Annotated in this window: 200 protein-coding genes, 11 tRNA genes, 3 rRNA genes, 3 pseudogenes, 5 riboswitches and 1 other annotated feature (2 of these 223 cut by a window edge); of the genes and pseudogenes, 48 read left to right on the top strand and 169 right to left on the bottom strand. The window is 34.1% G+C overall.

The genetic code is table 11. The annotated features are described in order from the left end of the window. From AT726_RS07995 to AT726_RS07940, 12 genes are all read right to left on the bottom strand, one after another. Positions 1 to 960 carry the beginning of a heavy metal translocating P-type ATPase gene (locus AT726_RS07995; protein WP_068759356.1) on the bottom strand. 1,473 nt of this gene lie to the left of the window's left edge, so the window shows 960 of its 2,433 coding nt (coding positions 1–960); the start codon lies at positions 958 to 960; its stop codon lies off the left edge, out of view. 16 nt (positions 961 to 976) lie between these two features. Next, positions 977 to 1,243 (bottom strand): metal-sensing transcriptional repressor, encoded by a 267-nt coding sequence (locus AT726_RS07990; protein WP_055241864.1) that lies wholly within the window; start codon positions 1,241 to 1,243, stop codon positions 977 to 979. Positions 1,244 to 1,367: 124 nt separating this feature from the next. Further along, positions 1,368 to 2,192, bottom strand: coding sequence for a ZIP family metal transporter (locus AT726_RS07985; RefSeq protein ID WP_237297034.1), 825 nt, complete (start codon positions 2,190 to 2,192; stop codon positions 1,368 to 1,370). 151 nt (positions 2,193 to 2,343) lie between these two features. Then, a complete protein-coding gene (locus tag AT726_RS07980) occupies positions 2,344 to 4,572 on the bottom strand; it encodes a bifunctional diguanylate cyclase/phosphodiesterase (protein WP_068759355.1) in 2,229 nt (742 codons plus the stop codon). A gap of 58 nt (positions 4,573 to 4,630) precedes the next feature. Then, positions 4,631 to 5,917, bottom strand: coding sequence for an MATE family efflux transporter (locus AT726_RS07975; RefSeq protein ID WP_068759354.1), 1,287 nt, complete (start codon positions 5,915 to 5,917; stop codon positions 4,631 to 4,633). A gap of 74 nt (positions 5,918 to 5,991) precedes the next feature. Continuing rightward, positions 5,992 to 6,783, bottom strand: coding sequence for a hypothetical protein (locus AT726_RS07970; protein ID WP_055305447.1), 792 nt, complete (start codon positions 6,781 to 6,783; stop codon positions 5,992 to 5,994). A 66-nt stretch (positions 6,784 to 6,849) separates the two neighbouring features. Beyond that, positions 6,850 to 7,290, bottom strand: a complete 441-nt coding sequence (locus AT726_RS07965) for a DUF2726 domain-containing protein (RefSeq protein WP_237297032.1) — start codon at positions 7,288 to 7,290, stop codon at positions 6,850 to 6,852. A 302-nt stretch (positions 7,291 to 7,592) separates the two neighbouring features. Continuing rightward, positions 7,593 to 8,468 (bottom strand): ribokinase, encoded by an 876-nt coding sequence (locus AT726_RS07960; protein ID WP_068759353.1) that lies wholly within the window; start codon positions 8,466 to 8,468, stop codon positions 7,593 to 7,595. A gap of 156 nt (positions 8,469 to 8,624) precedes the next feature. Then, positions 8,625 to 11,009, bottom strand: coding sequence for a sensor histidine kinase (locus AT726_RS13205; RefSeq protein WP_068759352.1), 2,385 nt, complete (start codon positions 11,007 to 11,009; stop codon positions 8,625 to 8,627). Continuing rightward, positions 10,984 to 11,682, bottom strand: a complete 699-nt coding sequence (locus AT726_RS07950) for a response regulator transcription factor (RefSeq protein WP_055277209.1) — start codon at positions 11,680 to 11,682, stop codon at positions 10,984 to 10,986. Before AT726_RS07950 ends, AT726_RS13205 begins: the two co-directional genes overlap by 26 nt. Before the next feature lie 188 nt (positions 11,683 to 11,870). After that, positions 11,871 to 14,084 carry a heavy metal translocating P-type ATPase gene (locus tag AT726_RS07945; protein WP_068759351.1) on the bottom strand — a complete coding sequence of 738 codons (2,214 nt, stop codon included), beginning with the start codon at positions 14,082 to 14,084 and terminating at the stop codon, positions 11,871 to 11,873. 295 nt (positions 14,085 to 14,379) lie between these two features. Further along, positions 14,380 to 15,018 (bottom strand): Crp/Fnr family transcriptional regulator, encoded by a 639-nt coding sequence (locus tag AT726_RS07940; protein WP_055277213.1) that lies wholly within the window; start codon positions 15,016 to 15,018, stop codon positions 14,380 to 14,382. Positions 15,019 to 15,111: 93 nt separating this feature from the next. On the opposite strand from AT726_RS07940, the gene AT726_RS07935 reads away from it, so the two are divergent. From AT726_RS07935 to AT726_RS07920, 4 genes are all read left to right on the top strand, one after another. Next, on the top strand, positions 15,112 to 16,458 hold the full coding sequence (locus AT726_RS07935) for an MATE family efflux transporter (protein ID WP_237297031.1): 1,347 nt from the start codon (positions 15,112 to 15,114) through the stop codon (positions 16,456 to 16,458). 15 nt (positions 16,459 to 16,473) lie between these two features. Next, a complete protein-coding gene (locus tag AT726_RS07930; RefSeq protein WP_068759349.1) occupies positions 16,474 to 17,634 on the top strand; it encodes an AI-2E family transporter in 1,161 nt (386 codons plus the stop codon). Between the two features lie 224 nt (positions 17,635 to 17,858). Next, positions 17,859 to 18,722, top strand: a complete 864-nt coding sequence (gene fba / locus AT726_RS07925; RefSeq protein WP_068759348.1) for a class II fructose-1,6-bisphosphate aldolase — start codon at positions 17,859 to 17,861, stop codon at positions 18,720 to 18,722. Positions 18,723 to 18,843: 121 nt separating this feature from the next. Further along, the gene (locus AT726_RS07920) at positions 18,844 to 19,374 is read left to right on the top strand and encodes a lipofamily protein (protein WP_068759347.1); all 531 of its coding nucleotides are present in this window, start codon (positions 18,844 to 18,846) and stop codon (positions 19,372 to 19,374) included. A gap of 35 nt (positions 19,375 to 19,409) precedes the next feature. Here AT726_RS07920 and AT726_RS07915 read toward each other — a convergent pair whose 3' ends face one another. The 3 genes from AT726_RS07915 to AT726_RS07905 form a co-directional block, all read right to left on the bottom strand. Beyond that, the gene (locus AT726_RS07915; protein WP_068759346.1) at positions 19,410 to 20,327 is read right to left on the bottom strand and encodes a M15 family metallopeptidase; all 918 of its coding nucleotides are present in this window, start codon (positions 20,325 to 20,327) and stop codon (positions 19,410 to 19,412) included. Between the two features lie 177 nt (positions 20,328 to 20,504). Continuing rightward, positions 20,505 to 21,914 carry a flotillin family protein gene (locus AT726_RS07910; RefSeq protein ID WP_068759345.1) on the bottom strand — a complete coding sequence of 470 codons (1,410 nt, stop codon included), beginning with the start codon at positions 21,912 to 21,914 and terminating at the stop codon, positions 20,505 to 20,507. Positions 21,915 to 22,015: 101 nt separating this feature from the next. Beyond that, positions 22,016 to 23,296 carry an L-cysteine desulfidase family protein gene (locus AT726_RS07905; protein WP_068759344.1) on the bottom strand — a complete coding sequence of 427 codons (1,281 nt, stop codon included), beginning with the start codon at positions 23,294 to 23,296 and terminating at the stop codon, positions 22,016 to 22,018. Positions 23,297 to 23,673: 377 nt separating this feature from the next. Between AT726_RS07905 and trhA the strand changes: the two genes are divergently transcribed. Next, a complete protein-coding gene (gene trhA / locus AT726_RS07900) occupies positions 23,674 to 24,321 on the top strand; it encodes a PAQR family membrane homeostasis protein TrhA (RefSeq protein ID WP_068759343.1) in 648 nt (215 codons plus the stop codon). A 259-nt stretch (positions 24,322 to 24,580) separates the two neighbouring features. Here trhA and AT726_RS12735 read toward each other — a convergent pair whose 3' ends face one another. From AT726_RS12735 to pdxS, 5 genes are all read right to left on the bottom strand, one after another. Beyond that, the gene (locus tag AT726_RS12735) at positions 24,581 to 25,072 is read right to left on the bottom strand and encodes a hypothetical protein (protein ID WP_055241905.1); all 492 of its coding nucleotides are present in this window, start codon (positions 25,070 to 25,072) and stop codon (positions 24,581 to 24,583) included. A gap of 41 nt (positions 25,073 to 25,113) precedes the next feature. Beyond that, positions 25,114 to 25,401 (bottom strand): hypothetical protein, encoded by a 288-nt coding sequence (locus AT726_RS07890; RefSeq protein ID WP_055241907.1) that lies wholly within the window; start codon positions 25,399 to 25,401, stop codon positions 25,114 to 25,116. A 293-nt stretch (positions 25,402 to 25,694) separates the two neighbouring features. Beyond that, positions 25,695 to 26,051, bottom strand: a complete 357-nt coding sequence (locus tag AT726_RS07880; RefSeq protein ID WP_237297029.1) for a rhodanese-like domain-containing protein — start codon at positions 26,049 to 26,051, stop codon at positions 25,695 to 25,697. A 142-nt stretch (positions 26,052 to 26,193) separates the two neighbouring features. Continuing rightward, positions 26,194 to 26,775 carry a pyridoxal 5'-phosphate synthase glutaminase subunit PdxT gene (gene pdxT / locus AT726_RS07875; protein WP_055241915.1) on the bottom strand — a complete coding sequence of 194 codons (582 nt, stop codon included), beginning with the start codon at positions 26,773 to 26,775 and terminating at the stop codon, positions 26,194 to 26,196. A 1-nt stretch (position 26,776) separates the two neighbouring features. Then, positions 26,777 to 27,655, bottom strand: coding sequence for a pyridoxal 5'-phosphate synthase lyase subunit PdxS (pdxS, locus tag AT726_RS07870; RefSeq protein ID WP_068759341.1), 879 nt, complete (start codon positions 27,653 to 27,655; stop codon positions 26,777 to 26,779). A gap of 141 nt (positions 27,656 to 27,796) precedes the next feature. Here pdxS and pdxR point away from each other — a divergent pair, with 141 nt between their 5' ends. The 3 genes from pdxR (at position 27,797) to AT726_RS07855 (ending at position 31,983) form a co-directional block, all read left to right on the top strand. Continuing rightward, positions 27,797 to 29,260: a MocR-like pyridoxine biosynthesis transcription factor PdxR gene (gene pdxR / locus AT726_RS07865; RefSeq protein WP_068759340.1), complete on the top strand. Its 1,464-nt coding sequence runs from the start codon at positions 27,797 to 27,799 to the stop codon at positions 29,258 to 29,260. Between the two features lie 165 nt (positions 29,261 to 29,425). Then, positions 29,426 to 30,649, top strand: a complete 1,224-nt coding sequence (locus AT726_RS07860; RefSeq protein WP_070104378.1) for an IS256 family transposase — start codon at positions 29,426 to 29,428, stop codon at positions 30,647 to 30,649. 116 nt (positions 30,650 to 30,765) lie between these two features. Then, positions 30,766 to 31,983 (top strand): HD domain-containing phosphohydrolase, encoded by a 1,218-nt coding sequence (locus AT726_RS07855; protein WP_068759339.1) that lies wholly within the window; start codon positions 30,766 to 30,768, stop codon positions 31,981 to 31,983. Positions 31,984 to 32,021: 38 nt separating this feature from the next. Here the strand turns inward: AT726_RS07855 and surE are convergent, their stop codons facing one another. The 6 genes from surE to AT726_RS07825 form a co-directional block, all read right to left on the bottom strand. After that, the gene (gene surE, locus AT726_RS07850) at positions 32,022 to 32,738 is read right to left on the bottom strand and encodes a 5'/3'-nucleotidase SurE (RefSeq protein WP_068759338.1); all 717 of its coding nucleotides are present in this window, start codon (positions 32,736 to 32,738) and stop codon (positions 32,022 to 32,024) included. A gap of 11 nt (positions 32,739 to 32,749) precedes the next feature. After that, a complete protein-coding gene (locus tag AT726_RS07845; protein ID WP_055241928.1) occupies positions 32,750 to 33,691 on the bottom strand; it encodes a DHH family phosphoesterase in 942 nt (313 codons plus the stop codon). 81 nt (positions 33,692 to 33,772) lie between these two features. Continuing rightward, complete coding sequence (locus tag AT726_RS07840) at positions 33,773 to 35,086, bottom strand: ABC transporter substrate-binding protein (protein ID WP_055241930.1); 1,314 nt, start codon at positions 35,084 to 35,086, stop codon at positions 33,773 to 33,775. A 98-nt stretch (positions 35,087 to 35,184) separates the two neighbouring features. Beyond that, positions 35,185 to 36,027, bottom strand: a complete 843-nt coding sequence (locus tag AT726_RS07835; RefSeq protein ID WP_055241931.1) for a carbohydrate ABC transporter permease — start codon at positions 36,025 to 36,027, stop codon at positions 35,185 to 35,187. A 12-nt stretch (positions 36,028 to 36,039) separates the two neighbouring features. Beyond that, entirely contained in the window at positions 36,040 to 36,957 is a 918-nt protein-coding gene (locus AT726_RS07830) for a carbohydrate ABC transporter permease (protein ID WP_055276051.1), read from the bottom strand. A gap of 9 nt (positions 36,958 to 36,966) precedes the next feature. Beyond that, on the bottom strand, positions 36,967 to 38,007 hold the full coding sequence (locus AT726_RS07825; RefSeq protein ID WP_055276049.1) for an ABC transporter ATP-binding protein: 1,041 nt from the start codon (positions 38,005 to 38,007) through the stop codon (positions 36,967 to 36,969). 348 nt (positions 38,008 to 38,355) lie between these two features. On the opposite strand from AT726_RS07825, the gene AT726_RS07820 reads away from it, so the two are divergent. From AT726_RS07820 to AT726_RS07810, 3 genes and pseudogenes are all read left to right on the top strand, one after another. Next, positions 38,356 to 39,381, top strand: a complete 1,026-nt coding sequence (locus AT726_RS07820) for an ABC transporter substrate-binding protein (RefSeq protein WP_055304845.1) — start codon at positions 38,356 to 38,358, stop codon at positions 39,379 to 39,381. Between the two features lie 129 nt (positions 39,382 to 39,510). Next, positions 39,511 to 40,268: pseudogene (locus AT726_RS07815) on the top strand (ABC transporter ATP-binding protein). Next, positions 40,252 to 41,070 carry an ABC transporter permease gene (locus AT726_RS07810; protein WP_082411216.1) on the top strand — a complete coding sequence of 273 codons (819 nt, stop codon included), beginning with the start codon at positions 40,252 to 40,254 and terminating at the stop codon, positions 41,068 to 41,070. Before AT726_RS07815 ends, AT726_RS07810 begins: the two are co-directional and overlap by 17 nt. 57 nt (positions 41,071 to 41,127) lie before the next feature. Here AT726_RS07810 and AT726_RS07805 read toward each other — a convergent pair whose 3' ends face one another. The 32 genes and pseudogenes from AT726_RS07805 to pcrA all read right to left on the bottom strand — a co-directional run bounded on the left by AT726_RS07805 (position 41,128) and on the right by pcrA (position 80,490). Beyond that, a complete protein-coding gene (locus AT726_RS07805) occupies positions 41,128 to 42,249 on the bottom strand; it encodes a DHHW family protein (RefSeq protein WP_068759337.1) in 1,122 nt (373 codons plus the stop codon). Between the two features lie 14 nt (positions 42,250 to 42,263). Beyond that, positions 42,264 to 43,676, bottom strand: a complete 1,413-nt coding sequence (locus tag AT726_RS07800) for an MBOAT family O-acyltransferase (RefSeq protein ID WP_068759336.1) — start codon at positions 43,674 to 43,676, stop codon at positions 42,264 to 42,266. Between the two features lie 70 nt (positions 43,677 to 43,746). After that, complete coding sequence (locus tag AT726_RS07795) at positions 43,747 to 44,271, bottom strand: DUF4358 domain-containing protein (protein ID WP_068759335.1); 525 nt, start codon at positions 44,269 to 44,271, stop codon at positions 43,747 to 43,749. A gap of 214 nt (positions 44,272 to 44,485) precedes the next feature. Beyond that, positions 44,486 to 44,887: a hypothetical protein gene (locus AT726_RS07790; protein WP_055304842.1), complete on the bottom strand. Its 402-nt coding sequence runs from the start codon at positions 44,885 to 44,887 to the stop codon at positions 44,486 to 44,488. A gap of 75 nt (positions 44,888 to 44,962) precedes the next feature. Beyond that, entirely contained in the window at positions 44,963 to 46,423 is a 1,461-nt protein-coding gene (locus AT726_RS07785) for a phytoene desaturase family protein (protein WP_237297027.1), read from the bottom strand. Positions 46,424 to 46,522: 99 nt separating this feature from the next. Further along, positions 46,523 to 46,990 (bottom strand): SsrA-binding protein SmpB, encoded by a 468-nt coding sequence (gene smpB, locus AT726_RS07780; RefSeq protein WP_055241956.1) that lies wholly within the window; start codon positions 46,988 to 46,990, stop codon positions 46,523 to 46,525. Between the two features lie 23 nt (positions 46,991 to 47,013). Beyond that, positions 47,014 to 48,510, bottom strand: a complete 1,497-nt coding sequence (locus AT726_RS07775; protein ID WP_068759334.1) for a CapA family protein — start codon at positions 48,508 to 48,510, stop codon at positions 47,014 to 47,016. 29 nt (positions 48,511 to 48,539) lie between these two features. Then, on the bottom strand, positions 48,540 to 50,882 hold the full coding sequence (rnr, locus tag AT726_RS07770) for a ribonuclease R (protein WP_055241959.1): 2,343 nt from the start codon (positions 50,880 to 50,882) through the stop codon (positions 48,540 to 48,542). 399 nt (positions 50,883 to 51,281) lie between these two features. Next, the gene (secG, locus tag AT726_RS07765; protein WP_055241961.1) at positions 51,282 to 51,512 is read right to left on the bottom strand and encodes a preprotein translocase subunit SecG; all 231 of its coding nucleotides are present in this window, start codon (positions 51,510 to 51,512) and stop codon (positions 51,282 to 51,284) included. A 52-nt stretch (positions 51,513 to 51,564) separates the two neighbouring features. Then, complete coding sequence (locus tag AT726_RS07760) at positions 51,565 to 52,155, bottom strand: sodium:calcium antiporter (protein WP_068759333.1); 591 nt, start codon at positions 52,153 to 52,155, stop codon at positions 51,565 to 51,567. A 20-nt stretch (positions 52,156 to 52,175) separates the two neighbouring features. After that, positions 52,176 to 53,447: an ISL3 family transposase gene (locus AT726_RS07755; protein ID WP_068759332.1), complete on the bottom strand. Its 1,272-nt coding sequence runs from the start codon at positions 53,445 to 53,447 to the stop codon at positions 52,176 to 52,178. An 85-nt stretch (positions 53,448 to 53,532) separates the two neighbouring features. Then, complete coding sequence (locus AT726_RS07750) at positions 53,533 to 53,931, bottom strand: hypothetical protein (RefSeq protein ID WP_068759331.1); 399 nt, start codon at positions 53,929 to 53,931, stop codon at positions 53,533 to 53,535. Between the two features lie 116 nt (positions 53,932 to 54,047). Further along, positions 54,048 to 55,151, bottom strand: a complete 1,104-nt coding sequence (locus AT726_RS07745; protein WP_055241965.1) for an AI-2E family transporter — start codon at positions 55,149 to 55,151, stop codon at positions 54,048 to 54,050. 338 nt (positions 55,152 to 55,489) lie between these two features. After that, the gene (gene eno, locus AT726_RS07740) at positions 55,490 to 56,779 is read right to left on the bottom strand and encodes a phosphopyruvate hydratase (RefSeq protein WP_006785196.1); all 1,290 of its coding nucleotides are present in this window, start codon (positions 56,777 to 56,779) and stop codon (positions 55,490 to 55,492) included. A 268-nt stretch (positions 56,780 to 57,047) separates the two neighbouring features. After that, positions 57,048 to 57,121 (bottom strand) — tRNA-Thr (locus AT726_RS07735). A gap of 740 nt (positions 57,122 to 57,861) precedes the next feature. Further along, a complete protein-coding gene (gpmI, locus tag AT726_RS07730) occupies positions 57,862 to 59,403 on the bottom strand; it encodes a 2,3-bisphosphoglycerate-independent phosphoglycerate mutase (RefSeq protein ID WP_055276022.1) in 1,542 nt (513 codons plus the stop codon). Between the two features lie 247 nt (positions 59,404 to 59,650). Then, positions 59,651 to 60,610: a DNA-binding protein WhiA gene (whiA, locus tag AT726_RS07725; protein ID WP_055276020.1), complete on the bottom strand. Its 960-nt coding sequence runs from the start codon at positions 60,608 to 60,610 to the stop codon at positions 59,651 to 59,653. A 4-nt stretch (positions 60,611 to 60,614) separates the two neighbouring features. Then, positions 60,615 to 61,594, bottom strand: a pseudogene (locus AT726_RS07720) (gluconeogenesis factor YvcK family protein). Positions 61,595 to 61,605: 11 nt separating this feature from the next. Continuing rightward, positions 61,606 to 62,475 carry an RNase adapter RapZ gene (gene rapZ, locus AT726_RS07715; protein ID WP_055276016.1) on the bottom strand — a complete coding sequence of 290 codons (870 nt, stop codon included), beginning with the start codon at positions 62,473 to 62,475 and terminating at the stop codon, positions 61,606 to 61,608. A gap of 31 nt (positions 62,476 to 62,506) precedes the next feature. After that, on the bottom strand, positions 62,507 to 62,980 hold the full coding sequence (locus tag AT726_RS07710; RefSeq protein ID WP_055241975.1) for an NUDIX domain-containing protein: 474 nt from the start codon (positions 62,978 to 62,980) through the stop codon (positions 62,507 to 62,509). 174 nt (positions 62,981 to 63,154) lie between these two features. After that, entirely contained in the window at positions 63,155 to 63,982 is an 828-nt protein-coding gene (locus AT726_RS07705; protein WP_055304830.1) for a putative manganese transporter, read from the bottom strand. Between the two features lie 157 nt (positions 63,983 to 64,139). Next, positions 64,140 to 65,069, bottom strand: a complete 930-nt coding sequence (gene trxB / locus AT726_RS07700) for a thioredoxin-disulfide reductase (RefSeq protein WP_055241979.1) — start codon at positions 65,067 to 65,069, stop codon at positions 64,140 to 64,142. Between the two features lies 1 nt (position 65,070). Continuing rightward, positions 65,071 to 65,718, bottom strand: a complete 648-nt coding sequence (gene ppaX / locus AT726_RS07695) for a pyrophosphatase PpaX (protein WP_068759330.1) — start codon at positions 65,716 to 65,718, stop codon at positions 65,071 to 65,073. Positions 65,719 to 65,765: 47 nt separating this feature from the next. Further along, complete coding sequence (gene lgt, locus AT726_RS07690; RefSeq protein ID WP_055241983.1) at positions 65,766 to 66,632, bottom strand: prolipoprotein diacylglyceryl transferase; 867 nt, start codon at positions 66,630 to 66,632, stop codon at positions 65,766 to 65,768. Between the two features lie 58 nt (positions 66,633 to 66,690). Beyond that, positions 66,691 to 67,629 (bottom strand): HPr(Ser) kinase/phosphatase, encoded by a 939-nt coding sequence (gene hprK, locus AT726_RS07685; protein ID WP_055241985.1) that lies wholly within the window; start codon positions 67,627 to 67,629, stop codon positions 66,691 to 66,693. 90 nt (positions 67,630 to 67,719) lie between these two features. Beyond that, positions 67,720 to 68,259, bottom strand: a complete 540-nt coding sequence (locus tag AT726_RS07680; protein ID WP_055241987.1) for a phage holin family protein — start codon at positions 68,257 to 68,259, stop codon at positions 67,720 to 67,722. 465 nt (positions 68,260 to 68,724) lie between these two features. After that, the gene (locus tag AT726_RS07675) at positions 68,725 to 69,762 is read right to left on the bottom strand and encodes a 3D domain-containing protein (protein ID WP_237252705.1); all 1,038 of its coding nucleotides are present in this window, start codon (positions 69,760 to 69,762) and stop codon (positions 68,725 to 68,727) included. Positions 69,763 to 70,288: 526 nt separating this feature from the next. Then, positions 70,289 to 73,123: an excinuclease ABC subunit UvrA gene (uvrA, locus tag AT726_RS07670; protein ID WP_055276000.1), complete on the bottom strand. Its 2,835-nt coding sequence runs from the start codon at positions 73,121 to 73,123 to the stop codon at positions 70,289 to 70,291. Between the two features lie 25 nt (positions 73,124 to 73,148). Then, the gene (locus AT726_RS07665) at positions 73,149 to 75,029 is read right to left on the bottom strand and encodes a sensor histidine kinase (protein ID WP_068759329.1); all 1,881 of its coding nucleotides are present in this window, start codon (positions 75,027 to 75,029) and stop codon (positions 73,149 to 73,151) included. 24 nt (positions 75,030 to 75,053) lie between these two features. Further along, on the bottom strand, positions 75,054 to 76,241 hold the full coding sequence (locus AT726_RS07660; RefSeq protein ID WP_068759328.1) for a CamS family sex pheromone protein: 1,188 nt from the start codon (positions 76,239 to 76,241) through the stop codon (positions 75,054 to 75,056). 10 nt (positions 76,242 to 76,251) lie between these two features. Beyond that, entirely contained in the window at positions 76,252 to 78,240 is a 1,989-nt protein-coding gene (gene ligA / locus AT726_RS07655; RefSeq protein ID WP_055275995.1) for an NAD-dependent DNA ligase LigA, read from the bottom strand. Between the two features lie 30 nt (positions 78,241 to 78,270). Continuing rightward, positions 78,271 to 80,490 carry a DNA helicase PcrA gene (pcrA, locus tag AT726_RS07650; protein WP_068759327.1) on the bottom strand — a complete coding sequence of 740 codons (2,220 nt, stop codon included), beginning with the start codon at positions 80,488 to 80,490 and terminating at the stop codon, positions 78,271 to 78,273. A gap of 687 nt (positions 80,491 to 81,177) precedes the next feature. Here pcrA and AT726_RS07645 point away from each other — a divergent pair. Next, positions 81,178 to 82,473, top strand: a complete 1,296-nt coding sequence (locus tag AT726_RS07645; protein WP_068758944.1) for an ISL3 family transposase — start codon at positions 81,178 to 81,180, stop codon at positions 82,471 to 82,473. A gap of 131 nt (positions 82,474 to 82,604) precedes the next feature. Here AT726_RS07645 and AT726_RS07640 read toward each other — a convergent pair whose 3' ends face one another. From AT726_RS07640 to AT726_RS07625, 4 genes are all read right to left on the bottom strand, one after another. Further along, positions 82,605 to 84,257 carry a glutamine--tRNA ligase/YqeY domain fusion protein gene (locus AT726_RS07640; RefSeq protein ID WP_068759326.1) on the bottom strand — a complete coding sequence of 551 codons (1,653 nt, stop codon included), beginning with the start codon at positions 84,255 to 84,257 and terminating at the stop codon, positions 82,605 to 82,607. A gap of 103 nt (positions 84,258 to 84,360) precedes the next feature. Beyond that, positions 84,361 to 85,020: a B3/B4 domain-containing protein gene (locus AT726_RS07635; protein WP_055275992.1), complete on the bottom strand. Its 660-nt coding sequence runs from the start codon at positions 85,018 to 85,020 to the stop codon at positions 84,361 to 84,363. 70 nt (positions 85,021 to 85,090) lie between these two features. Further along, positions 85,091 to 85,465 carry a hypothetical protein gene (locus AT726_RS07630; RefSeq protein WP_237297244.1) on the bottom strand — a complete coding sequence of 125 codons (375 nt, stop codon included), beginning with the start codon at positions 85,463 to 85,465 and terminating at the stop codon, positions 85,091 to 85,093. Positions 85,466 to 85,761: 296 nt separating this feature from the next. Next, positions 85,762 to 87,987 (bottom strand): glucosaminidase domain-containing protein, encoded by a 2,226-nt coding sequence (locus AT726_RS07625; protein WP_055275988.1) that lies wholly within the window; start codon positions 87,985 to 87,987, stop codon positions 85,762 to 85,764. Between the two features lie 161 nt (positions 87,988 to 88,148). Here AT726_RS07625 and AT726_RS07620 point away from each other — a divergent pair, with 161 nt between their 5' ends. Next, the gene (locus AT726_RS07620) at positions 88,149 to 88,778 is read left to right on the top strand and encodes a VanZ family protein (protein WP_068759325.1); all 630 of its coding nucleotides are present in this window, start codon (positions 88,149 to 88,151) and stop codon (positions 88,776 to 88,778) included. A 169-nt stretch (positions 88,779 to 88,947) separates the two neighbouring features. Here the strand turns inward: AT726_RS07620 and AT726_RS07615 are convergent, their stop codons facing one another. The 16 genes from AT726_RS07615 to AT726_RS07540 form a co-directional block, all read right to left on the bottom strand. After that, positions 88,948 to 89,838: a diacylglycerol/lipid kinase family protein gene (locus AT726_RS07615; RefSeq protein WP_070099775.1), complete on the bottom strand. Its 891-nt coding sequence runs from the start codon at positions 89,836 to 89,838 to the stop codon at positions 88,948 to 88,950. A 146-nt stretch (positions 89,839 to 89,984) separates the two neighbouring features. After that, positions 89,985 to 91,175 (bottom strand): methionine adenosyltransferase, encoded by a 1,191-nt coding sequence (gene metK, locus AT726_RS07610; RefSeq protein ID WP_055275982.1) that lies wholly within the window; start codon positions 91,173 to 91,175, stop codon positions 89,985 to 89,987. A gap of 470 nt (positions 91,176 to 91,645) precedes the next feature. Continuing rightward, positions 91,646 to 91,747: riboswitch (SAM riboswitch) on the bottom strand. A gap of 73 nt (positions 91,748 to 91,820) precedes the next feature. Beyond that, positions 91,821 to 93,002 carry a DNA recombination protein RmuC gene (locus AT726_RS07605; protein ID WP_055241298.1) on the bottom strand — a complete coding sequence of 394 codons (1,182 nt, stop codon included), beginning with the start codon at positions 93,000 to 93,002 and terminating at the stop codon, positions 91,821 to 91,823. Between the two features lie 86 nt (positions 93,003 to 93,088). Further along, positions 93,089 to 94,354: a hemolysin family protein gene (locus AT726_RS07600; protein WP_237297025.1), complete on the bottom strand. Its 1,266-nt coding sequence runs from the start codon at positions 94,352 to 94,354 to the stop codon at positions 93,089 to 93,091. Between the two features lie 194 nt (positions 94,355 to 94,548). Next, on the bottom strand, positions 94,549 to 95,964 hold the full coding sequence (locus AT726_RS07595; RefSeq protein WP_144436962.1) for a M23 family metallopeptidase: 1,416 nt from the start codon (positions 95,962 to 95,964) through the stop codon (positions 94,549 to 94,551). Between the two features lie 339 nt (positions 95,965 to 96,303). Further along, the gene (locus AT726_RS07590) at positions 96,304 to 97,941 is read right to left on the bottom strand and encodes a glycoside hydrolase family 13 protein (protein WP_055241302.1); all 1,638 of its coding nucleotides are present in this window, start codon (positions 97,939 to 97,941) and stop codon (positions 96,304 to 96,306) included. Positions 97,942 to 98,088: 147 nt separating this feature from the next. After that, positions 98,089 to 99,267, bottom strand: a complete 1,179-nt coding sequence (locus AT726_RS07585) for a sugar ABC transporter substrate-binding protein (protein WP_055241304.1) — start codon at positions 99,265 to 99,267, stop codon at positions 98,089 to 98,091. A gap of 218 nt (positions 99,268 to 99,485) precedes the next feature. Next, a complete protein-coding gene (locus AT726_RS07580) occupies positions 99,486 to 100,145 on the bottom strand; it encodes an ECF transporter S component (RefSeq protein ID WP_055241307.1) in 660 nt (219 codons plus the stop codon). Between the two features lie 114 nt (positions 100,146 to 100,259). Beyond that, positions 100,260 to 100,374, bottom strand: a riboswitch (FMN riboswitch). Positions 100,375 to 100,453: 79 nt separating this feature from the next. After that, positions 100,454 to 101,161 (bottom strand): GntR family transcriptional regulator, encoded by a 708-nt coding sequence (locus AT726_RS07575; RefSeq protein WP_055304806.1) that lies wholly within the window; start codon positions 101,159 to 101,161, stop codon positions 100,454 to 100,456. 54 nt (positions 101,162 to 101,215) lie between these two features. After that, positions 101,216 to 102,049 carry a RecX family transcriptional regulator gene (locus AT726_RS07570; RefSeq protein WP_237297243.1) on the bottom strand — a complete coding sequence of 278 codons (834 nt, stop codon included), beginning with the start codon at positions 102,047 to 102,049 and terminating at the stop codon, positions 101,216 to 101,218. Continuing rightward, complete coding sequence (locus tag AT726_RS07565) at positions 102,030 to 103,166, bottom strand: MGDG synthase family glycosyltransferase (RefSeq protein WP_055241311.1); 1,137 nt, start codon at positions 103,164 to 103,166, stop codon at positions 102,030 to 102,032. Before AT726_RS07565 ends, AT726_RS07570 begins: the two co-directional genes overlap by 20 nt. Positions 103,167 to 103,736: 570 nt before the next feature. After that, positions 103,737 to 105,626 (bottom strand): N-acetylmuramoyl-L-alanine amidase family protein, encoded by a 1,890-nt coding sequence (locus AT726_RS07560; RefSeq protein ID WP_055275970.1) that lies wholly within the window; start codon positions 105,624 to 105,626, stop codon positions 103,737 to 103,739. A gap of 255 nt (positions 105,627 to 105,881) precedes the next feature. Next, positions 105,882 to 107,042 carry a pyridoxal phosphate-dependent aminotransferase gene (locus AT726_RS07555; RefSeq protein WP_055275968.1) on the bottom strand — a complete coding sequence of 387 codons (1,161 nt, stop codon included), beginning with the start codon at positions 107,040 to 107,042 and terminating at the stop codon, positions 105,882 to 105,884. Between the two features lie 82 nt (positions 107,043 to 107,124). Continuing rightward, entirely contained in the window at positions 107,125 to 108,471 is a 1,347-nt protein-coding gene (locus AT726_RS07550; protein WP_237297023.1) for a sensor histidine kinase, read from the bottom strand. A gap of 56 nt (positions 108,472 to 108,527) precedes the next feature. Next, positions 108,528 to 109,208: a response regulator transcription factor gene (locus AT726_RS07545; RefSeq protein ID WP_055241320.1), complete on the bottom strand. Its 681-nt coding sequence runs from the start codon at positions 109,206 to 109,208 to the stop codon at positions 108,528 to 108,530. Positions 109,209 to 109,750: 542 nt separating this feature from the next. Beyond that, a complete protein-coding gene (locus AT726_RS07540; protein ID WP_055275964.1) occupies positions 109,751 to 110,749 on the bottom strand; it encodes a LolA family protein in 999 nt (332 codons plus the stop codon). A gap of 134 nt (positions 110,750 to 110,883) precedes the next feature. Here AT726_RS07540 and AT726_RS07535 point away from each other — a divergent pair, with 134 nt between their 5' ends. Next, positions 110,884 to 111,087, top strand: coding sequence for a DUF378 domain-containing protein (locus AT726_RS07535; protein ID WP_055241323.1), 204 nt, complete (start codon positions 110,884 to 110,886; stop codon positions 111,085 to 111,087). Between the two features lie 36 nt (positions 111,088 to 111,123). Here AT726_RS07535 and acpS read toward each other — a convergent pair whose 3' ends face one another. From acpS to AT726_RS07495, 8 genes are all read right to left on the bottom strand, one after another. Next, on the bottom strand, positions 111,124 to 111,465 hold the full coding sequence (gene acpS, locus AT726_RS07530; RefSeq protein ID WP_055241325.1) for a holo-ACP synthase: 342 nt from the start codon (positions 111,463 to 111,465) through the stop codon (positions 111,124 to 111,126). 86 nt (positions 111,466 to 111,551) lie between these two features. Further along, positions 111,552 to 113,171 (bottom strand): chaperonin GroEL, encoded by a 1,620-nt coding sequence (gene groL, locus AT726_RS07525; RefSeq protein ID WP_055275962.1) that lies wholly within the window; start codon positions 113,169 to 113,171, stop codon positions 111,552 to 111,554. A gap of 51 nt (positions 113,172 to 113,222) precedes the next feature. Further along, positions 113,223 to 113,510: a co-chaperone GroES gene (locus tag AT726_RS07520; protein ID WP_068759323.1), complete on the bottom strand. Its 288-nt coding sequence runs from the start codon at positions 113,508 to 113,510 to the stop codon at positions 113,223 to 113,225. 234 nt (positions 113,511 to 113,744) lie between these two features. Continuing rightward, positions 113,745 to 114,407 carry an ECF transporter S component gene (locus tag AT726_RS07515; RefSeq protein WP_068759772.1) on the bottom strand — a complete coding sequence of 221 codons (663 nt, stop codon included), beginning with the start codon at positions 114,405 to 114,407 and terminating at the stop codon, positions 113,745 to 113,747. A 249-nt stretch (positions 114,408 to 114,656) separates the two neighbouring features. Continuing rightward, positions 114,657 to 115,424, bottom strand: a complete 768-nt coding sequence (locus AT726_RS07510) for a type III pantothenate kinase (protein ID WP_055241331.1) — start codon at positions 115,422 to 115,424, stop codon at positions 114,657 to 114,659. Next, entirely contained in the window at positions 115,418 to 116,629 is a 1,212-nt protein-coding gene (coaBC, locus tag AT726_RS07505) for a bifunctional phosphopantothenoylcysteine decarboxylase/phosphopantothenate--cysteine ligase CoaBC (RefSeq protein ID WP_068759322.1), read from the bottom strand. The genes AT726_RS07510 and coaBC overlap by 7 nt, the downstream gene beginning before the upstream one ends. Continuing rightward, positions 116,630 to 117,259 carry an ECF transporter S component gene (locus AT726_RS07500; RefSeq protein ID WP_068759321.1) on the bottom strand — a complete coding sequence of 210 codons (630 nt, stop codon included), beginning with the start codon at positions 117,257 to 117,259 and terminating at the stop codon, positions 116,630 to 116,632. Between the two features lie 257 nt (positions 117,260 to 117,516). After that, positions 117,517 to 118,176: a redox-sensing transcriptional repressor Rex gene (locus AT726_RS07495; RefSeq protein ID WP_055275958.1), complete on the bottom strand. Its 660-nt coding sequence runs from the start codon at positions 118,174 to 118,176 to the stop codon at positions 117,517 to 117,519. Between the two features lie 218 nt (positions 118,177 to 118,394). Here AT726_RS07495 and AT726_RS07490 point away from each other — a divergent pair, with 218 nt between their 5' ends. Beyond that, positions 118,395 to 120,308, top strand: coding sequence for an ABC-F family ATP-binding cassette domain-containing protein (locus AT726_RS07490; protein ID WP_055275956.1), 1,914 nt, complete (start codon positions 118,395 to 118,397; stop codon positions 120,306 to 120,308). Between the two features lie 284 nt (positions 120,309 to 120,592). Continuing rightward, positions 120,593 to 121,570, top strand: coding sequence for a GNAT family N-acetyltransferase (locus tag AT726_RS07485; RefSeq protein ID WP_055304794.1), 978 nt, complete (start codon positions 120,593 to 120,595; stop codon positions 121,568 to 121,570). A 24-nt stretch (positions 121,571 to 121,594) separates the two neighbouring features. Here the strand turns inward: AT726_RS07485 and tsaD are convergent, their stop codons facing one another. The 32 genes from tsaD to AT726_RS07325 all read right to left on the bottom strand — a co-directional run bounded on the left by tsaD (position 121,595) and on the right by AT726_RS07325 (position 144,885). Continuing rightward, on the bottom strand, positions 121,595 to 122,614 hold the full coding sequence (tsaD, locus tag AT726_RS07480; RefSeq protein WP_068759320.1) for a tRNA (adenosine(37)-N6)-threonylcarbamoyltransferase complex transferase subunit TsaD: 1,020 nt from the start codon (positions 122,612 to 122,614) through the stop codon (positions 121,595 to 121,597). Between the two features lie 15 nt (positions 122,615 to 122,629). After that, positions 122,630 to 123,058: a ribosomal protein S18-alanine N-acetyltransferase gene (gene rimI / locus AT726_RS07475; protein WP_055277694.1), complete on the bottom strand. Its 429-nt coding sequence runs from the start codon at positions 123,056 to 123,058 to the stop codon at positions 122,630 to 122,632. Positions 123,059 to 123,060: 2 nt separating this feature from the next. Further along, entirely contained in the window at positions 123,061 to 123,759 is a 699-nt protein-coding gene (tsaB, locus tag AT726_RS07470; protein ID WP_068759319.1) for a tRNA (adenosine(37)-N6)-threonylcarbamoyltransferase complex dimerization subunit type 1 TsaB, read from the bottom strand. A gap of 2 nt (positions 123,760 to 123,761) precedes the next feature. After that, on the bottom strand, positions 123,762 to 124,208 hold the full coding sequence (gene tsaE, locus AT726_RS07465) for a tRNA (adenosine(37)-N6)-threonylcarbamoyltransferase complex ATPase subunit type 1 TsaE (RefSeq protein ID WP_055241348.1): 447 nt from the start codon (positions 124,206 to 124,208) through the stop codon (positions 123,762 to 123,764). A gap of 191 nt (positions 124,209 to 124,399) precedes the next feature. Further along, positions 124,400 to 124,999: a sporulation membrane protein YtaF gene (gene ytaF, locus AT726_RS07460; protein WP_055277692.1), complete on the bottom strand. Its 600-nt coding sequence runs from the start codon at positions 124,997 to 124,999 to the stop codon at positions 124,400 to 124,402. Positions 125,000 to 125,107: 108 nt separating this feature from the next. Beyond that, positions 125,108 to 125,181: transfer RNA gene (locus AT726_RS07455), tRNA-Gly, on the bottom strand. An 11-nt stretch (positions 125,182 to 125,192) separates the two neighbouring features. Continuing rightward, a 5S ribosomal RNA gene (rrf, locus tag AT726_RS07450) occupies positions 125,193 to 125,301 on the bottom strand. A 52-nt stretch (positions 125,302 to 125,353) separates the two neighbouring features. After that, positions 125,354 to 128,244 (bottom strand): 23S ribosomal RNA (locus AT726_RS07445). Positions 128,245 to 128,352: 108 nt separating this feature from the next. Continuing rightward, positions 128,353 to 129,869, bottom strand: a 16S ribosomal RNA gene (locus AT726_RS07440). The 16S, 23S and 5S rRNA genes sit together here with 3 tRNA genes alongside, the layout of an rRNA operon. A gap of 170 nt (positions 129,870 to 130,039) precedes the next feature. Continuing rightward, positions 130,040 to 130,116, bottom strand: a tRNA-Glu gene (locus AT726_RS07435). A gap of 7 nt (positions 130,117 to 130,123) precedes the next feature. Next, a tRNA-Asp gene (locus AT726_RS07430) sits at positions 130,124 to 130,199 on the bottom strand. Positions 130,200 to 131,524: 1,325 nt separating this feature from the next. Beyond that, positions 131,525 to 131,601: transfer RNA gene (locus AT726_RS07425), tRNA-Arg, on the bottom strand. A gap of 41 nt (positions 131,602 to 131,642) precedes the next feature. Next, a tRNA-Leu gene (locus AT726_RS07420) sits at positions 131,643 to 131,728 on the bottom strand. 36 nt (positions 131,729 to 131,764) lie between these two features. Further along, positions 131,765 to 131,838, bottom strand: a tRNA-Gly gene (locus tag AT726_RS07415). A 9-nt stretch (positions 131,839 to 131,847) separates the two neighbouring features. Further along, positions 131,848 to 131,924 (bottom strand) — tRNA-Pro (locus tag AT726_RS07410). Positions 131,925 to 131,933: 9 nt separating this feature from the next. After that, positions 131,934 to 132,009, bottom strand: a tRNA-Asp gene (locus tag AT726_RS07405). A gap of 7 nt (positions 132,010 to 132,016) precedes the next feature. Then, positions 132,017 to 132,093, bottom strand: a tRNA-Glu gene (locus AT726_RS07400). Between the two features lie 32 nt (positions 132,094 to 132,125). Beyond that, positions 132,126 to 132,216, bottom strand: a tRNA-Ser gene (locus AT726_RS07395). 134 nt (positions 132,217 to 132,350) lie between these two features. Continuing rightward, complete coding sequence (locus AT726_RS07390) at positions 132,351 to 133,310, bottom strand: M23 family metallopeptidase (protein WP_068759318.1); 960 nt, start codon at positions 133,308 to 133,310, stop codon at positions 132,351 to 132,353. A gap of 67 nt (positions 133,311 to 133,377) precedes the next feature. Next, positions 133,378 to 134,157, bottom strand: a complete 780-nt coding sequence (locus tag AT726_RS07385; protein ID WP_055277318.1) for a histidinol-phosphatase — start codon at positions 134,155 to 134,157, stop codon at positions 133,378 to 133,380. Positions 134,158 to 134,180: 23 nt separating this feature from the next. Then, positions 134,181 to 134,516 carry a hypothetical protein gene (locus AT726_RS07380; RefSeq protein ID WP_055244744.1) on the bottom strand — a complete coding sequence of 112 codons (336 nt, stop codon included), beginning with the start codon at positions 134,514 to 134,516 and terminating at the stop codon, positions 134,181 to 134,183. Positions 134,517 to 134,617: 101 nt separating this feature from the next. After that, the gene (gene fabZ / locus AT726_RS07375; RefSeq protein ID WP_055244745.1) at positions 134,618 to 135,043 is read right to left on the bottom strand and encodes a 3-hydroxyacyl-ACP dehydratase FabZ; all 426 of its coding nucleotides are present in this window, start codon (positions 135,041 to 135,043) and stop codon (positions 134,618 to 134,620) included. Positions 135,044 to 135,089: 46 nt separating this feature from the next. After that, on the bottom strand, positions 135,090 to 136,328 hold the full coding sequence (gene fabF / locus AT726_RS07370; RefSeq protein ID WP_055277317.1) for a beta-ketoacyl-ACP synthase II: 1,239 nt from the start codon (positions 136,326 to 136,328) through the stop codon (positions 135,090 to 135,092). Positions 136,329 to 136,346: 18 nt separating this feature from the next. After that, positions 136,347 to 137,090 carry a 3-oxoacyl-[acyl-carrier-protein] reductase gene (fabG, locus tag AT726_RS07365; protein WP_055244748.1) on the bottom strand — a complete coding sequence of 248 codons (744 nt, stop codon included), beginning with the start codon at positions 137,088 to 137,090 and terminating at the stop codon, positions 136,347 to 136,349. A gap of 12 nt (positions 137,091 to 137,102) precedes the next feature. Next, entirely contained in the window at positions 137,103 to 138,032 is a 930-nt protein-coding gene (fabD, locus tag AT726_RS07360) for an ACP S-malonyltransferase (RefSeq protein WP_068759317.1), read from the bottom strand. Between the two features lie 20 nt (positions 138,033 to 138,052). Continuing rightward, entirely contained in the window at positions 138,053 to 138,982 is a 930-nt protein-coding gene (gene fabK / locus AT726_RS07355) for an enoyl-[acyl-carrier-protein] reductase FabK (protein ID WP_068759316.1), read from the bottom strand. A gap of 27 nt (positions 138,983 to 139,009) precedes the next feature. Next, positions 139,010 to 139,978, bottom strand: a complete 969-nt coding sequence (locus tag AT726_RS07350) for a beta-ketoacyl-ACP synthase III (protein WP_068759315.1) — start codon at positions 139,976 to 139,978, stop codon at positions 139,010 to 139,012. Between the two features lie 26 nt (positions 139,979 to 140,004). Continuing rightward, on the bottom strand, positions 140,005 to 140,943 hold the full coding sequence (locus AT726_RS07345; RefSeq protein WP_055305316.1) for an acetyl-CoA carboxylase carboxyltransferase subunit alpha: 939 nt from the start codon (positions 140,941 to 140,943) through the stop codon (positions 140,005 to 140,007). Further along, positions 140,943 to 141,785 (bottom strand): acetyl-CoA carboxylase, carboxyltransferase subunit beta, encoded by an 843-nt coding sequence (gene accD / locus AT726_RS07340; protein ID WP_068759314.1) that lies wholly within the window; start codon positions 141,783 to 141,785, stop codon positions 140,943 to 140,945. The genes AT726_RS07345 and accD overlap by 1 nt, the downstream gene beginning before the upstream one ends. A gap of 3 nt (positions 141,786 to 141,788) precedes the next feature. Continuing rightward, a complete protein-coding gene (locus tag AT726_RS07335; protein WP_068759313.1) occupies positions 141,789 to 143,144 on the bottom strand; it encodes an acetyl-CoA carboxylase biotin carboxylase subunit in 1,356 nt (451 codons plus the stop codon). A 33-nt stretch (positions 143,145 to 143,177) separates the two neighbouring features. Continuing rightward, on the bottom strand, positions 143,178 to 143,684 hold the full coding sequence (gene accB / locus AT726_RS07330) for an acetyl-CoA carboxylase biotin carboxyl carrier protein (RefSeq protein WP_068759312.1): 507 nt from the start codon (positions 143,682 to 143,684) through the stop codon (positions 143,178 to 143,180). 133 nt (positions 143,685 to 143,817) lie between these two features. After that, on the bottom strand, positions 143,818 to 144,885 hold the full coding sequence (locus AT726_RS07325; protein WP_068759311.1) for an NAD(P)H-dependent flavin oxidoreductase: 1,068 nt from the start codon (positions 144,883 to 144,885) through the stop codon (positions 143,818 to 143,820). 301 nt (positions 144,886 to 145,186) lie between these two features. Between AT726_RS07325 and AT726_RS07320 the strand changes: the two genes are divergently transcribed. From AT726_RS07320 to AT726_RS07310, 3 genes are all read left to right on the top strand, one after another. After that, a complete protein-coding gene (locus tag AT726_RS07320; RefSeq protein ID WP_068759310.1) occupies positions 145,187 to 146,053 on the top strand; it encodes a DUF4438 domain-containing protein in 867 nt (288 codons plus the stop codon). A 125-nt stretch (positions 146,054 to 146,178) separates the two neighbouring features. After that, complete coding sequence (locus tag AT726_RS07315; protein ID WP_055244773.1) at positions 146,179 to 146,400, top strand: hypothetical protein; 222 nt, start codon at positions 146,179 to 146,181, stop codon at positions 146,398 to 146,400. Positions 146,401 to 146,480: 80 nt separating this feature from the next. Then, positions 146,481 to 147,095 carry a sugar O-acetyltransferase gene (locus tag AT726_RS07310; RefSeq protein WP_055244776.1) on the top strand — a complete coding sequence of 205 codons (615 nt, stop codon included), beginning with the start codon at positions 146,481 to 146,483 and terminating at the stop codon, positions 147,093 to 147,095. Positions 147,096 to 147,122: 27 nt separating this feature from the next. Here the strand turns inward: AT726_RS07310 and AT726_RS07305 are convergent, their stop codons facing one another. Together AT726_RS07305 and AT726_RS07300 are read right to left on the bottom strand one after the other, a co-directional pair. Continuing rightward, positions 147,123 to 147,737 (bottom strand): PH domain-containing protein, encoded by a 615-nt coding sequence (locus tag AT726_RS07305; protein WP_055244777.1) that lies wholly within the window; start codon positions 147,735 to 147,737, stop codon positions 147,123 to 147,125. Positions 147,738 to 147,990: 253 nt separating this feature from the next. Further along, positions 147,991 to 148,446, bottom strand: a complete 456-nt coding sequence (locus AT726_RS07300) for a Pr6Pr family membrane protein (RefSeq protein WP_237297021.1) — start codon at positions 148,444 to 148,446, stop codon at positions 147,991 to 147,993. A 217-nt stretch (positions 148,447 to 148,663) separates the two neighbouring features. On the opposite strand from AT726_RS07300, the gene AT726_RS07295 reads away from it, so the two are divergent. Beyond that, on the top strand, positions 148,664 to 149,407 hold the full coding sequence (locus AT726_RS07295) for a hypothetical protein (protein ID WP_055305311.1): 744 nt from the start codon (positions 148,664 to 148,666) through the stop codon (positions 149,405 to 149,407). 192 nt (positions 149,408 to 149,599) lie between these two features. On the opposite strand, the gene AT726_RS07285 is transcribed toward AT726_RS07295, so the two are convergent. From AT726_RS07285 to AT726_RS07225, 12 genes are all read right to left on the bottom strand, one after another. Continuing rightward, positions 149,600 to 150,544, bottom strand: coding sequence for a DUF5011 domain-containing protein (locus tag AT726_RS07285; protein WP_068759308.1), 945 nt, complete (start codon positions 150,542 to 150,544; stop codon positions 149,600 to 149,602). Then, positions 150,541 to 151,573 (bottom strand): IS630 family transposase gene (locus tag AT726_RS12575; RefSeq protein ID WP_144436960.1). Its coding sequence is split into 2 segments (ribosomal slippage): positions 150,541 to 151,074 and positions 151,076 to 151,573, totalling 1,032 coding nucleotides; the frame shifts between segments, so codons are not numbered across the junction. Before AT726_RS12575 ends, AT726_RS07285 begins: the two co-directional genes overlap by 4 nt. A gap of 114 nt (positions 151,574 to 151,687) precedes the next feature. After that, positions 151,688 to 152,149, bottom strand: coding sequence for a leucine-rich repeat domain-containing protein (locus tag AT726_RS07270; protein ID WP_068759306.1), 462 nt, complete (start codon positions 152,147 to 152,149; stop codon positions 151,688 to 151,690). Positions 152,150 to 152,248: 99 nt separating this feature from the next. Beyond that, a complete protein-coding gene (locus tag AT726_RS07265; protein WP_068759305.1) occupies positions 152,249 to 152,848 on the bottom strand; it encodes a sugar O-acetyltransferase in 600 nt (199 codons plus the stop codon). 132 nt (positions 152,849 to 152,980) lie between these two features. Next, positions 152,981 to 154,147, bottom strand: a complete 1,167-nt coding sequence (locus AT726_RS07260) for an AI-2E family transporter (protein ID WP_055277284.1) — start codon at positions 154,145 to 154,147, stop codon at positions 152,981 to 152,983. A gap of 148 nt (positions 154,148 to 154,295) precedes the next feature. Then, the gene (locus AT726_RS07255; protein ID WP_055277283.1) at positions 154,296 to 155,426 is read right to left on the bottom strand and encodes a M20 family metallopeptidase; all 1,131 of its coding nucleotides are present in this window, start codon (positions 155,424 to 155,426) and stop codon (positions 154,296 to 154,298) included. Positions 155,427 to 155,438: 12 nt separating this feature from the next. Further along, positions 155,439 to 156,866 (bottom strand): YfcC family protein, encoded by a 1,428-nt coding sequence (locus tag AT726_RS07250; protein WP_068759304.1) that lies wholly within the window; start codon positions 156,864 to 156,866, stop codon positions 155,439 to 155,441. A 243-nt stretch (positions 156,867 to 157,109) separates the two neighbouring features. Further along, positions 157,110 to 157,284, bottom strand: a riboswitch (Lysine riboswitch). A 442-nt stretch (positions 157,285 to 157,726) separates the two neighbouring features. Beyond that, on the bottom strand, positions 157,727 to 157,933 hold the full coding sequence (locus tag AT726_RS07245) for a hypothetical protein (protein ID WP_055277279.1): 207 nt from the start codon (positions 157,931 to 157,933) through the stop codon (positions 157,727 to 157,729). 96 nt (positions 157,934 to 158,029) lie between these two features. Beyond that, positions 158,030 to 159,277, bottom strand: coding sequence for a transcriptional regulator (locus AT726_RS07240; protein WP_068759303.1), 1,248 nt, complete (start codon positions 159,275 to 159,277; stop codon positions 158,030 to 158,032). A 428-nt stretch (positions 159,278 to 159,705) separates the two neighbouring features. Next, the gene (gene nagA, locus AT726_RS07235; protein WP_068759302.1) at positions 159,706 to 160,842 is read right to left on the bottom strand and encodes an N-acetylglucosamine-6-phosphate deacetylase; all 1,137 of its coding nucleotides are present in this window, start codon (positions 160,840 to 160,842) and stop codon (positions 159,706 to 159,708) included. 303 nt (positions 160,843 to 161,145) lie between these two features. Next, positions 161,146 to 162,354 carry a TolB family protein gene (locus AT726_RS07230; RefSeq protein ID WP_068759301.1) on the bottom strand — a complete coding sequence of 403 codons (1,209 nt, stop codon included), beginning with the start codon at positions 162,352 to 162,354 and terminating at the stop codon, positions 161,146 to 161,148. Positions 162,355 to 162,363: 9 nt separating this feature from the next. Then, positions 162,364 to 162,672, bottom strand: coding sequence for a cupin domain-containing protein (locus AT726_RS07225; protein ID WP_068759300.1), 309 nt, complete (start codon positions 162,670 to 162,672; stop codon positions 162,364 to 162,366). A 102-nt stretch (positions 162,673 to 162,774) separates the two neighbouring features. On the opposite strand from AT726_RS07225, the gene AT726_RS07220 reads away from it, so the two are divergent. Next, entirely contained in the window at positions 162,775 to 163,215 is a 441-nt protein-coding gene (locus AT726_RS07220; protein ID WP_068759299.1) for a staygreen family protein, read from the top strand. On the opposite strand, the gene AT726_RS07215 is transcribed toward AT726_RS07220, so the two are convergent. Next, positions 163,212 to 163,784, bottom strand: a complete 573-nt coding sequence (locus AT726_RS07215; RefSeq protein WP_055277268.1) for a GNAT family N-acetyltransferase — start codon at positions 163,782 to 163,784, stop codon at positions 163,212 to 163,214. The two genes, AT726_RS07220 and AT726_RS07215, sit on opposite strands and share 4 nt — an antisense overlap. A 138-nt stretch (positions 163,785 to 163,922) precedes the next feature. After that, on the bottom strand, positions 163,923 to 165,272 hold the full coding sequence (gene brnQ, locus AT726_RS07210) for a branched-chain amino acid transport system II carrier protein (RefSeq protein WP_068759298.1): 1,350 nt from the start codon (positions 165,270 to 165,272) through the stop codon (positions 163,923 to 163,925). Between the two features lie 258 nt (positions 165,273 to 165,530). Next, positions 165,531 to 165,790 (bottom strand) — a binding site (T-box leader). A gap of 321 nt (positions 165,791 to 166,111) precedes the next feature. Between brnQ and AT726_RS07205 the strand changes: the two genes are divergently transcribed. From AT726_RS07205 to AT726_RS07195, 3 genes are all read left to right on the top strand, one after another. Next, positions 166,112 to 167,593 (top strand): YjjI family glycine radical enzyme, encoded by a 1,482-nt coding sequence (locus tag AT726_RS07205; protein ID WP_055305300.1) that lies wholly within the window; start codon positions 166,112 to 166,114, stop codon positions 167,591 to 167,593. Further along, the gene (locus tag AT726_RS07200) at positions 167,593 to 168,426 is read left to right on the top strand and encodes a YjjW family glycine radical enzyme activase (RefSeq protein WP_055277688.1); all 834 of its coding nucleotides are present in this window, start codon (positions 167,593 to 167,595) and stop codon (positions 168,424 to 168,426) included. The genes AT726_RS07205 and AT726_RS07200 overlap by 1 nt, the downstream gene beginning before the upstream one ends. Positions 168,427 to 168,560: 134 nt before the next feature. Continuing rightward, complete coding sequence (locus tag AT726_RS07195) at positions 168,561 to 168,944, top strand: hypothetical protein (protein WP_055305298.1); 384 nt, start codon at positions 168,561 to 168,563, stop codon at positions 168,942 to 168,944. A gap of 466 nt (positions 168,945 to 169,410) precedes the next feature. Here AT726_RS07195 and thiD read toward each other — a convergent pair. Beyond that, positions 169,411 to 169,830, bottom strand: a pseudogene (thiD, locus tag AT726_RS13200) (bifunctional hydroxymethylpyrimidine kinase/phosphomethylpyrimidine kinase). A gap of 21 nt (positions 169,831 to 169,851) precedes the next feature. Continuing rightward, positions 169,852 to 170,304: an aminoglycoside 6'-N-acetyltransferase gene (aac(6'), locus tag AT726_RS07185; RefSeq protein ID WP_055245245.1), complete on the bottom strand. Its 453-nt coding sequence runs from the start codon at positions 170,302 to 170,304 to the stop codon at positions 169,852 to 169,854. A 327-nt stretch (positions 170,305 to 170,631) separates the two neighbouring features. On the opposite strand from aac(6'), the gene AT726_RS07180 reads away from it, so the two are divergent. Both AT726_RS07180 and AT726_RS07175 read left to right on the top strand, forming a co-directional pair. Continuing rightward, positions 170,632 to 171,462, top strand: coding sequence for an AraC family transcriptional regulator (locus AT726_RS07180; RefSeq protein ID WP_055245244.1), 831 nt, complete (start codon positions 170,632 to 170,634; stop codon positions 171,460 to 171,462). Between the two features lie 13 nt (positions 171,463 to 171,475). Continuing rightward, on the top strand, positions 171,476 to 172,114 hold the full coding sequence (locus AT726_RS07175) for a nitroreductase family protein (RefSeq protein WP_055277512.1): 639 nt from the start codon (positions 171,476 to 171,478) through the stop codon (positions 172,112 to 172,114). Between the two features lie 287 nt (positions 172,115 to 172,401). On the opposite strand, the gene AT726_RS07170 is transcribed toward AT726_RS07175, so the two are convergent. Further along, entirely contained in the window at positions 172,402 to 172,986 is a 585-nt protein-coding gene (locus tag AT726_RS07170) for a helix-turn-helix domain-containing protein (protein WP_068759297.1), read from the bottom strand. Between the two features lie 546 nt (positions 172,987 to 173,532). Continuing rightward, positions 173,533 to 173,591: riboswitch (Fluoride riboswitch) on the top strand. 39 nt (positions 173,592 to 173,630) lie between these two features. Between AT726_RS07170 and AT726_RS07165 the strand changes: the two genes are divergently transcribed. After that, on the top strand, positions 173,631 to 174,863 hold the full coding sequence (locus tag AT726_RS07165) for a cation:proton antiporter domain-containing protein (protein ID WP_237297020.1): 1,233 nt from the start codon (positions 173,631 to 173,633) through the stop codon (positions 174,861 to 174,863). 45 nt (positions 174,864 to 174,908) lie between these two features. Here the strand turns inward: AT726_RS07165 and AT726_RS07160 are convergent, their stop codons facing one another. Continuing rightward, complete coding sequence (locus tag AT726_RS07160; RefSeq protein WP_068759296.1) at positions 174,909 to 176,084, bottom strand: NupC/NupG family nucleoside CNT transporter; 1,176 nt, start codon at positions 176,082 to 176,084, stop codon at positions 174,909 to 174,911. An 18-nt stretch (positions 176,085 to 176,102) separates the two neighbouring features. After that, positions 176,103 to 176,753, bottom strand: coding sequence for a deoxynucleoside kinase (locus AT726_RS07155; RefSeq protein ID WP_237252655.1), 651 nt, complete (start codon positions 176,751 to 176,753; stop codon positions 176,103 to 176,105). Positions 176,754 to 177,212: 459 nt separating this feature from the next. Here AT726_RS07155 and AT726_RS07150 point away from each other — a divergent pair, with 459 nt between their 5' ends. Then, positions 177,213 to 178,247, top strand: coding sequence for an IS4 family transposase (locus AT726_RS07150; RefSeq protein WP_443079923.1), 1,035 nt, complete (start codon positions 177,213 to 177,215; stop codon positions 178,245 to 178,247). A 63-nt stretch (positions 178,248 to 178,310) separates the two neighbouring features. Continuing rightward, positions 178,311 to 178,646, top strand: coding sequence for a hypothetical protein (locus tag AT726_RS13600; RefSeq protein ID WP_443079922.1), 336 nt, complete (start codon positions 178,311 to 178,313; stop codon positions 178,644 to 178,646). Between the two features lie 598 nt (positions 178,647 to 179,244). Here the strand turns inward: AT726_RS13600 and AT726_RS07140 are convergent. Together AT726_RS07140 and AT726_RS07135 are read right to left on the bottom strand one after the other, a co-directional pair. Continuing rightward, positions 179,245 to 179,733, bottom strand: coding sequence for a YbhB/YbcL family Raf kinase inhibitor-like protein (locus AT726_RS07140; protein WP_068759295.1), 489 nt, complete (start codon positions 179,731 to 179,733; stop codon positions 179,245 to 179,247). A 96-nt stretch (positions 179,734 to 179,829) separates the two neighbouring features. Further along, positions 179,830 to 180,084: a hypothetical protein gene (locus AT726_RS07135; RefSeq protein WP_055277502.1), complete on the bottom strand. Its 255-nt coding sequence runs from the start codon at positions 180,082 to 180,084 to the stop codon at positions 179,830 to 179,832. A 436-nt stretch (positions 180,085 to 180,520) separates the two neighbouring features. On the opposite strand from AT726_RS07135, the gene AT726_RS07130 reads away from it, so the two are divergent. From AT726_RS07130 to AT726_RS07120, 3 genes are read left to right on the top strand one after another with little or no spacing between them, the layout of a single operon-like run. Beyond that, positions 180,521 to 181,213, top strand: coding sequence for an ABC transporter ATP-binding protein (locus tag AT726_RS07130; RefSeq protein ID WP_055245238.1), 693 nt, complete (start codon positions 180,521 to 180,523; stop codon positions 181,211 to 181,213). 2 nt (positions 181,214 to 181,215) lie between these two features. After that, entirely contained in the window at positions 181,216 to 182,022 is an 807-nt protein-coding gene (locus tag AT726_RS07125) for a hypothetical protein (protein ID WP_068759294.1), read from the top strand. A gap of 13 nt (positions 182,023 to 182,035) precedes the next feature. Then, entirely contained in the window at positions 182,036 to 183,145 is a 1,110-nt protein-coding gene (locus AT726_RS07120; RefSeq protein WP_068759293.1) for a hypothetical protein, read from the top strand. A 1,743-nt stretch (positions 183,146 to 184,888) separates the two neighbouring features. Here the strand turns inward: AT726_RS07120 and AT726_RS07115 are convergent. Beyond that, entirely contained in the window at positions 184,889 to 187,120 is a 2,232-nt protein-coding gene (locus tag AT726_RS07115) for a glycoside hydrolase family 3 C-terminal domain-containing protein (protein WP_068759292.1), read from the bottom strand. A gap of 505 nt (positions 187,121 to 187,625) precedes the next feature. Between AT726_RS07115 and AT726_RS07110 the strand changes: the two genes are divergently transcribed. Together AT726_RS07110 and AT726_RS07105 are read left to right on the top strand one after the other, a co-directional pair. Next, complete coding sequence (locus tag AT726_RS07110) at positions 187,626 to 188,561, top strand: aldo/keto reductase (protein ID WP_237297017.1); 936 nt, start codon at positions 187,626 to 187,628, stop codon at positions 188,559 to 188,561. Between the two features lie 20 nt (positions 188,562 to 188,581). Beyond that, complete coding sequence (locus tag AT726_RS07105) at positions 188,582 to 189,070, top strand: LURP-one-related/scramblase family protein (RefSeq protein WP_055244207.1); 489 nt, start codon at positions 188,582 to 188,584, stop codon at positions 189,068 to 189,070. A gap of 680 nt (positions 189,071 to 189,750) precedes the next feature. Here the strand turns inward: AT726_RS07105 and AT726_RS07100 are convergent. Next, a complete protein-coding gene (locus AT726_RS07100; protein ID WP_068759290.1) occupies positions 189,751 to 191,022 on the bottom strand; it encodes an ISL3 family transposase in 1,272 nt (423 codons plus the stop codon). Positions 191,023 to 191,199: 177 nt separating this feature from the next. Here AT726_RS07100 and AT726_RS07095 point away from each other — a divergent pair, with 177 nt between their 5' ends. Beyond that, the gene (locus AT726_RS07095) at positions 191,200 to 191,856 is read left to right on the top strand and encodes an NAD(P)H-dependent oxidoreductase (protein ID WP_055244209.1); all 657 of its coding nucleotides are present in this window, start codon (positions 191,200 to 191,202) and stop codon (positions 191,854 to 191,856) included. 26 nt (positions 191,857 to 191,882) lie between these two features. Here the strand turns inward: AT726_RS07095 and AT726_RS07090 are convergent, their stop codons facing one another. Together AT726_RS07090 and AT726_RS07085 are read right to left on the bottom strand one after the other, a co-directional pair. Further along, positions 191,883 to 192,347, bottom strand: coding sequence for a hypothetical protein (locus AT726_RS07090; protein WP_055275585.1), 465 nt, complete (start codon positions 192,345 to 192,347; stop codon positions 191,883 to 191,885). A gap of 98 nt (positions 192,348 to 192,445) precedes the next feature. Then, the gene (locus AT726_RS07085) at positions 192,446 to 192,829 is read right to left on the bottom strand and encodes a DUF3887 domain-containing protein (RefSeq protein WP_055244212.1); all 384 of its coding nucleotides are present in this window, start codon (positions 192,827 to 192,829) and stop codon (positions 192,446 to 192,448) included. Between the two features lie 245 nt (positions 192,830 to 193,074). Here AT726_RS07085 and AT726_RS07080 point away from each other — a divergent pair, with 245 nt between their 5' ends. Next, positions 193,075 to 194,007 carry a nucleoside hydrolase gene (locus AT726_RS07080; RefSeq protein ID WP_068759289.1) on the top strand — a complete coding sequence of 311 codons (933 nt, stop codon included), beginning with the start codon at positions 193,075 to 193,077 and terminating at the stop codon, positions 194,005 to 194,007. A gap of 165 nt (positions 194,008 to 194,172) precedes the next feature. On the opposite strand, the gene AT726_RS12835 is transcribed toward AT726_RS07080, so the two are convergent. Continuing rightward, entirely contained in the window at positions 194,173 to 194,340 is a 168-nt protein-coding gene (locus AT726_RS12835) for a hypothetical protein (RefSeq protein ID WP_156343946.1), read from the bottom strand. Positions 194,341 to 194,501: 161 nt separating this feature from the next. Between AT726_RS12835 and AT726_RS07075 the strand changes: the two genes are divergently transcribed. Then, on the top strand, positions 194,502 to 195,059 hold the full coding sequence (locus AT726_RS07075; protein ID WP_068759288.1) for a thermonuclease family protein: 558 nt from the start codon (positions 194,502 to 194,504) through the stop codon (positions 195,057 to 195,059). 35 nt (positions 195,060 to 195,094) lie between these two features. Here the strand turns inward: AT726_RS07075 and AT726_RS07070 are convergent, their stop codons facing one another. Then, entirely contained in the window at positions 195,095 to 196,027 is a 933-nt protein-coding gene (locus AT726_RS07070; protein ID WP_237297015.1) for a patatin-like phospholipase family protein, read from the bottom strand. A gap of 111 nt (positions 196,028 to 196,138) precedes the next feature. After that, positions 196,139 to 196,801 (bottom strand): TIGR01906 family membrane protein, encoded by a 663-nt coding sequence (locus AT726_RS07065; protein WP_068759287.1) that lies wholly within the window; start codon positions 196,799 to 196,801, stop codon positions 196,139 to 196,141. Positions 196,802 to 197,373: 572 nt separating this feature from the next. On the opposite strand from AT726_RS07065, the gene AT726_RS07060 reads away from it, so the two are divergent. Beyond that, a complete protein-coding gene (locus AT726_RS07060) occupies positions 197,374 to 197,979 on the top strand; it encodes a class I SAM-dependent DNA methyltransferase (protein WP_055244223.1) in 606 nt (201 codons plus the stop codon). A 44-nt stretch (positions 197,980 to 198,023) separates the two neighbouring features. Here the strand turns inward: AT726_RS07060 and AT726_RS07055 are convergent, their stop codons facing one another. The 7 genes from AT726_RS07055 to AT726_RS07030 all read right to left on the bottom strand — a co-directional run bounded on the left by AT726_RS07055 (position 198,024) and on the right by AT726_RS07030 (position 202,572). Next, positions 198,024 to 198,803, bottom strand: coding sequence for an alpha/beta hydrolase (locus AT726_RS07055; protein WP_055244226.1), 780 nt, complete (start codon positions 198,801 to 198,803; stop codon positions 198,024 to 198,026). A 257-nt stretch (positions 198,804 to 199,060) separates the two neighbouring features. Beyond that, a complete protein-coding gene (locus AT726_RS13380) occupies positions 199,061 to 199,480 on the bottom strand; it encodes a D-alanyl-D-alanine carboxypeptidase family protein (RefSeq protein WP_250636722.1) in 420 nt (139 codons plus the stop codon). 32 nt (positions 199,481 to 199,512) lie between these two features. After that, on the bottom strand, positions 199,513 to 200,028 hold the full coding sequence (locus AT726_RS13375) for a hypothetical protein (RefSeq protein WP_250636721.1): 516 nt from the start codon (positions 200,026 to 200,028) through the stop codon (positions 199,513 to 199,515). A gap of 102 nt (positions 200,029 to 200,130) precedes the next feature. Further along, positions 200,131 to 200,577: a MarR family winged helix-turn-helix transcriptional regulator gene (locus tag AT726_RS07045; RefSeq protein WP_055244234.1), complete on the bottom strand. Its 447-nt coding sequence runs from the start codon at positions 200,575 to 200,577 to the stop codon at positions 200,131 to 200,133. 191 nt (positions 200,578 to 200,768) lie between these two features. Then, positions 200,769 to 200,993, bottom strand: a complete 225-nt coding sequence (acpP, locus tag AT726_RS07040; protein ID WP_055244236.1) for an acyl carrier protein — start codon at positions 200,991 to 200,993, stop codon at positions 200,769 to 200,771. Between the two features lie 68 nt (positions 200,994 to 201,061). Next, positions 201,062 to 201,781 carry a peptidylprolyl isomerase gene (locus AT726_RS13505; protein ID WP_068759286.1) on the bottom strand — a complete coding sequence of 240 codons (720 nt, stop codon included), beginning with the start codon at positions 201,779 to 201,781 and terminating at the stop codon, positions 201,062 to 201,064. Positions 201,782 to 202,104: 323 nt separating this feature from the next. Next, positions 202,105 to 202,572 (bottom strand): hypothetical protein, encoded by a 468-nt coding sequence (locus AT726_RS07030; RefSeq protein ID WP_068759285.1) that lies wholly within the window; start codon positions 202,570 to 202,572, stop codon positions 202,105 to 202,107. 106 nt (positions 202,573 to 202,678) lie between these two features. On the opposite strand from AT726_RS07030, the gene AT726_RS12830 reads away from it, so the two are divergent. Next, positions 202,679 to 202,840, top strand: coding sequence for a hypothetical protein (locus AT726_RS12830; protein WP_156344107.1), 162 nt, complete (start codon positions 202,679 to 202,681; stop codon positions 202,838 to 202,840). Between the two features lie 80 nt (positions 202,841 to 202,920). Here AT726_RS12830 and AT726_RS07025 read toward each other — a convergent pair whose 3' ends face one another. Further along, on the bottom strand, positions 202,921 to 205,110 hold the full coding sequence (locus tag AT726_RS07025; protein WP_068759284.1) for a Tex family protein: 2,190 nt from the start codon (positions 205,108 to 205,110) through the stop codon (positions 202,921 to 202,923). A 249-nt stretch (positions 205,111 to 205,359) separates the two neighbouring features. Here AT726_RS07025 and AT726_RS07020 point away from each other — a divergent pair, with 249 nt between their 5' ends. The 3 genes from AT726_RS07020 (at position 205,360) to AT726_RS07010 (ending at position 208,229) form a co-directional block, all read left to right on the top strand. After that, positions 205,360 to 206,583, top strand: a complete 1,224-nt coding sequence (locus AT726_RS07020; protein WP_201023043.1) for an IS256 family transposase — start codon at positions 205,360 to 205,362, stop codon at positions 206,581 to 206,583. Between the two features lie 328 nt (positions 206,584 to 206,911). Beyond that, positions 206,912 to 207,421 carry an NUDIX hydrolase gene (locus tag AT726_RS07015; protein WP_068759283.1) on the top strand — a complete coding sequence of 170 codons (510 nt, stop codon included), beginning with the start codon at positions 206,912 to 206,914 and terminating at the stop codon, positions 207,419 to 207,421. Between the two features lie 166 nt (positions 207,422 to 207,587). Next, on the top strand, positions 207,588 to 208,229 hold the full coding sequence (locus tag AT726_RS07010; protein WP_068759282.1) for an HAD family hydrolase: 642 nt from the start codon (positions 207,588 to 207,590) through the stop codon (positions 208,227 to 208,229). A 339-nt stretch (positions 208,230 to 208,568) separates the two neighbouring features. Here AT726_RS07010 and AT726_RS07005 read toward each other — a convergent pair whose 3' ends face one another. After that, complete coding sequence (locus AT726_RS07005) at positions 208,569 to 209,369, bottom strand: Cof-type HAD-IIB family hydrolase (RefSeq protein WP_055275563.1); 801 nt, start codon at positions 209,367 to 209,369, stop codon at positions 208,569 to 208,571. 195 nt (positions 209,370 to 209,564) lie between these two features. On the opposite strand from AT726_RS07005, the gene AT726_RS13035 reads away from it, so the two are divergent. Next, complete coding sequence (locus tag AT726_RS13035) at positions 209,565 to 209,711, top strand: hypothetical protein (protein WP_172676264.1); 147 nt, start codon at positions 209,565 to 209,567, stop codon at positions 209,709 to 209,711. A 69-nt stretch (positions 209,712 to 209,780) separates the two neighbouring features. Here AT726_RS13035 and AT726_RS07000 read toward each other — a convergent pair whose 3' ends face one another. The 7 genes from AT726_RS07000 to AT726_RS06970 form a co-directional block, all read right to left on the bottom strand. Next, positions 209,781 to 210,131 carry an SdpI family protein gene (locus tag AT726_RS07000; protein WP_055243376.1) on the bottom strand — a complete coding sequence of 117 codons (351 nt, stop codon included), beginning with the start codon at positions 210,129 to 210,131 and terminating at the stop codon, positions 209,781 to 209,783. Positions 210,132 to 210,243: 112 nt separating this feature from the next. Continuing rightward, the gene (gene thiT / locus AT726_RS06995) at positions 210,244 to 210,831 is read right to left on the bottom strand and encodes an energy-coupled thiamine transporter ThiT (protein ID WP_055243375.1); all 588 of its coding nucleotides are present in this window, start codon (positions 210,829 to 210,831) and stop codon (positions 210,244 to 210,246) included. A 69-nt stretch (positions 210,832 to 210,900) separates the two neighbouring features. Further along, a riboswitch (TPP riboswitch) is annotated at positions 210,901 to 211,000 on the bottom strand. A gap of 43 nt (positions 211,001 to 211,043) precedes the next feature. Next, the gene (gene mutY, locus AT726_RS06990; RefSeq protein WP_055243374.1) at positions 211,044 to 212,123 is read right to left on the bottom strand and encodes an A/G-specific adenine glycosylase; all 1,080 of its coding nucleotides are present in this window, start codon (positions 212,121 to 212,123) and stop codon (positions 211,044 to 211,046) included. Between the two features lie 244 nt (positions 212,124 to 212,367). Further along, positions 212,368 to 212,742 carry a PH domain-containing protein gene (locus AT726_RS06985; RefSeq protein WP_055243373.1) on the bottom strand — a complete coding sequence of 125 codons (375 nt, stop codon included), beginning with the start codon at positions 212,740 to 212,742 and terminating at the stop codon, positions 212,368 to 212,370. A 127-nt stretch (positions 212,743 to 212,869) separates the two neighbouring features. After that, positions 212,870 to 213,400 (bottom strand): bifunctional pyr operon transcriptional regulator/uracil phosphoribosyltransferase PyrR, encoded by a 531-nt coding sequence (pyrR, locus tag AT726_RS06980; protein WP_055243372.1) that lies wholly within the window; start codon positions 213,398 to 213,400, stop codon positions 212,870 to 212,872. Positions 213,401 to 213,485: 85 nt separating this feature from the next. Then, a complete protein-coding gene (locus AT726_RS06975; RefSeq protein ID WP_068759281.1) occupies positions 213,486 to 215,840 on the bottom strand; it encodes an ABC transporter permease in 2,355 nt (784 codons plus the stop codon). Beyond that, positions 215,840 to 216,544 carry an ABC transporter ATP-binding protein gene (locus tag AT726_RS06970; RefSeq protein ID WP_370456856.1) on the bottom strand — a complete coding sequence of 235 codons (705 nt, stop codon included), beginning with the start codon at positions 216,542 to 216,544 and terminating at the stop codon, positions 215,840 to 215,842. Before AT726_RS06970 ends, AT726_RS06975 begins: the two co-directional genes overlap by 1 nt. Before the next feature lie 204 nt (positions 216,545 to 216,748). On the opposite strand from AT726_RS06970, the gene AT726_RS06965 reads away from it, so the two are divergent. From AT726_RS06965 to AT726_RS06950, 5 genes are all read left to right on the top strand, one after another. Beyond that, entirely contained in the window at positions 216,749 to 218,476 is a 1,728-nt protein-coding gene (locus AT726_RS06965) for a B12-binding domain-containing radical SAM protein (protein WP_068759280.1), read from the top strand. 242 nt (positions 218,477 to 218,718) lie between these two features. Then, positions 218,719 to 220,083, top strand: coding sequence for a TrkH family potassium uptake protein (locus AT726_RS06960; protein WP_055243368.1), 1,365 nt, complete (start codon positions 218,719 to 218,721; stop codon positions 220,081 to 220,083). 490 nt (positions 220,084 to 220,573) lie between these two features. After that, entirely contained in the window at positions 220,574 to 220,909 is a 336-nt protein-coding gene (locus AT726_RS13190; RefSeq protein WP_237297014.1) for a GntR family transcriptional regulator, read from the top strand. Next, on the top strand, positions 220,828 to 221,301 hold the full coding sequence (locus AT726_RS13185) for a GntR family transcriptional regulator (protein WP_335338325.1): 474 nt from the start codon (positions 220,828 to 220,830) through the stop codon (positions 221,299 to 221,301). The genes AT726_RS13190 and AT726_RS13185 overlap by 82 nt, the downstream gene beginning before the upstream one ends. Before the next feature lie 428 nt (positions 221,302 to 221,729). Further along, positions 221,730 to 223,394 carry a ribonuclease J gene (locus AT726_RS06950; protein WP_055305363.1) on the top strand — a complete coding sequence of 555 codons (1,665 nt, stop codon included), beginning with the start codon at positions 221,730 to 221,732 and terminating at the stop codon, positions 223,392 to 223,394. 27 nt (positions 223,395 to 223,421) lie between these two features. On the opposite strand, the gene AT726_RS06945 is transcribed toward AT726_RS06950, so the two are convergent. From AT726_RS06945 to AT726_RS06925, 5 genes are all read right to left on the bottom strand, one after another. Then, a complete protein-coding gene (locus AT726_RS06945) occupies positions 223,422 to 224,213 on the bottom strand; it encodes a hypothetical protein (protein WP_055243365.1) in 792 nt (263 codons plus the stop codon). A 267-nt stretch (positions 224,214 to 224,480) separates the two neighbouring features. After that, on the bottom strand, positions 224,481 to 227,315 hold the full coding sequence (locus AT726_RS06940; protein ID WP_055243364.1) for a hypothetical protein: 2,835 nt from the start codon (positions 227,313 to 227,315) through the stop codon (positions 224,481 to 224,483). Between the two features lie 146 nt (positions 227,316 to 227,461). After that, a complete protein-coding gene (gene tpiA / locus AT726_RS06935; protein ID WP_055243363.1) occupies positions 227,462 to 228,208 on the bottom strand; it encodes a triose-phosphate isomerase in 747 nt (248 codons plus the stop codon). 92 nt (positions 228,209 to 228,300) lie between these two features. Continuing rightward, positions 228,301 to 229,512: a phosphoglycerate kinase gene (locus AT726_RS06930; RefSeq protein WP_055243362.1), complete on the bottom strand. Its 1,212-nt coding sequence runs from the start codon at positions 229,510 to 229,512 to the stop codon at positions 228,301 to 228,303. Between the two features lie 78 nt (positions 229,513 to 229,590). After that, on the bottom strand, positions 229,591 to 230,686 hold the 3' portion of the coding sequence (locus AT726_RS06925) for a competence/damage-inducible protein A (RefSeq protein WP_068759279.1). It continues 128 nt past the right edge of the window; the window shows 1,096 of its 1,224 coding nt (coding positions 129–1,224); its start codon lies off the right edge, out of view — the gene reads right to left on this strand; it ends in the stop codon at positions 229,591 to 229,593.

The raw sequence follows: 230,686 nt of genomic DNA, 5'->3' as shown, positions 1-230,686 counted from the left end.
CACTTCTTCAATTGGAACTTCTAACTCACGACCATTTCGCTCAATCGTGGCTGTTTTTGGTGCTAATCCCATTAAAGCTTTAATGGCTTGTGAAGTTTTACCTTTTGAGACTGCCTCTAAGTATTTTCCTAGTGTGATTAAGGTAAGAATAACAGCAGCTGATTCAAAGTATAAATGCATCGCATAGCTTGCATCACCTTGTGTAATCTTATAAATTCCAAACACACTGTAGAAAAAAGCAGTTAGTGTTCCAATCGCAATTAATGAATCCATATTTGGACTTAGTTGAATTAAATTTTTAATTCCAACTTGATAAAACTTATAGCCTGCCATAACAACTGGTAAAGTTAAAATCAATTGCACTATCCCAAAGTTAAATGGATTCATCATCGGGTCAATCAAATGAGGAAGTGGCATTCCGACCATATGTCCCATCGAAATAATTAAAAGTGGTACAGCAAAAATTAATGAAATGATAAAGCGTATTAGTAACTTTGAAGCTTCATCACGCTTTTTCTCTTCTCCTTTAATCGCATCTTCTTCTGAAACTAATTGAAAGCCGGCCTTTTCAACTGCTACTTTCACTTGCCCATAACTCGCTACATCTGCATCTAACTTAATGGTTAATTTTTCAGTCGCAAAATTAACAACAGCTAATTGAACACCCTCAATTTTTTGTGTCACTCTCTCCACTCGATTAGCACAAGCTGAACAAGTCATTCCTTCAACTTTGAAGGTATAATCTTTTATATTTTTCTTCACTTTAAAACCTGCTTTTTCAATAGCCGCCTCTACTTGTCCTAACTCAATCGCTGATTCATCATATTCAAGGGCTAACGTTTCTGCGGCAAAGTTCACTGCGCCTTTTTCGACTCCATCAAGCTTATTAACGATACGCTCAATGCGATTCGCACAAGCTGAACAGCTCATTCCTTCGATTTTCATCGATGCTTTCTTCATTCTAAAACCTACCTTTCTATTTACTCATTGCTTTTTCTAAAATTGCCATAATCTCATCAATCTTCTCTTCACTTCCACCATTTAAACAAGCCTGTGTGACGCAATGATTTAAATGCTGCTTTAAAATTAATAAATTCGCACGTTTTAAAAGGGCTTGTGAAGCCACAATTTGATTTGAAATATCCATACAATATCGTTCATCTTCTATCATTTTTATAATTCCTTCAATTTGACCTCTTGCTGTTTTTAATGATTGTAATGCTTTTTTTCGTTCTTCATTCATATAGTCATACCTCCTCCTCCCCCCCGCGGGGGGTGTATAAGGATATTATAGTCGTAATTTTAGTGTTGTCAATTATCCTCTTTTTACAAATTCAAAAAAAACTTGATTTATTCAATCAAGTTTTCTAACCTAAAGCAATATCTAAAATCATCATAATAAGAAATCCTATCATAACCCCTAATGTTCCTGAATCCGAGTGTTCTCCTAATTGAGCTTCTGGAATTAATTCCTCAACTACAACATAAATCATTGCACCTGCGGCAAAAGCTAAGAACCATGGCATAATACTAATAATTGATCCAACTAAAATAGCACCTAATACCCCCGCAATCGGTTCTACAATTCCTGATAAGGCACCAAAGGCAAAAGCTTTTTGACTACTAACTCCTTGTTTACGCAATGGCAAAGAAATAGCAGCCCCCTCAGGTAAGTTCTGTAAGCCAATTCCAATCGCCAAAACAAGTGCCGCACTTAAACTAAGTGAGCTTCCTTCTCTAGCGGCTAAAGCAAATGATAGACCAACAGCTAACCCCTCTGGAATATTATGTAAGGTCACAGCTAAAAATAATAGAGTCGATTTCTTTAATTGAGTCGAGGGACCTTCTGTTAATCCACTCATTAGATGCAAATGAGGTAACATTTTATCTAATATATATAAAAATAACCCACCTAAAATAAAACCACCCGCTGCAGGAATCCATCCAATCTTTCCCTGTTCTTCAGCCATTTCAATCGCAGGAATCAAAAGTGACCATACTGAAGCAGCAATCATCACCCCAGCAGCAAAACCTAAACAAATTCGTTGATAAAACGGACTAATTCCATTTCTAAAAAAGAAAACAAAAGCTGAACCTATTACTGTAGCTAAGAATGTAATCATTGTCCCTATAAAAGCTAATAAGATAGGATTCATTTTCTTATCTCCCTCCTCTTCAACTACAGTTCGCATATACTAGCTACTTATTTTTATCATAGCAGATGATTATTAGATCCACAACCGCAACAGGAATAAAATGGTAACTATTACTTTAAAAAATCCTTAGAAAAGTAAGCAGCATTAACTTACCTCTCTAAGGATTAGTAATTATAAACGTTGATTCTTAAAGAAAATCATCTCGTTGGATTTTATCTTCAAATTCTGATCTTGGCATTGGCTTAGCATAAACATATCCTTGAATGAGGTCACAACGCATTTCTTTGAGAATCTTAACTTGTTCTTGAACTTCTACTCCCTCACAGACAACAGCAACACCAATTCGCTTAGCTAAATCAATGATTCCATGAACCAATTCCTTACTTTTAAAGTTCGTCTCAATATCACATAAAAATGATCGATCAATTTTTAAAATATCAATATCAACCTGCTTTAGGTTACTAAACGTTGAACTTCCAGTTCCAAAGTCATCCATTGATACTTTCATACCAAGTTCATGAATAGCTTTAATTTTTTCATTAATTAATTCTACATCATTTAATGCAGTTGTTTCTGTAATTTCAACTTCAATTAAACATGGATCGATTTGATAACGAGAAATGACTGATTTTAAAAATAAAATTAAATCCGACTGATATAACTCGACACGAGATAAATTAATTGAAATAGGAATACTCTCAATACCTTTTTGCTTTTGTTCAGCTAACATCGAGCACACTTCATTAAACACCCATCTTCCAACAGTAATAATATCTCCCGATTTTTCAGCAATAGGAATAAACAATGCTGGACTAATAAATCCCCGATCTGGATGGAACCAACGAACTAGTGCTTCAGCACCTACGATTTCCTCTGTACAAGGATTTACTTTAGGTTGATAAAATACTTGGAAATGTTTAGAAATTAATGAAGGTTTTATCTCTTGCTCAATTAATTTTAAATCCATTTTATTTTTAAATAATTTATCATCAAATAAGTAGTAACGCTTAGATAAATTTTTCTTAGCATGTAAACGTGCCATATCTGCATGGTCAATTGCACGCTGGATATTTAATTCACTATTATCAAAATAATACATCCCTATACTTGCATTCAATGGATTCTCTATAATCTGTTGACTTGCTAAATTAACAATACTTTGAATTGTAGCTGGAATTAATTTCTCTTCATATTTAATTCTTGTATCAAGCATTAAAATAAAAACATCATTAGATAATCGTCCAAAAATAGTTGATGGATGAAATTCCGCCTTTAACCGAAAAGCAATTTCTTTTAAAAGTTGATCCCCTTTACTATAGCCATAAATTTCATTGATTAATTTAAAAGATTCTAAATCAAACACCACTAATGAATAATACGTTTGGTTTGAACGCTTTAGCACAGATTCAACTTTCTTCATAAACCCATTGTTATTTAATAATCCTGTCACTGAATCATAAAATGCTAACCGTTTAATATACTCTAAGTTATCTTTCTTGATCTTTATAACATAATAATAAATACATACAAATAATATATTAATTAAAATGACGACACACCACGTCAGTTGTTTCATATGCTGAATCTTAGTAGCCAATACTTCTGAATTAGCGGTCGTTAAAATATACCAGTCACTTACATTATCAATTTTCTGATAATTAATATAACTATTGTTTCCATAATTATCTTCCCACTCAATACTTTGACTATGATTAGTCGACAGAATATACTGTGAATTACTAGGAGCAGATAAGTTAATATAATAGTCATTAAAGGAATTTACAACAAAATTATTATCATAATTATTAGAAAGAATAACTTCACCGTTATCACCCACAACATAAACATCCGTACTTGATCCATACATTTGACTTAAAATAATCTTATTTAATTCTTCAACTGTATTTCTGCCACATAAAACTCCAATGACTTGATTATCTTTTTGAATAGGGACGGCATAGACAATGATTCGCTTACTGTCAAATTGACTAGTAATTGGGTTTGAAATATTACTTCTTCCACTCATTGCAAGTCGGAAAAAGCTTAGATCACCGTAATTTCTCTCTATTCCATCCGTTGATCTAACAGTTCCATCAGCCTTAGCTAAATATAAAGCATTAAATATTTCTGAACTTAAATCTTGATTTAAAATATCAAACTCAAATGTTGAATCATCTCCAACTTTTTCAACTACAACACCTGCTAAAAACTCTAGCTCTTTTATCTTCGAAGTTAAATGTTCGTCAATTGCCTTTGCCATATGACTTGAAACTTCAAGGCTTTCTTTTCGATAATCACTAACTAGCATCTCTTCAAAATATCGCTCAATGGTTGCTCCTATTAAGCTAATTATCGTCATTACAAGAATAACAACAATGATAAAATTTTTCTTTACTGATTTATAACTCTGACCCACTTCTTATCATCCACCTAGCTACCAAAATCAAAAACCTTCATACCTGGTTCCTATTTTACTATAAACATGGTGGAATTTGGAGATATTTGTCTAGATTTATTTTAAGTTTTAGTTTCATGATCCTTGATAATATAAAATAAATCATAGCAAGGATCACGTAAACAATCCATAAAGATTTATACAATTGAGCAAACAAATAGATAAGTAGATATCCTATACTATAAATAAGTAATGTAGTTTTTAAAATCCACTTCTGTTCTCCTAAAGTCTGAAGTGTATATTGATAAATTGTTAACATATTATTAAAAATAAAAAGAATAATAACCATTGGAAAGTACTTACAAAAATACTCTAATAATAATTTTTGATTAGTAATTAAATTAATAATAAAATTCTGATTTAAAACAAGAAAAACTGAAATTAAAGCATATAATCGAATGGACCTAGTAATCGCTTGCTGATGAATTGGAACAATGCATTTTGGATTCTCACTGACAATCGTCAAGGTTGCCTGTGCATAAGCATACATTGGCATCCATGAAATCTGTAATAAATTATTAATTAGTTGATAAACCGAGACCTCAAGAAGCCCAATACGTGAGATTAACGCTCCTAATACTACAATTAAAATGGTATTTTCTAAAAATTCTTGAACCATCATTGGAAAGGCATATTGAAGATTTTCTTTAATTAAAGAAAATCTAAATAATGGTACCTCCCATCTGATTTCACATTTCAATAAAACAAGGTATATAATAAGATTTAAAATGAGTGCTAAAACAGATCCAACTGCATTTCCAATCATCCCCAAACCTAAACCATAAACAAAGAGCAAATCAAGAATAACATTACTGATTGTGGCGACTGTATTCCCAATTAAAATATATTTAGTTCGATTTATTATTTTTAAATAGCTTGAACAAGTGAATAATAACAGATTTAATCCAATAGCACTACTGAATATATACGCATAGTTCAATGATTCTTCTAGCACTTGCGCATTTAATTGATAAATCTGTTGAAAGATAAACTTTCCACCAAAGGTTATAAATCCAAAACCTAGTAGTCCTATTAATAAACTTAATATGACCTGAGTTTCAAGATATTTTCGAAACAATGATTGATTCTGATAAACTCGTGCTCCTAAAATATTGAAGCTAATTGAAGTTGCACCTAATACCCCTGTCACACTATTAATAAATCCAGCTACAATTCCAACTGCAGCAAAACTTGTTATTGATAAATGGCCCATAACAGCTTGATCACAAAGACTAATAACTAGTGATACAACATTACTTAAGATTAATGGTAAAGCTAATTGATTTAATTGATCTTTCTTAAACATATAAGTCCCCTTCTTTTCAATTTTCTAGAAAAGAAGGGTTAATTCATCCAGCAAATTCATTTTAATCCGCCTCCTTAATGATCTTTACTGTACTCCAGAAAACTTCGACTCATTTCAATGACTAAACTAACAACAGAGATAACGATTAACACTCGACTCGATACATACCAATCGATTGTCCAGTTTGAATGACTAAAAGAAAATAACGTTGTAAAGAATCGTTCATTAAATAGCGTTTGATTTAACATCATCATACAAAATAAGAAACAGGCTGACACTTTATACACTAATTGAAATATAAGCAGTTTGAATGACCATCGTCCTAACATTAACTTACACCAATAATAAAGTAGACCAAATCCATAAATAATAAAAATTAACGGGTGATAGCCCCTTAAAACAGAGACATTGAATAATGGCTCCATTATTTGTAGCTGTCCATTCAAAACATGATAACTCGCAATCCATTGAGGTTGAAAACAGATGAGCCAAATCAAAAAGACAATTCCAATCATGTTAAAAAGACAATCACTTTTAGAAATATATCCATGATTTTTATCCCTTTTTAGGACGAGATTTTCTAATGAATCAATATCAATTCCATCAATCGGAAACGAGCAGATCTTCAGCAAAAAGAAAACAACAGTTACCCAAATAAATGAGATGATAAGCGCATGAATTAAAGTTATTAATATATGAATACATAGACCTATGATTTGAGAGAAAATCCCTTCCAATCCAAACTCAAAATGAGCTAATTGAACAAAAAAAGTAATCGTCATCAGTACAGTCGGTACTATCGTTAATACAAGCTTCAAAATCACTTTATACAAACGATACAACTGCTCTCCTAAGAACCCCTTCATTTAAAGTATCCCCCTTCATCGTATGATGACTTCATTTAATACTATATGAAGAGAGTTATTTAATTATTATAAGAAAGGTTCTGTTTGTTTACAACGAGGATAATTCACACAACCATAGAACTTTTGTCCTTTATTCATTCCTCTCCTAGTTTTACGAACTACCATCTCTATTTGGCACTTCGGACAAACTGGAACACTCTCATTAACCTTTGATACCTTTTTAGACTCATCTGCTTGATTAAGATATTTTTTTAATTCCTCCTGTAATGTTGAAATAATATACGACTGACTGACCTTAATATGTATAAGTGGCAATTTTGCTGCGGTGAAAATCTGATTGACAAACTCATCTCTCAGTTGTCGATTTTCTCGTGCATGTGTCGAATCATCTAATTCAATTGCTACAATTGGTTTTAGTGTATCGCGATCACAAATTAAGAAATCAACATGCTTACGATTAATTTTATTCCAATATTTCGTTCTTTCTTTATAATCTCTAATATTCAAAAAAACAAATCCCCTAAAGATACCTTTGTAAAAACTGTAACTGATTCATTCTCTAAAACTAACATAAGTACTTTATAAAATGATAATTCTGTAGATGATAAAAAATCGTCCCTTAACCGATAAGGTAGCTTTATCTCACTTACCTACCTCATTTGCGGACTAACCTCTTTAGACAAGATCCCAAATATCCGTAGTATACTTCCTAAACATCCTATATTTTGATTCATCACATATCTCCCCTCTTCTTGAATAGAATCTTACATTTTTTACATATCATTGCAATAAAAGACCATGATGGTCTTTTATTTTGCAACTTCCTCTATTGTTGGAATTGATGATGATGATCCTTTACGAGTGACTGTAATCGATGAGGCACGAGAAGCTAACTTTAAAGTCTCTTCCATATCTAATCCTCGAACGAGCCCTGAAATAAAATACCCGATAAATGTATCGCCAGCTGCCGTTGTGTCAACTGCTTCCACCTTATATGCTGGTTGCTCAATCATTACCTCCTGATAAGTATATAAAACACCTTTACTCCCTCGCGTTAATAAGATATGTGTATTTGGATAATTAACTTTTAATGCCTCTAACACTTTGAAATCATTTGTTTCTTTTGTTAAATCTTGTCCTTCAATCTCATTTAAAATTAAATAATCCACAAGGTGTAATGGAATATCTTTAATTTGTTCATTAAATGGTGCTGGATTAATAGCGATTTGAAGTCCACGTTCATGAGCCTTCTTCACAATTAACGGCATCTCATTAACTTCATTTTGAAGTAATAATAAATCTCCTGATTCAAAGTGGCTTAAAATCTCATCAATTCGTGCTTCATTAAACTGATGGTTCGCACCTGGATAAACAAGAATACAGTTTTCTCCATGAGCATCAATTTGTATAATCGCATGACCACTTGGTCCTTCTACTTCGTATAAATAATCGGTCTTAGCTCCATGTATTTCTAAGGCCTGACGAAGAATCATCCCATCTTTTCCAATTAATCCTGCATGATAAACTTCCACGCCTGCTTTAGCTAAGGCAATCGATTGATTTAGCCCTTTTCCACCACTAACGATTTCTAAATTATGAACCGTTTGGGTTTCACCAGGTCGCACCATATGGTCGACATCATAAATATAATCAATATTACATGAACCAATATTTAAAACTTTCATCTTTTCACTTCCTATATTAGCGACATATTCATTTTATTCTAATAGTTGAAACAATACTCCATCATATCAATTATAAAGGTCTCATCATTTATTAATCAATAACTTTTACCAACTATTATGCACGTAAAAAGCACTGAAAAATCAGTGCTTTTTAGATTATTTATTAAACGTTAAAATGACTTTAAATAAGTCTCCATCAATGTGAATATCTAATGTTCCACCTTGAAGTTCAACAAAGCTTTTTGCAATCGCTAATCCTAATCCAGAACCTTCTGTATGACGGGCTTGATCGCCGCGCACAAAGCGTTCTGTTAACTCATCAACGTCTACATTGATTTCATCGGCTGACATGTTTCTAAATATAATTTGAACCGATTGTTCTAGATCAACAATATCAATATAGGCACGCGTATGTGGCATTGCATATTTTGTCATGTTTAAAATTAGGTTATCAAAAACGCGGAACGTACGCTCACTATCCAGCATCAATAGTACTTTATGTTCTGGGAAATTCGAACGAATCATTAAATTTGCTTCTTCAATTTTATCTTCAAGCTCCAACAACGTTTGCTTCATAAGAGAAGTGAGTTCAACTTCTTGTAAATTCATCGTCATATTCCCGCTACTTGCTTTACTCATCTCAAATAAATCTTCAATTAAAACTTTTAAGCGTTGTGCTTTTTGATCAAGTGTTTCTAAATATTGTGCTCGCTTTTCTTTGTCTAAATCTTCATCTTTTAATAAATCGGTGTATGTGATAATAGACGTTAACGGTGTTTTTAAATCATGTGAGACATTGGCAATTAAGTCTGTCTTCATTCGCTGACTGCGCACCTCAGCCTCAACTGCCTTTTTGAATCCACCTTGAATATGCATCACTTCCTCTTTAAATGCATTAAAGATTCCAAGATCTTCATCAATTTCAACATCAAGATTTCCCTCTGCTAATTGTTCCGTCACCTTGAATAAATGTGCATAATCTTTCTCAGTCTTCATGAGGTATTTAAGAAGAAATACATATAAAACAATACTGTAAATAAATCCTCCTATAATTCCGAAGAACCATCCTAAACAGAATACTGATATTAGGATCCATTGAATACCTACTAAGAAGAATAATTTCTTTGTATTTTTCTCTTTCAAATCGACTTTTAAAAACTTTCTTAACTTTCTAATTAAGAAACGGCATCCACGGTACGTCCAACATCTTTCTGTAAACGTCACTTTCCATCCTTGTTTAAATAGGCTTTTAATGTATAGGAACAAAATGAACATCCACGTAAACACTGCAAACCACACCACAAGATTGAATGTAACGGTAAAGATAACTTGAGCTTGCTTTGGAATACCAGTAACCAATCGATTCTCAATGGTTGAATAGATTATGCTTGGAAGTAGCTCAATGAAAAATGCGAATGGAATACTGGCCGTTAATAATAACGATTCAATTGGCCATTTAAGAATTCGCTTAATGAATTTAACATTTGAAATAGATTTTAAAGGGATGATTAAGGCAAACAGGGCTAAAGCTACAAGAGCAATACCATCATAGAAGAAGCTCATTTCTTGAATGTTATAAAAAGTCATCACATAATCGTCTCGATAAATATCATCATGATACAATAACTGCGCTGGAACACCGTAAACAAAGGTCATATTTTTAATGGGTGCAAATGCAACAACTTGATTATATCCTAAACTTCCTGAATCCAGCCTAATTGAAACTTCTTTTTCAGCATTAATGGTAGATAAATCTCCAGATGTAGAATATCGCGATGTGAAATTCACTCCATAAAGATTAGAAACGGTTAAATCTCCCTCTGCATCATAATCTAAGACAACAAAATATTGATAGTCTTCTTTTAACTGAGCGAGTGTGTCTTCCGTTGAATTATTTAACAACAAAGATAACTCTGATAATTGAGGACCGGAATAGCCGCTATATGAATATGTTTGATTGTTCGTTTGATCTACAGCAAAGTAATATAAATTTTCAAGGTTATATTCATATCTGAGCTCATCAATATCACTCGGCATGAATTCGACTAATAAGTCTTTAATTGCTGCTAGTTGTTGTTCATGACTTAATTGTGAAAACTTCATACTTTGCTCTACTTGTGAATTATTTTCAGAAGCTGCATTTAAACTAGTACTCGTTTCAACTGTGACTCCATTCAGAATAGAAAATGAAACATTTTGTTCTACATCATCATACTCTTCATCATAGCCATATCTATCATAATACTGATTTAATAAGTCTTTATAAATGCTTTCGAAGTCTTTGGTTGGAACATCATATAATTTCTCAACGATATTTAACGAATCACTATTTTCATTTTCAAGTGCTTCAACATATGTTAAATACATTTGGTATCGCATTTGTTCATAAAAAGAATAAGACTCCAAATAATTATCTTTATTTTTTTCCACGTATGCTTCAATATTAGGATAAGTCATATACATTCCGACTGATAATCCGACTAACACTAAACATGAGATTATCGTTACAAGGAGTTTATTGTTTTTCAATTTTGTAGCCAACGCCCCACACCACCTTTAGATATTTTGGATTTTTTGGATTAATTTCAATTTTTTCTCGAATGTTACGGATATGAACCATGATCGTGTCTGTATTCACCGCATTTTCATTCCAAATGCGTTCATAAATTTCTTCAGCAGGAAAGACCCTTCCCGGATGTTTCATAAGTAAATTTAAAATTTTGTACTCAATTGGCGTTAACTTGACTGGTATTTCATCTACCGTAAATTCTTTTGTTTCGGTATTCATCTCAAGCCCCCCAATTGTCATGAGATGATGATTCTCTTCTTGCTTGATGGCGGAAAATCTTTTATAGCGTCTAAGTTGAGAGTTAACGCGTGCTAATAATTCAAGTGGACGAAAAGGCTTAGTCACATAGTCATCCGCTCCCATATTTAACCCCATAATTTGATCTACCTCTTCCGATTTAGCAGATAACATAATGACTGGAAAGTGATAATTTTCTCTTAATTTCATTGTAAATGTAATCCCATCCATCTTCGGCATCATCACATCGACAATGGCTAAATCAATAATAGTTGATTCAACAATCTCTAATGCTTCAATGCCATTTCCGGCAATACTTACTTTATACCCCTGATTACTTAAATAAGCTTCAATGGCAACTGCGATATCTCTTTCATCTTCAACGACTAAAATATGTGATTGATTCATAACATCCATCTCCCTAAGCTGATATTTGCTACTATTATACCATTTAGGAATAACTCACCCCACTCTCTTTGATTTCATATTGCTATCATAGCAACAATTCCTAAAGGAAAAATTGAAATAAAACTTAAGATTTTCTAAAGAAATGAAAAAGGATCTCTTCATAAACTGAAGACATCCTTTTTCATTTTTTATTTTTTAGATTTTAGAGCACGTGTACTATTCATAACCGCTAGAATTGTCACACCAACATCAGCAAAAACTGCTGCCCACATGGTTGCTAGTCCACAAGCAACTAAAATCATGACTAAGATTTTAACGCCTAAGGCAAAGATAATATTTTGATATAAAATCGTACTTGTTTGTTTGGCTTTGTTAATCGCTTTAACTAGTGCCATTGGATCATCTTCCATTAAAACGACATCAGCTGCTTCAATCGCCGCATCCGATCCGATACCACCCATTGCAACACCGATATCCGCACGAGCAAGAACTGGTGCATCATTCATTCCATCCCCAACAAAGACTACATTTTTATCTTTTGTTTTATGTGCTAATATCTCTTCGACATGTTCAACTTTTTGATGAGGTAATAACCCAGCGTAAACTTCATCTACCCCAAGCTCTGCTGCCACTTTTTTAGCAACCCCTTCGTGATCACCCGTTAACATCACAACTTTTGAAACACCATGTTGCTTTAATTTTGCAATGGCAGCTTTTGAATTTTCTTTGATTTCATCCGCAATAACCATATATCCAACATATTGTTGATTCACAACCATATGAATAATCGTTCCGATGGCGTCAACCTCAGCTACATTTAAATTTGCACGTTGCATCAGTTTTACATTTCCGATAAGTACTTCTTTATCCCCAACAAATACTTTTATCCCATGCCCTGCTATTTCTTCATATTGTGATAAAACCGTTGTATCTATCACTTGAGTATAAGCATCGACAATTGATTTTGCAATTGGGTGCGTTGACTGACTCTCTGCATAAGCTGCTAATTCAATGAACTCTGCTTCATTCATATTCACAGGTTTGATTTGGCTTACTTTAAATACCCCTTTTGTTAATGTTCCTGTTTTATCAAATACCACCGTTTCAACATGATTTAAAGCTTCTAAGTAGTTTCCACCTTTAACTAACACCCCTTGTTTGGATGCGCCACCAAGACCAGCAAAGAATCCAAGTGGAATAGAAACAACTAAAGCACAAGGACAAGACACGACTAAGAAACTAAGCGCGCGATATAGCCAAGTTGAGAAATTCACTTGGAATACGAATGGAGGGATGATGGCAATAAGCACCGCTAATAAAACAACAATCGGTGTATAGACACGAGCGAATTTCGTAATAAATTTTTCAGTTTGTGCTTTCTTAGATGAAGCATTTTCGACTAATTCTAGAATACGCGCGACTGTTGACTCTCCCGCTACTTTAGTGACACGAACTTTAACTAACGCATTCGTATTAATACATCCGGCTAAAATTTCTTCTCCAACCGAAACAAGACGTGGTACTGATTCACCTGTTAACGCTGATGTATCTAAATAACATTCTCCTTCAATGATTTTTCCATCAAGTGGAACACGTTCACCAGGTTTAATCACAATCAAATCATCAATTGAAACAGCTTCTGGGGCAACTTCTTTTGTTCCTGATTCAGTGACTAAATTCGCATGATCGGCACGAATATCAAGTAGACTACTAATAGATTTACGTGAACGATTAACGGCATAACTTTGGAATAGTTCACCGATTTCATAAAATAACATCACGGCAATTGCCTCTGGATATTCACCAATGGCGAATGCTCCAACAGTTGCCACCATCATTAAAAAATTTTCATCAAAGATTTCACCACGCGTAATGTTACGAAAGGCGGTTAATAATACTTTTCCACCAATCAATAAATAGCTGACTCCATATAAAACAACTTCTAATATCCCTACTGGTTTAAAGGTATGAATAGCTAAGAAAATAATGACACCAAGTAATAACCAAGCATTTTCTTTAATAAAACTAAACACTTTCGATGAAGATTCATTATCTAATGTTTTATGAGAATGTTCATGACTATGTCCTGCTTGACCATGATGAGACTCTGTATGTGAAGAACAACTTCCTCCACAACAGCTACTTTTATGAATGACTTGTGTTGAGACACGTTCTTCAACAACAACATGTGGCTCTAATTGCTTCACAATACGCTTAATTTCAGCAATAACATCTGTTTTAAGTGCTGATTCTTTTATTAATACTGTTAACTGACTCGTTGAAAAATTGAGATTAGCTTCTTCAACTAATTCTAGACGATTGACACGATCTTCAATTTTATTAGCACAATTGGCACAATCTAAACCAGATAAAGTTAATTTAAATATTCTATCGTTCCCCATAAGGTCCGCCTCCCATCCATCACATGAATGATTATTCATATATTCATATTATCAGTATATGCTTGAGGGGAATAATTGTCAACTCAATTGCCTACTTAAAATACTACTTTCTTCCTGTCTGTATATACAAAATAAAAAGTACTCTATCTATCTCAATTCACCCTTAATTCTTAAAATAATTTGATAGTGGGTCCCTACGCTAAATAGTGAGTTTACGAACTCTTAGCTATCCTCCACTGATAGGGTAAGGCCAAATAGAGTCACTATAAATTTTCTCTCTAGAAATTTATCGTGACTAACATAATTCGTACTGACTCATCATCGTCAAGACTAAATTAAGATCTTCAATTTTTATCTTACCACTCAGATTAATAATAATTCCTTCTTCAGCTAATTGTTTTAAAATGCGATTAATACTTCGAATATTGGATCCTAATTCCTCAACAATTAACACTTTTGGAATACAGTTATTCTTATATTGGCTAACATATTTCCAAATATAAAGTAACACTTGGTATTTTAATGGATAACTAACTGCCGATCGCATCTTAATACCCGTATTAATCAATTTTTCAGCTAATTGTCTGACAATATATAATGAAATATTGAAGTCATGTTCCATCCATTTAAAAAAATGCTCACGTTTAATCACATACATTTCCCCATCTTCCATCGCTTCTACAAAACAAATTACTACACTATCAGTGAACACTTCAACATCACCAAGCAATCCTCCTGCTTCGTAAATTCGCATTAAATGTTTTGCCCCATTTTCTGATAAGGAATAGGTCTTCAACTTTCCGCTCTTTAAAATAATAATCGAATCTAGTCGATCCTCTGCATTTAAAATAATCTCCTCTTTTCGAAATGATTTCACTTCATACTTGCCTCTTAAAAATGAACTCGTTTCTAGTTCTTTCATCAATACTGACACGTCCTGCCTCCTTCTAAACTACACTGGACAAATGTCCTCGCTCCTTAAGATTTATTTTGTTATTATAGTCTACAATATTAATCTAAACAAGGAGTGTTAATTTTGAACGATTCATTACAAACATGCCCTATTCACAAATTATTAATAAAATATTGTATCCCAGCCATCGTCAGCATGATGACTGTTTCACTCTACAATACGGTTGATCGTGTTTTCATTGGTCACATTCCTGATATTGGGGCACTCGCTTTAACCAGCCTCGGAACAGTGATGCCATTTATTACGATTATTTTAGCTTGTGAGCTTTTAATTACTTATGGAGCCATTGCTAATCTTTCAATTAAACTAGGAGAGAAAAATCAACTAATGGCAGAAAAAATATTAAATCAAGTCCCTGGTCTTGGAGTAATGATAAGTTTACTTCTCATGATTATCTTCTTTATCTTTAAAACACCACTTCTAGAACTCTTTGGAGCAAATAAAATCATCTTACCACTAGCATCAGAATATTTAAATGTGATGATTCTCGGAATCCCATTCTATATTATTGGTTTTTCTTTAATGGCTACGATTCGATCAGAAGGTAACCCAAAAAGAGCAGCTCTCATTCTAATAATGAGTTGTGTCATTAACATTGTTCTAGATCCTATCTTTATCTTTGGGCTAGGATTAGGAATTAAGGGGGCTGCTATTGCTACCGTCCTCTCCTATCTTGCTGTTTTTATTTATGTCTTTTACTACTATAGTATTGGAAAGTCAAATTTAAAGTTAAAATGGACTTACTTAAAACCTGAATTATCACTTATCAAGCCTATCTTACTATTTGGGTTATCTACTTCTCTTGTTCAGTTAATAACAGCTTTAATTCAAGTTTTATTTAATCGTTCATTGGCCTATTACGGTACATCTTTATCTATCGGTGCCTTTACGACGGTAACAACGATTACAAATTTAGCCCTAATGCCTACTGTTGGAATTAATCAAGGGTCAGTTCCTATTATCGGTTATAACTACGGTCAGAAACGTTATGATCGTGTAAAATTAACATTTATTCAAGGAACTTTAGCAGCGACTGTTATTTTTACGATTGGATTTATTTTAATTCAACTGATTCCAGATATTTTAATTCGTTTCTTTAATTCAGATGACTCACTGCTACCCTCTACAACAGAGGGACTTAAACTTTACTTATTTAGTCTGCCCCTTTGTGCGTTAACAACAACGGCACCAAACTTCTTTCAAGCAATTGGACAATCTAAACTTTCGATTTGGCTTGTTATTCTTAGACAGATTATCTTACTAATTCCACTAATTTTAATTTTACCCAAATTTATAGGGTTAAATGGGGTCTGGTTAGCACAACCTATTACTGATTTAATAATTGCCATCATTTCTTTCTATCTAATTAGAAAGGAGTTTAAGCGATACTCAAGTGTTTAAGGAGTGACCCTTTGAATGTTCGATAAATTAAAGATCAATAAAAAATATCTTAATATAGGTCTAATTACGCTAATGATTGGAGTCCTTTTACTGTTCGTTTATCAAGTCTCCCGTCATTCAGTTGATATCTTTCTATTTTTTAAAAATTTATTTTTTAATTTTTTAGCTGTCATTTCCCCAATTATATACGCCTTTATTATTTCTTATATTTTATATCGTCCCCTATTATTTATCGAACATTACTTTAAAAAACTATGGGATAGATGGACAAAGCGTAGCTTATCACCTAAGACCTATCGCTTAATCAGCCTTCTTATCCTTGTCATTGTAGTATTTGGAACAATTACTTTATTGATAAAATCTATCGTACCACCATTATTCCAAAATCTCCTGACTATTGGAGAAGATATTCCAAATTTTCAAACAATTTTAACAGAATGGCTTTCAAAGTTAGCACCTTACTTTAAATTGATTCATATTACAGAGAATCAAATTCATCAATTAACGACTTATATTACGGGCTTTTTGAGTGGATTTTTAACTAAAATTTTTGCCTCAGGAACAGGGATGGTCACAAATGTTGCTACCTTTTTTATTAATCTTTTTGCGACACTCATCTTAACTTTTTATTTTCTAAAAGATAAGGAGTCCATTTTTATCGCCATTGATAAAATTGCAACTGTGACTCTTTCAATCAATACCAAACTTAAAATAAAGAGATTTCTGAAGGATGTCCATGAAATATTTGGCGGCTTTATTTTAGGTCAACTATTAGATGCTCTGATTGTTGGTATTGCTTCAACGATTCTTCTTTTAATTATTGGGCATCCATTTGCTTTATTAATTGGATTCATCGCTGGTATTACAAACGTGATTCCGTATATTGGTCCTATTATTGGTGCTGTTTTAGCCTTCATCTTAGGATTATTTACAAGTGTTAAGCTGGGACTTTTAGGTGCTCTGTTATTAATTATCTACCAACAGATTGATGGAAACTTTGTACAACCTAAAATTCTTGGGGAAAGCGTCGGACTAGCGCCAGTATGGATTTTCATGGCGATTTTAATTGGAGGAAATTACTTAGGTGCTTTTGGGATGATTTTAGCAGTTCCGATTGTCGCCTTGCTAAAACTTTACATTGAACGACGTCTCGTTAAGCTTCAAAATCAGAATTAAGTTTCATGGCAAAAAGACCGCCGAATAACACCCTTTTCATTTAAACAATCTAAAACGTATGACTTTGAGACGAGTGTTTATCTTAACTGGTCAACTGGAAAATGAAACATTTTTATTTATTTTTTTCACAAATTCCGTTATAATTACTGTGAGGAAGAGAAGACTAAGCAAGAATTTGCAGAGTTCTCAATCCAATAATTTAATAATACAATGGAGGTAACAACATGTTAGTTTCTGCTAAAGATATGTTACAAAAAGCCTATGAAGGTAAATACGCTGTTGGTCAATTCAACATCAACAACTTAGAGTGGACTAAAGCTATCTTATTAACTGCTCAAGAAAACAACTCACCAGTTATCTTAGGTGTTTCTGAAGGTGCTGCAAAATATATGTGCGGTTACGAAACAATCGTAGGTATGGTTAACGGAATGATGAAAGAATTAAACATCACTGTTCCTGTTGCATTACACTTAGACCACGGAAGCTACCAAGGTGCTTTAGACGCTATGGCAGCTGGATTCTCTTCAATCATGTTCGATGGTTCTCACTATGCAATCGAAGAGAACATCGCTAAAACAACTGAAATGGTTAAATTAACTGCTGAAAAAGGATTATCTTTAGAAGCTGAAGTTGGATCAATCGGTGGAGAAGAAGACGGTGTAGTTGGTAAAGGTGAAGTTGCTGACCCAGCTGAATGTAAACAAATCGCTGACTTAGGAGTAACTATGTTAGCTGCTGGTATCGGAAATATCCACGGTAAATACCCAGAAAACTGGGCTGGATTAGCACTCGATGCTTTAGAAGCAATCAACGCTTCAACTGGAAATACTCCATTAGTATTACACGGTGGAACAGGAATCCCAGAAGAAATGATCAAAAAAGCAATCTCTTTAGGTGTTGCTAAAATCAACGTTAACACTGAATGCCAATTAGCATTCCAAGAAGCTACTCGTAAATACATCGAAGCTGGAAAAGATTTAGAAGGTAAAGGATTCGACCCTCGTAAATTATTAAACCCAGGATTCGAAGCGATCAAAGCTACAGTTAAAGAAAAAATGGAATTATTCGGATCAATTAACAAAGCTTAATTATCTGTTCCATCTTAAAAACGTCTACGAAAGGTAGACGTTTTTTTATTTATTCTTCATAAATTCATAACTAACGTTTAAATTAATAAAGTAAACATCTTTATGATAGGAAAGTTATGTTATGAAAAAGAAAATAACTATTCTAACACTTTTGACATTAATAGCTTTAGTTAGTGCTTGTAGTCATAAAAATACTGATATGACTAATCAGACTCAATCAAATAATCAAGTAGTTGACACGACGACAGGTCCTTCTTGGGTAACTGATGATCAGTCTCTTGATACAGCAGTAAAAGATAGCTGGATCGTTATCATTACTAAAGATTTAAAAACTGATCGTGAATTAGTCTTTGAAGGTGGATTAAAAAAAGGTGATGAAGTCGTTCGACTTCTACTTACTTTATATAAACAAGATGAAAATCGTGTTAAAACTGCTTCTTACACTTTAACGGCTCCTAAAGCCACATTCAAACAAGATGGCTCTCGTATCAAAGGTGGAACATTCAAAGGAGATGTTTACGTCGAATGTAATAACTTTGAATTAGTTGATGCAACAGTTGATGGAAATATCTACTTCAAAACACAAGAAGCTAAAGATAGTTTTAAGCTAGATAATACATCAAAAGTGACGGGTAATGTAGAGGTTAAATAATCATAAATAAAAGAGCTATGAAAAAAATAGCTCTTTTATTTATTTAAGTATTGTTCTAAAATCCAATTATTTTGATAAATTTCGGTTGCAGCTTCAACACCAACATAACGAATATGCCAAGGTTCATACTGATATCCAGTTTCAGATTCTCGCCCTTCTAAGTAGCGAATAATATAGCCAAATCGATGTGCATTGTCTTTTAGCCAAATGCCCTCAGCTGTTTTACCAAATTCCGTTGTTAATTGTCCATTCACACTATCAGCTGTCACATCAATCGCTAAACCTGTTTGATGCTCACTATGACCTGCTCTTGCACTAAAACGATCCGCAGCTTCTTGCCCATTTTGATCAACATATCGTTGATATAATGAAACTTGTGTTTCGTATGAACGATAACCACTTCGTGCTAAAAAGATTAATCCCGCTTCTTGTTCTGCTGCACTGAATAATTGTTCAAGATGTTGTGATGCTTCTTCACGTAAATAAATAGTTTTATTTTGTTCATGCCCAAGTGCCAAAACATTTGGGAGCACTAAGTCACTTGGAGCATAACTTGAATCTAATGCATAATTTTTATTCACTAATACGAGTTTTGAATCTCCATTTGAGACTGTTATAACATTTTCATAAAACGAACTTTCCAAGTCTAACTTAGCCGGTTGTTGTTCTAGTCTTTTTTCTTCAGCTAAACGTTCTTCCTCTTGTCGTTTTTCCTCGGCTAAACGTTCTTCTTCTAAAAGCTTTTCTTTAGCCAGTTGATCTAAGTTTGCTACAATTGCTGCCTGATTCGTTTGATTAAACGATTGTGACGATAATGGTTTCCCGACTGAATCTTGACGACTTTCTCCAAAAATCGTTATATTCTTACTTAGACTTATTCCAATTGTAATAATAAACAATCCCGAAAGAGATCCAAATTTAATCATTTTTTTCTTCAACTTCATACGCTCCATGAATTACTAACCCTATCCCATATATATTTTATATAATTTTAGTATATCACAATTCTGTTTAAATCGTTCAAATTATCCAATAATCAGACAATTATTAAGAGCGAATTTCGATAAAAATATCGTTCCATATTATTCAATCGACATTAAATCATAAAAATGGAGCTATATTAGCTCCTTTTAGTTGAGATTATTTTCTTCAATCTGATTTTCATTAGTTGGTGGTTTTTGTAAAGAAGAAATTAAATCTATTAAATTAATTCCTGTTAAAGATTCTACCACCTCTGGAACTTCTGAGATCATCTTAGTTACATTTTGAGTGACTTTGGCTGCTCCGTGCCCTCCCCCATTATCAATGATGACCATCTTCTCAGTTTGTGATAATGGATCTGCGATATTTTTTGCAATATCAGGTAACTTCTCAACAATCATCTGTACAATTGCTGCTTCTCCATATTGTTTATAAGCTTCAGCTTTTTCACGCATGGCCTCTGCCTCTGCTTTCATCGCTTCCGCAAGTGCCTGACCTTTTACACGAGTCGCTTCTGCTTCAGCAGCACCTTTAATTCGAATTGATTCTGCCTCCGCTTCTGCATTTTTGATAATAGCATAACGTTGTGCATCCGCTTCTTGTTGTTCTTTATATTTTTGAGCCTCTGCAACTTTTTTAACAGTTGCTTCGAGTTCTTTTTCTTGTTTAATTGCTTGTTGCATCGCAATTTCCGTTTGACGTTGCTCTTCAAATAACTGTGTATTTTTTAATGCTTCAATGACGCTCTTTTTCACAATATTTTGTTCCACTTCATAGGCATAATCAGCTTTCGCTTGGGCTTTTTGCTCCTCTTCTTTATAAGCTTGGACACGTAATTCTTTTTCTTTTTTTGCTAATGCAATCTCAGTTTCAGCTTTTAATTGTGCCTCAGTCCCTAGTCGTTTTGCTTCTGATGTTTTTTGCATACGATCTCGTTCAGCCTCTGCTTCAGCAATCGCTGCATTTTTCTTCACTTCAGCAATTTGTTTTGCTCCTAATGCCGTTAAATATCCTTTGGTGTCATCAATGTCACGAATTGTAAATGTTTTAATCTCAAGTCCCATCTTATCAAGATCAGCCTTGGCAACATTCTCCACTTCATTTGCAAACATTTCGCGATCTTTATAAATTTCCTCAATCGTCATTTTAGAGACAATTTCACGTAGTTTTCCTTCTAGTACATCTTGTACGGTTTCTTTAATGACATTAATTGTTTCTTTTTCACGACCCGTGTTAAACTGCTCTACAGCTAATAAAACACTTTTAGGATCCGAATTAACTTTAATAATAGCGACCCCATCTGTATCAATTGGAACCCCATTACTATCTAATGATTCATGTGTTTTAACTTCTACCTTAATATTTTCTAAAGAAATCCGTGACGTTTGTTCAAGATAAGGAATGACAATTCCTCCACTCCCACTAATCACACGACGCTTTAATCCAGTGACAACAATCGCTTTATCCTGTGGTGCCTTTTTCCACAACATCAATAAAATAATGATAACTACAGCTGCTAGCACAATCCACCCGATATAAGGTAATAAGGTATTTAACATTATATGTCCCCCTCCTATATGCACTTACAATAATCATATGACTTTTTTACTTAAATAGAACAAAAGGACGCTAAACTTATTATTTAGTGTCCTTTTCATATTTATTTTTCTAGCATGATATTTAATACTTCAATATCCGTTTGTTTCATTCCTTCTCGTCCTAAACGCCCATATGCTTCAATGGTTTGTTCAATTGTTGATTGAACCATTCCACATTTCTCATCAAAAGCAACCCCACGCATTGCTAAATAATGCCCCATAATTGCAGCATCTAAACTTGAGGCAATTTTAGCTGCGCATGAAGCCTTAGCTCCGTCACAAACAATTCCTGCGATATTCGCTAATGTATTTGTAATCGTATTTTCGATTTGTTCAAGTGTTCCACCTTTCATGTATGTTAAAGCCGCTCCACTTCCACAAGCTGCACTTACAGCGCCACAATAGGCCGATAAACGACCAATAAATGTTTTTTGATGAATGGTTACTAAACTCGCTAAAATTAATGCACGATACATCTCATCCTCTGTTAATCCTTTATCCTTAGCATAAACGATTGTTGGTAAGGAAGCGGTCATTCCTTGATTTCCACTTCCTGATGTCGTCATAACTGGTAAACTACATCCACACATACGAGCATCTGATCCCGCTGCCGCATAAGCTTTCATTTTAGATTTGACGTCATCACCGTAGCAATCTAAAATCATTTGACCCACATTGACACCATATTGATTTTTTAATCCTTCTTCAGCAATCGTTAAATTATAGTTAATTTGTTGTTCTAACATATCCTTTAAGTCTGTTAAATCAACGGTTTGCGCAAATTCTAAAATATCTGCAATATTTAAAACGGAACGGTCAGTTAAAGCAGAATTAAAATCTTCTTTATTAAAAGATTTTTCTAGTAAGACTTCTCCATTTCTCTCTAAACGACTAATATTAGTATGCGTATGAATTAACTCAACTAATGACGACTGATCGCCTTTTTTCATCTTTACAATAATATGTAAATTTGCATCATTTTCAATTAATTTAACTTTACATAACTTAGCTTCTAATAGTGATGCAACTCGTTTAATTTGTTCTTCATTAACATTTTCAATAACTTCTAATCCTTTTGATGAATCTCCAGCAACTGCTCCGGTAATGGCACTTGCTTCAATTCCTGTTAAATTTCCGGTATTTGGTACGACAACTGATCTAGCATTTTTGATAATATTCCCACTACATTCAATAATAATCTCCTCTGGGAAATTACCTAAAATTTCTCTTGCTTTTGCACTGGCATAAGCAATTGCAATCGGCTCTGTACAACCTAAAGCAGGAACTAATTCTTCTTTTAAAATTGTAAAATATGCTTGATAAGTTTCCTTTGTTACTGCCATAGAATCCTCCACTCCTACCTATTAGGTATTATGCCCAAAAGTCTACCCTACTCCCTCATTTTATCAAATTATCCTTTCATTCTCCACTTATAAATCACAGGACTTCCCCTAAAAACGGTACTATTTTTCCAAATAAATGTATTCATATTTTCTACTTATAATACTTTGATTCTTTGTAAAAATTATGATTAATATTTCCCTTTTCATCAGTCATTCTTTTGCCTATGAGATTATGAAATGAACAATGACTAAATCAATCACTTCTCTTTAAATATTTCACACGAAAGATTGTTGACAACCCTTTAAGTTAGGCATATAATTTTAACATCTCATTATATAGTTTTAAATACTAGATAATAAAGTTCGGAGGATTAGTTATGAATAATTTCATTAGGGAGCCAATTAATGGATTGACCCATTTAGCAGGAGCTATTTTATCTTTGATCGCCTTAATTGCGATGATTGTTAAGGTCGTATTGGATAATCCAACCGTTATTGGATTAATCGCGGTTACCATTTTCGGGGTTAGTATGATTTTACTTTATGCAACATCAGCTACTTATCATATGGTCATCTCTTCAGATACAGTCATTAACTTTTTACAAAGGCTTGACCACAGTATGATCTTTGTTTTAATTGCTGGTTCATATACTCCTTTTTGCTTAATTGCATTGAATGGGAAATCAGGGTGGATTCTATTCAGTATTGTCACTTTAATTGCGATTTGTGGGATTATTTTCAAGCTTGCTTGGTTTAATTGTCCTCGTACACTATCCACATCTATCTATATTGTTATGGGATGGCTAATCGTATTTGTATTTAAGCCCCTGCTTACTTCATTAAGTGGTCCTGGCCTATTCCTCTTAATTATTGGAGGCGTTCTATATACGATTGGCGGAATCATCTATGCTATTAAACCAAAATGTCTTACTTTTAAGTATTTAGGTTTCCACGAGATTTTTCATATTTTCATCTTGCTCGGTAGTCTCTATCATTTCCTTTGCATTTATCTATATGTTATCTAGCAAATGGGGACTCCATTTGCTTTTTTTATTAGGAAGATAAATTTAATACTATCTATATACAAACAGATGAATAGCTTCCATTTACCACATCAGAATTAAAAAATTTACACAGTCTCACAATAAAACCAACCAATTTTTCACAATGGAAAAAATTGATCCTTGCTTATATATTAATCAAACCAAATGAATGACTTTTTAATTAAACAAAAGAAAAGACTGAACCGAGTCGGTCCAGTCTTAAATTGAATAAGAGAGCAGATTATTCGCAATCACAATCGTCTTTACGATCGTATTCGCGTTCACGTTCACGGCCACATCCACATCCAGCAAGTTTACACCAGTCTTCATTGCGACGACCATGATCATAACGATTTTTTTCTTTAATAACTTTTTTCTCAATTACATATTCATGATCAAAATGATGATTTTCAACTTCTTTGCAAACAACTGGTACAATGTGTTTTACACAATGACGGAAAGATTTTTCTTCTTTGCAATAAACAGTTGGTTCAACAACAACTTTGCATCTTTCTTTGCGTTCGCATTCTTTTTCACGACGTTGTTTTTTGCATTGACATTTTTCTTCTTCGAAGTAGTCATCTTCTTTGTCAAAGCATTTTTCTTTTTTATCAAAACATTTTTCTTTTTTATCGAAGTAGTCATCGTCTTTTTCGAAGTATCTATCTTCTTTTTCTTCTGGATACCATTTTTCTTCTTTATCCATGCAACGTGAATAACCATATTGTTTCATAATTTATGTCTCCTTTAATGTCAATAATATATTTTCTGCGATTATTGCTCATCAATAAATTGACCTTTCTGACAAAGATTTTTCATTTGCCGTTGACCATGATGATAATAATGTACCTCTCTTTGTTTGATTGGTTTGTAAATATACTGATGATAGTAATAATGATGTTCAACTCTTGTTACGATAACTGGAATGTCACATCTTATAGAGTCAGAATGTTTGACTTCTAGTAATTCATTCTGAGTAGGCTCAAATGTTTGAACGGAAGGATCAAATGTTTTGATTTCGTTCACATTATTTTCTACATTATAAGAATTCCATCTTTCCATTTCACCGCCTCCTTTCCTTTTCCTTTGAGCTTACAGTATAATATATTAATAACTTCAAATTTTGTTAGGGTTATTTTCTTATTTTATTTAAAAAGTTAAAACCTAAAAAAAGCACCTCTTACATAGAGGATGATGCCAAAGAGTATCCCATTAAGTTTTCTCTTAAAAATGATAAAAACATAAAAAAACCTGAGTAAAAAACACCAAAGTGGCCTATTTTCTCAGGTTTTTTTAGTCTTTTAAATTCGATGAGAATTACCTCTTCAATCCCTTCTTTAAACAAATAGATACTTTTATCCAATACCATCCTCTATAACATATAACCTTCTAAAGCCTAAAGCTTCTAATTGAATGGCTACAGTTTTACTGCGATAACCTTTATCACAATAAATAACAATAGGTTTATCTTTATACTTTTCCAATTCAGGAAGGTGCTCATTAAGTTCTCGCATTGGAATATTAACTGCATTTTCTAAATGAGATTGAATATATTCCGTATTATTTCTAACATCAATAATGACAATCCCTTTTGTCTTAGCAATTAACTGTTGAGCCTCTTTTTGAGAAATATACTGGATTGAAGGAAATTCTGAAACAGCCCCGCTCATGACCGGTTGAATCGCCTCATGTTCTAAAATAGCTAATATCATTAAAAAAATAAAAACTAAACAAAACGCAAGCTTCCCAACAAATTGTCTCATATTTGTCACTTACTTTCTTTATAGATATTATTAGTATTTAGTTATCTTTCAAATCTATTCTCCAATCTAAAAAAGCCTAAAGATTATTTCTCTAGGCTTTTTGCTTAATCATATTTATAAAATAGCGATGAAAACTTGTATCTTTTGTTAACTCTGGATGAAATGAAGTTGCTAACATTTGCTTTTGTTGACAAGCTACAATATGATCATTGACTTCTAATAAAATGTCAACATCAGATTTTACCTGAGTAACATATGGCGCTCGAATAAAAATTAAAGGGATTTTATTCGAAGAAATCTTTTCTATCTCAACTTCTGTTGTAAAGCTTCCTAATTGTCTTCCATACGCGTTTCGCTCAACAGTAATATCCATGACTCCAAGATGAACCGTCGGGTCATTTTCTAAAGATTTAGCCAATAAAATCATTCCCGCACATGTTCCCCACACAGGCATTCCATTTAGTATTCGCTCCTTTAATGGTTGTAATAAGTTAAAATCTCTTAATAACCGTCCAATAGCCGTACTTTCTCCACCTGGAATAATTAAGCCATCTACTTCATTAAGTTCATCAAGGTATTTAACTTCCTGAGCACATACATCTGGGATTTGATTTAATAACTCGAGATGCTCAGCAACAGCTCCTTGAATTGCTAATACTCCTACCTTTATCATCTTACCATCCTCGTTTTGCATATTGCTCATGTTCTGGTAATTGACGAACATCAATTCCACTCATTGCTTCTCCTAAACCTTCTGAAACCTCTGCAATCACTTTAGGATCATTATAATATGTTGTTGCTTTCACAATTGCCTCTGCACGTTTTTGTGGATTATCAGATTTAAAAATCCCAGACCCGACAAAGACACCGTCACACCCTAATTGCATCATTAACGCTGCATCGGCAGGTGTCGCGATTCCTCCTGCTGCAAAGTTTACAACTGGTAACTTTCCATGTTCATGAACGTAGCAAACTAAATCATATGGTGCTCCCATATTTTTAGCAATCGTCATTAATTCTTGCTTACTAGCTGCTTGAATTTCACGAATTTCTTTATTCATTGTACGCATATGACGAACCGCTTCAACAACATTTCCTGTCCCAGCCTCACCTTTTGTACGAATCATTGACGCACCTTCCCCAATACGTCGTAATGCTTCTCCTAAGTTTTTAGCTCCACAAACAAATGGAACATCGAATTCAGTTTTATCAATATGGAATTCATCATCTGCTGGTGTTAAAACTTCACTTTCATCAATATAGTCAATTTCTAACGCTTCTAAAATTTGCGCCTCAACCAAATGGCCAATACGTACTTTCGCCATAACAGGAATACTAACTGCTTCCTGAATTTCACGAATCATTTTAGGATCTGACATTCGTGCAACTCCACCTTGTTTACGAATATCAGATGGAACACGTTCTAAAGCCATAACAGCCACTGCTCCTGCTGCCTCAGCAATTTTTGCTTCTTCAACATTTACAACATCCATGATAACTCCACCCTTTAACATCTGAGCCAAGTTTTTATTTAATTGATAACGACCATTCATTTTTCAAACCCCTTTACATTATGTTTACTATCTCCTATAATAACTGCATCGAAACAATTTCAGATAACGTTAGATAGTTTACTTATTTTATACCAATTTTATCCTATTAACGTCAATATAAAATAAAAAGGAATGATAATAATGCTCCCTGTACCCATACAATTAGATAAAAATAATGCTAATCCAATGTATATGCAATTAGCTAATCAAATAACCCAAATGATTCATCAAAAACAGCTAGTTGCCAATACTCCACTCCCTTCAATTAGAAAACTAGCTTCTCACTTAGGCGTTAATACAGTTACGATTGTCTCTGCCTATAAACAGTTAGAAACGAACGGTCTAGTTCAGGCTAAAAAGGGAAGTGGCTACTTCATCATTGAAAAATCACCCAAAACTTCAACTCATGTTCTAGATATACCAATGAAACAAATGACTCAGCAACAGATTCATTTACGCGCAAATGAAATTAACTTTGCAAGCGCCACCCCAGATCCAAGTATCTTCCCTATTATTGCTTTTAAAAATTATTTAAATATTGTTTTAGATCGTGATCAAGGTTATGCCTTTGGGTATCACGAAAGTAACGGATATGAGCCATTACGAGAAAGCTTAAGTCATTACATGAAACGCCATCATATGATTAATATTGATCCTGAATATATTCAGATTGTATCTGGAGCGCAACAAGGAATTGATATCATCGGGAAAGTGTTATTAAATGCTGGTGATACTATTATCGTTGAAAATCCAACCTATACAGGAGCCCTTGCTGCTTTTAAATCACGAGGTGTTCTAATCAAAGAAGTCTCTCTTGAACAGGATGGATTAAATCTTGAAGAACTTGAACACCTTCTTCAAACACATCATCCTAAATTACTTTACCTGATGAGTAAGTTTCAAAATCCATCGACTATTTCCTACTCTGAAGAAAAGCTTAGACGAATTATTAAACTAGCTGAACAATATGATTTCTATATTGTTGAAGATGATTCAATGGCTGAAATCTGCTATGATTCATCTATAGCTAAACCCAACTTTATATCACTTGATACTTATCATCGAGTAGTTTATATTAAAAGCTTTTCTAAACTCATGATGCCCGGCCTTCGAATTGGATTTATCGCAGTTCCACCTCAATTATCCACATTGATTATGAATGCTAAACATCATACCGACATTTCATCATCTGGTTTAATTCAGAGAACTGTTGATTTATATTTACGCGAGGGAGATTGGGATCAACACATTGAACAAATGAAAGCAATTTACAAAAGAAAATATACACTTATGTTAAACGGTTTAAATTCATTAAAAAAATATGGGATTAGTTTTTTAGAACCAAATGGTGGCTTACATTTTTGGATCAAATTACCTTCTTATATTCAATCAAAAGATTTTTGTAAAGCCTGTCAAAGGCAATCTTTATTAATTATGCCAGGCTCTATTTTCAACGCTAGTCAAGACACTTCAACCGAACAGTATATTCGTTTAAGTTTTGCTGCCTGTAGTGAAGAACAGATTGTGCAAGGAATATCTATCTTGGAGCAGATTCTTAATTCATTCAATTTACCTAAAAAGATGACAATTCTTCCTCTAATATAATTTCTTATAAAGTGATGACACTTTTCTTTATTGACAACACATTAAATTATTGTAATAACAAAAAACAGATACTTTTATTACAATAATGAGGGTGTAAGATAAAGTGTGTAAACTCTTAGAACAGTTACCATAATAAGTTAACTATTTCAAAGGAGTTTATTATTTATGACAAGAAAAGCTACGATGAACCAATTATTTAATCTCCTCCAAGATGAATACAACATTAAATCTGCTAGTGATATTGAAGCTGTTTTATTAGACATGTTTGGAGGCTTTATTGAACAAGCATTAGAAGCTGAATTAGATCAACATCTAGGATATAGCCGATATGATTTTCGTAATAAATCAACTTCAAATGCACGAAATGGACGTCAATCTAAAACCATTCAAACGCGTCTTGGTGAAACAACGATTCAGACTCCCAGAGATCGGCAAGGTTCATTTGAACCTCAAATCGTGCCTAAACGTCAAACCAATGTCATCGGAATTGAAGAAAAGATTCTATCGCTTTATGCTAAAGGTTTATCAACGCGTGATATTTCTAAAACATTAGCAGAGATTTATGGCTTTGAAACGTCACATGAAACGATCTCTGCTGTAACTGATAAAGTGATTCCACTGATTCAAGATTGGCAACAACGGCCTTTAGAGCCTGTTTATCCTATCATTTATTTAGATGCGCTTCATGTCAAAGTGCGTGATGGAATGAGTGCCTCAAACAAAGCAGTTTACTGTATCATAGGTGTGTCTTTAGATGGTCGCAAAGATGTTTTAAGCCTCTCTATCGGAGAAGCAGAAAGTGCCTCTTATTGGATGAGTTTATTAGATGAATTAAAGGCTCGTGGAGTGCAAGATATTTGTATTGCCTGTGTGGATGGTTTAAGTGGCTTTAAACAGGCCATTCAAGCTGTTTTTCCTCATGCCCTCGTTCAACGTTGTTTAGTTCATTTAATCCGACAATCAACGAAATTTGTTTCTTATCAAGATAGAAAATCATTCTGTTATGATTTAAAACAAATCTATCAAGCGATTAATCGATCAGTAGCAGAACAAGCCTTTGAGACCTTTAAAAATAAATGGAGTCCCCTGGTACCTTTAGCCGTTAGAGTGTGGGAAAATAACATCGAAGAAGTTTATCAACTCTTTAATTTTCCTAAAGAAATTCGAAAAATGATTTATACGACAAATGCCATTGAAAGCTACAATAGCCAATTAAGAAAAGTTCTAAAAGGAAAAGGAGCTTTTCCAAATGAAACATCGGTGATGAAATTAATCTATCTTCAAACCATGGAAGTTACTAAGAAGTGGCGACGTCAACTTTCAAATTGGAGTCAAATATTAAATCAATTATTAATCTTATACCCAGATCGTTTAACACCTTACCTATAATTTTTAAAAATTAGTTTACACACTTAACTTGACAGGCTCACAATAATTGGATTTATCATCAACATATCTCATTCGTTTCGTGTTAATATATAAGAAAAACACTATGAGGTATAGTTATGAATCAAATTACACTTGAAAATATTATGTTAATCTGTCAAAAATGTTTTTCCTACCTAGATGCTAGAATAGATGATCACCCGTCTCAAGTAGCCTATTTATATTGGCGATTACTAGATAATAGAGGGACTTATTCTAAAAAAGAATTATATGATCTAGTTACCATTGCTTTACTTCATGACATTGGTTCTTATAAAACCAAAGATTTTGATAAATTTCTAAATATTGATTCACCTTCATATGATCATGCTATTTATGGAGCATTATTCATTAAACATTTTTCCCCCATCTCGCATTTATCTGATATAATTTTATATCATCATTCAGATTACGAGAGCTACGAATCTCCATATAAATCTGAAACATCCCTTCTTTATTTTATCGATCGAATGAGTATTTTCTTTAATTATAGCTGGCAAATTGAAGATTTCTTTCTCTCACTAAATACAGAAATCGATAGTCAATTCATTTCAGAATTTCACGAAATTAATCGAAAGGAAAACTTAATAGACAATATTCAAACAAGTTATTTTAAAGAATTGCTTCGTAATTTTTTTGCTAAGTCAATTCAATCACCCGAAAATGCCATTAAATATTTATCTATGATTAGTTATACGATTGATTTACGTAGTGAGTGTACGGTCTTACATACGATTATGGTATCAGCTATTTCAAATTTTTTAGCCCAAAAGATGAATTATAATCATAGTATGGTTCAAAAAATTTCATTAGCAGCAATGCTTCATGATATTGGAAAGATTTCTACACCAATTAATATTCTCGAGAAACCAGGAAAGTTAACTAATGAAGAAATGGAGATTATGCGAGAACACGTTACTATTACGTACGAAATTTTAGAAAATTTAGGAAGCCGAGACGTTCAAGAATATGCGTCTTATCATCATGAAAAATTAGATGGGACAGGCTATCCTTTTGGTTTAAAAAAAGACCAACTATCTATTCCAGCTAGAATCATTATTGTTGCTGATATTATGGGAGCATTAATGGCCGCTAGAAGTTATAAAGAAAGCTTCCCAAAGGATAGAATTATTAATATATTATCTGAATTAGCAGCTCAATCACAGATTGATCAATCGTTAGTCGATCTTGTAATTAATGAATATGACGATATTTGTCAACATCTCCCATCTCTGTCTAATCCATATCACAAATTCAAAAATGAGTATATGAGCATAGTTACAAAGATGTCTGCATAAAAAAATTCCCGGAGAATTATTTCCCGGGAATTTTTTTTTTAAAATAACTTACTTAATTCAAAAATTTTATTGTCATCATATAATTTAAATTTTAATGGTGTAATCGTAATATAACCATTCATAATCGATTTAACATCAGTCTCTTCGGGTTGATCAATATCAATCAATGGACCTGATAAACGATGTCCCCCTTGTTCTTCGACATAACACTCATCATAACGACTAATACCAACAGTTGCAACTTTGATCCCTTTAGGTTCTTCTAATGAGGGAAAATTAATATTAATTGTCGTATCTGCTAATAATGTTTGTGATAATAACTTTTCAAAAATGGCTGGAAAATATGACTTCACAATATCAAAATTTGAGTTAGTTGTTGAAATTGCCATGGCAGGATAACCACATAAATTAGCTTCAATAGCACCTGAGACCGTTCCAGAATATAAAACATCTGTCCCCACATTTCGCTCATCATTAATTCCTGATAAAACTAAATCAGGCTTTATTTTTAAATGTGCTAAAGCATACTTTACACAATCAGCAGGTGTACCATCTACACCAATCGCTAAAGTAGCTCCTTTAATCGAATCAGGATAAGACTTTAATGGGCGACGCATTGTGATTCCATGACCAACAGCACTATTATTAGTATGTGGAGCTACAATATAAACCTCACCATAATTAGAAGCAATTTGTGCTAATGTACGAATTCCTGGAGCTTTAATACCATCATCATTTATAATCAAAATCTTCATTTTATCATTCCTTAATGTTTTTTTGCCAATTCATCTAAGTCTTGAATCATTTGATCAATCATATCCCAACTATTTACACGAGCACCAGCGGCTTGAACATGGCCACCTCCACCATATTTTTTTGCAACCTCATTTACAGCAGCTCCACTCGAACGTAAATTTACTCGAATATCATTATTTTCTTTATCTTCTACAAAGAATGCCCAAATTTTTATTCCCTCAATATTCGCTAGTGTATTAACTTGTGAAGAAGCTGAATTTTCATCTATATTAAGTTCTCTTAATTTTTCATCTGTTAATTTAAGATAACCAACACCCTTATCTGTTTCTTCAAAGTTTAATAAAGCATACCCTTTAAAACGTACCATCGACTTAGATTGTGTGTACATATTTGAATATAAGTCAATCATATCAAAATCATATTTTAATAGTTGTGCTGCATAACGTAAAGTTTGCTCACTTACTCCACGGAATAAGAAGCGCCCTGTATCCGAAACAATTCCATTAAATAGGCAACGTGCCCCATTATCATTAATTTCTAAATTATTTTCAATTAATAAGCTTGTAATCATCTCACAAGTTGATGTATATGATGTATCAATCCATTCAATATCTGCATATTCATCTGAGAATGGATGATGGTCAATCTTAATCTTAAATGCTCCTAACTTCCAACGTTCATCTGAAATGCGTGCTGCATTTGATGTATCAGTAATAATAACTAATGAACCCTCATAAACTGAATCTTCAATCTTATCTGTTGTCCCTACATATTTTAGGTAATCTAATTCTTCACCAACTACATATACCTTTTTTTCTGGAAAACTTGTGCGAATTAATTCCGCTAATCCAAATGATGAACCATATGCATCTCCATCAGGAATAACATGACGATGAATAATAATTGTATCAAATTCTTCAATTTTCTTAATAATTTGTTGTTGAATTGTCATAGTTTTAATCCTCCTTATTTTAAATTATAAAGAAAAATAGAGGTAGAAGTCCACCTCTATTTTGTGCATTAAAAATAGTAATTATTTCAAAGAGTTAACAGCTTCTTGAATCGCTTGTTCTGGAGATACTCCACTTAATACAACCGCTTCAACAGCTTTTTCAGCTGCTGTACGAACATTGTATGAAGAATATGTATCTTTGAAGAATGAAGGATCATAGAAATAATAATCAGCTTGTTCTGGTCCAACTACTTTTGTTTGATCATTAGATTCAGCTACGTATTTTTGATATGCATCAGAAGCAATAACTGATTCACGAATTGGTAAATAAGAAGTTGCTGTTGCAAATGCTAAGTTTCCTTCATATGAAGATAAGAATTTAGCAAACTCATATGCTGCATAAACCTCTTCTTGTGATTTATTTTGATTGAAAACAACAACATTTGTACCTTGTTGGATAACCGCACCTGTTTCTTTAGAGATTTGAGGAATTGGAGCAATACCAACTTCAAAGTCAGCTGTTGCAATATGTGAGTATCCAGCAGATGATCCAGTGTACATATAAAGCAATTCACTCATGAATGGTCCTGAAAGATATTTATCTTCACCTGGTAAACGCCAGTAACCAGCATCAGCATTACGTTTTAATAACTCTAAAGCTTCAATCGCGTATTTAGCTCCATCTTCAGCGAATAAGATGTCTCCATTAGAGTTTGTATACTGTCCACCGAATTGTTGTACCATTGTAATGAAGTAGTTTGCTGGTGCATCAATACCAAATGCAGTTTTTCCAGTTAATTCTTTGATTTTAGCAGAAACTTCTTCTACCTCATCCCAAGTTGTTGGTACTGTTAAGTTATTTTGATCAAAGAATGTTTTATTGTAGTATAGAACTTCTGTTGATTTATTGAATGGTAAAGAGTAGAACTTTCCACCTTCATATTGGCTATTTTCATCACGATAAGATTTAATGATATCATCAAAATCATTAATTCCAACTTCTTCATTTAAGATATAAGGATCTAATTCTACTACATTTCCTGATTGTAAATACTCAGCAACCCAGTCAGGATATGCTTGAGCAATAGCTGGAGCTGAACCTGATTTTAAAGCAGCTGTTGTTTTCGTTTTTAAATCTGTGTATTGACCTTGATATACAGGTTTAACAGTAATTCCTTTATCAGCCCCAATTGTTGTATTGAACTGATTTACTAACGCATCAACAGCTTCTTGATTTGTTCCTGCCATAGCATGCCAAAATTCGATTGTTACAGGACTTTCAATTGTTGTTACAATCTCAGTTGATGATGGTGCTTGTTCTTTTTTATCACTTGAACAAGCTGCTAATGTTGTTACACCAGCAACAAGTGATAAAGATGTCATTAATTTCTTCACTTTTTAGTCCTCCTATTCAATTAGCATTGAATTATGTATGTATAAAAGGATTATTTCCTTTAATACCCGCTATTAGCTCTTTTTTTCTTAGCATATCATTACCCTTTTAATCCTCCACGAGTAACTCCACTAATGATATATTTCTGTAAGAATAAATAAATGATGACAACTGGAATAATGATAATTGTCGCTGCTGCCATTTGTAAATGAACTTGTGAACCAGATTCATTCGTAAAGTGAGTTAATCCAATAGTTAAGACACGCATTTTATCATTATTTGTAATTAATAATGGCCATAAGAATGCATTCCAACTTGCAATGAAGTTTAAAATTGCAATTGTTACAATCGCACTAATGGTATTTGGAATCATGATTTTCCATAAGTATTTCCAATCACTACATCCATCAATCTTCGCTGCTTTATATAGCTGTTCCGGAATTTGCATAAAATATTGTCTTAATAAGAAGATATAAAAGACATTTGCAATATAAGGAATAATTAATCCTTGGAACGTATCAATCCATCCAAAAGCTGATACCGTTTGATAGTTTTGAATAATTAACATTTCACCTGGTACCATCATTGTTGCTAACAATAACGTAAAGATTGTATTACTTCCATAGAATTTATAACGAGTAAATGCAAAAGCTGCAAAGATCGTAACAAATAATGTTAAAACTGTATTTCCAACAGCTGAAATAACTGTATTTTTGAAATAAATATCAAATGGAGCCATCTCCATTGCTATTTTATAGTTTTCAAACTGAGCCACATTTGGTAATAACTTTGGTGGCACAGCGATTGATTCTGAATAAGTTTTTAAAGACGTTAAAATCATGAAAATAAATGGGAAAAGCATAATAATTGCTCCAAGTGATAGCGCAACGTAAATTAACACTTTAGCCCATACTGATGTAACCTTTTTTGTATTACTTTCCATTGAGCACACTCCCTATTTATAATGAACTAATTTTTTACTTACTAACATCTGAATTCCTGTGATAATTAAAATAATCACAAATAAGATGATAGATGCAGCGGCTGCTTTATGAACTTGAGATGATCCGTAGAACATGTCATAAATGTAATATACAACGGTCATACAGCTGTTAGCAGGTCCTGGCTTCCCACCGAATAAAGCGAATACTTCATTGTAAACTTTAAAACTTCCGATAACTGATGTAATCGTTAAGAAGAATACTGTTGGTGATAATAAAGGTAAGGTAATACGAGTGAACACTTTCCATTTTGGTGTCCCATCGATTTGAGCCGCTTTATAATATTGTGGATCGATATTTTGTAAACCTGATAGGAAAATAACGATTTTAAATGCTAGTCCACTCCAAATATTAAAGATAATTAATGCCCAAATCGCCATGTTTGGATCATTTAGCCATTGAATAGGCTCTATACCAAACATACTTAAAAATTGATTAATATAACCAAAATCACTATGGAATAGCCAACTCCATACAATCCCAATTGCAATTACTGATGTGACATAAGGTAAGAAATAAATCGCTTGGAAGAACTTACTTGCCTTAATCCCAGAATTTAATAATAAAGCAATAGCCAATGCAATAACCATTGATACTGGTACGGCAATAACAACAATTAAAAAAGTATTCAATAATGCTTTTTGGAAGTTTGGATCAGATAATACAAACTTGAAGGTTGATAATCCGAATCCAGTTCCTTCATCTGTATAATAGTTATATTTTTCATAGAATCCCATACGGAATGACATTATTAATGGATAAACTACGAAAATCAAAGTAATGACTAAAGTTGGTAATAAATATAAATACCCTAAGAAATTTTGTTTAATCGTAGTTTTAGTCGCATTTGATAGATTGGTTTTATTTTTCATAATTTCCACCTACCCTAAACGATGACCTGAAGTTGTATCAAATACATGGATTGCTTGTGGTTTCACAGTTAATTTTACAACATCTGAAACATTAACTTCATTATCAGAATCAATTAAGCAACGGACACTTTGTCCCTCGATGTCAACTGTCATTAACTTATCGCGTCCAATAACTTCTACCATTTTCACTGTTGCATTAATTCCTTCTTCTTGTGATAGGCGCCATGATTCTGGACGAACTCCGACAACTACATCTCCATTAGCTACTTCAGCGTCTCCTAAGATTGACGATCCAATGAATACCTTTCCATTTTCAACTTTTCCATTCATGAATCCCATAGGTGGTGTTCCCATAAACGATGCCACGAATTGGTTAGCTGGTTTACGATACATTTCTTGTGGAGCTTCTTTTTGCTGTAATACTCCATCTTTCATTAAAACAATGGAATCTGTAATACTCATTGCTTCTTCTTGATCGTGTGTTACGAAGATAGTCGTGATTCCTGTTTCTTGTTGGATACGACGAATTTCTTCACGTGTTTCTAAACGTAAGCGAGCATCTAAGTTAGATAATGGCTCATCTAATAGTAAAACGCGTGGTTTTTTTGCAATAGCACGAGCAATAGCAACACGTTGTTGTTGTCCACCAGATAACTCTCCTGGCTTACGATCCATTAAATGTCCGATTTGTACTAAATCAGCCATTTCCTGTGCAATCTTTAATGCTTCAGCTTTAGGAACTTTGGCATTCTCTAATGGGAACATAATATTTTGACGTACTGTCATGTGTGGATATAAAGCATAGTTTTGGAATACTAAACCAATTCCACGTTTTTCAGCTGGTAAATCTGTAACATCTTCATCACCAAAATAAATACGACCACTTGTTGGTTTTTCTAATCCCGCGATCATATAAAGTGTTGTAGATTTCCCACACCCAGATGGTCCTAAAAGTCCTGCCAGTGTACCATCTTCAATTGTAACATTCAAATTGTTAACTGCTGTAAAATCGCCAAAGCTTTTCGTAATGCCCTCTAATCTTACTTCCATCGAACTAACCTCCAAAAATTATGCATCCTTTTACGACTCATTTTATAGGGATACGTTTAAAATTTTATTGTTTTTTTGCATGATAGATTTTTTTGCATTCATTTAGTATTCTAAAGAATAATGTTAGTTTAAGTCAATGAAATTCCGGTGAAAAATTAAGATATTCATCAACTCCTGTCGAATTCTGTTAACTAATACCACTTTCTCTTACAATTATGTCCAATATCTCGATTATTATGAGGTTAGCAAAAAATTTTATTAATTCTTTTTCAAGACTCACACTTTCGCCTAAAAGTAATAGGATATCTTAGACCGAGAATTAATAATTCGGCGATAAGGAGGTTTCCTATGAAAAGTTTTAAACGCTTGTTTACATTTTTTAGTTTAGTGTTTTTATTCACTGGTGTTCTAGTTGGGTGTCAGCAATCATCGGAAGAATTAACAAAAATAAAAGTAGCCGAAGTCACTCATTCTGTTTTCTATGCTCCACATTATGTCGCTATTAGCGAAGGATTCTTCGAAGAAGAAGGACTTGAAATTGAATTAATCAATGCTGGCGGGGCAGATAAAGCAATGGCAGCTCTAATTTCTGGTGAAGTACAAGTTGGATTTATGGGGCCTGAAGCTACTATTTATGTTTATAATGAAGGCGGAAAAGATCAACCGATTAACTTTGCTCAAGTGACTCAACGAGACGGTAGTTTCCTAGTTTCCAAAAATCCAAATCCTGATTTTAAATTTAGTGATTTATCCGGTTCTGAAATTATCGGTGGACGTAAAGGTGGCGTTCCCGAAATGACACTTGAATATGTGCTTAAAGCAAACGGTCTTGATGCACGTCCGGATGATGAAACGGCAGAAGTCAATGTTCGTACAGATATTTCATTTGATGCTATGGCAGGTGCATTTACAGGTCTTGATGCTGAATACGTTACTTTATTTGAACCATTAGCTACAACAATGGAGCAACAAGGTAAAGGTTATATCGTTGCTTCAATCGGTGAACAAACTGATAACATTCCTTACACTTGCTATAGTGCAACTACGTCTTATATCGAGGCAAACAGCGACACAATCCAGGCTTTTACTAACGCTATTTATAAAGGTCAACAATGGGTAGCCTCTCATACAAGTGAAGAAATCGCCGAATCAATTCATGAATTTTTCCCTGATATGGAACTAAAAGATTTGGTCACTGTAGTTGAACGTTATCGTTCAATTGACGCTTGGGCTGAGGATCCTGTTTTAGCAGAAGAGAGTCTTAATAACTTAATGGACATTATGCAACTTGCAGGACAATTAGATAATCGTGCACCTTATGAAGCAATCGTGGATACGAGCTACGCTGAAAATGCTATTGCCAACATAAAATAATAATTTAGTAAAAGATTTAGTTCTTACTATACAGAGCTAAATCTTTTTATTTTACCGGCATTAGGTACAGTTTCTTAGTAGATTAATATTATATAGTATGACATATACGCAAAATGGAGGTGGCTTTATATGTCAACGATATTGGATATGAATCATGTGTATAAGGATTTTTATTCATTAGATGAAGAACGACAAATTCTTAAAGATATTAATTTCTCTGTGGAAGAAGGAGAAATCTTAGTTTTACTTGGACCTTCAGGATGCGGGAAATCAACGATCTTAAATATCATTTCTGGTTTACTTGAACCAACTCAAGGTTCAGTTGATACTCATGGAAAAAAATCGGATATATGTTTCAAAAGGATCATTTATTCGAATGGCGGACTATCATGAAAAACATCACATTAGGACTTGAAATTCAACATAAATTAACCAATGAAGCACAGGAAGAAATTAAACGACTATTAGAGATTTATGACTTATGGGATTTTAGAAACAACTTTCCAAGAGAACTTTCGGGAGGAATGAAGCAGCGGGTTGCTTTAATTCGGACACTTGCGTTAAATCCAGACATCCTATTGTTAGACGAATCATTTTCTGGTCTGGATTATCAGACACGTCTAATTGTGACCGATGATATTTATAAAATTATTAAAAATGAAAATAAAACAGCAATCTTAGTGACACATGATATTTCAGAAGCCATTTCTTTAGCCGATACAGTTGCTGTTCTAAGTCATCGTCCAACAACGATACAAAGCGTCCACAAAATTACTTTAACCCTTGAAGGGGATAAAACACCTTTAACAGCAAGATTAGCTCCTGAATTTAAAGATTACTTCGACTTGTTCTGGAAGGAGTTGCAAAATGATGAAGAAAGAATTTAAAGGATCTCCTGGATATCTTAATTATTTAAAAGGAATAAAAAAAGAAGCGTGGCACATTCACTTGCTTCAAGTCTTATTTTGTATTGGTTTTTTAATCTTATGGGAGCTTTTAGCGAGCTACGGATTTATCGATGACTTCTTTTTTAGTAAACCATCAGCTATTTGGAACTTACTAATTAAGTATATCGAGAATGGAGAAATCTTTAGACACTTAGGAATCTCATTATATGAAACACTCGTTGGATTAATAATAGGGACACTTGGTGGACTATTTATTGCCATTTGTCTCTGGTGGTCTGACAAATTAGCAAAGGTTCTTGATCCATTTCTCGTTGTCTTAAACGCTCTTCCTAAAACTGCTCTTGCTCCTATTCTAATTGTTTGGGTTGGGGCCAGTGTAAAAGGGATTGTTGTGATTGCCGTAATTACTTCAATTACAGTTACCATTATGTCTGCTTATAATTACTTTACAACTGTTGACGAAGAAAAGATTAGATTAATGAAAAGTTTTGGTGCAAACAAGTGGCAAATTCTAACTAAACTCGTTCTTCCTGCTAACGGTATCAATATGATTAATCTTCTTAAAATTAACATTGGGATGACTTGGGTTGGGGTGATTGTTGGGGAATTTATCGCCTCACGTGCCGGAATTGGTTACTTAATTGTTTATGGTGGACAAGTCTTCAAACTTGATATTGTTATGATGGGAGTATTCGTTTTAGCTATCTTTACACTCATTATGTACCAAGGTGTTAGTATGCTAGAAAACTATTTAAGAAAAAAACAAAGTGCTAAGAAATAACTAAAAGGGTGATTCCCTATACTGAATCACCCTTTTTATTTAACGAACTTAAAATTACTACTTAAAGGCTTTTAATTTAACAAAAGTAGAATCCGTTCCGAATGTTGATAAGTTATATAAAAACAAAGCACGATCAAAATCATGTTCACGAATATACTCGTATGGATTCATATTAAAGTATCTTAAATCAATAAGATGGATTTCTTCAAAGTTCATCGCTAGAAATGGAATAAAGTTATGAGCATATGAATCTTTAAAAACAATGAGTTTCTTTCCATTTTTTATACTACTTTTTACAATAGTCAATGGATGATTACCATTGATAAACATTGAATACTTATCTTTCTGGTTTAAGTAATCATAGTTGTACAATCCATCTAAAACTTCATTTTGAGTATCCCAAGTAACGGAGAACTCAACTTCATCGTTTGGAATATAAAGCTGAATTGTATCAGGTTTTAAATGATGATTATTAGCTTTTGAGTAATATGTTCCGTAAAACTCAGTTGACACTGTTTCAACTCGATAATCTAAATAAGAGGTCATTCCCCACTCATTCATGAGTTGTTGATACACATAATAAGCACCTAGGGTTGTCCAATGATGATCGGTTTTATAATAGATATACTCATTTCTATGCTCATTTAACACATTATATGCATCGATAAAGTCAATGGTTAACTCATTTTTTGCGATTTCTAACATCCTGGCTTGATCAAACGTTGGAGCAAATAAAGGAAGCTTATCCTCATATATTTTCACCGCAGTAGGAACTAAAAGAGCCGTTGTGTTTAAGTTAGGCATCTTATCATGAAAGATATTAATCGCTTGTAAATTCTTTTCAAAGTATGAACCCTCCTGCTTAAAAACTTCTAATAAATAACCATCCTTCCCAAAGTAAACCCCATTATTCTCACCCTTTTGTAATAAACGTTCCATATCAGACTTTAGTCCAACCCACTCATCCTTCATGACAAATTGATCAGTCATATACTTATCAAACTTCTGTGTATAGCTTCCCGATAATAAACTTTCAAAAGAAAACTGTGGGAACTGTTGAAGTGGGCGATTTTCAGTTTCAGAAATCTCACGATCTTTATCAACCACGTTTGCGATTGATAAACCAAAAATAAAGATTAAAAATATGCTAATCATAACTTTATTTTTTATAGCTTCCATCTCACCTACCTCCTTTAAAACCTAAAATATAAAAATGGATTATACGATGAATCTACTAAATATGCTGTGGAAAGAGTTAAAATTAAGAGACATGCCATTGGAATAATAATTAATTCAATAACCGAAGAGTATTTAGAGCGAATTAATTTATAATAAATCACTTTTAATAATGGAGTTGAAGCAATAACTAAAATAAGCAATAAAATTGCATTTGAAGTTAAATAGTGAAGAGTCATTTGATTATACAGTGCGACATCTTCTAGGCTAAACATGACCTTAAAATAGGCTTTTAAGTGTGTAAAGTTATCAAATGCAAATAACCCCCAACCGACAAGTAATAAAAATAACGTATAAATATGTCGGATGATTGTTGGAAACTGATTTAACCACTTCATTAAAAAGGATTTTTCAAGCGTAATAATCACACCAAAGTAAAGTCCCCATAAAACAAAATTCCAACTTGCGCCATGCCATAATCCAGTTAAAAACCAAACAACAAAGACATTAAAATAAGTGCGACATTTCCCTTTTCGATTTCCACCTAATGGGATATAAACATAATCTCTAAACCATGTACCAAGGGAAATATGCCAACGACGCCAAAACTCAGTAATACTTTGTGAAATATACGGATAATTAAAATTTTCTAACAGTTCAAATCCAAACATCTTTCCAAGTCCAATAGCCATATCTGAATAGCCACTAAAATCGAAATAAATTTGAAGTCCAAAGGCAATCACACCAAGCCACGACGTTAAAACTGAAAGATTTGAGGTCTCTGTTGATGAAATTTGATCCCACAACAAACCAATATTATTTGCTAACAAAACCTTCTTTCCAAGTCCAATGATAAATCGTTGAACCCCATCAGCAAATCGGGCTTGAGTCTCTACTCGATTGTTTAATTGATCGGCAACAGTCTGATATCGAACAATCGGTCCTGCAATTAACTGTGGAAACATAGTCACATAGGCGCCTAAGCTAATAATATTTCGCTGCGCTGGTGCATCCTTTCTAAAAATATCGATAGTATACGACATTGTCTGAAATGTATAAAAGGAAATTCCAATTGGTAGAGCAATAGAAGGAATATTAAACTGTGCCCCTAATAATTGATTAATATTAGAAATAATAAAGCCTGAGTATTTAAAAAACATAAGCAATCCTAAGTTAATAAATACTGATGATAAAACAACCCGCTTTGCTTTCTTTGGTTGATCAGCATAATATTCAACCAATAATCCATGAATAAAGTCCACCACCGTAGAAAATAACATTAATAAAATATAGATAGGTTCTCCCCAAGCATAAAAGATGAGGCTCACTATTAATAAAATAAAATTACGACAGTTACGTGGAACAATAAAGTATAAGACTAATGTTAAAGGTAAAAAAACAAATAAGAAAACTAAACTACTAAAAACCAATGATTCTCATCTCCTCTCCTATTATATAAAAAGAAGATTGAGCAAAACCCAATCTACTTTTCTTTATTTATTATTTTACTTGCTCTTCGAAAACCTTAACAATTTCTTCCACTTGTTCACTTGTTACGTATAACACATAATTTCCTTGAGTTTGAATCTTATTTGCTTTTACTAACTCATATTGATCTGGTAAATAACGAGACCACATTTCATCTTGATCTGATAAAACTTTTTCATATGAAGCCTTAATATTTTCAGTTGACTCAGCATCTTTAGCTTCTGCAACAATGATTAATTCAGACTTAACATTCATCATAGGCTGTAAAATATATCCTGACTTGATATCTTCTGAATTAAAAATCCCTTCATACATTAACATTTCTTCTTCATTTGTCATGTCAGTTAAAAAATATCCAGATAATACCCCATCTTCTAAAGGCATATCATAAGCTTTTGATAATGTTTCTTGAATTTTTGTTATGATTTGTTTTGGTGATGTTTCACCTGTTTCTCCACCTTGTTCTGAACCTTTACTACATCCAACAGCTAAAACTGTGATTAATAAAGTCATCATTAATAATTTAATCTTCTTCATTTTAACTTCCTCCATTATTTAGTTCGTTTTTACTTAGGTACTTCTCTTCGTTTACATTAAATTAGACGACTGTCTTATGTATATTGTTCCATAATTTCATAAAATAATTAAATTTATGATTAAATAATAACTTAAAACTTCTAGCTATGTTAAAAATATGACGTATAAAAGAGACTCCTTCATGAACAATTAGAGTCTCTTCCTGATGAGATTATTAAATTTGATAGGTCTTTAAAGCCTGGGCTAACCTAATAGGGCTAACACTTTGTTCATCCCCATCGACATAATATTCATAATTTTTAAAAAGCCTTAATAGATTAAAAAATAAATCTAAATCATCATCCAAGACATAAGTCGAATATAATTCACCATTAACTTTCACAGTAATTCTTTGGCGAACTAGATGTGTAATTTTAGCATCAGCAACCTCATAATATAGCTCAATTGTTTCAAACTGTTCCGGTAAGCTTTTAAGGAAACCAATTAATTTTAAGGCATCTTCATCATAAGGTTGTGATTCATTCGAATTAATGACAATAGTATATCTAATTAAAACTGGCTTTTTTAGCTGACCATTATTAAATTCGATAATGTTAAGTGTTTCAGTTTTTAACATATTATCCCCCCTTAATTTCTGACGATGCACAATCAATCATAGGCACTACCTCAAAAAGTATATGTTCGATGATTTTCAGATATGCTTACATATTTGTTTAGAAAGTTGTCTTGCAGATTTTAAAACGAGGGAAATTCCAGTTCCGGGATGTGTACAATCACCTACAAAATATAATCCCTTTAAATCATCACTTTGATGGTGGGGTCTAAAGTAATTCGTTTGGGTTAAATCATGACTCAATCCAAATGCAATCCCTTCATAACAATTAAAGTGTGTGGCTAAATCTACTGGGGTTAAGTATTTTTCTACTTCTACTAACTCGTTAAAATGTTCAATCTTTGTTACCTGAGCTAAAGCTTTATAAATTTGTTCTTTTAATAACAAGATAGTCTGCTCATTCCACTCAACATTTTGTGCCTTTAAGTTAGGCACTCGAATAATAACATTAATCACCTCACCATTAGTTGGAGCCATCCCTTCATCCATACGACTTGGAACATAAAAATAAAAAGAGGATTCTTTTGGTAACTTTCCATCAAAAGCAGATTGGATATTTTCTTTAAATGCTTGATTAATATAAATATTATGAATATTTAACATGGGAAGCTTTTGTTTAAGTCCTAAGTATAAGATAAAAGCAGAACATGATAAATGATATTCTTTTGGACGTATAATTGACTGTAATTCATGCATCACATAAGGTACCTGTGCATTGGCAATAATATAATCTCCTTTATCAATTCGATCAGATAACTGTATACCCAAAACACATTTATCTTCAATTACTAAACTTTCAACAAGTGAATTGGTATGAATAATTCCTCCCCACTCTTTAATCAGTTGCTCCATGACTTCCACAAGACGATACATCCCTCCCTTTAAATGCGGTAATCCATAAAATTGTGACACACCTGGTAATAAAGTATAAATACTTGAACAATCATAGGGCGACATTCCAATATACATTGTTTGAAAGCAGATATACTCTTTTAATTTTTCATCCTTAATAAATTTAGAAACATAATCATAAACATTACTCAATGGTTCTAGCTTAAAAATTTCTTTTAAATGTTTAAATGTAAAAAATGATGAAGCTTGATCACACGATTGACTTAAAAATGCTTGATTAGCAAGTTGATATTTCTCATAAATATCACTCATTAATTGAAAATAGCCTACTGCATCTTTAGTAGAAATAGATTCTAATTGCCTATTTAATTTAATTAAATCAGTAGAAAAATCATAATAGGTTCCATCTTTAAAAAAGGTATAATATAGCGATTTAGGATAGCTTATTTCTATATAGTCTTCTAATCTCAATCCTAACTCTTCAAAAAGCAAATAAAACTCTTGAGGCATCATAGAAATCGTGGCGGTTAAATCAAATGTATATCCCTTTTCCTGAATACGATTAACTCTTCCTCCTACCTTATCTTCTTTTTCATATATAACTACTTCATATCCAGCATTTAATAATCTCAAAGCAGTGGCTAATCCTCCAATCCCTGCCCCAATAATAATGACTTTTTCCTTCATTAAAATCACATCCTATTTTTATTAGCAACAAACACCCATTAATATATCCCTAAGCAAAAAAGGTAATACATCGGAATCCAATGTATTACCTTTTTAAAATTAATATTTTTGACGATCACGTAATGCTTTTTCAATTTGACGATTAGCATCTTTTGCTTTTAAATCTTGGCGCTTATCATAATTTTTCTTACCTTTAGCAATCCCGAATAATAGCTTCGCATAACCATCTTTAATGTATAACTTTAATGGGATTAAAGAGTATCCTCCCATTTTTTGAACTCCAATTAAACGAGCAATTTCACGTTTATGAAGTAATAACTTTCTTGTACGAAGTGGATCGTGATTAAATCTATTTCCTTGCTCATAATGAGAAATATGCATATTGTGAACAAAAGCCTCATTACGCTCAATTCGAACAAATGAATCACGCAAATTAACTTTCCCCGCGCGAATTGACTTAATCTCTGTTCCCTGAAGAACTAATCCCGCTTCAAAGGTATCTTCGATGAAATAATCATGCCCAGCTTTTTTATTTTGAGCAATTGTTGATCCCACACCTTTTGGCATCTCTTCACCACCTTTTAAAAACTTTATTTTTCTAATTCACCATAAGTAATATAGTCAACAACATCGACATTTGGTGAGTAAGTCTCCATTAACGCTTTGATAGATTCAAAATACTCAGCTTGTGCAGAGTCAATCAATGGTACTAATCGATAACCTTTAGTTGAAGCTTCAGCATAATTATAAGTCGGCATAAACTGAGGTTGACCTATTTCAATTTCGACCCCATCACCAATTGTTGTTTTCTTAATATCAATCTTCATGATACCACCTACTAGGCGTTCAAGTCCAACCTGACCTGAAATAAAATTACCTAATGAATAAGCAACAACTGTTTCATTTCCATCTTTCCCAATTAAACGATCCATCGGTTGTAACACATGAGGATGGCTTCCGATAATCACATGAACACCTTGATCGGCTAGCCATTGAGCTTGTTCAATTTGTGCTTCACTTGGAGTATTTGAATATTCCACTCCCCAATGCATCGAAACGACAATCACATCAGAGACACTTTTTGCTTTTTCAATATCAATCGCAGCTTGTTCATAATCAAACTCATTCGCTAAATAAGATTTATCGTCTGGGACACGATAACCATTAAATCCATAAGAATAGGCCAATAAAGCTAATTTAATTCCGTTCTTTTCAATGACAGAAATCTGATCACGTTTTTCTTTAGAATCAGTTGATCCAGCCGTAATAATTCCCTCGAACATTTCCCAATTTTTCTCGGCAGCTAAAACTCCAGATTCCCCTTTATCTAACGTATGATTATTAGCACGAGCAAACATATTGAATCCAACATTAATTAAATCTCTTGCAATTTCATAAGGACTGTTAAAATTAGGATAAGAAGATAATCCAACTTCAACACCTCCAATATTTGTTTCTTGATTGGCAAACCCAAAATCTGCTGGCTCAATATATGGTTTTACATTTTCCAATAACGGGCTGAAATCGAAGGTATCTTCTTCTAAGCGAAAATCATTATAAACTGTGTCATGAAGCAAGATATCACCAACTGCTACCATTGTTGCATCATAGACGTGAATTTCTGGCCCTTGTGAAAAAGTAATTTCAATGATACCTTCATAAGGATTAGCATCATAACTGATAGGATAGCCTTGATTCACATCATTTGAATATTGTGGCTCATTATACACAATTTCTTTAGGATTAATTAGTTGTTCTTCCACTAACTGATTTAAGTAAGCTTTAATCTCAGATTCCGATTGACTTGAAACATCTTCTCCTTTAGAGAATGTTAAAACGACATCACAATCTTCGTTTTTATTACATTTTTCCTGGTTGGCAACAGTACCATATGGTACTGTGTCAGAGTAGACATTCTGATAAACAATTGTAATATCGTTGCCTGCCTCATAGTGCTTGACACGGTCAACATTCCATCCAATCATATCTGGTAGAACAAATGATTGAGCTAATACCAATAAACCAACCATGACGAATAAGAACAAAATGACATTACGCCACTTAATTGATTTTAGTTTCTTCATCATGACTTCCTTGCTCCCTTTCAGCATTTAAACTATTTTTTATTTTTCCCTTGCCCTACTGGCTTAGATCCTTTTGATTTTTTACGTTTTGGTTTAGGATTCTTAAACGTACTGTCCGATGGCTTCGATGATTTACGAGAACGCACTGGACGATAATCTTTTGTATTCCCTTTTCTATCTTTCGAACGCTCTTTAGAGCGATTATTTCTTGAAGATGACGTTCCACGCGTATCAATACGTTTGAATCCACGTCTTTGACGACTTTTACTCATTCCAACTAATTGGAAATCAATCGTACGCTCCTCTTTGCTTGCTGCTGCAACGACAACTTTAACAATATCACCTATTTTATAAATGGCCTTTGTACGGCGTCCAATTAATGCTAAGTTATCCTCATCAAATTCATAGTAGTCATCCGTTAAATCATTCACATGAACAAGCCCTTCAATCGTATTCGGTAATTCAACGTACATTCCCCATTTCGTTACCGATGAAACAACACCTTCAAACTCTTCGTCAATAAATTGAGTCATATATTCTGCTTTTTTCATATCTTCTACTTCACGCTCTGCGTCGATAGCATCACGTTCACGTTTTGAGGTTTGTTCACCAATCTCTGGCATGATTGCAGTGTAATAATCTAATGTTTCTTTTGATAAATCTTGATCAAATAAATAGCGACGGATTAAACGGTGAACAATTAAGTCTGGATAACGTCGAATAGGTGATGTAAAGTGAGTATAAAACTCCGCTGCCAATCCAAAGTGTCCTAAACTTTCTTCACTATAGCGAGCTTTTTGTAAAGAACGTAGCATCATAGTATTAATCGCGGCATGTTCTGGTTTTCCATGAACAGCTTCTGTAATCATTTGAAGTGCTTTAGGATGAACATGATCTTTTGTTCCTTTAATTTCATAACCTAAAGCGCGAGCTAATTTGTAGAAACGTTCTAGCTTCTCTGGTTTTGGATGCTCATGGATACGATAAATAAAAGGGACGTCCATCCAGTGGAAATGTTCAGCCACTGTTTCATTTGCTGCTAACATAAAGTCCTCTATAATACGTTCTGCAATTTCACGTTGGCGTAATACCACATCAATTGGGAATCCATACTCATCGACAAGAATTTTTGACTCTTCTAAATCAAAGTCAATTGATCCGCGGTCATGACGTTTTTCGCGTAATATTTTTGAAAGATCATACATTAATTTAAACGTTGGAACTAATGTAGCATAACGTTCACATAATTCTGGATCTTCATCAATTAAAATACGATTCACATGATTATACGTCATACGCTCCGTTGTTTTAATAATTGATGGGAAGATTTCATGACTTACCACTTCACCTTTTGGTGAAATCTCCATTTCACATGTAATTGTCAAACGATCCACTTGTGGATTTAGTGAACAAATCCCATTTGATAAACGGTGAGGAATCATTGGAATTACACGATCAACTAAATAAACACTCGTTCCACGGAAGAAGGCTTCTCGATCTAATGGTGATCCTTCTGTGACGTAATAAGAAACGTCAGCAATCGATACCCCTAATAAATAGTTTCCATTATCAAGCATACGAACATGAACAGCATCATCTAAGTCTTTAGCATCATCACCATCAATTGTTACAATGGTTTCACCACGCAAATCACGACGCCCTTTATAACTTTCTGGGTCTGGTTCATTTGGAATTTCAGCTGCTTGTTGTAATGCTTCCGGACTAAATTCAGGCACGATATCATACTTATATACAACTGATAAAATATCAATTCCTGGATCATTTTTATGACCTAAAATCTCAGTAACTTCCGCTTTAACAACATTGTTTTCTAAATAATCCACAATGCGAACACGAACTTTATGATCCTTTACTGCGCCTTTCGTTTTATTCTTTGGAATGGCTACCACTGCATGATAACGTGAATTATCTGGTTTAACATAACCGACCTGCTTGATTTCATAATACGTCCCAATGAAATCTTTCATTCCACGTTCGAGAACTTGAGCGATTTCACCTTCTAGACTATCTCCTTTAGAAGAAGGTAAGATTTTAACTAAAACTGTATCTTTATGTAAAGCACCATTTAAATCTTCACTACGAACATATACATCATCCATGTCATCAATTTCAACAAATCCAAAACCTTTTGGATGAATGGAAATAATTCCTTTATAATATCCTAAATCACGCGCCAAATCATAACGATCATTTTTAGAACGAACAACAATCCCTTCATCTTCAAGGGCAACCATTAATTTAACAAATTGCTTAAACGCATCTGTTCCTTCAATTTGTAAATATTCTACTAATTCATCAATCGTCATCGCCTCATACTGGCTTGACCCTAATAATTCTAATACTGTATTGCGCAAGTAGCACACCTCCAACTCATAACTTCTATTCTATCATAACTAAACAAACATTTAACCATTTTTTACTACAATAAGATAAAGTACATCATCTTACTTATCTATCACTAGTTTATACAAATGTGCTTATTTTATATCACTATTATCATCTCTATATGATAAAAATAACCAATATTTACGAAAAGTGACTAATCTCATTACTTAAAATCATTCTGATATAGGGAATTAAATGTAGGCTAAGATCATAGAAATATTAAATCAAAACAATAAAGAACGGCTGAATGATCATCATTTAAACGCTCCTCAAATATACCTTTTATATCTCTTAGACCCTACATAACCTTTATTAAAAATAGACTAAAAATAAAAAAACTCATATTCTAATTGAATATGAGTCATCTATTACTTCATAAAAATAATTAACCCTAAGATTAAGAAAATCACTGAACAGATATATGTCGCACGAACAATATAAGCTTCTGCTCCACGTTCTTTTTGATTTTTAAACAATTCACTATTGCCACCAGAAAGAGAATCACTTAACCCTTGTTTAGAACTTTGTAAGGCTACTAAAATAATTAGGATTACAGAGACAATCATAAATAAAACATCTACAACACCGTATTGAAACATCCTAAACCCTCCTTAGACTATAACAAAACTGTACCATATCCTACATACAATTTCAACCATTATTTAAGGATGCGACAATATAATAGAAATATATTCCAACAATCATTAAAGAAGGTAAAGCGTATAAAATTAAATTCTTAACTTCTTTTCTGACAAGCATATAAGTTAAAATAATCGACTCACTTAATCCAACAATCACAAGTAATGTATTAGAAGTATCCGCAATTTCAAAAATACTCCCCGATAAGTAGAATAAATCAGTCAAAGCAATAATAGCGAAATTAAATAAATTACTTCCTACAATATTCCCAACTGCTAAATCATAATTCTTTAAACGAATTAGACTAATCAAGCTTGTCATTTCCGGCAAGGATGTTGCAACTCCTAAGAACATCGCTCCAATAAACGAGGATCCAATTCCCGTTGATTGAGCAATTTTATCTGTTGTAATAGAAATGAACAGACTCGAAAATACAAGAACGATAGCCCAAAAAATAAATTGAAAAATCAATAGAGGTAAAGAACAACATGATTGATCACAGCTACTATTAGCGTCTTCTTCATCTGAGATTAATCTTAAATTAATATAATATAAGATACCGATAAAGATGGATGAAATACCTACATGACCAATGCGCCCCATCGTCAAACTATAAAAAAGGCTCAACACCAAAATTGGTTCTTGACACTTAATTCATCTATAAAAAATCGTTCATTACATTCCAACAAGATTCTATTCTCATAGATCGTTCGATTCGGAAGAAAATAACTTCTTCGAATTAATGTTTTAATTTTATTATTTCGTCCTTCTACTGAACCATTTGTGTAACGACACTTATGGTAATTAGAAATTTCTTCTGTCCAATTTTCAAAAGGTTTAAGTGCTTCAGTTAATTCAGGAATATTTAGGGCTTTAGCTCGAGCAATCCATTGAATTAAACGTCTATAAGAATTTGTTTCATCACTTAATTCATACCAATTAATCAGTGATTCTTTAATGGCATACACTTCCGTCAGTTCTTTTGAATAGCTTAGAAGTTTTCCTAATTTTCGTTCTTCTTTCTCGCTCAAAGAATCATATCGTTTACCGATAAGGTTTTTATTTCGTTTCAAATATTTACGACTTTCCGGTGTTAGCGATAAACTAATCCGTCTTCTCACAGCCTGTAAGGCATCTGTTAGATAACGATTCACATGAAATCGGTCAGCAATTCGGATAGCATCAGGAAAAACTTCAGCAACAAACTTGTGATAAGAACGTGCTAAATCCATCACAACAGCGTAGGGTTTCAACTCTTTGAGTTGCTTCATTAAGACTTGATTTTGAATTAACGTTTGATAAGTTCTTCCCATAACTAATGTTAACAGGTTACCATTTCTTAGGTCATGAAATCCTGTATTATAAGTATGACCTTTTCGAATCGCAAAATCATCAATGCCTAATATGAGCCGAGTTGATCCTTGAGCAGCAGCGATCACTTTTCTTTGAATAGACGGAATTAAATGAGCAAGATGTTGCTTAATGAAGCGTTCACCAGTTGAGTAAGGGACCTTAAACGTATCTGTTAATTGTTTAACAGTGGTACCGACTAACGGTTTAGAAAGTTCACGTTTATAATCGTTTGTATAGCGAGTTTTCCCTGTCAAAAATGCATATTGATAGGTAAAAGAAACTTCACACTGTTTACAGAAAAGACGCTTCATCGGAATCAATAAAATGGTTTCACGATTGAAACAACGTAAATGTCTAACTTGACGTAGTTTTTGACGGCTACCTTTACAAATAACAAATGCTTGAGTATGGCAACAAGGACAAGGTTGTTTACTCTTTGTTGGACACAGGCTTAAAACTAAAACATTATCTTCTGAAATATAATAGTTACTGACTGTAACATCTTGTAATTGAATTAAATCATTGATATGATGTAAGTGCATCTAAAATCTCCTAACTTTAGTTTGGTCGCACTTACTAAAGTACAAGATTTTAGATGTTTTTTTATAGGTAAATATAAGCATTTATTTAGTCAAGCACCATTTCTGGTGAAGACTCATAAAAACTAAATAAAATAATGAGGTAAATAACCGTACTAATAATATTTGTTTTTGTATTCGATTTTCCAGTATGATTAAATAGCATAGCTTTTATAAAAAACAAATTCCCAACTGCTAAGATAAAAATATTAAATGCATTACTTCCTAAAATATTACCAAATGCTAAATCGGGATTATTTAACATCGTTGTGGAGGAAATACTAGTAATTAACTCAGGAAGCGATGTCACCCCTGCTAATAAAATTCCACCTATTAACGCCCCACCCATTTTTGTTTGTTTATCCAACTCATCCACACAGGATGAGATGCGAATGGATGATACAACAACTATGATTGATAAAACTAAGTATTGTAATAATACTCCCATATAACAGATCCCCCTACTACAACTATAATCCTTTTAATGTCTTTAAACTGTATGATAAGGATTCTGACGATATGTAGCCTTCTCATTTATTCTAAATACTCGACAAAAAAAGTTCGCTATACGCGAACTTTTTGCTTCCATTCCTTTAACGCTTCAAATGAATAACGACAAACAATCTTTAAAATTCCTGCAATCGGGATAATAAAAATCATTCCAACGACTCCAAAAATTTGTCCTCCAATAATAATAAGTGTTAATAAGATAATTGGATGGAAATCAATAGATTTTGAAAAGACAAAGGGTTTAATAAAATTCCCTTCAATAAAATTCAAGGCCATCACTCCAAGAACAACATAAACAGGTGTCCAAACTGAAACCATTAATCCAAAGATAGCAGCTGGAATCGTTCCAATAATTTGACCGACATAAGGGATAATATTCAAAAAACCGATTAATGTTCCAAATACGATGGCATTATCTAATCCTATAATTGAAAAATAAATCGAAGCAATGATTGATAAGGCTAATGAAACTAACAATGTCCCAGAAACATAGCCTTTAACTACTTCTTCTGATTCTTTTAATACTTCAAAAACTTTATTCCATTTCTGCTTAATTAAAAAAATCTTAATCTGATCTCGAATCTCATAAAAATTCTTTAAAATATAATATAAAACAACTGGAACTAAAAAAATCATTCCTAGTACTAAGGTAAAACTACTACTAAATGAAGATATCCAATTCCCCATCTGATTTAAGACCTTAGAAAAAATTTCAAATAATTGAGAGTTTTGAGAAAAGAGTTTGCTAAAATCGTACTCATAAAGATTCATATAATCAAATTGCCACGTATCAAGTAATGTCTGAACCTTTTCCATTAATGCTGGAATTCGATTCATCACCTCTTGAGTGTTAACCACTAAATAAGGAATGAGACTAAAAATAGCATAGATAATTGCACCAATAATTGAAATAAATGTAATCAAGATCGAATAAGAACGTTTAATTTTTAACCGGCAAAAGAAATCAACGAGTGGATTTAATAGATAGGCAAAACAAATTGCAATTAAAAATGGGCAAATAATCATATTCAACATTGAAAAAACAGGTTTAAGAATTGGGAAAATTAATTTAATAATATGGATAACGACTAGTACACCAATCAAAATAATTAAATAATTAATCCATTTATAATTTAAAGATTCATGTGATGGTTTCATCAGACTCCCCCTTGTTTTAACTATGACTAGTTTATCATACTCTAAATATAATTGTATTATTTTGGATAAAAAATAAGAATATATTTTAAGATAGAACTTCATATATATCTATGAGGTGAAATCTATGTCGCATTTCTAGGATTAACCTTAGCTATCAAAAACTCCGGTACTAAGACATCCATCATACAGATCGATAATAATAGCAGTCAATTTTTTATACTTTCCAAAAATAATTACCTATTATCTAAGACAATAAGATACTTTTATACATAAAAAAACCTCTCTTCGTCGGAGGAAGAGAGGTTTTGATAGAGTCATTCTCTTAAAAAATAATTAAATTATTTTTTTAAGTTGTAGAATGATTTAACTCCGTTGTAAACAGCTTGTTGTCCTAATTCGTCTTCGATACGTAATAATTGGTTGTATTTTGCAATACGGTCTGTACGAGACATAGAACCTGTTTTAATTTGTCCAGCGTTTGTAGCAACTGCGATGTCAGCGATTGTAGCATCTTCAGTTTCTCCAGAACGGTGAGATACAACTGCAGTGTATCCAGCTTTCTTAGCCATTTCAATAGCTTCGAAAGTTTCAGTTAATGTACCGATTTGGTTAACTTTGATTAAGATAGAGTTTGCAACGTTTTTCTCGATACCTTCAGCTAAACGCTCAGTGTTAGTTACGAAGAAATCGTCTCCAACTAATTGCACTTTATCTCCGATTTTCTTAGTTAAGTAATCCCATCCAGCCCAGTCGTCTTGGTCTAAACCGTCTTCGATTGAGATGATTGGATATTTTTCGCATAATTCAGCGTAGAAGTCACATAATTCTTCAGATGTGAATACTTTTCCACCTTCACCAGCTAAAACGTATTTTCCATCTTTGTAGAACTCAGAAGAAGCAACGTCCATAGCGATCATAACGTCTTTACCTGGAACATATCCAGCTTTTTCGATAGCTTCTAAGATAACTTTGATAGCAGCTTCATTTGATTCTAAGTTTGGAGCGAATCCACCCTCATCACCAACTGCAGTGTTTAATCCCATACCGTGTAATACTGATTTTAATGCATGGAATACTTCAGCTCCCATACGGATAGCTTCTTTGAATGTTGGAGCTCCAACTGGCATGATCATGAACTCTTGGAAGTCGATGTTGTTGTCAGCGTGCTCTCCACCGTTGATGATGTTCATCATTGGAGTTGGTAATTCTTTAGAGTTGAATCCACCTAAGTAACGGTATAATGGTAATCCAACGAAATCAGCAGCAGCATGAGCAACAGCCATAGATACACCTAAGATTGCGTTAGCTCCTAATTTTCCTTTGTTTTTAGTTCCATCTAATGCGATCATTAAACGGTCGATTCCACATTGGTCAGTAACATCCATACCAACTAATTCAGGAGCGATGATGTCGTTAACGTTTTTAACAGCGTTTAAAACACCTTTTCCTAAGTAACGAGATTTATCTCCATCACGTAATTCAACTGCTTCGTAGATTCCTGTAGAAGCTCCAGATGGTACTAAAGCACGTCCGAATGATCCACTTTCAGTTGTTACTTCTACTTCAACAGTAGGATTTCCGCGAGAATCTAATACTTCGCGAGCATATACATCAACAATATAAGGCATGTATGACATCTCCTTCTTTTCTAAAATTTTCACACTTCTTATTATAATACATTTTTTTGCATATTAAAGACATTTTTACTTTGTAAACGCTATTTTTTTTATAAATTAAACCAATCTAATCTATTCCAAATAACGTTCACATCAGTGATTATGAAAACGAATGTTTTATTTATATGCCGTGAATAATATGAACTAAATAAGCAACTTTTATGCTTCAAATTAAAAAAATAAAAAAATCCAGCATACGCTGGACTCAATTATTCTAAAATGGTGCCGAGTGCGAGAATCGAACTCGCGACGACGCATTACCATTGCGTTATTTTACCACTAAACTAACTTGGCTTTTTACAATTACATTTTAACACATTTTACCTATTTTTAAAATAAAAATACTACTTTAACTTAAAATAACTGGCTCTCTTAAATCAAAAGATTAAGATTAAATCATTTAAAGTGCTAGCATAATGAAAGAAACAACTTATTAAATTAGATATCTCATCGGTAAAAACATTTTTCTTATTAGGAAAAATAGCTAATAAATTAAGGAAGGCTCTTATTTAACTCCTATAAACGATGTATAATGTCTTTAACACCTAGTCTTTATTTGATTATGAAGGTAATCAACTGCAGATACGATTCAACTCGACGCTAATATTATTACTTATAAAGACTTAAACGATTTAGAAGTCCTCTACGATTAGTTTGATGGAGAGGTTCGTAAAGAAGAACTTTTTTATAAAGAGATTAGTTACGGATGAAGTCTTATAAATCTTTAAAGAGCTTTATCCCCTTTCCAAATTAAAAAATGAAAATGATTAATCACTATAATAACTCAGATGAGTGATAAATATATACTAACAATAAAAGGCCTTATTTTTAAAAAATTACAAATTAAGGTTCTGTTTTAAAAGAGTGTTGATATTTCTTTAAAACATACTAATTTACTTAGATCATTGTTCGGTAACTACAAGATACAGTAGTTAATATCAATGTTTTTAAATATCAACATTTGTCTAAAACACAGGATAAATTAAAAAGGACGCTGCTCATTAGCAACGTCCTTTTATAACTTATTAAATCAATTATTTAATAATTGATTTTCCTGTCATTTCAACTGGTTGTTCTACACCTAATAACTGTAACATTGTAGGAGCTAAATCTCCTAAGTTTCCACCGTCGCGTAATTCGATTCCTTCTTTAGTTACGATTACTGGAACAGGATTAGATGTATGAGCTGTGTAAGCTCCACCATTTTCATCTTCTAATTTTTCAGCGTTTCCATGGTCAGCAGTGATGATTGCAACTCCACCTTTAGCGATGATTGCATCTACTACTTTACCTAAACACTCATCTACAGCTTCTAATGCTTTAACTGTTGCATCGAATACTCCAGTGTGTCCAACCATGTCTGGGTTAGCAAAGTTTAAAATGATTGTATCATGAATATCTTTGTTGATTTCAGCAACACAAGCGTCTGCTACTTCGTAAGCTGACATTTCAGGTTTTAAATCATAAGTTGCAACTTTTGGCGAGTTAATTAATACACGAGTTGCTCCTTCGATTTCTTTATCTACTCCACCGTCGAAGAAGAATGTTACGTGAGCGTATTTTTCAGTTTCAGCGATACGTAATTGTTTTAATCCGTTTGCTGAGATAACTTCTCCGTAAGTATTAGCTAAATCTTGTAATCCAAAGACAACCGGTCCTTTAACAGCATCTCCGTAAGACATCATTGAGATGAAGTAAACATCTTTAGGTCCTTTAGATGGATCTAATGCTGGCTTACCTTCTTTAGCATAGTTCGCTACGTTTTCTGGATTTGATAAAGCGATTGCGATTTGTTGTGCACGGTCAGGACGGAAGTTAGCGAAGATTACTGTATCTCCATCTTGAATTAATCCGTTTGCATCAACAACAAATGGAACAACGAATTCATCTAAGATATCGTTTTTGTAAGAAGCTTCAACACCAGCTTTAGCTGATTCGAATTTTTCACCTGTTCCTTGAGTCATTGCATCGTAAGCTAATTGAGTACGATCATAGTTTTTATCGCGGTCCATTGAATAGTAACGTCCTGAAACAGTTGCTACTTTTCCAATTCCGATTTCAGCTAATTTAGCTTCTAAAGCTTCTACGTATTCTAAAGCTGATTTTGGAGCAGTGTCACGCCCATCTAAGAATGCATGTACATAAACTTCTTTTGCACCTTGAGCTTTTGCAGCTTCAACTAATGCATAGATATGTTCATTGTGAGAATGAATTCCACCTGGAGATAATAATCCCATCACGTGAACTTTTTTATCATTTTCTAATGCATGCTTGCATCCTTCAGCGATAACTGGATCATTCTTTAACTCACCGTTTTTAACTGCTAAGTTAATGCGAGTTAATGATTGATAAACAATACGTCCAGCACCTAAGTTTAAGTGACCTACTTCTGAGTTACCCATTTGTCCTTCTGGTAATCCAACACCTAATCCAGACGCCTCTAATGTATTATGAGGGTATGTATTGAATAAACGATCTAAGTTTGGCATTTTAGCTGCTTTAACTGCATTTCCAGCTGTTTCATCGCGTAAACCAAAACCGTCTAAAATAATTAATGCTACAGGTTTTTTAGTCATAATGTTACCTCCTTCATCTTATCTAATTTATAGTATACTAAACTTTAATTCACAAGTACAAGATTATCACTAATGTAAGCGGTTGTTATTTTTGTGCAAAATCATCTTTAGTATGAGCGAATTATATTATTATATGCAGTTATCATTGTATATAATAAAAACCTTATCCATAATTAAATATTACAAATAAGGCTTAATCCTCTGTTTCTAAGTTGAAACGATTAATAAGAATCATCTCGCTTTAGTTTTAATTTTCTTCTGAACGTTTTTGTTGATTTTCACGAATTTCCTCAGCCATTTCTGATAATTTACGCATACGGTGATTGATCCCTGACTTAGTCAACTTCATCCCGCGTTCCGTAGCAATTTCACTCAAATAACTTAAGTTTTCCTCAGGAAACTCTAATCGCAAATTGGCGACATACTGCAAACGTTCTGGTAACGAATTTATTCCATAAACAAGGTCAATTAGTTCAATATTATCAATTTGACGCTGAGCAGCTGCAATGGTTTTAGTTTCATTCGCAATTTCACAATTATTGAGACGATTCTCTGAATTACGAATATCTCTAAAAATTCGAACATCTTCAAAGTTTAACACTGCATTATACGCTTCAATTGCACGTAAGAAATCACTAATTTTTTCTGCTTCTTTAATATAAGTGATGTATCCTTTTTTACGTTGCAACACACGCGCATTCAAATCAAACACATTTAACAAGTCTTTCAAATCCTCTGCATGCTCTTCATCTAGTGTAAAAATTTCAAAATGGTATGAAGACGTTTCAGGATTATTAACAGAACCACCTGCTAAAAAAGCTCCACGCATATACGCTCGCTTACAACAATCATACTCAATTAAATTTTTAGCAATGCCTAAAACAAATCCCGTATCAGACATAATTCCTAATTCAGTTGCAATGTCACGAGCATTTTTCTTAATGCGAATAATATAAACATTATTCTTCTTAAGTTGCATCTTCTTTCTCGATAATAAGTCAACCTCAGTATCAAATAATTGCTTAATTAATTGTAACGTTCGACGTGCAATAGCTGCATTTTCTGTTGCGAAATCAAGAACTAAACCTTTATTTGATAATGAAATAACTCCATTCATTCGAATAAGGGCTGATAATTCTGCTTTCGCACAACAATCGTCTGACTGGATTTGAACTAATTCTTTTTTCGTTTCAGAAGCGAATGACATTGTATCACCCCTCCCTTTTTTCCTCTATATCTAATAATAACGAAAAGATAGTCGCTGCTACTTTTTTCGTATTATGACGAACTTCACCTACATTATTGTAAGAAACTAAACGACTTTTAATAACTTCAATATTCATTTTATGTAATTTTTTTTCATCTATTAAAACGACATCAGAATGTTGATCACAATAACGCTCATAAGTTTCATCATCAATTTCTTCATCATTCACAATGATTTTATCAATAAATGCATGTCCTGCATGCTCATGAAGTGCAAGCACATGATCAGATGCACTATATCCTGTCGTTTCTCCAGGCTGAGTCATGATATTACAACAATACACGCATTCTGCGGATGTTTTTACAAGTGCTTCCGAAATTTCAACTAGTAACAAGTTTGGAATAATACTCGTATATAAACTTCCTGGTCCTAATAAGACTAAATCGGCTTCCATAATAGCCTCCACAGCCTCATCAAGAGCTCTTGCATCTTCTTTTGTATAATAAACGCGTTTAATTTTTTTTTCGATTGTAGGAATGAGCGATTCGCCTTGAATGATTGTACCATCATCATACTCGGCACACAAGCACAATGGAGTGTTACATACTGGTAACACACGCCCTCTAACTTTTAAAACCTCACTTAATTTTTGAATAGCCGAAGCAAAATCTCCTGTAATATTCGTCATCGCTGCAATTAATAGGTTTCCAGTTGGATGCCCTGCTAAATCTGTCTCTCCCGTAAAACGATACTGAAATAACTCTTGTACAAGCGGTTCAACTTCAGATAAAGCAACTAAAACATTTCGAATATCTCCTGGGGGGGAACATCAAAATCAGTTCTTAAACTACCCGAACTTCCTCCATCATCCGCTACTGTTACAATTGCGGTTATATCGATAGGGTATCTTTTTAATCCTCTTAAAATAGTTGATAAACCGGTTCCTCCACCAATGACCGCTACTTTTAAATCATATTCTGCCATACTTATTCCCCCTACTTTTTATGCGCACGGTGAATATCGCGGTGTGTTGCATTTGTTTTATAATCATTTTCAAATGCATGTGATAAATATTCCGCAATTGCTACCGAACGATGTTGTCCTCCTGTACATCCTATTCCAATAATCACTTGCGACTTCCCTTCAGCTTTATACTTAGGAATTAAAAATTGTAACAAATCAATTAGCTTGGCTAAAAACGTCGTTGTTTCCTCAAAGCTCATAACATATTCATAAACACTTTCATCTAACCCTGTTTGTGGACGCATTGATTCAATATAAAATGGATTCGGTAAGAATCGAACATCGAACATAATATCCGTGTCAATTGGTGTTCCGTGTTTAAATCCAAATGACATGAAAGTCACACTGAAATAATCATTATCAATATTTCCATACTTTGTAATAATTTGTTGTTTTAAATCTTTAGCTGCTACTCCTGTTGTATCAATCTTGAAATCTGAAATATCTAAGATCGGCTTTAATAATTCTCGTTCAGTATGAATACCATCTAATAAATTTGTATCACGTGATAATGGGTGTGTGCGTCTTGTTTCTTTATAACGCTTGACTAAAGTTGCATCATCAGCATCTAAATATAAAACATGAACATTAACAAAATGACTATCTTGTAAAAAGTATAACATCTCATCAATGGAATCAAAATCTAATGATCTTAAATCAATAACCACAGCTAAATTAACGTCATGCTCACTTGTTCCCATAATCAAATCAGTTAACTTAGGTAACAATTTAGGTGGAAAATTATCAATACAATGATATCCAACATCTTCTAGACTATTTAATACAACACTTTTTCCAGCGCCACTCATTCCAGTTACAATTAATAAATTAATCTTTTTCATCTAGATATACCCTTTCCTCTATTGAAAATATTTAAATCGCTGCTTCTACCGTAACATCATAACTTGATATAATTTTAATTAAATCATACGAAGGTGTGTAAAATTGTGTTGATACCATCGGCCCATTATGACTAATTAAATGCTTAATAATGAAACGATCACCTTCAAACATCGGTAACTCATCAATTTTATCAATATCGTGCCACTCTAACGTTCCCTCACGATTTACCTTATTCAACACGCCAGTTGCATCTGTTCCTTTAATCGTATACAACATCCATTCTTTTTGATTAGATTCTTCTTCAACAACAACTGTTGTCACAGCCCCTAGCTCCACATTCTGTAACTTTAATCCTGTCTCTTCAAAAAATTCACGGCAACCTGTCTGAAGCACATTTTCACTAAACTCAGCTTTTCCACCTGGTAAAAACCACTTTTGTCGACTTTGTTTAAATAAAAGAAGTATCTTATCATCTTTCAATAATAAACTATTTGCTACACGCATCGTTTCACCCTCTTTCATTATGAATATTATAACATATAAATAAGAAAATAGAAAAAATGATAGTGGACTCAATTGAATGGTATACTTCTCTGTACTATTTACATGTGATTAGAAAAATAATCATACTAAAACAACTATACATTATATGTTAAAATTAATACAATGATTATTCTTTTAACTCAATATCACTAAACAATTTAATATCACTCCAATAACCACACTCAATACGTATAACACGCAAACAATCTTTAAATTTTCCGAGATCGGTCTATTTTCCTTAAATAAAACTAATAAACCTGCTCCTGCCCCTGTACAGAGTCCCGCGACAACTGCTCCAAAACTAATCATCCCTTCAAGGTAAAGCTGCGTAATCAAGATAGATGAAACACAATTAGGAACTAAACCAATAGCTGCTGAAATAAAAGGTTGCCATTTATATGCTCTCAACAACCACTGCTCAAGCACATTCTCTCCAATAACCCAAATAACTACATTCATCAAACAAGTCATAATAAATAAAAAGACAACTACTTTTAATGAACGACGGATCGCACTCATAACTATATTAGATTCATGACAATCACATGCCTTTGAACACTTTAATAAGCTATACGTATTTCTCTTCGGTTTGACATCAAAAACTTTATCCACAAAGCTACCAATCAAAATAGCATAAATAATCTTTACCACTAACAATAAAATAATAAACGCCCCTTGATCCCGATACGTTAACATTAGCGGAATGGCCTCATCAGAAGTTGAAATAAAAACGGATAATAACGTTCCAAGCGTAATGCTCCCAGCTGCATATAAACTTGAAGCGGCTACTGAAGCCCCACATTGAGGAATACATCCACCAATAGCTCCAAGTACCGGACCAAGACGATGATTTTTTAAATACGTTGTTCGTTGATTTCCCATAAATTCAAAAACAACATAAACTATAACCAATAACGGCCATATTTTTAGCGCATCGATGAATGCATCCAATACAAATTCCACTTTATCACTCCTCTTTATCAAAAAATAAAAAAGAAAACTTAGTAATCAAATGAATAGTGATTATAAGTTTTCTTTTTATTACTTTTATTAATTTCTTAATATAAAGGATACATTTAATTTTGCGATGTGTTTGTTAGTTATTAATAATCTCTAATTACTATCGAAGATTTGTTTCAATATATTTGAAAGCAGATTGAGCTGCAATTGCACCGTCATTAACAGCAGTTACTACTTGGCGAAGTTCTTTACTAATAACATCTCCCGCTGCAAATACTCCAGGAACAGGCGTCATCATTGCATGATCAACTGTGATATATCCAGCCTCATCTGTTACTTCTAATTCTTTAATCATATCTGTAATTGGATCTAATCCAATATAAATGAAGGCACCCTCTGCTTCAATATCAGAAACTTCATCTGTTTTAACATTCTTAACTTTTACTGCTCCTAATTTCCCATTCGTTTCTTCAAATGACTCAACAACTGAATCCCAAACAAATTCAATCTTATCATCAGCAAAAGCACGCTCTTGTAAGATTTTTTGAGCACGTAATTCATCACGACGGTGGATAACTGTTACCTTCTCTACTAATCCAGCTAAATAAATAGCTTCTTCAACAGCCGAATCTCCCCCACCAATCACAACAACTTTTTTCCCACGGAAGAATGCTCCATCACAGACAGCACACCAAGAAATTCCACGTCCAGATAACTCACTTTCACCTGGGACATTTAATAAGCGATGTTTTGTTCCTGTTGCAACGATAATTGTTTTCGCACGAACTGTATGGTCACCACAATCAATAATTTTTGTTCCGTCCTCAGCAACTGTAACATTTTCTACATTTCCATATGCATATTCTGCCCCTGCCGCTTGAGCATGTTCAAACATTTTCATCGATAAATCTGGACCCGAAATTTTTTCAAATCCTGTATAGTTTTCAATCTCAAATGTATTCACCATTTGGCCACCTGGTGCTCCACGTTCAATCATCACAACAGATAAACTAGCACGAGCTGCATAAATAGCTGCTGTCATTCCTGCAGGACCAGCGCCGATAATCGCTAAATCATAAATCTTTTCCATTCTAAACACCTTCCTTTTTCACAACATTTAGTAAGTCTTTTGCTTCATTTATTATATAAGTAGGATTATAGGTTTTCAAATAATCTGCACCTCGCATCGCCCACCCAACTGCAACACTTTTAACTCCTGCGTGGTTCGCACATTCAATATCATGTGAATTATCGCCAACCATCAAACATTCATCTCGATTTAAATGATAATATTTTAAAACTGTTTCAATCGGTTCAGGATGTGGTTTTGGATGAAGAATATCGTCAGATGAAACAATTAAATCAAAGTAATCAAACATCTTCAGGCATTTTAATCCTTTAAGCGTCATATCACGCTTCTTTGAGGTGACGATGACTAATCTTAATCCTAATCCTTTTAAAGCCTGTAGCATTTCAATAATACCTGGAAAGACTTCAATCATCTCATCATGATTATTTTGATAATATTTACGATAACATTCAACAAACTTTTCTGGATTTTCTGGACAATATTTTTCACCTGTCTGTTGAAGCGTTGGACCAATACAATCGATAATCTCATCATCACTCAACGTGCGATCAGAAAGGAGTTCCTCAAACGCTTGGCGAAAAGAATTAAAAATAAGATTATTCGTATTTAATATCGTTCCATCTAAATCAAACAAAATAGCTTTTAGCATTTGTTCCTCCTCGATTATTAATCTCTATCTTATCATATTTTATTTTTCTACTCTTTATGACTGTTTTTCACATAGAAACTTTGATATGTTATTAAGTTCTTCTTAGCAAGGCGTCTATATATGACAAGAATCAGAACTAATACAATAGTTGTAATTGAAATAAATTGGGCCATACGAATTGATTCTGTTAACATTAGGCTGTCAGTACGCATCCCTTCAACCATATATCGTCCAATGGAATACCAGACCGCATAAAAAGCTGCAATTTCTCCCACTAATAATTTCGGTAACTTTCTTAAAACAAAGACAATAAATAAGAATCCGACCATATTCCATAACGATTCATATAAGAAGGTTGGATGATAATAGGCTTCATTAATATACATATTATTTACAATAAAATCTGGAATAAACAAAGATTGTAAAAATTCACGTTGAGCATCTAAGGTAGCCCCAGGAACAACACCACCATGTGCCTCTTGATTCATAAAGTTTCCCCAGCGACCAATTGCTTGTGCAATGATAAAGCTAACTGAAGCAATATCTGCCACTAGCCAAAAAGAAACTTTACGTTTTTTACAGAAGAAATATCCAAAGATAAAGGCTGCAATAATGGCTCCATGAATCGCAATTCCACCTTGCCAAATCTTAATAATATCTTCTGGATGTGACGAATAGTAATCCCAGCTAAAAGCAACATAATAAATTCGTGCTCCTATAATAGAAATAGGTAACCCGTAAGTAACCAAATCATAAAAGAATTCTGAGTTAATTCCCATTTTCTTTCCTTCTCTAATAGCTAAGAAAAGACCTAAAGCTACGCCGGACATAATGAATACGGCATACCAGTAAATTGTTATTGGCCCTAGTTGTAAAAACACACGATTTAAAGGTTCAATCGTTGAATGATCCACACCTATCTCCTCCATTTTTAATTAGTTTAAAAGTGAGGCTCCTATGTCCTCACCTGAACTAACTATTACTCTTGGTTTGTATATATTGATTTAATTGATTTGTAAATGCTTCTGCTGCGTTATACCCCATGACTTTTAAGCGATGATTCATTGCTGCTACTTCAATTAATGAAGCAATTGAACGTCCTGGGCGTACTGGAATTGTAATCTTTGTAATATCAGTATTAAACAGACGTGTTGTTTCATCTGATAATCCAATACGATTATAGATTTTCTCGTTATTCCAGTCCTCTAATTCAATCATTAATGTTACACGCTTTTTATGACGGTAAGCACGAGCTCCAAACATTTCTACAACATTAATAATCCCAATCCCACGTACTTCGATGAATTGTTGTAATAACTCTGGGGCTCGTCCAACAACAAGTCCTGGCTCTTTCTCAAAGATATCTACACGGTCATCAGCAATTAATTGATGTCCACGATGAATTAATTCTAAAGCTGTCTCACTCTTCCCGATACTACTTTTTCCTGTAATTAATACCCCAATCCCATTTACATCGACTAATACACCATGTACTGATTCAATTGGAGATAAAGCTTCTTCTAAATAGTTTGAGATTGCTGTGAATAATACTGTTGTTTCCTTCTCACTTCGTAATAAAGGAACTTTCGTTTGTTCTGATAGTTCAATCATCTCTTGCGGGATCTCAAAGTTTTTAGAAAAGATAATAACTGGCGTTTCATCTGTAAACAATACACGAGCTCGTTCACGACGAACCTCACTCTCTAGTGATTGAAGATATAACCACTCCTTTGTCCCAATAATTTGAACACGACGTTTAGCACTATCTCGGAAGTACTCAACAACACCTGTTAACTCCATCCCAGGACGAGATAACATTTGTTCTGTGATTGGACGATCTAACGAAAGATTTTCCGTTACAACCTCTAATTTTAATTCTTGTACTAAATCCTGAACTGTTACTACATTCATAACTTATTCACCACCAAAATTTGATTACATGTCTAATGACTATTAGAGAATTCCGTCTAATCATAACATGTGTTGATAATTCATGTGTGACTAGATATTAATTTTTAAAGAATCTTCCTTTAAAATATAGTGATTAATTCCCATTCGTAACAATGAAATAAAGACTGAAGCTAAAATAGCTAGCCCAAAAGAATTAATCTCAAATGAAGGTCCCATTAAATAATCTGCAACCCAGAGTAAAAATCCATTCACCACAACATAAAATAGTCCAAAGGTCATGATGGTTAATGGTAAAGTTAAAATGACAATAATCGGCTTTAAAATAATATTTAAAACGGTCATAACTATCGCTGTATTTAAGGCATCCCAAAAACTAGCAATATAAAACCCTTGAAACCATCCACTCGTTACCATTAAAACTAATGTATAAACAATTAGATTAATGCCAATTGACCTCATATCAAAACAGCCAACCTGTTTTGTATAAATAACTTGGGGTTGCTTTATATCTTCAGGACCCTTTTGTTTTTGACTATTACTTTGCTTAGCATTTCCATCTAAAAGATTTTCAATCACTTCTTGTTCATCAATTATTTCATGATTTGAATTTAGATCCTTCTTTTGATCCATGCTACACCCTCCTCAATCTAGCCAACTCTATTGTATCATAAGTCAACTCTATCACAACATTTTTAGTAATTGTTGTAAATTGAATTCATATTTAAGGATTTCATTAATATGAATTATTCACTCAATATTTTGGTAACTATATAGAAATAGAAATGTATTTTATAATTCTACACTAGCCTTAGTTAGTGAATTACTTTAATACAAAAGCATCCTATAGTCCAGATAAAAGTTTTTATGATCTGAAAAACTTATCTGGACTTATATATATAAAAAAGCCCGCTAACTTTAACCGATCGTCGTTAAAGTCAGCGGACTTTTTCAGAATATTTACGAAAACACGTATTCACCTTTTATAGCTTCAGCTAATGACCTAAATTATTGATTGTCGTAAGAACTTTCACTAACTGTCCATCCCTCTATAAGCATATAAAATTTAAACGGCTACTACGCTCCGTAAACGAAAGATTACCAGCCCAATCTGAGGACTTTAGTTTGTTTGTACTTTCGGCCAAAATCCCATGGATTTGTGTTGACCAGTAAATCTAAATCATTTCCAGTAATGGCACTTCCGCGATCTAAAACAATCGCTTTACCAATACCATCAATATCTACAATTGTGCCACATGGATAATCTTGTCCAGCGGCAACAATACGAACTGAACCATATGTACTATCATTATAGTAAATGGTTGAGCTAATATCTGGGTATGGTTTACACGCAACTCGTGTTCCACATCCTGCACAGTTTGTATCATATGCAGTCATATTAGCAACGAAAGATGTAATTGGACCCGTTCCAATTGCAATCGTTTTAGTTTGACCTTCGTCAACTACATTCGCCTTTACTTCAGTTTCTTCGACCTGTTCTCCATTCTTATAAACCTTTTCGATGACGTGTTCGACTACTTTTGGCGAACCTTCATTCCATACTTCTTGTTCCCCTTGTGGAATGTCGTCTGTGTAAACATACTCTGTATCTAAATTTATTTCTTCAAACACTGATTCGTATGCTTTTTCTACACGTGTAATTTCAATCTCCATATCTCCTTCAACTAAAGAAGTTTTAGCGACTGAAATCTCATCATTTGAACTTAGTTCAATACTACGTTGTTTTAATACATCGTCTACTGTTGATTCTGTTGTCATGACTAAAGTTTTGATTCCGCCATCATTAATAACTACGGATTGTGCACGATTAATCTCGATGTCCATTCCATCGTAGACTTGATCGTCAAAACTTACATTCATATCATCGAAATTTCCAACTCTTATTCCTTGCTCTTTAAGCAAGCCATCCACCGTTTGCTGATATGTGGTGAATGTATTCAGCTCTCCATTATCATTGATGTTTACTTCCTTCAAGTTGGATTGCATGACAGCGTAGATTCCAACTACAATTACGCATAATGACATAATAAATGCAATTAGATCTCGTTTCATCTCATGCGCCTGTTGCCTAAAATAACTACCATACCATTCATATGGGGGTGAGCCTTTTAGCAACAGTTCACCTCCTTCTTTACGTCCGATAAACAAGCAAGTAATCTTTCTAGAGTGAGCTTACGACGTGCTTATCATAGCACGTGGGCAAAAAGAAGGTCAACCGCCAAGCCAGTCTAAAGTTCAGTTTAATACATTTTTTATACATAAAGAACATATTTTTAAGGCAAAAAAACACAATTTGTTCGTTTTTCGCTATTTTCCCTTATTTTGTTAAACAAGTTTGTCAAATCAAGAAAAAACTAGATCCTTCTATTAGCTCTATATTATGGTATTAAAACATATATCCTTATACAATGAAAATCTCCCAAATTATATGGATTACTTGTTCAAGATATAATTAAATATTCAAGCTTTTATACATTGATAAATGATTGATATCAATCCCGTCATAATTAAAGTATGAATACAGAATAACTATAGAAGCAGTAACATTTGTTACAATATAAAAAATGACTACCCCTATCTAGTAATTGAGTATTTCTATAAACTAATAAAAACCCTATCTATTTAATAGATAGGGTTTTTATTAGTTCATCTGACGCTTTCGATCGCGAGTTAAAATTTTATTTAAATACTTTCCTGTATAAGAACCTTCTACATTAGCAACTTCCTCAGGTGTTCCCTTCGCAACAATTGTTCCTCCGCGTGTTCCACCTTCAGGTCCTAAATCAATAATATAATCTGCCATTTTAATCACATCTAAATTATGCTCAATAATGATGATTGTTGCTCCTTCTTCAACCATACGATTTAGAACTTTTAACAATCGTTTAACATCTTCAATATGTAAACCAGTCGTTGGCTCATCTAAAATATAAACAGTTTTATCCGTAATACGTCGATGTAATTCTGAAGCTAATTTAACACGCTGTGCCTCTCCTCCAGATAGCGTTGACGCTGGTTGACCTAATTTTAAATACCCAAGCCCTACATCACATAATGTTTTTAATTTACGTGCAATTTTAGGGTGATGTTCAAAGAATTCATAAGCATCTTCCACGGTCATGTCTAAAACATCCGCAATATTTTTACCACGATATGTCACCATTAATGTTTCGCGATTATATCGCTTTCCATGACAAACTTCGCACGGAACATAGACATCCGGTAAGAAGTGCATTTCAATCTTTAACACCCCATCTCCTCGACAAGACTCACAACGTCCACCTTTAACATTAAACGAAAATCGACCTTTTTGATACCCACGAACCTTCGCTTCATTTGTTGAAGCAAATAAATCTCGAATATCATCAAACACACCAGTATATGTGGCAGGATTTGAACGTGGTGTACGACCAATTGGTGATTGGTCAATATCGATAATTTTCTCAATATACTCCATTCCCTTTAACTCTTTATGTTGTCCTGGCTTATCTTTTGTACGATAAAGTTTCGAAGCAATTGAACGATATAAAATATCATTAATCAACGTTGATTTCCCCGAACCTGAAACTCCAGTTACAACATTCATCACACCCATTGGAATAGATAAATTCACATTCTTTAAGTTATTTTCTTTAGCTCCCTTAACTTCAATAAAGTTACCATTTCCTTTTCGTCGTTCTTTCGGTAAGTAGATTTGTTTCTTTCCACTTAAATATTGACCAGTAATCGAGTTTTCATTTTGCATCACTTCTTCTGGTGTTCCTTGTGCCACAATTTGACCACCATGTATACCAGCACCCGGGCCAATATCAATTAAATAATCGCAAGCCATCATCGTATCCTCATCATGCTCCACAACAATCAATGTATTTCCTAAATCTCGCATTGATTTAAGTGTTTCAATTAAGCGGTCATTATCACGTTGATGTAATCCAATTGAAGGTTCATCTAAAACATACAAGACACCTGATAAACGTGACCCAATTTGAGTAGCCAATCGGATACGCTGTGCTTCTCCACCTGAAAGCGAACCTGCCGAACGATTTAAGGTTAAGTAATCTAACCCTACATTAACTAAAAAACTTAGACGCTCTTTAATTTCCTTTAAGATTAAATTTGCAATTACTTTATCTTTTTCACTTAAATTTAAGTTTTCAATAAACTCTAATGCTTCTTGAATAGATAAATCAGTAAAATCATTAATATTCTTTCCATCAATCAAAACAGATAAAGCTTGTTCAGAAAGACGTTTTCCATGACATTTGTTACAGGTTAAATCGGACATAAAACCTTCAATCCATTCACGCATAAATGAAGAGCTTGTCTCCATATAACGTCTCTCTAAGTTGTTAATAACTCCTTCATACGTATCGACTTTTTCTTGTTTAATTCCACTTTCAGACTGTAGCTGAAAATGAATAGGTTCATTTGTTCCATATAAGATAATATTCTTCTCTTTATCTGTTAATTGCTCGAATGGTTTATCTAAATCAATACTATAATGTCGACAAACAGTATCTAATAATTTTCGACTATAATTCTCTTCTTTTTCCCATCCACGAATAGCACCCTGTGCAATTGATAGCTTTGGATCGGGAATTAATAAGTCGACATCAATTTTCTTTTGGACACCTAATCCACCACATTCAGAACAAGCCCCAAATGGTGAATTAAATGAAAACATACGTGGCTCTAACTCTCCAACTGAGAAATCGCAATATGGACAAGAAAAATGTTCACTAAAGATTAACTCTTCTTCACCAATTACATCAACTAGTACTTTTCCACTTCCAAGTTTTAAAGCTGTTTCAAGTGAATCAGCTATCCTTGCACTTGCATCTGGTTTTAATGCAATACGGTCAACGATTACTTCAATCGTATGCTTTTTGTTCTTATTTAAATTTATTTCCTCATCTAGATCGAGCATCTCACCATCGACTCGAACACGTACATATCCATCTTTCTTTAACTGCTCAAATACTTTGGCATGTGTTCCTTTTTTTCCAACAATCATTGGAGCTAAAATTTGCATACGTGTACGCTCAGGATATTGATACAAGCGATCAACCATCTGTTCAACTGATTGTGCCTGAATTTCAACCCCATGTACAGGACACACAGGCTTCCCTATTCGAGCAAATAATAAACGTAAGTAATCGTAAATTTCAGTTACAGTTCCAACCGTTGAACGTGGATTACGATTAGTTGTTTTTTGATCGATTGAAATGGCTGGAGATAATCCTTCAATCGAGTCGACATCTGGTTTCTCCATATTCCCTAAAAACTGACGGGCATAGGCTGATAAACTTTCTACATAACGTCGTTGCCCTTCCGCATAAATTGTTTCAAAAGCAAGTGATGACTTCCCTGAACCTGATAATCCTGTCAAAACAACTAATTGATTTCGTGGAATTTCAACATCAATATTTTTCAAGTTCTGTTCTCTTGCACCTTTCACGATAATTTTATCGTTCATTTTAATTCACCTCATGACTTCTGAGTTAAGATTCATCTTCTTCAGCTAAATATTTTGAAAATGGTAAAAATAATGTAAATGTCGATCCGACATCGACTACACTTTCTACTGTTAATCTCCCACCCATTGCTTCAGCTAAACGTTTAGAAATACTAAGCCCTAATCCTGTTCCTCCAAAACGTCTTGAAATCGTATTATTTTCCTGCGTAAATGCCTCAAAAATAGATTCTAACTTATGGGATGCAATTCCCTTACCTGTATCTTGAACTTTAATACTTAAATAAGCATCTGTTTCGTTTTGATAATCTAATTCAAAGCTAACTCTAATTTCTCCACTTTCAGTAAATTTAATCGCATTTGAAACTAGATTAATAATAATCTGCTTAATACGACCCTCATCACCATATAATTCATGAGGAATTTTTTCATCTACAATAAGATTAAAATCAATCCCTTTATTGGCCGCTTCAACAAGAAATAACTCTTCAACTTTATCAGCAGTTTGGAAAATATCAATCTTCTCAATACCTAATTTAACTTTCCCATCTTCAATCATTGAGAAATCTAATAACTCATTAACATGCCTTAACAATAAATCACTCGAGTATTCAATAATCTCTAATTGCTTTCTTTGTTTAGGTTGATCAATACTTAGCTTTAAAAGTTGAATGTATCCTTTTATTGCGTTTAATGGTGTCTTTAACTCATGTGAAACCTTAGCTAAAAAGAGAGTTTTAGCCTGGCTTGCTACAAGTGCACGCTTCCAAGCAAATTCTAATTCTTGGCTCTGTTTATCTTTTACATTTAATAACCGCTCATTTTCTAAATAATCATTTCGCACCATCAAAAATGAAGGTTTCCAAATTGAACTTAGATTACGTGGTACAGTGTAATCTCCTTCTCCACAACGTTTTACATACTCAATCAACAAATAACAAGGTCTAATAATGACCACAAATAAGATATAAGAAACAAGTAAAAATAAAAAAATCAATAGAATGGTACTAAATTCAAATAAACTAATCGTCTCTTCAAGGACTGACCCAGTTAAAGAGCGATTCAGTTGATAGTAAATCATTTTTACATTATTATTCTCAGAAATATACCGATTAATATAATATCCTTCATCTTTCAAAATTTGAGAAGCTTGCTCAAAATCTGCACTCTCTAACTTTTGCTGAATCTCAAAAGGGAGATTATTTTCATTATATAAATGATTACCTATATAGTACAAACTTCGAGTAAAACGCTCTTCTTGAGAAACGAATTGTTCTGATGTTAAAGTCTCGTAAGAAAAACGAATATATCCTAATATTTGATCGTTGTATTGTACTAGTTGATAGACTGACCAAGTAGTATTTTGACCATCTTCCTCATTTACAAGATATAAATTTTCGTCCATCTTAACTATATCTAATGTATTTAATTTTTGCTGTAACCTCTCCCTGTTACATTCATGACAATAGAATGGAATAAATTTAAAATCGATAATCTTATAATCTTCTCGATAAAGTTTCTTAGTTTGATCCAAGGTATCATTGATGATGTCTATTGTTTTTAAGTATGCAAGATAGAAGGCTCTATCTTCTTGTGGCGGCATTGAACCACCAGGTACAAACTCATCAATTAAACGTTCAATATCATCATTATTTAATGATTCAATCAACTGTAAGTTTTCTTTAAGAATCTTTAATAATTTATACTCTTCAGATTTTACTAATCGGATATATTCTCTAGTATTAGCATCCATTTCCATTCCAATACGATTTACATCTTGATCAATCTCAAAAAGTCGTTGAGAATAATTCTTTTCATAATTCAAATAAAAAGTTAAAGCAAACGAGAGTATTACAACACAAAATATAGTCCAAAACATCATGGTTAAACGCCAAAATAATCTTTTCATTTCATCCTCTTCCCGTATAACTTCCTATTCCCAACTTGTTAATTTTAAAGTAACTTCTCTTTCATTAGCTGGACGCTTTAAAACACCATAAATTTCTTCACTTGAACGAATAACAACATCAATATTATATTCAGGTGAAAATGATTCTGGAATTAACTGTGCTAACAATTGGTGGAAAGATAGCTTTTCAGCTAACCCATAAAAATCGATATTTACCGTAATTTCTAAATTTGTTAACTTATCATCCATAAAATGAGCAATCCCGATAATTCCATAATAATGTGGATAATATTCTTTAATCACTTGCTTAAAGGCACTAAATTGGTTTGATAAATTTGAATCAAAAGCTAATGCATTGTTATCTGGCAATAAATAATACTTCTCATTAACTTTTTCCCAATTCTTAATTTGTGAATTTTTTTCCCCAACCAATGTTTTGGCTACCATATGTCCTGGAGTCACGGCACTTTCTTCTTGCACAATATATAATCCAATCATAATTGGAACGGTTTCAAATTGCTCTTGTGTTCTTAAAATATCAATCACACGTTGAGCAATCTCTTTTCCCTTTTCAATTAATGTATTCTCATCCAAGACAATCGTTTGATCATATCTCAACTCATTTTTCCATGTTTGATATGGATTCAATGCCAACCCTATGGTTACCCCTTCTAGAACTGTCTCATCTTCACTTTGAACCACATAGTTTTGTTCTAATAAATAAGCTAGATAGACTGGATTAACATCTATCCCGTCGATATTAATGATTTCATCGTTGGCTGGATTTAAACCAATATCCACATAGTCTGGATCTAATTCCAATTCTTTTTCTAACTCAACTGCCGTCATCTTCTTTGCCAATAGCTGTTGAACAATTGGCTTCGTTAAGATTTGCCCTTCTTGGAAGTAAACCTCTTTTGGATCAAAATAAGATTGAGATTCACGCATTAACGCTAAATCAAACGTATCAATATCATAACGGTTCTTCATTTTTGAATATCTTGAATAAACTAATCCACGCGTTGGACTCGTCTTATAAGGAAGCATCGTACGATAATACTCACTTGTTGCTTCATTTGATAACAACTGCTTTGTTAACATTTCTTCTTCAGTCGTATTTTCTTGAACAGGTGGTACAGGAGGAGCAGAACACCCTATTAACACCACTAAACTGCATAGAAAGCTAACCATCAACACATAAATACGCTTCATTGAAACCCTCCTATTCACCAAGCATTTTTAACATCATTTCTTCATCAATCACTGTCACACCAAGTTCTTGTGCTTTTTTAAGTTTTGATCCACTCTTTTCTCCAGCAACTAAGAAATCCGTTTTAGCACTCACACTTCCTGAAACTTTAGCACCTAAAGCCTCTAATTTCACACCCGCTTCTTTACGAGATAGTGTTGCTAACGTTCCTGTTAAAACAACTGTTTTTCCATAAAATTCATTTGCTTCATTAGCAGTAGAAACTTTAACACCTGTATAACTCATATTCAATCCTAACGCTTTTAATTCATTAATTAATTGAACATTAGCGTCCTGCGTGAAATAGTGAACAATACTATTAGCAATTACATCTCCAATTTCAGCAATTCCTTTGAAGTCATCAAACGTTGCCTGCATTAAAGCATCAATCGTTTCAAAATGAGCAGCTAATACTTTTGCCGTCTTACTTCCAACATGACGAACACCTAAACCAAATAATAATCTTTCTAAACTATTCTGTTTACTATTTTCAATAGCAGTTAATAAATTCGTTACCTTCTTCTCTCCCATACGTTCAAGAGGTAATAGTTGTTCTTTTTGTAATTTATAAATGTCAGCTACATTTTCAATTAACTGGTTATCATATAGTTGTTCAACCACTTTCACACCTAAACCATCAATATTCATAGCATCACGAGAAACAAAATGACATAAACTCTCAACAATACGTGCAGGACAATCAATATTTAAACAGTAGTAATCCGCCTCTCCTGCTTCACGAATCAGCTCACTACCACAACGCGGACAGTCTTGAATCATTTCAAATGGTGCTTCATCTCCATGACGCGCATCAATAACCGGTTTAACAACCTCTGGTATAATTTCTCCTGCTTTACGAATAATGACACGGTCTTTAATACGAATATCGCGCTCCTTAACATAGTCCTCATTATGTAACGTCGCACGACTGACACGTGTTCCAGCAACACGAACAGGTTCTAATACTGCATTAGGCGTTACCATTCCTGTACGACCAACAGTAAAAATAATATCTTTCAGAATAGTCTCCACTTCTTCTGCTGGGAATTTATACGCAATCGCCCAACGTGGACTTTTCACTGTTGATCCTAACTTTTGTTGTTCATTTAATTGATTGACTTTAATCACAATACCATCAATTTCGTACGGTAAATCAAAGCGATTAGTTGACCACTTTTCAATATAAGCTAATACGCCATCAATTGAGTCACAAACTTCACGGTTAGGATTCACATTAAACCCTAACTCTTCAATCTTTTGTAAGCTCTCATCATGCGTCTGACACCCTAACTCTTCAGCACTCGGGACAGCATAGCAAAACATCGCTAATTCACGTTTTGCTGCAATACGAGAGTCTAATTGACGTAATGATCCTGCTGCCGCATTACGAGGATTCGCAAATAATTCTTCTCCTTTTTCAGCACGTTGTTTATTTAACTTATCAAGTGTTGCCTTTGACATATAAACTTCCCCACGTACCTCTAGAGGATCTTTATATGGAATATGTAGCGGAATCGTTTGAATTGTTTTTAAGTTTTCAGAGATATCTTCTCCTACCACTCCATCTCCTCGCGTTGCTCCTTTAACAAACTGTCCATCACGATAGTGTAACGTAACAGCTAATCCATCAATTTTTAATTCACATACATAAGAAATATTAGGTGATACTTTTCGAATACGTGCATCAAAATCACGTAAATCACCTTCATTAAACGCATTCCCTAATGAAAGCATCGGTTTTTCGTGTTGAACTTTATTAAATCCTTCTAATATCGCTCCTCCAACACGAACAGTTGGAGAAGTTGATGATTTTAATTCTGGATATTGTGCTTCCAATTCTATTAACTCTTGCATTAATCGATCATACTCACGATCACTTACGCTTGGCTTATCAAGCACATAGTATTCTTTATTGTATTGATTTAACAACTTCGTTAATTCTTCGACACGTTGTTTAGACATAACGACATCCTCCTTTTACCACTCATTTCATTATGAACGTTTCTTTAATGCTGGATGTGATCCCATTAACTTCTTAATTCCATGTGGAGCACTAAAGGCAATTGAAATCACTTCACCTTTCACTCCAACGACGACACCTTCACCAAATGTGTCATGCTCGACCTTATCTCCACTATTCCAAGACGATCCTGAATTTAAACTAACTGTTTTAATCTGACGTTTTGGTGCTTTTGATTCCATCGCTTCTTTTAAAGTAAATGAAGGACGTGGACGTGATTCAATTCCTGTCTTATTTAAATAGGTTTCTGAAATTTCACGAATGAACATGGACTCAGGATTGGCTGAACGCATTCCGTATTGATAGCGACTTTGTGCATTTGTAATGAATAAAAGATCTTCTGCACGAGTAATCGCAACATATGCTAAACGACGTTCTTCTTCTAAATCATCCGCTCCTTGTTCAATCGCTGAACGAAGTGGGAAGATTCCATCTTCAAATCCACAAATAAAGACAACTGGGAACTCTAACCCTTTAGCCGCATGAATGGTCATGAGTGTCACTTTTGACTCATTGGCTTCTTCTTCAGTTTCTGTATCAGTTTGTAACATTAAGTCATTTAATAAAATAATTAACTTGGTCATCGTCGGAAGATCGTCTGCACGCTCTTCACTTTCTTCTTCTGCTAAAATTTCATCTAAATCAACATCTTCAAATTGCGTAGCCATTGATTTAAACTCACCTAAGTTATCAATTCGACTGTCTGCTTCAATCGTATTTTCATTCTCTAACATTTCTAAATATCCCGTTTGACTTAACACTAAATCAATAAAACTTGCTAACGAATGATCCTCAATTTGTGCACGAAGCATATAAATCATTGTTTTGAAATCCATTAATTTATTTAACGTTGCTTTAGCAACTACACCCGTTGCATCTTGAATAGATGACATCAGTGATAACTCTGACTCCGCTGCAAAATGTGATAATTTATCAATTGAGGCTGCTCCAATTCCACGCTTTGGTTCATTAACGACACGAACAAACGATAAATCATCATCTGGATTACAAATTAAACGTAAATACGCCATTAAATCTTTAATCTCTTTACGCTTAAAGTAACTCTGTCCACCAACTAATCGATATGGAATATTTTGACGGAGCAATGCCTGCTCAATCGCACGTGATTGAGAATTCGTACGATACAAAACAGCAAAATCATGATAATCATAAGCATCACGTCGCATATATGCAATCTTATCTGCAATATAATTTGCTTCAACATCTCCATCAGAGGCACGATGATATTCAATGGCTTCGCCTTCTCCACGATCAGACCATAACTGCTTATCACGACGGCCACTGTTATTTTTAATCACATCATTTGCAGCATTTAGAATCATTTGTTTTGAACGATAGTTTTGTTCTAATAACACAACTGATGCATCTGGATAATCACTTTCAAATGATAAAATATTTTCAATATTCGCTCCACGCCAACTATAAATAGACTGATCTGAGTCACCAACGACACAAATATTACGGAACTTCTCCGCTAATAATGTAACAATCTTATACTGAGCATGGTTCGTATCTTGATACTCATCGATGTGAATATATTGGAACTTATTTTGATAGAATGATAAAACTTCAGGATGTTTTTCAAATAAATGAACTGTTAGCATTAATAAGTCATCAAAGTCAACACGATTATTTTTAAATAATGTTTGCTGATATTTTTCATAAACACGAATCACATCTTCATTTTCAAACTCTTTATTTAAATCACTTGGTGTCTTCAGTTCATTTTTAGCATTACTAATTTGCGATAAAAAATATTTTGGTGATTGGCGTTTTGGATCTAAATTTAAGTCTTCCATCACTGTCTTAATAACACTTAATTGATCGGCATCATCTAAAATACCGAAATTCAAATCATAACCAATTAAATCAATATCACGTCTTAAAATACGAACACACATTGAGTGAAACGTTGAAATCCAAACATCTTTTCCACGCTCACCAATTAACTTTTCAACACGCTCTTTCATTTCGCGAGCAGCTTTATTTGTAAACGTAATTGCAAGAATATTATACGGCGATACTTGCTTTTCAGACATTAAATATGCAATACGATGGGTTAATACACGTGTCTTCCCTGAACCTGCCCCCGCCATTACTAATAATGGACCTTCAGTGGTTAGAATGGCCTCCTTTTGTTGGGGATTCATTTTATCTAATAACTGACTCATCATCTCACCTCTATAAAAAATTTCATCTATATAGATACAGAAATATATTTTACAATTCTGTATCTATCTTAATTCATTAACCGCTCTGATATTAAAGCAGCCTATAGTCCAGATAAAAGTTTTTACACTATAAAAAACTCATCTGGACTTATATACAGAAATGTTTTCTACATTCACTGTTGCAAACTAAATGTTTAAAGCTCATGCCATTCAAGGCATCCTATAATCTCAGTGGGTCCCTGCCATTCGAAGCATTAATCCTCAACTGCTAGGCCCTAAAAATTTTGTGATACATAAAATTTACTGAGACTTATCTATCTCATTTTTAATTTTACTAATGATAAATACAATCTGTTTTATTATAGCAATTTTATAGCCTAAATTAAACAAACATTCGTTTGTTATCAGCCATTTTTTGAGAATATTATCATAAAACAGACATATTTATTAGTCTAGCAAAAATAAAGTAAGCTTATGCAATTTTTGCACTTTACTTTTTCTTCATCAAAATACTACAAAAAAACTTAATTTACTTCTTAACATAAAAAACGGTTCTATAATATTTGGTGTGGGTGATTCCCACACTTCTTTTATTTGGAATAAAAAATAAGTATAAAAAAAGAGACATCACGTCCCAAATTCTATACCATGTAATTGACCAAAAAAAAACACGAAAGGATTGGGTTTATGTCTCACAATAATTGTATCTTAACTTTACTCGATTTAAAAGATAAAAATATTACTTTTTCAGAAAATTGGATGAAAGATGTTCAGATTAACGGGATCCGCTCTAAGGTGATTTCTGGTATCCTCTCTTTTCAACCGACCCATTGTTACAACTGTGGTCATCTCTTTGACTCACAAATCATTAAACACGGCTTCAAAACCTCTCGTATTAAGATGATGAAACTCTCTGGCTTTGATACCTATCTCGATTTAAAAAAGCAACGCTATAAATGCCGTCATTGTGATCGTACCTTTACGCTTAAAACCTCTCTTGTGGAATCTAATTGTTACCTTTCTAATCCCCTTAAACAAGCCATTTTCCTAGAGGCTAGCCATAAAAAATCCGAGTCAGATATTGCCCGTGAACTCAACGTATCCCATTCAACGGTCAATCGGATCATTCATACATCGTACGAGGAACAATCCCTTCATTTTAACTCTCTTCCAAAGGTGCTTTGTTTTGATGAGTTTAAGTCGGTCAAATCAGCGGAAGGGGCTATGTCATTCATTTTTTGTGATGCTTCTAATGGGAAGTTAATTGATATCGTTGAAGACCGTCGTCTAAGCACTTTAAAACCTTATTTCATGCGATTTTCTAAGGAGGCCCGTGAAGGTGTAACTCACGTTGTTATTGATATGTATGCTCCGTATATGACACTCATTAAAGAGGTGTTTCCCAACGCTAAAATTGTTTTAGATAAGTTCCACGTCGTTCAACTTTTATCTCGTGCCCTCAATAAAACTCGTATTCGCTTCATGAACCAAAACAAAGAATTCTACAATAAATTCAAACATTATTGGCGCCTTTTATTAAAAGCCCAAGAGGATATCCATTCTACCCACTACTTCTATTCTAACTGTTTCAAAAAGCAGATTTCTCAACAAGAAATCATCGACTTTTTACTCGCTTTAGATCCGGAATTAAAAGCCACTTATGACTTCTATCAAACCATCAAACAGGCCATCAAACTTCGCAACTTTGATGCTTTTCATCATGCCATTCAAAACCCCTCTGACTTACTTTCACCTGAAATGAAAACAGCTTTAAAAACATTAACTAACTACCAAGATTATATCAAAAATACGATTGAAACATCTTATACCAATGGAGTGCTTGAAGGGATTAATAACAAGATTAAAGTGATTAAACGCATGGCCTTTGGATACCGTAGTTTCTATCATTTCAAAGCTAGAATTTTGATTATCCATAAGTACACCTTTGAACAAAAAAATAAAAGGAATCAAACTGCTCAATGAGCAGCTTAATCCCTCACGATTACAGGTATAATATTTCTTCACCCACACCAGTTGACAAAGAGCCTAAAAAACTCGCAGATTAATATAACACATTAATCTACGAGTTTTAGTTATATACGCAGTTATATCAATTAGATACGGAAGCTTGATTTTAATGAAACAATACGATTGAATGATAACTTCCCATCTTTTGTACGCTTTGGATCAACATTAAAGTATCCGTGACGGAAGAATTGGAATTTGTCGTGTGCTTGAACATCTTTCATATTTTCTTCTACGAATCCTTGAACAACTTCTTCAGAGTTTTTATTGATACGCTCTAAGAATGGTAATCCTTCAGTTTCTTCATTTTCAATTAATAATGGTTCATATAAATGGAAATCAGCTGGAATATTATGTGTTGCATCTACCCAGTGAATTGTTCCTTTTACTTTACGCCCTGTAAATCCAGATCCCGATTTCGTTTCTGGATCATATGTTGCATGAATTTCAACGATATTTCCTTCTTCATCTTTAATGACATCAGTACATTTAATGAAGTAAGCATGTTTTAAACGAACTTCGTTTCCAGGGAATAAGCGGAAGTATTTTGGAACTGGATTTTCCATGAAATCTTCTTGCTCAATATAGATTTCACGAGAGAATGGGATTTGACGAGTTCCCATTTCTGGCACTTCTGGATTGATTTCAGCATCTAAATATTCAACTTGTCCTTCTGGATAGTTAGTAATAACTACTTTTAATGGACGTAAAACAGCCATTGTACGAGGAGCTTTTAATTTTAAATCTTCACGAATGAAGTGTTCTAACATTTGTGGATCAACTGTACTTACAGCTTTTGATAATCCAACTTCTTGGATAAAGTTTGTAATTGCTTCTGGTGTATAACCACGACGGCGTAATCCCGCTACCGTTGGCATACGTGGGTCATCCCATCCATCAACAACACCTTCATCCACTAATTGTTTTAAATAACGTTTCGACATGACTGTATTCTTCATGTTTAAGCGAGCGAATTCAATTTGGCGAGGTTTTGCTTCTGTTTCACAGTTTTCAATTACCCAATCATATAGTGGACGGTGATCTTCGTACTCTAATGAACATAATGAGTGAGTAATTCCTTCAAATGCATCTTCTAATGGATGAGCATAGTCGTACATTGGATAGATACACCATTTATCACCTGTATTATGGTGAGTTGTATGTAAAATACGATATAATGCAGGGTCACGTAAGTTCATATTAGGAGAAGCCATATCGATTTTAGCACGTAATACTTTTTCTCCATCTTTGTAAACACCTTTACGCATGTTTTCGAATAACTCTAAGTTTTCTTCAACAGAGCGATTACGATAAGGTGATTCAACACCAGGTTGAGTTAAGGTCCCGCGGTTTTCACGCATTTCCTCAGGTGTTTGATCATCAACATATGCCTTACCTTTTTTGATTAATTCAACAGCATGCTCATACATTTTCTCGAATGTATCAGATGCGAATAATAATTCGTTATATTCAACACCTAACCATTTAATATCATTGATAATCCCTTGAACAAATTCTTCATCTTCCTTAACGGGATTCGTATCGTCAAAGCGAAGGTTCATTTTTCCACCGAACTCTTTAGCTAATAAATAGTTTGTTAAAATGGCTTTCGCGTGACCAATATGTAAATAACCATTTGGTTCTGGAGGGAAGCGTGTAATAATTTCTTTGTGCTTACCACTCTCTAAGTCTTCTTTCATAATCGTCTTAATGAAGTTTGAATTTTCATTGACCATTTCCATAAAAAACACCTCGCTAAAATTCAAAACTAATGCAAATATTGCGCCTTTAATATATAAAAATCTATTTTTAGATTATATCACAAGTCTAGAATACATAGTAACATTATTCCACTATTTCCAGTGAAAAATTCGTCATTTGACCAAATCTTGAGAATAAGTCTTTAGCTAATTCCACATCCTGTAATAAACCATCCGTCCCATTAAATGATGTAATGAATAATAAAATAGTTTTCGTCTCTTCTGTAATACGAGTTCGAGGTGTATCGGATGTCGGTGTTCCAAATGGACCTACTTCGTCACAATACACTGGGATATTTTCAATATTAATATTTCCACGACCAATTCCTTCATAAGGTTCATCCTGGCCAATACGAATCAAAATATCTCCTTGAATCTTATCTTCATCTAATACAGCGACACTACGTTGCGTTCGAGCTGATAAAACATTTCCAATATCCACAGCATTATTAACAAAGTAAAGCCCATTACCTTTAATTAAACGACGAAGTAAAGCTTCTGTTGATAGACGATAACGTGACGGATCCTTCCCTAATGCTTTATATCCGGCACGAGCTGCCGCAATACGTGGTTGTTTTAACAGCGTCTCTAGCGTTAATTGTTCCATCATCTCTTTTTCTAGCTGTTCCATCTCTTGTTTTAATGACTCCTGTGTTGGTGTCACTTCTGTATCAAAAGACATGATGGCTAAACAGTAACCAGGAACTTTCTCCTTTAATTGTTTATCAAGTGTAATCTTCTTCATAAAAAACCTCCGATAATGTAACTTTAATTACCATTATACAATTTAAAAAAGATAGTTTAAAACTATCTTTTTATTCTTTTTTAAAAGATTCAGCTTCTCGATCCTGTTCTTCCTTCTTCAACTGTGCGTAAGCAATAGCCAATTCTTTTAATTTATTTTCTCTCTCTTTATCAATACAGTATTGATGAACATAAATCATCATGCCAAAAGAAATGATAATTAGAACGCTTAAGTTCACGACATCTACTAATAAATAATTCATTCGCTCAAAATAATATTGATTCGAAGATAAAACATAATAAACAATCAAACATAGTCCATACCACTTCAGCCAAGAAAATAGATGCTCTGGTGAAATCTGAGTGATACGTAGTTGATTAATAAAAAATAATAAGAGAATGGATATCGATAGCAATAAGAATAAATTAACAACCACTTTGATCACCTCAGACAACTAACAGTTACTAATAGCATTGACCATTTTTTGAGTTTTTATTCTTTCACTATAAAGTGTTCTAAATCTTCTATCGGTAAAGCTTTTGAATGGTAAAGATATAGCCTATCCTCATAAAACTCGACGTTTATTAGAGCTTAAAGTCAGTGTATAAAATATTAAAATTAACCAAGATTATCCCCATCAAACTAATCCTATTTTCTTTATTCCTGTCTAATTCCTTCGACCCAAAATGTTCATTTCATTATAACAGATCGTTTGTAAGGCTTATACAAAACCTGCTTCTACTATTTAATCTTTAAACGAATTTGATCGATCCGCTCTCCATCATCACTTAAAATCGAAATCACAACCTCTCCTTCAGCAATTCCTTGAACCGTACCACCTTGTGTAACTGTTGCCACCCCTTCATCACTACTTAACCACAAAACATTCTGATGACTTGCATCTAATGGTAAAAGTTCATAATCTAATGTAACGAATTCACCTACCTTCAATGACCTCACTTCTGTTTTAATCTGTAGCTTTTCAACTGGAATCACGACTCTAACATCAAAACCAATCTCACTATTTTTGGATGATACAATTCGAGTAATTCCCGATGAATTACCAATAAGCTTATCTTGTTTAATGACTGCTATCGACTCATCCGTGCTTTCAAATTCGAGTGTGGATAATTCTAATTGAAATCCCCCTAATAATTGAGTCAACTCTACTTCTTCTCCTACGGAAAGAGCGACATACGTCATCACCTCGTTCGGACGATTAGATGTCTCTTCATTTAATAACATAAAATCATCTCTTGAAACATAAGCCTCACTCGTCTCAAAATTATACGTTATATCAGACTCGATTACTTCTTGTTCTGAAATTGGCATATCACTTTGAATTTTGAGCTGATCCTCCATTTGAGCTAACACTAAAACAGGATAGTTACGAATGCCCGTACTTTGTTGTTGATTTGAAGTTAAATAAGCAAGATTCCCTTCTGAATCCAAATGAACAGGAATCACTTGATTATTCTGTTTAATCGCAAGTTGATAATAATTATAATCCTTACCACCTAATGCTTTATCCATACGATAGTAATGCCCCGCAATTTTTTCACCCCAGTAAGGGTCAGAGGCATATTTAACATTCATCCCACTTCCTTTATTCCCAACGTGTGGACCATAGTATCTAAAATCCGAAACAGCATCAGTATATCCCCAAGACACATAGCGTTCTGCATGATAGAATACACCGTTACGGATACTCGTAAACTGTGTGGCATTCCCATATGGATTTTGATCCGTCGCATTCATCCCAAACGTATTATTCTTCTCAATCGCAATCTTACTTCGACCATAACCACTTTCATGTAAAGCCATTGAAAACTCTAATCCCCCATTAATCCCAAATAATTCTTGGGCTTCTAAAAAGCTTTCTCCCTCATCTACTAACTGACTCTCACCTTCAGTTGGTGGATAAGTAACAGCCTTTTGTGTATAACCTAACTGATTTAAATAAGTATTCAACTCATCATACGTATAATTTGTTTTTGAACGATACGGGAGGTATTGAAAATAATTATAGAAGGGTTCACTACTATTTATTGCTCCTACCCCATCAACTGAAATCGATTGCCAATCATCATAAAAATAAATCCCATCATAACTATAATAACTTTTTCCTTCTTCCATCCACTGCGGTGCTTTACCGATAATCAAAGGTGTCTTTGCTAAAGCATCTCGAACATCTTGTGCTAAATAATGAATGAGATCTTCACCTTCTTTGGTATAGTACGAAATATTTTGAACTTGATTACTCGGAATAATACTGACCCATGTTTCAGTACTTGCCGAAGCATCATACACCGCATGACGATCAACCCAACCATCATAACCTGACATATAAATTTTAAATGCATCTTCTGTTTCATCAACTAATAATGCCTCATCAATATAACAGGCATTAATATACGTATCTAGTGTTTCAGAATTCGTTAAATTATGATTAGCTCCACAAGTCGTCGTTTTAAATTGAACAATAGTTGGGTCCATCGAAATCACAATCATGCCATCATTCAAAACGACTAAAACTCCATCATCAAACGTCAAGCCTTGAACCTTAGACTTTAATTCCTTTGCTTCTTCAAACGTTTGTAAACAAGCAACATGTTCATAACTTCCATCAGACTTTGACATCACTACTTCATAATAATAAGGATCACAATAGGCACTAACAATCTTTGTACGTGTAGTTTCTGTTGTATTACTCATATTTGTATTAATACTGTAGTAATAATACGGGTTAAATAAATCAGACAAAGATTGAATCGAAAATAACTGATCAACGACTTGTATATAATTAACTAATCCACTGGGATTATAAGATCGAAGTTTTTCAAAAGTACTCTCTACCGTGGAAAAATCCTGATAATCACCTGAACCTAAATCATCATCTGCTAATATCTTTATTTGTGCCGATAATAAGCACAACAAACACACTACTAATATACATAATCTCTTCATCCTTCTAGCTCCTATATAAAAAATTACATGAAACTCATTAAAAATCTGATTTCTTAGTATGTCTCCTAAAATAAGATTCATACTTCGTTATACAAAAAAGCTCTAGCAATCAAAAGGAAAATATTGTATAATACTTAAAATCTTAATGATGGAGGTGTGATATGAAACGAGAACATTTAAAGAAAGGATTATTTCTCTTGATTGGACTGATGACAATCTATTGTTTTATGAAGTTAATCTATAGCCTATCCGCTCAAACCGGTCGAGAGTCTGGCTCCCTCTCAAATAGTTTATATTTATTCCTCAGTCAATTTGAATTCTTAAATAACTTTTTACATCAATGGGATCAATTTGTTATTAAAGTACTTTATAAATTAAACTTAGAAGAACTTTATCCTTTTATCTTCTCTACCTATAGTAATTGGAGCTTTATCATTCGTAAATGGGCACATTTTGGGATTTATATGATACTTGGGATACTTTCAATGGGGGTCTTTACTTACGCCTTTAACTTCTATAAAGCCTTCTTAATTACATTTTATTGTGGATCACTCTTTGCCTTTACTGATGAAATCCATCAACTCTTTGTCGAGGGAAGAACAGGACAGATTAGTGATTTTGAAATTGATGTTTTAGGCCTAGTGACCGGCATGACCTTCTGTCTTTTTATCTTTGTGATTGTAAATTTGATCCAATTTATTAATAAACATCTCAGTAACAATAACTCAAAACAGCAATATTCTAAAGAGAAACCAATTATTGAACGAACCCCCTTTACATTAGACGATTAACAAACCAAACTAATAATATTAACCCTTCTAATGATATAAAAATACCCCCATAATAGAATTTAAAGTGATTCTTTATCAGAGATAGAATCACTTTTTTCATCTACTATAGAGGTGCTATCCATTTCATTTAACACCAGCTGTTCTTTCTAATTATAAGAATAGCTGATGTCTACATTTTTAAAGATAGAATTTGTACTCGTCGTTGTAAACTTCTAATATTAACACTTTTTAAAATCCCACCATCTTCACCATCTAATGTCCACTTAACATCTTGCTCACTCTCAACAGTCATACGATCCGTCTTAAATGTCACCACATATTCTGGATCATATTGAGTATTTAAAAAGTCATTTAAGATTCGATGAATATCAATCAGATTTTTTGGAGCACGAATTAACGTCACTTCAAATAAACCATCACTTAGATCAGCCTGATTTCCAAATGCATTTTTTATACCTGCGACAGAATCTGAGTTAGAAATCATTCCAAAAATATAATCCCCTTCAATCACACCATCACGGTGAGTAATCTTACACTTATACGATTGAATGGTAGGTAACTTTAATAATCCCTCAATTAAGTAAGCTAATCCGCCTAACATATTTTTTCGTGGTTGTGGAGTCTCATAAGCCACATCGGTAAAGGCTCCAAACGCAGCAACATAAGTAAAATATCGACTACCAAACTGTCCAATATCAATTGGCATCTGTTTCCCTTGAATACATAAATCTAACGCTTTAGGGATATTTTTAGGAATTCCAAGTGTAGTAGCAAAATCATTGGTCGTTCCAGTTGGAATGTACGCAATTGGTGTATTCGCATTTGCTTGGATTAACCCTGTGATGACTTCATTTAAGGTTCCATCGCCTCCACTTGCAACGACTAAATCATAATTTCTAGCCTCTTTCATTTTCTCCACTGCATCATATTTAGCTTTAGTGGGATACACGACCACCTCATATCCAGCTAAGCTCAATTGGCTAATAATCAGTAATAAATAGTCCTTTATTATCCCACGTCCTGAAGTTGGATTAATAATAAGTAATAACTTCTTACGCACAGAGGCACTTCCTTTCAAAAATTTAAACTTTAATTTTACATTATATTATATCACCTATTGTCAAAAAAATGTCGTTTATGATTGTAGAGATTCTAAGTACACAAATAAAAGCCTGATTCAAAAATTAGAACCAGGCTTTTATTTTATTAAAATTGTGATTTTAAAGCTTCAACTTTATCTAAACGTTCCCATGGTAAATCAACATCTGTACGTCCAAAGTGTCCGTAAGCAGCTGTTTGTTTATAAATCGGCTTACGTAAATCTAACATTTGGATGATTCCTGCTGGACGTAAGTCGAAGTTTTGACGAATAACTTCTACAATCTTGGCATTTGATACTTTTCCTGTTCCAAATGTATCAACCATGATTGATGTTGGCTGAGCAACACCGATGGCATATGATAATTGAATTTCAATTTTATCAGCATATCCCGCTGCAACTAAGTTTTTAGCAACATAACGAGCTGCATAAGCTGCTGAACGGTCTACTTTAGTTGCATCTTTTCCAGAGAATGCTCCACCACCATGACGTGCATATCCTCCGTATGTATCAACGATAATTTTACGTCCTGTTAATCCAGCATCTCCGTGTGGTCCACCAATGACAAAGCGTCCTGTTGGATTAACTAAGTAGCGAGTATTTTCTGTTACTAAGTTTTGTGGTAACACTGCATCAAAGACATGTTTTTTAATATCTGCTTCGATTTGTTCGTGACTTACTTCTGGTGAATGTTGTGTTGAAAGTAAAACAGTATCGATTGCAACTGGTTTTCCTGCCTCATCATATTCAACTGTTACCTGTGTTTTACCATCTGGACGTAAGTAATCTAAGGTTCCATTTTTACGAACTTCAGTTAAACGACGAGATAATTTATGTGCTAATGAGATTGGTAAAGGCATATATTCTTCAGTTTCATTTGTGGCAAAACCAAACATTAATCCTTGATCCCCTGCACCAATTGCTTCAATTTGCTCATCAGTCATAATTCCTGTACGAGCTTCTAATGCTTGATCAACCCCCATTGCAATATCTACAGATTGTTCATCAATAGCTGTTAACACAGCACAAGTATCTGCATCAAACCCATATTTCGCACGGTTATATCCAATTTCACGAATTGTTTCACGAACAACCTTTTGGATATCAACATATGAAGAAGTAGTAATTTCTCCAAATACTAAGACTAATCCTGTTGTCACAGACGTTTCACAAGCAACGCGTGCCATAGGATCTTTTGCTAAGATAGCATCTAAAATTGAATCTGAGATTTGATCTGCAATCTTATCTGGATGCCCTTCTGTTACAGATTCTGATGTAAATAATCGACGTTCTGACATACTAATGTCCTCCTTCTAATTACACTAAGAAATACTCTATATTATTAAGTTCCTGACGAGAGATAATAGCTCGGGCCGGTTAATATTTAAAAATCATTAACAAAATCAATCATTCATACCTATAATGGACAATTTAAGAAAAATAATCCACCTTTTCTAAGTAATTCTTTTTTCTTTAACAAACTAGTACATATAATCTATCGCTGGCCGCTCAGATCATGAGCATACTAGCGGATAACATGGAAAGAACAACTTATAGTTTCACCTACGGTGTACAGTTTATCTAACTTTTACTCTGTTTAAAGAGATAAGCTTACATATAGCTCATCTAATGCGGTAAAACCACAAAGGCTGGTCGGATTCACTACTGCTCATCACTCCTTAGCACTTGAGTGGATAACCCCGAAGTTGTCCCTTTAGGCTAACAAAAAAAGTCCGCTATAAGCGGACTTGAATGACTGATTCAAACCCTCTTATTGCTCGAGTTAAACTCGCTTGGGTCGGCACCTTCCTATTCAAGGAGGTTGCCGCGACTTCATAGGCCCCTATGCCTCCATCGCTCTTAATAAGAGTATATTATTATATTTATTTTTAATTTCATTATTAATTATAAGAACAAACTCGTAACTTGTCAATTATTAACGGTTATTCTTTAAAATCTAATTCAACATTTGAAATCGAATCAAAGCGAGTTCCAATTTTTTCAGTCGTAATATGAATCTCTTTGACATCTTTTGAAACTGTATCAATGTGTTTACTTAATTTATCCCAACGTTCCTTATATCGCTTAAATTCATCTCCTAATTTATTTAACTCTTGTTGAATGACTAAAGCATGACGATCGCGTTCAAGATTATTTATAATGACTTGAATCGTTGTTAAAGTCGACATTAAAGTTGTTGGAGAAACTAACCAAACTCGTCTTTGTTGAGCATATTCAATTAAATCAATATGGTAAGCATTAATCTCTGCAAAAATGGCCTCTGCTGGCAAAAATAAAATCGCCTGATCCGATGTTTCCTCCGGTGTAATATACTTCATGGCAATATCATCAATATGCTTTTTCACATCTTGTTTAAACTGCTTGGTGGCAATTTTACGTTCTACATCAGGTAAGTTACGATCCATCATTCGCTGATAGTTTTCCAATGGGAATTTCGAATCAATCGGTAAATTTCCTAATGGGGCTGGTGCAAATAAAATCGCATCAACCATTGTTCCATTTGAAACCTTATATTGAGTCTGATACAAACGGTCATTTTTCTCTCCAAATACTGAAGCCAAAATTTGATACAACTGAACCTCCCCATATGTTCCACGGCTTTTCTTATCTGTTAACAACGTCTGCAATGAAACAATATCTGTTGATAAACTTTCAATCTTCTTTTGCGCCTCATCTATCTTCGCTAATCGAACTAAAATACTCTGAAACGTCTCATTTGTTTTATTAAACGACTGATCTAAACGCTCATTCACCTTATCATTAATACGCATCAAATTCACTTCCATGCGCTCATTTAACTTTTCAAAATCACGCTGTAGCTGTTCCGTCACCACCGTACTATGTTGAAGTAACTGTCCACGAATCGTACGCTCAAATTGGCCATAACGATCGAGCACTCGCTCATTATTTTGTCCAACGGTATCTAACATTTGAAAATTAGTTTGTTGCAACCTTTTTTCCATTCGCTGTTGTTCATCAATCACCTGTTTAATTTGCTGTTCAAGTAATGAATGTTGGCGTCTTCCACTACTTGGATTCTGCCTGATTAGTACTAATAACACTAAAACAATTAACATGATTAATAATAAATATACACCTATCATACCATCCCCTCTTTCAACACTTCTTTATTTTACCATAAATGAACAAAAAAAGAGGCTTGAAGATTTAATCTTCAAGCCCTTCTAAATTATTCAGTTTCCGTTTCTGATGAATCCATAACTTCAATTTTAACGCGTTTAATACGGCGATCTTCCACTTCAATAATGGTGAAAACTAAATTATGATATTGATACATATCACCGATATCTGGGATATCTTCAATTTTTGAGTACATCCAACTTCCTAATGAATAAGCATCTTCCGGAATATCTAAATCAATATCCATAATATCAAATAATTCATCTAATTCGATGTCTGCTTTTACTTCATATAACGTATCACTTTTCTTAGTAAAGAACTGTTCTTCCTCATCATGCTCATCATAAATTTCACCAACAACTTCTTCAAGAACGTCTTCCATTGTGACAAGTCCAGCAGTTCCACCATATTCATCTGCAACAATCGCTAAATGTTGCTTTTCTAATTGTAGACGAGTTAATAAGTCAGAAACACGCATTGTATATGAAACATACATCGGATCACGCATAATATCTGCAATCACGATATCTTCAGTCGATCCTCTTTCAATAATAGCAGAGAATAAATCACGCTCATATAAAATTCCTACAATATTATCTCGTGATTCATCATAAACAGGGATACGCGAATACTTTTCTTCTAAAAAGACATTTTTAATATGTTCAGTAGAATCGTGAACGTCTACAGCAATGACATCAACTCGAGGTGTCATAATATCCTTAACAAAAGTTTCACTTAAATCTAGGACACTTTGAAGCATCTCAACCTCATCTTGCTGTAATACCCCCTCTTCTTCCATTGTATCAATGATTACGTTTAATTCATCCTCAGTGACTGATGGTTCATCATCTTTTTTACGATATAACTTAGCAACAAAGTCTTTTAAAACCATAAAGATCTTAATTAAAGGCTTCATAATAATAATCATATAATAATAAATTGTCCCGATAGCTAAGGCTAAAGACTCTGAATTTTCTTTGGCATATGATTTAGGTAAGATTTCACCAAAGATAATAATAAGTATAGTCATAACAGCTGTGGCAATTGGGGCACCAGATGCACCTAAGTGTAAAACCTCCGTTGCTACAATGGTTGCCAGTGACGCTGATGCTAAGTTAACAATATTATTTCCAATTAAGATAGCTAATAAAACTTCATCAAATCGCTCGGCTACATTCAGCGCTTTTTTAGCACCTGGACGACCATCTTCCGCATATTGACGTAAACGAATTAAGTTTACGCTCGAAAAAGCAGTCTCAGAAGCACTAAAGAATGCTGATAAAATAATCATGATAACAAGTATTAAATAATACATGGACGGGTCCAAAACAATTCACACTCCTATAATTTACTATTTTTGTATGTAGATTAATATATCAAGTTCATAGTTATTTGTCAATAAGTCGACTGGGTTTATACAATTTCACTACAAAAACAACGATAAAAAAATAAACCTCTAACCGAGTATACTTTATAGTATACTAATCGCTAGAGGTTTCATGCTTTTAATTAATAAAAATCTAATGGATTTGGTGCATAACTTGGTTGGCTACCTGTATTCGTACGAATCTCGAAATGTAAATGAGGTCCCGTTGAATTTCCGGTATTTCCAGCTTCTCCAATTGTTTGACCGCCTTGAACCGTATCACCTGCTGATACACTTAAAGAGTTTAAATGTGCATATCGTGTGTAATATCCATTTTTATGGTTAATTAAAATATTATAACCATATGCACCACTATATCCGGCACTTACAACAACTCCATTGTCAGCTGCATAAACTGGTTGTCCAATATAAGCTTGAATATCGATGGCATAATGACCACTATAACATAAATATCCACATGTGACACTACGATTTGTTGTTGGCCAAACCCAACTTCCATTTCCAACACCTGAGACAACTTTTGTTCCACGCACAACAACCTTGTTCACAGGTTCTGATAATTGTTTTTCTTCAACAACTTCTAATGAAGCTTGTGAGCCATTTTCATAAACAATTTTTGTACGTTTTAAAGACTCACCATTTTGACCTTCTTGTTGAATCTTCGTTTGTCCTTTGACCATCGTATCATCATCAATATACTCTGTTTCATAAGCAATTGTTGAAATATCTACTTTTTCTTTTTCTGTTTCAACAGTAATCATTGGATTTAATGGCGTGACATCTAACTCCATTCCTAATAGCTCTGACCACTTTAAACCTTTAACCTGAGGATTTAATAAAATCAACTCTTCTTCAGTCATTCCATGGTCATTAGCGATGTACCACAATGATGAATCTTCATCAAAAATGACAGTTTCTTTTGGTTTAGCTTCACCGTATAATACCATGCGACGTGTCTCTTCTGGTGTTAAAATTTCATCTGGATTAGCATAAGCTGTATCAACTTTAACTGCTTCTACCACTTTAGCCCCAATATATTGAGATCCTGATTCCATTAAAGGTTCAATTGGATTTTCAATATCCATAATCTTCTGTATATCCTCTTCACCTGTATAATAAGCCATTAATTCTAATAATGTATTAGAAACAACATTAGCATCTTGTACAACAAAGGTTGATTCATCAATTGAAATCTTATAAGCCGATGCTTGGAAATTTGCTTTCTTAGCTACCGTTTTTAAAACAGCTTGATTATCAATTGTCGTAAGTGGTAATAAAGTTACCTCTTCTTCTAGACGAACATTTGTCAGTGACTTAATAACCACTTGTTCAGGATATTGCTTCGATAACTCTTTTTTCTGTTGAACTACAAATTCTTCATATTGTTCTTTATCTGTGATAAGTCCTACCACTTCATCATCTATATATACTCGATAAACAACATTCTGTGTTGCTAATGGCGATGCCTCTGCTACTTTTTGATGATTCCCTGTTAACATCATCGTAGCGATTAATACTCCTACAATTTTTTTCTTCATATCATTACGACCTCCATGCTTTATTACTAGTTGTAATAAAGTAGCTTTCTAGTCTTGGTGACTGTTTAGAATCTATAAATTTGTTTTACTTTATATCATTCTCTCTGTTCTTACTTTAATTGTTCCATATAATTATGTCCAAAATGTGTCCTAAAAGAGAATTTGTCCCCAAAATAAGCATAAATGAATGATTTTATCAGATTTTATACCTTTTTTTCATAAAAATGTTCCGAATTCTTCATATTTTTTATTTTACTTTTTGTATCCGCTTCCAATTGTTGTTTTTTGACTCATTGCAAAAAAAGGCACCGCTTCAACAAAAACGGTGCCTTTTAGTCATTATTTTTTTAATTCAAAGATTACTGTTTCATAAGGTCGTAATTTAAGAGATGAAAGATTATAATCTGTTGCATCATAATTTGACAGAATCACTTGATTCACTTCTCCTTCAATAGCTCTTGTTACCTCTTCTTCACTGAAGTTTGCCACTAATAATAATTTATAGTTCTCATCTTCACGAATATAAGCAAAAATTTGCTCATCATCTGGTAGTAATAACTTATATTCTCCATAAATAATCGTATCACTATATTCACTATTTTTTCGTAAATCAATTAATTTCTTATAATGATAGAAAATAGAATCTTTATTATCTAATGCATTGGATACATTAATTGATTCATAGTTTGGATTAACTTGTAGCCAAGGTTGACCTGTTGTAAATCCGGCATGTTCTGATCCATCCCATTGCATTGGTGTACGCGCATTATCACGGCCATTTTTCCAAATAGCATCCATCATCTGCTCATGTGTATAACCTTTTTTCAAATTATCTCGATAAAATTGTAATGTCTCAATATCGTTATATTGATCAAGTGATTCGAAATGAACATTCGTCATCCCAATTTCTTCACCTTGATAAATATAAGGCGTTCCTTGCATTAAATGTAAGATTGAGGCAAACATTTTAGCGGTTTCCACACGATATTCTTTATCATTTCCCCAACGAGAAACAATACGTGGTAAATCGTGATTATTCCAAAACAATGAATTCCAACCTTCACCATTCAAGGATGTTTGCCATTTACTCATAATTTCTTTAAATTTGATAAAATCAAATGTTGTTGGACGCCATTTTCCCTCTTGTGGATCCCAGTCAATAGAGGCATGTTCAAATTGGAAAACCATCGATAACTCATGACGTTTTGGATCAGAGTATAATTTCGCAATTTCAGGGGTTGCTCCCCATGTTTCACCAACAGTTAATACATCATAATTTCCAAAAGACTTATGATTCATCTCTTGTAAAAATGGATGAAGTTGTGGACCATTTCCTGTAATCTTACGATCAACCTCTTTTCCAATTAAATCTATTACATCCATACGGAAGCCACCAATGCCCTTTTCAAGCCAAAAATTCATCATTTGATGAACTTCTTCTCGTACTTTTGGATTTTCCCAGTTTAAATCTGGTTGACGTTTACTAAATAAATGGAAATAATACTGACCAGTTGTCTCGTCATATTCCCAGGCTGGCCCTGAGAACGTTGAGCCTAAATCGTTTGGTACTCCACCATCTTCTGCAGGATCACGCCAAATATAATAATCACGATATGGATTATCTTTTGATTTTTTTGCCTCTAAAAACCAAGGATGTTCATCACTTGTATGATTAACAACTAAATCCATCACCAAACGAATCCCACGAGCATTTGCTTCTTCAATTAATTCATCCATATCTGCCATCGTTCCGAACTCCGGTGCGATATCTTGATAATCAGAAATATCGTACCCATTATCATCCATCGGTGATTTATAAACGGGGGATAGCCAAATCACATCAATCCCAAGCTCTTTTAAATAATCTAATTTTTCAATAATTCCTCTTAAATCTCCTACACCATTTCCACTCGTATCTTTAAAACTTCTTGGATAAATCTGATACACGACTGAACGATGCCACCATTTTTTCTCCATAAATATATCCCCCTTTTCATAACACTAATTAAAGCGCTTCAAGTCATACTCTTATTATATCTACCCTTACCTAGAAACACAATGAACAACTTCCTAAAACCGATTACCTATTTAAATAAAAAAAGCAGGAATATTTAATCCTACTCTTTATTGAATGACACTTTCTAATTCATCATTAATACAACCAACAGCCTCATCCATAATGGATTGAATCCGATCAGGCATCATTAAAAATTGTTGTGCAGCTTGCTGAAATGGTAAATAAACATAACTAAATTCAACTTGATTCGGAAGAGGCACTGAACGGTGTAATTGTTTTTTTATCACCGTATAATAAGCATCCTGTGAAATCAAATTCTCATAATCTACAGGGGCAATTGCACGATTCATTTCATAACGAGCTGCTGCAACCTCATCAGTTAACAAGAATTTTAAGTACTCAATCGCTAACTCTTTATCTTGACTCAAACGTGTCACTTGATACGTATCAATCCTCATATAAGTATACGGCAAAATTTCCTCGACAAAGTTCGGAATCGCTTGATATCCTAAATTGGGATAAACCGTCTCTAAAGACGGAATTAAAGATGCCGGTGCAATCATTAAATCAGTTATATGATTAATAAATGACTGATATACATCAAACTCATCATTGTAAAGAAGTTTCTTATCAAGCAAATGAAGCATAGCGGTTAGCCCTTGTATCGATTCTTCCTTGTTTAGTCCAATATCATAAAAATTTGTATCACCAAAATTATCAATCCCAACCGTGTATCCTCCAAATCCAGTAATAAATGGATTAATATGATAAATACTCTGATAATCAATCGCTAAAGATACATCGGTATAATCATTTAATTGAGCAAAGGAGCTAATACCATCTTCAAATATTTCTTTATTATAAAATAGAATATCTGTTTGAGCATTATATGGAATCCCATAGTACTCACCTTTTACCTTAAATCCTGATTTAACAGTGGGTAGTATATTGAATGTTTCAAACACTTCACTAATTGGACTAATGGCATTCATCGCAACTAAATCCGAAATCAATGTGTGGGAAGCTGTAATAATATCAGGGGATTCAGATGAAGTAATATACAAAGGAAGTGTAGAGAGAACTTGTTCAGATGTGACAATTTTCATCTGTACATCTACATCGTACATTGATTCAAATCTTGGATTCAAATCTTTTAACACTTCGTATTCTTCACTGCTCACCCATACATGTAACACTTTTTCTGAACCTAATGTCAATTCATTTACATGGCGATATAAACCGATAGATACTAAGATAAATAAAATAACATATATAATCTTTTTCATCTGATTCCCCTTCGATTTTTATTAGTCTCTATATAAAATTTGATAAATAATTTACATCAACTACGAAAAAGTTCAAGAATTTAAACGTTAGACATATAAGCTATCTGTAGCAATAATAACTTTATGCTATGTGAAAACTTTACTATTTCTTATATCCTTCATTATATCAAAAAAAGAGGAGGTAAACACCTCCTCCCTAAATTACATCATAATTTGTTTTATTCTGACACCACTGGTGATAATTTCAGGTTTTTTAAAATCTTTTGAAGTGCAACTAATAAGCGCGGTGCAATCATTTCATATATACCTAAAACAAGTAATCCTTTAATTGCATTGAATGGGAGATAAACAAATGCAATCGCCGCTCCATATCCTAAATCAAATGGTAATCCTGGAATAAATGATTCTAGCGTTGCCCAACCAATTACATCTGTAAACCATAATCCACCGAAGTAAATTGGTGTAATAAATAAGTAGTTACAAAGTGTTAAAATAGAAGAAAATCCAGTAATCACTAATAAAAAACGTAATGATTTGTTTACGACTGTAGTTCCAGAAAGATATTTTTTTACAAGTACGTATAAACAAGCCATTGTTGTTGAGGCAATGAATGCTGTAATGGATCCAATATGCATAGGTGTTGCACTCATTCCTAACATAATATTTACAATTGATTTAGCAGCCGCGACAATAATAGCCGGAACTAACCCAAATACCTCAACTGTTAATAAAACAATTAACTCACTTAAATCAAATTTTAAAAATGGAACGGGTGGATAAGGGATTTCAATTAACATTAAAATAGCCCCTAACGCAATAAAAACTCCTAATAAAACAAGACTTTTTGTGTTACTTAATAAATTTTTAGAGTTATTCATATACTCTCCTCCTAAATTAAGATATTTTTGTAAATAAAAACTTTTTGTGAAATGCAAAAAGATCTCACGTTAATAAATCTTCGTGAGATATATCTAAAAAAGAGTATATCAAAAACGAATCTTCTCCCATCCAGACTATAACTGTCGGCTCTGGAATTTAACCAGATCAACCATACGGCTTGCGGGCTATACCGCCGGTAGGGACTTACACCCTGCCTCGAAGATTTATTAAATGAATTCAATTTACAGTGTAATTTTAGCTCTTAGTCATATATTTGTCAACTCTGATATTGATTTTTTTCTTATTATTACCATTTTCGACGTGAGTGAATCATGACCTTGTAATTTTGAGGATTTGCATAAGTCTCAACAAATTCAAGCACTTGGCCATTCATTAAAATAGACGTTAACTCTAAATAAATGAGTGGATCATGCAATGGCAGTTCTAATAATTCCGATACCTGTTCATCTGCTTTGATAGCCGAAACCATCTGAGAACCAGAAGCAATTTTAACATTCAATTCTTGATCCAGAAACGCATAAATTGAACTATGAATCACTGACTCTGGTAATTCTTTCACAACCGATAATGGAATATAAGTATGCTCAAGCGTCATTGGTCTATCATCTGCCATTCGCAGCCTTAATAAACTATGAACACGATCATTCACTTTAATTTCTAGATGCTTAGCTATCCGTTCGTCAGCTTCAATAATTTCATAATTCACAACCTTTGTATGAGGCCGCATCCCTTTACTACTAATTTCTGAAGTGAATCCAACTAACTCTGCAACCGGTTCATGTAGCTTATCATCAGCTACAAAAGTTCCAACCTTATCCTTACGATATAATTTACCTTCTCTTATTAGTGCTTCAATAGCTTTTCTAGCTGTCATTCGAGATACTTCATATTTAATAGCTAAATCTCGTTCTGATTGAATCATTGCATTAGGAACTAGCTGTTTAATATCGTCTTCAATTAATTGCTTAACTTTCAAATAGATTGGTTGTGACATTAAAAATTCTCCTTCTATCGAATTGAAAAGAGGCCCTAAAGAGCCCCTCTCTTATTATTCATCTTCTAACTCTTCACAAATACGTTCATAAACTGTTGAAATATCATCGTAGCTAAATCCCTTTCGCATTAGCGACTGAACCACTTTTGTCTTTTTCTCATATCCCATAAGACGGTGATGCTTACGATAAAGTTTTTCAATTTCCTTAACCAAAATTGGGTTCTCTCCCTCACTGTCTTCTACAAGTTTAATATTTTCAATTGCCTTGTCAATGACAGATCGATTAAATCCTTTGGTCATTAAATGTTGACAAATCTTTTGTTTAATAAAGTGAGGCCCGTATTTTGTATTCATACGAACGACCTGATTAGCAAGTTTTGTTGCATGCTCAATCTGTATTTCTTCTTCATAAACTGGCATGTATTGATTAATCAAACGATCAGAAATTCCTTTTTGTAACAATTCTTGTTTGACTTTATTAGGACCTTTCTTTCCCATAATCACCTGATGATTAATATAAGAACTGGTATATTGTTCATCATTCAATAATCCCACATCAACTAAACGTTTTAAAACTTCTTGGATAATTTCAATCTCATACTCTTTAGCCTCTAGTTTCTCATAAATTTGTGCTGTCGTATAAGATTTTCGAGATAATAAATTTAGAGCATATTGATAAGCACGCCCTAAATCTAGCTTTCCATTTAGTTCTGTAATTTGACATTCATCTAATTCTTTACCTTCAACCAGACGGAACTTTAAAACTAATTCCTCATGAACAGGCAATAAAACAACATGTTGATTCGGTGTTTGAATCGCTACTTCATAATCTTGAGCTTTTAAGTGTGTTAATTTTAACACTTTATAACTACTGCTTGTAATATTCATCACTATCTTTTAACACATCCTCAACAATTGTTTTTGCAGAATATTCACGAGATAATTGCTTAATATTATTTTTCATCTCATCAAGAAGTCCTTCTTCATTTAAAATAATTAACACATGATAAATCAATTCTGACTCACTTGAAACAATGACTGCTGCATTTTTATCTGAGAAGTATTTAGCATTTTCAAGTTCTTGTCCATATACTGGATTGTATAAAATAACTGGAACACCTTTAACCGCTGCCTCCGTTAATGAAATCCCACCTGGTTTTGTCACCATTAAGTCTGCAATTTCCAATAACTCATGCATTTCCGTACAATATCCTAGCACCTTTAAATTATGATAATCTTTTGACAATTGGACTATTTGGTCATATAACTTCGTGTTATTCCCACATACCACTACGACTTGAATTTCAGGTTGTGAAGCTAAACGTTCGGCAATATCATCTACATGTGAGACAACACCATGTGCTCCAGCAGCTACTAACACTGTTCGTTTAGCTGGATCTAAATCATATTTTCTGTATAGCTCTTGACGATTTAACTCTTTATAAAATTTCCCGTGAATCGGAATTCCTGTTAACATAAATTGATTTTGAGTAAGCCCATTTGCGACTCCCCAAGCAACCATACGATTATTAGCTACATAATGACGACGAGCCCCTTTATATAGCCATAATCCACTCGCATAATAATCTGTAATCACCGTATAAATAGGAATTTTAAATCCCTTTTCCTCTAACGTATATAAAGAAGTCACTGGAAAGACACTAATAATTGCATCTGGTTCAAACGAACGAATCTTATTACGTAATGAACGAATTCCAAATTCTAAGTATGGTTTTAATATCTTAGCTTGGAATGAATCATGAACTGCATAGCTTGATCCGTAATAAAGCATACGATAAACATCTTTTCCAATCGGTTTATAAGTTTTTAAATATGCTTTTTGTAAAGTTTTAGATAGGGTCGGAAATTCTTCAGAGTATAAATCATATTCTTCAACAACCACATTATTATGCTTTAAAAATTCCTCCGTTAATGAACTAGAGACTTGTAAGTGTCCGCTACCAAAAGGAGCAGTTAATATTAATACTTTCTTTGGATTTTCCATTATTTCCTCTCCTTTTTAATGAGTTTCTACTAATATAAAATGTTAAAAATCTAAACAATATGATAACATAAAATACATTTTGTATCCATTATTATTCAGAGACACTTTTAAAAAATTCTGTGACTTATATACCATCAGTTTCACCAAATTTTATTCAACTTATTTTTATTTTGCTCCCCCAAAAAGTGTATATTCTATCTATAATGTATAAAAAGTAGTCACCGTTTACATGAAAAAATTTTACGAATACTACGTTAGCTTGTATTTATGATGTTTTAACATTTTAATTTTAGACAACTTAATATAAATGATTTATCACCTTTTACACAGAAACAGAAGTATATTTTACAATTTCTAATCAGTCTTAGTTCATTAACTGCTAGAGGATGGGTTGCCTCCGCTACGGAGTGAGTTAATGAACTCGTAACTTTCCTCGACTACTAGAGCTTGAGTAACCTACCATTTTCAAACAAAATTTATTTACCGTTGGTAGGCCCCTCAAATTTTTTACGTTGTGAAAAACTTCGAAAGGACTTACATAAAGTAAAAAGAGTGGATTAACCACTCTTTTTACTTTTGATATTTAATACCTAGATATTCGACAGTTGCCTTAACAACTGCTTCTCCCCACGCTTGCCAATTTTCAATCCACTCTTTATAATCTTTTGAATTATCTAAATAAGCATACTCAATTAAAATTGTTTCTGCACCATAATTCGGAATCATTGTGTAATTCTCATTATAATCTAATAGTGCTGAAGACTGCGAAAGACGACCACCCGTCTCACGAATGATATATAAAAAATCCATATAATCACTAGCACAACCATATTCAATTTCATAAGTTGTTCCTGTACATAAATAATACTTCTTATACGATCCTTCTGATACTCTAAACTCATTTTTTTCAGCATCACGAGGATCTTGTCCAGCCTTTGTTAAACTAGTTGCGATTCTTGAAGCCCAATCATTATCGGCAACAACTGAACTATAAATCTCAAACCCTTCTAACGACTTATCAAAAGAGTTTAAATGATTCGATAACATATATTTTGTTTGATAACGATAAACTTGTTCCACACGACCTTCATCAAAGAAGGGAGATTTCCCATAATCAAAATTTCCTGGACCCGCCGGATCTAAATCATCGGTACGCGTTAATTTGACCTTTAATCCATGATCCTCTAAACGCTTTGCAAGATACTTCGATAACTTGAGCGCTTCCTCTGCCTCCGTTAAATCACCCGCCACTGTTCCACCGTCTAAACCACCATGTCCTGGATCAATCAAAATATCATAAACATTCTCAGGTAACTCATCTACTTTCTCGACTTTAAGCGATAACTGACCATTTTTTGGTTGAAGTGTCACTTGATTAGCCTTTTCATTTCTCGTAACGGTATACCACGTTTCACATAAAGAGTCAGTCACATATACGGGTAGATTATTAATTTTTATAATATATTGATCCTCCGCTAAATGGGATAACTCAATCCCTTGATTTCCTTGAGATGAATAAGGCTCATCCACAACAACACGTCCTGAGGAATTAACGAGTTGATACGTTGAAATCTCCTCTTTTAAATCTAATTTTAAATGAAGTGATTCCGCATAAAAATCATGGTCGGCATAATTATAATGTTCTAAATTATTGTTAATCAAAATCAAATCCTGTTCTTCAAATACCAAATTAAATGGTTCAACATTTACTTGATTCACTTGAAGATCTGTATCTTTAACTGACGTTGACAAAAGAAGTTTATTAACGATAGTATCCATCTTTATTGAAACCGTTGGACTATCCTTGAACTTCTCCATTGGAATTGAGACCTCAAGAATAACGGAATCCTGATTTTGACTGATGATTTCTGTTCTTCCTTGCGAACTGATTTGATTAACTAAATCAACGGCCTCATACATTATTGATTTTGTATTAAATTCTATGTTCGAATTTTTTTGAATTTCATGTTCAAATGATAAGATATCATTTTCAATCTTTAAATTAGAGACCGATTGTTCTAACGTATCATTATCTGAAAATGTATTAATAACCTTTTTGACTGTATTTGAAAAAACTAGCCCCTTCTTCTTCGCTTTAAATGTTACCTCATAAGCTTCATTTGGTTCAGTTAATTCAACCTCAAACTTATTTGAACCCGATTCTAACACATATTTCTTATCATTTACTGTAATTTGAATATCTTTATACTTATCGGCAGCTAAGGATTCCCATGTTAATGATAATTTATACATGCTCTCTCCCTCAACCGGATTTAAATCATCCGTCAGTCCGATATTTACTTCTACTTTATCTGTCAGTAATACTTTAATTCCAAAACCAATCCCAAAAAGAATAGTCAAGCAACTAAGAACAAAGATGGTAAATCGTATCTTATTAATTCTGATTCTTTTTCTACGCTGATTTGGACGATAACTATATCCTTTATTATTTTTTTTCATTGCCATCTCTCTTTCAACTAAGCATTTCTTAATCTATCGTTTAAGATGCCTCATTTCAATAGATTATCAACTTGAATTCTCTCCATTTTCAAGTCTTCTATATAGAAGCAGATCCATCATTGACATGACTTACATCCAAGTTAATGCCTTAAAACATGATGGACACAGACTATCTATAGAAGCTATAATCATCTAAACTCAATAGATATAAATTCTGACAGTATTTTATCATAAATAGTTAGCTTAGTTATCATTTTACAAACTTTTTCTAAAATTTTGTATACGGGCAATTCCTTCTTTTAAAACTTCAAAATCACAACAATAAGACAAACGAACATATCCAGAATCCTGCGCTTCAAATGCAACACTCGGAACAACTGCTACTCGTTGTTCTTTTAATAATTCAATAGCGAACTCATATGAACTTAAGCCATAATTACTAGCATCTAGGTATAAATAAAAAGCACCTTCTGGTAAAACAACCTGTTTAAAATATGGTTTTAATTGTTCATATACATAATTACGATTACGCTCATAAAGAGAGCAAATGTTTTTGGTTAATTCCGGATGTTTCAAAGCTTCTAACGTCGCATACTGAGAAATCGTTGAAGCTGAAGCTACAAAGTTTTGATGAACAACTGCAACAATCTGAATGTATTCTTTTGGTCCTAATACGTAACCAATACGCCATCCAGTCATGGCGAATGATTTAGAAACTCCATTTAAAATAAACATACGATCTCTTAAATCCTGATAATCTGATAAAGAAGGACATTCAACTCCATCAAATACAATCTCACGATAAATTTCATCACTAATCACAAAAATAGGATGATCCTTAATACATTCATAAATAGCTTTATTATCTTCCTGAGAAAAAACTTTACCTGTTGGATTACAAGGTGAATTTACTAGAATCGCTTTTGTTTTTGGTGTAATCAGCTCACTTAATACATCTGATTTTACCTTCATCTCATTGGCAATCATATCATATAAAACAACTTTTCCTCCGTACATCTTAACATTACTGTTATACAGTGTGAATGATGGTGAGAAGATAATCACTTCGTCACCTTCTTCTAAAATTGTTTTAAGCACCGCACTGATTGGCTCCGATACCCCCGTTGTCACAACAATTTCACTTTTAGGATCGTAATCTTGATTGTAATGGGTTTGACAATACTCTGCGATAGCTTCTCTTAATTCTAAAACGCCGTATTGATGTGAATAACCGATTGGGCTTCTCATGATACGTTGATGTAATCCCTCATGAATTGTTTCATAAGTATGGTGTGATATATGGGGTTCCCCTAGCGTAAAGTCAATCACATTTTTATAACTATCAGCTAATACTTTCATTTCCCTAATAATTGATGGCTTAACTGTTGTTGCATGACTATTAATTTTAATCTTCATGTCATTCTCCCCTTTTTCTCACTCTATATTTAGTTAATAAAATAGCCATTTGGCTAAGCAAATGACTACTTTACATCCCTACTTATTCATCAAAGTCTGGATCAATATTTAAATCGAAGTAAAACTTCACCCCACGATCAGTATTCATGACTCCATACTTACTGTGATGCATCTTTAAAATTTTACTTGTAATTAATAACCCAAGACCTGTTCCCCCACTATCTCGGTTTCGTGACTTTTCAAGACGATAGAATGGTTCCCAAATACGATCGATTTCAGCTTCTAGAATAAAAATCCCTGTATTTTCAATCTCAAATCGAACTTTATCATCATAACGTTTCAGTGTCACATATATATGGTCTCCATCTGGAGTATAGCGAATTGCATTTGAATATAAGTTTGTTACAACTGTCATAATTTGCTCTGAATCTGCCTCAACATAAACATCATCTAAATCTAAATGAATATGTAGATGTTTCTCGCCCATTAGATGTTCCACTTTCTTATTTAAATGCTCAACCAGCATCTTCAAATTGAAACTACTATATTCTAAAAAATCTTCTGGATTTTCCATCTTCATATAATTTAATGTATCTTGAACCATCAGCGTCATTCGATCAACCTCTTCAATGATCGATTCTAGCTGTAATTTCACATCATCCTGTGACATAGGTTTTGATTTTACTCGTGTTGCAATCCCTTTAATAATGGTTAACGGTGTTTTTAATTCATGAGAAATCGTTGAAAAGAAATTTGAACGCATTTGTTCAAACTCACGCTCACGTGCAATATCATCTTGTAAACGCTCATTCGCAACCTTTAACTTCGTTAACGTATTATTTAAATTATCACTCATTATATTAATATTCGTTGCCAGCTCTTTTAATTCATCATCAGATGTCACTTCACATTTTTCTGTAAAATTGATATTTGCTATATTTTCTGTTACCCGCTTCATATGAAGTAGCGGTTTTGTAATATGTTCGGTCAGCCAAATGGCAAAAAACAGAACTAAAATCGCGAGAATCATAAAAATGAAAATATAGTAATTCGTGAAAACTGATAACATTTCCCCTAAGACCTGCAAAGAATAAGAAACCTCAATAATCCATTGCTCTCCACCCTTAAACGTAATCTTCGTATAATAGTGATATGTTGTCACATTTTCTTCATTCTTGGATTCAAAGAAAATATCATTATCAGTTAAACGATCTAAATTTAACTGCGAAGTATTTGAACTATGAAGCTTGTATTGAACTAAATACTCGCTTTTAAGCTCATTCATATACGAAAAAAAGTCATTGGTGTGTCGCTCAAAATTGGGGACTTCTTCTTTTATATCGTAAACGAGCTGATAAATTTGATTTTGTTTATAACTTGGATAAGCAAAATCATAAAAATAATATTGGGCTGCGATGTCTAAACTCATCGTTGCAAAAAACAAGCCAAAAAGTAATAAAAAAATCTTGGTAGCTAAGCGCAACTTTAGATCACCTCAAATTTATATCCAACTCCAAATACCGTATGAATGTACTTCGCGTATGTTCCTAATTTTTTACGGATTTTTTTAATATGTGTATCCACGACTCGGGTATCACCGAAATAATCAATTCCCCATACCGCATCTAGAATACGATCACGATCTAAAGCAATACGGTGATTTTCAATTAAAAAGACTAATAAATCAAATTCTTTTGGTCTAAAATCGATTAATTCATTATCAATACGAACCGTACGTGATAATTTATTCACAACTAACCCATCAAAAGCAAGCTCATAGGTTTCTACTTCATCTTCTTCATTCACACGAGCTAATAGACGATTTATTTTTGCTACTAAAACTTTATTATCAAATGGTTTTGTAACATAATCATCCACTTTTAAATCATAACCTTTAACTTGATCTTCCACACTAGAGCGCGCTGTTAAAATCATGACTGGTACCTTAGACACTGAGCGAATCTCCTTTAAAACAGAAAACCCATCTCTTCCTGGCATCATTAAATCCAAGAGCACTAAATCAATTTGTTGTGAATGGAATAAACGTAGTGCTTCCTCCCCATCTTTAGCTTCAATCACTTCATAATAATCCGTTAAAAAATCCACTAAAATCTCTCTAATTTTCACTTCATCTTCTGCCACTAATACTTTATATCTTGTACTCATCCTAACACTCTCCAATAGTGAAAAAATATCTATTTAAAATTTAACATAAATGAATACATTTTGTACACACGAAAAACATAGTTTTTTTAATATAAACTAAAGAGTTTCTTTTCACATAGAGGAGGTTTCCATGAAGCAGATGAGTCATCATAAAATAACCTCACTGATTATAATAATCTCTTTAGTCATTGTCATCAGTTTACTGTGTTTAACTATAATCAAATCCATTATATCTTCTAATATCCTATCAGAATCTCCCACTCGTTATACTTAAAAATTACGATTCCTGGGACATAGTCAAATAGTAAGTGAAAAGTGTGAAATTATCATTACATTCGATGATAAAAATTATATTAATCAACTCAAATTAAATTATTCCAATTGTAAGATCATAAAAAATCAAAGTTTTATCCATTTAATCTGATCTATCAACTATTACATTTTTTTGACTAACATAAAAAAGAGAAGCAATCTTTAACTTAGATTACTTCTCTTACTATTAATTTTTATCTACTATTAAAGGTTATCGTCTTTTTTATCTCTTATTTTTCAGCAAGATTTGAAACTGATGCTGCAACTGAAACTAATTGTTCTGTATCCAATGTCTCAGAAACTAAGAAACACTCAACTCCACCTTCAACCCATGTAATTGAATTTTCACTTAACGCACCAATTGTTCCATTAATCATTACAGGTTGACCTGCAACAGATTCCACACCTACTGAATCATTATATGTAACAGGCTCTTGAATCATTGTGAAATCTTGATCACCACTAAATGTCATAATAATACGTTGACCTTCCTCAATGTCAATCGCTTGTTTATTAACTAACGTTGTTCCTTCCGGTAAATAAGCTGGGTATAACTCATCATCTAACACATTGATAACACCTTCACCCATTGTTTCTTGTGAATACTCCATTGTTTGTTGACAATCAAAGTATCCATCTGCAAGTTTTTCATCAAAATTAAATGAAGAGAATTTCATTGAAATACGAGGTTCTCCCTCACTATCAACTACGTAAACTTCTGCTGGAGTTAATGATTTTTTATCAAACGTAATTTTTTGAGAAACTAAATCACGATTTCCATGATAATTAGCTTTAGCCTCAAATGTATAATTCTCTTCTCCAGATTCAAATTTTACTTCAGCATCGTTTAAAATATCAGTCATTAATGATTGATATAAATAAACTTGTGAACTTGATAATGGCCAATCACTTTGGAACTTAAATTGCTTATTTAACGCAGGTGTTAATACAAAGACACCTTCGTCATTCTTTAGTATGATTTGCTCATTGTTTGTTGTTTCATTTTTTAACGTAACTTTGTAATTCTCTGGTTTTTGATAAGCTACCTCAACATTATACTGATACACTTGGCCATTATTATCAACTTCCATCACACCTGTTGCATAATATGACTTAGCATCTTCTAAGTTGCTCGTGAGCTTGTCAACAACGTCTTGCTGAGACATTTCTCCACATGCAGCTAATAGCACGGTAAGCACTACTGCGAACATTAAACATAATTTCTTCATCGCTATCCACCTCTTTATTAAGTTCAATTTCAATTAATACTATGAAATATTAAATTAATTTATGCTTTCTAATACATAAAACTCCCTTATTAATTAAATACTATAAATATCCAAAATAGGAAGGAGCGAAAACTATGTCGTTAATTCAACGTATTGCTTTGATTTTAACGGTAATTGGTGCAATTAACTGGGGTCTTATTGGATTCTTCCAATTCGATCTTGTTGCATTCTTATTTGGCGGACAAGATGCAATCATCTCACGCGTTGTTTACGCCTTAGTAGGAATTGCCGGACTTATTAATATTGGTTTACTATTTGCACCAGATAGACGTTACTAATTCAATAAAAAAATCAGCTAAATTTAGCTGATTTTTTTATGCCCAAATGACAAATGCAACCGCATAATTCTCACAGTGACTAATACTAATATGAACGTTTTCAAGCATTGGGCTTAATAAATAAGGCTTTCCTCGTTCATCATTCATAATACTAAAGTCTTTATATGATTTTCCATCACAATAGGATCCTAACGCTTTATATAAAGCTTCTTTGGCTGCCCAACGTCCTGCTAAAAATTCATTCTGCCTTTTTTCATGCTGGAAGGATTGATATAACCTAAACTCTTCTTCACTTAATAATTTATGGATAAAGCGTTCACGGTGGTTTAATTGTTTAATACGTTTAATCTCGATAATATCTGTTCCGATTCCCTTCATAAAAACCTCCAATAGTTATCTTCTTTATTATAACTTATCTTATTTCATCATAAAAAAAATCTCTAGATAAATCTAGAGATTTTTTATTACATCATTCCCATTCCACCCATATCACTTGGGGCTTGAACTGCTTGTGGCTTTTCAATTTCCACAACAGCTGCTTCAGCAGTTAAGAATGAAGCTGAAATACTCGCTGCATTTTGTAAAGCAGAACGAGTGACTTTCGTTGGATCCACAATACCTGATTTAAACATATCCACAAACTCATCAGTTGCTGCATTATATCCAAATCCCGGATCTAACTCTTTTAATTTATAGACAATAATTGAACCTTCAATTCCAGCATTTTCAGCAATTTGGCGAATTGGGGCTTCTAAAGCTTTTAAAACGATTTGAACCCCAGTTGCCTCATCACCAATTGCTTCAATTTTAGCGACATCATTGTAAATATTCATATAAGCTGTTCCACCACCAGCAACAATCCCTTCTTGAACCGCTGCACGTGTCGCATTTAAAGCATCTTCAATACGTAATTTACGTTCTTTTAATTCAGTTTCAGTCGCTGCCCCAACCTTAATCACGGCAACTCCTCCACTTAATTTTGCTAAACGTTCTAATAATTTCTCTTTATCAAATTCTGAAGTCGTATTTTCTAACTCTGCACGAATTTGAGCAATACGAGCTTGAATATCAATTTGTGAACCAGTTCCTTCAACAATGGTTGTATGATCTTTTGTTACAATCACACGTCCAGCGCGTCCACATTGATCTAATGTTGTATTTTTAAGGTCTAATCCTAACTCCTCAGTAATTAATTGAGCACCAGTTAAAATTGAGATATCTTCAAGCATACGTTTACGACGATCACCAAATCCAGGTGCTTTAACAGCTACCACATTGAATGTTCCACGTAATTTATTAACAACTAATGCTGCTAATGCTTCATTTTCAATATCATCAGCAATGATAATCATTGGACGTCCTGTTTGGACTAACTGCTCAAGAATTGGTAAGATGTCTTGTAACGTACCAACTTTAGAATCTGTCACTAAAATGTATGGATTATCTAAAACAGCTTCCATTTTATCTGTATCTGTCACCATATAAGATGATAAATATCCACGATCAAATTGCATTCCTTCAACAATATCCATTGTTGTTTCAAATCCTTTAGACTCTTCTAAAGTAATCACTCCATCATTACCAACACGTTCCATAGCTTCAGCAATTAATTTCCCGATTTCTTCATCTGCAGCAGAAATCGCAGCTACGTTAGCAATTGATTCTTTTCCTTCTATCGGCTTAGAATTAGCCTTTAATGCTTCAACAGCCACTTTCACAGCACGCTCGATTCCACGACGAATCGTTATTGGATTAGCTCCCGCTACAATATTTTTATTTCCTTCACGAATCATCGCTTGAGCTAAAACCGTTGCCGTTGTTGTTCCATCTCCAGCTACATCATTCGTACGGCTTGCAACTTGAGCTACTAAACGAGCTCCCATATTTTCAAACTTATCTTCTAATTCAATTTCTTTTGCAATTGAAACCCCATCATTAATAATTTGAGGTGCTCCAAACTTTTGCTCTAAAATGACATTTCGACCTTTTGGTCCTAAAGTTACTTTTACTGTATCCGCTAATTTATCCACTCCACGAATCATCGCACGACGTGCATCTTCAGCAAATAAAATTTCTTTTGCCATAATATTAAATCCTCCCTTAAATCAAAATTAATATATTAAACTAAATTTAACTTACTCAACAATTGCTAAAATATCATCTTGGGATAAAATAACTAATTCTTTTCCTTGATGTGAGACCTTTGTTCCACCAAATCCGTTATAGATAACACGTTGCCCCACCTCAACAGTTATTGGATGACGTTTCCCATTATCTAATAACTTTCCATCACCAATGGCAACTACAACTCCTTCTGAATGCTTTGGTTTTGAAGCTTCTCCCGAAAGAATGATTCCACTAGCTGTTGTCTTTTCAACCTCAACAACCTCAAGTACAACATTATTGTTTAATGGTTTTAACATGTATGTCCCTCCTCGTTTTAGCACTCTACCTATATGAGTGCTATTAAATAAATTATACAAAGATGAATAAATAATGGCAATACTTTAAACCAAAATCCTTTTTATTATAGTCTACCTAATGATTAATATGCTTAATATTAACATTTATTCCTATTCTTCTATCAAAATCACCTACTAAAATCAATTATTTGACGAATCAAAAAAAGCTAGGAAAATTACTCCTAGCTTAAAGCTCTAGCGTTCAACTTTATTTAACTTTATATTCATATGAGTTAAGCCCATTTTTTGAGCCATTGGCTCTAGTACTTTTACTAATGGTACAATTACAACTGTAGCTACACAGGCTTCTAAAAGACCATTTGTAAATACCAATCCAATTAAGGCTATTAATAACTGTGTTGTATCTAACCCTTGAGCAGCTGCATAACTTGGTCCAAAAAAGATATAAATCATTCCTAATACCATCGCCGTATGTAGAACTGTACACAATAGTGCTGTTACGCCTCCGCCAATCATATTTTTATCTCGATTTTTAAACCAACTATAAATTAAACCACCTAATACGCCTAACAATACACGAGGTACAATAGCAATAACTAAGCTCATGAAATTTCCGTGATACTCGCCAAGCGAATAAAAAGGCGTAAATACAAATGATAAAATCGTTGGATTAATCGTGGCATTGACAACACTCGAAATCCCAAAGACAAGACCAGTAATTGCACCCCCTTTGATTCCTAATAAAATCCCTGCTAAAATAACCGGAATATGCATGGTTGTGGCCTTCATCGGCCCAATTGGAATAAATCCAAGAGGGGTAAACATCAATAATACCTCAATACTACAAAACACGGTGACTAAAACTAAATACTTGGTTTTCTTACTTGATTGATTCATTTCTTTCTCCTCCACTGTCGCTTCTTCTGAATGCAACGTCTTGAATAATATTTTTAATCCCCCTAACGCTTTACTTAATTGATGTCAACTGATCATCATTAAGTCTCATTAGTAGAATTACTTCTCCTATTATATTTAAATCTGTGATTACTTTCAATAACAAATCCATAATTTTCCTTTTATTTTGCCTGAACATAAAAAAAGAACCAAATACATTTGATTCCTTTTTATCAACGATCAATAATCTTCTTATCCCTTTGTTTTATGATAAATAACTTTCATTCCTTTAAAAGCTAAATCTGGATCATAAATATCAATCATATCAGTTTCATTATAAATGATACGCCCAAGTCCACCAGTCGCTACCACTTTAATGTCTTTACCAACAGCTTCCTTTACTTTTTTGATAATGTATTCCGTTTGACCGATATAACCATAAACTAATCCACCTTGCATACTCGTAATCGTATTACGACACATAATCGTCGCAGGCTTTTTAATTTCAATTTCAGGTAACTTTGCAGCTTGTGTCCATAAAGCTTGAGCAGAAATCTCAATTCCTGGTGACGTGACCCCAAACTCAAACTCACCATTTTCATTGACATAATCATAGGTTGTTGCCGTCCCAAAATCAATAACAAGCGCTGGACCACCATAAATATGATATGCTGCTGCAATATCAACAATACGATCAGCTCCCACCTCTCTTGGATTTTCAGTTTTCACACTAATACCGGTCTTAATACCTGGGCCGACAATGATTGGTTCAATATTAAAATACTTACGAATAGCATTTGTTAAAGAATGCATAATCTTAGGCACAACGCTGGAGATTAAAACATCCTCAACCCCCTTTGGATCAATATTCTTTGTTTGGAAGAATGAAAATAACGTAATTCCAAATTCATCTGATGTTCGTTGCAATTTAGTCGTTAGCCGAAAATTTGCAATTAATTCATCCTGGTCATAAACTCCTAGTGTAATATTCGTATTTCCTACATCAATAACGACTAACATACTATCCCTCTTTTCTTCACTAAAATCTGTAATAAACGATTCATAATCTCATAACCAAGTGCTTCTTTAGACATGACATCTAACTTCGTTACGCCCTCACCCGTTAACATCGTCACTACATTCGTATCCTTTTTGAATCCCGCTGCATCTTCATTTAACTGATTTGCAACAATCAAGTCAGCACCTTTATTCACTAACTTCTTCGTAGCATTCTCAACTAAATCTTGAGTCTCCATAGCAAACCCACAAACAACTTGATCCGCCTTTTTTAACTGCCCCATATGAGCTAAGATATCTGGATTGGTTACAAAATCAATCGTCAACTGATTACCTTGCTTTTTCATTTTATGATCACTCACACGCTCCACTCGGTAATCTGAAATGGCTGCTGATTTCACTAAAATATCATAATCATCTTTTAGAGCCTCGACTGCTTCAAACATTTGAATTGCTGTTCTAACCTCAACAACATCCATGAAAACTGGCTTTCTTAATGAAACAGGCCCAGTTACTAACGTCACATCCGCACCTAAATTACGAGCAGCACGTGCCACTGCATACCCCATCTTCCCACTTGAATGATTCGTCATGAAACGAACTGGATCTAAATCTTCTTGAGTGGGTCCTGCGGTTACGACAACTTTCATTCCTTTTAAAGGCTTGTCCTTAACTAATAAACTTTCAATCGCATCTTCAATATCCTCGATTTCTGCCAATCGACCTTTCCCAACATCTCCACATGCTAAATAACCACTATCTGATTCAACAAAAGTCATTCCATATTTTTTACAAATCTCAATATTATGCTGTGTGATTGGATTATTTAACATTCCTGTATTCATTGCAGGTGCAATGAGTTTTGGGCAAGCAGCGGCTAAAAACGTTGTCGTCAACATATCATCCGCTAATCCATGAGCAAACTTCGCAATACAATTTGCTGAAGCTGGAGCCACAACAAATAAATCTGCGCGCTTAGCTAATGAAATATGATTCACATCATACTGGAAATTGCGATCAAACGTTCCAACAGATACACGATTATGAGTTAATGTTTCAAATGTCATCGGTGTAATAAATTCTGTAGCATTTTTCGTCATAATGACATGAACATCATAACCTTTTTTATATAGACTACTTGCAAGTTGTGCACTTTTATAAGCTGCAATTCCCCCACAAACTCCCAATACAATAGTCTTTTTGTTCAACTAAATCACCTTCTTCGTAATTGGTTCTAACACCTTCGTTAATGGTGCAATAATTAATGTAGCTAAGATGGCTTCGAGTACACTATTTGTCGTAATGATTCCTAGTAATAAGCCAAATAAAGCTGAAACTTCAACTCCTTTGGCTGCCGCATAACTTGGACCAAAGAATAAGTAGATCATTCCAAGCACTAAAATGGAGTGAATTAACGTACAAACTAAAGCCGTAACTCCACTACCGAATAATCTCATTTTATTATTTTTATTTTTAAACCAATGATAAATCACTGCAGCTAATACCCCAAGTAAGACACGTGGACCAATAGCAATAACTAAACTCATGAAGTTTCCACGATATTCACCTAATGAATAAAATGGGGTAAATACAAATGATGTAATCGTTGGGGTAATCGTATTAATAATCACACTACTCAATCCAAAAACTAATCCTGTAATAGCTCCACCTTTGACTCCCAATAAAATTCCTGCTAAAATAACTGGAATATGCATGGTTGTGGCACGAACTGGGCCTAATGGAATATATCCAAGTGGTGTTAACATTAAAACAACTTGAATACTACAAAACATCGTTAGTAAAACTAAAAACTTGGTTTTCTTTCTTGATTGATTCATTTTTCTTCTCCTCCACTGTCGCTTCTTTCGAATGCAACGTCTTGAATATTATATTTGACATCGTTAGTATGACCTTAATTGATGTTATAAAATCACCATTAAGTTTGACAAACGCTATCATCGCTCATAATTATACTGATGTATTGAATAGTTTTCAATAAAATAACATTATTTTACCATTATTCATCGCCTGTAAAAAGAAAAAAAGCTTATAATCAATTGATTATAAGCTTATAACGGACGAATTTTAAAAAGTACTAATGTTTTGCTTGTTCTTTTTGAAAAACATAGAAGAATAATGTCTCTAACTCCATATTTAAATCTACTTCATGAACGGTAATGTCTTCACTCACATTAATCACTGTAGAAGATAAATTTAAAATACCTTTAATACCTAACCCTTCTAATGATGTTGCAACACTTTGAGCAACTGTCGGTGGTACTGTTAAAATAACATAAGTAACACGGTGTTCTTCAATATACGATTTTAAATCATTTAAATGATAAAGAGGCAATTCACCTACACATTGTCCAACTAAGCTTTCATCTGTATCAAACCCTGCAATTAAGTTAACTGGTGTTCTAAATACACGTTTCTTAAACTTATCTGAGCAAAAATACTTTAATAGTGCACGCCCTAAGTTTCCGACCCCAATTAAAACACAGCTCTGTGCATCCTCTGTTTTCAATAAATTATTAAATGCCTCTAAAACAACGCGTACCTCATATCCATATCCTTGACGACCTAATTCACCTAAATATGAAAAATCACGTCGAATAGTAGCAGAATCAATCCCTATTTTTTGGCTTAATTCACCTGACTGAATTCGTTTAACGCCCATTTCATCTAATTCAACGAAACAGCGACGATAAAGTGCTAACCTTTTAATCGTTGCATTTGGAATATTCGATAACATAGAAAACCTCCTTTACCATATTTCAATAATAACATGAAAATAATTCAATGTGAATACTGTCAGAAGCATAAAACGTCTATATGTTAAATTGTTTTAAAATTCGAATATTATTTCATCCAGTGTCCGTTGCTTATCTCTTCTTTAAGCATTATACTTATAAATAAATACAATAAAATCCGAATATCTACTGATAAGTTAATATATAAAGGAGAAACAAAATGATCTTATTACAAACTAGCAAATTGACAAAGCTCTATTCAGGAACTCCCATTCTTGAAAATGTGCAATTTGAAGTCAAAAAAGGGGAGCGTATTGCCGTTGTTGGACGTAATGGTGCCGGTAAATCAACATTATTAAAAATGATTGCTGATGAAATCGACTTCGATAGTGGAGAAATCCACAAGCCACAAAGTGTCGTCCTAGGCTATTTTGCCCAATCAAGCCACGTTAATTCAAATGACACCATCTATAATGAAATGTTAAGCGTCTTCGCTGAAACAATCAAACTAAAAGGCCAGCTTGAAGAGCTAAGCCTTAAAATGGCTGAAGAAGACCCAAGCAGCGAACAATACTTAAGAATTATTGAACAATATCAAAACTTAAATCATCGCTTTGAATTAATGAGTGGTTATACTTACGAATCTGAAATCAATAATATTCTCAATCGATTTAAATTCAATGAGATTGGCTTTGACCAAAAAATCTCAAACTTGAGTGGAGGACAAAAAACAAGATTGGCTCTTGCCAAACTCCTTCTTCAAAAACCAGATGTCCTAATTCTCGATGAGCCTACTAACCACTTAGACATCGATACAATCGAATGGTTGGAAGGATACCTAAAAAAATATTCAGGTGCCGTAGTTATCGTCTCACATGACCGCTATTTTATCGATCAGATTGCAACAACGGTCTATGAAATTGAGTATCGAAAATGTACGAAGTACAAAGGAAACTACTCAGATTATATGGATCAAAAAGCAGTTTCCTATGCATCCCTCATGAAGCAATACGAAAAACAACAAAAAGAGATTTCAAAAATGGAAGACTTCATTAGTCGAAACATCGTCCGTGCTTCAACAACAAAACGTGCTCAATCACGCCGTAAGCTATTAGATAAAATGGAGCGTATTGAAATCCCTAAAATCAACGATAAATCAATCGGTATTACATTTGAAATTGATCGCCGAAGCGGAAATGACGTCCTAAAAGTAGAAGATTTAACAGTTGGATACCCAGATCAAATCATCTCAGATCATCTAGACTTCCAAATTAATCGTCTAGATCGTGTGGCTTTAATTGGGCCAAATGGAATCGGAAAATCTACCATCCTTAAAACAGTAGCAGGTGACTTACCAAAGTTAGGGGGAGAAGTTTACTACGGTAAAAGCCTAGACATGGGATACTTTGATCAAGAACAAGCAAACCTAACTTCTAATAACACCGTCTTAAATGAAGTTTGGAACTACTTCCCGACGCGACTAGAAAAAGATATTCGTACATTACTTGGAAACTTCCTGTTTACAGGAGATGACGTCTTTAAGACAGTTAACCAACTGTCTGGTGGTGAAAAGGTTCGACTAACACTTTGTAAACTCATGCTTCAAAAAAATAACTTCTTACTTCTAGATGAGCCAACTAATCACTTAGATATTGATAGTAAAGAAATGCTAGAACTTTCACTAGAAGACTATGAAGGAACAGTCTTCTTCATCTCCCATGACCGTTACTTCATCGATAAAATCGCAACACGCATTTTAGAGGTTACTCCGCATGGGGTAGTATCATACTTAGGAAACTACTCAGATTATATGGAGAAGAAACAACAATTGGCTGAGCTAGAAGCAGCTAAATTAGCTGAGGAGTCAAACGCAACAACAACTAACAATGTAACAGATTACCAAAAACAAAAAGAACAGCGACGATTAGAACAACAGCGTAAACGTCAACTAGAGGACATCGAATCAAAAATCGCCGCCTATGAAGAAGAACTTGAATATAAAAAAGCTGAGCTTTTCCAAGAAGAAGTCTATCTGGACACACAAAAATCAGCACAGGTTCAAGCTCGAATCGAAGAACTTGAAGAGTTAATCATGGAATCTATGGAAACTTGGGAAGAATTAAGCTTATCATAAAAAAAGTCGTCCATTTGGACGACTTTTTGAATATCCACAATATGTAGTGAATATCATGTAACAAAAGGAGGAATTTTCAAAAAAAGAGTCAAAAAATCTTGTTCACTAGCTAGGCAAATCAGATTAAACACAACGAAGGGGGAGTTAATCAAATCGCCTACCAATAAAATCTCTAGCTCTATCTCATATAAGATAGAGCTTTTTCATATACTTAAACATCACTTGAACCTCCCATGACTAAAGTCACGAGTGTTCTGTTGACATTCATAAAATGGAGGAATACTATGAAAACAAAAAGACTAACCTTAAGAAACGTTGAAATTACTGATGCAAAACTTCTAGCCCAATGGAAGAATGATCCTGATCTGCAAGAGATGTCCACAGGTCAAAAAGAGTTCACCACAGAAACTGAACAAACAGATATTACTAACAATCATGACCCCTACTACATTCTCGTAATCAATGAAACCAATGAGCCTATCGGATATATCCGTATCAATTGGTTAGATGAACATGCAACTTGTGCCTGGCTTAGATTTGGGCTCGGCTCACACCGAGGGCAAGGTTACATGAAAGAAGCACTTGAAACATTAATAACTACCTTATTTAACCAAGGTGTTCATCGAATCGAATCAGAAATATATGATTATAATACACCTAGCCAAAAACTACTCCAATCACTCAACTTTGAACATGAAGGCACACGTCGCCAAGCCTACTATCAAAACGGAACTTATCACGATGTTCATCTTTTTGGACGAATCAAACGTATCCCTAGTACAAATCTCCAAGATTATCTCACTTATGTAATTCCTTACTATCCACAACCTGAATCTCTTAACTGTATCGTCAAAAATCTTAATTTCTTTGACACCAAAACATTAAACCTTTCTAAACTTTATTTCCTAGCAACCTTCTCTGGATTACTCACTAAACTTCAAACAGATTCTAAATTTATGGCACAAACTTTATCACAACTTGTCTCCTTAAATTGGGATCCTGATCAAATAAAAGATGGTCTTTATAGCTTAGAACGTCAATTACACTCACCTCTGACAGAAGAAGAAAAAATCGTTCATGACCTCTATACCTTAGAACAGATTGGAGCTCCAGAAATAGCTAGAGCACTTGCACTCGAAGGAACACAACACCAACTCTTTGATGACATTCGACAAAATAAATTCGAATTTTTCACCACAATTGGGAAAGAAATAGGCGAAGAAAGACTAGCCTATACAAAAAAATTTCTACAACAACTATAAAAAAGTAGCCTTACGGCTACTTTTTTATAATGAAGTTAACTCCATTCCTGATAATCCATTCATATCCATTCCACTACGATGCCCTTTTAAATAAGCCATCGTTCCTGCAGCACCAATCATCGCTGCATTATCTGTACAAAGTGATAATGGAGGAACCGTTAATTTAATATGGCCATCTTTCGCAACAGCTTCTTCTAAACCTTTACGAAGTCCTTTATTGGCTGATACTCCACCAGCGACAATAATTTGTTTTACGTTATATTCACGTGCCGCACGCATCGTTTTTTCCACAAGAACTTCCACCACGCTCGCTTGGAAACTTGCCGCTAAATTTTCAGGAACAATCTCCTCACCACGTTGTTTTGCATTATGTACGGTATTAATAACTGCTGATTTTAACCCAGAGAAACTAAAATCGTAAGACTCTTTATCTAACCAAACACGAGGTAACTTATAAGTATCTTCACCAACAGCGGCTAAACGGTCAATATGTGGACCACCTGGATACGGTAAACTTAACGTACGAGCCACCTTATCATAAGCCTCTCCTACTGCATCATCTAACGTCTCACCAATCACTTCAAACTGATAGTGATCCTTCATATAAACTAACTCCGTATGGCCACCTGAAACGACTAATGCTAACAATGGAAACTCTAAAGGTTCCACTAATTGATTCGCATAAATATGCCCCGCAATATGATGCACACCGACTAATGGAATATCATGAGCAAATGCTAAAGCTTTTGCTGCATTAATCCCAATTAATAATGATCCAATTAAACCTGGCCCCTCGGTCACCGTAATCGCATCAATATCATCCCAAATTACATTTGCTACCTTTAAAGCCTCTTCAAAAACAAGCGTCACACTCTCAACATGATGACGACTTGCCACCTCAGGAACAACCCCACCAAAACGTTTATGACTCTCAATCTGAGATGCAACTACATTCGATAAAATCTCAGTTCCATTTTTAATAACCGCAACACTCGTCTCATCACAGCTACTCTCAACCGCTAATACTAAAATATCTTTTTCCATGACTATCACCAACTTCTATCTAAAATTACGAGTCATTAATAATGCATCTTCACCATCTGCATAATACCTTGCACGAGTTCCAACCGAAATGAACCCACACTTCTCATATAAACGAATCGCTGTGTGATTACTCATACGAACTTCTAATGACATCGTATCACCTTCGTTTTTACACGCATCTTGGATAAATTGTTCAACAAGCAATCTTCCATAACCTTTTGATCGGTAATCAGGATTTACAGCAACATAATATAAATCTGACATTTCAAAAATAATCTGACCTACTAAATAACCAACAATTTGATGATCGATTTCAATAACAATCCCATAATGAAACATCTTCTCTTGCACATAATCTTCAAAATTAAAAGATTGTTTAAATAATACATCATGTAACGATGTAACCTGAAATAAATCTTCTTCTCTCATTAAACGAATATTCATCATTATAATCCCTTATTTTTTTGTTCTAACATCCAATTCATTTCTGCTTCTGGTAAACGATGATACTTCGGCGTAAAATGATGAATATTATCTACAGGAGTCTTTTCTAATGCTAAATTTGCTAAAACAGAGGCATGTGGCATATTTAAATTTTCATCTTCCACCTTAATTACCTTATCACCTAGAACAGACTCAATTAAATCCCAGTACCTTGCAACATCATTACCAAGGAAATACATTTTTTTCTCACTTTTTGATAAATTGTCTAATAAACCTTGTAATTCATAGTGTCCATCTGAAATAACGACATTCGATGACGCTCCTTCATAAACTCCAGCAAACACCGTTTGACGACGCGCGTCAAATAAAGGAATAATGTACGCGTCTTCTTTGATATTACGAGCTAAAATTTCTAAACTAGAAACACCTACTAACGGTTTATTTAATGTCCACGCTAACGTCTTAGCAACAGTCACTCCAATACGAACACCCGTATATGAACCTGGCCCCTCTGCAACAGCAATTAAGTCAAGCTCTTTAGGGGTACGATTAACTTTTTTAAATAAGGCTTCAATCGTCGGCATCAAACGCTTTGAATGATCATTTTTAGTAGCCTCAACGACTTCAATTAATATCTCATTATTCTCAACAAGAGCAAGCGATAAAGTAGTATTTGATGTATCAATAGCTAAAACAAACATTTTTATAACACCTCACGAATTGATTCATAAAATTCCCCTACAGGAGTTAATTCAATACGGCGATCGTTCTCACCTTCACGATATACTTTAATATCTAGACGTTCTTTAGGAAGGATATCTTCAATCATACTAGCCCACTCAACAACACAAACACCATCACCAAATAAGTAATCATCTAATCCCATATCCTCAGCACCATTTTCTAAACGATACACATCCATATGATAAAGTGGTAAACGTCCTTGGTATTCCTTAATAATGGTAAACGTCGGGCTATTTACATTTCGTTTAATATCAAGACCTTTTGCAAATCCCTTCGTAAAAGTTGTCTTCCCTGCACCAAGATCACCTTCTAAAGTCAAAATCATACCAGGTTGAACCCAACCACCAATCTTCTCAGCAAGTAACTGAGTTTCTTCAACAGAATTTGTTTTAATTATATATGTCATACTATCACCTATAAGTTCTAAATAAAGATTATGAATTATTATGGATAAATTTTATCATAAATATCTTAATAAATTAGAAAGTTTATTCTAACTTTATTATAACATATCTCAGTAAACAGATTAGTACTAATACGACAATAAAATACAAAAGGATGAAGACTACGCTTCATCCTTTTGTATCCTGACCTAAACTAAAAGAACAATTGGTAAATAGCCAGTAACATAATAATCACACTAGCAATATACTCTGCATACTTCACAGTACTGTAACTTAAAAAATTATATGTTAAACGACATCCAAATTCAATAAATAAGATACTTAAAATTAAACAAGTTACTGATGTAATATAAATATTAAGCCCTGTTAAAGCAGCACCAATACCTAAACCCAAATTATTCAAACATAAAAATAAACCTAACATACAAGCTTCTCTAATATCAATAGATTTTGAATGGTCCTTATCAAAATTCTCTGCTAAATCAGCAGCATCATTAATAATCTTCACATCACTATTAGCTTTTATTTGCTTATATAGGGCCTGATAAAACATATAAAATCCAAATAAAAATAACAGTGCACTCCCTATCCATTGCGTAATTGAACCAATCAAAAAACCATTAAATATATTACCTATATACATACCTAGCATAGTACCCAGGCAAGAAATGAGACCAACAATTAAATTACTTGTAAAACAAATTTTTATTTTTCTTGCACCATAGCTCAAACCTATAATAAGACTATCGCAAGTAGCAGATGCAGAGAATAGTAGAATAGCTAAAAAGTTCATGTTTTATCCCTACCTTTAGTTTATTACGAGATACTATATGTAATAAACCTGGTAGAGGTTCTATCTATAAACACAAAAAAAGCACTCTAAGAGTGCGACTATTCGAATTGGAGCGGGTGAAGAGAATCGAACTCTCACAGTCAGCTTGGAAGGCTGAAGTTCTACCATTAAACTACACCCGCATATAGGTTTGGCCCAGCGACGTCCTACTCTCGCACTTGCGTACTACCCTCGGCGCTAAGGAGCTTAACTTCTGTGTTCGGTATGGGAACAGGTGTGCCCTCCTTGCCATCATCACTAGACCATTGAAAGATGTTGTTAATCTTCCAAAACTAGATATCTTCTTCAGTTTCTTTGGTTAAGTCCTCGATCGATTAGTATCAGTCCGCTCCATGTGTCACCACACTTCCACTCCTGACCTATCAACCTCGTCGTCTTCAAGGGATCTTACTTCTTTCGAATGGGAAATCTCATCTTGAGGGGGGCTTCACGCTTAGATGCTTTCAGCGTTTATCCCGTCCACACGTAGCTACCCAGCTATGCTCCTGGCAGAACAACTGGTACACCAGCGGTGTGTCCATCCCGGTCCTCTCGTACTAAGGACAGCTCCTCTCAAATTTCCTACGCCCACGACGGATAGGGACCGAACTGTCTCACGACGTTCTGAACCCAGCTCGCGTACCGCTTTAATGGGCGAACAGCCCAACCCTTGGGACCGACTACAGCCCCAGGATGCGATGAGCCGACATCGAGGTGCCAAACCTCCCCGTCGATGTGAACTCTTGGGGGAGATCAGCCTGTTATCCCCGGGGTAGCTTTTATCCGTTGAGCGACGGCCCTTCCATTCGGTACCGCCGGATCACTAAGCCCGACTTTCGTCCCTGCTCGACTTGTAGGTCTCGCAGTCAAGCTCCCTTCTGCCTTTACACTCTTCGAATGATTTCCAACCATTCTGAGGGAACCTTTGGGCGCCTCCGTTACTCTTTGGGAGGCGACCGCCCCAGTCAAACTGCCCACCTGACACTGTTCCCTGACCCGATAAGGGCCACGGGTTAGAACCCCAGTGACACAAGGGTAGTATCCCAACAGCGACTCCACCAAGACTGGCGTCCTGGTTTCTTCGTCTCCTACCTATCCTGTACATGTGCCACCAGTGCTCAATATCAAGCTACAGTAAAGCTCCACGGGGTCTTTCCGTCCTGTCGCGGGTAACCTGCATCTTCACAGGTACTATGATTTCACCGAGTCTCTTGTTGAGACAGCGCCCAGATCGTTACGCCTTTCGTGCGGGTCGGAACTTACCCGACAAGGAATTTCGCTACCTTAGGACCGTTATAGTTACGGCCGCCGTTTACTGGGGCTTCAATTCAAAGCTTCGCTTGCGCTAACCTCTCCTCTTAACCTTCCAGCACCGGGCAGGCGTCAGCCCCTATACATCACCTTGCGGTTTAGCAGAGACCTGTGTTTTTGATAAACAGTCGCCTGGGCCTATTCACTGCGGCTTGCTTTCACAAGCACCCCTTCTCCCGAAGTTACGGGGTCATTTTGCCGAGTTCCTTAACAAGAGTTCTCTCGCTCATCTTAGGATTCTCTCCTCGCCTACCTGTGTCGGTTATCGGTACGGGCACTTATTAAATTAACCCTAGAAGCTTTTCTTGGAAGCGTGACGTCAGTTGACTTCGCCATTCGGCTTCGGCATCACAGCTCAATGTTATGCCATGCGGATTTGCCTACATGACCACCTCACTGCTTACACGTGAATCCAATCACACGCTCAACTTAGCCTTCTCCGTCACTCCATCAGTTTAATAAGTGGTACAGGAATATCAACCTGTTGTCCATCGGCTACGCCTTTCGGCCTCACCTTAGGTCCCGACTTACCCAGGGCGGACGAGCCTTCCCCTGGAAACCTTAGGCTTTCGATGGATAGGATTCTCACCTATCTTTCGCTACTCACACCGGCATTCTCACTTCTAACCGCTCCACAGCTCCTTCCGGTACTGCTTCACCGCTGTTAGAACGCTCTCCTACCACTGACTCTAAAGTCAATCCGCAGCTTCGGCGGTCCGTTTAGCCCCGGTACATTTTCGGCGCAGAGTCACTCGACTAGTGAGCTATTACGCACTCTTTAAAGGATGGCTGCTTCTAAGCCAACCTCCTAGTTGTCTGTGCATCTCCACATCCTTTTCCACTTAACGGACACTTGGGGGCCTTAGCTGGCGGTCTGGGCTCTTTCCCTTTTGACCATGGACCTTATCACCCACAGTCTGACTCCCGATTATATCTATCTGGCATTCGGAGTTTGATTGAGATCAGTACCCCGAGGTGGGGCCATCACCCATTCAGTGCTCTACCTCCAGTAGACTTAACATCGAGGCTAGCCCTAAAGCTATTTCGGAGAGAACCAGCTATATCCGTGTTCGATTGGAATTTCACCCCTAGCCACAAGTCATCCAAGCACTTTTCAACGTGCCCTGGTTCGGCCCTCCAGTCAGTGTTACCTGACCTTCAGCCTGCTCATGGCTAGCTCACACGGTTTCGGGTCTACAACATCGTACTCTTCGCCCTATTCAGACTCGCTTTCGCTACGGCTCCGCATCTTCTGCTTAACCTCGCACGATATCGTAACTCGCCGGTTCATTCTACAAAAGGCACGCCATCACCCATTAACGGGCTCTGACTATTTGTAGGCACACGGTTTCAGGTTCTCTTTCACTCCCCTTCCGGGGTTCTTTTCACCTTTCCCTCACGGTACTGGTTCACTATCGGTCACTAGGTAGTATTTAGCCTTACGAGATGGTCCTCGTTGATTCCGACGGGATTCCACGTGTCCCGCCGTACTCAGGATTCCTTCCATGCATCTCACAATTTCACCTACGGGACTCTCACCCCCTACGGTTGGCCTTCCCAGACCATTCGGCTATCATGATTTGTCAATTATGAAGGTCCTACAACCCCGGATAAATCCGGTTTGGGCTCTTCCCACTTCGCTCGCCGCTACTACGGGAATCGATTTTTCTTTCTTTTCCTCCAGGTACTTAGATGTTTCAGTTCCCTGGGTCTGTCTCCTATATGGCTATGTATTCACCATATGGTGCTAGCGTATAACCACTAGCGGGTTTCCCCATTCGGATACCCCCGGATCAATGCTCACTTACAGCTCCCCGAGGCGTTTCGCCGTTTGTCGCGTCCTTCTTCGACTCCTAGTGCCAAGGCATCCTCCGTGCGCCCTTATTCACTTAACCTAAATCAAATCTATTGTTTGTTTCTTCTGAATGAAGATATCTAGTTTTCAAAGATCAACTTTGGAAGAAATTCTTCCAAAACTAAACAGAACGTCTCTTTCTCCATAGAAAGGAGGTGATCCATCCCCACCTTCCGGTAGGGATACCTTGTTACGACTTCACCCCAATCATCTACCCCACCTTAGGCAGCTCCCTCCTTGCGGTTAGGCCACTGACTTCGGGTGTTGTAAACTCTCGTGGTGTGACGGGCGGTGTGTACAAGACCCGGGAACGTATTCACCGCGACATTCTGATTCGCGATTACTAGCGATTCCAACTTCATGTAGGCGAGTTGCAGCCTACAATCCGAACTGAGATTGGCTTTATGAGGTTTGCTCCACGTCACCGCTTCGCTTCTCTTTGTACCAACCATTGTAGCACGTGTGTAGCCCAGGTCATAAGGGGCATGATGATTTGACGTCATCCCCACCTTCCTCCAGTTTGTCACTGGCAGTCTCGTTAGAGTCCCCAACTGAATGCTGGCAACTAACGACAGGGGTTGCGCTCGTTGCGGGACTTAACCCAACATCTCACGACACGAGCTGACGACAACCATGCACCACCTGTATCCATTGTCCCCGAAGGGAAAATCCTATCTCTAGAACGGTCAATGGTATGTCAAGACCTGGTAAGGTTCTTCGCGTTGCTTCGAATTAAACCACATGCTCCACCGCTTGTGCGGGTCCCCGTCAATTCCTTTGAGTTTCAGTCTTGCGACCGTACTCCCCAGGCGGAGTGCTTAATGCGTTAACTTCAGCACTGAGGTTCGACCCCCAACACTTAGCACTCATCGTTTACGGCGTGGACTACCAGGGTATCTAATCCTGTTTGCTCCCCACGCTTTCGCGCCTCAGTGTCAGTTACAGACCAGGAAGCCGCCTTCGCCACTGGTGTTCCTCCATATCTCTACGCATTTCACCGCTACACATGGAATTCCACTTCCCTCTTCTGCACTCAAGTCGACCAGTTTCCAATGACCCTCCACGGTTAAGCCGTGGGCTTTCACATCAGACTTAATCAACCACCTGCGCGCTCTTTACGCCCAATAATTCCGGATAACGCTCGCCACCTACGTATTACCGCGGCTGCTGGCACGTAGTTAGCCGTGGCTTTCTCATAAGGTACCGTCACACTCTAGCCATTTCCTACTAAAGTCGTTCTTCCCTTATAACAGAATTTTACAACCCGAAGGCCTTCATCATTCACGCGGCGTTGCTCGGTCAGGCTTTCGCCCATTGCCGAAGATTCCCTACTGCTGCCTCCCGTAGGAGTCTGGGCCGTGTCTCAGTCCCAGTGTGGCCGTTCACCCTCTCAGGTCGGCTACGCATCGTCGCCTTGGTAGGCCTTTACCCTACCAACTAGCTAATGCGCCGCAGGCTCATCCATCAGCGGTGCCAGAAGCACCTTTAAACTTTCGTCCTATCCGGTATTAGCGATCGTTTCCAATCGTTGTCCCCGTCTGATGGGCAGATCACCTACGTGTTACTCACCCGTTCGCCGCTCACCACCGAAGTGGTTCGCTCGACTTGCATGTATTAGGCACGCCGCCAGCGTTCATCCTGAGCCAGGATCAAACTCTCCATAATTAAATGTTTGTTTTTATCCTAAGCTTCCTTAAGAAACTTAATTCTTAAATAAATGTTTGTTGACGTTCTGTTTAGTTTTCAAAGAACTTCGTGTCACCTTGTTTTGGCGACTTTATTAATTTATCATGTCTGTCTCTTTCTGTCAAACACTTTTTAAACTTTTTTATTAATGGTGACCCGTACGGGATTCGAACCCGTGTATGCATGCGTGAAAGGCATGTGTGTTAAACCGCTTCACCAACGGGCCATTAAAATGGCGGTCCAGACGGGAATCGAACCCGCGATCTCCTGCGTGACAGGCAGGCATGTTAACCGCTACACCACTGGACCTTTTTTCGACTTTTTAAGCTTATCATCAGTGCTGTTTTTTGTCAACACCCTTTTTAAAATATAGAATAAAATCTCAATTTGATTAATTCCTCTGTCCTTCGACTTCTATATAGTATCATCACTGTCGAAATTTGTCAACACTTTCTTGTTTTTTTTTGCAATTGATTATAATAAATAGCTTTTTTCCCTTTTGTTGCTATATGTATTCGAATGATTCGTTTTTATATAACACAAATCGTAATATTAAGTGCGACATATAAAAAAGCTCATAAATAGAATATTTGTTATTGAATGAAGTTACCACACCAAATTCTTAAAAAGGAGATCTGTGCATGAGTTATCCCAATCTTAACATATTCGAACCTCGATTCATCAACGTCCAAAAGAAGTAAAAAGACGTGAAACGTTTGGACATGTGCTCCCCCCTTCATAGAAGATGAATAAATCCTCCACTGGTAGGGAACGGGGAGTAGGATTCTCATCTCTGTTGGTAACAACAAGGTATTTTCCTTTGAGGAGCAGTAGATACCACTATTTCGAGTCGTAGTAAAATTAACAGTTGTTTACCTACCTTTGTTGAACGTCAAACACGTTTTTATACGGCCATTAAAATAGAAATTCCCTCTGCTCAAACTAAACACATAAATATATTAGTCTATTTACTATAAGATATATAGTTGATCGCTATAATAATTGTTTACACTTTCTTAAATTATAAAAGAAAACTAATCCTAGTTTGGGTTTTATAGTATTGACTGTTACTAGATAAGTACCACCTTCCTTTCATATTATCAAAAAAAGATGTTAAGTCTCTCCTGTTACAATATCAGTAACTAAGAAATCCATAGAAAAATAATCATTTTAGAGGTCACTATTGATTACTTTTAAACTCTGCTCACTATCTCAATACACAACTTATTACTTCGTTTAGTGTTTCAAACATCTGATGTTTCAAATTAATTTCTCTGAACTTCAAGCTACTCTTCAAATTTTGAAAACTATGCTGCTATTTTTAACACACATAATAAGTTCGTATACTATTATTCCTATTGAAAAAGAATTAATAATAAAATATAGCATTTAACGAAATCCCTTGAGATATTGTAACTTTTATCGCTTCAAATCACTTAGCTCATAATTCAAAACTAATTAAATTTAAAAAACCCTAGTAGCTTAGGCTGCTAGGATTTAAAATCAATGACATATTATAGATAAATTGTATTTTTAAGTAAACATAATAAATAAAAACGACTACCTAAATGTTATACATTCGTATACAAGAAATAAAAAAAGAGTTCCTTCGAACTCATTATTATCTGTTATTATGGCGCGCCCAAGAGGAGTCGAACCCCTAACCTTTTGATCCGTAGTCAAACGCTCTATCCAATTGAGCTATGGGCGCTTTTTATGTTATTCTTGATGATGTTGATTAGACATTCATTATGGTGCGGCCGAGAGGACTCGAACCTCCACAGGATTGCTCCTACCAGCCCCTCAAGCTGGCGCGTCTACCATTCCGCCACGACCGCATACAGCTTATTCATGGCACATCACAATGAAATTAATGGAGCGGGTGAAGAGAATCGAACTCTCACAGTCAGCTTGGAAGGCTGAAGTTCTACCATTAAACTACACCCGCTTATTCGAATGGTCGGGAAGACAGGATTCGAACCTGCGACCCCCTGGTCCCAAACCAGGTGCTCTACCAAGCTGAGCCACTTCCCGTTTTTTAAATGGCGGTCCAGACGGGAATCGAACCCGCGATCTCCTGCGTGACAGGCAGGCATGTTAACCGCTACACCACTGGACCTTTTGAATGGTGACCCGTACGGGATTCGAACCCGTGTATGCATGCGTGAAAGGCATGTGTGTTAAACCGCTTCACCAACGGGCCATACTTTTGATTCACCAATTCTTTTTTCATAATGGCGGAGCAGGAGGGATTTGAACCCTCGCGCCGGTTGCCCGACCTATACCCTTAGCAGGGGCACCTCTTCAGCCACTTGAGTACTGCTCCATTTCGTTTTTTTCTTGTCGTTCCTGACGACTTCTATATAATATCATGCTCTACAAATAGAGTCAACACTTTTTATAAACTTTTTTTATTTTATTAAAAAAAGCAGTAATATACGCATATTACTGCCCTCTTTATTATTGTTTTTCTTTTTCCCAACGTCTTAAATGTGGGTAAGGATTAAAGGCCCATTCACAACGTCCATCATATTTATATAGACCAAAATGTAAATGTGGTGGGAACTTTCCACTTGTCCCCTCCTTACCATATCCTGTACTTCCTACATATCCGATGACTTGTCCAGGTTCTACAATATCTCCTTCTTTTAAATCTCCTTCGAAACCTTGTAGGTGAGCATAGTATTGATAAGTATTATAAATATCTCTAATCCCAATTCGGTATCCGCCATAATCATTCCATCCCATTATTTCTACTACGCCATATGCAGTCGATAAAACAGGAGTTGAATAACATGCAAAGATATCTATTCCTTCATGTGATCTTGCTCCACCCCAGCTTCGAGCAGCTCCGTAGTTATCTTGAAAACTATAACTATAACGCTTTGAAACTGGTAATGACCGCTTATCTAACACTATCGTATCAAAATGTTCAAATAAACTAGCAATTTCTTTGATGACCATAACTGCTTGTTCTTTTTGATAGTAGGCTTCTATTGCGCCTTCAAAGTCATCGAATGATCTTAAGTATTCGACCATCGTATACATAACATCATCTTCATTATTAATATCTACTACACCATCTCCATCACCATCTTTAGCAATTCCACCAAAAAGATTAATTGTATAGCTGTCATTATCATAATAATATGGATTCTCAGGTCCTGACCAGCGCTCATTAATCATACAGATGGAAATAGTATCGTACTTTAAATCCTTGCATTCTTCTCTAAATTTATAGATATTTCTTTCATACTGATCAATTGCAGCAATTTCATACCAGGGAACTCCTGAGGCTAATTCATAGTCTTTATACATTTTCATTCTAGCTTCATGATTACTATCATCCGCATTAGCAATGATACTAGGTAATACTATCATGACAAGTGATAAACTCATTATTAGAAATCTACGTTTCATGTCGTCCACCCATTTCTAGCCTTAATTTAAAGTACATTAATAAAAAGGGGCCGACTAGAAGCTAAGATTATTGATAATCACTAATTATGTTTAAGTTTAAGTTGATTGCCATTTGGCTTGCATTAGAAACATATTCATCATTAATATTTGATGGATGATGGGCATCTGAGTTAATCAATACAGGTATTTGTTTATCAGCAACTAGCTTCCAAAATTTCATATGTGGATAAGGGTATCTTTTTCCATCACTGTATTCTTGAATTCCTCGGCGTAAACCGTTGGCATTAAATTCGAGGGGCGTCTGGTATCTATTCGCTGCCTCAATAATGATGTTACTAGCTTGTTCACAATTATCATCCCATTCCATATTATTAAGAAACATTAAATCTGGGTGTGCGACAAAAGCGAAATAGCCAGTAGCTAGTGCCTGTTCAATTGATTTAGCATATTCGATATACTGGATTGTATTTTCAAGGAAGTATGTATTAATATATTTTTTTTGGTCAGATACATAAATGTGTTGTCCTAATACAAGATAGTCAATTCCCTTTTCATTAATTAACTGTTCATAGTATGCTGATTTTCGAGAATCGTATTCAATTTCTAGTCCAATACGTAGTTGAATTTGATTTTTAAATTGTTCTTTTAATTTTTTCATTGTTTCGATGTATTCATCTAATTCAGAATATTTCATTCTTAATCCAAAGCGATCGTCTGGATATGGCGCATGATCTGAAAATCCTAATGTACTAAATCCTGCATTAATAGCTTCTTGGATATATTCAATATCTTCGCCACCTGCATGTTGGCAACGTTTTGTATGTGTGTGAAAGTTCGTTTTAATCATATTTTATTCCCCCCGAAATATTTTTAATATGATGTTCCGTAAATCCAAAGTTGTAAAATTAAGAAGATACATAAGAAAAATGTACAGAATGATGTTCCTATGAATCCTAGTTTTTCATGGTTATTACCATATAGGTAGTAACAAAGTGCACTAATGATTAGCCAAAAGAGAATGAAATACATTGTCATCCCTAATCCACTAATAATTAATAATATGATTGTAATGACAATATTAATCGCTAATTCAGCCTGAAGTATTCTTTTTTTATTTTTAAAGTTTATTTTTTTTGATTGGATCAGGAAAAAGAATATTCCTATAAATATAACTAATATTAATAATAGTCCTAGTAAGAATGGCATTTTAACACCTACTTTTTTTAGATTTTATTTTATTATAGCAATAATGTTTGTTCAATAATTAAAAAGGGTGTAGAAATTTTAAGTTTTCTACACCCTTTTTATTATCCAATCGCAAAGGTAAGTTCAGCTTCAACGGCTACTTTATCTCCCAGTTTAGCCACTGCTTTACCAACTCCAATACTTCCTTTAACTTTGATGAGTTCAGTTTCTAATGTGAGAACATCACCTGGAATGACTTTTTGACGGAATTTTGCTGATTTGATTCCAGCAAAGTATGCGATTTTTCCCTTGTTATCTTCTAAGCTTAAAATAGCGACTGCTCCGACTTGTGCTAAGGCTTCAATAATGAGTACGCCCGGCATGACGTGTTGTTGTGGAAAGTGTCCCATGAATTGCATCTCATTAGCTGAAACACATTTAACTCCTAAAGCACGTTTTCCTGGTTCTAGTTCATCGATTCGATCGATAAGTAAGAATGGATAACGGTGTGGGATAATTTCTTGAATTTGATTGCTATTTAAGACCATTTCTTCACCTTCTTATTTTCCTATATAATATAGAAAGATTTTTTGATTATCCAGCGTATTTTTTAAGGACGATGCATGCATTATGACCACCAAATCCTAATGAGTTAGACATGGCATATTGAATGTCTTGTTTACGTCCTTGATTAGGGACGATATCTAAATTACATTCAGGATCTGGTTGTGAATAGTTAATCGTTCCTGGAACAAATCCATCTTGTAATGATTTAACGGTAATAATAGCTTCAACTGCCCCCGCTGCTCCTAGGAGATGACCTGTGTTTCCTTTAGTTGAACTTAGCATGACTTTTGTATCTTCACCAAAGACTTTCTTAACCCCTAATGTTTCTAGTTTATCGTTTAATGGTGTTGATGTACCATGGGCGTTAATGTAGTCAATGTCATCTGCTGATATTTGGGCGTCATTAAGTGCCATTTTAAAGCAGGCAGCTGCTCCGTTTGCTTCAGCATCAGGTGCTGTCATATGGAAGGCATCACAGCTTACTCCATATCCGATGATTTCAGCGTAAATAGTTGCTCCGCGTTTCTTAGCATGCTCATATTCTTCTAATACTAAAGCTCCAGCACCTTCTCCCATAACAAATCCATTACGTTCTGCGTCAAATGGGATTGAGGCACGGTTTTTATCAGTTGCTGTTGATAAAGCTTTCATCGATGAGAAGCCACCAATTCCGAGTGGTGTAATTGACGCTTCGGCTCCACCTGTTAACATAATGTCTGCATAACCATCACGAACGTATTTGAATGCTTCTCCAATTGAGTTTGTTCCCGCTGCACAAGCTGTCACAATATCTAAACATGCCCCTTTAGCACCTAACATGATAGCCACGTTACCAGCTGCTAAGTTTCCAATTGCCATTGGGATGAAAAATGGAGAGACGCGTTCATATCCCTTTTTAAGACCTTTTTCTTTTTCATTTTCGATGGTTTCTAACCCACCAATTCCTGAACTTAAGATGACTCCAAAACGGTTAGCATCGATTTCTTCCGGGTTAAGTCTTGCATCTTCGTATGCTTGTTTCGAGGCAATCATCGCTAATTGGCTAAAACGATCTAAACGTTTTGCTTCTTTTTTATTAATATAATCCTCTACATTAAGGTTTTTAATTTCCCCAGCTAATTTGACTTTGAAGTCCGTTGTATCAAAATGAGTAATTTCATCGATTCCACAAACTCCGTTTTTAATGTTTTCCCACATCGTTTCAACATCATTTCCAACTGGACAAACAGTTCCTAATCCAGTAACTACGACTCTACGTTTACTCATTAATTACACCTTCCTTATTTAAATTGCCATTCCACCGTCAACAACTAAAACTTGACCGGTAATATAGCGCGCTTCATCACTTACTAAAAATGCGACTGCATTGGCGATATCTTCTACTTCCCCTAGTTGTCCTAACGGGATATTTTCTAATACTTTTTCTGTAATTTCTTCTGATAATTTAGCAGTCATATCTGATTTTACATAACCAGGGGCAACAGCATTTACACGAATATTGCGTGATGCAAATTCTTTTGCTAGTGATTTCGTTAATCCGATGACTCCTGCTTTAGAAGCTGCATAGTTAACTTGTCCCACATTCCCGTTGATTCCAACAACTGATGATAAGTTAATAATCACGCCTGAACGCTGTTTTAGAATTGGACGTGTAATACTCTTACATACATTCCATGTTCCTTTTAAGTTCACATCAATAACAGAATCAAATGAATCTTGATCCATTCTCATCATTAGATTATCTGACGTAATTCCGGCATTGTTAATAATGATATCTAAATGACCGAAGTCTTTAATAATTTGTTTTGTCATTGCTTCGACTTCTTCGTAGTTAGCGACGTTTGCTTGATAGATTTGTGCATTCACGCCATATGCTTTCACTGAATTTAATGTTTCTTCTGCTTTTTGGATATTTCCAGCATAGTTAATCGCAACATCGCAACCAAGTGAGGCAAGTTTTGAAGCAATAGCTGCTCCAATTCCACGCGAAGCTCCTGTGACAAGGGCTACTTTTCCGTTTAATTTCATCTGATTCTCCTCCTAGCTATTTAATGCAGCAAGTGTTTTCTGTAGTGAATCCATATCTTCAACGTTTAAGATTTTTACACTTCGATCAATTTTTTTAACAAATCCACTTAATGTTTTTCCAGGACCAATTTCGATGAAGGTATCAACACCGTTTGCTATCATTTGACGAATACTCGCTTCCCATTTCACGCTAGTGGCCATTTGTTGAACCATTAATTCTTTTAAGTTTAAGTCTGTCTGATAATAATCACCAAGTACATTTAAAACAATTGGGGTTTGAGGTTCTTTTAACTCTTTTGATTCTAGTAATTGCCCAAAAGTTTGAGCTGTTTCTTTTAATAAAGACGTATGGAATGGCCCACTTACAGGTAAAACTAAAGCACGTTTTGCTCCATGATTTTTAGCAATTTCACAAGCATACGTCACGGCTTGTGCTTCCCCACCGATGACAATTTGTCCTGAACAGTTTAAGTTAGCGAGCTCAACGATTCCTTTAGATGATGCTTCATCACAGACGGCTTGTGCTTTTTGTAGATCTAATCCTAATAAAGCTGCCATTTTTCCGTTATTTGAAGCAGTCCCCATCAATTCTCCCCTCTTCGCCACAAGTGAAACACCCTCTGTAAAATTGAAGACATGAGCTGCACATAAAGCTGAATATTCTCCTAAGCTAAATCCAGCTACAACATCGGCTTTAATTCCAGCTTCCTTTAATAGAGCTAATGCCATTTGAGAGACAACAAAGATAGCGGGTTGTGTATAAGTGGTTTGATTAATTAACTCTTTTGAATCTTCAAAGCAGATTTCTTTTAAATCGAATGGTAGTAAAGTATTAGCTTCGTCCATTAATCGACGTGCTGTTTCACTTGATTCATAAAATGATTGTCCCATTCCTACATATTGTGACCCTTGTCCTGAAAACAGAAATGCGATTTTTGACATAATCAATTCTCCCTTTATCATTAACCAATTTTTAGATTTTGACTAACTGTTGACGCATGATTGTAGATATCTTCTATAATTTCAGAAACAGTTTGAACTTGTGAAAGCATTCCTGCCACTTGGCCAACCATTACCGAACCACCTTTTGTATCACCTTCAAGGACTGCTTTACGAAGTGAGCCTAAGGTTAAATATTCAAGTTCCTCCGCTGACACTCCTTGTTTTTCAAGCGCAATATATTCACGAGTCATTGAATTTTTTAAACAACGTACTGGAACTCCGACACTACGTCCCGTTACGACGGTATCTGTATCTTTTGCTTTGAGTATTGCTTGTTTGTAGTTATCATGCACTGGACATTCTTTAGCTGTTAAGAAGCGGGTTCCAATTTGAACACCACATGCACCTAATGCCATAGCAGCAATGAATCCACGTCCATCAGCAATTCCACCTGCAGCGATGACTGGTAAATCAACGGCGTCTACAACTTGGGGAAGAAGTGCCATTGTTGTTAATTCACCTACGTGCCCACCTGATTCCGTTCCTTCGGCAATGATTGCATCAACTCCTAGACGAGCCATACGTTTAGCTAGTGCAACTGAAGGAACAACTGGAATTATTTTAATTCCTGCTTCTTTGAACATAGCGATATATGGACCAGGACTTCCAGCCCCAGTTGTAACAACTTTTACTCCTTCTTCAACGATGACTTTAGCTAAATCATCACAATGTGGATTCATTAGCATTAAGTTAACACCAAAAGGTTTAACTGTTAGTTCTTTACATTTTCTAATTTCACTTTTTAAGCGATCGGCATCCCAACCACCAGAACCAATAATTCCAAGTCCACCTGCATTTGAAACGGCAGCAGCAAGTTCGGCTAAAGAGATGTTCGCCATCCCCCCTTGGATAATTGGATATTTTATATTTAATAAAGTTGTCAAAGACATCTTTTTATCCTCCTTTATAATTGAAGTCTAAATAGAGACGATGCATCCGCCCCATGTTAATCCGCCACCAAATCCGATGAGCATGATTTGATCGCCATTTTTAATTTGTTGTTTTGTGATGGCATCATTTAATGCGATTGGTATACTTGCTGCTGATGTATTTCCATAATCAGAGACATTTAAAAAGAATTGCTTGCTTGAAGCTTTTAAATCTTTAACAACTTTATCAATGATTCGTTTATTCGCTTGATGTGGGATAACTAAATTAATATCATCTAATGAAAGATTATTTTGTGTTAATAAGGTTGTTAAGGTTTCTTTTATTGCGGTCACAGCAAATTTAAACACTTGTTGTCCATTCATATAAAAATGAATAGGTTCAATTTCTTCTTGATGTAACGGGTTATTAACTGAAAGTTTAGTTGTTTTTAAAGCCCCTTGTTCATCACCTGATGAATTCAAATAAAAACTGTGTTCAATACTATCGTCATATTCTACAACAGCCGCTCCTGCTCCGTCTCCAAATAAAACACACGTTGAACGGTCTTCCCAATCCATAATTTTTGATAAAACCTCTGAGCCGATAACTAATGCTTTTTTGACTGTTTTGGCTTTGAGAAATTGTTCAGCAATACTTAAGGCATAAACGAACCCAGTACAAGCAGCATTGATATCAAAGGCAATCATTTGTTGATGATTCAATCCAAGTCTTGATTGAACGAGACAAGCCGTTGAGGGGGTTAATTGTTCCGGTGTGAATGTTGCAACAATAATTAACCCAATTTCTGAAGGATCGACATTACCGTGTTCAATGGCACGTTTAGCTGATTCATAAGCTAAATCAACGGTATTTTCAGTTGAAACAATATGACGATTAGCAATCCCTGTCCGGGTTGAAATCCATTCATCGGTTGTTTCAACAATTGACTCAAGTTGTTTATTGCTAAGCTTTGAAGTTGGAACATAAAGACCACTTCCAACAATTTTAATCCCCACTAAACTCACCTCAACTTTCTGATAAATTAACGATTGAAGTGATCATATTCTCCAATCGAACGATATTTTCGATAACGTTTAGCTAGCATTTGTTTGGTAGATAATTTCTGTGTTTGAGTTAAATATTCTTCTAATTGAGATTTTAATTGATCAAAAACATATTGTGGAAATTGATGGGCTCCACCAATTGGTTCCTTGATAATACGTTCAATAATCCCCATTTCTAAGTAATGATTAGCTGTCAGCTTCATGACTTCAGCCGCTTCCTTGGCACGTGAACCATCTTTATATAAAATCGAAGCAAACCCCTCAGGTGACAGAATTGAGTAGATGGCATATTGTAACATCCAAATTTGGTCACTAACACCAAGTGCTAATGCTCCACCACTTCCACCTTCTCCAATAACGATTGAAAGAGTTGGAACTTTTAAGCTCGACATATCTCGTAAACACTCTGCAATTGCATGACCTTGCCCACGCTCTTCCGCTTCTGGCCCAGGATAAGCACCTGGCGTATCAATAAAAGTAATGACTGGACGATTAAATTTTTCAGCTTGTTTCATTAAACGTAACGCTTTTCGATATCCTTCTGGATGGGGCATTCCGAAGTTATATTTAATGTTTTCAGCCGTCGTATTCCCTTTTTGATGAGCAATAACAGTCACGACTTGATTGCCTAGCTTTGCGATTCCGCCAATAATAGCTTCATCATCTCGATATAAGCGATCGCCATGTAATTCGATAAACGAATCAAAAATGTAATCGATGTAATCACGAGCTTTAGGGCGTTTTGGATGACGTGCTAATGTGACATGGTCCCAGGCTGTTAAATTTTCATAGGCACGAGTTTTATAAAGGCGTAATTGCTGTTGTAGTTCTTCAACTTCTGCATGATTTTCAATAGAAATCTCATCAAGACGAGCTTGAATTTCTGCAATTTTAGCTTCAAGATCTAAAATTGACATTACGCATCACTCCCTTCATGTAATTCAACGAGTTCTGAGATTGTTTGCTTTAACTTTTGACGGCTAACAACGATGTCAACAAGTCCTTTTTCTTGTAAAAATTCTGCTGTTTGGAAGTGATCTGGTAGTGATTGTTTAATCGTCTGTTCAACAACACGGCGCCCTGCAAATCCAATCGCAGCTCCTTTTTCAGCAATAATAATATCTCCAAGTGTGGCAAATGAAGCCGTTACTCCTCCCATGGTTGGTTGAGTTAACACACTCAGATAAAGTAAACCTGCCTGATGATGCTTCGCAAGGGCGGCTGATGTTTTAGCCATCTGCATCAATGAATATATACCTTCTTGCATACGAGCTCCACCTGAAGCACAGACAAGAATCAATGGTAACTTTCGCGAGATAGATACTTCGATTAAACGAGTGATCTTTTCCCCAACAACAGATCCCATACTTGCCATTAAAAAATAACTATCCATTACACCAATCGCTACTGTTTGACCATTTATTTTTCCAATCCCTGTGATAACGGCCTCATTAATTCCGTTGTCTTCCATCAACTTTTGAATTTTCTTTTCATAGCCTGGAAAGTTAAGTGGATTAACCGTAAATAATCGGTGATTAATTTCCTTAAACGACCCCTCATCAACAAGACTTTCAAGACGTTTAGCTGCGGACATTCGATGATGAAAGCCACAACTTGGGCAAACCTCCAAGTTTGAATTCAGTTGCCTGATAGCTAAAACTTCTTTACAAGACTCACATTTTGTATAAATCCCATCATTAATATCTCGTTTAGGTGCAGATGGTTTTACTTTCTTTTGACGTTGTAAAAAGAATCCCATGTTCTAGCTCACCTCCAATTCATGCATATGTTTCTGAATAAAACTTGTATCATAATCACTTTCAATAAAGTTAGGATGTTCCATGATGGCATACTGGAAATCGATATTTGTTTCGATTCCTTCAACAACGAACTCTTCTAATGATCGTTTCATCTTAGCAATGGCTTCTTCGCGATCATGGCCGTGAACGATTAATTTTCCAACCATTGAATCATAAAAAGGGGGAATATGATATCCCTGATAAACAGATGTATCTACACGAACTCCAAATCCACTTGGAAGATTCAACGTCATCACTTGACCTGGTGATGGTTTGAAATTTTGAGATGGATTTTCAGCATTAATACGACACTCCATGGCATGCCCTGTCACTTTAATATCTTCTTGCTTGAAAGATAAAGGTAAGTTAGATGCAATCTTAATTTGCTCTTTAATTAAATCAATCCCCGTAATCATTTCTGTGATTGGGTGCTCAACCTGAATACGGGTATTCATTTCGATAAAATAAAAGTTATTGTGTTTATCTAATAAAAATTCAATCGTTCCTGCATTTTCATATCCAACTGTTTGGGCTGCACGAACAGCCATTTCTCCCATTTTCCTACGTGTTTCATCATCTAAAACAGGAGAGGGTGCTTCTTCAATGACTTTTTGATTACGACGTTGAACTGAACAATCGCGATCGTATAAGTGAACAACATTTCCAAAGTGATCAGCTAAAATTTGAAATTCAATGTGGCGTGGATTTTCAACGAATTTTTCCATGTACATTGAATCATCCCCAAATGCCATTTTTGCTTCTAACTTTGCTGTTTGAAATAAGTCTTCAAATTCACCTTCATTGTGGATAATACGCATTCCGCGTCCCCCACCACCAGCTGATGCTTTAACTAAAACTGGATAACCAATTTGAAGAGCAATCTCTTTTCCTTGCTCAACTGTTTCAATTAATCCATCCGAACCTGGTACAACAGGAACACCGGCTTCAATCATCATTTCACGAGCCTTTGATTTATTTCCCATATTATCAATGACTGAACCTTTTGGTCCGATAAATTTTAATCCTAACTCTTCTGTTAATGCAGCAAAAGTACTATTTTCAGATAAGAAACCAAAGCCAGGATGAATGGCATCACATCCAGTGGCTACTGATGCACTCAAAATATTATTCATATTTAAGTAGCTATCTTGAATTTTGGTTGGTCCCACACAGATCGCCTCATCAGCTAAGTCCACATGTAGCCCTCTATCATCTGCTGTTGAATAAATTGCAACAGTTTCGATCCCCATTTCTTTACATGCACGGATAATTCGGACTGCAATTTCGCCACGATTAGCAATTAATATCTTGTGTAGCATATTGACACCTCACCTTTTTACGAACTTCATATACTATTCAATAACCATTAAAATTTGATCAAAGCCAACTGCTTCTTCATTTTGTACTTTAATTTCTTTAATCACACCATCATATGACGATTCAATTTCATTCATCACCTTCATGGCTTCAATAATACAGAGTGGTTGCCCCTTCTTAACAGTGTCCCCTACCGATACAAAAGGTTTTCCACCAGGTTCATTTGAACTATAAAACGTTCCAACTAATGGTGCTTTTACTTCCTTTCCACCCGTAGAGGAACTCACTTCAATTGTTTCATTATTCACAGCCACAATTTGGGTTTGAGTCACTGGTACAACTTCCGCTACTTTAGGTTGCGTCTGAGTCACTGTTTGAATAATTTCTTTTACTTCACGTTGAAGTGAAATTTTAAACCCTTCTACTTCGACTTGAAGTTGGGTCATATCACTATCCGAGAAGCGATCCATGAGTTGTAACACTTGATCCATATAATCAGGTTTCTTTTTATCTTTAGTAGATGGATTAGTTGTCGGGTTCATCTCAATTCCTCCATTAGTTTTAAATTCAAATACTTTATTTTTCAAATAGTTTGATTTTCAAATATAATATTTAATATAAAGGACAGATTAAACTCTGTCAATGATTTCCATAATATTCATTTGAAATTTTTATCTAGATAGCTAAGATTTCATTTTTTAAAGTTTGCATTAATTCATCTACTGTTGTTAATTCATTGACTCGGTAAGCATTCGACCCACAGAATAATAGGGCATCATCCACTTCACCTCGAACCGCATGAAGTAAAGCTTTACTAATACAATAAACTGTAGTTGCTGGATTACATGGTTTAACGCAGTTATAACATTTTTTGATTTTCTCACGTTGAATCCCATATTTAGCGCTAAAAGGATTACGAATCGCACGTCCTGGCATCCCAACTGGGCTCTTAACTAAAATGATATCTTCTTCTTTTGCATCGATAATAGCTTGTTTGAAATTTGGATGAGCATCACACTCCTCAGTTGCAATAAATCGAGTAGCCATTTGAACACCAGAGGCTCCTAATTCTAAGTAATGAGCAATATCTGCCCCATCAAAGACACCGCCGGCAACGATTATTGGAATTTCCTTATTGTATTTTTCAGCATATGGCACTGAAACTTCAATGACATCTCTGACAATTTGATCTAAATCAATCGTATCATTCTCAATATCTTCAGCTTTAAATCCTAAATGTCCACCAGCTTTTGGACCTTCAATAACGATCATGTCAGGAGCTACCTGATATTTACGATCATAATTTTTTAGTAAAGCTTTTGCTGCACGACCACTTGAAACGATAGGTGCAAACATCGTTTGACTTCCTTTTAAGTGAGCGGGTAATGTTAAAGGTAAACCGGCACCAGAAATAATAATATCTACTCCTGCCTCAACGGCTGCTTCAACATGTTCTTCATAATGTTCCATCGCCACCATGAGGTTAATTCCTATCATCTTTCCCTTTGCTACTGCTTTTGCTTTTTGGATATGTTTTTTAATCGCTCTTAAATTCGCTTGTAATGTATTCGTTTCAAAATCTGGTTCATCATGACCAATTTGTGCACCTGATAAAACTCCAAGTCCTCCACTATTTGAAACAGCTGCTGCTAAGTTTGAACGCGAAATTCCAATCCCCATTCCACCTTGGATAATTGGAAGCTCAAGTGTAAATTTTCCGATTTTCAATGGTTTAATATCCATTTAACTCACCACCTATAATTATTTAGTATTTAAAACTACATAACATATTACATTTAACTATTTATAAAACTATGTGAAGGATTATAACATAACTTTTTAGAAAAAGTGAATATTTTTTTGATAATCAAAATAAAAATTTAGATTTTCAAAGTTATTTCTCCATCATATAGAAGACTAATTTTATCCTTTTCACTTTAACGGTCGAGAAAAGGACAGTGAGCGTTAATCGGTATTTTCGATAAAAATAACGTCTATCTTTTTAGAATAAACAATATGCTTTATCAAAAGGAAGGTGTTATAAATGCTAAGAACAAATCGTGATCGTGTCGTAAAATGGTCAGTCCAGGGAAAGGTTCATCATCCAACTGGAGGGGGATATCGAATTACTCATGAAGGAATTCCAATGGTTTTACCGGCTACTGGGGGGATTTCTTATAATGTTCACATTGGAGATCTTGCTTTTGGATGGGCCGGTGATCATGTTGAGCCTGGTGTCTCTATCCGAAATGAAGATAAAAATGAAAATGCTGCATTAACGACATTTGCATGTATTGGGAATAAAGCAAAAATTATTAGTGGAGATGCAAAAGGTAAACTAGGTTATGTCACTGGTACTCATGGTGGAATCGAGCATACGATGATTCATTTTGATGAATGTATTTTAGAAGACTTATGTATCGATGATAAAATTTTAATTCAAGCTTACGGTCAAGGATTACAACTACTTGATTATCCTGACATTAGAGTCATGAATATTGATCCTGATTTATTTGAACAACTTGAAATTGCAGAGTGCGATGGTAAAATTCATGTACCTGTTGTTGCTATCGTTCCACCCTATTTAATGGGATCAGGCATCGGTGCTGCTAGTTCATATACAGGCGACTACGATATCATGACAGCTGATGTGGATGAAATTAAACGGCTTCATCTTGATAAATTAAAGTTCGGTGACTTTGTCTTACTTCAAGATTGTGATAATACTTATGGACGCGGCTATTTAAAAGGTGCTGTTAGTATTGGAGTTGTTGTACATAGTGATTGTGTAAAAATGGGTCATGGGCCTGGCATTACAACAATCATGACTTGTAAGAAATCACTGATTGACCCTATTATCGATCATAATGCTAATATCACTCATTATATGAAGAAGTTAAGTCGCTCATGATGATAGGTGATTTCAATGAGTAAGATTGTCTTTTTCAGTATTCCGGCTGATGGTCATACCAATCCAACTATTGAGGTCGTGCGTGAGTTATCCACAAGAGGTCATGAGGTAAAGAAGGTGATTAGATGAAAAATAATGTCTCCTGCCCTAAATGTGGAGGTACAGAAATTATAAAAATACCTGGAAAAGCAGGCGCTTATGGTAGCGGAAATAATATTATGATTGGAATGACTATTTTTAGTGCCATTCTTGTTAATCGATATGTTTGTAGTGACTGTGGATATTCTGAAGAATGGATCGATACTAAAGATTTAGAAAAATTAAAAAAGTATTATGCATCTAATTAATAAAGTTTCCCACATTGAATTTCCTATTATCCCCATGATAAGATAACATCTGAAAGCATTATCAAAAAGGGGGAATAGATATGAACTTCAAAGAAACATTAGAGCGTATGCATCATCAAAAATTATATTATTGCAATAATGAAGAACTCATGGCAAAGCAAGAGAAATGTTTAGATTGTCTATACGACTTCAACCAAACACGTCCAACCGAACTTCAAAAACGAACAGAGTTATTAAAAGAAATGTTCGCTGAAGTGGGAGAAGGATGCTATATTGAACCTCCACTTCATGCAAATTGGGGAGGACATCACGTTCACTTTGGAAATGGGGTTTATGCTAACTTCAATTTAACCCTTGTAGACGATACACATATTTATGTTGGAAACAATGTTATGTTCGGACCTAATGTTACCTTAGCAACAGCTGCTCACCCTATCCACCCTGAACTTCGAAGAAAACAAGCTCAATTCAATTCTCCGATTACGATTGGAAATAATGTATGGATTGGTGCAGGTGCTGTCGTTCTTCCTGGTGTAACGATTGGGGATAATACGGTGATTGGTGCAGGAAGTATTGTAACAAAAGATATCCCTGCTAATGTTGTTGCCGTAGGAAATCCATGTAAAGTAATTCGTGAAATCAGTCAACGTGATTTTGAGTATTATAATGGTGATTTAAAAATTGATATTGAATAGAAAAAGAGAGCTCAAGGCTCTCTTTTTTTAGTTATTAATATAATTTTTAAAAACATCTGTAAAATCTTTTTGAATATATGTTTCACGTGCTTTATAAATCCAGTTAAATGAATATTCATTAACATTCGCGAAGACTTGAGATAGATCTCCTGTTTCAAATCGTTGTGAGCCACAAGCTTGTGCAGCTAAGTTTAGTGTTTGTTGAGATTTCTCTAGTAAAATATTATTTTCTTCTACGATATGAGCAATTTTAATTAATGCCTTATAAATATCTTTTAATTGTTCTAGCTGATTACGATTGACATCAATTGAAAAGTCAACGTTCCCCATTGTAAACTTTAACTCACAGTCTAAATCGACAGTTCCAGCCGTTTCAATCATGACATGTTTAATATCATTTTTATAGTAATCATATCGTTTCACTAAACGTTTTTTACTAACTGCTGATGTTCCATCAACATGAATTAAGGCCAAGTTGGTAAAGCAGTACTCATCTGTTCGTGATTTAATTAAGAAAAAGATTTTCTCTTCATCCTCATGCATAATAAAATCATCAGCATCGACTTTATCATAGTCACTCGGACTAATAATTCTCCCAATATCACTTAATCCTAATGCATCTGAAGCTAACTTCTTTAACATCTTATCCACCTCTATTCTCTAATTGCCCTATTCACAGATAGGTTAAAGATATTATAGCATAGGACGCCCACAAATCAACCATGGTGTTTTTACTCTCTTCCTCTCTCAAACTTGTGTTATAAATCCCCATAAAGGAGTGAGAAAATGAAAGGAACATTTTTAACTTTAGTGTCAATGCATTTGAATAATCGGAATAATGGACATTTGTAACTATTTAAAAGTGAAATGATAGACTGAAAAATAAAAGCTCACCTTAATGAAGGTGAGCTTTTATTTGATTTATTATTAAAACAAAGTATCCTGCTACTAGGAAGATGAGTGTAATCCCAATGATGTTGTGGATAAAACTTTGAATCCCAATATCGGTAATATCTAAAAAGAAATAAAGATAAGGATGCTCGGGTTCTGGAACAGGTCGGTGAAAGAATGTACGACCAACAATATAAAAGAAATAGATGATGGGAATTAATAACCACTGAAACGGTATATACCAAGAGTAATCTTGATTCTTATCAAATAAAATCATGTCCATCACTACAAGAAATGGAGAGAGGTAATGAACAGCAATATCTGTTGAAGAAAATAACTGATGCATTGAGCCATATTTTAAACAGTAAGGAAGGATGATGAATTGGTATAATATAAAAGTAACGATAATCGCTGCCGTAATCCCACCTTTTATCCATGGTCTTTTTCTATTTGTCATCATTAAATATAAAAAGAAGAGACAGCACCAAAGGTTACTTTGTGTGGTGTAGTATAATAAGAAGCCTAAGTTTGGTTAATCAGCCGCCATATAAACACCCCCATAAATACCATAAGAAGTACTGATAAGTATTAGAATTCTCCAAATGAATTTAAACATGAAACTCCCTCCCCATCCCAAGTATATGAGTAAGGATTTCGAAAAATGTGAGGTTAAACTAATGAAACAACATCTAGAAGATTATATTGAAGTGATTAAACAACTCCCCCTAAAAAAGAAGTACACAAAAGATGAATTATTAATTCCTGAACTTTTGGTTGAAAAGTATGGTGATATTGAAATTTATTATGCTCCCCATAATGAGTATTTAAATCCAAAAGCAAAGATTTTCATTGTTGGGATTACACCTGGCTTTGAGCAAATGAGTACGGCAATAGCAGAAGCTCGTATAAGGATTGAAGAAGGCCTTTCACTAGATGAAATAAAATATCATTGTAAGGTAGCGGGACGTTTTAGTGGAAGTTTACGTCAAAATCTATTAGCTTTATTGAATCGATTAAATTTAAACGACTACCTAGGGTTAAAAGATGCCAATGAGTTATTCAATGAACATGATGACTTATTACATACCGTTTCACTTATCCCCTACCCTGTCTTTGTAAAAGGGAAGAATTATACAGGGCATACCCCAAAGTTATTAAAAACGCCTATACTTCTTCGTTATATCACAGATCACTTTGTGGATGAGTTATCTAAATTAGATGATGTCTTGATTATCCCACTTGGTAAAGGTGTTGAAGAAGTACTTCTTTATTTATCAAATAAAAACTTGATTAATGAGCATCAAATATTAAAAGGGTTCCCTCATCCTTCTGGTGCAAATGCACATCGATTTAAACAATTTGAAGAACATCAAGAATCAATGAAATTACAGATTGAGTATTGGTTTAAAAAAGAGAATTAATTTGATTAGAAAAATGAAAGTTGAAGACATGGAGTCTGTTATAATTATATGGTTTTCTAGTACGGGGATGGCACATCGCTTCATTTCGCTAGACTATGAGAAAAAAATTATAATATCGTTAAACACAGTTCAAGGAAGATTGAGAATATATAGAAGATATCCTACAAAAACAGGACCTCATTTGAGGTCCTTTTAATTAAACAGTGACAGCCCAGTTTGCGGAATATCGCGTACTTCCACAGTAATCAAGCGTGTAGCCTTAGCTCCCTGACTATCCACCACTTCATATATGACTTGATACGTGCCTACATGATTGGTATTCACATTATTATGAATGACTTTAATTTGATTCGTAATGTCTCCATCTTCTACATCATAAGCTTGAACACCTTCAAGCGGATCAAAGTTTGTTCCTTTTTTAACAATTCGATCCTTTACTTCTATAGTTGGTATTTGATTAATGCTAGACGCCGGCAATTCAACCGTAATTATACGTGTTGCTATCGTCGTTTGATTTTCCGAATCTGTGACCTGATAAACGAGTTCATATGTTCCAGGTGTGAAAATATCAACTTTGCCTTCAACAATAATTTGATCGGTAATATCACCATCTTCAGCATCATAACCTTGAACACCTTGTAAAGGATTAAATTCTTCACCAAAAGGAATAGTTAAGTCGTCAACTCCACTCAGAATCGGTGGTTCTCCAAGAATGACTACATCAACAAAGACAGTTCCTGAAAACTCAATCATTCCACCATATTTCGGGTAATCAATAGTCTTCGTAAATTGATAAGATAAGGTTTGGTTAGTTGTGATGTTTTCCCATATAATTTGATTCGTTGATTCATCGTATTTTCCACCATTAACAACAATATCTCTAACAACTCCATCTTCAGCTTTTATTGGATTAGTAACGACAACAGATTCACCTTTTTTTATAGTTTGTGACGGAAGATAGATGGCCTGGCTATTTATATCTCCATAGCGGATTTCCTCTAGATTATTGACACTACTAATATCAGAGATCTGATTAAAAGAATAATCAAACAAATCAAGCTCTTTAAAGTGTTCAAGTGGGCTAAGATCATTGACCTTATTATGAGAAATATATATAGAAACAGATAAGTTTTTCACATTTTTTCGCAGAGTCTTTGGATCACTTCTGAAGGTCTTTCATTGATATGTTGAATAAATCCTTGAACAGCGTTTCTAATCTCATTTATATTTTTATAAAAGACATTATGAATCACAGATTGTTTTAACCATTTCCATAATCCTTCAATTAAGTTTAATTCAGGACTATAAGGTGGTAAAAAGACTAACCTTAATCTATTTTTGTGTTCGTTTAAAAAAGGTTGTATGACTTTAGCGTGATGAATTCTTGCATTATCTAAAATCAAAACAATCTTTCCACTTGGATATTCCTTTAAAACATTGTTTAAGAATTTAAGAAAAATCTCAGCTGTGTAACGTTCTTCTTCTTGAACATAAACGTGACCTGTCTCATAGTTAAGGATTCCTATTAATTTGACACTTTTATTATTTCCGTAAGTAGGAATGATCCGTTGTTTTCCTTTGGGAAACCAATTATTGACTAATGATTGATAATCTCTAATGGAACTTTCATCTTGAAACAATAAATGATCACTCTCTCCACGAATCAAAATTTTTTAATTGTTCAAATTCCTGTCTAAATCCCTCTTGTTTTTCTTGACTAGCTCTCGCTAATGAGTAAGTCGGACGTGTGTAGCTAAAACCTAAGCGTAACAACATGTCACGCATTCCTCCTTTAGTAAATGAGATATCAAATTCTCTTTTTACCCAAAGACATAGAAGCTTACAATTCCAAGTCATATAAGGTTCTAGCCCAACACTTGAAGGTGTTTTCTCAACTATTGTTTCAATTAAAGAAGCTTCCTGTGAAGGTGAAAGTTTCTTCGGACAGCCTGATTTTGGGCGTGGGTTTAATCCCTCAAGTCCATACTTTTTATAATTTCTAACATGTGTTCCGATGGTCTGAGCAGTGAAGGGAACCATCTTAGCGATTTCTACATTTTTGTATCCTTGTAAGTGTAAATAGATCACTTGATAACGAGTATAAAGTTGTTTAGATGATGTTTCACGCATCGCTGTTTCAATTGATTTTAATTCTGTCTGATTCATAGTTGCCCCAATTTCTATTTTAAAATGTATGTTTAATCCCTACTATTTTAACATAGATTTTGACGAATTTTGACCACGAATGTTTGAATTTAAAACTATGAAATACATTTCTGTTTATATATATAAATAGTATAAAGTAGGTATATTTTGCAATGGCTGTAAATTAGTTACTTGATTATTATTTAAATTCAATAGTGTTACATTTTTTAAATTAGCAAGTGGTCCAATATCTTCTATGAGGTTATCATTTAATAATAATATCTTTAGCTTAGTTAAGTTACTAAGGGGAGTCAAATCCTGAATATTATTTTCATGTAACTTTAAGAATGTGACATTTTTAAAATACTGTATTCTTTCTAAATTACTAATACTCGCCTGACTTAAATCAAGGGTTTGCGGTGCATTCTCAGCTTCTGCTATGGAAATCTCATCATTTGGTGATTTTCCTAATTGACGTAAAAGGGCAACTTTTAAATCTGAGTCTGGAAATTGAATGACATCACTAGCTTGAATACTGAAAGAAAAAATTAACAATAGACTAAAAATACTTATCATAGTAGATATTTTTTTCAACATGTATTGTTCCTACCCTTCACAAGAATGTTATTTTTAATATGTTAATTTTAAAGTAACCTTATGAATGAATTTAAAAAAAGGAGTCAAAAATGACTCCTTTTATGCTTCAATTCTTAAATTCTTATAGTAATATTTTTTATCCTCATCTGTAATTTCACGAAGAACACGACATGGATTTCCAACTGCGATTGAATTAGCTGGAATATCTTTTGTAACAACACTTCCTGAACCAATGACACAGTTATCCCCAATTTTAACACCTGGATTAACAACTATATTCCCGCCAATCCAAACATTATTTCCAATCATAATTGGTAAAGCATATTCATATTCTTGATTACGAGGCTCATGGTGAATCGGATGTCCTGCTGTAAATAAGCTAACATTCGGAGCAATAAGTACGTTATCCCCAATTTTAACTTTGGCACAATCCAGAATCGTTAAATTATAGTTCGCATAAAAGTTATTTCCAATTTCAATGTTATATCCGTAATCACAGCGAAATGGCGGTTCAAAGTAGAAATTTTCCTTTGTTTGACCTAATAACTCACGTAACAAATTATGACGCTCTTCAACGAGTACTGGATTCATATTATTAAATTTGAACAAGACTTGCTTTGCATATTGGCGCTCTTTTACTAATTGCTCTTCACTTCCTAAGTATGCTTTTCCAGCTAACATTTTATCTTTTTCAGTCATCTACCTTACCCTCCAATGCTAGTGTTTAACTACATGAATTTCATCATAACATATCCCTATATATGCAACAATAGTTGCTGTAAAATCAGTAACCCGATACAGAAAAAGGCACCCTAATAGGGGTACCTTGAATTAATCCATATAATTATTTGTTTCAGTGGGTAAACCTTTATATCGTAAACGTGCTTCAATAATATCTTTAATAATTGAATAAATGACTGCAAACATCGGAACTCCAATGATCATTCCTACTAATCCAAACAGTTTTCCTGCAACTAAAATTGCGAATAAAATCCAGAAGGCTGAAATTCCAATTGAATCTCCTAAGATTTTAGGTCCAATAATATTTCCATCGACTTGTTGAATCACAAGAACAATGACTAAGAACCACAATGCTTGGATTGGAGATACGAATAAAATGATAATGGCTGATGGGATTGCACCAATAAATGGTCCGAAAAATGGGATAATATTCGTAATCCCAATAATCACTGAAATTAATAAGACATACGGCATCTTAAAAATAGCTAAGATGATAAAGGTTAAAATCCCAATAATCAATGAATCAACAATTTTTCCACCGATGAACCTACCGAATGTTAAATTAGTACGATTCGCCAAGTCTAGAATAATTGTTGTATGCTTTTCATTAAATAACGATGTCACAACTTTTTTTCCTAGTCCAAAGAATTTTTCCTTGTCCATTAATAAGTAAATAGAAATGATAATACCTAAGACAATATTCCAAATACTTGAGGCAATAGACATCACAGCATTTCCGACAATCGGTAAAACGTTTGTTAACAACTGAATTACCCAGTTTGTAATCTCTGCGAATTTTTCACTAATGAGTGTCATATATTCTTGATTAATATTCATTTCTTGCAACTGCGTATCAACAATAATAGTTAGCTCTTTAACATATCGTGGAATATCGTTAATTAATCCACGGACACTTTCAATTAATTGTGGAAGAACAAATTGCATAAAGACATATAATATAATTCCTGCGGTAATATAAGAGAGTAAAATCCCCAGACCTCTTATCGATGACTTTTTAACTTTATTTAGCCCTCTCATTTTAAATACTTTATTTTCATAAAACTTAAGAATAAAGTTTAATAAATACGCAATAATGAATCCGATAATGAAGGGTTGAAAAATACCCATAATTTCATTTAACTTGCCTGCAAAGCTTTCAAGCTTTGAGATAATATTATAAAAAATAATACTTAAACTCACAACAATAAACGCATATACTGCAATCGTGTTATATTTCTTATTCCAGTTGAATTTCATATGTCCTCCTTATGACTTTTTAATTAGTCTTCCTAATCCGCTATCTAATTATAATTATATATCATAAATAAGGTAAAACTTATACCTATGTTCCTATATTTCTACTATTTTTCTATATATGTAAAAAACCACCTTTGGGTGGTTTTTATTATTTCAATTTAATAGCTCCAGATAATACATCATATCCTGTATAAGCTAAAGCAACTGCAGCTGTTATTAAACGATCATGAGCGAAATCTGTTACCGTTGCATCAACCATTTGTTGAGAATGTCCTGTAATTTCACAATCAGCAATTCCGATATACGGATGGATAGTTGGACATACATTACTAATGTTTCCAATATCTACTGATCCTGTTCCTTTACGATGTTTATGAATCTCTGTAATTCCTAATGAACGAAGGTTTTCGTTAAATGTTTCTGAAAGCACAGCATTTGTTTTTAAATCATCATATGATAACTCATAGTTGCTTACTTCTAAAGTTGCTCCTGTCATTAAAGCAGCCCCTTGAGCAATACCTAACACTTTTTCCTTAACAACTGCTAAATATTCTTTAGTTGCTGCGCGGATATAAAACTGTGCTGTTGCATGTTCAGGTACAATATTAGCAGCAACCCCACCATTAGTAATAATTCCATGCATTCTTACATCTGGTGTCACATGCTGACGTAAAGCATCTACTCCATTAAATAATTGAATCACTGCATTTAAAGCATTAATCCCGTTTTCAGGAGATGCAGCTGCATGAGATGGACGACCTGTATAATCAAACTGTAAAGCTTCCATCGCTAAAGATGTTCCACTTTCTGTCGTGAATCCCGAAGGGTGCACCATCATAACAGCATCCATCTTGTTAAACAGTCCAGCTTCTGTCATAGTCACTTTTGCTCCATTTGTTTCTTCGGCAGGTGTCCCGAACACATAGACTTTTCCACCGATTTCATCGATAACTTTACTTAAGGCAACTCCAGCCCCGGCACTGATTACACCAATCATATTATGACCGCATCCATGTCCTAATTCAGGTAAGGCATCGTATTCACAAAGGTATGCCACTGATAAACCTGGTTTCCCACTATCGTATACAGCCTCAAATGCAGTGTCTAACCCTGCCACTGGGCATTTAATTTCGAAATCATGTTCTTTTAAAAAGGTTGTTAATTTTTCAACTGCTTTGTATTCTTGATTCCCTAATTCCGGATTATCATGAATAAAGCGATTCATGTCTACTAAACGTTCTTTTAATGATTCCCCGATTGATAATAATTCTTTTTTCATTATACTGTCTCCTTATGACCATCCCATTAAGATGGCAATTGTAATAAAGATAATTGCTAATCCACCAAAAATTAATTGAACTGGCCAAACCCATTTAATCCATTTTGCCCATGGAATTCCCGCTACACCTAAACAAGCCATTAAAACAGCACTTGTTGGGAAGATAGCATTTGAGAATCCATCACCAAATTGGAAAATTAAAATTGAAGTTTGTGGTGTAATACCAACTAACTCACCAAGCGGTGCCATGATTGGCATCGTTAAAGCAGCTTGTCCTGATCCCGATGAGATAAAGAAATTGATAAACATTTGAACAAAGAACATCACATATCCAGCAACTAACGATGGCAATTGTCCAATGAAGTTTGATAAGTTATAAAGAATCGTATCAATAATTTGTCCGTCTTGAGCAATGATAACAATTGCACGTGCAAATCCAACCACTACTGCTGCACTAATCATATCTTTTGCTCCGTGAATGAATGAATTGGCCATATCATCTAAACTTAAACGCCCAATGAATCCACAGATAATTCCCGTTGCAAAGAAAATAGCCGCAATTTCCGGAATTCCAAATCCAAATTGTAAAACACCTATAACGATAGCAGCTAAACATACTAAGATAGATGCTAAAATAACTTTATGTTTGAGTGTGAATGGTAAATGTTCAGATTCTGCGTCTTCTAACTCCTGACGACGTACCTGATCAATTTCGTAAACTGGACTTAATTGTGGATTACGTTTAATACGGCGTCCATACCACATTAAATATAAAATTGAAGCCACTGTTGTAACGGCCCAGATAATTGTGCGGAATCCAACCCCTGTTCCTGCTGGCACCTGTGCGATACTTTGAGCAATTCCTACCGAGAATGGATTTAACATGGCTGTTGCGAATCCAACAATACATCCCATATAAGAAATTGCCATCGCCATAATACTATCGTATCCTAAGGCTAAACATAAAGGAATAAGCATCGCAATAAATGGAATAGCTTCTTCCGTCATTCCGAAGATGGCCCCACCTAATGAGAATAATCCCATAATAACCGGAATCATTAACATTTCTTTTCCTTTAAATGATTTAACGGCATTTGTAATTCCAGCATCAATAGCACGTGTTTTTGTAATAATTGCAATTGATCCGCTAACTACAAATAAGAAAGCAATAATTTCTGCCGCTCCTACAATTCCATGAATTGGGGCTTGTAATACACTAAATAATCCTTGAGGGGTTTGATCAACATAAGCGAATGAACCATCAACAACGACTGTTTTCCCTGCATCATTGACGATACGCTCATATGTTCCTGCAGGTAAAATCCATGTTGCTAATGCTACGATAACTAAAATAAATGTAACAATGACTAAAGTATGAGGGACTTTAAATTCTTTTGTCTCCTCTTTACCATCAACTCTTGGTTTTCTTAAACTAAGCATATTTTTTTCTCCCTCTTATTTTAAATTTTAAATAGTGTTTAGTTGAAAGAGGCAAATAAAAAAAGCCTTGAGCCATTCACTCAAGACCTTCAGAAAAGAACAATAGATCATCCTTATTTCCGATTCTCAAATGATAGCTCTCCACGATTATTGGGACGACTCTAATCAAAACATTCAAAAAGTCCTGAGGCCATTCTCAAGACTTTTATCATATAACCGTACTAAGTTAGGATGATTTAAATCCGGAATGATAGCCCTCCACAATAATAAATTGTGACAATGTTAAATATCTTCTACTTAACACCAGCTCTATAACCTTAAAGTATCAGTTATAGACTTCGGCGAGAATCCCTTTCCTATCGCGTCAACATCTTCACTCTTCGATAGTACTCTTAATTACCGCACCTCTATCTAAAACCTATTTAATTTACAATGTCATCTTATCTTATTTTATACTCAAAAACAACATTTTTTTATTAAATAGTATAAGAAACACTTATTTTTTATTATTAAAACATTAAAATTTTATATAAATTAGTTATAAATACCATATAATGTCGAAATTAGCATTTTATTGTTTGATGCTTGTTTTATCATTCTCTATTTTATAATCATATAGTTTAAAAGAAGACTATTTCGTTTATTTTTTAAATATTAATGTGTATTCATGATGATTTAAGGCTTTATTTTTTTGAATATTTTTAATGAAACATAAAAAGCTGTTGCTACCCCTAACAACAGCTTTCTACGTACCCTTGTAATGATGAACGACACTAACCTTAATTAGAGTGCATAACACTCTCCCTAATTAATGATAGATATAGAAACTTATTTTATATCGATTTTATTTGTAAGACATTTCAAATATGATGTGATTCTTCCAAGATTTCATCTAAATTGACTAAGTCAATTGGATAATCTTCTAAACTAATTTTATTATTAGTTGAGTTATTCGGAGTATCATTTACTTTCGTATCCGGAATGTACTTATTCTTTTGATCGATACAAAATGATAATCGTAATAAATAAATCATCCGATGCATTTGATAATCGTTGAATTTATTCACTACTACGTCCTCCTGTTTCCATAACTATTATAAGTAGTTATTTATTGTATAATAAAGAAAAAAAGGTCACAGATTTATTAAAAAATCTGTGACCTTTTACGTAATAGCATCAAGTAAAATACGGTATTCATTTAAATCTTTCTGTTGACCAAGAACATCATCCATAATCCTTTTATATAATCGATTTTGAAATTTCGTATAAATAAACTCATCTAATATCTCTTTATCAACTAATTTTTGAATATCCTCTAACAAAATCAACATGGATTCAAAGTCTTGAGTTTCCCAATATAAATCTAATCCCCACTCTAAAGTCGCCTCTTGTTGTTCAAAAGAACCTTTATGAAAAATAATATCTTTAACCTCGACTAATAGACTATGAGCTTTTTCATAATTGCCTATTCTAAAATAAACTTCGCCCATCAAACATTTGGTAATCGAGCGTTGCTTAACTGTTTCACGGAGAGGGAGTGCTATCTTTAAACAATCAAGTGCTTGTTGATATAGTCCTGAGTCTTTAAAGCTATAGCCTAAATTATGATAAGCATAACCCAAATAGTCTTCATAAAAAGGATTATTAATCAATTCGAGTAGTAACTCTCTTCCTAACTCATCTCGACCTTGTCTTTTTAAAATGGTCGATTTAATTAAATACGCTGCCGCTTTAGGCTGTAGATATTCATTTTGTTCTAATACAGGAATAATCCACTCTAAACTTTTTTCATACTTGGCTTGATTTAAATAACAAAGAGAAATGTAATATCGAATGCGATTAATGTTTCTCCCCCTATCACCCTCCTGACAATTAATAGACAGTTGTAAGATAGAAATAGCTTCTTGATATTGCCCTAATGTAATATAATTAGTTCCTACTACTTCATATAAAGAAGCAGGATTTTTAGTAACCTGGATACAGTAGCCGATTGCCTTTAATAAATGAACATTAGCTGCTAATAACTCATCATTTTTAACATAGTGTAATCCAAGTAATGTTTCTATTTTAATTTTATATTCAATTAAATCAAAATCCGATGCAATCTTATTAAAAGTTTCATATTGATTTAAGGCATCTTGAAGATTACAATGCTGCTCTAACCATTCTCTTGCTTGTTCAACAGGTGATTTTATAAACTCATTATAGGAATAGTATTGTTGATAGTGACAATTACTCAATTCACAAATTGCATCATAAACATTTCTTAACATATTTTCATTTAAGGAGCGCTTCTCTGTCTCAATCATACTAATATAATTACGTGAGAATCCATAAGACTCAAATGCAATCTGCTTCAACCCATACTTCTCTCTTGCCTGACGGATCTTTTCTCCTATTGTTAAAAACATTTTATCACACCTAAACTATAATGATACTCTTATTAGATTAAAAACTAATCCAATCCATAATTATAACTTTTTTCCATTTATTTTACCACTCATTTAAATGTTAATACTTTTCGAGTATTCAATAAATTTTAAACCCACCCATCTAACAAAGCTGTTATATTCTTGAATAATTGTATTATCAATTGATACCATCCCACATATTTACTTTTACTATATATACAGAAATATTTCCTATAGCAATCTAAATGTTTGATATTTATGGCGTCCAAGACAGACTATAGTCTGAAGCGAGCCTGACATCTCCCGACAAAACGTATCCTCCATTGGCAGGGTTTGGATCACCTAGCGATTTCTGAAAGAAATCTATTCCTCAATTGCTAGGGCTTTAAAAGTTTTTACGATGTAAAAAACTTATGGGAGCTTATATTTTAATCAAGTTGGTTATACACCTCGCGACCTTCAACGATGGATAAGTAACAATTCATTTCCTCATCAAAGATTGCAATATCTGCATCTTTTCCGATTTCTAAACTTCCTTTACGATTGCAAACTCCAATCGATGTCGCTGGATTTAATGAAGCCATGTGAATAACTTCGGCAATAGTAGCATTTGTATTTTGCAAGAAGTTATAGATGGCTTTGTTTAATGTTAAGACACTTCCCGCTAAGTTTCCACTTTCTAATCGGGCAGCTCCATCTTTAACAACTACCCGCTGTCCACCAAGATCATATTGCCCATCCTTCATGCATCCCCCGCGCATACTATCTGTAATTAAAACAATCTTTTCTTTTCCTTTATTGTCTAATACGAATTGAAACAATTGTTTATTCACATGAATCGTGTCAGCGATTAACTCAGTAAAAACATCACTAGTTAAAGAGGCTCCGACTACACCTGGCTCACGATGATTTAATGGTGTCATTGCATTAAATAAATGTGTCACATGTGAACATCCTAAAGAAAAGGCTTCTTTGGCTTGGTCATATGTTGCATTTGTATGTCCAATCGACAACATAATATCTGTTTTTTCTTTCACATCTTTTGTGAATGAATAATCTTCATCCATTTCAGGTGCATATGAAACTAATCTAATCACATCTGTATAGTCTTTGATAAATTCATAACTCGGTTTAATAACATATTGTTCCGGTTGAGCCCCTTTATAAATCCTATTGATAAAGGGGCCTTCCATGTGAGCACCTAATACTTTCGCCCCATTTAGTGATTGTTCCATACATTCACGAATCACATTTAAAGCACCATAAATATCTTTAGGACTCATCGTCATCGTTGTTGGCAAAAATGATGTTACCCCATTCTTAGCAATACCCGTACTCATTAATTTAATCGCTTCCGTTGTTTGATCCATCGTATCTGCTCCGCAGCTTCCATGGACATGAACATCGATTAATCCTGGAGCAATATACATCCCCTTAGCATCAATCACCTCACAATCGATTGGCACTTCTGTTTGAATATGCTGAATTGTTTCATTAAAAACTAAAACTTTATTTTCAATAACCCCATTTAATGTTACTAATTTCCCATTAATAATTGCTTTCATACGCCACCTCATCCTATTGATCTTTGTTTAAACCAAACTCAAAATTCTCATTATTACACCTATCATATCTTCCATGACTGTTTTTTCTGCGATTAATCGATAATGATTTATTGATGATAGTCACCCTGTGATAAATTCCTTTCTTTATTTAGGAAAAGAACTGCTTAACATTTTTTATTCCGTTCCTTTACGAACAAGATTGTTCTATAACTAAACTATAGTTGAAAATGATATTTTTCAAGTAGTAAAAAAGACTTTTCTAGCTATTTTAATGCGTGAAAAGTCTTTTTTTATTCCATCAATTTAGTATTTAACACTCAAAATTTGATAGCTATCTAGGTGGCCATAGACTTCAAAATTAGTCGTTAATAGGTTAGTTAGAATAATACTTTCCTCACCCTTATTTTCTCTTCTCACTAAACTTAACTGGTGATCTTTATCAAATCTTAAAAATAGTAATTCTTCATTTTCAATTTCTTGTGGATAGAAATCAAAACCAGTTAGATCATTGGTTAGCTTCTCGGTCTTTTTCGTGTTTAAATCATACACGTAAATTTGATTGCTTCCTGGTACAAAGGTAGTATATTGATCTTTCACTTCTATACCAGCTGAATAATAGAGCCTCGTTCCGTCCTGTGAAAAGGATGGACTCATGGCTACGATACCTGGTTTTGTTATATTCTCGATTTGCTCATTCATCGGATTAAATAATTGTAACTGCTTATTCTCATTCATCATACGCCATGTTCCATTAATAACTGCAATGAGATCATCGTTAGTTGGATGAATGGCTAAATTATCGGGATACACCAACATCTTAATTTGATTAAACGTTTTAAACTCTTTTGTCTTCACATCATAAACACATAATGGAACACCATCCATTCGTTGCGAAGCTGAATTAGGTTCACACCAGATATATAACAGCTCACCATTTGTCGATAATTTAGCAATAGAAGGGTCCATTCCAATGTCGTCTTTTGTAATGGGAATATAATCAATAATTAAAGACTCCGTTTTCTTATTTAAATCATATTGAATGATTCCTAAAGGTGAGTATTCTCGAATTAGATATTTCTTCGCAAATAAAAGTCCTTGAGAATTAATCGTTAATTCATCATAATAATACTTTGACTTCTCAATTAAAGAGATGACTTTGTTTTTACTCATATCGTATAAAAATATGCCACCTTCTGATTTAGAGAAGATAAGGTTATTACCATATAAAGTGTACGACTTAACATCAGACATTTGAAATATTGTATCAAATGGATCATTTAACTTTGATAGATAGACGTTTGATTTTAAATCTTGGTAAGCAACAAACTGTTTATTATCAAAGATTTTAGGATTGAAAAAATCCTCACCTTTATTCAAAGTTATTACTTTATTATTTTGCTCCAAATGAATCGCCACAATTTCGTTCTCTTTAATCGCCACAACTGAAGAAGCAGCGAAGACGGAAGTGGATGGTAGCATAAATAAAATGAATAATAAAATAACTTTTTTCATGATAGCAACTTAATCTAATGACTCTGAAATGGTCACTAATATTTCACTTTCTAATGTAGCAAGGACATCATGTTCTACCCTAGCATCAAAGGATAAAAAATCTCCAGTTAATAACTCATAGCTTTGACCATCACTAAAACTCATTCCTATTTCGCCTTTAATCACATAAATGGTCGCATATCCATTATGACTATGTTTCGGTAATCCTCTCCCGACATCAAACTTAAAATACACCGTACGGAACTTAGAATTACTTGCGATCACTCGTTGAGCCTCATTTAAGCTTTTCAACTTATAAAATTGATTTTGTTCACTCATAATAGACCTCCATTTCATCAACCTTAGTATGCTTCATGACCATCATGTTATGAATGACCAAAACTAGGCAACCATCATACAATAGACTAAGGAGGAGATGATATGAGTACTTTTAACCCAAATAAATTGTGGATTAACTATCGCTTGTCTAATCTAAATCAAATTCAACCAAGAAGATATACGTTAACACATTCCGATGAGACAGGTGAATTATTTTTAGTCATTGGATCTGATTTTGCTTACGAGAAGTTCACAACAATGCGAGATGAGGTGGCGGCAGAGTGGATGACGAATAGCTCAGGTCAATATTATTTTTATGTTTACATTCGTGTAGATGGAATTGATGGCACCAAATCATCGACTAAACGAAATGAAATTTTTATGAAAGAACTCCCTTTAGCATTGAGTGCTATCAAACATGGCGATCCTCATCTCTTTCATCTTTACCCACAATTTGAAAATGCCCCTATTTATGTGTTCTTTCAATCACAAGATTCAAAATTAAATCGAACCGAATGCTTCGGTTCTTTTAAAGACTATTAAAGCATTTTAACGAAACCAGTACACTCATGAACTCGTTTGTATCTTTTCTTTATCATGTCCCAATCCGTCCCTGTATATTGACAGAATGACTGGACTGGAATCAGTCCTGAAACTTGTGATCGAATCCCATTATTTCCATTTACATAGACGTGTAAATATGTACTTAATTTCATAAATTGTTGCTTTAGGTACCAACGTTGCACCCATTTGTCATCACGGGTCCATGCTTCAAGATAAGTAATCTGTTTTTCCTTTAATCTTTTTTGTGCCTCATTCAACAAAGAAGTGCCAATTCCTTTACGGCGATAATCTGGATGTACAGCTAAATGCCAAATCATAGCCCCTAACGTCTCATGTGCTGTGCAAATAGCATTTGGTTCTTCTTCACACTCAATATCAAGCAATCCTATAACAACTCCGTTTTCTACTGCGACCAATTCAATAGACGGATGTTGATATCTTTCCTTCTCTCTTGCCACAATGTCATAATAAGCCGTATCTAAAAAAGATAACACGCGACAACGTACCCAACTGGTTTCATCTTCTATTTGATAATCCCTAATTTCCATTTAGCTCTCCCCTATCTATATAAAAAACATTAGAATCTCTAGATACTACATATACTTTCATTATACTCACTTGCATCATGAATCATGTTTTTCTTTCTATACATAAAAGAGGTATCGCTAACGATACCTCTTTTCATTTTACTCTTCTACATATTTAACTTTTGTTGTTTGGTTTGATGTTGATAACTGGAAAACTTTATCCATGACAACTGTCACAACAATAGCTCCGAGAGCTAACGTTACCCATCCTAATCCTTGTTTATATAACGGAAGGTATTCACACCATGTTGTTAAAGCTCCTAAACGAATATTTACTTGATTTAAGGCATCTACCACACTTATGACTCCAGTGACTAAGATTGTTACACTATAAACTAAACGACTTTCATTAATAAATCGATTCATCATCGCTAAAACGATTAACATGATCGCCACTGGATAAATCGCATTTAAGATTGGAACCGAAATTGAAAGGATTTGATTTAATCCCATGTTAGCTAAAGTAAAACTTGCAAAAGCCAACACCGTCGCCCATACTTTATAGCTCATTTTTGGAGTTAACGAAGCAAAATATTGTCCACAAGATGTGATTAGACCAACACATGTTGTTAAACATGCTAGTGTGAAAACAACTGCTAGTAGGAGAGCCCCTTGCGTTCCAAAGATATAAGTCATAACATACGTTAACGTTTGTGCTCCATTTTCAGTTGCTCCGTAAATAGCTCCACTCATTGCACCTAAATGTCCTAAAATCGAATAGATGGCAACTAATAATCCACCTGCAATTAACCCGGCTTTAACGGTCGTTCTAACAACTGCTTTTTCTTCTTCTAATCCTTTAGTTTTAATCGCTAAAGCAATGACAATCCCAAAGTTTAAAGCTGCAATTGTATCCATTGTTAAATACCCTTCTAAAAAACCTTTAACAAATGGCGTCGTTGCATAATCCCCTGTTGGTTCTCCATAACCACCTAGTGGTTTAATAAGTGATCCTACAAAGATAACTGCAATTAAAGTTAAAAGAGTTGGGGTTAACACCTTTCCCATGCGATCGACTAATTTAGTTGGTGCTAAAGCTAACCAGTAAGCCACACAGAAAAAAACAGCTGTAAATAAGAAACGTGCTAAAGTCACTGAAAATTCTGCTGGTAAATAAGGAGCGACTGCCATTTCAAAGGGTAAACTTCCTGCACGAGGAATTCCGAGCCCTGGTCCAATTGATAAATAAATTAAGACGGTAAATACAGAAGCAAAGACCGGGTTCACACGGTTAGCTAGATTATATAACCCCTTTGACTTAGCAACAGCAACAACTCCAAGTACGGGAAATCCAACCGCTGTAATAAAAAATCCTAACATTGAAACCCACATCTCTGTTCCTGCACTTTGTCCAAGAAACGGTGGAAAAATTAAGTTTCCTGCTCCAAAAAATAATGAAAATAACATTAAACTAACTAATAATAAATCTTTTCTTGATAATTTATTCATGAAAATGCCTCCCTTGTGGATTAATCTTTGTTCCCCCAAAGACTAATCTCTAACTTTGATTTTCTAGATTTTACTCGATAATATCACCTAAAATATCAGACTCCAATTGAATCACTCCCTTCAAATACTTAACAACCTTTCAATCAAAAAAACTTTTCTCATTCCTAAAACAGCTACATAGTAAGTAGTAAAGATCTTCACCTTCCTCAATCAATGAGATAATTTCAGAGAATAAAAAAAATCCCATGAATATAACATTCATGGGACGAAAAATTCTCCGTGGTACCACCCAAATTCTATAAGCTAAAAAAGCTCATAGCACTCTATACGTCTCACCTATTTCAAGGTTTTAACGGCTTTTTTTGATAACGGGAAAAGACACCCGATAAGACTTACTCTTGGTTCAGCCTTACTTCTCAGAGATGATTTTCAGTTAATCCGTGACCATCGACTCTCAGCAAACGTCGACTCTCTGTGAGATATTAAACTAACTTACTCTTTCTCTTCAACGAATTTGATTTCTTGTTGTGATTATCTTAACACCCCCTAGACACAAAGTCAACACAACTTTTACATTTTATTCCATTTAGTTATTAAATTACTAATAACCTACTCTGATTAAAACGTGTCTATAAAAACAATACTTTCTACATGAAATAACTCAAAAGATATTCCTCTACTTAACATAATGACTATTAACCAATACATTCTATCCATTCTTAGCCTTTATATGGATTTTTTTTCGTATAGTGAATATCTAGTGTGAAATGTTATAATGTAATCTTACCCTGCGGTCATTAATACCCTGGGTGTTGAATATTAACTATGAGGTGAGATTTATGACTGGTGTTGAACAAATTGTTAAGGATACAACTTTAACATTTGAACAAAAAGTCGTGGCATTAGCGCGTTATGCTGAAAATAGTGTTCAAGTCTTAAATATTTCAGAAGAAACACAAGCGTTACGTGATGCGGGAATTATTTGTGATTTATTTGAGGGAAATGTTCCATATCGTCCACGCTATATTCTTCCTAACTATGAGAAATTCATGAAAGAAGGATGCCAATTCTTACAACTAAATCCTCCTAAAAACATTTGGGAAGCAACAAACTACTTATTAATTTTCTATAAGCATGTTCCTTCGATTACAACAATGCCTGTATATATTGGAAACATTGATTACTTATTAGAACCATTCATTACAGATGAAGAAGAGGCTAAATTAGCAATTCGTTTATTCTTCACACAATTAGATCGCACAATTACAGACTCATTCTGTCATGCTAACTTAGGTCCAAAACCGACAAAAGCAGCTAAGATTATTTTAGAAGTGGAACGCGAACTAGAAAACGCCATTCCTAATTTAACGTTAAAATATAATGAAGAAACACCAGACGATTTAGCTATTGAAGCGATTAAAACTGCTTTAGTAACAGCTAAACCAAGTTTCGCTAACCATGCGATGTTCACTGAAGATTTAGGTGATTACGGAATTGCAAGTTGTTATAACGGTCTTCATGTTGGTGGAGGGGCCCACACATTAGTACGTATGCGCCTTTCAAAACTAGCGGAAACAGCAACTGATATCGATGATTTCTTCAACAATAAATTACCTCATGCCATGACTTGTATGGCAAACTATATCAATGAGCGCATTCGATACATCGTTGAAGAAAGTACATTCTTTGAAACAAACTTCTTAGTTAAAGAAGGATTCATTTCAAAAGATCGTTTTACTTCAATGTTTGGATTAGTAGGACTTGCTGAGTGTGTGAATACTTTATTAAAAGCGGAAAAATTAGAAGATAAATTTGGTCATTCACAGATTGCAGATGATTTAGGTGTGCGTATCATGGATGCCATGGAAGACTTCATCAATAACTTTGAAAGTAAACATTGTACTGTGACAAATGAGCGCTTATTATTACATGCTCAAGTTGGAATCGGTGATGACATTAATACAAGCCCAGGTTCTCGTATCCCAATTGGAGAAGAACCAGAGTTGTGGAAACATTTAAAACAAACGGCTCGTTTCCACAAATACTTCCCATCAGGGGTTGGGGATATCTTCCCATTCGAATTAAATGCAGCCAATAATCCTGAATTTATTTTAAATATCATTCAAGGGGCATTTAAAGAAGGAATGCGTTACTTCTCACTTTACTCATCAGATGCAGATGTGATTCGTATTACAGGATACCTTGTTAAACGTAGCGAAATTGCAAAATTAGATCAAGGAATTGCTACACTTCAAGATACCGTTGTGCTTGGACAAGGACAAGTTCGTAATGGAAAAGTGTACGAGCGAAAAGTACGCTAATGAACGGTTATTTAAATAAAATCATTCCTTTCAGTTCTGTTGACGGCCCTGGAAATCGTACCGCCATCTTTTTACAAGGATGTAATTTTGACTGCGTCTACTGCCATAACCCTGAAACCATTAATCATTGTATTAACTGTAGTTTCTGCGTCAGTTTCTGCCCGGTTGAAGCACTATCTGTCAATCGTGAAGAACGACGTGTTCTTTTCAATCCAGCACTTTGTGTTGAGTGCGATGCCTGCACGAAAAAATGTCATCGTAACAGTACTCCTAAATATAAAGTCCAATCAGCCGATGACATCATGAAAGAAATTGAAAACTATCGTCCATTTATTCAAGGGATTACTGTTTCTGGCGGTGAGTGTACACTACAAGCTCCATTTTTAATTGAGCTTTTCACCAAAGCAAAAGAAATTGGATTAACATGCTTCATTGATACCAATGGATCAACGGATTTAAGGGAGCATCCTGAACTAATGGCTTTGACAGATGGGATTATGCTTGATATAAAAGTATGGGATAAAGAAACTCATCGAAAATATATAAAAGCTGATAACGATATGGTCCTTAAAAATTTAGACTACCTTGTGGATTGTGGAAAACTTTATGAAGTTCGTACGGTTATTGTGCCTGAACTCTTTAATAATGAGGAAACCATTCGTGAAGTCTCTAAAAAAATTAGTGGACATAATATTCGTTATAAGCTGATTAAATATCGTCATCTCGGTGTTCGCAAAAATCATCTAAATATGCAAACTCCAACTAATGACGACATGAAAAACTTAGAATCTATCGCTCATAACTTAGGCGTTTTAAATACAATTATTGTTTAACTTAAAACGGAAGTAAGCCTAATTGCTTACTACCGTTTTTTTATCTTTTTAAGAGCTCTTAGTGAAGGCTTTTTATGATGACCTATCTTTTTATACTAAATTTGTAGTATAATGCTTTAAAAGGTGGTGCTATCATGACAATCCGTATTCAAAAATTAACCTTTTGGTTTTACATTTGGTTCTTCTGCTCATTATCGTATTTATCGAGTTTAGGAATCTCTTTAAATCAACCGAGTATCGTGATTCTAACACAGCTTCTTTTATTCCTGATTTTCTTAGGAATCTCATTAGTTGTACTTTCTAAACGCCAAAAAGAAATTAAAGAGTTAAAAAAAGCTCCTTCATTTCAGGCTCTTTATCGTCGTGAAATAATAACAGCTTGCATTGTTGCATTCAGTAGTGTGATTGATATCTTTTTCTTAACTAATATTTCTAAACTTATTTACTTAATTGCAGTATTTTATCACTTATATTGGTTTATTAAAAATTATTCATTATCAACAACTACCAACAAGTAAAATAAACCTCTATCAACTATCGATAGAGGTTTATTTATTATCCATCAGTCACTCTCAGATTAATTTATTTCGTTTAACGACAAAGAAAATTAAAGGTGTAAATTTAAAATAGTTACCTTATTATAACTTCCCTAGTGATAATCTCCACTTATAATGATAGCCGTCTAAGTATTTACTCACTTTATCTTACAATTCTATGTTACAATTTAATTAAATCTATTTTCACTACTCTTCACTTATATGCCTGTCATTTCCTTATCCCTCAGTGCATATCATTTATATTGGATATATAAAAACGATTGAATCTATCGTCCTGAATCTTTATAAAAGGAAGTGGTATTATGGGGTGGTTTAATGGAAGAACAGCCGCAATCTGCATTATTCTATTTATTGTATTCGCCCTACTATACACAGACTTCTTCGATGACATAAAAAGATGAGACTAAAACTGGTCTCATCTTTTTTACTATTTAATAATATACGTATGATCAAGTGGGCCATTCCCTTGGCCTAAATCTAATCCTTGTTTCAATGCTCCTGTAATATAATCTTTCGCAAATTTAACACTATCTTGTAGTGAACATCCCGCTGCTAAATGGCATGCAATGGCCGATGATAAGGTGCATCCTGTCCCATGTGTATTTTCAGTCAACACACGTTCACTATTGAATCAATACTCTTGTTCATTAGCATAGAGTAAATCATCCGCATCACTCACAGAGTGTCCACCTTTAACTGAAACGCCTCCGTTTAATTGGCCTGAAATAGTTTTTGCTGCATTTATCATGTCTGCTTTTGAAGTGATTTTAAATCCGCATAACACCTCAGCCTCTAAAAGGTTAGGTGTTATAATTGTGGCTAACGGGAGAAGTTGATGAATGAGCACATCCGTGGTATTTAATAAAAATTAATACGATTCGCCTTTTAATGGTTTTGTAAAACAGATAATACGATTCGCTTCTTCAAACCCAACACAACGATGAAAGTTTAGGCTTTCTTCACTAGATAATTCACAGTCACTTGCTAATTCTTCACATCCTTGTTCACGTGCCCATTTTTCACATGCAGCTAATAATTGTTTTGCACCACCTTGTTGACGATAATTCTCAACAACGAAGATTCCTTCTAAGTATCCAACTGGACTACTATGTGTCCCTTCTACATAATCATGTCTTAAATTAACCTGAGCAAAACCAATGGTTTCATTTTTATCAAGTGCTAAAAAGTAGGCTCCTTTATTCTCTTGTATTGTTTCTGAAATTTTTAGTGCCATAGCGTGCATTGAGTGATGGGGCCATAAAACTAACGCTAATCTCGCTACATCTAATACATCATTTAAATTTGCTTGTTTAATGTTCATAAAGTCTCCCTCCTAACCCTTTCAAGACTACTCTCGTTGTGGTCTGTTTTAATATGATTTATACAATTTATCTCTTTAAAATTGTATAAATTATCAATCTTAACCATAAAGTTATACAAATAAAAATCTCATACAGTTTTGTTACTACTAATATTACAATATCTACTTCCTCTATATGTAATCGATTACACACTTAATTAATATAAAAACGCATCCACTAATAACAGTCAATATTATACAATATATATAAAAGTGCTTTCAATCAATATACATAAAGCCATTAAATTATGATATAATGACTTCAGATATGGAGGGGGGATATTTAAAATGTATTGTTTTAAACCAAAAGCGGATTATTCTAGATTAGATTTTATGCTTTATCACTGTGGTAACAATGATTGTGAAAAGAACCAATCATGGGGGCCTGGAATTCGTGATTATTATAGCCTATATTATGTAACAGAGGGGTCAGGCTTTTTAACGATCGATGGACAGGATTATACAATCGTAGAAGGAACTTGCTTTCTAATTCCACCACAAGTTATTGTTAGTTACAGACCAGATTTATTGAATCCATGGTCCTATCATTTTATTGGATTTAATGGTCAAGCCGTGGATGATTACTTAGCACGTATTGGATTATCTGTCTCATCTCCTATTTCAAATTGTGAGAATGGTAAGAAAGTTGAAGCTTGTTTTGAGTACATTCTCGAATCAGTTAACCATCCAAAGAGTGCAGATTTACAAGCTATTAGCGGATTCTATGCTTTAATTGGAACACTCTGTGATCATACTGAACCACAAATCCCTAGAATTCAAACAATCAGTCGCCAAGCTGACTATATTCGTCAAGCTATTGAATATATTGAAACAAATTATTCACGTCAAATTACAGTTGAGGAAATCTCAAATCATGTTGGAATCAACCGAAAGTACTTAACTAAATTATTCAATGAGAAAATGGATAATTCTCCAAAGAATTATCTCATTCAATATCGAATTAATAAAGCTTGTCGTCTATTAAAACAATCAACATTAAGTATTCAAGAAGTTTCGCACTCTGTTGGATATACAGATGCACTTGTATTCTCAAAAATCTTCAAAAAAGTTGTAGGAACTTGCCCACGAGAATACCGTAGTGCGAACTTTACATCTTAATAAAGGAGTCGTTATGGCAAACTTAGATTTTATTTATAAGCGTAAAAGTATTCGTAAATTTAAAAATCAATCCATTCCAAAAGAAGATATCTTAACTTTATTAGATGCAGCTACTCATGCTCCATCACCAAAGAATCAACAGAATTGGCACTTCGTTGTGTTACAAAATCGTGACATTATCAAAAAACTCACTGAAATCGTCTCTGAAAGTCATATTGCTATTGCTGAAATAGCTCGTTCTGAAACAGAAAAAACACACTATATGAAATTATTAAAATACTATACTCTATTTCAACATGCACCTGTTGTTATTATCGTGTACGCTAATGACTATGACATGATTGAGTATGATATTTTAAAAGCAAATGGAGCCAGTGAACAACGCTTAGCTGAAATCATGGCACCTCAATCAGCAGCTCAAGGAATTGGAGCGGCTGTTGAAAACTTCTTATTAGCTGCTACAGAAATGGGATATGGAGCTTGTTACATGACGGGCCCAACACACGCTAAAAATAGAATTGAAACATTAATTAATTTTAACAAGCCTGGTTATCATCTTATGTCTTTAATTGCTTTAGGCGTTCCTGAGGAAAATACGCCCCCTGCACCTAAACGTAAACCACTTGAAGAAGTAGTAACCTTCATTGACTAATAAAAAAAGATGACTTGATGTCATCTTTTTTTGTTAGTATTATTTAAAAATGCTAGCATTTCATTTTATTGTTCTAATACAAAGATAGCAGCTTATAAATCTCTCCTCTGTTCAAAATACATTTCAAATTGAGCATGGTCACCTATGCTATGTAGTGGGTTTACAAACTCATAGCTTTCTTCCGCTGATAGGGAATGGGTCACCTACCATTTTCGAAAAAAATGTATCCTCAATTACTAGGGCTTTAAAGCTTTCGCTATATTAAAAACTTATCTGGAGTTATATAGCTAAATAACCTGATAAAATAAACCGTGTTTTTTACAATAGAAATAAAGCTTCCCATGTTTACGTTTTTGGAATCTAAATTGCATATGCCACTCAGGGTATTGTTTACTCATTAAGATAGTGTCTCCTGTAACAAAAGCGGTGAAGGTAATGTAGTGCTCTTTTGTCATTTCATGATTAGATGTAACGTATAATTCTCCGTCAATTTCTTCAATGCTTAGTTCATGTCCAGCCTCTACCTTTTTTGGTACTAATGCTTGTAATGTTTTTCCACAGCAAGATAAACTTGCTTCTGCTGTTGCTGTCATTAAATTTCCACACTGTGGACATTCATAAAATTTTAAGTTTCTCATATTTCCTCCTATTTGTTCATTAATTTTCAACTCTCCGGCTAATAGATGATCGACACTGACTCCTAAAATAGTTGCAAGTTCAGGTAATAACGAGACGTCTGGGCACCCTAATCCTCGTTCCCATTTACTAATGGTTTTATCACTTATATTCATTAATTGGGCCACTTGCTTTTGCGTCATATTTTTTTCTTTTCGTAATTTATAAATCAACACACCAATTTTTTGACAATCCATCATTCTAGCCTCCTTTCAATTCCTATCAAAAACTAAAGCACACCCTATATCATTTTAACAACTTTTAGGTCTTATTCAATAAACGCTTCGTAGAATTAAGGATAATCAAAGAAACTAGCCCAACTGTAAAACTATTTTTTAGTCGGAATCAATGAAATAACCTAATTACTTTTGGCGTCTAGGTTAGGATTAAATATTTTAAAGTCACCTATTCATCCTTTCCCAAGCACTGTTAAATGAAAATGACAAAGCGCAATTTCTAAATCAATATACTAATACACCTTCTGCTTCTAATACAGTTATCGGTGGATTAAAGTCTTGGTTAAAAAATAGCTTGGAGAACTCTAATCCCGGTATAAATTTTGATCAATTGATTCAAAATATAATCTCCCCCAATACAGTATTTGATTTCCTTGAAAACTTATCATATATCATAGAACCATTCAAAGCTCTAATAAAGTGATCAGACTAATAATTGATTAATTTTAATTCTATCCTCTTTTTATTTTTTATTTACATTTTAATAGTCACATCATATAATAAGAGTATTGAATAGGCGATGGAGTTCGCCATTAACCGCGAAAGCTAATGACTCCTACTCTTTAATTCTTTTTATTGTGGATTAAAGAGTAGGAGTCTTTTTTGTGAGTTATCAGTTAGGAGGTAAAGATATGACACTTATCATTGTATTAATTAGCTTATTGATTATCGGAATATTAGCTCATTATAGTGGGAAACTTATTGAATATATTAAGTTACCCTCTTTAATTGGAATGATGCTTATTGGGATGTTAATTGGTCCATCATTCCTAAACTTAGTACCAGATGCCACACTAACTATTGCACCAACACTAAAAGATATTGCCCTAGTAACCGTGCTATTTATTGGAGGATTAGGGATTAGTGTAGCCCAAATGAAACAAATCGGTCGCCCTGCCATCTTATTAAGTGCTATTCCAGCAACACTCGAAGGGTTTACAATCGCATTAATGGCTATGTTATTTCTTAAATTTAGTTTTATTCAGGGAGCTATTTTAGGATTTATTATTGCAGCTGTAAGTCCAGCTGTTTTAATTCCATCAATGATTGATCTAATTAATCGTAAAGTTGGTCAGGATAAAGCTATTCCTCAAATGCTTCTCGTTGGCGCAAGTGCAGACGATACCATTGCTATTACTTTGTTCACTACTTTTTTAGGTATTTATATGCAAACAACAAGTGGTGAAGCTATTTCTATTCCCATGCAACTGTTAATGATTCCATTAACTATCATCATCAGTGTAGCAGTTGGATTTATCGTATATAAGCTTTCAAAACCAATCATTGAAAAGATTTCTTCATCGATTGGGAAAGTCATCGTCGCGTTTGGATTGTGTTTATTGATGCGAGCCATAGAAAAATATTTTCATCTTGAAATCTTTAATTCATTATTAACTGTCATGATTTATGGGTTCTTTATTCGTAACTATGTTGTGGATAGTTCCCAAATGATTCTTAACCAAATGAATCGTATTTGGAAAACTGGTAAACTTTATTTATTTGCCTTTGTAGGAATGGCAATTAATCCAACATTAGTTGGAGAATTTTTCTTGATTGGATGTGGAATTCTAGCTATCTCATTAAGTGTACGCTCAATTGGTGTGTTAATCTCATTAATCGGGACTAACTTATCATTTAAAGAACGTATCTTTTGTGTCATTGCTTACCTCCCTAAAGCAACGGTTCAATCCGCCAAAGCTGCCATTCCAATGCAAATGGGAGTTGCTGGTGGAGAAATTATGCAGGCTATCGCTATTTTAAGTGTGTTAATTACTGCCCCAATTGGTGCCATTGGAATTAAATTAACAAGTGACCGTTTACTTCAAACAGAAAATTAAAAAGGGTTAACGATTTATCATCGTTAACCCTTTTTCTTATTTATTTTATAAAAAGATTCCTAAAATAGCGCCTGTTAATAAAGTTGAAATTGTTCCACAAATTAATGCTTTAATTCCTAGTGTTGCAACCTCACCTTTACGTTCAGGTGCTAGTGACGCAAATGCACCGACTTGAATTCCAATAACTGAGAAGTTCGCGAAGTTACACAATACGACCGATAAGATTGCAATCGTTCGAGGGGATAACACGTTTATAACATCAACCATTTCTCCATAAGCAACAAATTCATTTATACTTAGCTTCGTTCCAATTAATGAAGCAAAAGTAAATGCCTCGTCTGGTGGAATATGAAATAAGTAAGCAACTGGTAAAAAGACGTAACCGAATAATGTTGATAGACTTACCCCAAATAATCCTAAAAAGGCATTCACGATGGCAATAAGTCCAACAAAGGCAATTAAACTTGCACCAACATTAAGAGCTAATCCAAGTCCATTACTCGTTCCTTCTGAAATAGCCTCAAACAATGTTTCAGCTTCAGAACCAACAATTTCAGTATTTGCTGTTTTTGACGTTTCTGTTTCAGGCAACATCATTTTTGAAATCATTAAGGTACTAAATGGAACAGTAAAGACTGCGATTAATAAATATTTGATATCAATTCCCATCATACTATATCCACCTAAAATACTCGCTGAGGCGGAACCAAAACCACCGACCATGACAGCAAATAGTTCTGATTTTGTTAACTTCGGTAAATAAGGTTTAATGACTAATGGCGCCTCTGTTCCACCTAAAAAACTATTAACTACTGCACAAAAAGTTTCAACTTCTGTAGTCTTCATTAAACGTGCAATAAACTTCCCAACATATTTCACTAAAAATGGGATGATTTTTAAAAAGTATAATACTGAAATTAATGCTGACGTAAAAACGATAAGCGATAAAACATTAATAGCAAACACATATCCTTCAGCAATTCCTCCAAAGACAAAGTCCACACCTTCCATTCCCATTTGAATAAGGTTATTCACACTAAGAGCTAATTTCTCTAATAAAAACTGGCCGACTGGTATTTTGATCACAAAGAAAATTAAAATTACTTGTAATAAAAATCCCATCACAACTGTTTGTAAATTAATTTTCTTCCTATCTGTGGATAAAATAAATGCTAATACTAATAAACAAATAACTGCAATTAAACTAAAGATGCTATTCATGCTGCACGCTACTTTCTATTAACGGTTGCGAATCTCGTTTAATTTTTCTTCAATCATTGATAAAACTTTTTTCTTATCTTCTTCATTATTAACATAATCAATTTCATCAATATTGATGACAAGTACTTCGCTAGCATCGTAATGTTGCTCAATCCAGTTGTCGTATCCTTTCCATAACTCATAGTAATAAGATACTAATCCTTCATCTAATTCATATTCACGTCCACGTTTTTTGATACGTTCAATAATTGTTTCAAAGCTTCCTGATAAATAAATCATTAAGTCTGGCGCTTTTTTGGGTAATCCTTTTAATTCCTCCATCATGTTGTCTAAAAGGGATTCATATAAACTAAATTCTAATTCTGAAATACGACCTAGTTCTTTATTAACTTTAGCAAAATACCAATCTTCATAAATACTACGATCTAGTACATTATTATCATGAACTAAAGCTTCTTTAATACTTTTAAAACGGGTATTTAAAAACCATAATTGTAATAAAAACGGATAACGTTTCGCTTGGATTTCCTCTTCTGATGCTGTATAAAATAACGGTAAAATTGGATTATCATCCACACTCTCATAAAATACTTCTGAATTAAAATGCTCTGCAACAAGTTCTGCTAAACTTGTTTTCCCAGCTCCAATCATAGCTCCAATTGTAATCAACATTCTTCACCCTTACCTTTCATAAACTTACATAAAAATACAATAGTTTTTTTGAGATAGCAACTCTTAGATAACGCCCCTCAAAAAATAGCACGGTTTAAATCATAGCACAAAAAAACAACAAAATCACACATAATATTCTGTCCAAATTTCACCATAATTTTTTATCCACAAGTTATTTTTTGACAAAAAAATCATCTTCCCCTTTGCAAAGAAAACGATTACAAACTGCGTTTTTCAATCTCCTATTTTGTCAAGAAAAAATTAAAATTTACTCTTTTTTAAACGACCAACTCAACTTTCTCAGTTGAAAAATAATCATACCTCCTTAATCTTCTAAAGGAGGGCATCTATCGAGTATCGCTCTTGACAATTTATTCTTTTTACTGGATGACATAAAAAAGACATCCTTTCTGGAAATACTAATGGTAACCAGCCAATAGAAAGGATGTCATCATTATGTTACCACCATTTAAAGAATTTATGCTTTTACCCAAAGAAATGCAAGCAACTTTTTCTGAACTAAAAATCAGTTCCCATTTACGCCAAGCGAACATTAAAAAATCTAAGGGGTTCTCTTGTCTTTACCTCTTTACGTTGATTTTTCTATTAACTTTTCATCATAGAACGTGGTTTCAATCTAAATTCTGTGATCGTAAAGCTTCTGATTTACCAGGAAAAGATGTGGTCTACCGCTTTTTAAGTACCTCTACTTACAATTGGCGTCGCTTCTTGCTTTCTTTAAGCTCTTACGTGATTTCACTTTGTACGAAACTCACAACGGATGATCGTGTTAATGTTTTAATTGTCGATGACTCTTTATTTGAACGTCATCGTAGTAAAAAAGTAGAGCTACTTTCAACGGTTTATGATCATGTCAGTCATAAGTATCTCAAAGGATTTCAACTGTTAACGCTTGGGTGGTCAGATGGTTATTCATTTATCCCCTGTAACTTTTCATTAATGGTAAGTGCGAAGAAGTTACTAGTCAATCTTTCATCAGAGATCGATAAACGCAGTAGTGGATATAAGCGTCGTATAGAAGCATTAGTAGATAAACCCACTGCTACGCTAAACTTGGTGAAACAAACGTTATCTCAAGGCATAGTAGCTGATTACCTCTTAATGGATTCGTGGTTCACAGAAGCTCCCTTAATTAAAGAAGTGATGAATGAGGGGCTTGATGTCATTGGGATGGTTAAAAAGACTTCTAAACGATTTTATCAGTATAAAGGAAAGAAATTTCCACTTCAAACATTGATAACACACTGTAACGTCAATCAAAAGATATTTTCTCATCAAGAGGGAAGTCTAGGATCGATTCAAGTTAAATTAAATAACGGTATTCCAGTTAAGATCGTCTTCATTCGTCATCGAAAATATAAAACAGAGTGGTTAGCGATTTTAAGTACAAACACAAGTTTAAGTGATGAAGAAATCATTAGAATCTATGGTTACCGTTGGGTCCCCTGGCGATTATCGGAGATAATCTAATCTTCCACTGCTAGGGAATGGGACATTGAAGTGTTTTTTAAGTGCAATAAATCTCACTTAAAATTGAATAAAGAATTTCAATTTCGTTCATATGACTCAATGATTGGACATACAACGATTGTTTTTACACGTTATATCTTTTTAGCGTGGGAGAATCGTAAAACGAACGACCCTAAAACATTAGGAATGATTTTTTATGACTATTGCTCAGAAGTCAAAGATGTGGATTTAGAAACAGCATTAAAAGGACTTTTAACGATGGTTCAAGAAATCATCGACCTAGGAGAAAGAGAAATTACAATTAACACAGAAGTAGTAAAAAAACAATTAGACAATTGGATGATGACTTTACCTAATTACATCAAGGGGTTATTAGGCTTTTCGTTGTGCGAAAGTTGAGCGACCAATTTAAAATAAAATTTTATTTATCCACAAGCAAAAAAATTAAATAAAGCTGTGTTTCATCGACAATTTTATAGATAGATGATTTGTTAAAATTCATGTTATTCAATAACTATTAATGGAAAGGGAGAACATGATTATGTATCAACTATTAAAAACTCTTAGATTTATTAGTATTATCGGTAGCATTACTAATATTTTTCTCTTATTATTGAATCTGTCGATTATTCTTATCTTTAATTCACTCGAACATATTTTAGCTCTTTCTTGGAAAAGCTTTTTTATTATTACAATGATAACTTTAATATCTTCTATCCTAGGATACTTCTTACACGGACAAAAAATAAAGATAAAGAAAAGAGTCCATAATGAATAACCCAGTTGCCTAAAAACTTAATTAAATAATACATAGCCTCTCTTGTATGACGTCTGCTTCTTGTTGTATTCCAGTATTTAAAAAAGTTGTATTCATAAATTCTCTCCTAAATAGATAATAAACACCCCTTGGATACATTTGACTAATTGTTAAATAATTTTATTTTTTCTATTAAGATTATAAAAAGCTCCTAGAGATTATCTTTTAGGAGCTTTTACGTTAATTCTTATAAATACCTTTTAAAGTGGCTTGATCTAAAATATGCCCATCCATTTGATGATACAACTCGTTATAGTTGAATCCTTGTTTTAAATCAAGCATTGTGTCTAACGCATAGACATGAATTTCATAAACATGTGGTGCATCTGGTGGCGCCATTCCACCGTAATAATTACAGGCTTCTACTGGGGTACCGTCACTTATCCAGCTATTAACACCTTGAATAAAATCAGTCGCACTTTGGCTTTCATTTTCTTGAAGTTGTGTTTTTGTAATATTGGCAGCTGTCCAATGAATCCATGAGAAACCACAGACTGGAAATGCATCCTTATCTTCTAAAACTAATGCATACGAAACGGTATTAGCCGGTGCATCTTCAATTTTTAAAGGTAACGAAACAGTCGGCATCTCATACTCATTCATTGGTCCACGTTTCCCGTAACGATCATGAATGACACCATTGACAATACCTTGACTACTTAACTTCATTAAATCATCTCCTTTCAACACTGTCTTTATTATACCTAACGCTGAATTAAATTAATACTTCATCGTAAAAAAAGTCACTCAGGAAGAGTGACTTAATTAATCTTTAAGAATCCAAACTTTTTCATAAACTTGACCAAATTCAATGTCACAAATAAAGCCATTACGGTCACATAAATAAAGTTTATTTGTAATTGGATCTTTTTTTAATTGACCTGAAAGAAAAACCATCTCATCATAACACTCGACTTGAAGTTTTTCCCCTAATTTTACACGTTCAATAAATTCACGAGTAAAATAGTCATGAATGTGTAACTCATCATTATTCACAACAAATAAAACATCATTAAACATTAAACAACACCTCTGCTATTGTCAAAAATATTTCTTTATAAAACAAGTTATCATTTCTTCTTCACCTGAAATTAAAACTTGGTATTACCTAATTCATAACTATAACACATAGTAAAATACAAATTAAGCAATATGCTAAGCAAATAGATTTCATGAAAAAAGCTAAGTCAGTTTTTTACTGACTTAGCTTTTTGTTTAAAGGAATGAAAAAACTCTCTACTACAGGTACTTAAGTTTATAATTATAATATTTACCTCAACAGAATCACTCAAAGATTTTATTTAAGGTATTCTCTTTCTTTAACGTATATTTTCTCCTATTCCCCCCATTAAGAAATTCTTAAGATTTTCTTCATAATTTTGTTACGTATTTCTTAATATTTACACTTTATACTGAGTTTAGGATTTAATTGTGAGAATTAAAAAGGAGGATCTTCATGCTAGAGCTGAAAAATGTAACGAAGCGTTATGGAAGAAAAGTTGTACTTGATGACGTTTCAATAGAGTTTAAAAAGGGATATATTACTTGTTTACTTGGTTTAAATGGGGTTGGAAAAAGTACAACAATGAAATCAATTATGAGATTAATTCCAATTAATAAAGGTGAAATTTTAGTTGATGGAGAGAAAATTACTCAAAAAAATATTAATAAAATAGCATACGTGCCTGATATTCCAATTCATGATCTAGGATGGACAGTTCCACAAAACTTAGAGTTTGCTAAAGTCTTTTATCCAGGATTTGATACCGAAAAAGCTGAACGTATGATTCAATTGTTTAAAGTCCCAACAGATAAAAAACTAAAGGAATTATCTAAAGGAAATTTAGCCCGTTTTAATATTATTGTAGGAATGTGTCAAAAAGCACCTTATATTTTATTAGATGAGCCATTTAGTGGAATCGACGTTTTTACACGTCAATCATTCATTAGTATGTTAAAGTCTGAATTTTTAGATGAAGGTCAAACCGTCGTAATTACTACTCATGAAATCGATGAAGTTCAAGATATAGCAGACTATGTTGTTTTATTAGAAGAAGGTCAAGTCTTTGCTAATTTCTCTAAGGCTGATGCACAAGCTGAAGGGTTAACTATCGTTGAAAAAATGAGAACTTTATATTGTGAGGTGTAATAATGAAATTTCTAACATTAATCGAAATTGAAATTAAAAAAATCCTACCTTGGTTGGGCACTTTATTTATCGGACTAACAGCTTTATCAACTGGAATGTTCTATCGCTCGATTGGTAATTACAAAAATAAGATGCTACCTGAAATCATGAGTAGCTCAGTTTCAGAATATGTACAATCTAATGGAAAGCTAAGCTTAGTTCAAATTTTTGATAGTACAGCTTTCTTGCCCTTATCCTATATTTTTGCTGCTATCCTTTTAGTTTGTGTTGCCTTCTACTTATGGTATAAAGAATGGTTTGGAGCATCTAAACGTATTTATATGCTTCTTTCTTTAAAAGGACAACGTTTCTCAATTTTCTTATCTAAGTTAGTCATTATCCTATTGTCTGTTTTTTGTTTTTATGGGGTAATCTTGATTAACTTAGGTATTGGCGCTTTGTTGATGAATGCTTTACTGCTTGATGGAACGGTAGCTAATCAATTAATGACAACGATGTTACAAAAATCTTATTTTATTGGGATGATATTACCACTCTCTATCAGTGATTTTATCTATAAGATAGCGTTTATTATCTTAATGTTTAGTCTCATTTCAGTTTTTGTCTTATGCGATCGTTCAAAAAAAATCTTTGGATTAATTGCTGGGGCTATTTTTGGCATCGCTAATATCGCCTTGTTTATTTATACAAAAACATTGTATTTATATATCGATGAGCGATTTTTTGTTGATTATGGATTTGTCTTTGGAATGAGTACCGTTAGTATTTTAATTTGCGCATGGCTTTTAAATAAAAAAGTTTCAATTTAGGTGAGGTGAAAATATGAAGTTATATCATATTATTGGATTAAGTACAGCTAGTTTATTATCATTAGGTGCTCAAGGATTGATGGCACAAACTGAAGCGACACCATATAATACAGATTTCCGTTTAGAAACATTAAGTGGGAATGTTACAGCATTAAATGGAATTCAATTAGAAAATATTACAAAAACAGGACCTAATCAGTTTTCTAAAGTCATTATTACAGGAGAGAATGCTTCATTGACACCAACTAAATATGATACGTTTCATGGAGTCGGAGAAGATGTATTAGAAAATCGAGAATTATACCGTCACTTAACATGGCCGGAAACATTAGAAAATGATAATTATTTGATAACGGCCAACTTTAATTACTCTTACCTCTATACGAATACTGAGCCTGTTCTTCGAATTCGTTCAAAAAACAAGGACACAGGACAAATTAATATCCAAGAAGTTTCACTAGATCAGCTGCTATACGGTGAAAATATCATGACTGAATTTCTAACTGAGAATAACGGAAAATACTACTACATTGCGAAGGTTTATGATCAACGTGGGAATAAAAATGACCGTATTCTCACTTATGAAATTGATCCAACCACATTAAAATTAAGCCTAAAGTATGAAGAAGAACTTTCTGAATGGTCGTCAATGTATGTTCACAATGGCGTGATTTATAGAAATCCTAATGAATCAAATCATTTAATGATAACAACACTCGAGACTAACGAAACAAAAACTTATAAAATGAACGGAGTTGATGAATACGTCTATATTGAAAATATTACTACAGTGAATAATGAACTATTTTTCCTAATTGATTCAGTTATTATGAAAGCATCTTTTAATGATGACAATCAGGAAATCAATTTAACTCCAACTCAAACACCAAGCTTTATTGAATCATCAACAAATGAATTTGAATCAATATATCCACAGAGTCTCACTGAAAATAATGATTTAGTTTATACAATGTATGAATCATACAATACTAATTCAAGTACACAGTACTTATCAGTACTAGATCCTTCAACCGATAAAATTATTTATGAAGGAAAAATCATGATTCGTCCTGATCAAGGGTTAGTTAATAATTATCAATTAAAAACTGTAAATCAAGACTAATCAATCTCCTTCCCCCCCCTTTAACATAATCATAATAAAAACACGACTTCTATGTCGTGTTTTTATGTTATAACATATGAAAAAGAAGCCATCACAACACAAAAGGTGTCTAGATGGCTTCTTTTCCCGGGTTCTCATATCTTATTTATTAAAGACGTTTTGGGTATCTTTTACTTTAAAATACCATTATATATGTAATGATATTTTAGTACTTATGGGAGTTTCATTCAAAAATAATCTAAAATTGGGTAGTCTTTCAGATTATTTATACTAAGTAAGAAATAATATGAGTTGGGAGCTCTTATTCCCTACCTATTGTGCTTAACATACCCTATTAAAATTAGGAATGATAATAGAATCTTGTACTGTATAATTGATATAAATACCTGATCCATGTTCACAATGTTAGAATCAATTAGAGAAAATAAAACGGCTACTTTATAGCCGATTATCTTATCATATAGTGTATTGATTCTATTAAAATTATAATACATTTTGCATCATATTGTCAATTAATGCCGAAAATAAATAAAGTTATCTTATCAGTAACCAATCATTTAATTATACGTTGCTAAATACTGTAGCTTATTGATTAAAAGATAAAAGAATTATTGAATGTGTATAATTACATAAAAAAAACAAGTCTGATTTTATATTATGACCATTGAAAAAACAAAACATAGATTACCCCCCTGTCGTAAATACGTTGCATTAATTAATGAATCACTTTCTAAAAAATTTCAAAACTTATCTATTGGATGACATGTCTGCTGAGGAAATTTTCATTCTTCATAATTCTCATCAGGTAATTATGATTCTGCAGCAAAGATTTATTCCCTGAAACTACAATCGATGCCTTCTTCTTAGAATATCATAACAATCATAAGGGTGATTTTATTTCACTACATCAAAAATCAAGTTGTTATTATTGGTTTAATTACTTGCAATTGCGCTAAATTAGAAGATGAAAACGCAATTATATCGAAGTAATAGCCCAATAGGTTACTATTCATTAATTATGTTTAAAAACAACAATTTTTTTCGAATTTATAAATAATTTGTCGGATTCGGTAGAAACTATTACTGGTTATTAGTTAACCAAACATCTAACTAGAGTTCCTCCTTTTATCTGATTTCACGCTCCTATTCAAAAAGTCCATGCTAATTAATTATTAGTGTGGACTTTTAGTCTATCAAGAAACAAAAAAGTTTTTCACATGATTCACTTCAAACTAAAAGTATAAAAACATTGATATCAAAATATCTTATAGTTCAGTGCTGTACCTGCCATTTCCAACGGAAATGTATCTTCTACTGATAAAGATTGGGTCACCTAGGGATTTCTGAAAGAAATCTATTCCTCCACTACTAGGGCTTAGTTTTTACGATATGAAAAAAATTAATAGGACCTATATATACCGTGCTAAATGTATTATATCAAAATGACACATCCCCTTTTCTTTTTATCATGCCTCAAAAAATAAAAACAAAAAACCAATGCCAAATTGACATTGGTTTTGTATTGCACTTAATTAAAGAAAGCTACTCATAAATTCATTAACTAACATGTGTTTTAGATTTCGCATTATCTTTATACACAGCAGTTTTAGTTAATGCACTACAGCGTTTCCTATGTAATTCATTAAGACTGTGTAACTGAGCAGGTGCTAATTTCATAACACTCGCCTCCTTTAAGATTAAGTTACACACTTAATATTCCAGAAGTTCATTTATTTTATGCACTTATTTAAGCAGCTGATTTAACGTCGTAATTAAGCTTTCAATAGTGGTATTATCAACACCTTGGAAGCTACGTAATGCACGAAGAGGTATTTCTTTAACCATCTCTAACTGGGCTTCTTTATCTACATTTTCTTCTCCAATAACCCCAAGTAACTCATAAATAACTGGTCTTAGCTGAGGGTGTGAAACTAACTCGTTAAATGTTGTATTCCATGTCACCTTAAACGGTAAGTCTATTGTACTTGTCACAGTAATCGTCTCTTCTAATTTTATATCCCTTGAAGATTTAGCAATCAAAATACGATATTGTCCTGTTGGTACATACCAGTCTGAAATTCCCGTATGATAATAAGCAAAATCACGTTTTGTTAAAGTAAATGAAACAGTTTGAGTTTCACCTGGTTGTAAGGCTACTTTTTCAAATTGTCTCAACTCTTTTACTGGACGGATGGCTGTTTGTGTTAAATCTTGTACATATAATTGAACAACCTCTTTACCAAAGACTTTTCCTGTATTCGTGATATCGACACTTACTATTAATGATTCATCATCACGAATATGATCTTGATTAACCACTAAATGACTGTATTCAAATGTGGTATAGCTGCATCCGTGACCAAATGGAAATAGAACTGGTATTTCCTTTGTATCATAATAGCGATAACCAACAAATACTTTTTCATCATAGTAAATTTTATTATCAACGACTTTATATGAAAGATATGATGGGTTGTCTTCTAAGCGAATTGGGAACGTTTCAGCTAGTTTTCCAGATGGATTCACAACACCAAATAATAAATCCACAGTTGCCTCTCCAACGGCTTGTCCTCCAAGATACATCTCTAAAATCGCAGGCACTTCATCTACCCACGGCATCTCTACTGGCGATCCATTGTGTAAGACGACAACCGTGTTCGGTTGAACGGCTGCCACTTGTTTAATCAACTCATTTTGACAGTTTGGTAACTTCATATGAGTTCGGTCATAAAACTCTGACTCTGATGAATCTGGTAATCCTGCGAAAATAACAGCCACTTCACTCGACTTTGCAAGCTCGATAGCTTCATTTAATAAATCTTCTCTTGTCTCATCAACATCAGTCACAAAACCTTGAGCAAAATGAATATGATCCATTCCCTCTACAGCATCAAGCGCACTACTTACTTTAAAAGCATTAATATGTGAGCTTCCCCCTCCTTGATAACGAGGTTCTTTAGCAAAGGCACCAATAAATGCAATCTTAGTATCAGTCGCTTTAAGTGGTAATACATCATCATTCTTCAATAAGACGGCACTCTCTGTTGCAATATGGCGCGCTAATCGATGATGTTCTTCTTTATCAAAAATGACTGGTTTTCGATTATCCACAAATTCAAAAATCTTACGTAAAATACGTTCAACACTTTTATTTAATACTTCTTCACTTAATGTTCCATCTTTAACAGCTTGCAATAATAATTGATCATTTGTTCCGTTGCTACCCGGCATTTCTAGATCCATTCCTGCTTTTAATCCCTTTACTCGATTATTAACTGCTCCCCAATCACTCATGACATAACCATCAAAGCCCCATTCATTTCTTAAAATATCGGTTAATAAATAATGAGATTCAGATGTAAATTCCCCATTCAAACGATTATATGAGGTCATTACAGTCCAGGGCCTTGCTGATTTTACCGCTCGTTCAAATCCGGGTAAGTAGATTTCCCGTAATGTTCGTTCATCAACCTCTGCACTTGCTGTCATTCGATAACTCTCTTGATTATTACAAGCAAAATGTTTAAGGCTTGTCCCAACATGTTGACTTTGAACACCTGTAATATGAGATGCTGCCATCTCCCCTGTTAAATAAGGATCCTCTGAAAAGTATTCAAAATTTCGTCCACATAAAGGAGAACGCTTAATATTAATCGCCGGTCCTAAAAGAACAGCTACATTTTCTGCCTGACATTCTTCTCCTAAGGCACATCCTAATGTTTTTAATAAATTTCGATCAAATGAACAAGCAGTGGTTGCTCCTGTTGGAAAACAAACCGCTTTAATACTATTGTTGATATCTGAAAAGTCTGCTTCGTCCGATTGTTTTCTTAATCCATGTGGTCCATCACTCACCATGACAGTTGGAATACCCAGATGTTCAACTGATTTTAATCGCCAAAAATCTGCTCCTGAGCACATCCCCACTTTCTCTTCAAGCGTCATCTGACTAATGATTGTTTTAATAAATCTCATTCTTAATCTTCCCCCTATTACAAAACATTATATTCAGTAGTTAATTAACTTATTTACACGAATAAAATAAAATTTGCATACACAATTTAACCAACTTTTAACTTTAGAAATGCTATGCTGAATACAACAAATCACTGAAGGGATTTTAATGAAAATGAACAGAAAAAAAACAGACTTAAATGAAAGTTTATTAGATTCAAATATGAATAATAAACAAGCAGAATCAACGATTAAAAAAAGCTTTCATGAAGAAAAAAAATGAAATAAATGAGTCAGAAACTAAAAATGGTGCTTAATTTAGTCCAACTAAGAAATTAACTCTAATGGATCCGAATACTAAAATTCTAAATCTGTGATTGGGCTATTTATATTAACTTTTTATCAGGAACCTATTCTAGTATTGAGACCATACTATATTTAAAAATTAATAGACAATATAATTTTCTTTACTATAATCTCAAAAAATGCCATACTTTTAAGTAACAAAACTTAAAGGAGTGAGATGATGCAACGCATTCAGATTAAAGATACAGAACTTTCATTATGCCCTATTGGATTCGGAACAGCTAATGCAGGTGTAGCCTGGGATCATGAAGATGCATTTAAAATGTTAGATCTCTACGTAAGTCTTGGAGGAAATGTTATTGATACGGCAAGAATTTATAATGATTGGGTTGAAGGAGAAATCGGTCGTTCAGAGCGAGTGATTGGAGATTGGATTCAGTATCGAGGTGGACATGACGATTTAGTCATCATTACAAAAGGTGGACACCCAGCTCTTAATACGATGCATGAAAGTCGATTAAGTAAAGAAAACATGAGAGCTGACTTAGAAAAAAGCTTAACTGCTCTTCGCATTGATTGTATTGATATTTACTTCTATCATCGTGATGACTTGAATCGCCCCGTTTCAGAATTGATTGAGACAATGGAAGATTTCGTACGTGAAGGAAAAATTAAATACTATGGATGCTCAAACTGGACAACAGCGCGTATGAAAGAAGCAATGGCTTATTGCAAAGAAAAAGGATATCGTGGATTTGTTGCAAACCAAGCCTTATATAATATTGCATCAAGCCAAATGAAACCCTATCCAGATGAAACAATGGTAACCATGGATGAAGAAATGTTAAAATTCCATCAAGAGTCAAACATACTAGCCATGCCTTATTTTAGTTTATGTAGTGGATTCTTTACGAAATTAGCAGCCGGGGTTGATGTAACAACTAGTCCTTACTATACAGACAAAAATATAAAATTAGCTGAACACTTACAGGTGTTAACATCGAAATACAAGGCGAGCTTAACACAGATTATTATGGGATTCTTCTTTGTCCAAGATATGCCGATGTGTGCTTTAGCTGGAGCGAGCCGCGAAGATCAATTGATTGATTTCATGGAAACTCTAAACAAACAATTTAACTCAAAAGATTTTCAATAATTCCTAGAGGGGATGAGAGGATGAGAACCTTTTATATTAAACAAAAGATTTTTACACTAAGAGATCGTTATTATGTTTATGACGGGCACAAACAACCGGTCTATGAGGTAACGGGAAAATTTTTCTCGATTGGGGATGAATTAACGATCAGCGACTTAAATGGAAATCCATTATTTCGTATCAAACAACGCGTCATGTCTTTCTTTGGGGCATATGACGTATATCAAAATGACATTCTTTGTGCGACCATTAAACGCCGTGCAACCTTCTTCAGACCCAAGCTTGATGTTGAAAGTAATTATGGTAAGTTCGAAATTCATGGGGACTTTTGGGATTATGATTTCTCGATCACGAAAGATGGTCATACGATGGGAACTATCGAAAAAGAATGGTTCGCATTCAGTGATAGCTATAAATTAACAGTGGCTCATGGAGAAAATGAGACCTTCTTCATTGCGATGGTCATTGCAATTGACAACTGTCTTCATAACGAGAAAAATAACAACTAATTAGAATAAGAATAAGGAAAATGGATAACATAATAATTGGCTACATGTTTTAATATGCTAAGTAATTCTATAGCCTTCTTTCTACTTCCTAAATCCTCAAAAGTCCGCGAGTCCTTCACTTGTGGACTTTTATTGTATAATTTTCATTTATTTAGAACAGATAAAATAATTGTAATTGACATAGAAACTATTATAATAAATAGGAAATATTCATTTAAAAGGAATAATAAAAACCTATATTAAAGGAAAGCTCGAGCTCTTTGACTTTAAAAATTCACCTAAGGATATAAAGTTAATCCATTCATTAAATAAAGAAGGCTATAGTGATTAAGATCCTAACTATATTAGGTTCTAATTTTTAGTCTACAATCTAAAAAGATTGCATATAATGTATTGTACTCTTTGTACATATCACTATTTTTTAATATAAAATCTCCTTTTTAAAATTTTTACTTTTGGGAATTTCCTTTATCTTTCAAGCCAAGAAGAGTTTTTCTTCTTGGTTTTTTAGTTTCAACATATAGATGTATCATGCAAATTTTTATCATGAAAATTAGATAAAATAACTTACTATTCACACAATATAAGTATGTAGAAGGAAACAAAACTAATAGTGATAAGATATAGGAACCCGACAATACTCTAACTCATTTCTAAAAAATTATTACTTTAATCATGGCTCAACACCAAAATTGGTTCTTGACACTTAATTCATCTATAAAAAATCGTTCATTACATTCCAACAAGATTCTATTCTCATAGATCGTTCGATTCGGAAGAAAATAACTTCTTCGAATTAATGTTTTAATTTTATTATTTCGTCCTTCTACTGAACCATTTGTGTAACGACACTTATGGTAATTAGAAATTTCTTCTGTCCAATTTTCAAAAGGTTTAAGTGCTTCAGTTAATTCAGGAATATTTAGGGCTTTAGCTCGAGCAATCCATTGAATTAAACGTCTATAAGAATTTGTTTCATCACTTAATTCATACCAATTAATCAGTGATTCTTTAATGGCATACACTTCCGTCAGTTCTTTTGAATAGCTTAGAAGTTTTCCTAATTTTCGTTCTTCTTTCTCGCTCAAAGAATCATATCGTTTACCGATAAGGTTTTTATTTCGTTTCAAATATTTACGACTTTCCGGTGTTAGCGATAAACTAATCCGTCTTCTCACAGCCTGTAAGGCATCTGTTAGATAACGATTCACATGAAATCGGTCAGCAATTCGGATAGCATCAGGAAAAACTTCAGCAACAAACTTGTGATAAGAACGTGCTAAATCCATCACAACAGCGTAGGGTTTCAACTCTTTGAGTTGCTTCATTAAGCCTTGATTTTGAATTAACGTTTGATAAGTTCTTCCCATGACTAATGTTAACAGGTTACCATTTCTTAGGTCATGAAATCCTGTATTATAAGTATGACCTTTTCGAATCGCAAAATCATCAATGCCTAATATGAGCCGAGTTGATCCTTGAGCAGCAGCGATCACTTTTCTTTGAATAGACGGAATTAAATGAGCAAGATGTTGCTTAATGAAGCGTTCACCAGTTGAGTAAGGGACCTTAAACGTATCTGTTAATTGTTTAACAGTGGTACCGACTAACGGTTTAGAAAGTTCACGTTTATAATCGTTTGTATAGCGAGTTTTCCCTGTCAAAAATGCATATTGATAGGTAAAAGAAACTTCACACTGTTTACAGAAAAGACGCTTCATCGGAATCAATAAAATGGTTTCACGATTGAAACAACGTAAATGTCTAACTTGACGTAGTTTTTGACAGCTACCTTTACAAATAACAAATGCTTGAGTATGGCAACAAGGACAAGGTTGTTTACTCTTTGTTGGACACAGGCTTAAAACTAAAACATTATCTTCAGAAATATGATAGTTACTGACTGTAACATCTTGTAATTGAATTAAATCATTGATATGATGTAAGTGCATCTAAAATCTCCTAACTTTGGTTTGGTCGCACTTACTAAAGTACAAGATTTTAGATGTTGTTTTTATAGGTAAATATAAGCATTTATTTAGTCAAGCACCATTTCTGGTGAAGACTCTTAATCATTTAAATGATTAAATATCTTTCGTTATAAACTGTAACTATATAGGAGGTTATTTATGACTCATGAACAAATCTTAGAAATCTTAAATTTCCGTCATGCCTGCAAAGAATTTGACTCGTCGAAAAAGATTTCAGACTCAGATTTTGAAATTATCTTAAAAGGTGGTCAATTATCACCAAGTTCAATGGGAATTGAACCATGGAAGTTTCTTGTCATTCAAAATGAATCGTTGCGAGAAGAGTTAGCTACTGTTTCATGGGGTGGAAAAAAACAAATCCCTTCATGTTCGCATTTAGTAATTTTATTAAGTCGTATGCCTAAAGAATTAAAACATGATTCTTCATACATCCATCATTTATTAACAGAAGTTAAACAAATGCCTCAGGAAGCTGTTGAAAACTTCAAAGGGGTTGTTAAAATGATTGAAGATACACGATTTCAAAATAATGAGAAAGCCCTCTTAAATTATTCATGTTTACAAACATATATAGCCGCAGCCAATATGATGACAGTATCAGCTATGCAACAAATTGATTCTTGTGCAATGGGGGGTTACGATCAAAAAGCCGTTGAAGAGATATTAATTAAGCATAACTTATTAAATAAAGACGAGTTTTATCTAACATTAATGATAGCCTTCGGTTATCGCATCAACGAACCTACACCCAAAACACGTCAATCGCTAAATGATTTAGTAGTTTGGGTAAAATAAAAGGACTGATTATTCAGTCCTTTTATTTATAAGTAAATTGACATTAAGATAACAATCCCCAGATTTAAAAATGGAATCATATGATCCACAATATAATCAACCATAAAATATCCTTTTTTCTCACTACCCGCTAAAATTTGTTCTAAGCAGTAATTCCCAACTAAATAGGCCATCGATAATCCAAAGGCTACTAAAGTTAACAATGGTTTATGATAAACAAATGCTCCAACAACAGGATGAAAAACAAAAAGAACCCCTGTTAAGATTCTTAAATTATTAATTAAGACACTTGCATCAACCATCTTACCAGCTTCATCGTACATTTGAGTTACTTCTTGAACCATATCAACATTAATTTCGTTCACAGCTTGCTTAACATGTCCTACATATTTTGAATAGGAAACAAATCGCTTACGCTTAATAATCGATTGAACATTTTGAACCATAAAAAAAATAAAACTAAATAAAATAATTGATTTTAAAATAAACATACGCTTCCCTTTTCCCTCTATCAGTCAAATTTCGATAATATACATCTATCATAAAAAATTAATTTCAGATAATCAAGTCTCAAGCTAATTTTTATTCATTATTTCATATAGAGTCCGACTAATTCCATCTGTGGATTATAACTTAACGTAAGTTGTAATGTCCCCTTTTCATATTTGGCTAATACAACAACTACAGCATACTCCTCTTTTCCAGCGATAATATAATTAGAAATAGCATCAAAAGTTCCTAACTTTTCATATAACGGTATCCATGCCTGTTTAATAACATCTGCACTTAAATCATCTTGTAAATCTAAACTTACCGAATCTGTGATTGCTTGATACTCGCCTGCATTTAACTGTTCTAGAACCTTCTGTGCTGATGATTTCAAAGTGGATTCATCGTAATCATCACTCAATACTGAATTAGAACACCCAACTACCCCTAGCACTAAAACAAGTAAACAAAGGATTTTTTTCACCCTAATCCCCTCCCCCCTTCAATCTTATGATTAAAATGAAGATATAATTAAATAAATTTTATAATCTTTACAAACAAATCCATCATATTTATAACTATTTTCCAAGCTAAAATCTTAAAACATCCTAAATATAAGCCTCCTATAAAAGCCATAAAGTTTTTATGCTGTAAAAAATGGATTACTTCTTAGCTAATTTTGTCGAATTTATGATAAACTAGCGCTAGAAGTTATTTGGAGGAGATTATATGAGAAAGTTTATTATTGATACAGATACCGCATCAGATGATGTGATTGCAATTATTACTGCACTTCGTGAACCAAGTATTGAAGTTTTAGCGTTAACAGTTGTTGCTGGAAACGTTGGCTTAGAACAATCAATTCAAAACGCTCTAACAGCAATTAAGGTGGCTGATACTTATCAACCTGCTGTTTATGGTGGGATGAGCAAACCATTATTCCGTAATTTATTCACAGCAGCTGATGTTCACGGTGAAGATGGTCTTGGAAATACGTTTTTACCGAAATCAAATATTCCAATCGAATCTGAACATGCTATGGATGCCTTAATTCGTTTAATTGAAGAACATCCATATGAAATTGAATTAATTACGCTTGGCCCATTAACAAATATTGCAATGGCCGCCTTAAAGGCACCAGAAACAATGAATAAATTAAAATCGATTACGTTAATGGCAGGAACAGGACTAGGACCTGGTAATACAACTGAAACTGCTGAATTCAATGTCTATGTCGATGCAGAGGCACTTTCAATCGTATTAGGACTAGATGTTCCAAAACTATTTGTTGGTTGGGATGTTATTGAAAAAAGAGCCTTCATTACCGATGATGATTTAGCCTATTTAGATAATAGTGATTCTCCAATTGCGAAATTCGCTGTTCGCTGTACAAAATCACTTCATGACTTCTGTAAAGGACTTGGTCTAAATGGATTTGAATTGGCAGATCCAACCGCAATGATTTGTGCGATTTGGCCAGAGGTCATGACCAACTGTATTGAAGCTCACGCAACTGTGGAAACAAAAAAAGAAGAGAACTACGGACAAATTTTCTTAGACCAAGAATCAGAGACACCCAACTCTACTACTTGTATCGACCTTGATGGTGAGCTATTAAAAACATATCTATTTAATACTTTATTAATGAAGGAAAACAAATAAATAAAAATTTAAAAGGATAGAGTTTAATCAAAAGCTCAACCATTATGAGAAACTATTGGGTTTTTACAAAACATAGTTCCTCGCTTTTTTGATAATAAATTGGATTTTTACTTTCATAAAAAGCGATAGCCTCATGACTATCGCTTTAATTTATAAACTGATAACCTACAAGGCAGAATATCTAAAAGGCCTTGTAACGAATCGAACTAACTTATAAATGATGTACGCTGGAACCCCATATTGAAGCCCAATCACTACAACAAAGAATGATAATTTAACAATAAAGATTAAAAGCATAAATAAGCTAACTAATAAGCTAACTAAAACACTCATCATTGAGCCCTCCTATAATGAAGTTATATCCTATCTATACTATGTAGATGAATATGAACGTGTTCTATCTTTTTTTATATTACCCTCGCTTTTAAAATCACTAACTCTTTGTTAAAATGAATTGATAAACATTAGTACATTAAGGAGAGGAAGTAGATTTTATGAAACATAGACACTTAAATAAATGGATTAAACAGCTACCAACGTCTGCTAAAGCTCTCGTTATTATCGGTTTAATTATTTTAACAATAGTATTCGGTGAACCTGGGATCGATAAAATCGAGCAACTATTTAATAATAGTAATATTCAATTAGAAACTGTTACATTAAAACGCGTTGTTGATGGTGATACAATTATCGTCACTAATCAAGCAGGCTCTGATCTTCGTGTAAGAATGATTGGTATAGATACGCCTGAGAGTGTTCATCCAGATGAAAATAAAAATACTGCTGAAGGTCAACTTGCGAGTGAGTATACAAAAGAACAACTTAAAAAAAATCAAACATTATATTTAGAATATGATGAAGAACTTCATGATCAATATGGACGAACATTAGCTTATGTATGGTTAACGAATAACGTTGATTCAAATGATATTGAGGATATCTCAAATTATATGTATAATGCTAAACTAATCATTGATGGATACGCTGTTGCAAAGAAATTCCCACCAAATATAAAATATGCCGAAATCTTTAAACAATTAGAAACTAAATAATACTAAAAGGACAGATTCAAAGTGAGCCTGTCCTTTTACTTTCGATATTTTTTTAAAAACTGATCATTCCATTTCATATGATGGCGAATATAAGGACTCATACTTTTCCCTTTTAAATTAGCAATTAACATAGGTGTTAAAGAAACTAAAGCATCTCGGTACCCTGTTTGAATCTTTTCAGTGATAGAGGCTTGATTAAAATTCAATGTTCCCGATCCATTAATTAACTCAAGTGATGATGATGGATAGATTTCTATAATATTAAACTGTTGATATAAACGCTTATCAACTTGATCAGTATAGGTTAAGTGAACAACGATAATCAAATCTAAATCATGATTGATTAATGGAGAAATAGGAACATTATCAGCATTTGCAGAAGCATAAAGTGGATTATTAATTCCCCCATCAGCATATTGCTTCCCCTTGAAGGAAACAGGTGGGAAAATATACGGAACTGCACATGAACCGAGCGTAATATCAATAATCTCCTCTTCAGAATAATCATTTAATCGGAAATATTCTGGATGCCCATCTGTCACATTATAAGCACAGCTATATACATCGATATTTGTTTGATGTAAGATACCCACATCAACAAATTCCTTAATATAATCCCTAATTCCTTTTTGAGAGATAAGGCCTAATGCACCTAAATCAATACTATCAACTATTGGCTCTCCCTTATGAATTGTAATTTTTTTAATCAAATCACCAATATCACTAATTTTAAGTCCATCCCCTTTGGTTACAATTTTTGAATAAGAGAGCGACTTCCAACTTTGATCAATCAAATCGCGATTTTTCATGCATAAACAAAGAGCATTTAATGTTCCAATAGACACGCCTGATACGACATCAATATTATCAATTAAGTCTAAATCCCATAATGCACGAATTACCCCCGCTTGATAAGCTCCTTTAGCCCCTCCACCTGCTAGCACTAATCCAACCTTTAATCTAAACAACTGCCGCCCTCGAAATATCATTACTAACACCTCACATTTATTGTTATTATAGTGTATGTAGGTGTTTGCCATCTAATATATAAATTTGATGAATTGATAAAAAAAGTCTAACTAGTTGTTAGACTTTTTCGTTTTATAATAAGTATATTTAATTAATCCACAGACTACAAATAAAAAGACAATAATAATGATACTTAACAGCATAAACAATTGTTCTGGTAATGCTAGGATAACAGGATCTGTTCGATAATCAAATACCCAGTAATCATTTCTAAAAAAAATCTTATGGAACATTGTAAATGTATTAGAGAAATTAAACGTAATTAAACAAATTAATACTCCAAAAACAATGAAGACTAGATTAGCTCCTTGATTGAAAATTGATAAAATACATTTATCTTTATGCTGATGCTTCATAACAATAAAGATTCCCAGGGCAACAATAAATAATAATACAATGATATATAAAGCTAGAAAAATATTTTTAACATCTGCGAAATGAATCATTCCCGCTTCACTCATTACGAAATCTGGTAATTCTAAATAACCTCCGCTTGGCCTTTGTAAGTAAGAAATAATACTTTTATAGTTTAACATTAACTTTTCTGCTGATAGACCTGTGATTAGCGATAATTGATACTTATCAATCACATATTGATAAATTGGAGTACAATTTAATACGATCAAAACAATCGTTGATACGAGCGCTAGAAAGAACCAAATGGCACCTACCCCTTCTACAACTATTTGTTTGATTGTCTTCCTCTTTAACATTTTTCAACGTCTCCCTTTTTTAACAATAAAATTCCGATACATCACACAAGTGGAAAGATGATTGCTACTCCTCACCTAACCTTTAATCCAACTTGTTCTGATGTTAAGTTTACCATCTTTTTACTAATATCGTCTATACAGAAACAGATGAATAGCGTACATTGGCTACACCAGGTTTAAGCTTATTAAACAACTTTAATAAAGATTTCTACTTCTTATACAACATATTATTAATCACTTACTTTAATAATGCTTAATTTTTGTGATAGTTTTATTCAATAGATGATCGTGAGTATAGACACCCTATCGCTAATAAATCATTGGTTTATTCCTGAATCGTTCATCTAAATTAAGTAAACATTTATCAAAAATTAACTAACTGATATCCTAATATAGAGCAATCACTCATACAACTTCTCATTTGTATCTTTTATGTTTTACAGATAGTGTAAATATATGTCAATTAATGTAGAGTGGTATTCTATTAGAAAACATGTCAAATAGCTTGAAATATGATAAAATAATACTATTATCGCTAAATGCTTAAATTGTTTCAAAAGGGAGTGGTGAATTTGGATTTCAATCAACTAGCATCAACTTTGGATACCGATATCCGCATCAAGCGTGCTCAAGCAGTGAGTATTGAAATTGAAAGTTATATCGGTCATGGACCGCTTGAAGTGATGGAATTCGGATGTGGAACAGGTCTAATCTCCTTAAATCTAAAAAAGAAAATTTCAGAAGGGTTAATGGTGGATAGCTCTAGCAAAATGATTAAAGAGCTTGAACAAAAACTAGTCGACCAAAATATAACTAATATACAAACTTATACAGGGGATATCTTAGAATCAGACTTTGATCGAAAATTTGATATCATCTATAGTTCCATGGTGATGCATCATATCAAAGATTTTCAATCGGTCATTAAGAAATTAGTTAGCTATTTAAAAACAAATGGAAAGCTGATTATTGTCGATTTACTTCCTGATAACGGGGAATTTCATCGTGAGCATGAAAACTTTGAGGGACACCATGGATTTACGATTAATGAAATGGTTAGTGCCTTAACAGAAGCAGGACTAAAAGAAGTTAGTGGACGTAAATTCTATTCAAGTTATAAACCAGTTGAAAATAAAAAGCATCCCTATAGTTTATTCAGCGTTGTAGGCATTAAATAATCACATACAAAAGGCGTCGTTTTTAAAAACGACGCCTTTTGTATTTAGTTATCAACTTTAAACTGTGTTACAAACTTAAGAATGGCTTGTTCTAATGTTTGACTTTCATCTCCTCTATAATAGAAATGTCCTGATTTACAAAGTTCAATCAATTCATAATTATCGCCCGTTAATTTCTTTTTCAAAATTTTCGTTGTTCTATTTCTAACAAATTCATCACATTGACAGTGAATGAATAATAACGGCTTTTTAATCATAGGTAATTGTTTTTTCGTCTCATATATTAAGTGGAATAAATCTAAATATCTTGGAATCCATTTAAGATAATCCCCCCACGTTCCTTTTGAAATACTCCAAGCCCGATAACTGGCTAATACATATTCATCATCTTGACTATAATGTCCTGTTAATACCTTAAGTGAACAAACAAATCCTTTTAAGCTAACCTTAACCGATAACGGAGTTGCCAAACAGACAACCCCAACGACAGCCTCATGCTTTTCACATACTAATAATGATAATAACGTCCCCATTGAATGTCCCACAAGAATAATCTGTGGATATTTCTTTGAAATCTCTTCAATCTGGCAGTTAACGTACTTTATCCACTGCTTACGATGACTTTTAGCAAATTCTCGTGCACTGCCACCATGTCCAGGGAGTAAAATTCCGAAAGATGACATTCCTTGATCTAAAATCTTTTCAGCTAATCCATGAAATTGATACGGTCCTTCTAAAATCCCATGAATAAAAATCACTGCTGTTGTTGCTCCTTCTAATTCACATGAAAATGGTTGATGAGCTACCTTCTTTTTTAAATTCATAATATCATTCCCTCTTTAATCTACCCTTAGTCTTACAATTTTTCTCAATAATTATTCTTAATTTTGTTACATTATGAACAACATTACCACTTTAAAAAGAGCATAAGTGATATAACAAGGGGATTATATCACTTATGCTCTTTAAATCATTTGTAATTTCTTTGATACAATCTTCTGCTTGTGGATAAAGTTCTGACTTTTGAACTACTCACGACTAAGGTTACGGGTATATAGGGGCTATTTAATCAATTGATTCTCTAATTCAAAAAATAATCATAACCTTCTAACGCATCCAGCACGTGATATTGTGGTGTATACGGACTCCCATTAGCATGTGTTGTCACTAATGCATATTCGTTCTTGCCATCCGTAGCATAGCTAGCTAAACATAGCCCAGCTTCTTCCGTATAACCTGTTTTTCCACCTAAGACTTCTCCTCCATCAAAAACTGGATCCCCCATACGATCAAACATACGACTCGTAAAAGTTAATCGGCTCGAACTTGTAGTTGTATAGGATTTAGCAGAAAAAATTTCTCTAAACTCATCATTCTTTAAAGCGACTTTCTCTAAAATAGCTAAGTCCAATGGTGTTGAGTAATGATTATCGTCATGAAGGCCTACGACATTTGTGAAATGAGTATCTTCCATTCCCAATTCTTGAGCTTTCTCGTTCATCAGCGCGACGAATCCTTCCTCTGAACCAGCGACTACTTTGCAATCATAAGTGCCGCGTCTGCTCCAGAAGGTAGCATCGTTCCATATAATAAATCGTCATACGAGACGCTTTCTCCATTTACGAATCCTGCAATCGCGGCTCCCTCTTCTGCAAGCGTATTATAATCGATATCAATAGTAATCGGTCCATCTAGTCTATGTTCGATACCCACTAATACGGTCATCATCTTCGTCAATGAAGCTGGGTAAGTTCTTTGGTAAGCATTTTTCTCATAGATAACCTCATTGGTCGTTAAATTAACAAGTAGCGCATAATCACTGACAAGATTTAAGTCAACATCTGAAGCGGTTAACACGTGATTAGTCTTAAATCCATACCCATGATGAAGCATAAATAATAGATCCTCATGATTGAGACCATAAAATAAATTATAATGATTATATAAATTAACGTCCTCTGCTATTGGGGCGGCACTTACTTTCAATAAGAAGCCCCCCACTAATAAACTGGCAATGACTAGCGTTTTTGATATAACTGATTTAAACATAAAAAAAATCAACTCCTCTTATATGACTATTAAACCATATAATTGAAATTGATTCCTTATGAATTTTTTGTAATTATCTTACTTAATTCGCCAATAAAAGCGTTATTGATGCTTTTCTTGTAATTTTTTAAAGAAACGATAAATACTCTCTAAGGCTTGAACTAAATCTTCACGGAATTCTAAATCTTTTAACGCCGCGTTGACTAATTCCTCATGGAATTCTTCATGAATTTCAAAAACCTTTTGCCCTTTTTCAGTTAAATCTAGTAAAACAACACGACGATCATTGACATCACGCTTACGTGTGACATAACCTTTTTCAACTAAACGGTTAACTGAAGTTGTCAAAGTTCCCATCGTAATCATTAAACGTTTAGAAACTGTCCCCATTGTGGCTGGTTCACACTTACGAATCGCTTCAATAACATGAATCTCTGTCATTGTCACATCGACCGCATCGTGCTCAGTTAAGTTACGTTCTTCTAAAATTAAAATTTGGTTAAAAACATCTGTTAATAGATCATTAACTACTTTTCTTGAACGTTCCACCCTTGCACCTCCTAATTTAAACTCAAGCGAAATCGCTCATATTTTTTTATATTTCCAAGTAAAACACAACCGCTTACATTATATCATCTATAAATTTAGATTGAGCGAAATTAAATGAATTATGACCGTTTTTTTATTTTGTTTAAAAAACTAGGAGAATGGGTTTAATCACTCTCCTAGTTAAGCTCAAATTATTGATGGCTTTCGATATATTCAACGATATTTTTTACGCTTTTCATTGATTTTGCATCTTCTTCAGCGATTTCTAAATCGTATTCTTCTTCTAATGCCATGATTAATTCTACAGCGTCTAATGAGTCAGCTCCTAAATCTTCTAACGTTGATTCAATTGATACTGCTGCCTCATCCACACTTAATTCATCTACAATAATTTCTTTAACGCGATCAAATACCATTTTAACTTCCTCCTTCATCTAACTATAGTATTATTATAAATAGTTTGAAAAACAAAGTAAATACTTTTTTAAGCTTTTTCTACTGTATATTTAGATTTTAATCCTTGAGTGAAGTTAGAGTACATTTCGTTTTGTTTTTTAGATGTTAAGTATTGTTGAATTTGACCTTTTACATCAGTGAATGGAACAACATCTTTTTTATCTAATAATTTGATTAAGTGGTAACCGAATTGTGTTTTAACCACTCCTGAGATTTCTCCGATATTTAAAGCGAATGCTGCTTGCTCGAATTCAGGAACCATTTGTCCACGACCGAAATCTCCTAAATCTCCACCACGTGATCCAGATGGACATTTAGAGTTTGCGCTTGCTAATTCATGGAAGTCTGCTCCACCTTCGATTGCTGCTAATAATTCATTAGCTTGCTCCTCTTCTTCAACTAAGATATGAGCCGCACGAATCATTTCTTCTTTGAATTGTTCTTTATTTTCGTTGTAGTATGCTTCACATTCTTCATCTGTTACATTGATTGTTTTAAACAGTTGTCCAATGCTGTGTTGGAAAACAAATTCACGATATAATTTTTGGAATTCTTCTGTTTGTGTTAATCCTGACTCAATTGCATCTTCAACAACTAATTGACGTGCAATTAATTCGTCTAATAAATCTTGTTTTTGTTCTTCTGATGTAATATTAATATTTTGTTGAGTACGTAATGCTTCAACTGTTTCATTTAACATTTCTTCAGTGATAGCATAATCTTTAACTTTTGCTAATACTTTTGACATGATCGTAACATCCTTTCGGGTTCTTTTTATAGACCTATTGTATTATTTATTTCAACTTTAGTAAATATATATACCAAATTATTCATCGGTATTTCAATATTATCCACAATTCCCTATATATAAATAGGAATAACACCTTTTTAACATCCAAACATTTCATAGCATTAGTGTAATAAACTACTCCCATCATGTTCGCACTTAATATTACAATCGGTGAATAAAAAAAGAACGCTCGATTCTTTGGTCAAAATTATGAGAGCTATAATAAAGATAAAAAACTTTCATCTATTGTACTTATACTCGATAATAACTATTATCTGTTTTTAGTTCTTGATAAATAAGGCATTCGTTTTATTTTGATGTTTTAGCATGATATCCAGATGTTGAATCGTAAGATTTTGTAAATTGATAGTTTTTACAATCGGCTTTTCAAGTTCGCTCACCCAAATCTTCCAAAGCTCCACTGTTGTTCCAGGCTTCATATTTTCATAAAGATAACAAAGTAAGGCCTCATAGTGACACTCACATGACCCTAAATGAACATCATTCAGATAAGATTTTTTCGTATGAGTGCGAACTACTTTATCATTAATAAAATCACTTGAATGGATCATGAGCTCATCAAACTCTTCCTCTGTTTCATAGATTAAAACTTCTGAATCTAAAGGTAAATCATATTCATTCGTCATCAGCCCTCTATCAACTGCTTTTTTAACCGTCATTCGATGCTTATCTGTATTATCCACACCTGGCATTTCATAATCTGAAGCAATGAAGTTAAAATAACTCATCAAACTCTCCTCTCATGATTAAAAATCACCTTACCGTTACATCGATATTGTAACATTTTTTTCCATTTGTGTGATATACTATGCCTAAAGAAAGGAGCAGAATAACATGGAAATAGTAGGAGAAACAAACTTTATGATGAGTTTCTTTTCTTCCATCTTATTTAGATTACCTAATCTATTAAACTTGATTAGTTACTTCTTAGTTATTTATGCACTCATTCTATTGATTAAATGTTTAAAAATTTATATCAAAAATAATTCGAATTAATCTAAAGCCAAGGTGCAGTAAATAAACAAAGAGGGATTACGTCTAGTTAGACATAGTCCCTCTTTGTTTATCTAAAAATATTATTGTGCTTCTGGAGCAATCATAGTCAGAGCTAATCGTTTACGTTGTAAATCGACTGAGTCTACCCACACTTTAACGATATCTCCAACTGAAACAACATCCATTGGATGTTTAACGAATTGCTTGCGCATTTTTGATAAGTGAACGAGTCCATCTTCTTTTACTCCACAGTCAACAAAGACTCCAAAGTCTACGACGTTACGCACTGTTCCTTGTAATTCCATTCCTGGTTTTAAATCTTCTAATTTTAAAACATCAGAGCGTAAAAGTGGTGCTTCAATATCATCACGAGGATCACGGTTTGGTGCGACGAATGCATCTAAAATATCATTTAATGTATGCTCCCCTACTCCTAATGTTTGAACTAAATCCTGACGATCTGCTTTCTCAACCGCAGACTTTAATGCAGGAGTTCCTAAATCATCTTTCGTAAATCCTAACGTTTCAAGCACTTGTTCTGCTACTTTATAACTTTCAGGGTGAATTCCTGTTTTATCAAGTGGATTCACTCCATCAATGATACGTAAGAATCCAATCGCTTGCTCATACGTTTTCGCCCCTAAACGAGCTACTTTCTTTAATTCTTCACGCTTTGTAAACTTCCCAACCTCATCACGGTGTTTAACAATATTATTCGCGATAGTTGCTGAAAGTCCCGCTACATATTTTAATAACGCAGGTGATGCCGTATTAACATTAACCCCTACCTGGTTAACCGTTGTTTCAACGACGAAGTTTAACGAATCATTTAATTTTGATTGCGTCACATCATGCTGATACTGTCCAACCCCAATTGATTTTGGATCAATCTTAACAAGTTCGGCTAATGGATCTTGTAAACGACGTGCGATCGATACCGCTGAACGTTCTTCGACCTGTAAATCAGGAAACTCTTTTCGTGCCAATTCTGAAGCAGAATAAACCGATGCCCCCGCTTCATTTGTAATAATATAATAAATTGGATGTTTAATTTCTTTCAAAACATCAACGATAAAGCTTTCTGTCTCGCGTGAAGCTGTTCCATTTCCGATAGAAACAATCTCAACTTGATACTTATTAATTTTATCAATGACCTTCGCACGAGCTGCCGCCACTAACTTTGGATCAGCCGTTGAACCTTTAGATTTTTCATGTGGATAAATCACATCAATATCTAAAACTTTTCCTGTTTCATCAACAACAGCTAATTTACATCCGGTACGGAATGCAGGGTCCACTCCTAAAACCACTTTTCCTTTCATTGGTGGTTGTAATAATAATTGGCGCACGTTTTCTGAGAAGATATGAATCGCTTGGTTTTCAGCCACTTCTTTTAAATTGGCACGAATTTCACGTTCAATCGATGGTTTAATTAAACGCTTATAAGCATCTTCAATCGCTAATTTCACTTGTTTTGTTGATTCTGTCACTTCGCGAACAGGAATCACTTCTTTTACTAAGTAACGATGTACCCCTTCTGCATCATCTAAAATAGAGATACGTAAAATTTTCTCTGATTCTCCACGGTTCATCGCTAAAATACGGTGAGGAACAATACGTGAGATGGGTTCACTGTAATCATAATATTGTTCATAAACTTTACGCTCATCTAATGATTCATCACGTACTTTCGATTGAATCTCACCTTTTTTCGTCATATACTCACGAATCCATTTACGATAATCAGCGTTATCGGCAATAATTTCAGCAATAATATCACGTGCCCCTTGTAAAGCCTCATCAACGCTTTTAATTTCTTCATTGATATATTTTTCAGCCTCAGCTTCAACACCGCTTGCTGGATATGTTAATAAATAGTGTGCTAATGGCTCTAACCCTTTTGCTTTCGCCATCGTTGCACGCGTTTTTTTCTTCTCTTTAAACGGACGGTATAGATCCTCAATTTCTGTTAACTTCTCTGCTTTTAAAATTTGTTTCTTTAATTCAGGTGTTAACATCCCTTTTTCATCAATTAAACGAATGACATCATCTTTACGTTGTTGTAAGTTTACCCCGTACTCATACGTTTTAGAAATTTCACGGATTTGTTCTTCATCAAGGGCCCCTGTTACCTCTTTACGATAACGAGCAATGAATGGAACCGTCGATCCCTCTTCTAATAATTTAAGTACTGCATTAATTTGGTTCGTTGTAATATTTAATTGTTTCGCAATTTGCTTATATAACTCATTCATAAATTGTTGTTCCATAGAAGAAAAGCCCCTCCTTTTTATATACGCATCAGTTGATAATTATTTAAAACTTTAAGCGTAATGCTATAAATATAAACTTTCATTTGTTTTCCTAAACAAGGACGTAAAATATTGTATCATAAAAATGAGACCTTCTTCACATTTTAAGAAAAATATTCCAAACATAGTGAGGGTGTAAGATAAAGTGTGTAAACTCTTAGAACAGTTACCATAATAAGTTAACTATTTCAAAGGAGTTTATTATTTATGACAAGAAAAGCTACGATGAACCAATTATTTAATCTCCTCCAAGATGAATACAACATTAAATCTGCTAGTGATATTGAAGCTGTTTTATTAGACATGTTTGGAGGCTTTATTGAACAAGCATTAGAAGCTGAATTAGATCAACATCTAGGATATAGCCGATATGATTTTCGTAATAAATCAACTTCAAATGCACGAAATGGACGTCAATCTAAAACCATTCAAACGCGTCTTGGTGAAACAACGATTCAGACTCCTAGAGATAGAGAAGGATCATTTGAACCTCAAATCGTGCCTAAACGTCAAACCAATGTCATCGGAATTGAAGAAAAGATTCTATCGCTTTATGCTAAAGGTTTATCAACGCGTGATATTTCTAAAACATTAGCAGAGATTTATGGCTTTGAAACGTCACATGAAACGATCTCTGCTGTAACTGATAAAGTGATTCCACTGATTCAAGATTGGCAACAACGGCCTTTAGAGCCTGTTTATCCTATCATTTATTTAGATGCGCTTCATGTCAAAGTGCGTGATGGAATGAGTGCCTCAAACAAAGCAGTTTACTGTATCATAGGTGTGTCTTTAGATGGTCGCAAAGATGTTTTAAGCCTCTCTATCGGAGAAGCAGAAAGTGCCTCTTATTGGATGAGTTTATTAGATGAATTAAAGGCTCGTGGAGTGCAAGATATTTGTATTGCCTGTGTGGATGGTTTAAGTGGCTTTAAACAGGCCATTCAAGCTGTTTTTCCTCATGCCCTCGTTCAACGTTGTTTAGTTCATTTAATCCGACAATCAACGAAATTTGTTTCTTATCAAGATAGAAAATCATTCTGTTATGATTTAAAACAAATCTATCAAGCGATTAATCGATCAGTAGCAGAACAAGCCTTTGAGACCTTTAAAAATAAATGGAGTCCCCTGGTACCTTTAGCCGTTAGAGTGTGGGAAAATAACATCGAAGAAGTTTATCAACTCTTTAATTTTCCTAAAGAAATTCGAAAAATGATTTATACGACAAACGCCATTGAAAGCTACAATAGCCAATTAAGAAAAGTTCTAAAAGGAAAAGGAGCTTTTCCAAATGAAACATCGGTGATGAAATTAATCTATCTTCAAACCATGGAAGTTACTAAGAAGTGGCGACGTCAACTTTCAAATTGGAGTCAAATATTAAATCAATTATTAATCTTATACCCAGATCGTTTAACACCCTATCTATAATTTTTAAAAATTAGTTTACACACTTAACTTGACAAGGTCAACATAAGTAACGAAGAAAGACAAATCTACTATACGATAAAAACAATAATTAATAAATGACATACTACAAATAGTAAAGTTAACTTTAGATTTTTGATTGACCTGTTAAAAAGGAGTGCAATTCTATCAAGATTAATAAATAATGAAGAGCACCATATTGAAAAAATAGAAATAAATGACGAAATAAACACAATAGCAATTCTATTTGTAAACTTAATCGTATTAAAATATGTACACTATAAAATTGAAAAAGAAATGTAATATTTGAAATAAAGTGAGGGATTAAACGATGATTAAATACTGGGACATTTATGATGAAAACAGAAATAAAACAGGGCGAATTTACCGTCGAGGTGATGAGATGCAATCAGGTGATTATCATCTCGTTATCCATGTCTGCATTTTTAACAGTAAAAATGAACTCTTAATTCAAAGACGTCATCCTGATAAAATTGGTTGGCCGGGAATATGGGATATTTCTGCAGCAGGTTCAGCACTACAAGATGAGGATAGTCGCATGGCAGCCATCCGCGAAGTCAAAGAAGAACTAGGAATTGAGATTAATCTTGATGGCTTACGTCCTCATTTTACGATCAACTTTGACCAAGGATTTGATGATTATTGGTTCATTGAACAAGAGATTGATCTTAAAGATATCACACTCCAACCGGAAGAAGTAGTCGATGCTAAATGGGTTAAAGAAGATGAACTGATAAAGCTACTTGAAGCTGGTCAATTCATCCCTTACTGGTTTGGAGCAAATATTTTCAAAATTAGAAAATTAAACGGATCATTCTAATACTGAAGGTAATTTAATGATTAAAAAACTGATAAAATAGACTTATTTAGCACTTTCTTTTTAGGTTTTATTTATATTGATTTTTATAATTCAAAGTAAACGATTGCTTTCTATTCTTTAGGTTGTTATAATGCAGACATAATTTGAATTAAGATGAGGGATAGAGATGAAAAAAGCTATTATTTTTGATATGGATGGATTAATGATTGATAGTGAACGAGTGACTTACGAAGAATACTGTCGTAAGCTAGAACAATTAGAGTATCACTTTGATGAAAATATGTATCGTCGTTGTTTAGGCAAAAATAAACAAAGTGTCTATCAAGTATTTATCGATCACTATGGAGAAGATTTCCCAATCACTGAAGTTTGGAACGATGTTCATGTATCTTTAGATCATCGACTACAACAAAGTGTGCCACTTAAAACAGGAATTCTTGAATTACTAACATTCTTAAAAGAAAATGGATATAAAACAATTGTTGCCACAAGTAGTTCTCGCGCGCGTGCTGATATGATCTTACAAGCAGCTAATATCCGTCATTATTTTGATGATACAATCTGTGGCGATGAAGTCAAAAATGGAAAGCCAAATCCAGAAATCTTCTTAACTGCTTGTGAAAAATTAGGTATTACACCAAAAGAAGCCTTAGTGTTAGAAGATAGTGAAGCTGGAATTACAGCTGCTCATGCTGGAAACATCGATGTCATCTGTGTACCAGATATGAAATATCCAGAAGAAGAGTTCGCCGCTAAAACACTAAAAATCGTAGACTCATTATTAGACGTTATCGAACATTTAAAATAAATAATAAAAAAGCTGTTATCGTATCAGATAACAGCTTTTTTATAGTGATGGTTTAAACATACTCTCCCAATATAAATAAAGGCAACGAGCATTTGCCTAGTATTAAGTTTAACACTCATCTATCATACAAAAATAGTTTGTAGAAATTATGTGGATAATGACGAATTATTGTAGAAACGTCCAACTTCCTTCTATTACTTTAATGATTCGCTACTTTTAGGAAGCTCCACTCCACGCTTCCAAATCAATAAACAAGCCTCTTAAACTTCCCCCTCATATGGATCTTTTTAAATTTTAACATAAAAAGCCACTGAAACAACAACTTCAGTGACTTTCCTATTAAATTAGTCCTAAATCTTTACAAGCATTATAGATCCCATCTTCATACACTGGTTTTGCCACGTAATTAGCATGTTTCTTTAATTCTTCATGGGCATTTCCCATTGCGACTCCACAACCAACTGTTTGTAACATTTCAATATCATTTAATCCATCTCCAAAAGCAACGGCATTCTCCGGTTTTAATCCTAATTTGTCTAAAATAACTTCAATGGCTGTTGCTTTTGATCCAACCTTTGGTAATAAGTCAATTCCATTTGGTTGCCAGCGAACAATACGAACCTCCTCAATCGGTTCAAAGATATGTTCATTTTCCTTTGTTACTCCCGCTACCATTTGATAAATTTTATAATCCGGTTTCTCTAAATTTGTTTCAATGATTGGATAAGGTAAATTCATATTATCAAGTGCCTCGAGTAATACTTCTTGGTTTTCCCCGGATAACACATAATGATGAGTTGGCATCCATAGTAATGGCACATGATTTTCTTTTGCCACTGCTACAATTTCATCTAATAACGCTTGACTATATGGCGCTTCATACATGACACGGCCATTCATCACTGCATACTGACCATTTGTACAAATAAAACTATCAATCTCTAGTCCCTTTAATAATTCCTCAATCATGAATGGTGAACGTCCTGTTGCAATAAATGGTGTAATTCCATTCTCTTTTAATAAACGAATTGCCTCAACCGCTGAAGCTGGCACTAACTCCATATCAGACGACTGATTTTTCTTTGAATGATTATCCACAATTGTCCCATCTACATCAAAAAATGCAACCTTAATATCCATCTTCAAACCTCCTATGTCTCAATATCCATAGAATACTACAAAAACACACCGAAATCCACCAAATAAAATACAGAAACAACAGAATTCTTCCTTATTTTTAAGCTATTTTATTTAGTAAAATGAGAAAAATATCAGGCAGATGTATGAATGATCATCTGTTTACTTATACTGAATTGTAAAGGAGGAGAATATTATATGCCAGTAGAATCAGTGAATACGCCATTACAAGCACTTACCTATATTGCTAGCAATCTCGTTATCTTACTTTCCGTCGTATCAGTTTTGACATATCTCTTCTTAAAAGGATATGACTTCGTAATGAAAAACAATTCATCTAAATAAAAAAAGGCCTACGCTTAATTAACAATTAATTAAACGTAGGCCTTAAGTTTTTAAATTGTTCGTTCATAATTACTTACGATTACCTTCTTTATCAAATGACATATGAACACGCCATTCTGTCAATCCTACAACTAATAGCGCCATAACAATAATCTCAACTAAATTTATGATGATTAATTCCCAAATAGCTAATGTTCTAAAATAAGAGTTTAAAAACACACCAATAACTAATAAGATACCACCAACAATCAATAATAACTTTGCGGCAAACTTATTAGATACTCGCCATGTCTCAACTGTTTGTTTAACTGATAACACACGATAACCAAGCCTTCGATGCGGTAAATCAGATTCAAGATAAGTCACAAGGCCAAAGAACATAAACAACAACGGCGCAATAAATATACTAAACTCTTGCATTCTAACTCCCCCTTATAATTATAATTTCTCCTATATTATACCATATTTATATTATATTTAGGCAGAGCTCTAAAGTGCACAAAAAAATCCGACAAATTTGTCGGATTTTTTATTAAATCGTCTTAACAGTTTGATTCACTGAATCTTTTAATACTAACTGTGAAGAGTATCCTTGATATAAGATCGTTAACAGTAATGCACTCACAATATATGAAGCAATAATATAAGGAGCATTATAAACAATTGAATACACCCATGGATTTTGAGATCCTGCATATTCAGAGAAGAAGACTACACCAGAAATAACATGACATAAAAATCTAGCAAGTGAAGCAACACCAGTTGCTACCCAAATATAAGTCATACGTTTTGATCCTGTTGTGTGATTGACCTTTGAAGCAAAGAACCCAGCAAAACCTAACACGGCATATGGTAATGGATAATCAAATAATAATTGAACTGGGTGAATAATATAAGCACCCGTTAATAATTGCAATAATCCCATCACAAATCCACCTGTAAATCCTGCAATCCATCCATAACGGAATGCAATAATGGCGAGTGGAACTAATGAGATAGAAATTGAGCCTCCATTTGGCCAAAACCATCCCATAAAAAGATTAGCCAAGTAATCAAGAACAAAAGCTAAGGCTACTAGAATACTAATCTCTACTAATTTTTTTGTTTGTGAATTTCTCATAAAAAAATCCTCCCTATAATCAGGAGGCTTTACGGCATAATTTAAAGTATAAGAATATCCTTTTATCATCAAAAGGCTCGTCTACTTCCCTCCGCTAGTCCTAACTAGTTCAGGTTCAAAGGGTTATGCAATTTGCACTCTCAGCCGTAAGGCACCCCTAGTAATCTATTACATAATAAATTTAACATTTTTTTCCTAAATAATCAAATAATTTACTTCTCATATTCCTTTAATATTTTTTGATGAGCAGCAACTAGTGGATATTCATATAGATTTTGCTCATTAATCCACAGATTTGGATCTTCAGCAATTTCATCACTATATCCTGTTTGTACATTCACACAGTAACTTTCCATTTCCCAAATACGATGAGAAAACACATGAGTAAAGGTTCCGATTGGTTCAATGCACTCGATTTCTTTACAAATTGGGGATAACTTTTCTAACAAAAATTCTCTTGGTTCTTTCTGCCCTGTATATTCAAAACTTAAAAACTCGTAGAAATTAGCAAGTAATCCCGTTTCAGGACGTTTATTCACTAAATATTCACCTTGTTGATTTTTAACGATTGCTACAACAAGTTTTGTTTTTGTTTGAGCATTTACTTTTGTTTTAACAGGTAATAAATCATCAATTCCCTGTTTAAATGCCTGACAATGTTTTTTTACAGGACAGTCTAAACATTTTGGAGATTTGGGTGTACAAATTGTTGCTCCTAATTCCATTAATCCTTGATTAAAAGCACTCGGATCTTCATGAGAAATAACGTCTGAAACAACAGCTTCAAAAATCTTTCTCGTTTTCGCTTTAGCGATATCTTCAAAAATACAACACACACGACTCATCACACGAAAGACATTTCCATCAACGGCTGGCGCTGGAATTCCAAAAGCAATACTGCTAACAGCACCTGCCGTATAAGGTCCAACCCCTTTTAACTTAAGTATTTCTTCATGAGTTGTAGGGAATCCTCCCATCTCTTCAATCATTCGTGCACTTTCTCGTAGATTGCGAGCACGCGAGTAATAACCAAGACCTTCCCATGCTTTTAATAACGTTTGATCATCAGCTTCAGCTAGTTCTTTTGTCGTTGGAAATAGCTTCATAAACCGTTCATAGTAAGGAATAACTGTCACAACTTGTGTTTGTTGTAACATAATTTCTGATACTAAAATACGATAAGGGTCACGATTGATACGCCAAGGCAAATCACGTTTAACTTTATAATACCAATTAATTAAATCATCTTGAAATGCTTTTATATTTAAATGCTCAGTATAATTCTCAACCAATATGTTCACCTACTTTTCTTCATAATCCTAGTCTAACAGATATCAGATTGAATTAAACGCAAAATACTACAAAATTCTTACGTTCAACAAAAATAAAAAGCACCCGCAGGACACATAGTACATTTCGGTGCTTTTCATTTAAAACTAACGTTTAATTGGTGAAATTATAGTTTTTAAACCCCTTCTATAATTTCATCTTAATAAGTATTATACTCGTCTATTCACTAAAATGCTAGTGGTATTATCAACCACACAATTGTTCGTTTAATACTTTTGCAAGTGGTCGAATATCAGTCCCTTTTAAAAACTGAAACTCAACCTGATTAATAGCAGATGCCCATACTTTTAGTTCCGCATCCATGTCAAAGGTTCCTGCACTTTCACAAGAAAAACCAGTTAACTTAGAATAAGGTAAAACCATGTACTCTTTCTTACGACCAGTTACACCTTGAACATCAATAATTAATAATTTCTTATTCGTTACAATTAATCGATCTCGAACTGATTTATAAGAAAGTAATACTTCCTCATTACTACCAATTAAAAACTCAAACATACCTAACCCATCATCTAATTTAGTAGACATAAGACCGACAATCTTAGGGGATAGTTCTGGCATCAATGATTCCTCCTTTATACTCGATAAATCAATAATTTATTAAATTACTCTACATCATTATATTGTATTTTAAATCTTTTTATTCAATAGACTATACATTAAAAGGTGCCTTATGGCACCTTTTTAATTATTCTTTAGATAAAACAACAGCATCTTGTTTATCTAATTCTGTTAAATAAACGTTAACAACTTCTTTTTGAGACGTTGGAATGTTCTTTCCAACATAATCCGCGCGAATTGGTAATTCACGATGACCGCGATCAATTAACGTGGCTAATTGAATGTTTTTGGGACGACCATACTCAAGTACTGCTTCTAAAGCGGCACGTACAGTACGTCCTGTATATAAAACATCATCAACCAAAATAACAGTCTTCCCGTTTAATGTCATCGGTACTGTACTCTGGTTTACAATAACTTCTTTCATTTCACGTGTAATATCATCTCGATATTTTGTAATATCTAACTCTCCTAACGGAACAGTAACACCTTCAAATACTTCAATTAAACGAACAAGACGTTCAGCTAAATATGAACCACGCGTCTTGATTCCAATAATAACAACATCATTTAAATTATCATTTTTCTCTAAAATTTCATGAGCAATCCTTTTTAATGAACGTGTAATCGTATCTTGGTCAAATAACACTTTTTCCATTTGAATTACAAGACCCCTTTCTTTTATGACATAGGTTGTCTTTAGAATATCACAAAACATATAGATTTTGAATATGAAATACAAACTAATACTTTAAAACCTCATGTAATGAAATTTTATCAAGCTGAACTTTTGAACACTTCATGGCAATCAAGTAAGTCATCATAACCGTAAGTCCCCCAATAATAGTTTGAGCCATTGTAAAATCCGTTGGAATTGCCATTGGAAGTTCGGAAGCAATCAGCGTCATAATATAATCGACTCCTGCTCTAGTTAGGGGAATACTCAATAAATAAGCTATCATCACAAAGGGGAAATAGATCGTTAACACCATTTTCGAAATCTCATTCTCACAGTATCCCATCACTTTAAGAATCGAAATCTGTTTCTGATTTTCATCAATAATAAATGTTGTAATCAATATCATCATAATGCTACCCAAAATAACAGCAACAACTACCATAATCATTAACGAGACTTGAATCATGTCCATTCCAACTTCTATATTTCTCGCTAGATCATCGATGGAAAAAATATAAGAAAGGTTTTTATCACTATCCGGTCGATCATTACTCCATTTTCCATTATAAACACCCGCTTCAAGATCTAGATTTCTAATTAAGCCATTAAGACTTGTATAGAGCATCGGACCATTGTAGTGATTAACAATCCCAACCACCGGATAACTGAGCACCTTTCCTTTAACTTGAAGAGACAGTTCATCACCTATTTGTAATGAATAGGCACGAGCAATAAACTCGTTAATAATCACACCATCTTTCGCCAAAGAGGTAATTTCTTCGCCCGCCGCATTATAAAGCGGATTGATAAAGTTATAAGGATCGATACCGTACAAACAGAAAGCTGTATTTTTCTCATCTAAAATCGGTTCTACCATATATTCTAAAAATGGAGTTTCTGTCCCAGTAAATGGTTTGTTAATTAACTTGTTGTACTTAATTTGATAACTGTAATTAACGTTTTTAAACGCCTTATCCACAATATTCTCTACTGACTTAAAAGCGATTGAGGAAAAAACAAGGAAACTACTTGCTACTAGCACAATACTAAACAATGAAAGTATTTTTCCAATATTCCTAAAAGCCAATGAATATTTAAATCTTATTTCAAAATCAAACGGCTTTAAAAACTTCATTAACCATTTAGAAACTGTTGAAATTTTCAAGTAACTACTTTCTCTCATTAACTTCAATGGTTCATCTTTAAGTAAAACTAATAAGATTACAAAACTTGCAAATCCAACAACAATCATCGGATAGATAATACCGCCTAACACTAACTCTTTCTTAAAATAAAAGCGAATCAATGGAACAATATAACTTGTCATATAAGTATTGGCCAACATAGCTGCTACACCTATCCCCAAAAAGAAACCGATTAAACTACCAATGATGGTAGCAAGGAGCGGATAGGTGACATAACTGACTGCAATCTGAAATGAACTATATCCTATGGCTTTTAAAACACCAATTTGAACACGTTCTGCATTAATTCTCTTTTTCATGACTAGCACAATGACAATGACAGACATCATCAATAATAATCCTGTAAAGGTCATTGATAATAATTGATTACTACTTAAATGAGCATTAACGGTACTAATTCTAACATTAATATCTTTGCTCATCGCATACGACACTCCTTGAGTATCTGAAATTTGAGAGACAACAGATTCTAAGTCATCTACATCATGATTGAAATAACCACTATATAAGACCCATTGCTTTTCATTAAAGGCTTCATAAGCTGTTTCTGTCACAATCGCAATCGTCTCACGGGCTGGCTCATACAAAGGATTGTCATAATTAAAAATCGGATAAATATAATCTGGAACGGCAACAAAAGCTGAAATGACAAATGATTTATCATTTAATAAGATTGAATCACCAATACTTAATTCATTAGCATCCGCATACGTTTTAAAAATAGCTACTTCGTCGTTTTTGATTGGCAACTCTCCATCTAATATATACGTTAGATTAACTGAATCAGTCTGCTTAATGACACGATAATCATACGTTTGTCCATTGACCTCTGTTACCACATCACGATAAAATCGACCTTCAAAGGTCACATCAAACTCATTACTTAAAATCTCTAATTGATCATCATAATAATCAATTAACGTATATTCATATTCTTTCATTAACTGACTTTTGGATTGATCAGCTAAAGCAGAGACACTAATCCCCTTCCTTGAAATCATCTCTTTAATATCGTTAGTTGTTGGAGCAGATAAGACAACAAAGAAATCTTCCTGATTCATTTTCTGAGTATAGTCAGTTAAGAAATAACTAACTGATGAGATTGATCCCTGTAAAGCGACATAAATAAAAGAGGCCATCATAATTAAGGCAACAATAGATAAGAATTGAAAAGGTTTCTGACGAATAGTTCGTAATAGATTCTTTGATAACATTAAGCCCAACTCACTTCAGAGGCACGCTTTTTATGAGTATTATGTCTAACTTCAACAATCTCACCTGACTTCATGCGGACCACCTTATCTGCCATATCTGCAATTCCTAAATTATGAGTAATTAAAAAGATAGTCGTCTGAAACTCTTCATTAATACGCTGTAATACTTCAAGCACTGTTTTACCTGTTTCCTCATCTAATGCCCCAGTTGGCTCATCACAAAATAAAATCGATGGATTTTTAGCAATCGCTCGTGCAATTGCCACCCGTTGCTGCTGTCCCCCCGATAATTGATACGGAAACTGACTAAATAAATCATCAAGCATCACTTCTTGTAACACCTTTTCAACATCTAATGGATGATGACTTAAACGGGCTCCTACTTCTACATTCTCAAACACAGTCATATTTGGCATAAGATTATACTGTTGAAAAATAAACCCTAATTCTTTTCGTCGAAAATTTGTTAGTTGAGAGCCTTTCATCTTTGTAATCTCTTCTCCATTAACAATAATCGTCCCATCATTCACATCATCAAGACCTCCACTAACATGAAGAAGTGTTGATTTCCCTGAACCCGAAGGACCTAATACAACCACAAACTCCCCTTTATTAACTTCTAAATTGATATCTTTTAAAGCAGCTGTTTCAATATCACCTGCTCGATAGTTTTTGCATACGTTTTGAATAGAAATTAACATCATCTCACCTACCTCATCTAAAGACATTCTAGATTCAGTATTAACATAAAAAGGAATTTTATACCTTTTATAACCATAAATATTTTATTTTTTAATGATCATTTCATTCTTGTCTACCGCTCCATTTTAAAAGGCTATAAAAAGATATAGGTTTCTAAAGTTCGTTTATGCTAAAATGAAAAGGATAAAAAGATGAGGTGTTACATAATGTCCATTATATTAACTACGCTAAATTCAAAATATATTCATACTAACTTAGCCATTCGTTATTTAAAAGCAAATGCTCCAGAATTCGATATCACACTAAGAGAATATACACTGAAAGATACACTCGAAAATATTCTTGAAGATTTATTATCACGTAAACCAAAAATCATTGGATTCAGTGTTTATATTTGGAACGTAGAAAAAACGTTACAATTAATTAAGCTTTTAAAAGAAAAAGATCCCACGTTAACTATCTTCATGGGAGGTCCGGAAGTTTCTTATGATTTCGATGTTTGGTTCTCAAGAAGCCCAATTGATTACATTATTTATGGTGAAGGTGAGCTCTCATTTAAAGAATTAATGGAAGCTTTACACGGAAGACGTGAGGTGTCAGAGGTACGAGGAATTGTCTATCGTAATCTGGTGACAAATGAGCCTGTGCAAAACCCAGCTGCACCAATTCTTGATCCGAAAGAAATATTATCACCATTTTATTTTGAAGAAGATATCCCACACTTACCAAATCGTATTCAATATATTGAAACGTCTCGTGGATGTCCTTACTCATGTCAATATTGTTTAGCTTCTGTGGATAACAAAGTTCGTTATTTTGATATGGAAAAAGTCAAAGATGAAATCCGTTATTTAATGAAAAATGGCGCAAAAACACTCAAATTCTTAGATCGTACCTTCAATATTAATAAAAAATATGCACTAGAGATGTTTAATTTTATCATCGAAGAGCATTTACCAGGAACACAATTCCAATTCGAAATAACGGCTGATATCATGCCAACTGAATTAATTGACTATTTAAATGAGCATGCTCCTGCTGGATTATTCCGTTTTGAAATTGGAATTCAATCTACTTATGAACTCACGAACCAATTAGTTAAACGTCGCCAAAACTTCGATAAACTGACAACAAATATTTTACGTATTAAAGAAGGTGAAAAGATTATTCTTCACCTCGATTTAATCGCCGGATTACCAGAAGAGCCTTACGATCGTTTCGAACAATCATTTAACGATGTTTTCGACTTACGTCCAGAAGAATTACAACTTGGTTTCTTAAAAATGTTACGTGGAACAGGGCTTCGTAAACAGGCCAATGAATTTGGATATGAATATGATGAATTCGCTCCATATGAAATGAAACGAAATAATGCATTATCAGAAGAAGACGTCCATAACATACATTTAGCAGAAGAAATTTTAGAGCGATACTGGAATGCACATCGCATGGATTATACAATAGCTTACTTAGTAGATGGACCATTTAAGGCTTCGCCTTTTGCATTCATGCAACAATTTGGAGCCTATTGGGAAAATCGATATTCTTGGATTAAATATCAACTAAGTGATTTATTTATACGATTATACGATTACTTAGAAAGTATCTCTTACGAAGAGTTACAAACCGTTCTTTCATACATGAAACTTGATTATTTAGCACAAAGTAAAATCAAACCAAAAATTTGGTGGGAAGATCGTCTAAACAAACAAGAACGTCGTCAAATTGTTAATCGTCTAGCTGAAAAATCGGAAAAAATGATTGATTTACTTAAACATCACCAAATTAACTTACCGGATATGTTCAAATATGCCGTTGTTGAACCGATTTATTTAGATGAAACTTTAAAACCAACAGATGAACTTCACTATCTAATCGTCGTTTACTTACCAAATCATCCGACTTACTATTACATTATCAAAGAAGTAATTTAGATAGATTAATGCTCTTCATTAAACACAATAGACTTAAAATTATCCAACGTCCTTCATACAGGCTGATATAAACCTTAAATTTTTTACGATGGGCAAAAATGACAATTTCTTATATGGATAATAACGTTTTAAACCGCAATAATTGTTAAATTTTACACATCTTTAAATTTATTAATGATATAATCATGTTTGAATAAATTAATATCTCGTTATGCTTTTCAACTATTAAAGGGAGCGCAACCATGTTTATCTTTAAAAAGATTAGAAATCTACTTCATTCCACCCCGACACGTTTAATTGCTGGATACTATTTCTTATTCACGGTCGGGTTTGCCATCTTACTTTGGCTACCATTTAGTCTTCAAGAAGGAGCGTCACTATCCTTTCTCGATGCCCTCTTCGTTTCAACGAGTGGACTTAGCAATACTGGATTATCACCTATCTCTACAGTTGAAACATTTAGTCTTCCAGGAATCTTAATTCTTGCATTAAATCTCCAAATTGGAGGACTTGGACTTATGATGATTTCAACAGCTATTTGGTTATTAGCTGGTCATAAAATTTCAACTCGGGAACGAGCACTTATCATGACTGATCAAAATCAAATCAATCTAAGTGGTGTTGTCAAACTCGTTAAATCGGTTTTAATCTCATTCTTAGTGATTGAATTTATCTTTATGCTTATACTCGGAAATTACTTTTACTTTGCAGGATATTACCCCGTTTACTGGATAGCCATGCTTGAAGGATTCTTCACAACTGTTTCATCGATTACGAACTCAGGATTTGACATTACAGGAGCGTCATTAATTCCTTTCCAAAATGATTATTTTGTTCAAACTTTACTTATGTTTTTAATGTTCTTTGGCGCAATGGGATTCCCAGTTATTCTAGATATTCAAAAATACTTCAACTGTAAAAAAACAAAGCAACGATTTAAATTCTCAATTTATACTAAACTAACAATGATTACAACGATTATTTTATGGATTGTTGGAATTATCGGATTCTACATTTTTGAATACAATCATTTCTTGGCAGATAAGGGGCTTATTGAAGGATTCTTCTATGCGACATTCAATTCATTAAGTACTCGTAATGCTGGATTTGCAACGTTTGATATGAATGCTTTCTCAACTGCTACTTTAACAATGTTCTGTGGTTTAATGTTTATCGGTTCTTCTCCAAACTCATCAGGTGGGGGAATTCGTACCACAACATTCGCTTTAATGGTTTTAGCTATTTTATCATTTGCTCGCGGAAAACAATATGTTAATATATATGGAAGAGAAATTGAGACACAGACCGTTTATAAATCATTCATGATTTATATTGTTGCTACTTTAATTGTTTGTCTCTCGACACTTCTTATCTGTGCAAGTGATTCATTCTCATTAATGGAAATCTTCTTCGAAGTCTGCTCAGCCTTCGGTACAACAGGATTATCAATGGGAATCACAGGTAGCTTAACGGTATTTGCTAAAATTGTCCTTATCGCCACTATGTTCATCGGACGTATTGGAATCATTACTTTCTTAATGATCTTCCGTGCAAATGCTCATCCAGCTAAAGTTCGTTATCCAAAAGCAGACATAATAATTGGATAATTTATGAATTTGAACATTTTTGTACAATGAAAGTACTTTCATATGGTAAATTAAAGGTAGGAGCTCATTTGATTGAGTGACTACCTTTTTTTATTACTTCCATTATTCAAGTATGAAAAATTAACAGTGCTTATCTTTTTTTCTTTGAAGCAATATATAATTAGATTTAAAGTTAGGTTATACAGTAAATGATTAGATTAATTTATGCTAACCAGCTAAAATGAAGTTAGTAGGTTATTTCTTATCCTAATCTCCATGATTACGATTTATTTACCTAGTAGCATGATTAAAAAGTAAGCAAATTAGCTCATACTTTTAATAATAAATTATATTAAGTAGATTCATTTAGTAATACTTCAATCAAGTGATATAACATAGAGAAACATCCATCTGTTTTAATTTTAAGTTATTTAAATTATTGATAAATAACACTAAAAACATTATGATATTATTAAATGATACCGTTTTTACAAAAATAGGAGGAGATAACATGGTACTTGATCGTTCAAAAGATTCTAAACCATTGTACTTACAAATTAAAGATATCTTAAAACACAAGATTATCAATAATGAATATGCTGTCGGAAGTACAATTCCATCAGAGAATGAATTAGAGGATATGTTTGGGGTAAGCCGTATGACGATTCGTCAAGCTGTTAATGAATTAGTTAACGAAGGTCTTTTAAGAAAAGAACGCGGACGCGGAAAAGGAACCGTCGTACTATCAAATGCAATTGCTGATAAATTATCAACAGTAAAAAGTTTTACTCAAAAAATGCAAGAACAAGGATTAGTATTAAAAATAAGCAAATTAATATTTCATTAGTCACACCAGATGAAACAGTTGCTGCTGCATTAAATATTGATCCGAGTGAACAAGTTTTACGATTAAGCCGTATTCGTATGGTTAATAACGATATTATTATGTTCTCCATCTCTTATATTCCAGGATTTTTAAATTTACCATTCGATGCTGAATTATATGGATCACTTTATCAATTACTATCGGCACAAAACATTCAAATTTCTCATGCTGAAGAATATATCGAGGCCATGCTTGCTGATGACTTAATTAGCCAAGCACTAGAAATTCCATTAAACGATGCAGTACTAAAACGCACTCGTATTAGCCAAGACCAATATAATCGTAATATCGAATACACAACAACATATTACCGCTCAGATAAATATAAATACGTCGTTGAATTAACAGTCTAACTAAAAGTCATCTCTGAAGAGATGACTTTTTTATTTGATTTAAAATCAGTCAATTACCCGCTTCACAATCATCGTGACCAATGAAGTCATATCCATATCCTTATACGTTTCATCAATACACTCTTTCTAAAATTGAACATGGATCTCGTGATCACACTCTCTTACTTCTATCCAACCTTCTCCTCTTGTATGGAGAGCCAATATAAATACATCCTATCCCCTTCCACTCTTAAATTCAAAAATTTCACCTACTCCTTGTCTTGATTCTCATCCCTTTTCTAACTCAAAAATGTGTTAACTCCACTTTCATACTATCACCTCTTAAAATACATTTTTCACCATACTTATGCCATATCTTCAGTTTGGTATACGATTTCCGAATGCAATCATACTAATAGTAGCAACTCAAATTAAAGAAGGTGTTAAAATTGGAAGAAACTCAAAAACTTAAAGTCATCCCACTTGGTGGTCTTGGTGAGATTGGTAAAAATATGACTGCCATTGAATATGATGACGAACTCATTGTCATTGATTGCGGAATAGCCTTTCCTGATGAAGATATGTATGGAGTTGATTTAATCATTCCAGATATCTCATACCTTATTGAAAATGAATCGAAACTTAAGGGAATCTTCATTACACATGGTCATGAAGATCATATTGGAGCTATTCCCTTCATCTTAAAACAAGTCAATATCCCCATCTATGGAACACGACTAACCATTGGTTTGATTGAAAATAAACTCAAAGAGCACGGCTTACTAGCTACAACCTCACTAAATATCATTAAACCTCGTGAAAGTGCTAAGTTTAATCATTTAGAAGTTGAATTTATTCGTAACACCCATAGTATCGCAGATTCTTGTTCACTAGCCATTCATACCCCTGTCGGAATCATCTTCCATACTGGAGATTTCAAAGTTGACTTAACTCCAATTGATAATGAGCCGATGGATTTTGAACGTATCTCTGAACTTGCTAAAGAAGGAATTCTTCTTCTAATGTCAGATAGTACAAACGTTGAGCGTAAAGGCTATACGATGTCCGAACGTGCAATCAGCGAGACTTTTACAAAACTCTTTGAACATGCCACAGGTCGTATTATTGTCGCCACCTTTGCATCAAATATTCATCGTATGCAACAAATCATTGATGCATCTAAACGATATAACCGTAAAGTCGCTTTTAGTGGACGTAGCATGGAAAATATCTCTAAAGTCGCGACTGAACTGGGCTATCTTCATATCGATGATGATCAACTTGTTAATATCCATAATATTAATAGTGTAGCAGATGATGAATTAACGTTAATTGTGACAGGTAGTCAAGGTGAACCAATGGGCGCTTTAGCACGTATTGCTTTCTCTAATCATCGCCACATTAAGTTAAAACCAAATGACCTATTTATTATTTCAGCTTCACCAATTCCGGGAAATGACAAATTAATTGGACGTGTCATCAATGAGCTCTATCGTAAAGGATGTAACGTCATCTATAAAGATTTAGAAGCTGTTCACGTATCAGGTCATGCCTGCCAAGAAGAGCTCAAACTAATACTTAGACTAACCCATCCGAAATTCTTTATGCCCGTTCACGGAGAATACCGACATCTTGTTCATCATAAAAACCTTGCTGAAAAGGTTGGAATTCCGAAAGACAACATTGTTGTCTTATCCACAGGTCAAGTTCTTGAGCTAACACCTCACAGTGCTGAAGTTAATGGGCGTGTTCGCACAGGAGCTATCTTCGTTGATGGAATCGGTGTTGGAGATGTTGGAAATGTTGTCTTACGCGACCGCCGAATGCTTGCCGAAGGTGGAATGTTAATCGTTGTCGCCACAATTGATAAAGAATCAAAAACATTAGTCAGTGAGCCTTATATTGTAACACGTGGATTTGTTTATGTTAAAGAATCAGAAGATTTAATGAACGAAGTCAAACAAATTACTCAAACCGAAATTGAAATGCTTCTTGAAAATGAAACAAATGAAATTCTCGTGATGAAAAACCGTATTAAAAAAGCACTCGAACGTTACTTGTATGAAAAAACAAAACGTCGTCCAAGTATCTTCCCAATTATCATGGAAGTCTGACATAAAAAAAGGTATCTGAATTTATTATCAGATACCTTTTTCTATGATTTCTAGTAAAGCATTAGGTCCTTTATCGAGTAATTCTTCAAGTTTTCCGCCTTGTTCACAATATGAAATTACAGCGAACATTCCTGAAATCGAGGCATACTTGTCCCAGAATGAACCTGTATTTGCTTTCGAGAATGCTTCAGGAGTTAAGGCATATTCTTGTGTTAAGTAATAACGTAATTTTTGATACACTGACTCACGTCTATTGTTCATTTTGTCTGTATGCCAATCTAATGATAACACATCCTCTTTATATGATAGGAAATGCGCAATTCCTTCATCAAAGACAAGTTGTTTTAAAACATTAACCTTTGGTAAATGCTTAGAGTATGGATATCTTTGGCTCATTAAGACATGTGAAAGCTCATGCGTTAGAAAATCAGCTGCAATGAAATCAAGTTCCTCTAAACTGTCAGCATACGTACATAAACGAACTAAATCTAAGATAATACAACGCATTCCAGACTGATCTTCTCTGACGACTCCATCATAAGGTTTCGGTGATCCAGCAATTAAATAAATTGCAGTTGTATCTGGAATTTGCATATCACCAAATACTTGGTGCCATAATGCTTCATTTAATGGTTTGAAATTATATAATCTATTTTGAATAGTCTCATATAAATGAACTAATAGCTCTTTATTCACATATGATGGTTCTTCAAATGTATATTGTCCAGGTACAATTGTATGATAAATCCAATGTTCCTTTACTGCATCTAAATTTCCATGTTCTAAAAATGAATCAATAATCTCAGTTTTAATAATCATTAAGGCTCCACCCCCTCTATTATTTTACCATAATTTTATACATAACAGAGTTCAGGCGATAAACCTCTACAAAATTTATCCAAAATTAATAATAAAAAAGAGGCACCTACCTAAACATTCAGCTATGCCCCCTCTTTATCTTTCATATTCATCAGGAACATGCAGGGCTTAACATTAAAGGCGGATAGCCTTTGCCATCCATTATCTTTTAATCTATATTAATTGACTAAAAAAGACCCTTGAAACTTCAGGGGTCTTCTCTATCACTTATGAATCTTTATTTAGATTAACACAAATAGCTACGACACTTAAGATAACTATTGCACCAATTGCAATCAGCTCCATCCAATTCTTTGAATACTCTAATCGTAAATAATCAATCTTCACTTCAGAACCATACTCACCATTCGAGATAATCCAAAACTGAAGATTTAACTTACTTTCTAATTCTTCTTTTGATAATGCCTTCTCTAAAGCTTTATTAATATCGTAAGTAAATGTACCTGTCTTATTTGTTGGATATTGTAAATAATAACCTCGATCACTGCTTTCAACATAAACAAGCAATGACCATAATTGATCAGCTTCTTCGACCTTTATTTTGAACTGAGGTTTTTTACTCAAGTCAACCTCGAAGTAACTCGTCTGCATTCCTCCGTTACCATTAGGATTTAAATTAAGCACATTAGCTGTTCCTTGATAATAATTAATTTTTGCCAGAGCATTAAGTCGTGATTGCCAGTGTGTAATTTTTTGAGTCGTAAATGATGATTTCCATTCACGTTCTTTAAGAGGTTGTAATCCCTGATTAAAAATACGAACACTATTAACTGTAACATCTGAATCATCACTATCTCCAACAATCGCTAACTGCACCTCATGTTTCCCTAATAAACTAAACCTTCCTGAATTTAATTTATTTAAAGCGTAGCTCATACTTGTAATAATATGTCCAGATTCAGTACTATCCTTTAACAAATAAAACTCTTGATCTGTGGATACATCTTTCAAAATCAATGACCATGTTCCTGTGAATCCTTCAACTTGTAAATCTAGCATTGGGACTTGGCTAAAGTCAATCTCAAATGGTTCGCTAATTGCACCACCATTACTTTTACGACCAATTACAACCTCTTTATATTCCTCACGTAATTGAATAGACCCCTCTTTATAAGATGTCCAATTTGCAAGATCGTGAGCATGAGCATTAATTAAATAGGGATTTTCCTCTTTCTGAATAAAGATTCGAGCATATGAATAATCTTTAACACCTGTATTCGTTGTTACCTCTGCTTCAAGTAAATGATAACCATTAACTAATTCATCGACTTTAACTACATAAGGTTGTGTATAAGTCACATTTTTAAAGACAGGTCGACCATCAATATAAATCGTAATATCCGAAACAGCTGCATCATCCGTTGATTTAATTTCTAAATCAATTGGATAATTATCAGAAATCGGTTCGTACTGTGAGATTCCCACAATATTTGTTGCTACAGGCACATTAGCAGTGACACTATGTTCGACTTTACGATCAATTTTGTACTGATTATCTCCTTCGTCTACTGGAATTTCAAGCACAATAACTGCTTCAGTTGACTTAATTTGAATCTCTGTTTCTTTCGTTACATTTTGTTCAATAAATGTATGACTGACTAAATCATATAAATCAACAGTTCCGTCAGTTGTAACTCGGTAATTAACGACCTTTTCTTCATCATGAGGGTTAAATAATAAAAATAGTGGATTTTGTTTTTCCTTATCGACATAATACTCATTTGTATTTAAATCGGTCTTTAAAATTCCTTCTACATTTGTCGGTTCAATCATCGCAGCTAATAGCCCTAAATAAGCACCACTTAAAACAGATAATCTTTGATTGGCTGTTTCATTATCTTTTTGTACTTTTTCCATCGGAATTAAATTACCGTAAACGGGATCATCTACATCATAAAAAAGGTTTAGATTTTGAGTCACTTGTAATAAGTAACGACCAACTTCAACAGCGTAGCGTTGATCATACTTTAACATAGGTACTAAGGCTGTTGCTCCGACAATACTTTGAAACGAATATGGTGTTCCTCCATACTGTGTACGCTCCCCGATTAATCCTGTTGCAAAATCTCCATTAAATGTTCCATATTCATGGCGATAGTCACTTTCAGTGAAGAAGAATTCCATATATTTCGCGGTATTAAAATGATATTCTTCAACTGAATTCAAACGTGCTGATAAATATGGAAGATATAAATAAAGCAGTTCATAGCCAGGATTTCGTTGGAATTCGTCCATATAATTCATACACAGCGTTGCTGCTTTAATATACTTTCGATCATTAAACTTCTCAAATGCATAATATTGAAGTAAAGCAATTCCTGCTGCAGCATCCGGTTCTATCCATTCACCGTTATCAAAAGGACATTTATTTTTAAAGTCATATCCCGTATATCCAAAATCAACAATTCCATCTGAGCCACCTAAATCCATCACGACTTCATACCATGTATCCGCAATATTTCGAAGCATTGCATCGGAATCTACAGTCGCCTCATAACGATCCATTAACATGAAGTAAGCTAGGGCAGGATAGATTTGTTGCCAAAAACTCAACTCCGTACTATCCATATTTTGATAATTCAATAGAGTTCCTTCACCATTTTCAATATTGTAGTAAGACTCAACAAACTGAACTAAATTATTTAATTGCTCCTCACCAATTCTCTCCTTATTAAGCTTCTCTGCTGATAATAAAGCACCTATTAAGGTTAAAGCTTGTGTATATTCACCTTTTCTTTCTTCATCTGTGTAACTCACAATCCCAATGGATTCTCGCCCCGTATTCTTAGATTCTTTTTCAAGAAACATCAGATTATAGTCCTTCATATTAAATAACATCTCGTTAAACTTTGTCGCTCGTTCACGCCAATCTGTATACTGATAGCTAACTGGTAGATATGGAATATCATGTGTTGCCTGAATATATTTATAAAGAGTTTCTGACTTTGTTTCTTGTGCACTTACGGTTTGAGATCCAAAAGCAACCGTCATTATAAAACAAATAGCAGATAATCCAAATAAAAAAAGTCGCTTCAACTTCATCCCAATCACCTCAAATAATTGTTAATTTACTTCAATTAGTATTTACGATTATAAACTAATTATGTAGAAATTGGGCGAACTAACAAATCAAGAAATCAAAAAAGCCATCTTCTAAAAGAAGATGACTTTTATCTATCAAGTTAATATTAGAATTCTAATAATCCTAAGAATGATTCAACATCTAAAGAAGCTCCACCAACTAAAGCTCCATCGATTTCTGGTTGAGCCATTAAACCAGCAACTGTGCTAGGTTTAACTGATCCACCGTATTGGATACGGATAGCATCAGCAGCTTCTTGACCATGTTCGCGAGCTACAACTGAACGGATGTATCCGATAGTTTCGTTAGCTTGCTCGTTAGTAGCAGTTAATCCGGTTCCGATAGCCCAGATTGGTTCATATGCGATAACTGTTTCTTTAACTTGCTCTAATGATAATCCTTCTAAAGCGCGTTTGATTTGAGAATCAACTACTTGGTTAGTTGTTCCATTTTCACGCTCTTCTAAAGATTCCCCACAGCAAACGATTGGAACTAATCCGTTAGCAAATGCTGCATGAGTTTTTTTGTTAACTGTTTCATCAGTTTCGTTGAACATTTCACGACGCTCACTGTGTCCTAAGATAACATAAGTTACTCCTAAGTCTTTTAACATACCTGGAGCGATTTCTCCAGTGAATGCACCGTTAGCTTCGAAGTGCATATTTTGAGCACCAATACGTAAGTTTTCTCCTTGATGTTCAACTAATGAACGTAAGTATAATGCTGGAGCACAGATAGCAGTTTCTACTTTATCTGAGCTTGGCACTTTGTCTGCTACAGCTTTGATGAATTCTACAGCTTCATCATAGTTTTTGTTCATTTTCCAGTTTCCTGCGATGATTGGTTTTCTCATGAAACTCACCTCTATTAAATATTTTAGTATGTATCTTGTCGGAAAAAAGGAATTCACAAAAAGGTGAATTCCTTTGAGTTTAGTTTAAAAAATTATTTACATCCGCATCCACAGCATTTATCGCTTAATGAAGCAACACCTGGTAATTCTTTACCTTCTAAATACTCTAAAGAAGCTCCTCCACCTGTTGAGATGTGAGAGAATTTGTCAGCGTATCCTAATTGCATTGCAGCAGCAGCTGAATCTCCACCACCGATGATTGTGATAGCACCTTCTAAGTTAGCGATAGCTTCACATACACCGATAGTTCCTTTAGCGAAGTTAGACATTTCGAATACACCCATTGGTCCATTCCATACAACTGTTTTAGCATCTTTTAATACATTAGAGAATAACTCAACAGTAGCTGGTCCAACATCTAATCCCATTTCGTCATCAGCTAATGCATCAACTGAAACTACGCGGAACTCAGTATCGTTAGAGAATTCTTTAGCAGCAACTGTATCGATAGGTAAAACTAATTTGTCTCCACCTTTTTCTAGTAAAGCTTTTGCTAATTCTAATTTATCTTCTTCACATAAAGATTTACCAATGTTTTTACCTTGAGCTTTAAGGAATGTGAACATCATTCCTCCACCAACTAATACTTTGTCAGCTTTATCTAATAAGTTTTCGATAACTCCGATTTTATCAGATACTTTAGCTCCACCTAAGATAGCAACCATTGGACGTTGAGGCGCATCAACAGCTCCACCGATAAATTCGATTTCTTTTTCTAATAAGAATCCAGCTACAGCTTCTAAGTTAGCAGAGATTCCAACGTTTGATGCATGAGCACGGTGTGCAGTCCCGAATGCGTCATTTACGAAGATATCTCCTAAAGAAGCCCAGTATTTACCTAACTCAGGATCATTTTTAGATTCTTTTTTACCATCTAAATCTTCGAAACGAGTGTTTTCGAACATTAAAACTTCTCCGTCTTTTAACTCAGCGATAGCAGCCTCTAATTCAGCTCCACGAGTTTCAGGGATGAATTTAACGTCTTGTCCTAATAACTCAGCTAAACGCTCAGCAGCTGGACGTAATGATTTAGATGCTTTATCTTCTTCAGATTTGATTTTTCCTAAGTGAGAGAATAAAATAGCACGTCCACCATTTTCTAAGATGTATTTGATTGTAGGTAATGCAGCTACGATACGGTTGTCATTTGTAATTTTTCCGTCTTTCATTGGTACGTTGAAGTCTACACGTACAAGGACTTTCTTTCCATTTAACTCAACATCTTTAACAGTTTTTTTGTTCATGTGATGAGTCCTCCTTAAATTATTTTTCACAATATTATTTTAACGCTTTTTTACATATAATTCAAACATTACCTTCTATTAAAGCGCTTTTATATAATGGTGAAGCCAATATAAAGCTTCCGCTACTGTGCGCTGTCTTATTTTTTCACGATTTCCATTAAAAATGTATGATTTTAAGAAAATTTGACCGCATACATTAATCGCGATATAAACTAGACCAACTGGTTTTAACTCACTTCCACCACCTGGTCCTGCAATTCCAGTTACACCAACTGTGATATCAGCACCTGTTAACTTTTCTAAATTGAATGCCATATCGTGTGCAATCTCCTCAGAAACTGCGCCAAACTCCATTAAACGATTCACATCAATGTTTAAACGATTTAATTTTGACTCATAACTATATGTCACGATTCCTTCTAAAAAGACGCTAGATGCTCCTGAAACGTTCACAAGAGTCGATGAAAGAAGACCACCACTGCAACTTTCAGCCGTTGCTATTTTTAATTGCTTTTCCTTAAGCAAGCGCACAATTTCTGTTGCAAGATCTGTATTTTGATCTCCAATATAGTAATCCTTCATAATGTCTTTAAACTCTTCATCAAAGGCTCTTAAATCCTCTTCATAAGCATCCACTGTAGAAACAATATAATCTACTTTATCAGGAGCACAATAAGGTGCAATATTTAGATGAGGGTAACGTCCATATAAGTGTAAAATCATTTCTTCTGCATAAGACTCTCCAATTCCACATAAACGGTAGCTATTACTAATCTTACGCTCCTTAATCTGATCAATAAAATAAGGTCTTACACTCTCTGAAAACATTAATTCAAGCTCTGCTGGAGGTCCAGGTAATAGGAAAACTGATTTATTATCCTGCTTTAAAAATAATCCCGGTGCTGTTCCATTATTATTGGGTAAAACTAGTCCTTCTTTAAACTTATAAGCTTGACGATGATTATTATTTGGAATTTCTCTATTGCTACGTCTGAAATACTCACAAATACCTTCATAAATCTCATCGTCATAAACTAGTTCTGTTTTAAAATACTTTGCAACCCCTTCACGTGATAAATCATCTACCGTTGGTCCTAATCCACCAATAGTAATCACTAAATCCGCATAGGTATATGCAATCTCTAACCCTCGAACAATTTCATCCTCTAGATCA

Source organism: Turicibacter sp. H121 (assembly GCF_001543345.1).
GTDB classification, from domain to species: Bacteria; Bacillota_I; Bacilli_A; order MOL361; family Turicibacteraceae; genus Turicibacter; species Turicibacter bilis.
Note: the sequence above shows the minus strand (reverse complement) of the source record. Positions and strands in the feature narration are given on the sequence as shown.

Bases quoted from the DNA above. Each gene is read 5' to 3' on its own strand.
- AT726_RS07320 (WP_068759310.1), top strand. From the start codon at position 145,187: ATGCTAAGAACAAATCGTGATCGTGTCGTAAAATGGTCAGTCCAGGGA.
- AT726_RS07515 (WP_068759772.1), bottom strand. From the start codon at position 114,407: ATGAATCAATCAAGTAAGAAAACCAAGTATTTAGTTTTAGTCACCGTG.
- AT726_RS07760 (WP_068759333.1), bottom strand. From the start codon at position 52,155: ATGGGGCGCATTGGTCATGTAGGTATTTCATCCATCTTTATCGGTATC.
- AT726_RS07225 (WP_068759300.1), bottom strand. From the start codon at position 162,672: ATGAGTGAACAAAATCAATTTTATAAGTTGAAAAGCTTAAATGAGGCT.
- AT726_RS06930 (WP_055243362.1), bottom strand. From the start codon at position 229,512: ATGAACAAAAAAACTGTTAAAGATGTTGAGTTAAATGGAAAGAAAGTC.
- AT726_RS07920 (WP_068759347.1), top strand. From the start codon at position 18,844: ATGAAAAAGAAAATAACTATTCTAACACTTTTGACATTAATAGCTTTA.
- nagA (WP_068759302.1), bottom strand. From the start codon at position 160,842: ATGAAAGCAATTATTAATGGGAAATTAGTAACATTAAATGGGGTTATT.
- AT726_RS06960 (WP_055243368.1), top strand. From the start codon at position 218,719: ATGTTTATCTTTAAAAAGATTAGAAATCTACTTCATTCCACCCCGACA.
- AT726_RS07310 (WP_055244776.1), top strand. From the start codon at position 146,481: ATGAACTTCAAAGAAACATTAGAGCGTATGCATCATCAAAAATTATAT.
- AT726_RS12835 (WP_156343946.1), bottom strand. From the start codon at position 194,340: ATGAGTGTTTTAGTTAGCTTATTAGTTAGCTTATTTATGCTTTTAATC.
- AT726_RS07200 (WP_055277688.1), top strand. From the start codon at position 167,593: ATGAACGGTTATTTAAATAAAATCATTCCTTTCAGTTCTGTTGACGGC.
- AT726_RS07485 (WP_055304794.1), top strand. From the start codon at position 120,593: ATGAAAACAAAAAGACTAACCTTAAGAAACGTTGAAATTACTGATGCA.
- brnQ (WP_068759298.1), bottom strand. From the start codon at position 165,272: ATGAATAAATTATCAAGAAAAGATTTATTATTAGTTAGTTTAATGTTA.
- pdxT (WP_055241915.1), bottom strand. From the start codon at position 26,775: ATGATAAAGGTAGGAGTATTAGCAATTCAAGGAGCTGTTGCTGAGCAT.
- AT726_RS07315 (WP_055244773.1), top strand. From the start codon at position 146,179: ATGAAAAATAATGTCTCCTGCCCTAAATGTGGAGGTACAGAAATTATA.
- AT726_RS07000 (WP_055243376.1), bottom strand. From the start codon at position 210,131: ATGCAAGAGTTTAGTATATTTATTGCGCCGTTGTTGTTTATGTTCTTT.
- AT726_RS07550 (WP_237297023.1), bottom strand. From the start codon at position 108,471: ATGAGTTTAGACATCGCAGCCCAATATTATTTTTATGATTTTGCTTAT.
- AT726_RS07305 (WP_055244777.1), bottom strand. From the start codon at position 147,737: ATGTTAAAGAAGTTAGCTTCAGATGCATTAGGATTAAGTGATATTGGG.
- AT726_RS07605 (WP_055241298.1), bottom strand. From the start codon at position 93,002: ATGATAGGTGTATATTTATTATTAATCATGTTAATTGTTTTAGTGTTA.
- fba (WP_068759348.1), top strand. From the start codon at position 17,859: ATGTTAGTTTCTGCTAAAGATATGTTACAAAAAGCCTATGAAGGTAAA.
- AT726_RS07915 (WP_068759346.1), bottom strand. From the start codon at position 20,327: ATGGAGCGTATGAAGTTGAAGAAAAAAATGATTAAATTTGGATCTCTT.
- thiT (WP_055243375.1), bottom strand. From the start codon at position 210,831: ATGAGAAATTCACAAACAAAAAAATTAGTAGAGATTAGTATTCTAGTA.
- AT726_RS07175 (WP_055277512.1), top strand. From the start codon at position 171,476: ATGGCAAACTTAGATTTTATTTATAAGCGTAAAAGTATTCGTAAATTT.
- AT726_RS07220 (WP_068759299.1), top strand. From the start codon at position 162,775: ATGAGTACTTTTAACCCAAATAAATTGTGGATTAACTATCGCTTGTCT.
- AT726_RS07930 (WP_068759349.1), top strand. From the start codon at position 16,474: ATGTTCGATAAATTAAAGATCAATAAAAAATATCTTAATATAGGTCTA.
- AT726_RS13375 (WP_250636721.1), bottom strand. From the start codon at position 200,028: ATGTTTAAATCAGTTATATCAAAAACGCTAGTCATTGCCAGTTTATTA.
- AT726_RS13380 (WP_250636722.1), bottom strand. From the start codon at position 199,480: ATGAACGAGAAAGCTCAAGAATTGGGAATGGAAGATACTCATTTCACA.
- AT726_RS07495 (WP_055275958.1), bottom strand. From the start codon at position 118,176: ATGTTATCGAATATTCCAAATGCAACGATTAAAAGGTTAGCACTTTAT.
- AT726_RS07755 (WP_068759332.1), bottom strand. From the start codon at position 53,447: ATGCACTTACATCATATCAATGATTTAATTCAATTACAAGATGTTACA.
- AT726_RS07255 (WP_055277283.1), bottom strand. From the start codon at position 155,426: ATGAAAAAAGAATTATTATCAATCGGGGAATCATTAAAAGAACGTTTA.
- AT726_RS07270 (WP_068759306.1), bottom strand. From the start codon at position 152,149: ATGTTGAAAAAAATATCTACTATGATAAGTATTTTTAGTCTATTGTTA.
- eno (WP_006785196.1), bottom strand. From the start codon at position 56,779: ATGCCTTATATTGTTGATGTATATGCTCGCGAAGTATTAGATTCTCGC.
- AT726_RS07170 (WP_068759297.1), bottom strand. From the start codon at position 172,986: ATGGATTGTCAAAAAATTGGTGTGTTGATTTATAAATTACGAAAAGAA.
- AT726_RS07120 (WP_068759293.1), top strand. From the start codon at position 182,036: ATGAAGTTATATCATATTATTGGATTAAGTACAGCTAGTTTATTATCA.
- AT726_RS07860 (WP_070104378.1), top strand. From the start codon at position 29,426: ATGACAAGAAAAGCTACGATGAACCAATTATTTAATCTCCTCCAAGAT.
- AT726_RS07830 (WP_055276051.1), bottom strand. From the start codon at position 36,957: ATGAAAAATAAAACCAATCTATCAAATGCGACTAAAACTACGATTAAA.
- tsaD (WP_068759320.1), bottom strand. From the start codon at position 122,614: ATGGAAAAAGATATTTTAGTATTAGCGGTTGAGAGTAGCTGTGATGAG.
- fabZ (WP_055244745.1), bottom strand. From the start codon at position 135,043: ATGGTCTTAAATAGCAATCAAATTCAAGAAATTATCCCACACCGTTAT.
- AT726_RS07560 (WP_055275970.1), bottom strand. From the start codon at position 105,626: ATGAAAAAAAATAATAAAGGATATAGTTATCGTCCAAATCAGCGTAGA.
- AT726_RS07325 (WP_068759311.1), bottom strand. From the start codon at position 144,885: ATGGATATTAAACCATTGAAAATCGGAAAATTTACACTTGAGCTTCCA.
- metK (WP_055275982.1), bottom strand. From the start codon at position 91,175: ATGTCAGAACGTCGATTATTTACATCAGAATCTGTAACAGAAGGGCAT.
- AT726_RS07150 (WP_443079923.1), top strand. From the start codon at position 177,213: ATGTTACCACCATTTAAAGAATTTATGCTTTTACCCAAAGAAATGCAA.
- AT726_RS06975 (WP_068759281.1), bottom strand. From the start codon at position 215,840: ATGTTATCAAAGAATCTATTACGAACTATTCGTCAGAAACCTTTTCAA.
- AT726_RS07945 (WP_068759351.1), bottom strand. From the start codon at position 14,084: ATGGGGAACGATAGAATATTTAAATTAACTTTATCTGGTTTAGATTGT.
- AT726_RS07635 (WP_055275992.1), bottom strand. From the start codon at position 85,020: ATGAAGAAGATTACACTTGATAAACAATTAAAGGAGAAAGTTCCTGGT.
- AT726_RS07380 (WP_055244744.1), bottom strand. From the start codon at position 134,516: ATGCCATTCTTACTAGGACTATTATTAATATTAGTTATATTTATAGGA.
- AT726_RS07240 (WP_068759303.1), bottom strand. From the start codon at position 159,277: ATGTTTTTAACAATAGGAGAAAAGATCCGTCAGGCAAGAGAGAAGTAT.
- AT726_RS07540 (WP_055275964.1), bottom strand. From the start codon at position 110,749: ATGAAGAAATTATGTTTAATGTTCGCAGTAGTGCTTACCGTGCTATTA.
- ppaX (WP_068759330.1), bottom strand. From the start codon at position 65,718: ATGCTAAAAGCTATTTTGTTTGATTTAGATGGAACGATATTAAATACG.
- AT726_RS07970 (WP_055305447.1), bottom strand. From the start codon at position 6,783: ATGAAGGGGTTCTTAGGAGAGCAGTTGTATCGTTTGTATAAAGTGATT.
- pdxR (WP_068759340.1), top strand. From the start codon at position 27,797: ATGCTCCCTGTACCCATACAATTAGATAAAAATAATGCTAATCCAATG.
- AT726_RS07805 (WP_068759337.1), bottom strand. From the start codon at position 42,249: ATGGAAGCTATAAAAAATAAAGTTATGATTAGCATATTTTTAATCTTT.
- smpB (WP_055241956.1), bottom strand. From the start codon at position 46,990: ATGCCAAAAGGTGTGGGATCAACAATTGCTCAAAATAAAAAAGCTGGG.
- AT726_RS07030 (WP_068759285.1), bottom strand. From the start codon at position 202,572: ATGAGTTATTTTAACTTCATTGCTTCAGATTATGAAATGCCAGGTGTG.
- AT726_RS07600 (WP_237297025.1), bottom strand. From the start codon at position 94,354: ATGTATTATTTAATACTTGTTATCATGATTATTTTATCAGCATTCTTT.
- AT726_RS07555 (WP_055275968.1), bottom strand. From the start codon at position 107,042: ATGAAGATTAAAATTAATAGTCATGCAACAACAGTTAAGCCATCAATT.
- fabG (WP_055244748.1), bottom strand. From the start codon at position 137,090: ATGAAATTAAACGGAAAAGTAGCCCTTGTCACAGGAGCTTCGCGTGGA.
- AT726_RS07660 (WP_068759328.1), bottom strand. From the start codon at position 76,241: ATGAAGCGTATTTATGTGTTGATGGTTAGCTTTCTATGCAGTTTAGTG.
- AT726_RS07990 (WP_055241864.1), bottom strand. From the start codon at position 1,243: ATGAATGAAGAACGAAAAAAAGCATTACAATCATTAAAAACAGCAAGA.
- fabK (WP_068759316.1), bottom strand. From the start codon at position 138,982: ATGTCTTTGACAACTTTATTAAATATAAAATATCCAATTATCCAAGGG.
- trhA (WP_068759343.1), top strand. From the start codon at position 23,674: ATGAATAATTTCATTAGGGAGCCAATTAATGGATTGACCCATTTAGCA.
- AT726_RS07500 (WP_068759321.1), bottom strand. From the start codon at position 117,259: ATGAATCAATCAAGAAAGAAAACCAAGTTTTTAGTTTTACTAACGATG.
- AT726_RS07910 (WP_068759345.1), bottom strand. From the start codon at position 21,914: ATGTTAAATACCTTATTACCTTATATCGGGTGGATTGTGCTAGCAGCT.
- AT726_RS07520 (WP_068759323.1), bottom strand. From the start codon at position 113,510: ATGTTAAAACCATTAAACAATAATGTTGTACTTGAGGTTGTTGAGGTT.
- AT726_RS07215 (WP_055277268.1), bottom strand. From the start codon at position 163,784: ATGGAAATTAGGGATTATCAAATAGAAGATGAAACCAGTTGGGTACGT.
- secG (WP_055241961.1), bottom strand. From the start codon at position 51,512: ATGTTTCAATACGGTGTTGTAGATGTTTTATTTATGATTGTCTCTGTA.
- surE (WP_068759338.1), bottom strand. From the start codon at position 32,738: ATGAAGATTTTGATTATAAATGATGATGGTATTAAAGCTCCAGGAATT.
- AT726_RS07125 (WP_068759294.1), top strand. From the start codon at position 181,216: ATGAAATTTCTAACATTAATCGAAATTGAAATTAAAAAAATCCTACCT.
- AT726_RS07790 (WP_055304842.1), bottom strand. From the start codon at position 44,887: ATGTTAAAAACTGAAACACTTAACATTATCGAATTTAATAATGGTCAG.
- pyrR (WP_055243372.1), bottom strand. From the start codon at position 213,400: ATGGAAAAAGTGTTATTTGACCAAGATACGATTACACGTTCATTAAAA.
- AT726_RS07135 (WP_055277502.1), bottom strand. From the start codon at position 180,084: ATGTTTAATGATGTTTTATTTGTTGTGAATAATGATGAGTTACACATT.
- AT726_RS07345 (WP_055305316.1), bottom strand. From the start codon at position 140,943: ATGTCAATTTTAGATCTTGAAGCTAAAATTGCAGAAATTCAAGCTCGT.
- AT726_RS06945 (WP_055243365.1), bottom strand. From the start codon at position 224,213: ATGATTATTAAAACTGAGATTATTGATTCATTTTTAGAACATGGAAAT.
- acpS (WP_055241325.1), bottom strand. From the start codon at position 111,465: ATGAAGGGAATCGGAACAGATATTATCGAGATTAAACGTATTAAACAA.
- AT726_RS07100 (WP_068759290.1), bottom strand. From the start codon at position 191,022: ATGCACTTACATCATATCAATGATTTAATTCAATTACAAGATGTTACA.
- AT726_RS07090 (WP_055275585.1), bottom strand. From the start codon at position 192,347: ATGTTTATTTTAAAATCAATTATTTTATTTAGTTTTATTTTTTTTATG.
- AT726_RS07385 (WP_055277318.1), bottom strand. From the start codon at position 134,157: ATGATTAAAACGAACTTTCACACACATACAAAACGTTGCCAACATGCA.
- AT726_RS07565 (WP_055241311.1), bottom strand. From the start codon at position 103,166: ATGGAAAATCCAAAGAAAGTATTAATATTAACTGCTCCTTTTGGTAGC.
- AT726_RS07575 (WP_055304806.1), bottom strand. From the start codon at position 101,161: ATGTCACAACCAATCTATTTGAAAGTTAAGCAATTAATTGAAGACGAT.
- AT726_RS12830 (WP_156344107.1), top strand. From the start codon at position 202,679: ATGGAAATAGTAGGAGAAACAAACTTTATGATGAGTTTCTTTTCTTCC.
- AT726_RS06970 (WP_370456856.1), bottom strand. From the start codon at position 216,544: ATGATGTTAATTTCTATTCAAAACGTATGCAAAAACTATCGAGCAGGT.
- AT726_RS07625 (WP_055275988.1), bottom strand. From the start codon at position 87,987: ATGAAGAGATTATGTATATTAGTAGTGTGTTTGTTGTGCTTATTATCG.
- AT726_RS07115 (WP_068759292.1), bottom strand. From the start codon at position 187,120: ATGAGATTTATTAAAACAATCATTAGTCAGATGACGCTTGAAGAGAAA.
- ligA (WP_055275995.1), bottom strand. From the start codon at position 78,240: ATGTCTAAACAACGTGTCGAAGAATTAACGAAGTTGTTAAATCAATAC.
- groL (WP_055275962.1), bottom strand. From the start codon at position 113,171: ATGGCAAAAGAAATTTTATTTGCTGAAGATGCACGTCGTGCGATGATT.
- rimI (WP_055277694.1), bottom strand. From the start codon at position 123,058: ATGAATATTCGTTTAATGAGAGAAGAAGATTTATTTCAGGTTACATCG.
- AT726_RS07795 (WP_068759335.1), bottom strand. From the start codon at position 44,271: ATGAAGAAGATTAAATTATTAATGATGACTTTATTAATCACAGTTTTA.
- AT726_RS07010 (WP_068759282.1), top strand. From the start codon at position 207,588: ATGAAAAAAGCTATTATTTTTGATATGGATGGATTAATGATTGATAGT.
- AT726_RS07640 (WP_068759326.1), bottom strand. From the start codon at position 84,257: ATGGAAATGGTCAATGAAAATTCAAACTTCATTAAGACGATTATGAAA.
- AT726_RS07250 (WP_068759304.1), bottom strand. From the start codon at position 156,866: ATGCTTAGTTTAAGAAAACCAAGAGTTGATGGTAAAGAGGAGACAAAA.
- AT726_RS07985 (WP_237297034.1), bottom strand. From the start codon at position 2,192: ATGCGAACTGTAGTTGAAGAGGAGGGAGATAAGAAAATGAATCCTATC.
- AT726_RS07180 (WP_055245244.1), top strand. From the start codon at position 170,632: ATGTATTGTTTTAAACCAAAAGCGGATTATTCTAGATTAGATTTTATG.
- AT726_RS07845 (WP_055241928.1), bottom strand. From the start codon at position 33,691: ATGACAATTCAACAACAAATTATTAAGAAAATTGAAGAATTTGATACA.
- AT726_RS07645 (WP_068758944.1), top strand. From the start codon at position 81,178: ATGTCTCACAATAATTGTATCTTAACTTTACTCGATTTAAAAGATAAA.
- AT726_RS07880 (WP_237297029.1), bottom strand. From the start codon at position 26,051: ATGATATTAGCTATTTTAGAACATGAGGCGATTCAACCGGTCATGAGC.
- fabD (WP_068759317.1), bottom strand. From the start codon at position 138,032: ATGTCAAAAATCGCATTTCTGTTTTCAGGACAAGGGTCACAATATGTA.
- AT726_RS06985 (WP_055243373.1), bottom strand. From the start codon at position 212,742: ATGCCAGAACTATCCCCTAAGATTGTCGGTCTTATGTCTACTAAATTA.
- AT726_RS06940 (WP_055243364.1), bottom strand. From the start codon at position 227,315: ATGAAGTTGAAGCGACTTTTTTTATTTGGATTATCTGCTATTTGTTTT.
- AT726_RS07750 (WP_068759331.1), bottom strand. From the start codon at position 53,931: ATGGGAGTATTATTACAATACTTAGTTTTATCAATCATAGTTGTTGTA.
- AT726_RS07775 (WP_068759334.1), bottom strand. From the start codon at position 48,510: ATGATGAAGAAACTAAAATCAATTAAGTGGCGTAATGTCATTTTGTTC.
- AT726_RS07005 (WP_055275563.1), bottom strand. From the start codon at position 209,369: ATGGATATTAAGGTTGCATTTTTTGATGTAGATGGGACAATTGTGGAT.
- AT726_RS07105 (WP_055244207.1), top strand. From the start codon at position 188,582: ATGAGAACCTTTTATATTAAACAAAAGATTTTTACACTAAGAGATCGT.
- tsaB (WP_068759319.1), bottom strand. From the start codon at position 123,759: ATGTTTGTTTTAGCTATTGATACATCAAATACTACTTTATCGCTTGCT.
- fabF (WP_055277317.1), bottom strand. From the start codon at position 136,328: ATGAGTAAACGTAGAGTCGTAGTTACTGGATTAGGAACTGTTTGTCCA.
- AT726_RS07110 (WP_237297017.1), top strand. From the start codon at position 187,626: ATGCAACGCATTCAGATTAAAGATACAGAACTTTCATTATGCCCTATT.
- AT726_RS07585 (WP_055241304.1), bottom strand. From the start codon at position 99,267: ATGAAAAAGATTATATATGTTATTTTATTTATCTTAGTATCTATCGGT.
- accD (WP_068759314.1), bottom strand. From the start codon at position 141,785: ATGGGATTCTTTTTACAACGTCAAAAGAAAGTAAAACCATCTGCACCT.
- gpmI (WP_055276022.1), bottom strand. From the start codon at position 59,403: ATGACTAAAAAACCTGTAGCATTAATTATTTTAGACGGTTTTGGTTTA.
- AT726_RS07080 (WP_068759289.1), top strand. From the start codon at position 193,075: ATGAGAAAGTTTATTATTGATACAGATACCGCATCAGATGATGTGATT.
- whiA (WP_055276020.1), bottom strand. From the start codon at position 60,610: ATGTCATTCGCTTCTGAAACGAAAAAAGAATTAGTTCAAATCCAGTCA.
- AT726_RS07810 (WP_082411216.1), top strand. From the start codon at position 40,252: ATGAAGAAAGAATTTAAAGGATCTCCTGGATATCTTAATTATTTAAAA.
- AT726_RS07745 (WP_055241965.1), bottom strand. From the start codon at position 55,151: ATGAAACCATCACATGAATCTTTAAATTATAAATGGATTAATTATTTA.
- AT726_RS07665 (WP_068759329.1), bottom strand. From the start codon at position 75,029: ATGAAAAGATTATTTTGGCGTTTAACCATGATGTTTTGGACTATATTT.
- AT726_RS13505 (WP_068759286.1), bottom strand. From the start codon at position 201,781: ATGTCAAAAGTATTAGCAAAAGTTAAAGATTATGCTATCACTGAAGAA.
- AT726_RS07055 (WP_055244226.1), bottom strand. From the start codon at position 198,803: ATGAATTTAAAAAAGAAGGTAGCTCATCAACCATTTTCATGTGAATTA.
- ytaF (WP_055277692.1), bottom strand. From the start codon at position 124,999: ATGAACTTTTTAGCTATTCTACTATTCTCTGCATCTGCTACTTGCGAT.
- uvrA (WP_055276000.1), bottom strand. From the start codon at position 73,123: ATGAACGATAAAATTATCGTGAAAGGTGCAAGAGAACAGAACTTGAAA.
- AT726_RS07015 (WP_068759283.1), top strand. From the start codon at position 206,912: ATGATTAAATACTGGGACATTTATGATGAAAACAGAAATAAAACAGGG.
- hprK (WP_055241985.1), bottom strand. From the start codon at position 67,629: ATGAATGTAGTAACAGTTCAGGATTTAGTACAAGAATTAAAATTAGAG.
- AT726_RS07535 (WP_055241323.1), top strand. From the start codon at position 110,884: ATGTCGTTAATTCAACGTATTGCTTTGATTTTAACGGTAATTGGTGCA.
- AT726_RS07595 (WP_144436962.1), bottom strand. From the start codon at position 95,964: ATGAAGAAAAAAATTGTAGGAGTATTAATCGCTACGATGATGTTAACA.
- AT726_RS07160 (WP_068759296.1), bottom strand. From the start codon at position 176,084: ATGAATAGCATCTTTAGTTTAATTGCAGTTATTTGTTTATTAGTATTA.
- AT726_RS07295 (WP_055305311.1), top strand. From the start codon at position 148,664: ATGAAACAACATCTAGAAGATTATATTGAAGTGATTAAACAACTCCCC.
- AT726_RS13190 (WP_237297014.1), top strand. From the start codon at position 220,574: ATGGTACTTGATCGTTCAAAAGATTCTAAACCATTGTACTTACAAATT.
- AT726_RS07490 (WP_055275956.1), top strand. From the start codon at position 118,395: ATGATCTTATTACAAACTAGCAAATTGACAAAGCTCTATTCAGGAACT.
- tpiA (WP_055243363.1), bottom strand. From the start codon at position 228,208: ATGAGAAAACCAATCATCGCAGGAAACTGGAAAATGAACAAAAACTAT.
- AT726_RS07960 (WP_068759353.1), bottom strand. From the start codon at position 8,468: ATGAAAGTTTTAAATATTGGTTCATGTAATATTGATTATATTTATGAT.
- AT726_RS12735 (WP_055241905.1), bottom strand. From the start codon at position 25,072: ATGAAACAATATGGTTATTCACGTTGCATGGATAAAGAAGAAAAATGG.
- AT726_RS07510 (WP_055241331.1), bottom strand. From the start codon at position 115,424: ATGTTAGTCGTTATTGATGTAGGAAATACGAATATTACACTAGGAGTT.
- AT726_RS07205 (WP_055305300.1), top strand. From the start codon at position 166,112: ATGACTGGTGTTGAACAAATTGTTAAGGATACAACTTTAACATTTGAA.
- AT726_RS07825 (WP_055276049.1), bottom strand. From the start codon at position 38,007: ATGGAAGTAAGATTAGAGGGCATTACGAAAAGCTTTGGCGATTTTACA.
- AT726_RS07545 (WP_055241320.1), bottom strand. From the start codon at position 109,208: ATGAGTACAAGATATAAAGTATTAGTGGCAGAAGATGAAGTGAAAATT.
- AT726_RS07680 (WP_055241987.1), bottom strand. From the start codon at position 68,259: ATGGATCAAAAGAAGGATCTAAATTCAAATCATGAAATAATTGATGAA.
- AT726_RS07785 (WP_237297027.1), bottom strand. From the start codon at position 46,423: ATGAAGGAAAAAGTCATTATTATTGGGGCAGGGATTGGAGGATTAGCC.
- AT726_RS13035 (WP_172676264.1), top strand. From the start codon at position 209,565: ATGCCAGTAGAATCAGTGAATACGCCATTACAAGCACTTACCTATATT.
- AT726_RS07590 (WP_055241302.1), bottom strand. From the start codon at position 97,941: ATGGAGAAAAAATGGTGGCATCGTTCAGTCGTGTATCAGATTTATCCA.
- AT726_RS07195 (WP_055305298.1), top strand. From the start codon at position 168,561: ATGACAATCCGTATTCAAAAATTAACCTTTTGGTTTTACATTTGGTTC.
- AT726_RS07975 (WP_068759354.1), bottom strand. From the start codon at position 5,917: ATGTTTAAGAAAGATCAATTAAATCAATTAGCTTTACCATTAATCTTA.
- tsaE (WP_055241348.1), bottom strand. From the start codon at position 124,208: ATGACATATATAATTAAAACAAATTCTGTTGAAGAAACTCAGTTACTT.
- acpP (WP_055244236.1), bottom strand. From the start codon at position 200,993: ATGGTATTTGATCGCGTTAAAGAAATTATTGTAGATGAATTAAGTGTG.
- AT726_RS07620 (WP_068759325.1), top strand. From the start codon at position 88,149: ATGAAACGAGAACATTTAAAGAAAGGATTATTTCTCTTGATTGGACTG.
- AT726_RS07065 (WP_068759287.1), bottom strand. From the start codon at position 196,801: ATGTTAAAGAGGAAGACAATCAAACAAATAGTTGTAGAAGGGGTAGGT.
- AT726_RS07905 (WP_068759344.1), bottom strand. From the start codon at position 23,296: ATGGCAGTAACAAAGGAAACTTATCAAGCATATTTTACAATTTTAAAA.
- AT726_RS07300 (WP_237297021.1), bottom strand. From the start codon at position 148,446: ATGATGACAAATAGAAAAAGACCATGGATAAAAGGTGGGATTACGGCA.
- trxB (WP_055241979.1), bottom strand. From the start codon at position 65,069: ATGGAAAAGATTTATGATTTAGCGATTATCGGCGCTGGTCCTGCAGGA.
- AT726_RS07140 (WP_068759295.1), bottom strand. From the start codon at position 179,733: ATGAAGTTAAGTAGTCAAGGTATTGTCAATGGTGTCATTCATGATCGT.
- accB (WP_068759312.1), bottom strand. From the start codon at position 143,684: ATGAACCCGACAACTAATCCATCTACTAAAGATAAAAAGAAACCTGAT.
- rapZ (WP_055276016.1), bottom strand. From the start codon at position 62,475: ATGAAAAAGATTAATTTATTAATTGTAACTGGAATGAGTGGCGCTGGA.
- AT726_RS06965 (WP_068759280.1), top strand. From the start codon at position 216,749: ATGTCCATTATATTAACTACGCTAAATTCAAAATATATTCATACTAAC.
- AT726_RS07230 (WP_068759301.1), bottom strand. From the start codon at position 162,354: ATGAAAAAAGTTATTTTATTATTCATTTTATTTATGCTACCATCCACT.
- AT726_RS07570 (WP_237297243.1), bottom strand. From the start codon at position 102,049: ATGAATATTACAAGCAGTAGTTATAAAGTGTTAAAATTAACACACTTA.
- AT726_RS07335 (WP_068759313.1), bottom strand. From the start codon at position 143,144: ATGCTACACAAGATATTAATTGCTAATCGTGGCGAAATTGCAGTCCGA.
- pdxS (WP_068759341.1), bottom strand. From the start codon at position 27,655: ATGAATGGTCGTTATCAATTAAATAAAAACTTGGCTCAGATGTTAAAG.
- AT726_RS07710 (WP_055241975.1), bottom strand. From the start codon at position 62,980: ATGCGTGTAGCAAATAGTTTATTATTGAAAGATGATAAGATACTTCTT.
- AT726_RS07820 (WP_055304845.1), top strand. From the start codon at position 38,356: ATGAAAAGTTTTAAACGCTTGTTTACATTTTTTAGTTTAGTGTTTTTA.
- AT726_RS07130 (WP_055245238.1), top strand. From the start codon at position 180,521: ATGCTAGAGCTGAAAAATGTAACGAAGCGTTATGGAAGAAAAGTTGTA.
- AT726_RS07390 (WP_068759318.1), bottom strand. From the start codon at position 133,310: ATGAAACGTAGATTTCTAATAATGAGTTTATCACTTGTCATGATAGTA.
- AT726_RS07855 (WP_068759339.1), top strand. From the start codon at position 30,766: ATGAATCAAATTACACTTGAAAATATTATGTTAATCTGTCAAAAATGT.
- AT726_RS07075 (WP_068759288.1), top strand. From the start codon at position 194,502: ATGAAACATAGACACTTAAATAAATGGATTAAACAGCTACCAACGTCT.
- AT726_RS07580 (WP_055241307.1), bottom strand. From the start codon at position 100,145: ATGAATAACTCTAAAAATTTATTAAGTAACACAAAAAGTCTTGTTTTA.
- AT726_RS07260 (WP_055277284.1), bottom strand. From the start codon at position 154,147: ATGAAATTCAACTGGAATAAGAAATATAACACGATTGCAGTATATGCG.
- AT726_RS07020 (WP_201023043.1), top strand. From the start codon at position 205,360: ATGACAAGAAAAGCTACGATGAACCAATTATTTAATCTCCTCCAAGAT.
- AT726_RS07025 (WP_068759284.1), bottom strand. From the start codon at position 205,110: ATGGAACAACAATTTATGAATGAGTTATATAAGCAAATTGCGAAACAA.
- pcrA (WP_068759327.1), bottom strand. From the start codon at position 80,490: ATGAGTCAGTTATTAGATAAAATGAATCCCCAACAAAAGGAGGCCATT.
- AT726_RS07950 (WP_055277209.1), bottom strand. From the start codon at position 11,682: ATGAATCAATCACATATTTTAGTCGTTGAAGATGAAAGAGATATCGCA.
- AT726_RS07890 (WP_055241907.1), bottom strand. From the start codon at position 25,401: ATGGAAAGATGGAATTCTTATAATGTAGAAAATAATGTGAACGAAATC.
- AT726_RS07835 (WP_055241931.1), bottom strand. From the start codon at position 36,027: ATGGAAAGTAATACAAAAAAGGTTACATCAGTATGGGCTAAAGTGTTA.
- AT726_RS07095 (WP_055244209.1), top strand. From the start codon at position 191,200: ATGACTCATGAACAAATCTTAGAAATCTTAAATTTCCGTCATGCCTGC.
- AT726_RS07265 (WP_068759305.1), bottom strand. From the start codon at position 152,848: ATGACTGAAAAAGATAAAATGTTAGCTGGAAAAGCATACTTAGGAAGT.